This is a genomic window from Plantibacter flavus (assembly GCF_051487245.1).
GTDB lineage: Bacteria > Actinomycetota > Actinomycetes > Actinomycetales > Microbacteriaceae > Plantibacter > Plantibacter flavus_B.
In genome coordinates, this window is sequence record NZ_JAHVDH010000005.1 from 340,566 (window position 1) to 550,909 (window position 210,344).

182 protein-coding genes and 1 riboswitch are annotated in these 210,344 nt (G+C 69.2%); of the genes, 75 read left to right on the top strand and 107 right to left on the bottom strand.

Translation table 11 applies throughout. The annotated features are described in order from the left end of the window. The first annotated feature begins 19 nt into the window (after nt 1-19). From KXS11_RS14565 to KXS11_RS14575, 3 genes are all read left to right on the top strand, one after another. Entirely contained in the window at nt 20-907 is an 888-nt protein-coding gene (locus KXS11_RS14565; protein ID WP_437386325.1) for a glycosyltransferase family 2 protein, read from the top strand. Nucleotides 908-1,023: 116 nt separating this feature from the next. Then, entirely contained in the window at nt 1,024-1,767 is a 744-nt protein-coding gene (locus tag KXS11_RS14570) for a glycosyltransferase family 2 protein (protein ID WP_437386326.1), read from the top strand. Further along, entirely contained in the window at nt 1,764-2,162 is a 399-nt protein-coding gene (locus tag KXS11_RS14575; RefSeq protein WP_437386327.1) for a DUF2304 domain-containing protein, read from the top strand. Before KXS11_RS14570 ends, KXS11_RS14575 begins: the two co-directional genes overlap by 4 nt. Before the next feature lie 74 nt (nt 2,163-2,236). On the opposite strand, the gene KXS11_RS14580 is transcribed toward KXS11_RS14575, so the two are convergent. Genes KXS11_RS14580 through KXS11_RS14590 form a run of 3 tightly spaced genes read right to left on the bottom strand, consistent with a single transcriptional unit; the run spans nt 2,237 to nt 5,833 of the window. Next, nucleotides 2,237-3,520 (bottom strand): hypothetical protein, encoded by a 1,284-nt coding sequence (locus KXS11_RS14580; protein ID WP_437386328.1) that lies wholly within the window; start codon nt 3,518-3,520, stop codon nt 2,237-2,239. Then, nucleotides 3,504-4,571: an NAD-dependent epimerase/dehydratase family protein gene (locus KXS11_RS14585; RefSeq protein ID WP_437386329.1), complete on the bottom strand. Its 1,068-nt coding sequence runs from the start codon at nt 4,569-4,571 to the stop codon at nt 3,504-3,506. Before KXS11_RS14585 ends, KXS11_RS14580 begins: the two co-directional genes overlap by 17 nt. Next, the gene (locus KXS11_RS14590; protein WP_437386330.1) at nt 4,568-5,833 is read right to left on the bottom strand and encodes an acyltransferase family protein; all 1,266 of its coding nucleotides are present in this window, start codon (nt 5,831-5,833) and stop codon (nt 4,568-4,570) included. The genes KXS11_RS14585 and KXS11_RS14590 overlap by 4 nt, the downstream gene beginning before the upstream one ends. Nucleotides 5,834-6,047: 214 nt before the next feature. On the opposite strand from KXS11_RS14590, the gene KXS11_RS14595 reads away from it, so the two are divergent. Further along, complete coding sequence (locus KXS11_RS14595; protein WP_437386331.1) at nt 6,048-7,700, top strand: DUF2142 domain-containing protein; 1,653 nt, start codon at nt 6,048-6,050, stop codon at nt 7,698-7,700. A gap of 20 nt (nt 7,701-7,720) precedes the next feature. Here the strand turns inward: KXS11_RS14595 and KXS11_RS14600 are convergent, their stop codons facing one another. The 8 genes from KXS11_RS14600 to KXS11_RS14635 form a co-directional block, all read right to left on the bottom strand. After that, nucleotides 7,721-9,073, bottom strand: coding sequence for a hypothetical protein (locus KXS11_RS14600; RefSeq protein ID WP_437386332.1), 1,353 nt, complete (start codon nt 9,071-9,073; stop codon nt 7,721-7,723). 129 nt (nt 9,074-9,202) lie between these two features. Next, nucleotides 9,203-11,395, bottom strand: a complete 2,193-nt coding sequence (locus KXS11_RS14605; protein WP_437386333.1) for a hypothetical protein — start codon at nt 11,393-11,395, stop codon at nt 9,203-9,205. Further along, nucleotides 11,392-11,865 (bottom strand): hypothetical protein, encoded by a 474-nt coding sequence (locus KXS11_RS14610; RefSeq protein WP_437386334.1) that lies wholly within the window; start codon nt 11,863-11,865, stop codon nt 11,392-11,394. Before KXS11_RS14610 ends, KXS11_RS14605 begins: the two co-directional genes overlap by 4 nt. A gap of 93 nt (nt 11,866-11,958) precedes the next feature. After that, on the bottom strand, nt 11,959-12,888 hold the full coding sequence (locus KXS11_RS14615) for an NAD-dependent epimerase/dehydratase family protein (RefSeq protein ID WP_437386335.1): 930 nt from the start codon (nt 12,886-12,888) through the stop codon (nt 11,959-11,961). Continuing rightward, nucleotides 12,881-14,077, bottom strand: coding sequence for a rhamnosyltransferase WsaF family glycosyltransferase (locus tag KXS11_RS14620; protein ID WP_437386336.1), 1,197 nt, complete (start codon nt 14,075-14,077; stop codon nt 12,881-12,883). The genes KXS11_RS14615 and KXS11_RS14620 overlap by 8 nt, the downstream gene beginning before the upstream one ends. Before the next feature lie 55 nt (nt 14,078-14,132). Continuing rightward, entirely contained in the window at nt 14,133-15,668 is a 1,536-nt protein-coding gene (locus KXS11_RS14625; protein ID WP_437386337.1) for a glycosyltransferase family 2 protein, read from the bottom strand. Nucleotides 15,669-15,672: 4 nt separating this feature from the next. Next, a complete protein-coding gene (locus KXS11_RS14630) occupies nt 15,673-15,933 on the bottom strand; it encodes a hypothetical protein (protein ID WP_437386338.1) in 261 nt (86 codons plus the stop codon). A gap of 78 nt (nt 15,934-16,011) precedes the next feature. After that, nucleotides 16,012-16,962, bottom strand: coding sequence for a class I SAM-dependent methyltransferase (locus KXS11_RS14635; protein ID WP_437386339.1), 951 nt, complete (start codon nt 16,960-16,962; stop codon nt 16,012-16,014). A 194-nt stretch (nt 16,963-17,156) separates the two neighbouring features. On the opposite strand from KXS11_RS14635, the gene KXS11_RS14640 reads away from it, so the two are divergent. Both KXS11_RS14640 and KXS11_RS14645 read left to right on the top strand, forming a co-directional pair. Then, a complete protein-coding gene (locus KXS11_RS14640) occupies nt 17,157-17,996 on the top strand; it encodes an ABC transporter permease (protein ID WP_437386340.1) in 840 nt (279 codons plus the stop codon). Beyond that, the gene (locus tag KXS11_RS14645; protein WP_437386341.1) at nt 17,993-18,733 is read left to right on the top strand and encodes an ABC transporter ATP-binding protein; all 741 of its coding nucleotides are present in this window, start codon (nt 17,993-17,995) and stop codon (nt 18,731-18,733) included. The genes KXS11_RS14640 and KXS11_RS14645 overlap by 4 nt, the downstream gene beginning before the upstream one ends. A gap of 147 nt (nt 18,734-18,880) precedes the next feature. Here KXS11_RS14645 and KXS11_RS14650 read toward each other — a convergent pair whose 3' ends face one another. Beyond that, complete coding sequence (locus KXS11_RS14650) at nt 18,881-21,739, bottom strand: YfhO family protein (RefSeq protein ID WP_437386342.1); 2,859 nt, start codon at nt 21,737-21,739, stop codon at nt 18,881-18,883. A gap of 148 nt (nt 21,740-21,887) precedes the next feature. Between KXS11_RS14650 and KXS11_RS14655 the strand changes: the two genes are divergently transcribed. After that, entirely contained in the window at nt 21,888-22,829 is a 942-nt protein-coding gene (locus KXS11_RS14655; protein ID WP_437386343.1) for a glycosyltransferase family 2 protein, read from the top strand. Here the strand turns inward: KXS11_RS14655 and KXS11_RS14660 are convergent. After that, nucleotides 22,817-24,028, bottom strand: a complete 1,212-nt coding sequence (locus KXS11_RS14660) for a glycosyltransferase family 4 protein (RefSeq protein WP_437386344.1) — start codon at nt 24,026-24,028, stop codon at nt 22,817-22,819. The genes KXS11_RS14655 and KXS11_RS14660 overlap by 13 nt on opposite strands. A gap of 46 nt (nt 24,029-24,074) precedes the next feature. Here KXS11_RS14660 and KXS11_RS14665 point away from each other — a divergent pair, with 46 nt between their 5' ends. Then, on the top strand, nt 24,075-25,073 hold the full coding sequence (locus KXS11_RS14665; RefSeq protein WP_437386345.1) for a lysylphosphatidylglycerol synthase transmembrane domain-containing protein: 999 nt from the start codon (nt 24,075-24,077) through the stop codon (nt 25,071-25,073). Between the two features lie 28 nt (nt 25,074-25,101). On the opposite strand, the gene rfbA is transcribed toward KXS11_RS14665, so the two are convergent. Further along, nucleotides 25,102-25,971, bottom strand: a complete 870-nt coding sequence (rfbA, locus tag KXS11_RS14670) for a glucose-1-phosphate thymidylyltransferase RfbA (RefSeq protein WP_437386346.1) — start codon at nt 25,969-25,971, stop codon at nt 25,102-25,104. Between the two features lie 158 nt (nt 25,972-26,129). Here rfbA and KXS11_RS14675 point away from each other — a divergent pair, with 158 nt between their 5' ends. Continuing rightward, nucleotides 26,130-26,507 carry a hypothetical protein gene (locus KXS11_RS14675; protein ID WP_437386347.1) on the top strand — a complete coding sequence of 126 codons (378 nt, stop codon included), beginning with the start codon at nt 26,130-26,132 and terminating at the stop codon, nt 26,505-26,507. After that, nucleotides 26,504-28,045, top strand: a complete 1,542-nt coding sequence (locus tag KXS11_RS14680; RefSeq protein WP_437386348.1) for a glycosyltransferase — start codon at nt 26,504-26,506, stop codon at nt 28,043-28,045. The genes KXS11_RS14675 and KXS11_RS14680 overlap by 4 nt, the downstream gene beginning before the upstream one ends. A gap of 25 nt (nt 28,046-28,070) precedes the next feature. On the opposite strand, the gene KXS11_RS14685 is transcribed toward KXS11_RS14680, so the two are convergent. Next, entirely contained in the window at nt 28,071-28,673 is a 603-nt protein-coding gene (locus KXS11_RS14685; RefSeq protein WP_437386349.1) for a dTDP-4-dehydrorhamnose 3,5-epimerase family protein, read from the bottom strand. A gap of 111 nt (nt 28,674-28,784) precedes the next feature. On the opposite strand from KXS11_RS14685, the gene KXS11_RS14690 reads away from it, so the two are divergent. Next, nucleotides 28,785-29,333, top strand: coding sequence for a GtrA family protein (locus tag KXS11_RS14690; protein ID WP_437386350.1), 549 nt, complete (start codon nt 28,785-28,787; stop codon nt 29,331-29,333). 7 nt (nt 29,334-29,340) lie between these two features. Here KXS11_RS14690 and KXS11_RS14695 read toward each other — a convergent pair whose 3' ends face one another. The 4 genes from KXS11_RS14695 to KXS11_RS14710 are packed head-to-tail and all read right to left on the bottom strand — an operon-like array spanning nt 29,341 to nt 34,236. Further along, nucleotides 29,341-29,982 carry a NeuD/PglB/VioB family sugar acetyltransferase gene (locus KXS11_RS14695; RefSeq protein ID WP_437386351.1) on the bottom strand — a complete coding sequence of 214 codons (642 nt, stop codon included), beginning with the start codon at nt 29,980-29,982 and terminating at the stop codon, nt 29,341-29,343. After that, on the bottom strand, nt 29,979-31,082 hold the full coding sequence (locus KXS11_RS14700) for a glycosyltransferase family protein (RefSeq protein WP_437386352.1): 1,104 nt from the start codon (nt 31,080-31,082) through the stop codon (nt 29,979-29,981). Before KXS11_RS14700 ends, KXS11_RS14695 begins: the two co-directional genes overlap by 4 nt. Next, complete coding sequence (locus KXS11_RS14705; RefSeq protein ID WP_437386353.1) at nt 31,079-33,145, bottom strand: glycosyltransferase family 2 protein; 2,067 nt, start codon at nt 33,143-33,145, stop codon at nt 31,079-31,081. Before KXS11_RS14705 ends, KXS11_RS14700 begins: the two co-directional genes overlap by 4 nt. Beyond that, nucleotides 33,145-34,236 (bottom strand): DegT/DnrJ/EryC1/StrS family aminotransferase, encoded by a 1,092-nt coding sequence (locus KXS11_RS14710; protein WP_437386354.1) that lies wholly within the window; start codon nt 34,234-34,236, stop codon nt 33,145-33,147. The genes KXS11_RS14705 and KXS11_RS14710 overlap by 1 nt, the downstream gene beginning before the upstream one ends. A gap of 251 nt (nt 34,237-34,487) precedes the next feature. Between KXS11_RS14710 and KXS11_RS14715 the strand changes: the two genes are divergently transcribed. The 4 genes from KXS11_RS14715 (at nt 34,488) to KXS11_RS14730 (ending at nt 38,481) form a co-directional block, all read left to right on the top strand. Then, nucleotides 34,488-35,603 (top strand): acyltransferase family protein, encoded by a 1,116-nt coding sequence (locus KXS11_RS14715; RefSeq protein WP_437386355.1) that lies wholly within the window; start codon nt 34,488-34,490, stop codon nt 35,601-35,603. Next, complete coding sequence (rfbD, locus tag KXS11_RS14720) at nt 35,600-36,451, top strand: dTDP-4-dehydrorhamnose reductase (protein WP_437386356.1); 852 nt, start codon at nt 35,600-35,602, stop codon at nt 36,449-36,451. Before KXS11_RS14715 ends, rfbD begins: the two co-directional genes overlap by 4 nt. Further along, nucleotides 36,448-37,584, top strand: coding sequence for a glycosyltransferase family 4 protein (locus KXS11_RS14725; protein WP_437386357.1), 1,137 nt, complete (start codon nt 36,448-36,450; stop codon nt 37,582-37,584). The genes rfbD and KXS11_RS14725 overlap by 4 nt, the downstream gene beginning before the upstream one ends. Nucleotides 37,585-37,662: 78 nt before the next feature. After that, the gene (locus KXS11_RS14730; RefSeq protein ID WP_437386358.1) at nt 37,663-38,481 is read left to right on the top strand and encodes a class I SAM-dependent methyltransferase; all 819 of its coding nucleotides are present in this window, start codon (nt 37,663-37,665) and stop codon (nt 38,479-38,481) included. A gap of 60 nt (nt 38,482-38,541) precedes the next feature. On the opposite strand, the gene KXS11_RS14735 is transcribed toward KXS11_RS14730, so the two are convergent. Then, the gene (locus KXS11_RS14735) at nt 38,542-39,915 is read right to left on the bottom strand and encodes an LCP family protein (RefSeq protein WP_437386359.1); all 1,374 of its coding nucleotides are present in this window, start codon (nt 39,913-39,915) and stop codon (nt 38,542-38,544) included. Further along, on the bottom strand, nt 39,912-40,433 hold the full coding sequence (gene purE / locus KXS11_RS14740; protein ID WP_437386360.1) for a 5-(carboxyamino)imidazole ribonucleotide mutase: 522 nt from the start codon (nt 40,431-40,433) through the stop codon (nt 39,912-39,914). The genes KXS11_RS14735 and purE overlap by 4 nt, the downstream gene beginning before the upstream one ends. Before the next feature lie 87 nt (nt 40,434-40,520). On the opposite strand from purE, the gene KXS11_RS14745 reads away from it, so the two are divergent. Then, the gene (locus KXS11_RS14745) at nt 40,521-41,624 is read left to right on the top strand and encodes a VIT1/CCC1 transporter family protein (protein WP_437386361.1); all 1,104 of its coding nucleotides are present in this window, start codon (nt 40,521-40,523) and stop codon (nt 41,622-41,624) included. A gap of 124 nt (nt 41,625-41,748) precedes the next feature. Beyond that, nucleotides 41,749-43,809 carry an acyltransferase family protein gene (locus KXS11_RS14750; protein WP_437386362.1) on the top strand — a complete coding sequence of 687 codons (2,061 nt, stop codon included), beginning with the start codon at nt 41,749-41,751 and terminating at the stop codon, nt 43,807-43,809. Between the two features lie 82 nt (nt 43,810-43,891). Here the strand turns inward: KXS11_RS14750 and KXS11_RS14755 are convergent, their stop codons facing one another. The 5 genes from KXS11_RS14755 to mvk are packed head-to-tail and all read right to left on the bottom strand — an operon-like array spanning nt 43,892 to nt 49,375. Continuing rightward, nucleotides 43,892-45,085, bottom strand: a complete 1,194-nt coding sequence (locus tag KXS11_RS14755) for a hydroxymethylglutaryl-CoA synthase (protein ID WP_437386363.1) — start codon at nt 45,083-45,085, stop codon at nt 43,892-43,894. Between the two features lie 60 nt (nt 45,086-45,145). Beyond that, nucleotides 45,146-46,195 (bottom strand): hydroxymethylglutaryl-CoA reductase, encoded by a 1,050-nt coding sequence (locus tag KXS11_RS14760; RefSeq protein ID WP_437386364.1) that lies wholly within the window; start codon nt 46,193-46,195, stop codon nt 45,146-45,148. Continuing rightward, the gene (locus tag KXS11_RS14765; protein WP_437386365.1) at nt 46,192-47,409 is read right to left on the bottom strand and encodes a phosphomevalonate kinase; all 1,218 of its coding nucleotides are present in this window, start codon (nt 47,407-47,409) and stop codon (nt 46,192-46,194) included. The genes KXS11_RS14760 and KXS11_RS14765 overlap by 4 nt, the downstream gene beginning before the upstream one ends. After that, nucleotides 47,406-48,440 carry a diphosphomevalonate decarboxylase gene (gene mvaD, locus KXS11_RS14770; RefSeq protein WP_437386366.1) on the bottom strand — a complete coding sequence of 345 codons (1,035 nt, stop codon included), beginning with the start codon at nt 48,438-48,440 and terminating at the stop codon, nt 47,406-47,408. Before mvaD ends, KXS11_RS14765 begins: the two co-directional genes overlap by 4 nt. Beyond that, on the bottom strand, nt 48,437-49,375 hold the full coding sequence (mvk, locus tag KXS11_RS14775; RefSeq protein ID WP_437386367.1) for a mevalonate kinase: 939 nt from the start codon (nt 49,373-49,375) through the stop codon (nt 48,437-48,439). The genes mvaD and mvk overlap by 4 nt, the downstream gene beginning before the upstream one ends. A 392-nt stretch (nt 49,376-49,767) precedes the next feature. Here mvk and KXS11_RS14780 point away from each other — a divergent pair, with 392 nt between their 5' ends. Both KXS11_RS14780 and KXS11_RS14785 read left to right on the top strand, forming a co-directional pair. After that, nucleotides 49,768-55,365: a glutamate synthase-related protein gene (locus KXS11_RS14780; RefSeq protein WP_437386368.1), complete on the top strand. Its 5,598-nt coding sequence runs from the start codon at nt 49,768-49,770 to the stop codon at nt 55,363-55,365. Beyond that, the gene (locus tag KXS11_RS14785; protein WP_437386369.1) at nt 55,362-57,272 is read left to right on the top strand and encodes a sulfite reductase subunit alpha; all 1,911 of its coding nucleotides are present in this window, start codon (nt 55,362-55,364) and stop codon (nt 57,270-57,272) included. The genes KXS11_RS14780 and KXS11_RS14785 overlap by 4 nt, the downstream gene beginning before the upstream one ends. Before the next feature lie 90 nt (nt 57,273-57,362). On the opposite strand, the gene KXS11_RS14790 is transcribed toward KXS11_RS14785, so the two are convergent. The 3 genes from KXS11_RS14790 to KXS11_RS14800 all read right to left on the bottom strand — a co-directional run bounded on the left by KXS11_RS14790 (nt 57,363) and on the right by KXS11_RS14800 (nt 60,121). Next, complete coding sequence (locus tag KXS11_RS14790) at nt 57,363-58,508, bottom strand: 5-(carboxyamino)imidazole ribonucleotide synthase (protein ID WP_437386370.1); 1,146 nt, start codon at nt 58,506-58,508, stop codon at nt 57,363-57,365. 127 nt (nt 58,509-58,635) lie between these two features. After that, nucleotides 58,636-59,181, bottom strand: coding sequence for a PH domain-containing protein (locus tag KXS11_RS14795; protein ID WP_437386371.1), 546 nt, complete (start codon nt 59,179-59,181; stop codon nt 58,636-58,638). Between the two features lie 133 nt (nt 59,182-59,314). Continuing rightward, the gene (locus KXS11_RS14800) at nt 59,315-60,121 is read right to left on the bottom strand and encodes a biotin--[acetyl-CoA-carboxylase] ligase (protein ID WP_437386372.1); all 807 of its coding nucleotides are present in this window, start codon (nt 60,119-60,121) and stop codon (nt 59,315-59,317) included. A 140-nt stretch (nt 60,122-60,261) separates the two neighbouring features. Here KXS11_RS14800 and KXS11_RS14805 point away from each other — a divergent pair, with 140 nt between their 5' ends. Together KXS11_RS14805 and KXS11_RS14810 are read left to right on the top strand one after the other, a co-directional pair. Further along, nucleotides 60,262-61,863, top strand: a complete 1,602-nt coding sequence (locus tag KXS11_RS14805) for an acyl-CoA carboxylase subunit beta (protein ID WP_437386373.1) — start codon at nt 60,262-60,264, stop codon at nt 61,861-61,863. Beyond that, the gene (locus KXS11_RS14810) at nt 61,860-62,111 is read left to right on the top strand and encodes an acyl-CoA carboxylase subunit epsilon (protein WP_437386374.1); all 252 of its coding nucleotides are present in this window, start codon (nt 61,860-61,862) and stop codon (nt 62,109-62,111) included. Before KXS11_RS14805 ends, KXS11_RS14810 begins: the two co-directional genes overlap by 4 nt. Nucleotides 62,112-62,460: 349 nt before the next feature. Here the strand turns inward: KXS11_RS14810 and KXS11_RS14815 are convergent, their stop codons facing one another. From KXS11_RS14815 to KXS11_RS14830, 4 genes are all read right to left on the bottom strand, one after another. Further along, entirely contained in the window at nt 62,461-63,522 is a 1,062-nt protein-coding gene (locus KXS11_RS14815; RefSeq protein ID WP_437386375.1) for a hypothetical protein, read from the bottom strand. Further along, nucleotides 63,519-64,769, bottom strand: coding sequence for a sensor histidine kinase (locus KXS11_RS14820; protein WP_437386376.1), 1,251 nt, complete (start codon nt 64,767-64,769; stop codon nt 63,519-63,521). The genes KXS11_RS14815 and KXS11_RS14820 overlap by 4 nt, the downstream gene beginning before the upstream one ends. Continuing rightward, nucleotides 64,759-65,415 (bottom strand): response regulator transcription factor, encoded by a 657-nt coding sequence (locus KXS11_RS14825; RefSeq protein WP_064294846.1) that lies wholly within the window; start codon nt 65,413-65,415, stop codon nt 64,759-64,761. The genes KXS11_RS14820 and KXS11_RS14825 overlap by 11 nt, the downstream gene beginning before the upstream one ends. Before the next feature lie 85 nt (nt 65,416-65,500). Next, complete coding sequence (locus KXS11_RS14830) at nt 65,501-66,799, bottom strand: class I SAM-dependent RNA methyltransferase (protein ID WP_437386377.1); 1,299 nt, start codon at nt 66,797-66,799, stop codon at nt 65,501-65,503. A gap of 62 nt (nt 66,800-66,861) precedes the next feature. Here KXS11_RS14830 and KXS11_RS14835 point away from each other — a divergent pair, with 62 nt between their 5' ends. From KXS11_RS14835 to KXS11_RS14845, 3 genes are all read left to right on the top strand, one after another. Continuing rightward, nucleotides 66,862-67,512 (top strand): Maf family protein, encoded by a 651-nt coding sequence (locus KXS11_RS14835; protein WP_437386378.1) that lies wholly within the window; start codon nt 66,862-66,864, stop codon nt 67,510-67,512. A 96-nt stretch (nt 67,513-67,608) separates the two neighbouring features. Then, a complete protein-coding gene (locus KXS11_RS14840; protein WP_437386379.1) occupies nt 67,609-69,369 on the top strand; it encodes an acetyl/propionyl/methylcrotonyl-CoA carboxylase subunit alpha in 1,761 nt (586 codons plus the stop codon). Between the two features lie 114 nt (nt 69,370-69,483). Then, entirely contained in the window at nt 69,484-71,121 is a 1,638-nt protein-coding gene (locus tag KXS11_RS14845) for a LuxR C-terminal-related transcriptional regulator (protein WP_437386380.1), read from the top strand. A 119-nt stretch (nt 71,122-71,240) separates the two neighbouring features. On the opposite strand, the gene KXS11_RS14850 is transcribed toward KXS11_RS14845, so the two are convergent. Both KXS11_RS14850 and KXS11_RS14855 read right to left on the bottom strand, forming a co-directional pair. After that, nucleotides 71,241-72,125, bottom strand: coding sequence for a DUF559 domain-containing protein (locus KXS11_RS14850; RefSeq protein ID WP_437386381.1), 885 nt, complete (start codon nt 72,123-72,125; stop codon nt 71,241-71,243). A gap of 202 nt (nt 72,126-72,327) precedes the next feature. Next, nucleotides 72,328-73,764, bottom strand: a complete 1,437-nt coding sequence (locus tag KXS11_RS14855; protein ID WP_437386382.1) for an NAD(P)H-quinone dehydrogenase — start codon at nt 73,762-73,764, stop codon at nt 72,328-72,330. Nucleotides 73,765-73,891: 127 nt separating this feature from the next. Here KXS11_RS14855 and KXS11_RS14860 point away from each other — a divergent pair, with 127 nt between their 5' ends. Together KXS11_RS14860 and KXS11_RS14865 are read left to right on the top strand one after the other, a co-directional pair. Beyond that, nucleotides 73,892-74,725 (top strand): purine-nucleoside phosphorylase, encoded by an 834-nt coding sequence (locus tag KXS11_RS14860; RefSeq protein WP_437386383.1) that lies wholly within the window; start codon nt 73,892-73,894, stop codon nt 74,723-74,725. Further along, nucleotides 74,722-76,425, top strand: coding sequence for a phospho-sugar mutase (locus KXS11_RS14865; protein ID WP_437386384.1), 1,704 nt, complete (start codon nt 74,722-74,724; stop codon nt 76,423-76,425). Before KXS11_RS14860 ends, KXS11_RS14865 begins: the two co-directional genes overlap by 4 nt. Before the next feature lie 87 nt (nt 76,426-76,512). Here the strand turns inward: KXS11_RS14865 and KXS11_RS14870 are convergent, their stop codons facing one another. The 10 genes from KXS11_RS14870 to KXS11_RS14915 all read right to left on the bottom strand — a co-directional run bounded on the left by KXS11_RS14870 (nt 76,513) and on the right by KXS11_RS14915 (nt 87,635). Next, nucleotides 76,513-76,785 (bottom strand): PTS sugar transporter subunit IIB, encoded by a 273-nt coding sequence (locus tag KXS11_RS14870; RefSeq protein WP_437386385.1) that lies wholly within the window; start codon nt 76,783-76,785, stop codon nt 76,513-76,515. Beyond that, complete coding sequence (locus KXS11_RS14875) at nt 76,782-77,243, bottom strand: PTS sugar transporter subunit IIA (RefSeq protein ID WP_437386386.1); 462 nt, start codon at nt 77,241-77,243, stop codon at nt 76,782-76,784. The genes KXS11_RS14870 and KXS11_RS14875 overlap by 4 nt, the downstream gene beginning before the upstream one ends. A 123-nt stretch (nt 77,244-77,366) precedes the next feature. Continuing rightward, nucleotides 77,367-78,497, bottom strand: a complete 1,131-nt coding sequence (locus KXS11_RS14880; protein WP_437386387.1) for an adenosine deaminase — start codon at nt 78,495-78,497, stop codon at nt 77,367-77,369. Between the two features lie 112 nt (nt 78,498-78,609). After that, nucleotides 78,610-79,902, bottom strand: a complete 1,293-nt coding sequence (locus KXS11_RS14885; protein WP_437386388.1) for a thymidine phosphorylase — start codon at nt 79,900-79,902, stop codon at nt 78,610-78,612. Next, nucleotides 79,899-80,318 carry a cytidine deaminase gene (locus KXS11_RS14890; protein WP_437386389.1) on the bottom strand — a complete coding sequence of 140 codons (420 nt, stop codon included), beginning with the start codon at nt 80,316-80,318 and terminating at the stop codon, nt 79,899-79,901. The genes KXS11_RS14885 and KXS11_RS14890 overlap by 4 nt, the downstream gene beginning before the upstream one ends. A gap of 2 nt (nt 80,319-80,320) precedes the next feature. Then, the gene (locus KXS11_RS14895; protein ID WP_437386514.1) at nt 80,321-81,610 is read right to left on the bottom strand and encodes an ABC transporter permease; all 1,290 of its coding nucleotides are present in this window, start codon (nt 81,608-81,610) and stop codon (nt 80,321-80,323) included. Between the two features lie 5 nt (nt 81,611-81,615). Next, nucleotides 81,616-82,902 (bottom strand): ABC transporter permease, encoded by a 1,287-nt coding sequence (locus KXS11_RS14900; protein ID WP_437386390.1) that lies wholly within the window; start codon nt 82,900-82,902, stop codon nt 81,616-81,618. After that, complete coding sequence (locus tag KXS11_RS14905; protein WP_437386391.1) at nt 82,899-84,413, bottom strand: ABC transporter ATP-binding protein; 1,515 nt, start codon at nt 84,411-84,413, stop codon at nt 82,899-82,901. The genes KXS11_RS14900 and KXS11_RS14905 overlap by 4 nt, the downstream gene beginning before the upstream one ends. 139 nt (nt 84,414-84,552) lie before the next feature. Then, nucleotides 84,553-85,659 (bottom strand): BMP family lipoprotein, encoded by a 1,107-nt coding sequence (locus KXS11_RS14910; protein WP_437386392.1) that lies wholly within the window; start codon nt 85,657-85,659, stop codon nt 84,553-84,555. 266 nt (nt 85,660-85,925) lie between these two features. Continuing rightward, a complete protein-coding gene (locus KXS11_RS14915; RefSeq protein WP_437386393.1) occupies nt 85,926-87,635 on the bottom strand; it encodes an ABC-F family ATP-binding cassette domain-containing protein in 1,710 nt (569 codons plus the stop codon). Between the two features lie 297 nt (nt 87,636-87,932). Between KXS11_RS14915 and KXS11_RS14920 the strand changes: the two genes are divergently transcribed. Next, nucleotides 87,933-88,934: a hypothetical protein gene (locus KXS11_RS14920; RefSeq protein ID WP_437386394.1), complete on the top strand. Its 1,002-nt coding sequence runs from the start codon at nt 87,933-87,935 to the stop codon at nt 88,932-88,934. Between the two features lie 37 nt (nt 88,935-88,971). On the opposite strand, the gene KXS11_RS14925 is transcribed toward KXS11_RS14920, so the two are convergent. Beyond that, the gene (locus KXS11_RS14925; RefSeq protein WP_437386395.1) at nt 88,972-89,460 is read right to left on the bottom strand and encodes a hypothetical protein; all 489 of its coding nucleotides are present in this window, start codon (nt 89,458-89,460) and stop codon (nt 88,972-88,974) included. Between the two features lie 5 nt (nt 89,461-89,465). Then, the gene (locus KXS11_RS14930) at nt 89,466-90,581 is read right to left on the bottom strand and encodes a mannose-1-phosphate guanylyltransferase (protein WP_437386396.1); all 1,116 of its coding nucleotides are present in this window, start codon (nt 90,579-90,581) and stop codon (nt 89,466-89,468) included. Between the two features lie 112 nt (nt 90,582-90,693). On the opposite strand from KXS11_RS14930, the gene corA reads away from it, so the two are divergent. From corA to KXS11_RS14955, 5 genes are all read left to right on the top strand, one after another. Then, entirely contained in the window at nt 90,694-91,818 is a 1,125-nt protein-coding gene (gene corA, locus KXS11_RS14935) for a magnesium/cobalt transporter CorA (protein ID WP_437386397.1), read from the top strand. A gap of 150 nt (nt 91,819-91,968) precedes the next feature. Further along, nucleotides 91,969-92,397 (top strand): succinate dehydrogenase, cytochrome b556 subunit, encoded by a 429-nt coding sequence (gene sdhC / locus KXS11_RS14940; RefSeq protein WP_437386398.1) that lies wholly within the window; start codon nt 91,969-91,971, stop codon nt 92,395-92,397. Beyond that, complete coding sequence (locus KXS11_RS14945) at nt 92,397-92,843, top strand: succinate dehydrogenase hydrophobic membrane anchor subunit (RefSeq protein WP_437386399.1); 447 nt, start codon at nt 92,397-92,399, stop codon at nt 92,841-92,843. The genes sdhC and KXS11_RS14945 overlap by 1 nt, the downstream gene beginning before the upstream one ends. Before the next feature lie 16 nt (nt 92,844-92,859). After that, complete coding sequence (gene sdhA, locus KXS11_RS14950; RefSeq protein WP_437386400.1) at nt 92,860-94,662, top strand: succinate dehydrogenase flavoprotein subunit; 1,803 nt, start codon at nt 92,860-92,862, stop codon at nt 94,660-94,662. Between the two features lie 2 nt (nt 94,663-94,664). Next, nucleotides 94,665-95,432 (top strand): succinate dehydrogenase iron-sulfur subunit, encoded by a 768-nt coding sequence (locus tag KXS11_RS14955; RefSeq protein ID WP_437386401.1) that lies wholly within the window; start codon nt 94,665-94,667, stop codon nt 95,430-95,432. Between the two features lie 134 nt (nt 95,433-95,566). Here the strand turns inward: KXS11_RS14955 and ptsP are convergent, their stop codons facing one another. Next, complete coding sequence (ptsP, locus tag KXS11_RS14960) at nt 95,567-97,225, bottom strand: phosphoenolpyruvate--protein phosphotransferase (RefSeq protein ID WP_437386402.1); 1,659 nt, start codon at nt 97,223-97,225, stop codon at nt 95,567-95,569. Between the two features lie 89 nt (nt 97,226-97,314). Between ptsP and KXS11_RS14965 the strand changes: the two genes are divergently transcribed. From KXS11_RS14965 to trpS, 3 genes are read left to right on the top strand one after another with little or no spacing between them, the layout of a single operon-like run. Then, nucleotides 97,315-98,640, top strand: a complete 1,326-nt coding sequence (locus tag KXS11_RS14965) for a YihY/virulence factor BrkB family protein (protein WP_437386403.1) — start codon at nt 97,315-97,317, stop codon at nt 98,638-98,640. A gap of 9 nt (nt 98,641-98,649) precedes the next feature. Continuing rightward, nucleotides 98,650-99,495, top strand: a complete 846-nt coding sequence (locus KXS11_RS14970) for an exodeoxyribonuclease III (RefSeq protein ID WP_437386404.1) — start codon at nt 98,650-98,652, stop codon at nt 99,493-99,495. A gap of 54 nt (nt 99,496-99,549) precedes the next feature. Beyond that, entirely contained in the window at nt 99,550-100,554 is a 1,005-nt protein-coding gene (gene trpS / locus KXS11_RS14975; protein WP_437386405.1) for a tryptophan--tRNA ligase, read from the top strand. A gap of 177 nt (nt 100,555-100,731) precedes the next feature. Here the strand turns inward: trpS and KXS11_RS14980 are convergent, their stop codons facing one another. From KXS11_RS14980 to KXS11_RS14995, 4 genes are all read right to left on the bottom strand, one after another. Then, nucleotides 100,732-101,631, bottom strand: a complete 900-nt coding sequence (locus tag KXS11_RS14980) for a hypothetical protein (protein WP_437386406.1) — start codon at nt 101,629-101,631, stop codon at nt 100,732-100,734. A gap of 752 nt (nt 101,632-102,383) precedes the next feature. Further along, nucleotides 102,384-103,898 carry a glycerol kinase GlpK gene (gene glpK, locus KXS11_RS14985; protein ID WP_437386407.1) on the bottom strand — a complete coding sequence of 505 codons (1,515 nt, stop codon included), beginning with the start codon at nt 103,896-103,898 and terminating at the stop codon, nt 102,384-102,386. Nucleotides 103,899-104,000: 102 nt separating this feature from the next. Further along, a complete protein-coding gene (locus KXS11_RS14990) occupies nt 104,001-104,753 on the bottom strand; it encodes an MIP/aquaporin family protein (RefSeq protein ID WP_437386408.1) in 753 nt (250 codons plus the stop codon). Nucleotides 104,754-104,898: 145 nt separating this feature from the next. Continuing rightward, nucleotides 104,899-106,635 (bottom strand): glycerol-3-phosphate dehydrogenase/oxidase, encoded by a 1,737-nt coding sequence (locus tag KXS11_RS14995; protein ID WP_437386515.1) that lies wholly within the window; start codon nt 106,633-106,635, stop codon nt 104,899-104,901. A 137-nt stretch (nt 106,636-106,772) separates the two neighbouring features. Here KXS11_RS14995 and KXS11_RS15000 point away from each other — a divergent pair, with 137 nt between their 5' ends. The 7 genes from KXS11_RS15000 to KXS11_RS15030 all read left to right on the top strand — a co-directional run bounded on the left by KXS11_RS15000 (nt 106,773) and on the right by KXS11_RS15030 (nt 115,474). Further along, nucleotides 106,773-107,759 (top strand): sugar-binding transcriptional regulator, encoded by a 987-nt coding sequence (locus tag KXS11_RS15000; RefSeq protein ID WP_437386409.1) that lies wholly within the window; start codon nt 106,773-106,775, stop codon nt 107,757-107,759. A 202-nt stretch (nt 107,760-107,961) separates the two neighbouring features. Beyond that, a riboswitch (FMN riboswitch) is annotated at nt 107,962-108,124 on the top strand. A 78-nt stretch (nt 108,125-108,202) separates the two neighbouring features. Continuing rightward, nucleotides 108,203-109,285, top strand: a complete 1,083-nt coding sequence (gene ribD / locus KXS11_RS15005) for a bifunctional diaminohydroxyphosphoribosylaminopyrimidine deaminase/5-amino-6-(5-phosphoribosylamino)uracil reductase RibD (protein WP_437386410.1) — start codon at nt 108,203-108,205, stop codon at nt 109,283-109,285. A gap of 22 nt (nt 109,286-109,307) precedes the next feature. Further along, nucleotides 109,308-110,006: a riboflavin synthase gene (locus KXS11_RS15010; RefSeq protein WP_437386411.1), complete on the top strand. Its 699-nt coding sequence runs from the start codon at nt 109,308-109,310 to the stop codon at nt 110,004-110,006. Beyond that, on the top strand, nt 110,003-111,298 hold the full coding sequence (gene ribA / locus KXS11_RS15015) for a GTP cyclohydrolase II (protein ID WP_437386412.1): 1,296 nt from the start codon (nt 110,003-110,005) through the stop codon (nt 111,296-111,298). Before KXS11_RS15010 ends, ribA begins: the two co-directional genes overlap by 4 nt. A 46-nt stretch (nt 111,299-111,344) precedes the next feature. Next, nucleotides 111,345-111,815, top strand: coding sequence for a 6,7-dimethyl-8-ribityllumazine synthase (ribH, locus tag KXS11_RS15020; protein ID WP_437386413.1), 471 nt, complete (start codon nt 111,345-111,347; stop codon nt 111,813-111,815). 196 nt (nt 111,816-112,011) lie between these two features. Continuing rightward, complete coding sequence (locus KXS11_RS15025) at nt 112,012-113,358, top strand: MFS transporter (protein WP_437386414.1); 1,347 nt, start codon at nt 112,012-112,014, stop codon at nt 113,356-113,358. Nucleotides 113,359-113,545: 187 nt separating this feature from the next. Beyond that, nucleotides 113,546-115,474, top strand: coding sequence for an ABC transporter ATP-binding protein (locus KXS11_RS15030; protein WP_437386415.1), 1,929 nt, complete (start codon nt 113,546-113,548; stop codon nt 115,472-115,474). A 38-nt stretch (nt 115,475-115,512) separates the two neighbouring features. Here KXS11_RS15030 and KXS11_RS15035 read toward each other — a convergent pair whose 3' ends face one another. Beyond that, nucleotides 115,513-117,378, bottom strand: coding sequence for a phosphoenolpyruvate carboxykinase (GTP) (locus KXS11_RS15035; protein ID WP_437386416.1), 1,866 nt, complete (start codon nt 117,376-117,378; stop codon nt 115,513-115,515). A 123-nt stretch (nt 117,379-117,501) separates the two neighbouring features. Here KXS11_RS15035 and KXS11_RS15040 point away from each other — a divergent pair, with 123 nt between their 5' ends. Next, a complete protein-coding gene (locus KXS11_RS15040) occupies nt 117,502-118,959 on the top strand; it encodes a helix-turn-helix domain-containing protein (protein ID WP_437386417.1) in 1,458 nt (485 codons plus the stop codon). Here the strand turns inward: KXS11_RS15040 and KXS11_RS15045 are convergent. Further along, a complete protein-coding gene (locus tag KXS11_RS15045) occupies nt 118,944-120,143 on the bottom strand; it encodes a DUF4192 family protein (protein WP_437386418.1) in 1,200 nt (399 codons plus the stop codon). The two genes, KXS11_RS15040 and KXS11_RS15045, sit on opposite strands and share 16 nt — an antisense overlap. Before the next feature lie 224 nt (nt 120,144-120,367). Here KXS11_RS15045 and KXS11_RS15050 point away from each other — a divergent pair, with 224 nt between their 5' ends. Beyond that, entirely contained in the window at nt 120,368-122,080 is a 1,713-nt protein-coding gene (locus KXS11_RS15050) for a thiamine pyrophosphate-binding protein (protein WP_437386419.1), read from the top strand. 38 nt (nt 122,081-122,118) lie between these two features. After that, nucleotides 122,119-122,913, top strand: coding sequence for an alpha/beta fold hydrolase (locus KXS11_RS15055; RefSeq protein WP_437386420.1), 795 nt, complete (start codon nt 122,119-122,121; stop codon nt 122,911-122,913). Between the two features lie 100 nt (nt 122,914-123,013). Here KXS11_RS15055 and KXS11_RS15060 read toward each other — a convergent pair whose 3' ends face one another. The 3 genes from KXS11_RS15060 to KXS11_RS15070 form a co-directional block, all read right to left on the bottom strand. Next, nucleotides 123,014-125,266 (bottom strand): MMPL family transporter, encoded by a 2,253-nt coding sequence (locus tag KXS11_RS15060; RefSeq protein WP_437386421.1) that lies wholly within the window; start codon nt 125,264-125,266, stop codon nt 123,014-123,016. Between the two features lie 168 nt (nt 125,267-125,434). Then, nucleotides 125,435-126,010 (bottom strand): isochorismatase family protein, encoded by a 576-nt coding sequence (locus tag KXS11_RS15065; protein ID WP_437386422.1) that lies wholly within the window; start codon nt 126,008-126,010, stop codon nt 125,435-125,437. An 80-nt stretch (nt 126,011-126,090) separates the two neighbouring features. Beyond that, nucleotides 126,091-126,285, bottom strand: a complete 195-nt coding sequence (locus KXS11_RS15070; RefSeq protein ID WP_437386424.1) for a hypothetical protein — start codon at nt 126,283-126,285, stop codon at nt 126,091-126,093. 117 nt (nt 126,286-126,402) lie between these two features. Between KXS11_RS15070 and KXS11_RS15075 the strand changes: the two genes are divergently transcribed. Next, nucleotides 126,403-127,275, top strand: a complete 873-nt coding sequence (locus tag KXS11_RS15075) for an endo alpha-1,4 polygalactosaminidase (protein ID WP_437386425.1) — start codon at nt 126,403-126,405, stop codon at nt 127,273-127,275. A gap of 26 nt (nt 127,276-127,301) precedes the next feature. Next, nucleotides 127,302-128,177 (top strand): LysR family transcriptional regulator, encoded by an 876-nt coding sequence (locus KXS11_RS15080; protein ID WP_437386426.1) that lies wholly within the window; start codon nt 127,302-127,304, stop codon nt 128,175-128,177. Nucleotides 128,178-128,228: 51 nt separating this feature from the next. On the opposite strand, the gene KXS11_RS15085 is transcribed toward KXS11_RS15080, so the two are convergent. From KXS11_RS15085 to KXS11_RS15130, 10 genes are all read right to left on the bottom strand, one after another. Beyond that, nucleotides 128,229-129,614: an LCP family protein gene (locus KXS11_RS15085; RefSeq protein ID WP_437386427.1), complete on the bottom strand. Its 1,386-nt coding sequence runs from the start codon at nt 129,612-129,614 to the stop codon at nt 128,229-128,231. Between the two features lie 158 nt (nt 129,615-129,772). After that, complete coding sequence (locus tag KXS11_RS15090) at nt 129,773-130,918, bottom strand: CPBP family intramembrane glutamic endopeptidase (RefSeq protein WP_437386429.1); 1,146 nt, start codon at nt 130,916-130,918, stop codon at nt 129,773-129,775. A 113-nt stretch (nt 130,919-131,031) separates the two neighbouring features. Beyond that, nucleotides 131,032-132,027 carry a LacI family DNA-binding transcriptional regulator gene (locus KXS11_RS15095; RefSeq protein WP_437386431.1) on the bottom strand — a complete coding sequence of 332 codons (996 nt, stop codon included), beginning with the start codon at nt 132,025-132,027 and terminating at the stop codon, nt 131,032-131,034. A gap of 69 nt (nt 132,028-132,096) precedes the next feature. Next, nucleotides 132,097-133,017, bottom strand: coding sequence for a hypothetical protein (locus KXS11_RS15100; RefSeq protein ID WP_437386432.1), 921 nt, complete (start codon nt 133,015-133,017; stop codon nt 132,097-132,099). Between the two features lie 82 nt (nt 133,018-133,099). Continuing rightward, nucleotides 133,100-134,506 carry an FGGY-family carbohydrate kinase gene (locus tag KXS11_RS15105; protein WP_437386433.1) on the bottom strand — a complete coding sequence of 469 codons (1,407 nt, stop codon included), beginning with the start codon at nt 134,504-134,506 and terminating at the stop codon, nt 133,100-133,102. A gap of 157 nt (nt 134,507-134,663) precedes the next feature. Beyond that, nucleotides 134,664-135,704: a DUF4432 family protein gene (locus KXS11_RS15110; RefSeq protein ID WP_437386434.1), complete on the bottom strand. Its 1,041-nt coding sequence runs from the start codon at nt 135,702-135,704 to the stop codon at nt 134,664-134,666. 94 nt (nt 135,705-135,798) lie between these two features. Next, nucleotides 135,799-136,566 (bottom strand): SDR family oxidoreductase, encoded by a 768-nt coding sequence (locus tag KXS11_RS15115; RefSeq protein WP_437386435.1) that lies wholly within the window; start codon nt 136,564-136,566, stop codon nt 135,799-135,801. Between the two features lie 152 nt (nt 136,567-136,718). Next, nucleotides 136,719-137,465, bottom strand: coding sequence for an SDR family oxidoreductase (locus tag KXS11_RS15120; RefSeq protein ID WP_437386436.1), 747 nt, complete (start codon nt 137,463-137,465; stop codon nt 136,719-136,721). Beyond that, nucleotides 137,462-138,307: a class II aldolase/adducin family protein gene (locus tag KXS11_RS15125; protein ID WP_437386437.1), complete on the bottom strand. Its 846-nt coding sequence runs from the start codon at nt 138,305-138,307 to the stop codon at nt 137,462-137,464. Before KXS11_RS15125 ends, KXS11_RS15120 begins: the two co-directional genes overlap by 4 nt. Continuing rightward, a complete protein-coding gene (locus KXS11_RS15130; protein WP_437386438.1) occupies nt 138,304-139,821 on the bottom strand; it encodes a rhamnulokinase in 1,518 nt (505 codons plus the stop codon). The genes KXS11_RS15125 and KXS11_RS15130 overlap by 4 nt, the downstream gene beginning before the upstream one ends. 139 nt (nt 139,822-139,960) lie before the next feature. Here KXS11_RS15130 and KXS11_RS15135 point away from each other — a divergent pair, with 139 nt between their 5' ends. Beyond that, entirely contained in the window at nt 139,961-140,722 is a 762-nt protein-coding gene (locus KXS11_RS15135) for a DeoR/GlpR family DNA-binding transcription regulator (RefSeq protein WP_437386439.1), read from the top strand. A 35-nt stretch (nt 140,723-140,757) separates the two neighbouring features. Here the strand turns inward: KXS11_RS15135 and KXS11_RS15140 are convergent, their stop codons facing one another. Genes KXS11_RS15140 through KXS11_RS15150 form a run of 3 tightly spaced genes read right to left on the bottom strand, consistent with a single transcriptional unit; the run spans nt 140,758 to nt 144,139 of the window. Next, nucleotides 140,758-141,738, bottom strand: a complete 981-nt coding sequence (locus tag KXS11_RS15140; RefSeq protein WP_437386440.1) for a 1-phosphofructokinase family hexose kinase — start codon at nt 141,736-141,738, stop codon at nt 140,758-140,760. Further along, a complete protein-coding gene (locus KXS11_RS15145; protein WP_437386441.1) occupies nt 141,735-142,559 on the bottom strand; it encodes a DeoR/GlpR family DNA-binding transcription regulator in 825 nt (274 codons plus the stop codon). Before KXS11_RS15145 ends, KXS11_RS15140 begins: the two co-directional genes overlap by 4 nt. Further along, nucleotides 142,556-144,139: an FGGY-family carbohydrate kinase gene (locus KXS11_RS15150; protein WP_437386442.1), complete on the bottom strand. Its 1,584-nt coding sequence runs from the start codon at nt 144,137-144,139 to the stop codon at nt 142,556-142,558. The genes KXS11_RS15145 and KXS11_RS15150 overlap by 4 nt, the downstream gene beginning before the upstream one ends. A gap of 152 nt (nt 144,140-144,291) precedes the next feature. Between KXS11_RS15150 and KXS11_RS15155 the strand changes: the two genes are divergently transcribed. Both KXS11_RS15155 and KXS11_RS15160 read left to right on the top strand, forming a co-directional pair. Continuing rightward, nucleotides 144,292-145,071, top strand: coding sequence for a DeoR/GlpR family DNA-binding transcription regulator (locus KXS11_RS15155; RefSeq protein ID WP_437386443.1), 780 nt, complete (start codon nt 144,292-144,294; stop codon nt 145,069-145,071). 51 nt (nt 145,072-145,122) lie between these two features. Next, nucleotides 145,123-145,941: a class II fructose-bisphosphate aldolase gene (locus KXS11_RS15160; protein ID WP_437386444.1), complete on the top strand. Its 819-nt coding sequence runs from the start codon at nt 145,123-145,125 to the stop codon at nt 145,939-145,941. A gap of 242 nt (nt 145,942-146,183) precedes the next feature. On the opposite strand, the gene KXS11_RS15165 is transcribed toward KXS11_RS15160, so the two are convergent. The 6 genes from KXS11_RS15165 to KXS11_RS15190 all read right to left on the bottom strand — a co-directional run bounded on the left by KXS11_RS15165 (nt 146,184) and on the right by KXS11_RS15190 (nt 151,456). Then, nucleotides 146,184-147,179 (bottom strand): ABC transporter substrate-binding protein, encoded by a 996-nt coding sequence (locus tag KXS11_RS15165; protein WP_437386445.1) that lies wholly within the window; start codon nt 147,177-147,179, stop codon nt 146,184-146,186. Nucleotides 147,180-147,261: 82 nt separating this feature from the next. Continuing rightward, the gene (locus tag KXS11_RS15170) at nt 147,262-148,347 is read right to left on the bottom strand and encodes an ABC transporter permease (protein ID WP_437386446.1); all 1,086 of its coding nucleotides are present in this window, start codon (nt 148,345-148,347) and stop codon (nt 147,262-147,264) included. Next, nucleotides 148,344-149,105, bottom strand: coding sequence for an ATP-binding cassette domain-containing protein (locus tag KXS11_RS15175; RefSeq protein WP_437386447.1), 762 nt, complete (start codon nt 149,103-149,105; stop codon nt 148,344-148,346). The genes KXS11_RS15170 and KXS11_RS15175 overlap by 4 nt, the downstream gene beginning before the upstream one ends. A 106-nt stretch (nt 149,106-149,211) precedes the next feature. Next, complete coding sequence (locus KXS11_RS15180) at nt 149,212-150,288, bottom strand: class I mannose-6-phosphate isomerase (RefSeq protein ID WP_437386448.1); 1,077 nt, start codon at nt 150,286-150,288, stop codon at nt 149,212-149,214. Further along, nucleotides 150,285-151,328 (bottom strand): LacI family DNA-binding transcriptional regulator, encoded by a 1,044-nt coding sequence (locus KXS11_RS15185; RefSeq protein ID WP_437386449.1) that lies wholly within the window; start codon nt 151,326-151,328, stop codon nt 150,285-150,287. The genes KXS11_RS15180 and KXS11_RS15185 overlap by 4 nt, the downstream gene beginning before the upstream one ends. Next, on the bottom strand, nt 151,328-151,456 hold the full coding sequence (locus KXS11_RS15190; protein WP_437386450.1) for a hypothetical protein: 129 nt from the start codon (nt 151,454-151,456) through the stop codon (nt 151,328-151,330). Before KXS11_RS15190 ends, KXS11_RS15185 begins: the two co-directional genes overlap by 1 nt. A gap of 140 nt (nt 151,457-151,596) precedes the next feature. Between KXS11_RS15190 and KXS11_RS15195 the strand changes: the two genes are divergently transcribed. Beyond that, nucleotides 151,597-152,883 carry an HAD-IA family hydrolase gene (locus KXS11_RS15195; protein ID WP_437386451.1) on the top strand — a complete coding sequence of 429 codons (1,287 nt, stop codon included), beginning with the start codon at nt 151,597-151,599 and terminating at the stop codon, nt 152,881-152,883. Between the two features lie 97 nt (nt 152,884-152,980). On the opposite strand, the gene KXS11_RS15200 is transcribed toward KXS11_RS15195, so the two are convergent. Then, complete coding sequence (locus tag KXS11_RS15200; protein ID WP_437386452.1) at nt 152,981-154,486, bottom strand: mannitol dehydrogenase family protein; 1,506 nt, start codon at nt 154,484-154,486, stop codon at nt 152,981-152,983. Between the two features lie 92 nt (nt 154,487-154,578). Then, nucleotides 154,579-155,259 carry a nucleoside/nucleotide kinase family protein gene (locus KXS11_RS15205; RefSeq protein ID WP_437386453.1) on the bottom strand — a complete coding sequence of 227 codons (681 nt, stop codon included), beginning with the start codon at nt 155,257-155,259 and terminating at the stop codon, nt 154,579-154,581. A 228-nt stretch (nt 155,260-155,487) separates the two neighbouring features. On the opposite strand from KXS11_RS15205, the gene KXS11_RS15210 reads away from it, so the two are divergent. Continuing rightward, the gene (locus tag KXS11_RS15210) at nt 155,488-156,216 is read left to right on the top strand and encodes an SDR family oxidoreductase (protein WP_437386454.1); all 729 of its coding nucleotides are present in this window, start codon (nt 155,488-155,490) and stop codon (nt 156,214-156,216) included. 58 nt (nt 156,217-156,274) lie between these two features. After that, a complete protein-coding gene (locus KXS11_RS15215) occupies nt 156,275-157,282 on the top strand; it encodes a LacI family DNA-binding transcriptional regulator (RefSeq protein ID WP_437386455.1) in 1,008 nt (335 codons plus the stop codon). 83 nt (nt 157,283-157,365) lie between these two features. On the opposite strand, the gene KXS11_RS15220 is transcribed toward KXS11_RS15215, so the two are convergent. The 3 genes from KXS11_RS15220 to KXS11_RS15230 all read right to left on the bottom strand — a co-directional run bounded on the left by KXS11_RS15220 (nt 157,366) and on the right by KXS11_RS15230 (nt 160,010). Continuing rightward, the gene (locus tag KXS11_RS15220; protein WP_437386456.1) at nt 157,366-157,917 is read right to left on the bottom strand and encodes a GIY-YIG nuclease family protein; all 552 of its coding nucleotides are present in this window, start codon (nt 157,915-157,917) and stop codon (nt 157,366-157,368) included. 90 nt (nt 157,918-158,007) lie between these two features. Next, nucleotides 158,008-159,171, bottom strand: a complete 1,164-nt coding sequence (locus KXS11_RS15225) for a Gfo/Idh/MocA family protein (RefSeq protein WP_437386457.1) — start codon at nt 159,169-159,171, stop codon at nt 158,008-158,010. Further along, a complete protein-coding gene (locus KXS11_RS15230; protein ID WP_437386458.1) occupies nt 159,168-160,010 on the bottom strand; it encodes a class I fructose-bisphosphate aldolase in 843 nt (280 codons plus the stop codon). The genes KXS11_RS15225 and KXS11_RS15230 overlap by 4 nt, the downstream gene beginning before the upstream one ends. A 147-nt stretch (nt 160,011-160,157) precedes the next feature. On the opposite strand from KXS11_RS15230, the gene KXS11_RS15235 reads away from it, so the two are divergent. Both KXS11_RS15235 and KXS11_RS15240 read left to right on the top strand, forming a co-directional pair. Beyond that, nucleotides 160,158-161,249 carry a carbohydrate kinase family protein gene (locus KXS11_RS15235; protein WP_437386459.1) on the top strand — a complete coding sequence of 364 codons (1,092 nt, stop codon included), beginning with the start codon at nt 160,158-160,160 and terminating at the stop codon, nt 161,247-161,249. 76 nt (nt 161,250-161,325) lie between these two features. Next, on the top strand, nt 161,326-162,324 hold the full coding sequence (locus tag KXS11_RS15240) for a LacI family DNA-binding transcriptional regulator (RefSeq protein ID WP_437386460.1): 999 nt from the start codon (nt 161,326-161,328) through the stop codon (nt 162,322-162,324). Between the two features lie 46 nt (nt 162,325-162,370). Here the strand turns inward: KXS11_RS15240 and KXS11_RS15245 are convergent, their stop codons facing one another. Together KXS11_RS15245 and KXS11_RS15250 are read right to left on the bottom strand one after the other, a co-directional pair. After that, nucleotides 162,371-162,685, bottom strand: a complete 315-nt coding sequence (locus tag KXS11_RS15245; protein WP_437386461.1) for a hypothetical protein — start codon at nt 162,683-162,685, stop codon at nt 162,371-162,373. Nucleotides 162,686-162,747: 62 nt separating this feature from the next. Further along, entirely contained in the window at nt 162,748-163,062 is a 315-nt protein-coding gene (locus KXS11_RS15250; RefSeq protein WP_437386462.1) for a putative quinol monooxygenase, read from the bottom strand. 71 nt (nt 163,063-163,133) lie between these two features. Between KXS11_RS15250 and KXS11_RS15255 the strand changes: the two genes are divergently transcribed. Further along, nucleotides 163,134-163,445 (top strand): ArsR/SmtB family transcription factor, encoded by a 312-nt coding sequence (locus KXS11_RS15255; protein WP_437386463.1) that lies wholly within the window; start codon nt 163,134-163,136, stop codon nt 163,443-163,445. 36 nt (nt 163,446-163,481) lie between these two features. On the opposite strand, the gene KXS11_RS15260 is transcribed toward KXS11_RS15255, so the two are convergent. Both KXS11_RS15260 and KXS11_RS15265 read right to left on the bottom strand, forming a co-directional pair. Beyond that, the gene (locus tag KXS11_RS15260) at nt 163,482-165,281 is read right to left on the bottom strand and encodes a glycoside hydrolase family 3 protein (RefSeq protein ID WP_437386464.1); all 1,800 of its coding nucleotides are present in this window, start codon (nt 165,279-165,281) and stop codon (nt 163,482-163,484) included. 132 nt (nt 165,282-165,413) lie between these two features. Then, on the bottom strand, nt 165,414-166,373 hold the full coding sequence (locus KXS11_RS15265) for an alpha/beta hydrolase fold domain-containing protein (protein ID WP_437386465.1): 960 nt from the start codon (nt 166,371-166,373) through the stop codon (nt 165,414-165,416). 100 nt (nt 166,374-166,473) lie between these two features. Between KXS11_RS15265 and KXS11_RS15270 the strand changes: the two genes are divergently transcribed. Further along, a complete protein-coding gene (locus KXS11_RS15270; RefSeq protein ID WP_437386466.1) occupies nt 166,474-166,944 on the top strand; it encodes a VOC family protein in 471 nt (156 codons plus the stop codon). A gap of 24 nt (nt 166,945-166,968) precedes the next feature. On the opposite strand, the gene KXS11_RS15275 is transcribed toward KXS11_RS15270, so the two are convergent. The 3 genes from KXS11_RS15275 to KXS11_RS15285 are packed head-to-tail and all read right to left on the bottom strand — an operon-like array spanning nt 166,969 to nt 169,264. Continuing rightward, nucleotides 166,969-167,769 (bottom strand): SDR family NAD(P)-dependent oxidoreductase, encoded by an 801-nt coding sequence (locus KXS11_RS15275; protein ID WP_437386467.1) that lies wholly within the window; start codon nt 167,767-167,769, stop codon nt 166,969-166,971. Between the two features lie 15 nt (nt 167,770-167,784). Further along, a complete protein-coding gene (locus tag KXS11_RS15280; protein WP_437386468.1) occupies nt 167,785-168,618 on the bottom strand; it encodes an AfsA-related hotdog domain-containing protein in 834 nt (277 codons plus the stop codon). Nucleotides 168,619-168,637: 19 nt separating this feature from the next. Then, entirely contained in the window at nt 168,638-169,264 is a 627-nt protein-coding gene (locus tag KXS11_RS15285; RefSeq protein WP_437386469.1) for a ScbR family autoregulator-binding transcription factor, read from the bottom strand. 326 nt (nt 169,265-169,590) lie between these two features. On the opposite strand from KXS11_RS15285, the gene KXS11_RS15290 reads away from it, so the two are divergent. Further along, the gene (locus KXS11_RS15290; RefSeq protein WP_437386470.1) at nt 169,591-169,974 is read left to right on the top strand and encodes an MmcQ/YjbR family DNA-binding protein; all 384 of its coding nucleotides are present in this window, start codon (nt 169,591-169,593) and stop codon (nt 169,972-169,974) included. 62 nt (nt 169,975-170,036) lie between these two features. Here KXS11_RS15290 and KXS11_RS15295 read toward each other — a convergent pair whose 3' ends face one another. From KXS11_RS15295 to KXS11_RS15305, 3 genes are all read right to left on the bottom strand, one after another. Then, nucleotides 170,037-170,273, bottom strand: coding sequence for a helix-turn-helix domain-containing protein (locus KXS11_RS15295; protein ID WP_437386471.1), 237 nt, complete (start codon nt 170,271-170,273; stop codon nt 170,037-170,039). Then, nucleotides 170,273-170,923: a hypothetical protein gene (locus tag KXS11_RS15300; protein WP_437386472.1), complete on the bottom strand. Its 651-nt coding sequence runs from the start codon at nt 170,921-170,923 to the stop codon at nt 170,273-170,275. The genes KXS11_RS15295 and KXS11_RS15300 overlap by 1 nt, the downstream gene beginning before the upstream one ends. Before the next feature lie 160 nt (nt 170,924-171,083). Next, entirely contained in the window at nt 171,084-171,386 is a 303-nt protein-coding gene (locus KXS11_RS15305; RefSeq protein WP_437386473.1) for a hypothetical protein, read from the bottom strand. Between the two features lie 251 nt (nt 171,387-171,637). On the opposite strand from KXS11_RS15305, the gene KXS11_RS15310 reads away from it, so the two are divergent. Both KXS11_RS15310 and KXS11_RS15315 read left to right on the top strand, forming a co-directional pair. Beyond that, nucleotides 171,638-172,120, top strand: a complete 483-nt coding sequence (locus KXS11_RS15310) for a pyridoxamine 5'-phosphate oxidase family protein (protein WP_437386474.1) — start codon at nt 171,638-171,640, stop codon at nt 172,118-172,120. Between the two features lie 120 nt (nt 172,121-172,240). Further along, nucleotides 172,241-173,020 carry an SDR family oxidoreductase gene (locus KXS11_RS15315; RefSeq protein WP_437386475.1) on the top strand — a complete coding sequence of 260 codons (780 nt, stop codon included), beginning with the start codon at nt 172,241-172,243 and terminating at the stop codon, nt 173,018-173,020. Between the two features lie 124 nt (nt 173,021-173,144). Here the strand turns inward: KXS11_RS15315 and KXS11_RS15320 are convergent, their stop codons facing one another. The 7 genes from KXS11_RS15320 to KXS11_RS15350 all read right to left on the bottom strand — a co-directional run bounded on the left by KXS11_RS15320 (nt 173,145) and on the right by KXS11_RS15350 (nt 182,974). Continuing rightward, entirely contained in the window at nt 173,145-175,226 is a 2,082-nt protein-coding gene (locus KXS11_RS15320; RefSeq protein WP_437386476.1) for a beta-galactosidase, read from the bottom strand. Then, a complete protein-coding gene (locus KXS11_RS15325; RefSeq protein ID WP_437386477.1) occupies nt 175,210-177,396 on the bottom strand; it encodes an alpha-galactosidase in 2,187 nt (728 codons plus the stop codon). Before KXS11_RS15325 ends, KXS11_RS15320 begins: the two co-directional genes overlap by 17 nt. Next, nucleotides 177,389-178,288, bottom strand: coding sequence for an ABC transporter ATP-binding protein (locus KXS11_RS15330; RefSeq protein ID WP_437386478.1), 900 nt, complete (start codon nt 178,286-178,288; stop codon nt 177,389-177,391). Before KXS11_RS15330 ends, KXS11_RS15325 begins: the two co-directional genes overlap by 8 nt. Continuing rightward, a complete protein-coding gene (locus KXS11_RS15335) occupies nt 178,285-179,175 on the bottom strand; it encodes an ABC transporter ATP-binding protein (protein WP_437386479.1) in 891 nt (296 codons plus the stop codon). The genes KXS11_RS15330 and KXS11_RS15335 overlap by 4 nt, the downstream gene beginning before the upstream one ends. Beyond that, on the bottom strand, nt 179,172-180,164 hold the full coding sequence (locus KXS11_RS15340; protein WP_437386480.1) for an ABC transporter permease: 993 nt from the start codon (nt 180,162-180,164) through the stop codon (nt 179,172-179,174). The genes KXS11_RS15335 and KXS11_RS15340 overlap by 4 nt, the downstream gene beginning before the upstream one ends. Before the next feature lie 61 nt (nt 180,165-180,225). Then, nucleotides 180,226-181,215, bottom strand: a complete 990-nt coding sequence (locus KXS11_RS15345) for an ABC transporter permease (RefSeq protein ID WP_437386481.1) — start codon at nt 181,213-181,215, stop codon at nt 180,226-180,228. A 52-nt stretch (nt 181,216-181,267) separates the two neighbouring features. Next, complete coding sequence (locus tag KXS11_RS15350) at nt 181,268-182,974, bottom strand: ABC transporter substrate-binding protein (protein ID WP_437386482.1); 1,707 nt, start codon at nt 182,972-182,974, stop codon at nt 181,268-181,270. 165 nt (nt 182,975-183,139) lie between these two features. Between KXS11_RS15350 and KXS11_RS15355 the strand changes: the two genes are divergently transcribed. Next, nucleotides 183,140-185,362 carry an alpha-galactosidase gene (locus KXS11_RS15355; RefSeq protein ID WP_437386483.1) on the top strand — a complete coding sequence of 741 codons (2,223 nt, stop codon included), beginning with the start codon at nt 183,140-183,142 and terminating at the stop codon, nt 185,360-185,362. Between the two features lie 38 nt (nt 185,363-185,400). On the opposite strand, the gene KXS11_RS15360 is transcribed toward KXS11_RS15355, so the two are convergent. Further along, nucleotides 185,401-187,866: a glycoside hydrolase family 2 protein gene (locus KXS11_RS15360; protein ID WP_437386484.1), complete on the bottom strand. Its 2,466-nt coding sequence runs from the start codon at nt 187,864-187,866 to the stop codon at nt 185,401-185,403. A 140-nt stretch (nt 187,867-188,006) separates the two neighbouring features. Here KXS11_RS15360 and KXS11_RS15365 point away from each other — a divergent pair, with 140 nt between their 5' ends. Next, a complete protein-coding gene (locus tag KXS11_RS15365) occupies nt 188,007-189,161 on the top strand; it encodes an ROK family protein (RefSeq protein ID WP_437386485.1) in 1,155 nt (384 codons plus the stop codon). 33 nt (nt 189,162-189,194) lie between these two features. Here KXS11_RS15365 and mmuM read toward each other — a convergent pair whose 3' ends face one another. Further along, nucleotides 189,195-190,112, bottom strand: a complete 918-nt coding sequence (gene mmuM / locus KXS11_RS15370) for a homocysteine S-methyltransferase (RefSeq protein ID WP_437386486.1) — start codon at nt 190,110-190,112, stop codon at nt 189,195-189,197. Nucleotides 190,113-190,184: 72 nt separating this feature from the next. Between mmuM and KXS11_RS15375 the strand changes: the two genes are divergently transcribed. Then, a complete protein-coding gene (locus KXS11_RS15375; protein WP_437386487.1) occupies nt 190,185-191,051 on the top strand; it encodes an IclR family transcriptional regulator in 867 nt (288 codons plus the stop codon). Here KXS11_RS15375 and KXS11_RS15380 read toward each other — a convergent pair. From KXS11_RS15380 to KXS11_RS15390, 3 genes are all read right to left on the bottom strand, one after another. After that, nucleotides 190,996-191,778, bottom strand: a complete 783-nt coding sequence (locus KXS11_RS15380; protein ID WP_437386488.1) for an IclR family transcriptional regulator — start codon at nt 191,776-191,778, stop codon at nt 190,996-190,998. The genes KXS11_RS15375 and KXS11_RS15380 overlap by 56 nt on opposite strands. A 100-nt stretch (nt 191,779-191,878) precedes the next feature. After that, nucleotides 191,879-193,030 (bottom strand): alanine racemase, encoded by a 1,152-nt coding sequence (gene alr / locus KXS11_RS15385; protein WP_437386489.1) that lies wholly within the window; start codon nt 193,028-193,030, stop codon nt 191,879-191,881. Further along, the gene (locus KXS11_RS15390) at nt 193,027-194,574 is read right to left on the bottom strand and encodes an amino acid permease (protein ID WP_437386490.1); all 1,548 of its coding nucleotides are present in this window, start codon (nt 194,572-194,574) and stop codon (nt 193,027-193,029) included. Before KXS11_RS15390 ends, alr begins: the two co-directional genes overlap by 4 nt. A gap of 272 nt (nt 194,575-194,846) precedes the next feature. On the opposite strand from KXS11_RS15390, the gene KXS11_RS15395 reads away from it, so the two are divergent. Continuing rightward, nucleotides 194,847-195,899 carry a homoserine dehydrogenase gene (locus tag KXS11_RS15395; protein ID WP_437386491.1) on the top strand — a complete coding sequence of 351 codons (1,053 nt, stop codon included), beginning with the start codon at nt 194,847-194,849 and terminating at the stop codon, nt 195,897-195,899. Continuing rightward, nucleotides 195,896-197,311, top strand: coding sequence for an aldehyde dehydrogenase family protein (locus KXS11_RS15400; protein ID WP_437386492.1), 1,416 nt, complete (start codon nt 195,896-195,898; stop codon nt 197,309-197,311). Before KXS11_RS15395 ends, KXS11_RS15400 begins: the two co-directional genes overlap by 4 nt. A gap of 46 nt (nt 197,312-197,357) precedes the next feature. On the opposite strand, the gene KXS11_RS15405 is transcribed toward KXS11_RS15400, so the two are convergent. Continuing rightward, nucleotides 197,358-197,819 (bottom strand): Lrp/AsnC family transcriptional regulator, encoded by a 462-nt coding sequence (locus KXS11_RS15405; RefSeq protein ID WP_437386493.1) that lies wholly within the window; start codon nt 197,817-197,819, stop codon nt 197,358-197,360. A gap of 98 nt (nt 197,820-197,917) precedes the next feature. Between KXS11_RS15405 and KXS11_RS15410 the strand changes: the two genes are divergently transcribed. The 5 genes from KXS11_RS15410 to KXS11_RS15430 all read left to right on the top strand — a co-directional run bounded on the left by KXS11_RS15410 (nt 197,918) and on the right by KXS11_RS15430 (nt 203,178). Then, nucleotides 197,918-199,186 (top strand): trans-sulfuration enzyme family protein, encoded by a 1,269-nt coding sequence (locus KXS11_RS15410; RefSeq protein WP_437386494.1) that lies wholly within the window; start codon nt 197,918-197,920, stop codon nt 199,184-199,186. Nucleotides 199,187-199,492: 306 nt separating this feature from the next. Further along, entirely contained in the window at nt 199,493-200,968 is a 1,476-nt protein-coding gene (locus KXS11_RS15415) for an MFS transporter (protein WP_437386516.1), read from the top strand. A 227-nt stretch (nt 200,969-201,195) separates the two neighbouring features. Next, nucleotides 201,196-202,206, top strand: coding sequence for an alcohol dehydrogenase AdhP (gene adhP / locus KXS11_RS15420; protein ID WP_437386495.1), 1,011 nt, complete (start codon nt 201,196-201,198; stop codon nt 202,204-202,206). Nucleotides 202,207-202,446: 240 nt separating this feature from the next. Next, nucleotides 202,447-202,863, top strand: coding sequence for a DUF2269 family protein (locus KXS11_RS15425; protein WP_437386496.1), 417 nt, complete (start codon nt 202,447-202,449; stop codon nt 202,861-202,863). A gap of 3 nt (nt 202,864-202,866) precedes the next feature. Continuing rightward, nucleotides 202,867-203,178: an NIPSNAP family protein gene (locus tag KXS11_RS15430; protein WP_437386497.1), complete on the top strand. Its 312-nt coding sequence runs from the start codon at nt 202,867-202,869 to the stop codon at nt 203,176-203,178. 53 nt (nt 203,179-203,231) lie between these two features. Here the strand turns inward: KXS11_RS15430 and KXS11_RS15435 are convergent, their stop codons facing one another. The 3 genes from KXS11_RS15435 to KXS11_RS15445 all read right to left on the bottom strand — a co-directional run bounded on the left by KXS11_RS15435 (nt 203,232) and on the right by KXS11_RS15445 (nt 205,676). Next, a complete protein-coding gene (locus KXS11_RS15435) occupies nt 203,232-203,669 on the bottom strand; it encodes a hypothetical protein (RefSeq protein WP_437386498.1) in 438 nt (145 codons plus the stop codon). A gap of 118 nt (nt 203,670-203,787) precedes the next feature. Continuing rightward, a complete protein-coding gene (locus KXS11_RS15440; protein WP_437386499.1) occupies nt 203,788-205,011 on the bottom strand; it encodes a sensor histidine kinase in 1,224 nt (407 codons plus the stop codon). Continuing rightward, nucleotides 205,008-205,676, bottom strand: coding sequence for a response regulator transcription factor (locus KXS11_RS15445; RefSeq protein WP_437386500.1), 669 nt, complete (start codon nt 205,674-205,676; stop codon nt 205,008-205,010). Before KXS11_RS15445 ends, KXS11_RS15440 begins: the two co-directional genes overlap by 4 nt. Before the next feature lie 246 nt (nt 205,677-205,922). On the opposite strand from KXS11_RS15445, the gene KXS11_RS15450 reads away from it, so the two are divergent. From KXS11_RS15450 to KXS11_RS15470, 5 genes are all read left to right on the top strand, one after another. Further along, entirely contained in the window at nt 205,923-207,044 is a 1,122-nt protein-coding gene (locus KXS11_RS15450; RefSeq protein ID WP_437386501.1) for a peptidoglycan-binding protein, read from the top strand. Then, entirely contained in the window at nt 207,041-207,745 is a 705-nt protein-coding gene (locus KXS11_RS15455; protein ID WP_437386502.1) for an ABC transporter ATP-binding protein, read from the top strand. Before KXS11_RS15450 ends, KXS11_RS15455 begins: the two co-directional genes overlap by 4 nt. Continuing rightward, nucleotides 207,742-208,962, top strand: coding sequence for an ABC transporter permease (locus tag KXS11_RS15460; protein ID WP_437386503.1), 1,221 nt, complete (start codon nt 207,742-207,744; stop codon nt 208,960-208,962). Before KXS11_RS15455 ends, KXS11_RS15460 begins: the two co-directional genes overlap by 4 nt. Before the next feature lie 65 nt (nt 208,963-209,027). After that, nucleotides 209,028-209,552, top strand: a complete 525-nt coding sequence (locus tag KXS11_RS15465; protein WP_437386504.1) for a hypothetical protein — start codon at nt 209,028-209,030, stop codon at nt 209,550-209,552. Between the two features lie 103 nt (nt 209,553-209,655). Beyond that, nucleotides 209,656-210,344 (top strand): DUF222 domain-containing protein (locus KXS11_RS15470; RefSeq protein ID WP_437386505.1); only part of this gene is annotated, 689 nt, incomplete at its 3' end.

Genomic DNA, 210,344 nt, shown 5'->3' on the forward strand with positions numbered 1-210,344 from the left:
ACATTGCTAGCTTACCTGGGTGACGCTCGACATCATGATGCCCTTCTACGGCCGCTTCGACCATTTCCAGGCGGCGGTGGAGAGTGTGCTCGCGCAGTCCGACCCGGACTGGCATCTGACGATCGTCGACGACGTCTACCCCGATCTCGCACCGGGCGAATGGGCCGTCGCGCTCGATGATCCGCGCATCACCTACATCCGCAACGAGGTGAACCTGCGTCCGTCCAAGAACTACCGCAAGTGCGTGTCCCTCATGTCGGGCGAGTTCTCGGTGATCATGGGATGCGACGACGTCATGCAGCCGAACTACGTGCGTCGGGTCGCCGAGCTCATCGCGCAGTTCCCCGACGCCTCGATCATCCAGCCCGGTGTCTCGGTGATCGACGAGAACGGGGCGCCGTCGAAGCCGCTCGCCGACCGGATTAAGGCGCTGTACCGCTTCTCCGGGACCGGTGCCCGCGAGTACCGCGGCGAAGCCCTTGCGACGAGCCTGCTCCGCGGGAACTGGACGTACTTCCCGTCTCTGGTCTGGCGGGTCGAAGCCCTCCGCAAGCACGAGTTCCGACTCGACCTCGACGTCGTGCAGGACCTCGCCATGCTCCTCGAGATCACGAAGGACGGGGGCAGCCTCGTCCTCGACGACGAGGTGTGCTTCAACTACCGCCGCCACTCGCAGAGCGTGTCGGCGGTGACCGGCCCGGACGGTTCGAAGTTCCGTCAGGAGCGGACCCTGTTCGGTGAGGCGCGTCGCGATCTGGACGCTCTCGGTTGGAAGCGTGCGGCCCGAGCTGCCGCGCACCACTGGACGTCGCGCGCCAATGCCCTGAGCGAACTCCCCGCAGCCCTCCGCGCGAAGAACGCCGCTGGCCGTAAAGCGCTCCTCGAGCACGTCTTCGCACGCGTCTGACACCGAACGGACCCTGCCACCCGAGTCGACGGCGTCGTCTGCCCACAACGACCCGAAGTCCGCTCCCCGAGCCTGTCGAGGGGCCGCGCAGACCACCGATTGCTAGGATTTCCCCTATGACGACCTCCCTCGCCGGCACACTCATCGTCATGCCAGCGCTCAATGAAGAGGCCTCGGTCGCCGCGGTCGTCCGCGAGGTCCACGCGAAGCTCCCCGGGGTGGCCGTCCTCGTCGTCAACGACGGTTCGACCGACGCGACGACAGCCGAAGCACGTTCGGCCGGAGCGATCGTCGCGGAGCTTCCCTTCAACCTCGGTGTCGGCGGCGCGATGCGCGCCGGATTCAAGTACGCCCTCGCCCACGGCTATCGCAATGTGGTGCAGGTCGACTCCGACGGTCAACACGACCCTGCGGGCGTCGTCCGACTCGTCGAGGAGCTGCGAACCGCGGACCTCGTCCTCGGCGCACGCTTCGCCGGCGAAGGAGACTACGAGGTCCGCGGCCCACGCAAGTGGGCGATGGTCGTCCTGTCCGGCGTCCTGAGCGGCGTCGCGAAGACGAAGCTCACCGACACGACGAGCGGGTTCCGAGCGACCGGCCCGCGCGCCGTCCGCCTGTTCGCCGAGCACTACCCGGCCGAATACCTCGGCGACACAATCGAATCACTCGTGATCGCGGCTCGCTCGGGGTGCGTCATCCGTCAGGTCCCGGTGGCGATGCGGCCCCGGGCCGGCGGCACGCCGTCGCACAACCCGTTCAAGGCGGCCCGATACCTCGCAAGAGCCGGACTCGCCCTGGTGTTCGCGCTCATCCGCCCCCCGGTCGCGTTGACGGGCGACGGAGAGGTCGTGACCGCATGATCCCCCTCGGAACCTACATCCTCGGCATCGTCGGGGCCGTCCTCACCCTCGGTATCGTCATCGAGATGCTGCGCAAGCGCCAGCTCCGTGAGCGCCACGCCGTGTGGTGGCTCATCGCTGGAATCCTCGCCCTGGTGATCGGCGTCTTCCCCCAGGTACTCATCTGGGCGGCCGGTGTCATCGGCGTCGAGATCCCGACGAACCTCGTGTTCTTCGTCAGCATCTTCATCCTCTTCCTCGTCAGCATCCAGCACAGTTCCGAGCTCACCACCCTTGAGAACCGGAGCAGGACGCTCGCTGAGGAGAGCGCTCTGCAAGATCTCAGGATCAGGGCACTGGAACAGCAGCTGGCTGAGCTCCGGCGGGGCGGATCTCCCGCGGACGACCGGAGCTGACGGGCAGACGAGCGATCGACGGTCTCCGGAGCGGGACACCCATCGGCGCACAACGCGACCCGCGGGTGCTCCGATCAGGAGATCGACGGGGCTGCCGACGCCCGAGGGGCTGGACGCACCAGTGCGAGGCACTGGACGATCAGCCCGGCGAGGGGGCCGATCGTCAAGGCCAGCAGCACCCGTTCGTGGAGCCCGAGAGGGAGGGCGAGCGCGACGACGGTGACGACAGCGGCAACGATCCAGCCACCGGCGAAGAAGCCGTGCTGCGCGCGGGACAACGTTGCGGCTCCCGTCACGCAGAGCACGCCGACGAGACCGGCAGTGGCGACGAGCAGCGCGATGGTGCCGCCCGCGAGGACGTCCTGCCGGCCGAAGAGCACCGAGAGAGCCCATGGACCGAGCCACCAGGCCAGCAGCGCGAGGACACCGGCTGCGCCGAGCACCAGTGCCGACAGGCGCACCACCCAGCCGAGCACCGCATCGGCATGCGAGCGGAAGACCACGACGAGGTAACTCTGCAGGGCCAGCACGACGATGACGATCGGAGCGCGGGTCAGGGTGATCGCGTAGCTGAGCGAGCCGAAGGCGTTCGCGGAGACGGTGTCGCCCGTCGCCTGGATCATGAGCGGAAGTCCACTGACCATCACGCCGGTCGCTGCCGCGGCGACGACGGTCCGCAGCACGTTCCAACCGAGCTCGCGCGGGCCGACATCGATGCCGAATCGGCCGACGACACCCCTGCGCACGAACAGCCACAGCACGAGCGGCGTGATCGCGAACGGCAGGGAGACGCCCCAGGCGAGTGCTGCGGTGTCGGAGGTGAAGAGCAGCATCACGCCGACGATGCCGAATCGGAGCAGTCCGTCGACGATCGTCATGGCGGCAGCGGCCGTCCAGAACGACAAGCCGTAGAACACACCCGAGATGGCCGCGACGACGACGTAGGAGGCGACCCCGATGACGAGCGGCAGCACGAGGGACCAGCCGTTCGCGGGGAACACCGCACCGACCCACAGCCATGCGGTGCCGGCGAGCAGTGCCGCGACGACGATCGCAGCGATGACCGCGAAGTTCCGGACCACCGGCGCCCGCCGCACGTCTGCATCATCGGGCCCGAGGGGATGGGCCGCGCGCGCGACCTCCTGTTGCACGCCGGACAACGCACTGACCATCAGGTAGAGCGCGGACCAGAAGACGGCGAACGACGCGTAGGCCGCCGTCCCCAGGGCGACACCGGTGATGATCTGCAGGACGTAGCCCGCACCGCCACCGATCGCGGTGGCGAGCAGGATGAGCACCGCGCCGTTCGGCCCGCGACGAATCGCCTCGGGCGGAACGGCGCTATCGCTGGGCGGCAATCCACTCCTGCAGTGCGGCGACACCGCGGGTGACGTCCCACGCCGGGGCCCAGTCGAGTCCAGCGAGCGAGTCATCGATCCTGCACTCCGCGTGCCGGACATCGCCGTCACGGTACATGCCGTTGACGACGGGGGCCGGCGCGCCGTGGTACGCGGCGATCGCCTGGGCGAGTTCGAGGATCGTCGTGCCGACACCCGAACCGATGTCGAACCGCGACACGTCCGCCGACGGCCCCGCGGTGATGACCGCACGGAACGACGCTGCGATGTCATCGATGAACACGAAGTCTCGGACGATCCGGCCGTCCTCGTACACCTGGATGGTGCCGCCATCCATGGCGAGCTGCGAGAACAGGGACACGATGCCCGTGTACGAGTTGATGAGCGACTGTCCTGGCCCGTACACGTTCTGCAGACGGAGGATGGTGAGCTTCGCGTCATGCGCGGCGGTCCACGCCGACAGGATGTGCTCCTGGGCGAGCTTGGTCGCGCCGTACACGCTCGTCGGCGCGGGCATCGTCACGGCCGCGCGACTCGGGAGCGGCGTGGCATCGGGGAAGTCCCACTCGCCGCGCTCGAACTGCGCGTGCGAACGCTGCCCCGGCTCGAACACCGTGCCGTCGGTGCGCTTCCACTGCCCCTCGCCGTAGACGGCGCGACTGGAGGACAGCACGAAGTGCGAGGGGACCTGACCGGCGCGCCCGAGCGCGTCGAGCATCTCCGTGGTGCCGACGACGTTCGCCTCGGCGTGGCTCGTCGCCGCATGGAGCGACTGCGCCGTGCCGGTCTCAGCGGCGAGGTGCACGATCACGTCGGGACGGACATCCGCCAGCAGTGCATCCCAGGCGGCTGCGTCGGTGACGTCACCGACGACGAGCTCAGCGGCTTCGTGGAGGTCGGCCGGGCGCTCGGCACTCGGGTGCACCTGCGGGTGCAGCTTGTCGATGACGACCAGGCGTTCGGCGGCGGCAGCCAGTTTGTGGGAGAGAGCGCAGCCGATGAACCCGGCGCCTCCCGTCACCAGAACGGTTCCGAGCGTTGATGCAGTCACGAAGTGGTGTCCTTAGCTGTAGGCGAGTCGACATTCGATGGTACTCGACGCGCTTCGGGTGCGTCGGCGGCGGGAGACCGCCGCGACGAGAGCCAGTCCAGTCCGCGTCCAGGGCCGACGTCCTTCATGGCCATGGCGCGTTTCTCCACACCGTGCCAGCTGAGCCATGCGCAGGCCGCGGTCACGAGGATGGTGAGGGCGACCCAGGCCCAGTAGCCGAGCAGGTGCCAACCGAGGAAGGCCGTGAACTGCTGGACGAGGAAGCCGTACACGTACATGCCGTAGGAGTAGTCGTTCTTCGCACCGATCCACTGGATGCGCTTCGGGAGGCGGGCGGCGAGCCACAGGACGAAGTAGGCGAACGCCGGGTAGCCGATGAGCACCCACCCGCCCGTCAGCAGCGTGACTGTCATGACACCGCCGCAGGCGACGCCGATCCAATCGTTCAACGGGATCCGGCGCGAATACATGGCAAGGGTCGAGCCGAGGAGGAACGCCAGCGTCAGCCTGATGCGGTTCGGGTCGGCGAGCACGGGCGCGACCGTGGCGACCACCGACGGTGCGAGGCTGTACACGATGAACAGCACCCAGAACCCGCCGGCGAGTGCGGGGACGACCCAGCGAGCGGATCGGAGCACCCCCAGGACGAGGAGCGCCGCCACCAGCATGTAGCAGCCCCACTCGAAGACGAGCGTCCAGAGCGAACCGTTGAAGACGCTGTACCCGACCGACTCGCCGTACGGGGTCGTCGTGGTGAAGATGTCGTAGATGCCCCACTGGCGGATCGTGAGGTCCGCGTTGCCGAACACGTACGCGACGGGCCCGGAACCGAGGTAGTCGCGGAGCCCGTTCCCCGCCAGGCGCCAGGCGATCGGCCCGACGATGAGCGCGCCGACGAGGAGGACCGTCCAGTACGCAGGGAAGATGCGGAGGGCTCGGCGCCAGACGAACTGCAGGACGTCGGCCGAAGCGCCGCTCTTCGCGATCAGGTATCCGCTGATCGCGAAGAAGCCGACGACGGCGAACCCGCCGATCGTCTCCTGGCCGTTCGTCCAGCCTTTCGATGGGTCCTCGCCCCAGCCGCCCGTGGGGAAGGCGTGCGAGAAGATCACCATCGACGCGAGGACCAGTCGCAGGATGCCGAGCGAGTTCCGGTGTCCTCCAAGGCCTTCGGACAGTGTCACCCGGCTCCGTCCTGCCGTCCGACGACGAGCGGGCCGACGCTTCGGCTGATCGAACGGGACGTTCGTCGTCGAGGTCATGCGGTCCATTCGGTGGGAGCGGTGCGGTGTGCGCGGCCGCGCCGTGTCGTCGGGGCGGCTGCAGAAAGGATACCCCGACGCTCGTTCCGAACGACGCGAGCACCGCCCGTCGCCACCGGGTTCGCGTGGGCAGCGACGGTAGGATTGCGAGCGGTCGCGACTCGGGCGTTCGAGCCGCCACCTCGCTCGTCCGCCACCGATAGGACCGACATCAATGGCCCCGACCTCACCGGCCCCGACCTCCGCCGTCGCACGCAGCAGTCGATGGGAAGGCCGCCGATGGCTGACGTTCCTCGTGGCGTTCGTCGTCCTCTTCGTCCCGATGGCGCTCTGGGCACTGGCCTCCCCCATCGCGTCCATCCCCGACGAGCCGTCGCACGCCATCCGTGCCGCAGCGGTCGCACGCGGTGAGGTCGCCGTCGTCCCGTGGGACCAGAACTCGACGCTGACGGCCGCGACCGTTCCCGAGAACATCGCGAATGCGCACGACCTGCTGTGCTTCGCGTTCCACGCCGAAGTGACCGCCGACTGCCAGACGCCGTTGCGCGACACCGACCAGACACTCGTCGAGACCGGTTCCTCCGCTGGCCTCAACAGCCCGGTGTTCTACGCCCTCGTGGGCTGGCCGTCCGTGTTCCTGACCGGCGATGCGGCGTTCTACGGCATGCGGATGGTGAGTGCGCTCCTGTGCGCAGCGTCCCTCGCCGTCATGTTCATGCAGCTCACGCTCCTGCCGCGCTTCCGGTGGGCCATCGTCGGTGGTGTCGTCGGGGTGACCCCGATGGTCGTCTATCTGGCGGGTTCGATCAATCCCAACGGTCTGGAGGTCGCGGCGGCGGGCGGGCTGTTCGCAACGCTGCTCGCGACGTTCCGTGGCTCGCAGCTCGGACGACGTCTCGTCGAACAGGCCGGGCTGGCGCTCGTGCTCGCCTCAGCGCTCATCACGACGCGCAGCATCTCGCTGCTGTGGCTGCTCGTGATCGCCGTCGTCGCGATGTTGCTCGGGCAGCGCGAACGGGTGCTCCGAGTCCTCCGATCGCCGATCGCGTGGCTCCTCATCGCCGCGATCGGCGTCGCCTGTGCACTCACCGTCCTCTGGTATGCGAATCCGCCGGCACTCGGCCCGGGTGGACCGGTGACCCAGGCGAGCCCGGCCAGCCTGCTGTTCGTGTTCTTCTTCACGGAACTGCAGACCGTGGACTTCCTGTTCGGCATGATCGGATTCTTCGGCTGGGTCGACACGAGCGCGCCATCACTCACCCTCGCCGCCTGGACGACCTGCATCGCGCTCCTCGTGGCGGTCGCCTTCCTCTGGGGCAAGCGCGGCACCAAGTGGGCCATGTGGGTGTTCCTCGCCGTCATCGTGCTGGTCCCGGGCTTCACCCAACTCGGGGTGTACTCCGAGTACGGGTACATCTGGCAGGGCCGGTACACCCTCGCGATGCTCATCTGTCTGCTCACCGTGGCCGGCGTGGCACTCGATGACGCGGGACTGGGCGCAGACGGCCGCGTGCGCCATTTCGTGACCGGTGCCTACGCGTTCCTGTTCGCCGGTCACCTGCTCGCGTTCGTGATGGTGCTCCGGCGCTACATCGTCGGTGCCAACGGCAGCCTGTCCGAGATGTTCTTCAACGACGGCTGGGAGCCTCCCTTCGGCTGGAAGTCGCTCGCGCTCATCTACGCCGTCGTGTCCGTCCTCACGGTCGTCCTGCTCCGTCGCGTGTTCGTGGTCTCCGCGGGCGCCGACATCACGAGGGACGATCAACTCGTGACCCCGGCCGAGCGCCTGGAGACGGCTGAGATCCAACGGCTGGACACGGCGGAGATCCAACGCATCCAGGACATCCGGGCGAACCGGGGACGCTGAGGACTCGGTCCCGGCCGCTGCTACATCGGGATGCAGAGCACGAGGACGTAGCAGAGGACCGCCACGACTGCTCCGGGGATCCTCAGCGCTCGGCGAGGGGTGAAGAGCATGCCCGCACAAGCGAGCGCCAACGGCAGCAGCGACAGTCCGTAGCGCGGCACGAGAGCGATGTACTGGCCGGTCAGGACAGCGGAGACGACCGCCAGGACCGGGGCGGAGACGACCGCGACGATGAGTGTCGAGACCGCGATGTTGCTCTCGGTCGACAGCCCCTTGGACGCTCCCCACAGTCCGATGACCCCACCAGAGACCAACAGCATCAGCACACCGACGGGGATGATCGCAGCGGCGCCCGTCGACAGCGGGCCGAGCGCCCCCTCGGCCATGCCGGGGAGGAAACGGAACAGCTCCTGAGCCAGGGCCGACGGGGTAAAGGCTGCGGAGGCGACGAGCGCTCCGGCGTCACCGACGGCGATCGCCGATCGGATCACCATCCACGCTGCTTGAGCGCACACGGCGGCAACGAGTCCGCCGAACGACACCAGGACGAGTCGGTCGCGGAAGAAGGCGGCGAACGGGCGTGGCCGACCGCGCACCTCCCGCACCCGTTCGAGGATGAAGAACAGCGCGATGGCGGCGAACGGGAGAATGATCTGCAGCTTCAACACCGCGGCGAGCACGGTTGCCGCGGCGAACCACCAGATGCTCCCCCGACCGTCCCTCGCGCGCAGGCCGAGCATGAGCGCCACTGCTCCGGCTGCCATGGCTGGGGCATCCGTGCTGATGAAGGTGTTCGACCAGAACGCGGCGGACGAACCGACCATCATGAGTGAGAGGGATCCGCTGAAGACGATCGGAACCCGCAGCCGTCTGAGCGCGAAGAACAGCACGACGGCAGCAAGCGCCAACCAGACCATGCCCGTGAGTCGGGCGGCGCTGACGAGATCGGCGCCGGCGAGGATGAACGGCTCGGCCAGCACGCGGGTCACGGCGAAGTAGGCGGGGGTGTAGATGTCGGCGCTGGTGATGCCGCGGTTCGGAAAGCTGTTCGGGTCGGCGATCGTCTTCGGCGTGCAGTGGGTCGCCGGCCAACCGCCCACGTTCCGGACGTTGTGACAGGCGAGGTACTCGCGTGCGAACTCACTGACGCCCTCGCCGGTGCGCACCACACCCTGGGATGACACCTTCGCCACGTAGTCGATGTACATGTACTCGTCGATCGGCGAGACCGCGGTGTGCTTCGGTACGTGCACGAACACGAGCACCACGCTCGCGAGGATCAGCAGCACAGCCGCGGCGCGTTCCCAGAACCGGACGCTTCTGCGTGCAAGGAAACCCCGTGTGTCCTCCACCACGTCCGTCGTCCCGCTCATCTCGCGCCCCCTCAAGCCGATGTGCGCCCGAGAGGCGCCGACGGAAGCCTACCTCGTTCGCCGACAGCGCTCGAACGACAGTGTCGCCGCCCGGAAGACTCCGGACGGCGACACCAGGCGGTCATGACGTCAGAACGTCACGGTCTTGCATCCGAGGGAGGTGTTCGCCCCGACGTTCGACCAGGCGGTACCGATCGCGATCGCGCAGACCTGATACGTCCCCTTCTGGTCGATCGTGATCTGATCCGCGAACCCGTGGTTGGATCCGGCCCACGGGTACGCCCGCGCGACATCTGCCCTGGTCTCGTCGGCGACGAAGGGGAAGCCCTTCACCGAGCCGTCGGGACGGGTCACGTAGAAGTGCACCTGGATCGGCGTCGAAGCCACATCCCTGTCCACCGCCCAGCCGCGGACCGTCACCGTACCCGTGCCATTCCCTGCGTCGGTCACGGTCGCCGAATCGAACGCGCCGGTGGGAGCCGCCGTGCCGAACGTCACCTTCTTGCAGGGGAACTGCGCGTTCAATCCGACGCTGAGCGGCGACGTCGCGATGCCGTACACGCACACGGTGTACGTGCCCTTCACCGTCACCGGGAACGACTCCTGGAAGCCGTGCGCACCGGTGATCCCGAACACGCGGTTGACGTCGTCGCGTGGCTTGTCGGCCTTGCGCGAGTACCCCGTCGTCGTGCCGTTCGGATCCGTGATGTACACGTGTGCGCCGATCGAGGCTGCGGGAGCCCCAGAGTCGAACGTCCAGCCCTTCACCGAGATGGCGGGCGCCGCCGGCGTCTGATCAGCCACGACCGCGTCGACCTGCCCGTTCGGGAACGCCTTGATGTACGTCGGCGACTGGCACTCCAGCTGACGGTTCGCCCCGACGTTCTTCCAGTAGTTCGGAATCGCATAGGTGCAGACCTGGTAGGTGCCCGGTGTCGTCACCGGGATGGACATCTCGAAGCCGTGTGCCGCCCCCGCACCCGGATAGGCGGTTCCGATGTCGGGCCTGCTCTTGTCGGCCGCGATCGAGGTGGCGACGACCTTGCCGCCCGGCTGGGTCACGTAGACGTGCACCCGTGACGACACGCTCTTCGCGTCGGGGTCGAGTGCCCACCCTCGGACCTTGATCGCCGTCGTACTGCCGGAGCCGGTCGTCACGAACTCGTCGACCTTGCCGAGTGGCTCGTTCTGTGGGATCACCACGTTCTGGCAGGCGAGCAGACGGTTGTTCCCGGAGAGGCCGATGCCGTAGACGCACGCCTGATAGGTTCCGCCTCGATCGACCTGGATGGTCGTCGAGTAGCCGTGGGCGTTGCCCGCTCCCGGATACGCGCCTCCGACGTCGGGCCGCGACTGGTTCGCTTGGAGCGGTGTCCCCTTGACGCTGCCGTCGGGGTAGGTGAGGTACACGTGCGCCTCGATCGAACTCGACGACCGGTTCATGTCGAAGGTCCAGCCGCGCACCGTGAGCGTGGCGTTCGACGCTCCGACGGAGGCCGTGAACTGGTCCAACGAGCCGATCGGGTTCGGGATGTCCGTCGGAGACCCGAACCAGTCGGAGTACATGCGCCAGAAGTTCCGGTTGCCGTACGCACCGCAAGCGTCGCCGGTGCCGTACAGATTGGCCAGCGCCGAGGCGTTCGGCTGGTACGGCGTGTAGTTGTAGAGGCCGGCGGTCGCCGCGTTCTGGATGAACACCTGGCTGCTGCCACAGGCGGCGTTCGGGCTGTACCGCACGGCGTTCACCCGACCCGGGACGTGGTTCCAGCGCGTCGGATTCGCCTGGTAGTTCTTGAACTGCAGCGCGGCCGCGTACACCTGGTTGAAGAAGCCGTAGTACGTCGAATCGCAGTCCGCCGTGTCCGGGCAGCCGTATCCCGTCGCGCTCCGGTACTGGCGGTCACTCGGCCAGGTGTCCGTGACGATCCCCTGCTCCTTCTCGAGCAGGACGATCATGGCCTTCTGGCTGAACCCGCACGCCTGGCCGACCTTGGCGATGATCTGCGCCGCAGACTCGTTGGCCGCGCCGATGTACGCGGCACAGCGTCCACTGACGGCCGCGCGCGTCGGCGTGTTCTGGCGGTAGTCCTTGAGACAGGTGTAACCGGCACGACAGCTCGGCACGGCGCTGTTGAGGAACGACTGCACCTGCGACGCGTTCATCGCTGAACCGTCGTAGAAGAGGCCGTCGGAGATGATGTTCCCCGGGTTGAAGTTGCGCGCATCCGCTGCGCTCGCCGGCTCAGCCGACGGGAGGGCGGTGAACAGGCCGGCCAACAGGGCGATGACGGCGATCATCACCGCGGGGAATCTGCGTCTCATGGGATCTCCAATGGGGAGCTGACGGAGGCGAGCTCGGGGATGGTGGCGGATGTGTACACGATCGATGCGTTCCACGCTCCGCTGGTGAACTGGTCGATCGGGATCTGGACCGTGCCGCAGCTCGTCGTCGAGCGGTCGGCGAGGCCGTCGGACACACTGGTCACGACGGCGTCCCCCATCGTGAACGTGAAGGTGCAGACACCGTCGTTCTCGATGACACCGGCGACGTACGCGGATGCGGAGACGGCTGCCCCGTCCTCGTCGACGGAAGCGAAGACGAGCACGGCCTCCGGCGGGATCGGCGTGGGGTCTTCGCCCTTAGAAGTCGATTCATTGCCCGGGGCGATGGTCGACGTCGTCGGCGACGGCGTGGATTCAGGTGCACCCGGCTGCGTGCATCCGAGCAAGGCGGAGGACGCGATCAGGAGAATCCCGGCCAACTGCCAGGACGACCTCGTACGGTGTTGCATCGGGCTGCGTCCTCTCACTGGGCGGTTGTACCCCCAATCAGGGTACCCGCAGCCCCGAGCATTGAACGACAATCGCCGCGTTTGCGGCGCGCCTCAGCGGTCCCGCTCGGTCAGAACGCCGTCCCAAGTCGCCCGGACACCGGCGTCCAGCGTCTCGAAGACCGGCCTTCCGAACTCCGCCGTGTACCGGCTGATGTCGAGCACGACACGGTCGACGAAGGTCACCGGCACCGGACGGGCTTCTTCTGCGAAGTCGACGCCGGTGACGCGCCTCAGCGAATCGAAGACCTCCGTGACGGTGAACCCTTGACCGCTGCCGAGGTTGTAGACGTCGTGCTCATGCGGGCGGCCGATCATCTGCGAGATCATCCGGACGACGTCGTTCACGAAGATGTAGTCGCGCACCATCGAACCGTCCCCGAACTTGACCACCGGTTCGCCCAGGGAGATCTGACGGAGCGCGATGGGGATCAGGCCCTGCTTCTTGTTCTTGTGCTGGCGCGTCCCGTACGGGTTCGAGATCCGGAGCGCCGTGGAGCGCAGCCCGCGCACGGCTTGGAAGTACCGGAGGTAGTTCTCGATCGTGAGCTTGCCGATGGCGTACGGCGACACGGGAAGCGTGCGGTCGGTCTCGACGTACTCGGAGCGACCCTGCGCCCCGTAGATCGCTCCGCCCGTCGACGCGAAGTAGACGTGCCCGACGCCCGCGGCGGCGCAGCTCTCGAGGAGTTCCACCGTCTGGGCGACGTTCGTGCGGATGTCCAGGGTCGGGTCGTCCTGCGCGGTCGCCGGAGTCGTCGTCGACAGGAAATGGAACACGATGTCCATACCCGCCACCGCCGCATCGAGGTCCGAGCGGCTCAGGAACTCGCCACGCATGATCTCGACGTCGTCGGCGAGGAAGCTCGGCTGCCCCGTGCTGAACCGGTCGAACGCACGCACCCGATGGCCGTCGAGGACGAGCGCGTCGACCAGGTGGGAACCGATGAACCCGTTCGCACCGATGACGACTGCGCTAGCCACGCATGGCCCGTTCGAACGACTCCACGAACTGGCGGCCGCTGTCGTCCCAGCTCGTGTGTTCGAGCGACTCCGACATCGCGATGGATCGCTCGACCGCGTCAGGACGCGAGACGACGTCGACGAGTCGTCGAGCGATCGCGCCGGGCGCCGGCTGGACGTATTCGATGTACGGGTTGTCGGACACCAACCGGTTGTTGGGGGCGTCGTTGACGACGGGCGCCACGCCGCTCGCGATGAGCTCGAGCGGGAGCAGCGACATGTTCGACAGGGACAGGACGAGTCCTGCGGCACACCGGTTGTAGATCGGATTGAGGTCGGAGATCGAGAGACCGGAGAGGTTCTTGTACTCGAACGGGATGTCCCATTCGGAGACGTCCCACCCGGCCATGTTGATGGTGTAATCGGGCCGTTGACGGGCGAACTCGCCGAGGGCGATGATCCCGAGCTCGAACGCACGCCGAGGGGTCACCGGCCGCGCGTAGAAGAAGATCTCCTTGCGCGCGTTGCGGTTCGTGAGGCTGTAGTGGGTGCGGTCGACGGAGAAGTCGAAGTGGTCGGTGCGCATCCCGTACTCGTCGTGGAGCTTCTTCGAGAGCCAGCCGCCGGCGGTGATGCCGTGGAACCCGAACCGGTAGGTGTTCTCGGCGAGGATCGCCTCGGATCCGGACGGGTAGAAGGTCGGCTCGAAATCCTGCACGAAGTAGAACCGACGCGCCCTCGACTGATCGCGGAACACCGGGTAGGCCGTCTCCCAACCGGTTGCGAAGATCGCGTCCACGTCTGACGCGACCCCCCGCTCGTCGAGGTTGTGCACACGAGCCTTGACGTTCGGGTAGGCGGGCGATTCCCGCAGGAGCTGCTTGAGATCAGACTCCTTCACGATAACGCCGAGGCTGTTGTAGATGTAGACGCTGCAGGTGTGGCCCGCGCGCTCCGCGTAGTCGATGAACCGGAACAGGTTCTGGTGACCGCCACTCGTCGCACTCGGAGGTGACATCACCCACGCGATGTGCGACTTCCGGTCGTTGACGACAACCGGGTCGGCGAGCTGCGGACCGGGCTCGGTCCAATCGACGGCGAGGGCGTCCTCGAGCTTGACCGGCAGGATCAGTTTCTTCCCGGCGAAGCGCGACTTGATGTTCAATTCGACGCGCTTCCAGAAGAACCGCGGCCCCTCGTGCTTCAGCACGGACAACGCGTTCCTGAATGTGGTGATGATGGATTTCATATCGGCGAACCGACCTCTATTCCGGGAAGGGCCAGTATTGCGGCTGGTGGAGTCGGTGGCGCCAGCGCCGCCCGAGCGTCTCGAGCTCGTACGCTCGGACACGGGCGTCGCGGGTCTTGGATTCGAAGTGGTAGAGCTCGGCATGCGGGGTCCAGTACGCCTGGTACCCGTGCTCGGCGACCTTCAGACAGAAGTCGACGTCGTTGAACGCTCCGGGAAGGAGGGTGGTCATGCCACCCACCTCGAGATAGACGGCTCGCGGGAAGAGGGAACATGCGGCGGTCACTCCGCCGACCTCCCGCTCGACCTCGAAGGCGTGCTGTGGGCCGGCCGAACCACGTGGGACCTGGAGTCCGATGTGGGTCGGGCTGCCCATCCAGTAGTGGTGCCCGCCGTGCTGGATGGTGTCGTCCTCGTAGTAGAGCATGCAGCCCGCCATGCCGGCACCGGGCAGCTGGGCGAGCGCGAGGAGGGACTCGATCCAGTCCGGCGTGATGACCTCGACGTCGTCGTTCAGCATCAGGATGTAGTCACCGACGGCGTTCAGCACGCCTCGGTTCGCCTTCGCGGCGAAATTGAAGGGCAGGTCGAAGTCGACCACCACGAGCCGCTCGCCGAGGAGAGACCGTGCTTCGGCGATCACCGCGTCGTCCGGGTCGGTGTCGACGACGAGCACGACCTCGATGTTGCGGTAGCTCGTCTTCTCGACGAGCCCCCGCAGCGCGTGCAGCAGGTAGCTGTGCGGCGCCCCACCCGCGTGCAGCGGCGCACTGAACCGTGCTTGCGTCGGGATGACGATCGACACGAGGGGCTCACCGTGGACGGGGCGCACCGTGACGTGCACACCGTCGGCGGACACTGACCTGACCGTTCCGCCGCCGGTGGCGAGGAGATGACGCTCCAGGACCGTGCGGACGGTGTCGAGGCGGTCCTCCGCGAAGGCGCCGATCGAGCGGACGGCCGGAGCTTCGAACAGCACACGCGGGATGTGCAGGGTGACCGCCGCCCGCTGGACCGCGCGGAGGGAGAGGTCGTAGAGCTCGACTCCTGCAGCGTCGTGGGCCACTCCGCCGAGGTCGGCGAGGACGTCGCGTCGGAAGAGGAGCAGGTCGCCGTAGTAGAACTGGCAGCGCAGGCGCTCGGGTGCCGGGCCCTGTTTCAGGACGACGTCGATGCCGCCGTCTGCGCGCACTGCGGATTCGTCGGTGTACACGACAGCCGCGTCGGGTGCGAGCGGGAGCCAGTCCGCGATGGTCTGCAGCGCATCCGCCGACGGCACTCCGGCGTCGGGCAGCACGGAGACGAATCGTCCGGTGGCACGAGCGACGCCCGCGTCGATCGCCTCAGCGTCGGTCGCCGTTGCGCTCGCCTCGGCTCGGACGACCCTGGGGTGCGCGGACAGCGCCTCGGACGGGGCGACGACGACGAGTTGCCACGCGGACTGCCCGTCGAGGCTGGCGAGGAGGTCACCGACACGACCCGCGTCCGGGCGGATCGCAAGGAAGGATACGAGCGGGGCGCCTGCGGCGTCACGCGTGGATGCAGTCGTCATGGGGTCAGGCTCGCCCGCGCTTCAGCACGCGCAGCGGCGAGAGCACGGCACGCCCGGCCTTCCAGGTCCTCGTCGAGTGCACGGCCGCGAGCTGCTGCCGAAGTCCCTGCATCTCCCGCTCGAGCACGTCGAAGTCGTCCTTCGTGGGCGAGAAGTAGATCGAGGCGCGAGCAAGTTCGGCCTCCAGACCGATCACTCTGTCGACCAGGGCGAGAACTCGCTCCTCGTTGGCCAGCTCGGCCGGCGTCGGGCGTTTCGTCGTCATGGTCATTCCCTCACTTGATTCCGTCGGACGGATTAACCCGACGATTCTAACATCGGCCCGTTCCCGGACCTGGGAGCGTCAACGGCGGCGACGGACCAGCTCGACCAGTCGCCGTGCGGGTGCGGTCGCCCGCCAGGCGGTGCTGCCCGTCACCTCGTCGAAGCGGGCGCGGGCACCTGCGAGTTCGGCGTCGAGCCTCGCGGCGTGCTGACGCAGTGCTTCGATCTCCTGCTGCTGCGCCGCGATCCTGGCGGTGTCGTCGAGTCGGGCCTGGACCTCCACGGCACGCGCTTCGACCACAGCACCCAAGCGGGCGTAGTCCTCGCGGACCTGCTCGCCGGACGCGCGGCCGGCGGCGAAGAAGTCGACGATCCCCTGCGGCAGCTCCGCACCGATCCCCAGGACACCGAGTCCGTGACCGTGCTCGAACTGGAAGGTCGAGTCCGGGTATCGCTGCTCCAGTTCCGCCCAGAGCCGGTGGACACCGAAGCCACGATCGAACTCGAAGGTGTCATGGAAGATGACGACCGCATTCGCAGCGAGCTTCGGCCGGTAGGTCTCGAAGTCCTCCACGGCGTCCTCGTAGCGGTGGCGTCCGTCGATGTGGAGGAGCTCGATCGAGCCATCCTCGAACCGGTCGACCGCGTCGCTGAAATAGGCCCGGATGAGCTGGGAGAAGTCGGGGTACTGCGCGTCGTTGATCTCGGTGACGGCGCGGAACACGTCGTCGCCGTAGAAACCGGCGTGCTCGTCGCCCTCCCAGCTGTCGATGGCAGAGCACTGTGTGGGGAGGCCGAGTCTCCGGACTGCCTCGCACATGGCGAAATAGGAGAAGCCGTTGTGCGAACCGAGTTCGACGAACGTGGCGGGACGGAGAGCGTCGATCAACCAGAAGGCGAAGGGCGCGTGCTCGTGCCAGGCCGAGGGCATGAGGTGGTCGGGCGTCCAATACGAGGCTTTGCCCAGCCAGGCAACGGGCGTCTCGGCCGTGATGAGTCCGTCCTGCACCGCGGATCCCTCCCTCGTCATCGAACACCGTTCCTCGACTGGAGCTCGGCGGGCGCCGAACCGCTCAACCGTGGCGTTCGCGCTCCACCCTAGGCCACCGATGGAGTTGAGACCGGTGGACCGCGCCCCGGGCGCGGCCCGACGACTCACAGGATCGCTACGGTATATTGTCCGGGTTGCGCACACGTATCACCCGAACCCAAAGTCGAGGCTTCATGCAGTATCTCAGGGATCTGGCATCTGCCAGGGAACTCCTGGCGAATCTCACTCTCAGAGACATTCGCGGTCAGTACAAGCGGACGATCCTCGGCCGACTGTGGTCGCTCGTGAGCCCGCTGTCCTCGATGCTGGTGTACTCGTTCGTCTTCTACTTCCTGCTCCGGGCGACACCGGATCCCGGAGACCCCAGCGGACTGCACATCTTCGCCGTCTGGCTCCTGTGCGGACTGCTGCCGTGGTCCTTCTTCTCCGGCGCGCTGTCGGCCAGCATGAACTCGATCGTCGGCGGCGCGAGCCTGATCACGAAGGTCTACTTCCCCCGCGTCGTCCTGCCGATCTCGTCGGTCCTGACGATGGGCTACAACTGGCTGTTCGAGATGGGCGTGCTGATCATCGTGCTGTGCGCGGTCGGAGGCTGGGGCGTCATCCTCTGGCTCCCTCTGGTGGCGGTGTTCATGGTCGTTCTCGCCGCCTTCGCGACGGGCGTCGGCCTCATCCTCGCGATCGCGAACGTGTACTTCCGCGATACTCAGCACCTCGTCTCGATCCTGCTGCAGATCTGGATGTACCTCACCCCGATCATCTACCCGCCCTCGCTCGTGCAAGTGCAGTCGGACAAACTCGGTGGCCTCCTCGGCACCGATGTGACCGTCATGAACATCTACGAGTCGAACCCGATGTTCCACTTCGTGACGGTGTTCCGGAACCTCATGTACGACCAGCGCTGGCCCGACCCCGCTGACGTGCTCGCATGTATCGCCTGGGCACTCGTCGCACTGGTGGGCGGCTTCCTGATGTTCACCCGTAAAGAGAAAAGACTGGCCGAAATCCTATGACCGAAACCGCCGTCCACGTCGACTCCGTCAGCAAGAAGTTCCGCCTGTACCACGAGCGCAACCAGAGCTTGAAGTCGGCGATCATGCGCCGCAAGATCTCGGTCCACGAGGACTTCTGGGCGCTCCGCGACATCACGTTCGACGTCCCCGTCGGATCGACGTTCGGACTGATCGGGAGCAACGGCTCTGGAAAGTCGACGCTCTTGAAGTGCCTCGCGAAGATCCTCTACCCGGAAAAAGGGACCATCAGCGCGAAGGGCAAGGTCGCCGCACTCCTCGAGGTCGGATCCGGGTTCCATCCCGAGCTCTCCGGTCGGGAGAACGTCTTCCTCAACGGTTCGATCCTCGGCATGAGCCGCAAGGAGATCCAGCGGAAGTTCGACGACATCGTCTCGTTCTCCGGCGTTGAACAGTTCATCGATCAGCCGGTAAAGAACTACTCGTCGGGCATGTACGTCCGCCTCGGTTTCTCCGTGGCCATCAACGTCGACCCGGACATCCTCGTCGTCGACGAAGTCCTCGCCGTCGGTGATGCCGAGTTCCAGCAGAAGTGCTTCCAGAAGTTCGACGACTTCAAGGCCGCGGGCAAGACGGTCATCCTCGTCAGCCACTCGATGGGCACCGTCAAGCAGATGTGCGACCACGCGGCTTGGATCAACAAGGGGAACCTGGAACTCGTCGGCCCGGCAGACCCGGTCATCGCGGCATATGAGGCGACCTACCCCCACCAGCCGTAAGCCCGTCCGATCCTGAGCGACGTGCCGCAGCTCCTGCTGCGACACGTCGCTCTTGTGTTGCCTCCACCTCCGGACGCTGCCCCGCTGTCGGCGATGCGCGCGCAGCACGCCGTCACCAGCGCGGCGACGTTCCCGTCGTCGCCGTCGTCAGGCCCGCGGGCGTCGCCGGCGCATCAGGAACACGGCCAGGTACGCGAGGAGCACGACCCCTGCCGAGGCGGCGCTCGTCACGATCCCGGGCGCGAGACCAGGAGTCCGGTAGGTGAGCTCGATCCGATGCGATCCAGCCTCGACACGGACGGCTGCGCCAGCCTGCTCCGCGTCGACGAGTTCAGCCGGGTCACCGTCGACGGTGACAGACCACCCGGGGCGTCGCAGGGAGTCGGCGAACACGACCCACCCGGCCCCGTCGGCATCGACATCGACCACGGTCCGGTTGACGTCCCAAGCCTGGTCTTCGACGTCGACGACCGCGGTCGACGGGGGGATCCCGGAGCCGGCCGCGCCCGCTGACGGCACATCGCCGGCCGGGACGTCCTCGGAGCGCTCCAGAAGCACGGTGGTCGGCGGCAGCAACGGATCCTCCATGAGGTCCACCCGACGTGAGGGGTCCCGCTCGACGACACCGTTGGAGGCCCACCGGACACGCTCCAGCGCTGATGAGCGTTCAATGACCGTCGCATCCCCCGTGTGGGCGACCGAGAGTCCATCGTCGAGGGGGCGGGTCACGGACACCGCGGCCGCGGTGGGGTCAGCGAGATCGGCGAGGATCCCACCGTGTCCGGCATCGACCGAGATCTCGGCTCGCCACGCCGTGTCCACGCCGAGCGAGCCCGCGTCGAGCGCGACGTTCCGCTGCCCCAGGATGGTTGCGTACCAGGTGGAGGTCGTCGTGAGCACCTCCCCGGTGACGGGATCCACGAGCGAGACGGTCAGGGTCGCGCCGTCCGCGGTGTCGAGCAGTCGGTCGAGGATGTTGAACGAGAGGCTGCGGACCGGGCCGGTGTGCACCGTGGAGACAGCGACGTCGCCACCCCCGACGGGAATCGCCGCGCTCGATGCCTCAGCCGGCTCGACGAGCCCCGGCACCGGCAGGTTCGGTTCCATGACGAGGTACTTGACCGCGAGTCGATCCATGATCGGTGAGTTCGCCGAGGCGACCATCCCCGGGTAGCTGAGCGCCGAGTAGGTCGCGGAGGCGTACGCCTCGGGGTCGAGACGGAGGAGCAACGACTTCCACTGCACGGTCTGGAAGGTGTGCCCGCCGAGCGACCGGACCCGGTAGACGGAGTTGGTGCCGGGGAACATGGTCTGGTCGACGGAGGCGTAGCGGGACTCTCCGAGGTGCTCCTGGAGGAAGGCCGTCGTCGGGGTGTCGGGGTACACGGTCGACAGGTCGGACTTCGGCCACCACAGGTCGGCGACGAACACCGCCGGGACGACGACGAGGATCGGCACCACACACACGGCGACGATGCGTGGGACGGCGCGGCGGGCAAGGAGGACCACGAGCACGATCACGACACCGCACAGTCCGATGGCGACCGTCGTCAGCGCCTGCCAGCTGAGCAGCTCCGTGAAGCGGGCGGGGGCGAGGAGCACGCCACGGCGTATCGCGAGCACGAGGAATCCGATGGCGGCGGCTCCCGACGACAGCGTGAGCAGTCCCCACAGCCAGCGCCGCACTGGTCGCTCCGGGCCCAGGACGGTGATGAGACGGCGACGCGGATCCGGTTCGATGAGACGCGCGAACCCGACGGCGGCCATGACGGCGACGAAGAACCCGATCATCACCCGAAGGCGTCCGATGCGGTTGTTGTCGAAGATCGGCAGCTGCTGCGCCGCCCCGAGGATGGGACCGCCGATGTAGGTCAGCACGACGGACAGCACGACACCGACCGCGAAGAAGGTGATCATGCTGCGGCGACCTCGGACGAAGGGTCGGATCAGGCAGGCGACGGCGACGAGCACGACGACCATCGCCCCCACGTAGGAGAGTCGCTCCACGGGAGAGTTGACACCCCACGTGTCACCGGTGCTCACCTCGCCCACGAGACTCGGCACGAGTGCCGACAGGAGGTCGTTGATGGCCATGTGGTTGTCCGGGCCCTGTCGGCGACCGCTGAAGTCCAGGATCGCGATGGCGTTCAAGGCGAACGGCAGCATCGTCCACGCCGACAGGAGGAACCCGAGGACCACGCCGAGCGCACTCACCGCACCCGCCCCGATCACCCGCCAGAAGCGCCGATGCACGACGATCGCGCGGACGAGCACGTAGACGGCACCAGCGTAGAGCGCGTAGCCCACGATGGCGGGGAAGCCGCCGAGCAGCATGCCCGCGAGTGCCACGCCGACCGGCAGGACGTCGAGCAGTCGGCGCCGGACTGCGGCGCGGTCGAGTGCCCAGAAGAGCAACGGGATGAAGGCGGCGACGCGCGTCTGCGGCCAGTTCGTCCAGGAGATCATGAACCCGGAGGACACGAACACGAGGCTGGCGAGTGCCCAGGTCGGGTTGGGGAGTCCGAGGCGTCGCAGGAACAGGGACATGCCGAGGGTGACGACCCCGATCTCGATCAGCTTCGTGATGCCGGGAGCGTAACTGAGCGGCACGAACCACCACGCGATCGAGATCGGCGAGTACAGGCCGGAATTGGGCAGCCCGCCGAGCTCGGATCCACCGGCTTGGAACGGCGTCCATTCCGCGAACACCCCGTGGCGTGCAGCCTCCACGATCGCCCACATCTGCGGCACGACCGCGTCGATCGTGTCGCCGACCATGGCGTTCGTGCCGATCGAGGTGGACTCGCCTGCTGCGGACCAGGGGGCGAACCGCTGGAGCAGCTCGGTGCCGAGGAAGGTACCGACCCCGATGAGTGGCAATCCGATCGTCAGGACCGAGAAGGCGACGAGGGAGCCCCAGCTCACCCACACGATCCACCGGCTCACGGCGAAGCGCGCGGGTCCGTCGACGACGCGCTCCAGCTGGGTGCCTCGGTCGCTCGCCATCATCACTTCCGTCTGTCCGGGCCGGATTCAACCCGACATCCCATCGATTATGCCTGACTGCCGACAAGCAGCAGTCTGCCCCCGGATGTCTGGCTCGAATGATCGGGGATAATGGACGGGTTCACACCGATTCGCGCGAGAAGGCCTTATGAAACTCATTGTTCAGATCCCCTGCCTGAACGAAGAGGAGACCCTTCCCGCGGTTCTCGAGTCGATCCCGACCAGCATCCCGGGTGTCGACGAGATCGAGATCCTCGTCATCGACGACGGGTCGAGCGATCGGACCGTCGAGGTCGCCGAGCGCTTCGGGGTCCACCACATCGTGCGTCACACGCGCAATATGGGGCTCGCCCGCTCCTTCCGGGACGGTGTCGATTACGCGCTGCTCCACGGCGCCGACATCGTGGTCAACACCGACGGTGACAACCAGTACCCGCAGGACCGCATCGGGGACCTGGTGCAGCCCATCGTCCGTGGCGAGGCCGACATCGTCGTCGCAGATCGCCAGACGGCGCTCATCGAGCACTTCTCCCCCTTCAAGAAGGCCATGCAGCGCTTCGGCAGCGCGGTCGTCAACAAGGCCGCCGGGACCGACCTGCCCGACGCCGCGAGCGGGTTCCGCGCGTACTCGAAGCACTCCCTCATCCGGCTCAACGTCGTCACGCGGTTCAGCTATTGCATGGAGACGATCATCCAGGCGGGTTACAAGCGCCTCGCCATCACGAGCATCCCCGTCACGACGAACGCGAAGACCCGCGAGTCACGGCTCTTCCGCAACATCGGCGAGCACATGTACCAGTCGGGCGTCGCGATCACCCGTGCCTACCTGATGTACCGTCCGTACGTCGTCTTCGCGGGTCTCGGCGCGCTCCTCGCGGTCGCCGGTCTCATCCCGTTCGTGCGCTACGCGATCCTCATGTGGATCGACACCGGCGGCAACCACCTGCAGTCGCTGCTCGTGGGTGCGACGCTCCTGATGGGTTCGCTCCTGTCGTTCGCGATCGGCGTCGTCGCCGACCTCACACGGATCAACCGGACGCTGAGCGAGGAGACCCTCGACTACCTCAAGCTGCAACGCTACGGCGACTGAGCGCCGCGGCGGCGCTCGAGGATCCTGAGCAGCAACGCGGAGTACCGTTCACCGGCAGACTCGATCGAGTAGTCCTGGGCGCGGAGACGCGCATTGCTCGCAAGCTCCGTGCGGAGTGAGGCATCGCCGAGGACCCGCTGCATCGCCTCCGCCAGTGCATCGACGTCGCCGGAGGGCACGAGGATCCCGCTCTCGCCATCGACGACCGCTTCGTCCAGCCCCGGAAGGGCCGAGGCGATGATGGTCGTGCCGGCCGCGAGCGCGTCGAGCAGCGCCACGGGCAGACCGTCCTGATCGCCCGAGGCCGAGAGCACCGACGGGAACACGACGATGTCGGCGGCGTGGAACGCCGCGGTGAGTTCGTCCCGTCCGAGCTGGCCGAGGAAGCGCACGGGGAGCTCCGCCGCCTGCGCTTCGAGCTCGGCGCGGAGGGGGCCGTCCCCACCGATCGCAGCGTCCCAGGACAGTTCGGACGGCAGACGACGCAGGGCATCGAGGAGCACGTGCACGCCCTTCTTCTCGACGAGACGGCCGATGAAGAAGACACGGAGCGGAGCCGGACCGGCGGCTGAGGGGTGCTCGACCGGTTTGCCGGGACTCGGCTGCAGCATGATCTTGGTGCCCATCGGGAGGACTTCGACGTCCTCCGGCGCCGTGCCGAGCTCGATCGCCCGCCGACCCATGTCGCGGTTCATCACGGTGACGTGGTCGGCGTTGCCGAGCACCCAGCGCTTCACCGCGCGCATCGGTGCGGCATCCAGGGCGTAGATGTCTCCGCCCGGAGAGGTGAGCAGCTTCGGCACCCGCGGTGCGACGATCCTCGCAACGATGCCCTGCGGAACGATCCAGTGCACGTGGATGACGTCCGGCCTGAGCGTCCGCACCGCGCGCCGCGTCGCGACGAGCTGTCCCAGCACGAAGAACGGCAACTGCAGCCACCGCGACCGACGCTCTCGCAGGTTCTCGAGGATCGCGCCGTCGGCGAGGTCCTCCCAGCGCTTCACGAAGAAGCGGTACCGCCCGACGCGCAGCGGACCGTCCTGTTCCACCGCGAGCGAGCCAGGGACGCGCGGCACGAGCACGGACACGTCGAACTCGGTCGCCTCCTGCAGCGCGAGGTCGCGCACGAACGACGGTGTGCCGTCCTCGGGCACCGCCGGCCAGGTCGAAGCGAGGACGAGGAGTCGGGGTTTGGACATCGGAGGACTCCGTTCACGGGCTGCTGCAGGATAATGGGCATCTCCCATGAAGATCCTCACCAAGTATAGGAAGCCGATCCAGATCGGTTTCGCCGTCGTCGTGATCGCCTGCATCGTGTGGACGGTCGTGGCGAACTGGGACTCGTTCGCCGCGAGCGTCGCCCGGATGAACCCCTGGTGGCTGCTGGGCTCCGGTGTCGCAGGCTTCGCGGGGGTCGCGTTCTCGATGCTGGCCTGGCGTGCGATCGTGATCGCGTTCGGACACCGCATCTCGGTCCGTGACGCCGGTTACGTCGTCTTCGTCTCGCAGATCGGGAAGTACATCCCGGGCGGTGTGTGGCCGATCGTCGCGGGCACACAACTGGGGCGTCGTGCCGGCCTGCCGACCGCCACGACCGCGGTGACCCTCACCGCCCAACTCGGTGTCAGTCTCGTCACCGGATCGACCCTCGCCGTGGGCGCCCTGTTCGGATTCCCCGCACTCCGTCAATACGCCGGGCTACTGATCGTGCTCGTCGTGATCGGTGCCATCGCGCTCCTGCCGCCGGTCATGCGGATGGTCCTCGGGTGGTTGTTCACCCTCATGAGACGCCGCGACGAGCTCCCCGCGCTCCGAAGCCTCCCGCTGCTGTCGGCAGTCGGCTGGTCGCTCGCGAGCTGGGCGGCCTTCGGGGTCCACCTGTGGTGCATCGTGTCCGCGCTCGGCACGGTCGACCTGGCGGCGATCCTGCCCGCGGTGTTCGGCTACTCGCTCGCCTGGGTCGCAGGATTCCTCGCCGTCATCGCCCCGGCCGGTGCGGGGGTTCGGGAGGCGATCCTCGCGCTCGTCCTGGCGAACACCGTCCCAGCCGCATCGATCCTCGGCATCGTCCTCGTGAGCCGCTTCATCCTCATCGTCGTCGATGTCGCCGTGTGCGCGTACGCGGTCGTCCGCGGACATGTCTCGGCCGTCATCACCGACCCCACGGCGCGCTCGGTCGACACCGCTCCCGAACCCGTCACTGATCGACCGGGCGATGAGACACGAGAACCCGACCCGCGCTGAGCTCGGGTCGGGTTCTCGGGACGGTTCGTCAGGCCTGCTGCGCCAACAGCGTCTGCAGGTAGCGTCCGTAGCCGCTCTTCACGAGCGGTGCGGCGAGGGCCGCGAGCTGCTCGTCGTCGATCCAGCCGGCGCGCCAGGCGATCTCCTCGATGCAGCCGACCTTGAAGCCCTGGCGATCCTCGATCACGCGGACGTACTCGGAGGCCTGCATCATCGACTCGAAGGTGCCGGTGTCGAGCCAGGCCGTCCCGCGGTCGAGGACCTGCACCTGCAGGTTGCCCTGCTCGAGGTAGCGCTCGTTCACCGTCGAGATCTCGAGCTCACCACGGGCGGACGGCTCGATGGTCTTGGCGATCTCGACGATCGAGTTGTCGTAGAAGTAGAGGCCGGGGACGGCGTAGTTGCTCTTCGGCTTCGCAGGCTTCTCCTCGATGGAGAGCGCCTTGAAGTCCTCATCGAACTCGACGACGCCGTACGCCTTCGGGTCGGCCACCTGGTACGCGAAGATCAGCGCGCCGTCGATGGTGTTGTGGTTGCGGAGGGCTGAACCGAGGCCGGTGCCGTGGAAGATGTTGTCGCCGAGCACGAGCGCGACGCTCTCATCACCGATGAACTCCTCGCCGATGATGAAGGCCTGTGCCAGTCCGTCCGGCGACGGCTGCACCGCGTACTCGAGGCGGATGCCGAGGTCGTCACCGTTGCCGAGCAGCGCGCGGAACTGCTCGTTGTACTCCGGCGTCGTGATGATGAGGATCTCGTTGATGCCCGCCATCATCAGCGTCGAGAGGGGGTAGTAGATCATCGGCTTGTCGTAGATCGGCATCAGCTGCTTCGAGATGCCCTTGGTGATCGGCCAGAGCCGCGTGCCGGATCCACCGGCGAGAATGATGCCGCGCATCGGTCACTTCCTCTGAGTCATTGCCGAGACATCCCCGGCGGACGGCGTCGGCTGCCCTGGATGGAGCATGCCCGCCGATCGTTTCTGAAAGAACGCCCACGAACCACGCGAAGCGGTCCGATAGCCTGTCCACCGTAGCAAAGACGAAGGAGAACATCGTGGGCGACAGCGCTTCCGCACCCGCAGCATCGACAGACGAACAGCGCGAGCTGCGCGCCGAGATCCTGAGACTGCGTGATGCCCTCGAGGGCGCGAACGCCTCGGCCGAGCTCGCGCAACGACGTCTGGCGGCGATGAAGCTCGACCTCGACGACCTCCCCCTGGCCCAGGAGAACCTCCGCCTGCGCGACGAACTCGCCCAGGCCCGTGTCGGCCAGCACTACTTCGAGTCCCTGTACCTCCGCGTGTCGGCGGAGCGCGAACGCGACCACGACAAGCTCGTCGGGGAGTTCACGGGTTCTCGGACCTGGCGCATCGGAGCCGCCGTCATGAGCCCGCTCGGCGCCGTGAAGCGTCTGCGCGGCGGCCGCTCGTGACCCTGCCCGACGCGACGGCGCGCGAGCCCGAGTTCTCCATCGTCGTCCCGCTCTACAACACGACCCCGTTCCTCCTGCAGGAGATGGTGGCCTCGGTGCAGCTCCAGACCCACGGCGACTGGGAGCTCGTCCTCGTCGACGACGCGTCCCCGGACGAGCACACCCGCGAGACCGCGCGGGCGTGTGCGGCGGAGGATGCGCGCATCGTCCTCATCGAACTCACCGAGAACCGCGGTATCGCGGAGGCCTCGAATGCCGGCATCGACGCGAGCAGCGGACGGTTCGTCGCGCTGCTCGACCACGACGACACGCTCGATCCGCGTGCGCTCGCGCTGGTGCATCGTGCGATCGCAGACGGTACGGACATCGACTACGTCTACACCGACCAAGACGTCATGACCGACAAGGGGCACTACCGTATCCCGTTCGCGAAGCCGGAGTGGTCGCCGGAGCGCATGCTCGGACAGATGTTCACGTCGCACCTCTCGGTGTTCCGTCGATCCCTCCTCGCCGAGATCGGTCCGTTCGACACCACGTACAACGGATCGCAGGACCACGATCTCGTGCTCCGGTTCACCGAGCGAGCACGCGGGATCGCGCACGTCCCGGAGGTGCTGTACCACTGGCGGGCAGTCCCCGGCTCGACGGCCCTCAACGGCTCGGAGAAGAGCTACGCGTGGGCGGCTGGCGTGGCAGCGGTGACGGCGGCCGTCGACCGGCGCGGTATCGACGCCGACGTGTCGTTCGGTCCCAACTTCGGGACCTACGCGATCCGCCACCGACTCGCGCCAGCAGTGACGATCTCGGTGATCGTCGCGGCCGACGCCGGCACCCCGCGCCTCGACGCGTTGCTCTCGTCCATCGACGCCGACGAGGCGGCCGATCAGGTCGTCGAGATCATCGTCGCGGTGCCCGAGGGCCGGGATCCCGGCCCGCTCCCCCGCAGATCCGGTCGAGCACCGGTGGTCGTCGTCAGCGCGCCTTCTTCAGAGCGCACTCGACTGCTCCAAGAAGCCGCTGTCGGCGCCCGCGGCGACGTGCTCGTGCTGATCAGCGAGCACGTCTCGTCTCTGCCGAGCAACGCGCTCACGCTGATCGCCGGAGCGCTCGGCGAACCGGACGTCGCGTTCGCCGGTGGGCGGATCGTGTTCCCTGACCACACAGTGAAGCACGCCGGCTATCGTCGGTCCCGCAATCACCTGCGGGATGCGTTCAGAGGATGGCCCGCCGGAGCGGACAGCACCTACGGGGCGCTCACCGTCAACCGAGAGGTGACCGCGATCTCATCGGAGTTCGCGGCGATCGACCGTTCCGCGTTCGAATCGGTCGGCGGTTTCAGCCCCTCGCTCGACGGGTACTGCGCCGAGCTCGACCTGTCGTCGAAGCTCCGCTCGCACAGGCACCGCGTCCTGACGTTGTGCGAACCCGTCGTCGTCTCCGACGACACGTCCATCCCCGTCGACGAGCTGCCCAAGGCGCAGGTGAAGACCATCTCGCGGCGATGGGGATGGAAGGGCGTCGATCCGTTCACCCCGTGAACGTCGACGCCCGCCGGCCGACGGGTCAGCTGCGCAGCGTGGCGTAGAACGCGCGGGCGTCATCCCAGCTCGGCAGCAGACCGGCAGCCGCCGCTTCTGCCAGGCCGGGAGCCTCCGTGTCCTTGGGCGAGAGCAGTGGCGTGCCCGCTTCGGGCGGAATCACGAGCCCGATCTGTTCGTCGAGCGGGTTGATGCCGTGCTCGCGGTCGGGACGGTACACGTCCGTGACGAGGTAGCTGACCGTGGCGTCGTCGGTCAGCGCGACGAAGCAGTGGCCGAGGCCCTCGGAGATGAAGATTGCCTTGCGGTCGGTGTCGTCGAGGAGGACCGAATCCCACTGCCCGAAGGTGGGCGAACCGACCCGGATGTCGATGACGTAGTCGAGCACCGCACCGCGAGTGGCCGTGACGTACTTCGCCTGGCCGATCGGGATGTCTGCGAAGTGGATGCCGCGCACCGAACCGCGCTTGGACACGGAGGTGTTCGATTGGGCGAGCTTGATGGAGCGCCCGGACGCCTCCTCGAGCTTGTCGAAGCGGTACCACTCGAGGAACACGCCTCGGTCGTCGCCGAACTGCTTCGGGGTGATCTCATAGCTGTCGGGGACGTTCAGTTCACGGATCTGCACCCGGGGAGTCTACCAAGACGACCGAGCGTGCTCGCATTCCCTGTGGTCCGTCGGTCCGCCGGCCGACGACCTCGTGCATAATCGAGTGTTCGCACACAGATCGGCCTCGCCATGACCAACCTGCTCCGCCGCCTCTGGCACGGCATCGCCGCATACGCGCTGAAGTTCGGCGTGGTCGGCCTCATCGGCTTCGGTCTCGATGTGCTCGTGTTCAACCTGCTGCGCATCGGCGTCTTCGGACAGGACCACCTCGCCCAGTCCCCCATCGGCGCGAAGGTCATCAGCGTCTCTGTCGCGATCGTCTTCAACTGGATCGGAAACCGCTACTGGACCTTCCGCGAGCACCGGCGGAAGAACTTCGTCCTTGAACTGGGCGAGTACGTCGTCGTCTCGCTGGGCGGCATGGGCATCGCCGTCGGCTGTCTGTACCTGAGCCACTACGTGTTCGGCTTCACGTCCCTCTTTGCAGACAACGTCGCTTCCAACGTCATCGGTCTGGGACTCGGGACGCTCTTCCGCTTCTTCCTCTACCGGTTCTGGGTGTACGGCCATCACCGCGCCGACGGGCTCGCGAACCTCGCGCGGGCCGAGGAGGCACAGCGGGCGCTGTTCGAGGAGCCTGACGTGACCGCTCTGCCCGGCACCGAATCGACTCGCTGACGTCGGGTCAGATCGCCTCGAGCCAGCCGCCGATCGGGCTATGCAGGCGAGCTGGTACGCCGATGTAGACGCCCGGTGTCTCGAGGTCGTCCACCACCACGGCTCCTGCCCCGATGACGCACCCGTCGGCGATACGCACGCCATTGGAGACGATCGCGCCGATGCCGAGGAACACCCCGTCGCCGATGGTCACTCCGCCTGCGATGCGACACCCCGGTGAGATCGTCACGTAGTCGCCGAGGGCCGTGTCATGACTGACCGAGGCTGCGATGTTGATGAGCGAGTGGTCGCCGATGGAGACGTCGGTCGAGACCACGGCACCGGCAGCGATGATGCACCCCCGTCCGATCGAACTGGACGAGCTCGTGGTGGCGGACGACGAGGTCAGTGTGGCGAACTGCGATCCGGGCCAGCCCTGCACGAGCGCTCGCCTGAGCCCCGGAGCCCCCACGGCGGCGACCACCGGCGTGGAGACCAGGCTCTGCGGGACCGCGTCGAGGTCGATCTGGAGCGGATCCTCCAGGTCCCGGTAGGCGGCTGAGACGGCGATGAACGCGAGCCGCGATCGCCCGAGGATCTCGACCGCCTCCCGCGCCTGTCCCCCGTTGCCGAGCAATCCCACGCGCTGATCGGCCACGGTCCCGGTCACGAGCATGCACCCTCGATGATCTCGCGACGGAGCGCGAGCTGACGTGCCGGGTCCGAGATCGCCCGTGAGCGTCGGAGGCCGGCACGAGCGACGCGCTGGACGCCGCCCGGCTCGCGCAGGAGGGCCCGGAGCCGGGTCACCATCGCCTGCGCGTCCGGCTCCTCGATCAAGAGTTCACGGCCGTCGCGGTAGTGGCGGTTCTGCCCGAGAGGATCCGACACGAGCATCGCGACCCCACTGAGGGAGGCCTCGACGCTCGAGGTCAACGGGAATCCGTCGAACGCGCCGGGTGAGAGCAACCGCGGCTGGTTCGGGGAGACGATGACGTGCTGCGTCGCGAACAGCTCACGAAGCTGCGCGGAGTCCAGGACGCCGTGGAACCGGAACAGGTGGCGCACCGTCGGCTCGACGTCGTCCTCGGTGAATTGGCCGACGACCTCGCCGGTGACCGTGTGTCCGTAGGCGTCGAGGGTCCGGACGATCTCGACGAACTGCGGGAAGCCTTTGTCCGCCCCCGAGGCCGTGTAGCGGTGGGCGACGAAACAGAGCCGGAGACCCGACTCGATGATGTCCGCGTCCGCGATCACCCGGCTGCCCGGGCCGGGCCGGACCGATCCCGGACCGGGGAACGGTGCGTCGAGTTCATGCAGCGGTGCGTTCGGATAGCGCTCCCGGACGTGATCGGCCACGATCGGCTGGGTCGTGATGACGGCACGCAGCAACGGCGAGGCCATGATCCGGTCGAGCTTGCGGGTCGCCTCTGCGTCGTCGAGAGCGAACCCGCCGCCCGGATAGAGCGTGAAGACGAAGGGCAGTTCCGCGCGTTCCAAGGCGCCAAGATGATGATCCACGTTGTTGAGGAAGATGAGGTAAGCGAGGTCGTAGCCGCCCAGCTCACCCTCGTCGTACGGTTGGACGGCAGACGCCAGAGCAGGGTACCGCTCGGCGAACGGCACCATGAGGTCCTCGAAAGGCCCCATCGTCGTCAGGACGGTCTGCGCGACGCCGCTCTGCAGGAGCTCGGTGAACTCCGCCAGCCGGAACCCGGACGACAAGGTCGGGAAGTGGTCGTCGACCACGACGACACGGCGCGCCGTCATCCGCGTCGCCGCCATTGACCGAAGTGATGTCTCGCTCGCGAGGACCACTGCCGCAGGGGTGTCGCGCGGACGCGTCGCGCGAGGACGGCCATGAGCGCCAGCGACCCCGTGTTGGTCGCGGCGATGTGGCTGAGCGCTTGTGGCGAGTTCATCCCCACCCACTGTCCGACGGTCGGATCGGGGTAGTTGTGCAGTCGCCCGGTGATCTCGTGAAGCTCGAGATCACGGATGCCGTAGTGCAGGAGCAGATGCCGGGCCTGCTCCGGATCGCCGAGACTGCGATGCAACTCCTTGATGCCGTGGACACGGCTCACGGGCGACAGCGGCCCCGACGTGTCGAGCCACAGCAGAGCGAGTGCGGTCTCACGAGCCGCCCTCGTGTCCCAGAACTGGTCGCGGAGGACGTCTCCGAACGCATCGAGCGCGAGTTCGTCCGAGCACCCGGTGAAGAAGTGCTCCATGATCTGGAGGTGCTCACGGTGGTTCCGCGCGATGTTGGCTTCCGTCAGACTGCTCGTGTTACCGAGTCTCGGGAGGATTCTGAACCGCACGAGGTCTTCATCGCCGAGGACGTGGATCGGATAGTGCTTGACGAGTTCGATCCAACGATCGAGGTCTGGGATCTGACGGAGCCTGTTGTCGTAGAGACCGTACTGCTCATAGAACTCGCGACGGATCAGGATGCTCGGGTGGCACAGGGCGTTCCCCTGATCGAAGAAGTAGCGAAGCCACTCGGCCTGTGAGCGGTTGGGCTGTCGGAAGACGCCTGCGGACGGCAGGATCTCGTTCATCGGCAGGCTGCGGCCGTCCGGACCGACATAGCGCGCACTGGTGAACACTGCGCCGAGTTCGGGTCGTTGTTCGAACACCTCGAGCTGGCGTTGGAGTTTGTTGAGTTCCCAGACGTCATCCGAATTCAACACGGCGACGAGATCGGCACGTGCCTCCTGGATCGCGAAGTTGAGCGCGGCAGCACCGCCCTGGTTCCGAGCCAGCCGATAGCAGCGGACCCGTGGGTCGGTGAGCGTGGCCAGTCGTGCCCAGGAGTCGTCGCCGGACGCGTCGTCGACGATGACCAGTTCCAGGTCGTCCATCGTCTGATCGAGGATGCTGTTGACCGCCTCGATCAGGTACGCGCCGTTGTTGTACGAGGTGAGCACCGCACTGACTCGCGGAGCCTCGCCGCTCACGCGCGGGAGGGGCATACCGAGCTGCGCCACCGGCTCGGGAAGCGTCGCGGGAGCATCCCCTCCGGCAGCTCGGAGGCGGAGCAACTCGGCCTCGATCTGATGCAGGCGGCGGGACAGCGGGCGCCCCAGTCGCTCGCCGAAGAGCTCGAGATAGTCCGGAATGAGGTCGTTCAGCTGCTCGAGCTGCTTCGCGGGGGACTTGCTCGACCACTGGCTGCGCGCGTGCTGACGGTATGCGGTCATCGTCTGGGGCAGGAAGAGCGCATCGCCGAACGCGGTGACGCCGAGGTTGATCGCCCAGTCGTAGGAGGTCATCTCGAACATCTCGATGGGGAGGGCCCGCAGGTGCGCCGCGCGATACGTGCATGCGCTGAAGGTCGCGAACCAGTTCTGTTCAGCGATCTCCTCACTGGTGAGGCGGCTGGAGAACGATTCGAACCCGATCTCGGGCGCGACCGTGCCATCGCCCGATTCGGCGTCCCAGAGCAGCACGCGGTGGGCCACCATCGCGAGGCTCTCGTCGGCTTCGAGCTCACCGACCACGCGTTGCAGCTTGTCGTCCGCCAGCCACTGGTCGTCACCTTCGAGAACGGCGACGTACCGCCCGCGGCACGCAGCGAACGCTCGCCAGTAGTTGCGTGTGATGCCGAGTTGCGGCTCCACCGGAAGGACCCGCGCATCGATGTCGGGGTGGGCGGCGACCCACGCGTCCGCAAGCGCTGCCGTCCCGTCGCTGGAGGCGTCGTCGGCGATCACCACCTCGTATCGGTATTCCGTGCGCTGGGCGAGGACCGTCGCCAGTGCGTCAGCCAGGTACTCCGCGTGGTTGTGCGTCACCACGAGAACGGAGACGTCGGGAATCGTCGTCGTCATCAGCTGCGGGCCTTCCAGGCGATCGCGTCGCAGATGCGATCGACGTTGTCGAGACCGAGGTCGCCGTACAGCGGGAGCACGAGGCACTCACGCGACGCCCGCTCAGCGACGGGGAGTCCGCCCGGCCCGAGCGCGTCCGCGTACTGGGGCAGGTCGGAGGCGAGCGGGTAGAAGTACTTGCGACTCACGATGTTGAGGGAGCGCAGGTACAGGTGCAGCTCGTCTCGCGAATGCCCGTACTCCGCGTCCTCAATCCGCACCGCGAAGTACTGCTGGCCCGAGCGGTCATCGGTGAGCACGTGGATACCGGGGATCTCCGCGAGACGGCGACGATATCCGTCGGCGAGGAGCGTACGGGCCTCGACCTCGGCGTCGAGCTGCTTCAGCGAGAGGAGCCCCATCGCCGCATGGAACTCGCTCATCTTGCCGTTCATGCCGACCATCGAGATCTCCTCTTCGGAGGCGATCCCGAAGTTGCGGGCGCGCCGGAACGCACGGTCGAGCTCCGCTGAGTTCGTGACGAGCGCTCCACCCTCGACGGTGTGGAACAGCTTGGTCGCGTGGAAGCTGAACATCGTGACGTCCCCGATGGCGTCGGGCGAGGTCGGGAAGACGGGAGCCTTCCGCCCGAAGGAGTGAGCGCCGTCGTAGACGATGCGGAGGTCGTGTTCGCGACCGAGGGCACCGAGTGCGGTGTAGTCGCACCAGTTTCCGTACACGTGCGTCCCGACGATCGCCGAGGTGTCGGCGGTGATGCGGTCGGCGACCGAGGCGGGGTCGATCGTGAAGGTGTCCGGTGTGACGTCGGCGAACACGGGTCGCAGGCCGAGCATCGAGATGGCATGCGCCGTCGCGGGGAAGGTGAAGGGGGTGACGATGACCTCGCCGGACAGCTCCAGCTGGCTCAGGGCACCGAGCAACGCCGTCGTGCCGTTGTTCCACAGCGACAGGTGGGACGATCCCACCCGCTGGGCGAGGGCGGCCTCCAGACCCTCGTGCAGCGGCCCACTGTTCGTCAGCACGCGCGATTGGAAGAGTCCCTTGACCAGGTCGACGTAGTCGTCGACGGCTGGCATCATCGGGCGGGTCACGTAAATCGGGCTCAGGAGCCGTTCGGGGGTGTTCAGGGGTGTTCAGGGTGTCTCCTCGTTCAGCGCGATGGCGACCGGGTCGCGCCATCCAGCGGGCGCCCTGGAAGACCCCCAATCGACGATCGTAACCGCACGGAATAAGTTGTGCGACCAATGTTGGATAAAGTTGCACAACCGTCACCGCTTCCCGAGCGGTGCCGCCCCTCGGTCCGCGTCGCCAGGCCCGAATCCCGAACCCTCCTGAGGAGAGCATGTCCCGCGAGCATCGCGCCCGTCGAGCCCAGAGCGCATCCGGCACGCCGGCAGTCCGGCCAGGTGTCCATCTCGACTGGATCGACGCGCTCCGCGGGTTCGCGATGGTCCTTCTCCTCCTGCTCCATGCGATCGGCGCACCGGAGTTCAAGGTTGGCGTCCCGGCGCCCGAGTGGCTGGACCCGCTCAACGTGTTCTTCGCACCGTTCCGGATGCCGACCCTGATGTTCGTGTCGGGCATGGTGTTGGCACACTCCCTGTCGAAACCACCCGGCGTGTATCTGCTGCGCAAAGCACAGAATCTCATCTGGCCGTACGCGATCTGGACGGCGATCCTCCTGAACACGGCCGGCTGGGACTACTTCGCGCAGCACTACCTGTTCCATCCGTCGACGTGGGTCGCCCCCGGCTACCTCTGGTACCTGTGGTACCTGATCTGCTACTCGCTGATCGCTCTCGCGCTCAAGCGGGTGCCAGCCTGGCTCATCGTTCTCGGCTGCTTCGTGGCGACGATCGTGTTCCAGCCGGGCGACCAGCTCGAGACCTACGCGTATTACGCCACCTTCTTCTTCGCCGGTAACGCCTTCAACCGCGCATCGGGAACGCTGTTTCCCGTCCTCCGGAAGAACATCGTCTTCGTCCCGCTCGCGGCGATCGGCATCGGATTCGGTCTCGCCGTCGTGACGGTCAACGCCGGACTGGCCTACGAGACGCTGCTCATGCCGGCGAACCTCGCGGGAATTCTCGCCGCGATCGTCTTCCTCGAGCGGCATGCCTCATGGCGTGCGCTCGCGCCGTTGCGCTGGATCGGACGCAACTCGATCGTCTACTACACGACGCACTGGCCGATCATGCTCGGGTCGAGCGTGCTGCTCTTCGCGCTCGGGCTCGACTCCTGGCTCACGATCGGCGCCCTGGTCGCCGTGTTCCTGATCGCGACGCCTCTCGCCGCAGTACGCCATCGGCGACCCTGGAAGTGGTTGTTCGAAGCTCCGTTCCTCGGCGGATTGACCAAGCGCCTCCTGCAACGCGACGCCGTTGCGGGGACCCCAGCTGGCTCCGACGCAGCTCCAGGTACGATAAGCGAGTCACCCCCGAGAGGACCCTTATCTTGACGTACCTGATCACCGGCGCTTCCGGCATGCTCGGCCACGACCTGCAGGAGGCCCTGACGGGTCGCGAGGTCACCGCCCTCGGACGTGCCGAGCTCGACGTCACCGACCTCGACGCCGTCCGTGCAGCCGTCGCCGGCCACAGCGCCGTCATCAACGCCGCCGCGTACACGAAGGTCGACGACGCTGAGACCCACGAGGACGACGCCGCCGCGGTGAACGCGACAGGCGCACGCAACCTCGCGATCGCCGCCCGCGAGGTCGGTGCGAAGCTCATCCAGGTCTCGACCGACTACGTCTTCGACGGCTCGGCGACGACGCCCTACCGCGAGGACCACCCGCTCGCTCCGATCAGCGCCTACGGCCGCACGAAGGCCGACGGTGAACGTGCTGTTCTGGCCGAGCACCCGGAGGGCGCGTACATCGTCCGTACCGCGTGGTTGTACGGGAAGAACGGCCCGAACTTCGCCGCGACGATGGCGAAACTCGCAGCGAACGGGGTCGACCCGGCGGTCGTCACCGACCAGCTCGGCCAGCCCACGTGGACCGCCGACCTCGCAGCCCAGGTCGTCGCGCTGCTCGACGCCGACGCACCCGCGGGCGTCTATCACGGCACGAACGCCGGCGAGGCGTCCTGGTACGAGTTCGCGCAGGCCGTGTTCGCCGCGGTCGGCGCCGACCCGGCCAGGGTCTCCCCCACGGACAGCTCGGCCTTCGTCCGTCCGGCACCGCGCCCCGCCTACTCGGTCCTCGGGCACGACGCCTGGGCATCGGCCGGGCTCGCACCCATGCGGGACTGGCGCGAGGCGTTCGACCAGGCGGCGCAGCACGGCGTCGTCACCGCCCCGTGACGACGCTCAGGGTCGTCGTCGACCAGATCGTCGCGCCCGTCGCGGGCGGCGTCGGTCGGTACTCCGAGGAGTTGACCCGACAGCTGATCGCCACCGCCCCCACCGGCTGCGAGGTCGAGGGCATCGTCTCCGCGGTCTCGAAAGAGAAGATCGACCTCCTCGAATCGAAACTCCCCGGTCTCGCGTCCCTCCAGCGGACCACCCTGCCGAGGCGAGAACTCAGCACGGCGTGGCAGCTCGGCATCGTGGCTCCAGGCACGGCGAACGGCATGGTCCACGCACCCGGTCTCCTGGCGCCGCTCAACCGCCACGACCGCGTCAACGACGGCAACCAGATCGTCGTCACCGTCCACGACACGCTCGCGTGGTCGCACCCGTCCTCGCTCTCCCCGATGTCCGTCGCCTGGCAGAAGGCGATGGTGAAGCGCGCACGCAAACACGCCGACGCGATCGTCGTCCCCACCCACGCGGTGGCCGACGAACTGCGCGGCATCGTCGACTTCGGCGATCGGATCAGGGTCATCGGTGGTGCAGCGGCTTCGACCCTCACGCTCCCGACCGACGCGGACGGCCGCGCCCGTACCCTCGGGCTGCCGTCCGCCTATCTCGTGTCCGTCGGCTCGCTCGACCCCCGGCGCGGGATCACCGAGCTCATCACCGGACTCGGACGCCCCGACGCGCCGGACCTCCCGCTCCTCATCGTCGGCACCGACAGCTGGGGCGACGTCACACTCGCGCAGGTGGCCGACGAGGCGGGCCTCCCCGAAGGACGGGTCCGCGCGCTCGGCTTCCTCGACGACGCCGACCTGGCGGTGGTCCTCGACCGCGCGACCGCGTTCGTCTACCCGAGCCTCGCCGAGGGCTTCGGACTGCCGCTCGTCGAAGCGTTCCGCTTCGGGACACCGGTCATCCACTCCGACGTCCCGGCACTCGTCGAGGTCGGTGGCGGCGCGGGCGTCGTCGTCGAGTCCGGCGCGAAGGGCTACGCCGATCGCCTGATCGCCACCATCAACGACGTGATCGGCGACAGCGAACGCCTCGCGCGTCTCCGGATCCTGGGCATGGACCGCGAACAGGCGTTCAGCTGGCGTGACTCCGCCGAGCGCGTCTGGCAGCTGCACGCCGAGCTCTGATTCCGTTCGAGACCCACCTCTCGAGCGGCGCTCGTCACAAAGCAATCGGGCGCCGCGGACGAGCCTAGGGTTGAACACGTGACCCAACTCGAACGCCGCGAGCGCTACACGCTCGGACACCACCCCAGCGTCCTCCGCACCCACTCCTGGCGAACCGCCGAGAACTCGGCTGCCTACCTCCTGCCGTATCTACGCTCAGGCCTCCGCGTCCTCGATCTCGGCAGCGGACCGGGCACGATCACCCTCGACTTCGCACGCATCGTCGCCCCCGGTACCGTCATCGGCGTCGACGCCGCCGCCGAGGTCGTCATCGACGCCCGCGCCCGCGCCGTCACAGCGGGCATCGGCAACGTCGAGTACGAGGTCGGCGACGCCTACGCGCTCGACCTGCCCGATGACAGCGTCGACGTCGCGCATGCTCACCAACTGTTGCAGCACGTCGGAGATCCGGTCGCCGTCATCCGCGAGCTGCGTCGGGTCGTCCGCCCCGGCGGCATCATCGCCGTCCGCGACATCGTCTACGGCGGCGCAGTCTGGTACCCGCTGTCGGAGGGGCTGACCCGGTGGATGGAGGTCTACCAGGAGCTCGCGCGCACCAACGGCGGCGAGCCCGACGCCGGGACCCGACTGAAGTCCTGGGCGATGGAAGCCGGGCTGACCGACATCCGAAGCACGGCGAGCGTCTGGTCGTTCGAGTCACCCGTCGACCGCGAGTGGTGGGGCGGTGCCTGGTCGGAGCGCGCCAAGACCTCGAGCTTCGCGACGCAGGCCCTCGAGACCGGCATCGCGACCGAGGGCGACCTGACGGAGATCTCGGCCGCCTGGCGCGACTGGGTGGAGGCGGCGGACGGCTGGTTCGCGGTGCCGCACGGTGAGATCATCGCGATCGTCGACTGACGCCCTTCGACAGACCCGAGGATCGCCCTTCGACTGGCTCAGGAACCAGCCTTCGGCAGGTCAGCCGGCGTCGGGGTCCGGCGTCGCCGTCACCGGGAACAGCTGGTCCTGGACCATCTGGTGGATGAGCGAGTAGTCGGGCTCCTCCGGATCGATCGTCGGAGGCACGAACTGCAGCGAGTTGATCGGCAGTTCCTTCGTCTTGAGGGCGAGGTTCACGAAGTAGCCGAGCATCCCCTGCGGGACATCGGTCTTCACGACGTCGCTCCCCGCCGCGGCGACGTCCTGGAAGCGCGCGAGCACGTTCGTCGGGCTGAACTGCTTCAGCATCGCCGTCTGGAGGATGTGCTGACGCTCCATCCGGTCGTAGTCGCTCGTGGAGTGGCGCGAGCGTGCGTACATGAGGGCCGTCCAACCGTCCATGTGCTGCTCGCCCGGTTCGATCCAGGCGGTGACGTTCTCGAGGTCGGCGTCGCCGTCCATCGGCAGCCGCTCCTTGACGTCGATGTCGACGCCGCCGAGCGTGTCGATGAGGGTCGCGAATCCGTACATGTCGATGAGGACGTACCACTGGATGTGCAGGCCGGTGATGCCCTCGGCCGCCTGCTTCATCGCTTCGATGCCGGGCTCACTGCCTCGCGCCTCGGCATCGGGGAACAGCTCCGGGTTCTTCAGCTCGATCTCCGTGTAGATGGAGTTCAGCTGGCAGACGTCGACGTCGCAGGAGTCGTTGTAGCCGTCGGGGTAGAGACCGGCCATCTCGCTGCCCTCGGGGAACGGGATGTCGATGAGGTCGCGCGGCATGGACATCGTCGTCGCCTGACCGGTCTCGGCGTTGATGCTCACGACCGACATGCTGTCGGGGCGCATGCCGTCGCGGTCGGGGCCGGCGTCACCACCCAGCAGGAGGATGTTGTAGTAGCCGTCGATGGGAGGTTCAGACGGACCGGTGTTGCCGAAGATCGACGAGATCGACCCACGGGTGGCTCCGGCCACGACCGCACCGTAGCCGGCGCCGCCGGCGACGAGGACCATGGCGAGCGTCGTGAACACCGCGACACCGAGTCTCGCGTTCGGCGAGGCCTTCACGAGGCGCACGAGCCGGAGCGTGTCGAGGGTGAGCACCACCCAGAGGATCGCGTAGGCGACGAGCAGCACCTGGGCGACGGTGAGCGCGATGGGGTTGGTCGCGAGTGTGAACAGCACTTCACGGGCCAGGAACATGAGGACGACCGCGACGACGACGAGCAGCCACAGGAACAGTGTGAAGCCGAGACCGAAACGGCCGAGTTTGCGGTTGCCGGCCAGCACCTGTGCGGAGCCGGGGATCAGCAGGTTGAGGATCACGAGCCACCAGGCGCGCTTCGTCATCACCTCGCGCGAGCGGGTGTCGGGGTACCGCATCGGCTTCGCGGCGGTGGCTGCACTCGTCATAGTTTGGCTTTGAGGTTCCGGTTCTTCTCCTCGACGGAGGCGGCGAGGGACTCCGCGTAGTCGACGAGCGCACCCTGGAGTGCGTCGTCGGCGGTGGCGAGGATCTTGACGGCGATGAGGCCGGCGTTCTTCGCGCCACCGATCGAGACGGTCGCGACGGGGACACCGGCGGGCATCTGCACGATCGAGAGCAACGAGTCGAGCCCGTCGAGGCGCGAGAGCGGCACGGGGACACCGACGACCGGGAGGGTCGTCACCGAGGCGAGCATGCCCGGCAGGTGCGCGGCGCCGCCGGCACCGGCGATGATGACCTTGACACCGCGACCGTGCGCCGCCTTGCCGTAGGCGATCATCTTCTCGGGCGTGCGATGCGCTGAGAGCACCTCGACCTCGAACGGCACACCGAAGTCGCGCAACAGCTGCGCGGCATCGCTCATCACGTTCCAGTCGGAGTCCGAACCCATGACGACTCCGACGAGCGGTCGGGCGTCCTGGGGCTGGGCAGAGTTCTCGGGCATGAGCACCATCGTAGATCCGGGAGGCTGAAGATCCCCTCATGACGCACCGCAGCTGTCGGACAGGTCCGCGTCTGCGAGAATCGGCACATGAGCGAGTCGACCGGAGCCGCATCCACGCACCGAACGGGTCCTGCCTCCCCACGTGAGATCCGACGCTGGCGCGACTACCTCGCCGACGAACGAGCTGAGGCCGCCGTGTACCGCGATCTCGCCAGCCGACGGAGCGGTGAGGAACGCGAGATCCTCCTCGCCCTCGCCGAGGCGGAGAAACGGCACGAGTCGCACTGGATCGCGCTGCTCGGCGACGACATCGGCAAACCGCAGCGCGGCGACCTGAGGACCCGTATCCTCGGCTGGCTCGCCCGACGCTTCGGTTCGGTGTTCGTCCTCGCGCTCGTGCAGCGTGCTGAGGCCCGCTCCCCATATGCGACGGAGCGTGCCGCGACCGAGACGATGGCGGCCGACGAACAGATCCATGAGGAGGTGGTCCGTGGCCTGGCGGCTCGCGGACGCAACCGACTCTCCGGCACCTTCCGGGCGGCGGTGTTCGGCGCGAACGACGGCCTCGTCTCGAACCTCGCGCTCGTCATCGGTATGAGCGCCACAGGCGTCGGGAACGGGGTGGTCCTCGCCGCCGGACTCGCGGGCCTCCTGGCCGGAGCGCTCTCGATGGGCGCTGGTGAGTACGTCTCCGTGCGGTCGCAGCGTGAACTCCTGGAGGCCTCGAGCCCGAACCCCGCTGCCGACGACGCGCTCCGCCACCTCGACGTCGACGCGAACGAGCTCGCCCTCGTCTACCGGGCCAGAGGACTCGAGCCTCGAGAAGCCGAGGCGCGAGCCGCAGACGTCCTCGCACGGGTCGGCGCCGGCACCTACCAGGCGGAGGCTCGCGCGGACGTCGACCACGAGGCGATCGGGACGGGACTCGGTGCAGCGCTGTCGAGCTTCTGCTTCTTCGCCTCCGGCGCGATCATCCCCGTCCTGCCGTACCTGCTCGGTCTCCAGGGGCTCACCGCCCTCCTCGTCGCTGCACTGCTCGTGGGCATCGCGCTCCTCGGAACAGGCGCGGTCGTCGGTCTCCTGTCGGGTGGCCCGCCGCTGCGTCGCGCCCTGCGTCAGCTCGGCATCGGCTACGGCGCCGCGGCTGCCACCTACCTGCTCGGCCTGCTCTTCGGCGCCAACGTGTCCTGATCGAGCCCGGCCCCGAGACGTCACCCGCCGGACAGCTGTGCGTCACCGCGACGAGCTAGCGTGAGCGCACCTCCTGTCCGACGAGCATCAGGGATGCCGATTGCCGCCGCCCCAGCCCAGCACCGTGGTCCGCCCCGCACTCGGCTCGGTTCCGAGGACCCAACCGGACATCCAGGTCCTCCGGGCGATCGCCGTCCTGTCGGTCGTCGTGTTCCATCTGTCACCCGCTGCCGTGCCCGGCGGCTACATCGGGGTCGACGTGTTCTTCGTCGTCAGCGGCTACCTCATCACCGGCCACCTGGTCCGCGAGGCGACGGCGACCGGGCACATCGACCTGCCGCGTTTCTGGGCCAGGCGTGCTCGGCGGCTGCTCCCGGCTGCGCTCCTCGTCCTCGCCGTCACCTCGATCGCCATCTGGCTCCTCGCCCCGCAGACGACGTGGGCGCAGTTCTTCACCGAAGCGGTCGCGAGCGCCACGTCCTGGGAGAACTGGTTCCTCGCCGCGAGCTCCGTCGACTACCTCGCCGAGGGCAGCGCCGCGTCGCCCGTGCAGCACTTCTGGTCCCTGTCCGTCGAGGAGCAGTTCTATCTCGTCCTGCCGCTCGTCGTGGTGCTGTGCACCGTGCTCGCGACCCGCTTCCGACGATTCGGGCTGCGTCGGACGTTGGCCGGGGCGCTCGGACTCATCGGGGCCGGCTCACTGCTCGGCTCGATCGTCCTCACGGCGTCGGATCCCGCGCCGGCGTACTTCATGACGACGACTCGAGCGTGGGAGTTCGCCGCCGGCGGTCTCCTCGCACTCCTCGGACCGGTGGTGCTCGTCCACCGGAGCCGGCGGCGGACCACCGCTGGCCTGGCCGGTGTCGGACTGCTCGCGCTGGCCCTCTGGGCCTTCTCCCGCGAGACCCCCTTCCCGGGAGTCGCCGCCGTGGTGCCGGTGGTCGGCACGCTCCTCGTCATCGCCGGCGGCTCCTCGCAGCTCCGATGGTCGGTCACGACGATCGCGAACTGGCGGCCGGCCAGGTTCTTCGGCGACATCTCGTACTCGCTGTACCTCTGGCACTGGCCCCTCATCGTGTTCGCACCGATGCTGATCGATGGTGCGATCGGCTGGGGTGGCGCGCTCGTCGTCCTCGTCGTCTCCGTCACGCTCGGGGCGGCGACCACCCGGTTCATCGAGGACCCGGTGCGGCGGTGGCCACGACTGACTGTCGCCCGGCCGCGTCGAACCTTCGTCGTCGCGGCGGCGGCGACCGCGATCGTCCTGTGCATCCCTCTGGGCGGCCGCGCGAGTGTCGAGGTGCAGGAGTACCAGACCGCGAGCGCCGTCGACGCCTACGTCGGAACCGAGGAGCCATGCTTCGGTGCTGCGGCCGCGGTGTCCGTCGGTTGCAGCAACCCGGCGCTCGGTGACGCGCTGTACCCGCCGCTCGCGGTCCGGACGGAGGACACCGGCGACACGTTCCGGTGCTCGGCGAAGGCCGAGGACGTCGACTTCCCCGGGTGCTCCTTCGGCTCGATGCGGGCCGACGCCGTCCGCGTGGCGATCACGGGGAACTCCCACGCGACGATGCTGATCCCGGGGCTCATCGATCAACTCGTGGAACGCAACTGGCGGCTCGACGTGTACGTCGGGAAGGGGTGCGAATGGCGCGCACCGTCCGCCGACGATTCCCGCGCTTGCAGTGCGAGGCGAACGCTGATGCAGGAGCGGTTCACCGGTCCGCACCCGTACGACATCGTGCTCGTGACCTCGAAGAGTCCCGACGAGACGTCGGTCGCCGACCAGGCGCGCATCCGCGAGGCGACACTCGCTGTGTGGAGGCCGGTGCTCGACCGCGGGACGGCCATCGTGGTGCTCCGCGACAACCCGAGGGTGCCGGACGACGCTGCCGCCTGCGTCGATCGGAGTACCGCTGGCGAGTTGCTCGCGGGTGCGTGCGCGTTCCCCGTGCTCGACGCCTATCCGAACGTCGACCTGAACATCGCGGCCGCTGCGATGACCGACGGCCAGGTACCCGTCATCGACCTCGGTGCCTTGTACTGCTCCGGCGGAAGCTGTCCGCTGGCGGTCGGCCACGTGCTCGTGTACCGCGACCTGCACCACATCACGGCCACCTGGTCGAGGACGATCGCTCCGATGCTCGCCGACGCGATCGCGTCCGCCGCCAGCGCGGTGCGCTGACGCGAGCGCGGGCCTCCAGACGGGTGCGCTCGCGCGACAGGGCCGCGCTCGGACGAGCGCACCGCGCCGGCCGAAGGAGGGATCAGGCTGTGGTGGGCTCGTACTGACGCTGGTCGGCCGCGACACCGGCGAACCGGAAGGGCGCCGAGGTCTGCTGCGGGTGGACCACGTCGTGGACGTCGGCAGCTGCCGCATCGCCGAGCAACTGCAGGTAGCGGGCGTCGTCGATCGCCGTCCGCGCGTCGAGCTGCGCACGGTTGTCCTCGCTCCGGAGCGCCGAGCGGTAGCCGGAGCGGACGATGCCTGAGAAGACCTCGGCGACCGCCCCGGAACCGTAGCTCAGGAATCCGATCCGCTCGCCCGTGAGGTCGAGATCACTGTCGAGCAGCGCGAGCAGCGCGAGGTAGACCGACGCCGTGTAGCTGTTGCCGATCCGACGGTTGTATCCCGTGGTGGGCTCGATCTGCGCATCGAGCTCGGCCTGTGTGAGCTCCGAACCGACGACCTTCGCGAGGTGCCGGTGCGCCTTGATCGCCATCTTCGTGAACGGCTGGTGGTAGCAGAAGTGGTCGACCTCGTCGAACGCCGCTCCCCCGCGCGATCGGAAGTCCTCCCACGCGCCCTCGATGGCGTCCTGGTACGCGGAGATCGACAGCTTGCCGTCGACGATCGCCGTCGCGCTGTGGTTCGGGCGCCAGAAGTCCATGACGTCCTTCGTGTACACACCGGTCGGCGCCTCGAGCTCGATGAGCGAGGGATCAGCGGCCACGAGCATCGCGACCGCACCGGCGCCCTGGGTCGGCTCGGCGTTCGAGTGCAGTTCGTAGCGGGCGACGTCGCTCGCGATGACGAGCACCTGCTCACCAGGCGTGCGGGCGACGAGGGCTGCGGCGAACTGCAACGCGGCGGTCGCCGAGTAGCACGCCTGCTTCAACTCGACGACTCGGACGGCCTGCGGGAGACCGAGCAGCCGGTGCACATAGACGCCCGCGGCCTTCGACTGATCGATGCCGGACTCGGTCGCGAACAACACCGTGCGGAGGCGCTCGGTTCCGTGTCGCTCGATGATCGGGGCTGCGGCTGCGGCGGCCATCGTCACGATGTCCTCATCGGCTGCGAGGACACTCATCTCGCTCTGGCCGAGACCGACGTAGTACTTCGCCGGGTCGACGCCGAAACGGCCGGCGAGCTCGGCGAGGTCGATACGGTTCGCGCCGGTCGCGAAGGCGATGTCCTCGAGGCCGACGACGGGGGTGTTGGGGGATGATGCGGTCACGTGCTGGGTGCTCCGTTCGAGCTTCGACGATGCACCGGTGCTCCCGGTGCGATGGGAGGGTCAGGCCTTGGTGCTGCGTTCGAGTTTCAGGTGAGCGGCCATGAGCTCGCCGGGGTTCGTCTGCGCGGCGAGCAGGGAGAGTTCGCCGCACCAGACGGCGGCGGCACACAGGACCGCGAGTCGGCGGGCGTTCGCTCCGGGTTCACGGTCCTCGCGGCAACCCAGGCGGGCGAGGTTGTCCTCGACGAAGCCGAGCCCCTTGCCGTTGCCGACCGTGCCCACGATGAGGTTCGGGAGGGTGCAGGAGAAGTACAGGTCGCCGTCGTGCACCTCGGCGTGGGTGACGCCCTGCGAGCCCTCGACGATGTTCGCGGCATCCTGGCCGGTCGCGAGGTAGAACGCCAGCAACATGTTCGCGTAGTGCGCGTTCGCGCTGCGGAGGCCGCCGGCGAGGATCGTGCCGACGAGGTTCTTGCGGACGTTCAGTTGCACGATCTGTTCGGGGGTCGTGTGCAGGAAGCGCTCCACGATGGCCCGAGGAATGGTCATCTCGGTGACGACGTTCTTCCCTCGGCCGAGGATGCCGTTGACGGCGGTCGCCTTCTTGTCGGAGCAGAAGTTGCCTGAGATCGACCCGTATCGCAGCTGTGGCCAACGCTCCATGAGGTACGGCATGAGGCGATCGGAGGCGAGCGTGACCATGTTGTGGCCGGAGGCGTCGCCCGTGCGGAACTCGAGGCGCAGGAACAGGAGGTTGCCGGCGATCTGCGAATTGACCTCGATGAGTTCGGCGTAGTGGCTCGACTGCGCGACGACGGCTTGCAGCTCCGGCAGGCTGCGCTCGATCTCGCGGAGGGCCTGCAGGGCGTCCCCCGCGGAATCGACTTCGAAGAGCACCGATCGGCTCATCCGCTCGTCGACGAGGGTCGCACGGATGCCACCGGGCACCATGGAGGAGATCCGGGCACCACGGCGCACCGATGGCCACAGCGGGCTCTCGTAGGTGGCGAGCGGGACGTCCTGCTCGCCCTCCATCACGTTGCCGCTGAGGTGCAGCGGACCGATCCATTTGAGGGGGACGGGCGCGATGCCGTCCGGTTCGTTGCTCATGACTGCGATTCCGTTCCGCCGCGGCGGGCGTCGTGCTGCTCGGCGAAGGGCTGAGCGTAGGTGGACCTGATGGACTCGACCGCTTCGTCGTCGGTACGGCTGATCTCCCCGGGACCCCACGGGCTGTGGGCGGCGTCGATGAGGCCGGTGGGCGGATGGACCGTGAGCTTCAGACGTTCGATGCCGTGTGCCGACCACTCACCCTCGAGCTCGTCGGTCGAGACGGACTGCCCGATGAACGCGATCCCGCAGTCGCCACCGCCGGCACCGGAGGACTTCGCGGCCCCGCCGAGACGTTCGGCGGCGTCGCACAGCTGCGCGAGCGCGGTGGTCTCGATGTCGACGCCGGCGTCTCGGCCGAGGCTGGCGAGCGTCTCCCGGGCAGAACGCATCGCCCCGAGCACGAGTGCCGGGTCGTCGTCGTTCAGGCCGATGGTCAGCGCGTCGACCGCCGCCCGGCTCGCCGCGAGGAACGCGGTGTAGTGCGCGCTCTCCGCCCACTTGCGGGACTGCAGTTCGTCGACGAGCCGCGTGGTCGACGCCGGCTCGCCGGTCCAGCCGACGAGGAGACGCAGCGACGTCGGCGGCGCGAGGCGTTCGAGCCCGAGCTCCGCCCACGGGTCTCGGAGCGCAGCGAGGACGCCCGACTGGTGTCGGAGCTCCCGCAGCCGTGCCCGGTCCGGCGAGGTGTAGCGGAGCCAACCGCCGAACATGCTCGCGGCGAGGTCTCCACCGGAAGCGGCAGGGGCGACGTCGATGGTCGCGAGGATCGCGAGCTTCAGCATCTGGGTGCGGGTGAGGTCGAGCTGGTAGAACTCGTCGAGGGCGCGGACGGTCGCTGTGGTGACTGCGGCGCTCGAGCCGAGGCCGAACTTCCGCCCGCTCGCGTCGTCGAGTTCGCTCGTGATCGACAGGGACGAGAACCGGGGGGCGACACCGAGTTCGGCGACGAGCGCTTCCATCGTGCTGACCGCGGACAGCACGTGGTCGAGGGGGCGTTCCTCATGATCGACGACGACCCCGTTGCGGTTGCGTCGCCAGATGATGGGCGCGCGGCCGTACTGGTCGGAGAAGATGCGTCCCTCGTGCTCGCTGGCCTCGAGCCGGACCGTGACACAGCGGTCGACGGCGACGAGGATGGAGGGGTGTCCTGGCTCGACGACGGCGTACTCTCCGGCGACGAAGAGCTTCCCTGGCGCCTTGACCTCGATCATCGCGCTCCTTCCGTTGTCTGCTCGCCCGCCGATCCTTCGGAGCCGGTGGCGACGAGGCGCGCACCCAGGCCCGATCGGGCCGGGATCACGCCGATGTCCGGCTGCGCCTCGTTCACACGAGACGCGAGGCGGTCCACGTCGTCGGCCCGACAGAGGATCTTCACGTTCGGGCCGGCGTCCATCGTCGCATAGCATTCGAGGCCATCGCCTCTGAGGTTTGCGACGAGGTCGAGGAGCTCGACGCTCGCCGGACCCCAGTAGCGCACGGGAGGCTCCGCGCCGAGCATGGTCGCGTGCATGCGCATCGCGTTGCGCTCGGCGATGGTCCCCACCGCGGTGAAGTCCGCACGGGCGATCGCGGCGAGCATCTCGTCGAGTTCCAGCGGGTTCCGTTCGATCCACGCGGGGTAGTACGGCGACGTCGCAACCGTGCGCCGCATGCCGTCGCGGCTCGACACGGACTTCGCCCGCCCGTCGAGCACCGTCAGGACCATGCCGAGTTCCAGGCCGTTCGCCGGGACCGCCTCGGCGAACGAGCTCTCGTCGTCGTGCCCCGCGTGCCAGATCGCCAGTCCGTCGAAGATCGAGCGTGATGCCGAACCGCTCCCCCGCCGAGCCAGGCGGGACAGACGACGTGGGTCGAGCTCGAGCCCGAAGGCCGTGGACGCGGCGAGCGCCAGGGCGGCGAATCCGGAGGCGGAGGAGGCGAGGCCCGCTCCCGTGGGGATCTCGTTGTGGGAGTCCACCACGACCCGGTCGTCTCGGCCGGCGAGCGCGCGTACGAGGTCGACGAAGCGGGTGACGCGCTCGCGGGCCGTGCCGTCGAGCGGGCTGCCGCCCAAGAGGACGACGTCGTCGGGGCCGTCACTCAGGCGGACGCTGGTGGTGGTGGGGGCCGCGTCGAGGGTGAGGGAGAGGCTGCCGGTCCACGGCAGGATCAATGCCTCGTCGCGTTTGCCCCAGTACTTCACGAGCGCGATGTTGGGGTTCGCGAGGGCTGTCGCAGCGAACGGAGTCGTGGTGGGGTTCACGCGTATACCTCCGCGTCGATCGTCCAGGTGCCGAGTGCTCCGGCGTCCAGGAGGGCTGCCGAGACCCGTTCGGCGTCGGTGGTGGTGCTGGCGAGCGCAATGATGCAGCCGCCCTGCCCACCGCCGGTGAGTTTGGCACCGAGTGCCCCCGCGGCCGTCGCGACCTCGATGAGCGCGGTGATCGCCGGGTGGCCGACGCCGAGTTCGTCGAGGATGGTCTGGGCGGTTCGCATGTGAGCGCCGAGCGAGTCGCGTCGATCGGCGGCGAGGTCGGACACACCGGCGCGGGTACCGGCTTCGAGGGCATCGAGCAGCGCGGCGCCGCGTTCCGGGTGAGCGTCGAGGAACGAGCGCACGTCGGCGACGGCCTGTCTCGTGGAGCCGCGGGCCCCGGTGTCGGCGACGACGAAGCTGCCGCCGAAGCGGATGGGCGGGTACTCGACCGCTCCCGCGGTGAAGAGGACCGGTGCAGATGCGCTCGTCGCACGGGCGTCGAGTCCGCTCGGGGTGCCGTGGGCGACGCGTTCGCCGCGCTGCACGAGTTCGAAGCGGTCGGCATCGCTGAGCGTGACGCTGTAGAGGTCGGCCACGGCGTCGACGATGGCGTTGGCGGCTGCGGCACTCGAACCGAGTCCGCGGCCGATGGGAAGCGTGCCCCGGACGACGACCTCGACGCCGTCGCCGCTGGCACCGAGGTGGGAGAGGGTCTCCAGCACACTGGTGCCGAGCGGGTCTGACGGGTCGAGGGGGCCGAGCGAGATCTCCGTGTCGAGGACCGAGTCTCCGGCGATGCGGCGTGCGGTCGCCTCGACGAGCAGTGACGGCACCGGGAGCGCGATGGCGGGACGCCCGTGCACGACGGCGTGCTCGCCCAGCAGGATCGCCTTGGCGTGCGCGAACCCGCGACCGGTCGCCGCCGTGTGCTCTGTCGTCATCTCACCATTCTGGTACGAGAATGCGCAGCTGGCTGCACATCGTCCGTCCGGTCTGCGTCCGAGCTGGAACGGGCGAGAGCCCGTGAACGTCCAGCAGCGCGTCCGGGCGCTGCACGGATGGGCAGACGGAGGGGGCCGCCGGAGCTCCCGCGGCTCGTCCCATGCGTACCGGATACCCCCAGCCTACGCCGATCGGGGTCCCAGGGGCTCGACATGTGTTGAGCAACAGGTAAGGCCAGACTAATATCGGAGTACCTCCATTCATGCAGACGACGGCCGCCGCACCCAGCGCCCGCGTCGACACGGACCGACCCCTCCAGCGACGTAGTACCTCGGCCCCGTCATCTCACCGTCTCCGGGCCGTTCCGCGCCCGCATTCCGAGGGGTATCCAGTGAACTCATCGCCCGTTTCATCGCGCCCGCGCGCAGCAGCACCAGCTCCCTTCCCCGACCTCGTCGACCGCCAGACCGACAAGAGCGACTGCGGCGTCGGGTTCATCACCCGCAAGGACGGCGTGCAGACCCACGACGTCATCGCGCTCGGCGACACCGCCCTGTGTGCGATCCCCCACCGCGGGGGCATGTCCTCCGAGGGCGTCGGAGACGGCGCCGGCGTGCAGATCGACCTGTCCGTCGACTTCTTCAGTGCCCTCACGGGTCGTCGGCTCGAGGCGGGCCGCTTCGGCGTGGCGAACGTGTTCATGCCGGTCGACCACGGCCGCACGGCCGATGCGGAGGCCCTCATCGAGGAGACGCTCGCGGCGAGCGGGTTCACGGTGCTCGTCACGCGGGCGGTCCCGGTCGTCGACGCCGTGCTCCGCCCGGCCGCCGTCCAGTACCAGCTGCCGATCCGTCAGTGGGTGTTCGTCGCCGAGGAGGACTGCTCCCTCGAGGAGCTCGACCGCCGCACGCACGCCGCGCTCCTCGCGATCGAGGCGACCGCGTACGGCGACATCGCCTTCGACGGGCTCTACCCGCTGTCGCTCAGCACGCGCACCCAGGTCTTGAAGGGACGGCTGAACGCCGGCGAGGTCATCTCCTACTTCGCCGACCTCGCGGACCCGATGCACCGGGTCCGCACGCTCGCGTTCCACACCCGGTTCTCGACGAACACCGCACCGCACCCGTCGATGGCGCAGCCGTTCCGACTCATGGCGCACAACGGCGAGCTCAACACCGACCGCAAGAACCGGCTCTCGGAGACGGCGCTCGCTGCCGCCCGCGGCCGCAAGATCATCCGGGCCAGGGGCCAGTCCGACAGCTCGCGCCTCGACCAGACCCTGCACAGCCGGGTCATCGAGGACGGCCTCGAACTCCTCGAAGCCGTCGTGTCGGTCATGCCGCCGGCCTGGGAGAACGACCGGACGCTGAGCCGTGAGGTCCGATCGATGCTCGAGTACTTCTCGCTCGTCGAGGAGAAGAACGACGGCCCGGCCGCCCTGATCTTCAACGACGGCACGACCGTCGGCGCCCGCCTCGACCGTCTCGGCCTCCGCCCGCTGCGCAGCGTCGAGACCGCCGAGTACCTCTGTGTCACCTCGGAGGCCGGCCAGGTGCCGTTCGCCGACGACGAGGTCGTCCATCGCGGGCGGATCGAGGCGGGCGGCATGCTCGCCTACGACCACCGGACGGGCACCCGTCTGCGCACGGGCGAGGCGCTCGAGCTGCTCGCCGCCCGCAAGGACTACCCGTCGATGCTCGCCGCGGCCGCGATCGAGCTCGACGCCCTCGACGACCACGGCCCGGCGTCCGTGGAGCCGTCCGTCGACGGGCCGGCAGACCCGTTCCACTACTCCGGTGGGCTGAGCCAGGTGCAGCGCTACGTCGCGTACTCGCTCAACCAGGAGAGCTTCAAGTTCATGACCGACCCCATGCTCGCCTCGGGCAAGGAGAAGATCTCGGCAATGGGCTACGGCAACGCGATCAACGCGCTGAGCGACCAGGAGGGCGGCCTCGCGAAGTACTTCTCGCAGCGCTTCGCCCAGGTGACCAACCCGCCGCTCGACAGCATCCGCGAGGCGGACGGCATGACCCTGCGCGTCGCGCTCGGCCCGAAGCCGGGCAGCGGGACCATCGACACGAAGCAGCTCGTGCTCCGCTCGCCCATCATCAGTGAGGACGAGCTGCGCCGCCTGAGCGAGCAGCAGCTCTGCCCCGTCCAGTGGTTCGACATCCTCTACACGCCGACGAGCGGCGAGCAGGCGAACGCCGACGCCCTCGAAGCGGCCGTCGAACGGGTGGCGGCCGAGGTCGCCGCGTTCGCCGCGGTGAACGGCGGCATCGCGATCCTCACCGACCGCGGGGTCCACGCCGACGGCGCGGCACTGCCACTCATCCTCGTCGTCGCGGCGGTCAACCAGCGCCTCATCGACGACGGCCTGCGCCTGCGGGTCTCGCTCGTCGTCGACAGCGGGCAGCTGCCGTCCTCGCACCACGTCGCCTCGGCACTCGGGTTCGGGGCCGCGGCCGTCCACCCCCTGGCGGTCCGTCTCCGCGCCGAGCAGAAGCACCCCGACGAGGTCGACGCCGCGTACCGGCGCTTCGCCTACGCGGCGGAGAAGTCGCTGCTGAAGACGATGGGACGCGTCGGCCTCTGCACCGTCGAGAGCTACATCGGCGGCGAGTTCTTCGAGCCGAACTACCTCGACACGAGCGACCCGGTGCTCGCACGCGCCTTCCCGCACCTGCGCGCGCCCGTCGGCGGCGTCGGATTCGCGGGCATCGCCCGTGCGGCCAGCGCCTGGCACCACCGCGCCCTGACGACGTCGAGCGAGGCCGACGTGCCGCTGCTCGGCTTGTTCAAGGAGCGCGCTGAAGGTGCCGGCCACTCCTACGGCACGACCGCTGTCCGCGGCTTCGTCGACCTCACCGAGGAGACCGTCCAGCTGCCGCGCGCCGACACGACCCCGGTCGACCGCGCAGGCGGCACGCTGGGCGACGACCCGCTGCGTCTGCACACCATCGGCAACCTCGAGGACGCCTTCGGGATCGACGACGACGCCTACCAGCACACCTCGTTCGAGGCGCTCACCGACGAGGAGATCGACGCGTTCACGATCACGCCGGGCTACCGCTCGTTCGTGCAGTCGATGACGACCGAGCGTCGCCGTCGTCCTGCTGCACTCCGGGACGTGCTCGTGCTGCCGGAGGACGTCACGCGTCTGACGACGCCGGAGGAGTTCGCCCGCGAGCTCGACCGGCTGGGCCCCGTCGGCAACTCGTCGATCGTCGTCCGCGGCCTGCGGGCGACCCGCACGGAACAGGGGCGTCATCGCCTGCACCTCACCGGACCGCTCGACGGCGACCTGTCGCGCACCGCGGCGCTCGGCGAGTACTACGTCCAGCGCTTCGGCGCCGAGATCACCGGACACTGGCTGTCCGGTGGCGATCTGATCGTGGAGGCGACCGGCTCGGCAGACGTCTACTTCTCGCTGCTCGTCGAGGGCACCGAAAGCATCTCCACGGACCTCGTCCAGCCGGCGAGCGAGATCACCCGCTCGCTCGCCTCCGGGGCGATGAGTCACGGCGCACTCGTCGCCACCGCCCACGAAGCCGTCGCGCACGGCACCAACATGGTCGGCGGCATGTCGAACAGCGGTGAGGGCGGCGAGCACCTCTCGCGCTACGGCACCATCCGGGGTTCGCGGATCAAGCAGTTCGCCTCCGGGCGCTTCGGCGTCTGGGCCGGCTACCTCGCCGACCCGATGCTGCAGGAGCTGGAGATCAAGATCGGCCAGGGCGCGAAGCCCGGCGAGGGCGGGCAGCTGCCGGCCCCGAAGGTCACGATCGACATCGCCGCGGCACGCGGCGGCACCCCGGGTATCGAGCTCATCTCACCGCCACCGCACCACGACACCTACTCGATCGAGGACCTCGCGCAGCTCATCCACGACTGCAAGGCCGCGCGTGTCCGCGTCGTCGTGAAGCTCGTCTCCTCCGAGGGCATCGGCACGATCGCCGTCGGCGTCGCCAAGGCGGGCGCCGACGTCATCAACGTCGCCGGCAACACCGGTGGAACGGGTGCTGCGGCCGTCACGAGCCTCAAATACGCCGGTCGCAGCGCGGAGATCGGCATCGCCGAGGTCCACCAGGCGCTCAGCGCCAACGGGTTGCGCTCGAAGGTCACGCTGCGCTGCTCCGGCGCGCACCAGACCGGTCGCGACGTGGTCATCTCAGCGCTGCTCGGTGGTGACAGCTTCGAGTTCGGCACCACCGCGCTGATGATGCTGAAGTGCGTGATGGCGAAGAACTGCAACGTCAAGTGCCCCGCCGGTCTCACCACCAACCCGGAGACCTTCGACGGCGACCCGCGCGCGCTTGCGCAGTACCTGCTGAACATCGCCCACGACGTCCGCGAGCGTCTCGCGATCCTCGGCCTCCGATCCTTGCGCGAGGCCCGAGGCCGCACCGACCTCCTGCATCTCGTCGACCACCCGGCGGCCGTCGCCGATCTCGACCTCCGCGCGATGCTCGCCGTGGTCCCCGAGGTCGTCGTGACCGACCCGGTGTACATGGAGAAGGACTTCACGCTGGACGACGCGCTCATCGAACGGGTGCGGGCCGGGCTCTTCGACGACGGACGGACGACGATCGACCTCGGCGCCGAACAGGGCGACGGCGGCATCCGACTGGGCAACCGCTGGCGGAGCGTCGGGGGCCAGCTCGCGATCGACCTCGAGCGCATCCTCAACCACGAACTCGACGACGATCAGGCGGCCCGCTTCCCCGCCGTCGTCACCGACGACCGTGGGCACCGCACCCTCGCTCCGGAGACCGTGACGATCCGCACCGAGCACTCGGCCGGGCAGTCCTACGCGGCGTTCTGCGTCGACGGCCTGCACTGGCAGCACACCGGCACCTGCAACGACGGCGTCGGCAAGAGCGCCTCCGGCGGCACGATCGCGATCCTCTCCCCCGGTGGCGGCAGCTCGGAGCCCGGCGGCAACGTCCTCGTGGGCAACTTCGCCCTCTTCGGAGCGACCGGCGGACGCACCTTCGTGCAGGGCGAGGCCGGCGACCGCTTCGCCGTCCGGAACTCCGGCGCGACCGCGGTCGTCGAGGGGGTCGGCGACTACGCGTGCGAGTACATGACGAACGGCGCCGTCCTGAACCTCGGGGGCTTCGGCATCGGCTTCGGCAACGGCATGAGCGGCGGATTCGTCTACCAGTACGATCCGCGGGGCGAGCTGCCGAGCAGGGTGAGCGCCGACTCGCTCATCCTCGGTTCGATCACCGAGGGCGAGCAGGCGGCCTTCCACGAGGCGGCCGTGCTCCTCATGCTGGAGTGGCATCTCGAGGCGACGGGCTCCCCTCTGGCCGCCTCGCTGTTGGCAGAGTGGGAGACGGCCAGACACCACATCGTGTTCGGTATGCCGCGTGCTCTGCTCCTCTACCAGGACAGCGATGCGATCCTTGCGGCGAAGAGCCGCAAGGAGCTGCTCGACGAGCTCGGCGTGGCCCTCGCGGCCCAGCAACTCCGGTCCTTCAAGCTCGACTACCGCGACCGCCGACCGGTTCGCGGCGGCCGTGCTCCTGGACTCGGCGAACGCTTCGGCGAGCCCGCTGCGGACCCGCAGGACGTCTACGCTCTCCTCACGAGCTACACCGTGCTGAAGCTCGCACAGGAGGTAGCCCTGTCGCGCACACCCGGGATCGACGACCCGGCGCACCCCACGGTCCAGGCGACGGTGCGCACGCTCATCCTCACCGAGGACTTCGGCGTGATGCAGCGTGTCCAGCGAGCCGCCCGGGACCTCCTGGAGCGCTACGACGACGTCGAACTGGCGGCGATGATCGCAGCGAAACGACTCCACGACTACACGGAGGCGCTGCGGCTCCGCAACGTCCGATCGATCGACCACCCGGGCACCACCGGCTGGATCATGCACCAGCACGCGAAGAACCGGGCCCGATCCGCGACCACGGGCGGCACCGAACAACTCCTCGCCTCGGCAGCCCTCGCCGAACTGACGACGGTCGGCCGCCGATGAGCGCGCCGACCCTGGAGACGACGATGACAGCACCACTCGACGGCGGGACGACCCCGTCCGAGCAGACGACCCCGGCGGCCCGGATCGCGACGCCCGCCCGAGCGGACGGTCGATCGCCCGCGCCCGTCCTGTTCGAGGCGCTCGCAGCGCTCAGCGGGAGCCGCGCCGACGACCCGTTCATCCCGGCCGATGCACCGTTCAGCGCCGAGCAGCGGGTGTGGCTCGCCGGCTTCCTGGCCGGCGTCCGATCGAGCGCGGTCGAGGACCAGGCCCCCGCCACCGCCCAGCTGTCGCTGCGCGTCCTCATCGGGACGCAGACCGGTACCGCTGAGGCCGTCGCCGACGACCTCTCCCGTGCTGCGTCCGGCTTCGGCATCAGTGCGACGCTGTCCGGACTCGACGACATCGAGGTCGAGCAGCTCGTCGGCCTCGGACATCTCGTCATCATCACGTCCACCTATGGCGAGGGCGAGATGCCCGACAATGCCGAACTGTTCTGGGACGCCCTGCAGGCGAGCACCGCTCCACGGCTCGACGGGCTCAAATTCTCCGTCCTCGCGCTGGGCGACTCGAGCTACGACGGGTTCTGTCAAGCCGGCAAGCTCATCGACACGCGTCTCGAGCAGCTCGGCGCTGAGCGGGTGCTCGCCCGCGTCGATTGCGACGTCGACTACGAGGAGCACGCCGCCGCATGGACGACCGAGGCGTTGACGGTCTTCGGGGCGCTCGCGCCCACCGCCGGTACCGAGGTCGCTCCTGCGGCCGCGCCCGCCAAGAAGCCCGCCCGCACCCGTTCGCCCTGGACGCGCAAGACGCCTTACGGCGCGACCCTCGCCGTGAATCGCGTCCTCTCCGGCCCTGCATCGTCGAAGGAGATCCGCCACTACGAGTTCGACCTCGCCGACAGCGGCATCGAGTACGCGGCCGGGGACGCGCTCGGTGTCATGCCGATGAACGACCCCGCACTCGTCGACGCGATCATCGCCGAACTCGACGCGTCGGCGGAGGACTCGGTCGAGGACTCGACGCTCGGAGAACGGCTCACGCGCGGTTTCGAGATCCGTACGCCATCGCGAGAGCTCGTCGCCGAGCTCGCCGAGCGCGCCCCGGACTCCGAACTCGCCGGCATCCTCGCACTCGCCCAGGCGGAGACCCTCGACTCCTGGCTCCGCGACCGCGACATCCTCGACCTGCTGCGCGCCTCGACGTCCGCACGTTTCAGTGCGGCCGACTTCCTCGACGTCCTCCGCCCCCTGCAGCACCGCGCGTACTCGATCTCGTCGAGCCCGCTCGCAGCGGCTGGCCGGGTGCATCTGACGGTGGCGAGCGTCCGCTACGCCGTCGGCTCCCGCACGCACGGCGGTGTCGCCTCCACCCATCTCGCCGACCGCGTCGCCGAAGGTGGCACGACCGGTGTCTTCGTCTCCGCGAACACGGGCTTCCGGGTGCCCTCCGACGACGACGCCCCACTCATCATGGTCGGGCCGGGCACCGGCATCGCGCCGTTCCGGTCCTTCCTCCAGGAGCGTCGCGAACGCGGCTCCAGCGGCCGGAACTGGCTGTTCTTCGGCGACCAGCACCGCGCGGACGACTTCATCTACGAGGACGAACTCGGTGAGCTCCTCACCGGCGGCGTGCTCGACCGCCTCGACCTCGCGTTCTCCCGTGACCAACGCGAGAAGGTGTATGTCCAGACGCGCATGCGCGAGAACGGCAAGGAGCTGTACGCCTGGCTCGAGGAGGGTGGCCACTTCGCGGTCTGCGGGGACGCCTCCCGGATGGCGAAGGACGTTGACCACGCGCTGCACGAGCTCATCGCCGAACACGGTGGCCGTTCGGCGGAGGAGGCCGCAGAGTACGTCCACGCGCTGAAGCGGGAGAAGCGGTACATCCGCGACGTGTACTGATGCCGGCGCGCAGGGCCACGCCGGAGACGCGCGCTCGGGGAGGAGCCTCCTGGGCTCCTCCCCGAGGCGGCTGACCGCTCCGGTGCGCTGCTACGCGTTCTCGGCGCCGAGGAGGGCCGCAGCGGCCCGCGCCTCGTACACGACGTCGTCGAGGTCGTCGCCGGCGACGTTCACGTGGCCGACCTTCCGCCCGGGACGCGGGTCTTTGCCGTAGTTGTGCACCTTGGCGACGGGGTGGGCGGCGAACACCTGCGGGTACCGGTCGTCGAGCGTGCCGGTGGCCGGCCCTCCGAGGACGTTCACCATCACGGTCCAGTCGCGGTGACAGCCGGTCGCTCCGAGCGGGAGGTCGAGTACGGCTCGCAGGTGCTGCTCGAACTGGCTCGTGACGCTGCCGTCCTGCGTCCAGTGGCCGCTGTTGTGCGGTCGCATCGCGAGCTCGTTGATGAGCAGGCGGTCGTCGTCGGTCTCGAACAGCTCGACGGCCAGGACACCGGTGACCCCCAGCTCGGTCGCGACGGTGAAGGCGATCTGCTCGGCCACGTCGGCGAGCCGCCCGGCCGATTGCGGGGCGGGCGCGATGACCTCGCTGCACACACCACCGGCCTGCACCGTCTCGACGAGGCGCCACGGCACGACCTCACCGGACGGACGACGGGCGACGAGCTGCGCGAGCTCACGGCGGAAGGAGACGAGCTCCTCCACGAGGAGCGCTCCCCCGTTGCCGTCCTCAGCGAGTGCGGTGAACCAGTCGTCTGCCTCGTGAGAGCCGTGGACCACTCGGACGCCCTTGCCGTCGTACCCGCCGCGCGGGGTCTTCACGACGCCCTTGCCGCCATGGGCGTCGAGGAACGCCGCGAGCTCGTCGCGGTCGTGGACACGAGCCCAGTCGGGCACCGGCAGGCCGAGCTCGGTCAGGCGCTCGCGCATGAGGAGTTTGTCCTGGGCGACGGCGAGCGCATCAGGACCCGGATGCACCTGCACCCCCGCGTCGACGAGCGCTCGGAGCACGTTCTGCGGGACGTGCTCGTGGTCGAAGGTGATGACGTCGACGTCCTTCGCGAAGGCGAGCACCGTCTCGGCGTCGCGGTAGTCGCCCACCTGCACCGCGGCGAGCTTCGCGGACATGCCGTCCTGCTCGGCCAGCACGCGGATGTCGAGGCCGAGGTTCACGGCGGCCGGCACCATCATCCTGGCGAGCTGACCGCCACCGATCACTCCGACACGAATGCTCATGGGTTCACTCCAGCTCTCCGGCACACGGCCGGCGGGTTCTCATCGCGACAGTCGGATCCGGATCCTCGACGGATCGACGGACTCCCGACTCATCATCGTACCGCCGACGCCCTCGCCTCGAGATCGGTCAGCTCGGGCGGGAGATCTGCTGAGCGGCCGGATAGGGCGCCGCGATGCTCTGGTTCTCGGCGACGAGCTCGTGCAGGGCGTTCTGCACGAGGACGGCACCCGGGACGTCGCGCAGGACGACGGGCACCTCCCCGCCCGAGGTCACCCGGACGTTGCCGCTGCCGAAGGCGCTCTGCACCCAGCTCTTGTGCACGGTGATGCCGTACCCACGGGCGTGGTAGAGCTCCTGACGAGTGCGGACGAAGAACCCACGGCGCACGATGAGGCGCCGCGTGGTGATGACGTAACGGACGGACAGCCACACGATGAACGGCAGGACGCACGCGAGCAGGACGACGACGCCGCCCCCGATGAGCACGGCCCAGTTCTGCCATTCCAGGTCGAACGAACCGAAGAAGTACGCCCCCGCGCCGCTCACCGCGATGAGCACGAGTGCGGGGAGCACGAGCCGCCGGGCATGCGGACGCAGGCGTGCGACCACACGTTCGGTCGCCGCCGCGGGAGGAGCCGGCCTGCCCGGCCCCGTCATACCGGGATCAGCCATGCTCCCATTCATAGCAGGCCACGGCGGGAGCGAGCTGCTGCCACACCGCCCGGCGACAGGCTCAGGGGCCCGGACGACCGCAGGAAAAGGGAGCGACGGCAGCGGTTGGGGCGACCGCGGGGAAGGTGCGACGTCAGCGGTCGGCCGGACGGACATGGGTGACGTCACCGGCTGCCACGGCAACAGGTGCGCCGCCATCGGCCGGGCGCACCACGAGGCGCCCGTCGGCGTCGATGCTCTCCGCGGTACCGGTGAGGGTTCCGCCGCCCGGCAGCTCGACGCGCACCGAGGTGTCGAGGGTCACACAGGCGTCGATGACCGCCGACCGCAGCCCGCTCGACTCGGCGTCCCCGTCGGCCGCGAGATAGGCGTCGTAGAGCGTCGTGAACGCACGGAGGTACGCGGACAGGATCCGGTCGGCATCCGGATCGGCGAGTCCGGCGAGGGCGAGCGAGGTCGACCGGTCCGTCGGCAGTTCCTCGGCCGTCTGGCGGAGGTTGATCCCCGTGCCGACGATCGCGCCGTCCGCGCTCGGGAGCAGTTCCGACAGGATGCCGGAGACCTTGCGACCGCCGATCAAGACGTCGTTCGGCCACTTCACGCCGGCGTCCACTCCGAGCCCGCGCAGGGCGGTGCAGAGCGCAGCCCCCGCCAGCAACGGCAACCAGCCGTAAGCGGCAAGCGCGAGCGGCTGCCCCGACGACGTCACGGGCCGAAGCAGGATCGACACGGCGAGCGACGCACCGGCAGGGACGGTCCAGACGCGCCCGAGTCGGCCGCGGCCGTTCCGCTGATCGTCGGTCACGACCACCGACCGATCGGGCCAGGTGGTGCCGTCTGCGTCATCGACCGCGCGCCTCGACAGCTCGTCGTTCGTCGAACCCGCGTGCGGCAGGATCTCCAGGCGGGCGACGAGGGAGGCGGTGAGCGGCAGATCCATGTTGCATACCCTACTGAGACGGCACCCGGTCGACGTGCGCACCCGCACACCCTCTTGGACGATGCAGACAACAGATCAGCATGCCCCTTGTGCGTGATCGTCAACGGGTCGGCCAGGGGGCCACCGGGTAAGGTGAAAGCGTGACCGACGAAACCACCTCCGGCCCTGACCTCTACACGACGGCCGGGAAGCTCGCCGACCTGAAGAACCGCTACCACGAAGCCGTGACCGCGAGTGGCGAAGCCGCCATCGAGAAGCAGCACAAGAAGGGCAAGCTCACGGCGCGCGAGCGCATCGAGCAGCTCCTCGACCACGGCAGCTTCGTGGAGCTCGACGAGTTCGTGCGGCACCGCACCACGGCGTTCGGCATGGACCGCTCTCGCCCCTACGGCGACGCCGTCGTCACCGGCACCGGCACCATCCACGGACGCCAGGTCGCCGTGTACTCGCAGGACTTCACGATCTTCGGCGGGTCGCTGGGCGAGGTGGCCGGCGACAAGATCATCAAGATCATGGACCTCGCACTGAAGACCGGCGTGCCCATCATCGGCATGCTCGACTCGGGCGGAGCGCGCATCCAGGAGGGTGTCGTCGCACTCGGCAAGTACGGCGAGATCTTCCGTCGCAACACCCAGGCCTCCGGCGTCATCCCGCAGATCTCCATCATCATGGGCCCGGCCGCCGGTGGCGCCGTCTACTCCCCGGCCCTCACCGACTTCGTCATCATGGTCGACAAGACCAGCCAGATGTTCGTCACGGGCCCGGACGTCATCAAGACCGTCACCGGCGAGGACGTCGGCATGGAGGAGCTCGGCGGCGGCTACACGCACAACACCCGCTCGGGTGTCGCGCACTACCTCGCGAGCGACGAACCCGACGCCCTCGACTACGCCAGGACCCTCGTCGGCTTCCTGCCCGACAACAACCTCTCCGAGCCGACCGTCTTCGACGTCGAGGTCGAACTGGAGACCACGGACGAGGATCGCCGTCTCAACACCCTCATCCCCGACTCCCCGAATCAGCCGTACGACGTCAAGACCGTCATCGAGCACGTGGTCGACGACGGTGACTTCCTCGAGGTCCAGCCGTTGTTCGCGCCGAACATCGTGATCGGGTTCGCGCGCGTCGAAGGCCGTTCGGTCGGCGTCATCGCCAACCAGCCGTCGCAGATGGCCGGCACGCTGAACATCGAGGCCGGTGAGAAGGCGAGCCGCTTCGTTCGATTCTGCGACGCCTTCAGCATCCCGATCCTGACCCTCGTCGACGTCCCCGGCTACCTGCCGGGCACCGACCAGGAATGGACCGGCGTCATCCGTCGTGGCGCGAAGCTCCTCTACGCGTATGCGGAGGCCACCGTGCCCCTCGTCACCGTGATCCTGCGGAAGGCGTATGGCGGCGCGTACATCGTCATGGGCTCGAAGCAGCTCGGCGCCGACATCAACCTCGCCTGGCCGACGGCCGAGATCGCGGTGATGGGCGGCCAGGGCGCCGTGAACATCCTCTACCGCGGTGAGATCAAGCGCGCCGAGGAGGCCGGCGAGGACGTCGCAGCGGTCCGCACGCGACTCGCCAACGAGTACACGTACAACGTCGCCAGCCCGTTCCTCGCCGCTGAGCGCGGCGAGTTGGACGGCGTCATCGAGCCGGCGGCCACTCGCGTCTCGGTCATCAAGGCCCTGCGCGCGCTGCGCACGAAGCGGGCGAGCCTGCCCGCCAAGAAGCACGGGAACATCCCACTGTGAGCACCGCCGCCGAGCCACCGATCGCCGAGCCGTCGGCGATCGAACTGCGCATCGTGCGCGGCAACCCCACGGACGAGGAGATCGCCGCCCTGACGGCGGTCCTGAGCGTCGCGGTGGCCGAGCAGGCGGCTCGCATCGCGGACAGTGTCCCGACACCCCTGATCCCGTCCGCGTGGGAGCGCACCCGGCGGAACCTCCGCACCGGCATCTCCACCGGCCCCGGCCACTGGCGCGGTTTCTCGGGCTGAATCAGCCCTGTGCCCCTCCGTTGCCCCTCGGATCGCCGACCGATGTCCCCCATTCGTGTCCTCCATAGTGCCGACTGTCGGGGGTAGCCCTAATGGGGGATCATCATTCCTGAGAGTTGTGTCTCATCGAGACCACTTCACCAGCTTCTGCTCCATCTAGGGTAAGCGGGCGGAAGTTCGGGGGCGGGTCAGAGCGATATTCGGGTTATCGCTCTGACCCACGAACGCCACTGTTCTCAGAACAGCGAAAGAAGGGCCAGCATCGGGTGCTGGCCCTTCTTCCGGTTCAGGCCCGATTGTCGCGTCACGCCGGGGCGATCAGTCGTGCCCCATCGTGCGCGAACCGCCCTCAGTCGTCCTGCTCTGCCACCGCGGGCACACTACCGGCGAGTGACCCGTCGCGCGGGATCTCGAGCCACACGTCGAGCTCCTCGTCGTCGTCCTCGGGGCCGAGAGGCACCCCGGGCTCACGGTGCACCCTCCGGAGTCCGACCACGGTCGCGGCGATGCGCTCGTCATCCGGCACGCTCCTGACGATCAAGCGGGTCGCCTGCGACAGCTCCAACGCATGGGCGATCTGTTCATGGATGGACGCCAGCACCCCTGGGTCGAGTTCGTCGAGCCCACCCTCGTCGAGCATGTTCACGATGGCACCGCGCCGTCGTGCAGCCAGCACCTCCTCCCGCACCGCGTCGCTCAGCAGGTGACGCCCGCGGATCTCGTCGCGCAGGCTCGCCTCGAGCGTGCGACACTCGGTGCGGTCGGCGACCGAGAGCCTCCCCTCGTTCGCGATGATCGTGCGGAGCATGGGCGTGGCGAGACGGCCGGTCTGACTGAGCCGTCGTCGCCGCTCGTGCACGTGCGCATACTGCGCGGCCTGCCAGTCGGACGTCGCGTGTTCGGCCTGGGTGAGTCGCTCCGCGTCATGCTGGGCTCCGGCGATCGAGCGTGTGAGCACACTCGCGAGCGCCACCCAGATGAGGCTGCCGGTGACGCCCATGCCGAGGGCGAGGCCGGGGCCGGCCCACACGATCGACTGGACCGTGAGGAAGATGATGCCGAGGTAGGCGACGAGCTCGCGCTGCCGCACGACGGTGATGGTCATCAGCGTGCCGACCGAGGCGACGTGCCAGGTGGCGTAGCCGTTGTTCCTCGTCGGGTCGAGCTGGCTCGTGACGAGCAGCGGGACGATGATCGCCGTCGCGAGGTTGAGGCTCGCGAGCCAGGGCGGCATGCGCGTGCTGCCGCTCGGCCACAGACTCAGGACGCTCGCGGTCGCGTACACGACCATTGCGATGATGACGGGAAGCGCCTCTCTCGGCATCTCGAGCGTGAGTGCGGCGCGGAGGAGGTGGTACGCGGAGAACAGGGCCGCCAGGATGACGAGCGCATACCGCGGGGCCGGGGTCACGCTGCCACCTCGGGCGACCAGTCGATGCGGATGACCGTGCCCTCTCCCGGCCGGGCGATGACGGTCGTACGACCGCCGACGCCGGCGACGCGTTCGATGATGGAGACCTTCAGACCGAGTCGCTCCTCCGCCACCTGCGCGGGGTCGAAGCCGACGCCGTCGTCACGCACGATGACGCACACGCCACCGGAGACGGTGCCCTCGATCGACAGACCTCTCGTCGCGTCGGTTCCTGCGTGCTCGACGCTGTTCACCATCGCCTGCACCGTCGCCCAGTAGACGGCGTTCGCGACGTTCACGGGGAGCACACGTCCCGAGGCACCCTCCACGCTGACCTCGAAGGGCTCCCCGATCATGGCGGCGGCCACACGGAGTCGTTCGATGAGCTCCGCGAGACCCGTCACGTCGTCTTCGTTCGTCATCGGTGCACCGACGCCCTCGAGCTGCTCGATCGCGACGCGCGCCATCATCACCGCCAGCGCCTCGGATTTCGGGGTGAGGGCGCGGTCTGCGGCGAGGAGTGACGCGAGCACGCTGTCGTGCACGATCGAGTCGACCTCGACCCGCTCGACCTCCGTCGCGTGCTGCTTGACCGCGGCGTCATAGGTGGCGAGGGCAGCCGCTCGGGCGGTGTCGACCCGGCCTGCGAGCACGCGGAACAGACCGACGAGGACGACGATGAGCCCTCCGATGATCGTGGCGTACGAGGCGTCGAGTGCGCCGATCTCCCACGACTCACGGACGAAGTCGGCATCGATGATGCGGTTCACGCCGTACATGAGCGACGTGACGAGGAGGTAGAGGATCGCGCCGCGCAACTGCAGCGGCACGCACGCGAACGCCACGGCGATCGTGCAGAGGTACCAGATCCACGGTTCCTGGTTGATGTCGGCCGGTGCCGGTGCGTTCACGGACGGCCAGATGAGCAGCGCGACGAAGAACACCGTCGCGAAGACGCCGGACGCGAGCCGGTGGTGCCAGAGGAAGAAGCAGCAGATGATCGCCGCGAACATCGTGCCGAACACCACTCCGACGAAGACGAACCCGAACCATCCATCGATCTGGATCCCCTGACCGAAGGTGGTGAACGCGGTCTGCAAGCCGAACACCAGCCCGATGATCGCGACCGACCGGCCGAGCAGGCGCTCGAAGTTCGCGGTGTTCAGCATCCGGCGCTGGACCTGGGCATCCTTGACGTTCGATTCGATCGCCGGATGCCTCGTCGGAGCCCGGAAGCTAGGAGACATCCGTCCCGCCTTGATCGAGGCCGGGGAGGATCCCGTCCTCGACCGCTCGGCGGAGCAGGTCGACCTTCGTCGGAGCCGGACGGCCGACCTCCACGTACTTCACGCGGATGCGGTCGATGTGTTCGCGTGCCGTCGAGTACGCGATGCCGAGCTGCATGGCGACGGTCTTCAGCGGGAGTCCGGAGGCGTACAGGTGCAGGACGTCGCGCTCGCGACGGCCCAGCTGCGCTCGGGCGAAGTCGCTGTCGGCGTCGATCGCGCTCGCCCACTCGATGTTGTTGAGCGCCTCGCCGCGGGCGACGGTCCCGATGGCCGCGATGACCGTGTCGGTCGGCGACGACTTCGGGATGACGCCGGAGGCACCGGCCGCGAGGGCCTCGCGCACGAGCGCCACCCGGTCGGCGATGGAGTGGATGAGGACGTGCGCACCCACCGCCTGCACCGCGTGGATGTTCGAGGTCGGCGTGCTGCCGTCGGAGAGCGACAGGTCGAGCACGACGACGTCGGGCACCACCCCGTTCAACGCGGCGATGCATTCGACGGCGGTCGGGGCGCTGGCCACGACCTGATACCCGGCGTGCGCGCACACCGCTTCGATCCCGAGCCTGACGGACTCGTGATCATCAATGATTGCGACGGTCACCACGGCACCATCGTAGCCATAGCGGGCACCGCCCCGTGCGACGCTCAGGTCGCGAGTCGCGATGCACCCGCTCAGGGGGCAACGCCGATCAGGCGGAACGGGTGAACGCGGCCACGGCCTCGAGGTGGTGCGTGTTCGGGAACAGGTCGTACGCCGCGAGGTTGTCGAGCTCGTAGCCCTGCTCGGAGAGGAGGGCGACGTCGCGGGAGAGCGCGATCGGGTCGCATGCGACGTAGACGATGGATGCGGGTCGCAGTTCACCGAGCATGGCGACGACCTCGGCGCCTGCGCCCGAACGCGGCGGGTCGAGGACCACGGTGGCCGCGGCGTAGCGCGAACGCTCGACCCGGCTGCCCGAGGCGATCTCCGCGCGGAGGAATGCGTCGACCTTCGCGGTCACCGCCTGCGCGCCGACCCACTCGGCCAGGTTCTCACCCGCGTACTCGGTGGCGCGCTCGTCGCTCTCCACGGTCGTGATGCGCGTCGTGGGGCCGAACTGGTCGCCGATGCCGGCCGCGAGGAGGCCGACGCCTCCGTAGAGGTCGAGGTTCGCTGCGCGGGGGTCGAAGAGCGCGTCGTCGATGGCGCGGGAGACGGCCTGCTGGAGGGTGGTCGCCGCCTGACGGTGCACCTGCCAGAAGCCGTTCGCGTCGACGATGAACTCGCGACCACCGACCATCTCGCGGATGGGGTCGGCAGCCGGTCGCACCGGCTTCGGTCCGCCGCGACGACGTCCACCACGACGACGGTCTCCTCCGCCGGCCTCGTCGGTGCGCGCCAGGACGCGGACACCGCCGGACGAGGGCTGGACGATGTCGATCGCGGTCGCCTGGTAGGGCAGCTCGCCGAGCTGCGCGGCGGCGGCGACCTCCTCGGTGGCGAGCGGGAGGTCGGTGACGGGGACGACGTTGTGGGACCGCGCGGCGTAGGGGCCGACGTTGCCGTGCTGGTCGATGTGCAACGAGACGCGCGTGCGCCAGCGGGTGCCGTCTGCCGTCTCCCCCTCGACCGGTGCGACCGTGAACTCGGGTGAGACGCCGGCGAACCGCTCGAGGCCCTCGGCGAGCACCTGGTGCTTCAGCGCACGCTGGTGAGCGAGATCGATGTGTCCGAACTCGGCGCCGCCCGCCCGCTCCTCCGGGGAGCGGTCGATGCCGGCCTCAGCCCAGACGTGCGGCTGGCGGTGCTCGGAGGCGGTGAGGACCTCGACCGCCTCCGCCCGCCAGAACCGCTTCTCGTTCTCGTCGACGATGCGCGCGCGGACCCGCTCCCCGGGGAGGGTGTCGGGGACGAACACCACCCGGCCTTCGAGTCTCGCGACGAAGACACCCCCGTGGGCTACGTTGGTGATGTCCAGTTCCACGGTGCGTGTCGTCGTCGTGCTCATGCGTCGAGCATGTCACACGGGCGGCGACTGGGAGTGCACCGTCCGTCCCGGAAGGAGCGGCCGTGCGCCTCACCCTCGCCTCCACCTCCCCCGCCAGGCTCGCCCTGCTGCGCTCCAGCGGCATCGAGCCGGTCATCGTCCCGTCGTCGGTCGACGAGGACCAGGTGGTCGCCGACGCTGCCGCCTCCGCTGGAGCACCGCTGTCTCCCGAGGAGGTCGTCGCCCTGCTGGCTCGGGCGAAGGCGGAGGCCTCGCTGGCAGTCGTGCACGAGCGCGGTGAGACGGTGGACCTCATCCTCGGCGGCGACTCGGTCTTCGTGCTGGACGGCGTGGTCCACGGCAAGCCGCACACCGCCGAGCGGGCCCGCGCGCGCTGGCACGCCCAACGAGGCCGCACCGGCACGCTCTGCTCCGGCCACTGGCTCATCGACTGCACCGGCCCGACCCCGGTGGGCATCGGCGCCGTCGCCACCGCGGAGGTGTCCTTCGCCGACGATCTCGAGGACGATGAGATCGACGCCTACGTCGCGTCCGGGGAGCCGCTCTTCGTCGCCGGTGCGTTCACGATCGACAGCCTCGGCGCCGCGTTCATCACGCGCATCGTCGGCGATCCGTCCACGGTCGTCGGACTCTCCCTCCCGACGCTGCGCCGCCTGGTCCGCACCCTGGGCCACGACTGGCACGAGCTGCGCAACCGCCCTGGTGCCCTGTGATTCCGCGGCAGTTGTAGAGCTCGCACGTCGTTCATCCGGCTTTTTTGTGGGTGTGAACCAAAGGGAGCTTGCCCGCTGCAGGTAGGCTCTTCGACTGTGCCACGTATAACCAAGGTCCTCATCGCCAACCGTGGCGAGATCGCCGTCCGCGTCATCCGCGCCGCACGAGACAGCGGGATCGCCTCCGTCGCCGTCTACGCGGACCAGGATCGCGACGCCATGCATGCCCGCCTCGCCGACGAGGCGTACGCATTGGACGGCACCACGAGCGCTGAGACGTACCTCGTCATCGACAAGCTGCTGTCCATCGCGCGCCGCTCGGGCGCGGACGCCGTCCACCCCGGATACGGCTTCCTCGCCGAGAACGCCGACTTCGCCCGCGCCGTCGCAGGCGCCGGGCTCATCTGGATCGGCCCCTCCCCCGAAGCCATCGAGCGCCTCGGAGACAAGGTGTCGGCTCGCCACGTCGCCGAGAAGGTCGGCGCTCCCCTCGCGCCCGGCACGCTGAACCCGGTCTCCGGAGCCGACGAGGTCCTCGACTTCGTCGACATCCACGGGCTGCCCGTCGCCATCAAGGCGGCGTTCGGCGGCGGCGGACGCGGTCTCAAGGTCGCCCGCGAACGCGGAGAGGTCGCAGAGCTCTTCGAATCGGCCACCCGAGAGGCGATCGCGGCGTTCGGTCGCGGCGAGTGCTTCGTCGAGAAGTACCTCGACCAGCCGCGCCACGTCGAGACGCAGTGCCTCGCCGACGCCCACGGGAACGTCGTCGTCGTCTCCACCCGCGACTGCTCGCTCCAGCGTCGTCACCAGAAGCTCGTCGAAGAGGCACCTGCTCCGTTCCTCACCGACGAGCAGAACACCGAGCTCTACCGGGCGTCGAAGGCCATCCTGAAGGAGGTCGGCTACCTCGGCGCCGGCACCTGCGAATTCCTCATCGGCAAGGACGGCACGGTCTCCTTCCTCGAGGTGAACACGCGTCTGCAGGTCGAGCACCCCGTCTCCGAGGAGATCACGGGCATCGACCTCGTCCGCGAGCAGTTCCGGCTCGCCGAGGGCGGCGTCCTCGATTACGACGACCCGAAGCCCACCGGCCACTCCTTCGAGTTCCGCATCAACGGCGAGGATCCGGGTCGTGGTTTCCTCCCCCAGCCCGGCCCCATCCACGTCTTCAAGACATTCGGTGGGCCTGGCGTCCGTCTCGACTCCGGTGTGACCGCTGGAGACACCATCTCCGGCGCGTTCGACTCCCTCCTCGGCAAGCTCATCGTCACCGGCCGCACCCGCGAGGAGGCGCTCGAGCGCAGCCGACGCGCACTCGACGAGTTCGATGTCGCGGGCCTCCCCACGGTCATCCCCTTCCACCGCAAGATCGTCCGCGACCCCGCGTTCACAGCCGAGGACGGCACGTTCGGCATCTACACACGGTGGATCGAGACGGAGTTCGTCAACGACATCCCGGCGTGGGACGGATCCATCGAGGCCCAGCAGGCACCGGCCGCCCGCTCGACCGTCGTCGTCGAGGTCGGCGGCAAGCGCCTCGAGGTCAGTCTTCCGGGCGGACAGATCGGGTTCGGCGTCGGCGCCCCTGCAGCCGCACCGGCACCGCACCGTCGCGGCGGTTCCGCCGTCGTCTCCGGTGCGACTGGCGACTCCGTCACCGCCCCCATGCAGGCGACGATCGTGAAGCTTGCCGTCGCCGAGGGCGAGCAGGTCGTCAAGGGCGACCTCGTCGTCGTGCTCGAAGCCATGAAGATGGAGCAGCCGATCACCGCTCACAAGGACGGCACGGTGGGGTCCATCGATGCCACCGTGGGCGCGACGGTTTCCTCCGGCCACCAGCTGCTCACCATCAGCTGACCAGCCCCTGCGCCACCCGTGTCGCCCCCTGGCCGTGTCGCCGAGGGGGCGATGCGCGTTCCGGCTGCGTCCACCGAGCGGCACCGCTGCACGGTGCGGAGGTACGCTGAGCACGTGCACACCCGACACACCATCGAGGACGCGTTGGACTGCGTCGCAAGCTTCGACACCGAGGGTGCCCTGGCGGTCCTCGAGGCCGCACCGGGCGTCACGACCGATCCGTCGCTCCTCGCGCTCCGCTCCTACGTGCGATACACCCGCGCGGACTTCGCGCTCTCCCGCGGCGACGCGAGCGATGCGGTCGCCCGTTCCATCGACGCCGACCCGACCACGCGACTCCTCGTCCTCGGGGCAGCCGGACTCGCCCTCGGTTCCGATCGGGCCTCCAGCTCCGACCTCGACGGGTGCCTGCAGGAAGCGGCGACGATCCTCGCCGACGAACCGGCGATCGACCCGGGCATCGCATGGCTGGTCGGGTACCTCCTCATCGAGGGCGCCGTCGTCAACGCCCTCGTCGCGCTCGCCAGGAGCTTCGCCGACCGGTTCGCATCGGCGCTCGCCACTGCACCCGACCGCCTGTTCCGCAACCTCGTCGACGGCGTGATCGCACGACTCCTGGTGCAGGAGGGCCGCCTGTCCGAAGCCGAGGTGGTCGCCGTCGCCATGTTCGAGCGGGCCTCGACCGGTCCGACGGCGCTGTATGCCGAGGCTGTCCGCTGCCTCGTCGCCGGGAACCGTGCCGAGCAGGGCGCGACGCGCGCACTCGCCCGCAAGGTGCGGAAGGCCGTTCCGAATCCGACCGGCGCCTTCGAGACGGCCTGCTACCTGCTCGTCGGATTCGGCCTCGCAGCCCTTGCGGACGACCACGGGGCGGCTGCCCTCGCTCGAAGCGCCGCAGGCGACGACTTCAGTGGGCTGAGCGTGCAGGATCGTGCACTCGCGATCGAACTCCTCGTCGCGAGCGCTGCGCTCGACGGGGACATCGTGGAGATCGAGCGTCTCATCGGCTTCATCGACGCCGACGTCGACCGCCGTGTCCCCGGCCCCACGATCCTGCGCATGCGGTGCAAACTCGAACTCCTCCGTGGCGACGCTGCAGCCTCGCTGACGGCGGCCCGGACCGCGAACGAACGGGCGCTCGCCGATGGTCGCATGCTCGAGGCCGGGATCGCCGAGATCCTCGCCACCCGGGCGCTCATCGCGATGTCAGATCGTGGGCAGGCTGTCCGTGAGCTGGCGGCACTGGCCGATCAGGCCGGACGTGACGGGCACACGGCGGCGACCAGGTCTGCCGCGCGGGAGCTGAAGGCCATCGGTCGTCGTCTGCCGCCGACGCCAGGCTCCGGTTGGGACGCCCTGTCGCCTCGCGAACGGGAGGTCGCGCTGCTGTCGGCTGAGGGCAATTCGACGGCGCAGGTCGCCGCGATCCTCCAGTTGTCATCGCGCACGGTCGATGCCCACCTCACTCGGGTGCTCGCCGCCTTCGGCATCGTGTCGCGACGCCAGCTGCCGTCGAAGCTCCCGGCGACCCTGCCGCGGGCCACCGGCCCCATCCCGACGGCGAAACTCACGCCCAGACAACACGACATCGCCGAGCTCGTGGCCGACGGGCTGTCCAACGACGAGATCGCAGCGACTCTCGGCATCTCCCGGAAGACGGTCGAGAAGCACCTCAGTGCCATCTTCGACGCCTGGGGCGTGCGCTCCCGGGTGGCGGTGGCACGCATCGTCCTGGCAACCCGCCCTCAGTGACCTGTCCAGAATTCAGGGAAGCTGCGGCGGCGCACGTTCCCAGCACCGTCTTTCTAGCGATTTTCGGACATCGTGCCGATAGAACGTCAGCATTCCCTGAATTCTGAGCAGCACGCAGCTCAGTGCATATCGAGCGTTTGTCGGATGACACGCTCGCAAAACGGCCAGTCGAACATGACCTGTCGGAACGAGAGCCTGATCACCACGTGACCGCTCGCGGTCAGCAGCGCATCCCGTCGGCGATCGGCTTCAAATCGAGCGGGATCCGAGTGATAGGCGAATCCGTCGACCTCGATGACGACGCGCTCACCGACGAGAAGGTCGACGCGTCCGACGCCGGCGAACGCCACCTGCCGGCGGACCGCGATGCCAGCCCGGACGAGGCGCTGGCCGACGAGCGACTCCGGGCCGGATTCGGCGCCCGGGCGAACCGTCCCAGCTCGAGACTGCAGGTGCGCAGGCAGCATGGCGGCGATCCGTGCGAGGGCCGGAGACGACACCATGCCGGACGACAACGCGGTCTCCCAGCAGGCGATCGCGTGCTCCTCGTCTGCGCAGTGCATGACCTGGCGCAGCGCCTCAGCTGCACTCACACGCCAGGTCTCTGGCCCCGCGACCGCGGGCCGCGGGACCCCCGTCCAGTGGAGCACGACCGGATCCGGGAACACGTCGGCCTCGAGCGCCTCTCGGAATCCCAACGCGGACTTTCGTGTACGCAACCTGCTCGCGAGATGTGGCACCGACACGTGCACGCGCGAATCCATGCCGTCCCAGAACCCGTATGTCCGTGCAGCGGTGAGGCACCCGACGGCGCCTCCGACGCGCACCGCGACGATGGACCACCGAGGAGTGCTCGGAACGGCGTAGTAGCCCTGCCGAACCCGCGTGATGGCACCACCTCGCACGGACGCTGTCAGGTCGCGACCGGTGAACCCAGCGATCAACAACTGACGTCGCGTCGCGATTCCGCCGAGCCGTTCGATGACATGCACGATCCTGAGCATGCTTCGAGCGTTGTGCCTGCGTCTCCGCCGGCTCGCCCGAATCTGCTTCCCAGCGATAGATTGCCCCGCACCATCCCCTGTGGAGCGCGTTCACAATTCAGGGCATTCGTCGTTCCGAGCCCGCGAATGTCCGATTCTCGCTCGAACGCGCGGCGTGTCAGACCTCTGGGCGAGATGTTCCCTGAATTCTGATCAGTATCCGTTACTGGACGATGTGCATTGCTCGCGCAGCGTCGGTGATCGAACCGGTGAGCGAGGGATAGACGGTGAAGGCCCGCGCGACCTGGTCGACGTTCAAGCGCTGCTCCACGGCCAGAGCGAGCGGGAAGATCAGCTCGCTGGCCTTCGGCGCGACGATGACCCCGCCGATGACCGTACCGCTGCCGGTCCGGGCGAAGAGTTTCACGAAGCCGTCCTTGATACCCATCATCTTCGCGCGCGGGTTCTGCGCGAGCGGCAGCTTGTAGATCTCGCCCTGCGCGATGCCGTCCTCGATCTGCTTCTGGGTCCAGCCGACGGTGGCGATCTCCGGCTGGGTGAAGATGTTCGCCGCGACGTTCCGGATCTCCGTGGGGTTCACCGCGTCACCCATCGCGTGCAGCATCGAGGTGCGCCCCTGCATCGATGCCACGGAGGCGAGCGGCATGAAGGTCGTGCAGTCGCCCGCAGCGTAGATGTTGGGGACGCTCGTCCGAGCCACACGGTTCACGCGGATGTGGCCGGAGTCGGTCAGCTGCACGCCGGCTTCCTCGAGCCCGATGCCCGCGGTGTTCGGGATGGACCCGACCGCCATGAGGCAGTGCGAGCCTTCGACCGTCCGTCCGTCCGACAGCGTCGCGACGACGCCGTGCTCCGTGCGCGTCACCGAGTCGGCTCGCGACGTCGACAGCACGGTCATGCCGTTGCGCTTGAAGACGTTCTCGATGACGGCGGCCGCGTCAGCGTCCTCGCCGGGCAGGACCTGGTCGCGGCTGGAGATGAGGGTGACCTTCGAGCCGAGCGCGGTGTACGCCGACGCGAACTCGGCGCCGGTCACGCCCGAGCCGACGACGATGAGGTGCTCCGGCACCGAGGTGAGGTTGTAGAGCTGGGTCCAGGTGAGGATCCGCTCGCCGTCCGGCAACGCGGACGGGAGCTGACGGGGACTCGCGCCGACGGAGACGACGATGGTGTCGGCCTCGATGCGGTCGAAGTCGGTGCCTCCGGTGAGGTCGGTGGAAACGACGACCTCGTTCGGGCCGTCCAGACGCCCCTGACCGTTGATGATCCGGACACCGGCACGGATGAGCCCGGCGCGCATGTCCTCCGACTGCTGGCGGGCGAGGCCGAGGAGACGCTTGTTGACCGCTGCCAGGTTCACGGCGACCTCGGGACGACTCGGCTTGCCGGTCGCTTCCGAGCGGACGAAGAACTGGACGCCGAGGTCCGCTGCCTCTCCGATGGCTCCGACGGCGTCGGCCGTCGCGATGAGGCTCTTCGAGGGGACGACGTCGGTGATGACGGCAGCGCCACCCACACCGGAGCGCTCGACGAGCGTCACGTCCGCACCGAGCTGAGCTCCGGCGAGCGCCGCTTCGTATCCACCTGGACCGCCTCCGATGATCGCGACTCGCTGCTTGCGTTCGAACTCGTTGGCCATGTGTCCATTCTCGCGCGGGATCAGGGGCGGAACCAAACTCAGGAGGCGTCTGCCCCACCGTCGTCCTGCGCGGATGAGCGGGTTCACCCGGTTGGGGAGCCCGCTCGCCGATGTCTAGAGTGAGAACATGTCCGAAACCTCTGCGAACCCACTCGATCTGCCCGACATCGACCCCTTCGAGATCGCCCGCGAAGCCGCCGGCCAGATCGCCGAGAAGACCGGTGTCGACCGACACGACATCGCGCTCACGCTCGGCAGCGGCTGGGGCAAGGCGGCCGACCTCATCGGAGAGACGACCGCCACGATCCCCGCGTCGGAGATCGTCGGCTTCTCGAAGCCCGCACTCGAAGGCCACGTCGGCACGCTGCGCTCCGTGCTCCTTCCGAGCGGCAAGCGCGCCCTCGTCATCGGCGCCCGCACGCACTACTACGAGAACCACGGGGTGCGCCGCGTCGTGCACAGCGTCCGCACCGCGGCAGCCGCCGGCGCGAGCGTGATGGTGCTGACCAACGGCGCCGGGGGCATCAAGGACCACTGGACCCCCGGCACCCCCGTCCTCATCAGCGACCACATCAACCTCACGGCCGACTCGCCGCTCGAGGGCGCCACCTTCATCGACCTGACCGACCTCTACGCGAAGCGGCTCCGCGACCTCGCGCACGAGGTAGCCCCCGAGCTCGACGAAGGCGTCTACACGCAGTTCCGCGGCCCGCACTATGAGACGCCCGCCGAGGTGCAGATGGCGAAAGCCATCGGCGGACACATCGTCGGCATGTCCACGGCCCTCGAGGCGATCGCCGCCCGTCAGGCCGGCATGGAGGTGCTCGGCATGTCCCTCATCACGAACCTCGCCGCCGGCATCCAGAAGACCCCGCTCAGCCACGCCGAGGTCATCGAGGCCGGCCAGGCCGCCGAGCCGGTGATCAGCAAACTCCTCGCACAGATCGTCGCCGCACTGTGAGCGGGGAGGAGACGCTGCTCGCCACGGCCTCCGCCTGGCTCGCCCAGGACCCGGACGCCGAGACCCGCGCTGAGCTTGCAGCGCTCGTCGCGCGTGCCGACGCGGGCGACGCCGTGGCGACGGCCGAACTGCACGACCGCTTCGACACGCGTCTCCAGTTCGGCACCGCTGGCCTGCGTGGCCGGATCGAGGCCGGCTCGAACCGGATGAACCGGGTGCTCGTGTCGCAGGCCGCGGCCGGCCTCGCCGCGTACCTGCGCGAACAGGCCGCACCGGGCGTCGTCCCCAGTGTCGTCATCGGCTACGACGGCCGGAAGAACTCGGCCGTGTTCGCCACGGACACCGCGGAACTCATGGCCGGTGCGGGTGTGCGCGCCATCCTGTTGCCGCGTCTCCTCCCCACGCCGGTCCTCGCGTTCGCCGTCCGGTACTTCGACGCGAGCGCCGGGGTCATGGTCACGGCGAGCCACAATCCGCCAGCAGACAACGGCTACAAGGTGTACCTGGGCGGCGAGCACCACGGCTCCCAGATCGTCTCACCGGCCGACGCCGCCATCGCTGCGCACATCGAGCGGATCGCCGTCTCCGCGCTCGCCCCGGAACTGCCGCGCAGCACCGCCTTCGAGGTCGCCGGTGAGGACGTCGTCGACGCGTACGTCGCAGCCACGGCCGCCGTCGCGCCGGCCCCCGCTGGGGACCAGCTGCGCGTCGTCTACACGGCGATGCACGGCGTCGGGTGGGAGACGACGCAGCGTGTGCTGCAGTCAGCCGGATACCCGGCGCCGGAGCTCGTCACCGAGCAGATCGAACCCGACCCGACCTTCCGGACCGTCAGTTTCCCGAACCCCGAGGAACCCGGCGCGCTGGACCTCGCCTTCGCCACGGCGCGGACGACGGGTGCGGACATCATCATCGCCAACGACCCGGACGCCGACCGACTCGCGATCGCTATCCCCGATTCCACCGAGGCGTCCGGATACCGGCGACTGACCGGCAACGAGGTGGGACTCCTCCTCGGCTGGCGCGCAGCCCAGGCGGCCTCAGCCGATGCTGTGGGAGACGCAGCGCCCGAGGGCGTGCTCGCCTGTTCGATCGTCTCGTCACCGGCGCTCCGCACGGTCGCCGAGGCGCACCGGCTCGGTTTCCAGGAGACGCTCACCGGGTTCAAGTGGATCTCCCGTGCGCCGGGTATGGTCTTCGGGTTCGAGGAGGCCCTCGGCTACCTGGTGAACCCCGGGACGGTCCGTGACAAGGACGGCATCTCCGCCGCGGTCGCGTTCCTCGGCCTCGCGACCGCCGCAGCGCAGGCGGGTGAGGACGTCGCGGGGCTCCTCGACCGCTTCGCGGAGACCTTCGGATCCTTCGGCAGCGACCAGATCTCGATCCGGTACGAGGAACTGAGCCGGATCGGTGCGGTCATGGCACGCCTCCGTGAGCTGCCGCCGACGACGGTGGCCGGTGCGGCCGTGACCCGGATCGACGACCTGATCGACGGCTTCGAGGCGCTCCCACCGAGCGACGTCCTGCGCCTCTGGCTCGACGACGGCACCCGCGTCATGATCCGACCGAGCGGGACCGAGCCGAAGCTCAAGGTGTACGTCGACGTCCAGTCGTCCGAAGGCGACGCCGCTGCGCGGGCCGCGACAGTCGCTGCGCGACTCGCCGCTCTCCGGGAGGAACTCACGGCCCTCGTGTCCTGACAGGTCGAAGGGCGTCCGGCCGGGCGCCCTTCGGCGGGCCGAGGGAATGACAGGGTCGGACGTGGTCCCCGAGGTCGTCGAACGGCGTCAGCCGATGGCGCGTTCGAGCTTCTCGGTGAGCTCCGTGAGGTCGAAGTAGTTGTCGATCACGACGATGTCTGCGAACGTCTTCCCGATGCGGTCCACGAGCTCCGGCGAGGTCAGGATCACCTGGGCATCGGAGGCCGTCGTCGACAGACTCTCGATGTCGCCCGCGACCACGTCTGCCTCGAGGTCGAGTCGTTCGAGCGCCCGCTCGGCGTTCAGCTTGAGGATCGCGGACGAACCGACGCCGGCGCCGCAGATGGCGACGATCTTCATGCAGGCTCCTCGTTCTCAGTGAGGCCGAACACGGCCCGGACCTCGTCGACGCTGGTGGCGGCCGCGAGTCGCGGGATCGCAGATTCCTCGTTGAAGACGTTCGCGATCTCCGCCACCCAGCCGACGTGCGACTCCGACGTCGTCACGGCGAGGCCGAGCACGATGCTCACAGGGTCGTTGTGCGGGTGGCCGAAACGCACCGGCGCTGCAAGCGTCACGACCGCGAGGGCGTCCTGGTGGACGTCCGTGCCGGGCCTGGCGTGCGCGAGAGCGAGTCCTGGTGCGATGACGACGTACGCTCCGAACTCGTCGACCACGTCGATCATGCGCTGCGTGTACCCCTCCTCGGTCGCCCCGGTCTCGGTGAGGAGGGTGCCGACGGCGCGGATCGCTTCGCGCCAATCGGCCGCTTCAGCTCGAAGGCCGACGCGGGCTGCGGACAGTTCTGGGAGTGGCATCGCTTCAATCAGAGGGGTTGACGACCGGTGTGGGCCGGATCAAGCGTATCGTCCCGAGGCTGAGCGCCCGCCGCGCGTGTGTGGTGCAGGCCTCGGCCCGCACGACCACACGCCGGTCGGCGATCAGTCCTCGTCGTCGCCGAGTGCCTCATCGAAGGCCTCGGTGATGCGGTCGGCGAGCGCCTCGCGGATCTCCAGCGGCTGGAACGACGCGGCTGCGGCGTTCAACTGGAAGGTCTCGAGGTCGGTGAGGTCGTAGTCGAAGGCCTCGGTGAGGAGGGTCAGCTCCTTCGTGAGGCTCGTGTCGCTCATCGTCCGGTTGTCGACGTTCACGGTGACCGCGAAGTCCAGCTGGTACAGCAGGTCGAAGGGGTGGTCCTCGAGCTCCGTGCCCCACGCGGCGATCGCACCGGTCTGCAGGTTCGACTGCGGGCTGAGTTCGAGCGGGATCTTGCGGTCGCGGACCCATTCGGCGACCGGACCGAGCGTGGCGTACAGCGACTCGGCGTCGTCGCGCTCGATGAAGATGTCCTCGGCGATGCGCACACCGTGGCCGAGACGCAGTGCCCGGCCGTCGAGCAGGGCCCCACGGATGGATTCGATGCCATCGGCCTCACCGGCGTGCGCGGTGACGGGGAAGAGCTCAGCGGCGAGGTAGTCGAAGGCCAGGCGGTGCTTGCTGGCCGGGAAGCCGGCCTCTGCGCCGGCGATGTCGAAGCCGACGACCCCGTTCTCGCGGTGACGAACGGCGAGCTCGGCGATCTCGAGACCCCGGTCGGCATGACGCATGGCGGTCACGAGCTGCCCGATCTGGATGTCGTAGCCCGTGTGCGAGGCGTCCTGGATGCCGAGTTCGATGCCCTCCTGCACCGCCTCGACGACGGCGTCGAGGCTCAGGCCGCGGGTGAGGTGCTGTTCCGGCGCCCACCGGACCTCCCCGTAGATGACGCCGTCGGCCGCAAGATCCTGAACGAACTCGCGAGCGACCCGGACGAGTCCTTCGTGGGTCTGCATGACGGCGATCGTGAGGTCGAAGGTCTTCAGGTATTCGACGAGCGACCCCGCGTTGCACTGCGCGTAGAACCAGTCGGCGAGTCCGTCCGGGTCGGTGACGGGGACCTCGACACCGAGCGGTTCGGCCAGTTCGATGATCGTCGCGGGTCGCACGCCACCGTCGAGGTGGTCGTGGAGCGAGATCTTCGGCAGTGCGCGGAAGTCGATGCCGGACAGGGGGGATTCGTCTGCAGAGGTCACGAGCTTCACTGTACCGCTCACGCACACCTCGCGACATGGCTCAGACCCGCTCGTTCGCCCCGTGTGTCGGTCCAGAGCGCGACTGGACGGCCACACGGGGCGACGGGCGGACTCAGGCCTCGATGCGGGCTCGGATGAGCGGGCCTCGGGCCGGTGCCTCGTCGGCGATCGAGTAGGCGCCCTCCAGAGCCTCGAGGGCGCGTGGGAAGCGGGCTTCGTCGTCGGCGGACAGGGTGAACAGCGGCTGACCGACCGTCACTCGATCTCCGGGCTTCGCGTGCAGGTCGATGCCTGCTGCGTGGATGACCGGGTCCTGCTGACGGGCGCGGCCGGCGCCGAGGCGCCACGCTGCGATGCCGAAGGGCAGCGCCTCCTGCGTCGCGAGCACACCGTCACGCGACGCGGTGACCGTGTGGGTCTCCTTCGCGACCGGGAGCGCAGCGTCCGGGTCGCCGTCCTGCGCCCGGATCATCCGCTTCCAGACGTCCATCGCGCGTCCGTCGCTCAGCGCAGCCTCCACGTCGGCGTCAGGCTGGCCGGCGAGCGCCAGCATCTCCTTCGCCAGCGCGAGGGTGAGCTCGACGACGTCGGCTGGACCGCCACCGGCCAGCACCTCGACCGACTCCCGGACCTCGTTCGCGTTGCCGATCGCGAGACCGAGCGGCACGTTCATGTCGGTCAGGAGGGCGGTCGTGGCGACCCCGGCATCGGTCCCGAGGGCGACCATCGTCCGTGCCAGCTCCTCGGCCCGCTCGTACTCCCGCATGAACGCACCGGAACCGAACTTCACGTCCAGCACCAGCGCCCCGGTGCCCTCCGCGATCTTCTTCGACATGATGCTCGACGCGATGAGCGGGATGGCTTCGACGGTCCCGGTCGTGTCGCGGAGGGCGTACAGCCGCTTGTCCGCCGGGGCGAGGCCTGAGCCGGCCGCGCAGATGACGGCGCCGACGTCGGCCAGCTGCGCCATCATCTCCTCGTTGCTGAGTGCCGCGCGCCAACCCGGAATGCTCTCCAGCTTGTCGAGGGTGCCGCCCGTGTGCCCGAGGCCACGACCGGACAGCTGCGGGACGGCGACACCGAAGACCGCGACGAGGGGCGCGAGCGGCAGTGTGATCTTGTCGCCGACCCCACCCGTGGAGTGCTTGTCGGACGTCGGCTTGTCGAGGGACGCGAAGCTCATGCGCTCGCCGCTCGCGATCATCGCGAGGGTGAGGTCGCGGATCTCGCGTCGGTCCATCCCGTTCAGGAGGATGGCCATCGCGAGCGAGGACATCTGCTCGTCCGCGACGTAGCCGCGGGTGAAGGCGTCGATCAACCAGTCGATCTGCGGCGTCGACAGCTCGCCGCGGTCGCGCTTCGTGCGGATGAGGTCGACGACGTCGAAGGCCTCTACGGTGCTCATGCGTGGTACTCCTCGAGTTGACGGGGTCCGAAGGCGTCCGGCAGGACCTCGTCGATGGTGCGGATGCCGGAGACGGTGTCGAGCAGCATGCCCGCCGTCGAGTGTTCGTACAACAGTTGTCGGCAGCGCCCGCACGGCATGAGGCGCTCGCCCTTGCCATCGACGCAGGCGAACGCCACGAGGCGCCCGCCTCCCGTCATGTGCAGTGCGGAGACGAGGGCGCACTCTGCGCACAGCGTCAGTCCGTAGCTGGCGTTCTCGACGTTGCAGCCGGAGATGATCCGGCCGTCGTCGACGAGCGCAGCCGCGCCGACGGGGAAGCGACTGTAGGGCACGTAGGCGTGTCCCATCGCCTCCCGGGCGGCGGCGTGCAGCGCGTCCCAGTCGATGTCCCCTGCGGGGGTGGCGTCGGTCATCGTCAGCCCTTCACATAGGGTTTGCCGGCGGCTGCCGGGCCCCTGGAGATGCCGACGAGGCCCGCGACCGCGAAGATCGTGACGACGTACGGCAGCATCAGCATGAACGCGCTCGGCACCGGGGAGCCGATGGCGCTCAACGCGAACTGCAGGTTCTGTGTGAAGCCGAACAGCAGGGCCGCGAGGGTCGCCTTCAGCGGATCCCAACGCCCGAAGATGACCGCCGCAAGGGCGATGTAGCCTGCTCCGGCCGTCATCTCCTTGTTGAACGCACCGACCGAGCCGAGGGTGAAGTACGCACCGCCGAGACCGACGATGGCACCGGCGAGCGCGACGTTCCAGAACCGCGTGCGGTTGACGTTGATGCCCACGGTGTCTGCAGCCTGCGGATGCTCGCCCACGGCGCGGAGGCGGAGCCCCCAGCGCGTGTAGAACAGGCAGAAGAACACGACGGCGACCGCGATGTACATGAGGTAGATGATGATCGTCTGGCGGAACAGGACCGGGCCGATGATCGGGATCTCACTCAGGATCGGGATGTTGAGGCGCGGGAACTTCGGCGGGCTGTTGAACAGCGCCTCGTCCTTCGTGAGGACCTGCGAGTACAGGAAGCTCGTGAGGCCGACGACGAGGACGTTCAACACGACACCGACGATGACCTGGTCGACCAGGTACTTGATCGAGAACGCCGCGAGCAGGAAGCTCACGAGCGTGCCCGCGATCATCGCGGCGATCAGACCCAGGAAGGCGTTGCCGGTGAGCGACGCGACGAACGCGCTCGAGAACGCGCCGGCGAGCAGCTGGCCCTCGATCGCGATGTTCACGACGCCGACCCGCTCGGAGATGACACCACCGAGCGCACCGAAGATCAGCGGCACGCTGAGTGCGACGGTGCCGAGCAGCAAGCCCGTGATCGGAATCGCCTTGCCCGCTGCGGCCCAGGACAGGAAGCCGACCATGAACAGGACGCCGAACACGGTGATGAGCCAGAGCGGGACCTTCTTCCCCGTGGTGACGAGGTAGGCGCTCAGGGCGGTGACGCCCGCGAGCAGGATCGTGACGACGATGCCGGTGACGGTGGCCGGAAGGACGACCGTCGGCAACTGGATGACGTCGCCGTCGCTCGACAGCCGGAAGGTGCTGTTGCCGTCGCGGTGCCAGATGATGAAGAGCAGGAAGGCGATGACGGTGAAGATCCCGAAGGCGATCGGTGCCTTCCAGCTGCGGACGACGACCGTCTCGAGGACGATCGGGGCGTCGGCTGCCGGCTGGGCGTTCTGGTCGGTCGTGATGGTGCTCACGCGGCCACCTCCTTCTTCGCGGAGCGACGCGACACGCGTGGCGATCCGTCGGGCTTCGGCAGGAAGAAGATCGCCCGCACGAGCGGCGGTGCCGCGATGAACAGCACGATGAGAGCCTGGAGCACGAGCACGATGTCGATCGGCACGTTGACGCCCTGCGTCGCCTGCATGGAGTAGCCACCGGCCTTCAGGGCACCGAACAGGATGCCGGCGATGAGGATGCCGCCCGGCCGACTCCGGCCGAGGAGTGCGACGGTGATGGCGTCGAAGCCGATACCGGCGTCGATGCCGTTGTCGAATCCGGACGTCACCGTGCCGAGCACCTGCGAGACACCGGCGAGACCGATGAGCCCGCCCGAGAGCAGCATGGCGTACACGTAGGTGTTCTTCACGTCGATACCGGCGACGCGAGCGGCGTTCGGGTTCTCGCCGACGGCCCGGAAGCGGAAGCCGATCGACGAGCGACTGAACAGCCACCACACGAAGACCACGGCGAGGATCGCGAGCAGGAAGCCGGCGTGCAGGTTGTAGCGGTCGCCGAGGAGCTTCGGGAGCACCGCGTTCGGTGCCATCGCAGCGCTCTTCGGCACGTTCGAACCGGGAGCCTGCAGCAGACCCTGCGTCGAGAGCATGAAGGTGATCAGGTAGAACGCGACGTAGTTGAGCATGATCGTGATGATCACCTCGTGCGCGCCCGTCCTCGCCTTGAGGACGCCGACGATGCCGCCCCAGAACGCACCACCGATGATGCCGGCCGCCACCGCGACGAGCAGGTGCACGACGGGCGGCAGGTCGAGCGTGAAGCCGACCCAGCCGGCGCACGCGGCAGCGATGAGCATCTGGCCGCGGCCACCGATGTTGAACATGCCGACGCGGAACGCGAGACCCACGCCGAGCCCGGCGAGGATCAGCGGGGTCGCGAACGTCAGGGTCTCGGTGAGCGGACGGATGCCGTTCAGGAAGTCGGGGCGCTTGAAGTTGTAGATCGCACCCTGGAACAGTGCGCCGTACGCACCCGTCGCCGACTGCCAGACCGCCGCGATGGTGTCACCCGGGCGGGCGAGGAAGTACCCGGCCGCCGCGTGGACCTTGGGGTCGGTCAGGGCGATGAGGATCGCACCGGCGACCATCGCGAGCACGACCGCGAGGATCGAGATGACGACGCTGGAGTTGAGGATCTCGGCCAGCACCTTGTTGGAGCGCGGCTGAGTCGTGTCGGGAGGCGTCTCGCCCGGTGCGACCGGATCGACCGTCCCCGGTGGGTTGTGGGTGGTGTCACTCATGCTGCTGCTCCTGCCGGGAGTTCGCCGGCCATCATGAGGCCGAGGACCTCTCTGGGGGTCGATGCTGGGACGATGCCGACGATCCCGCCGCGGTACATCACGGCGATGCGGTCGGCGAGGGCGACGACCTCGTCGAGCTCGGTCGACACGACGATGACGGGGATACCGGCGTCGCGGGTCGCGACGATGCGCTTGTGGACGAACTCGATCGAGCCGACGTCGATGCCGCGGGTGGGCTGCGCCGCGACGAACAGCCGCAGATCGCGGCTGAGTTCGCGGGCGAGCACGACCTTCTGCTGGTTGCCTCCGGACAGCGAACCCGCCGGCGACTCGATGCCCTGCGAGCGCACGTCGAACTCCTTCGACTTCTCGCGTGCGAAGTCGTCGCGGTAGCCCCGCTGCACGTTGCCCGCCTTCACGAACGGGGCACCGGTCGAGCGGTCGAGCATGAGGTTCTCGGCGATCGTGAACTGCTTCACGAGACCGTCCTCCGAGCGGTCCTCCGGGACGAACCCGACCCCGGCGTCGAGCACCTTGCGAGGCGTCGAGCCGACGAGTTCGACGCCGTCGAGGAGGATGCTGCCCTTCGTGTGCGGCTGCAGCCCGAGGATCGCCTCGGTGAGCTCGGTCTGCCCGTTGCCCTGGACACCGGCGATGGCGAGCACCTCGCCCTCGCGCACCTCGAAGCTCACGCCGTTCACGACGAGCTGGCCGAGGTGGTCGATGACCGAGAGGTCACGGACCGCGAACGTGGCCTCACCGAGCTTCGGCGCGTCCTTGTGGACGGTGAGCTCGACGGGGCGTCCGACCATGAGGGAGGCGAGTTCGGCGTTCGTCGCCGTGGGTGACGCCTCACCGACGACCTTCCCGAGGCGGATGACGGTGATGCGGTCGGCGACCTCGCGGACCTCGCGCAGCTTGTGGGTGATGAAGACGATCGAGGTGCCCTCGTCCTTCAGCTGCTTCATGATGGCCATCAGCTCATCCGTCTCCTGCGGCGTGAGCACTGCGGTGGGCTCATCGAACACGAGGACGTTGGCATTGCGGGAGAGCGCCTTGACGATCTCGACGCGCTGTTGGACCCCGACGGGGAGATCGCCGACGATGGCGTCCGGGTCGAGGCTGAATCCGAAGCGCTCGGAGATCTCGGTGACGAGCTTGCGGGCCGCCGCGACGTCGAGTCGGCCACCGCTCTTGGTCTGCTCGTGGCCGAGCATGACGTTCTCGGCGACGGTGAAGACGGGGATGAGCATGAAGTGCTGGTGGACCATGCCGATGCCGGCGCTCATGGCGTCACCGGGGCCTTGGAAGTGCTGGACGACGTCGTCCAGGAGGATCTCGCCCTCATCGGCCTGATACAGGCCGTAGAGCACGTTCATGAGGGTGGATTTGCCGGCACCGTTCTCGCCGAGGAGACAGTGGATCTCCCCCGGCTCGACGGTGAGGTCGATGTGGTCGTTGGCGGTGAGTGCGCCGAACCGTTTGGTGATGCCGCGGAGCTGGAGCTTCATGGGTCCCAATCTAGTCACGAGTCGGATGTGCGGTACGGGTGATCGGGATCGCCGAGGGGCCGTTCCGCGAACAGACCGGGGGGAGGCCGCGATGCGCGACCTCCCCCCGGAAGCCCAGGCGAACCTGGGTGAAGAGGGACTACTTGACGGGCGAGGAGACCGAGGTCGCCTTGATCGAACCGTCGATGATGCCTGCCTTGATCGTGTCCAGCTCGTCGGCCAGGGTCGGGGAGACCTTGGACTCGAAGTCGTGGAACGGCGCGATGCCGACGCCCTTGTTCTCGAGGGTGCCGACGTAGGCGGCTGCGTCGAACTTGCCGCCACCGGCCTCGGTCACGACGTCGCCGACGCCGGCCTTCATGTCCTTGAGGACGGAGGTGAGGAAGAGGTTGCCGGTGTCGGGGTTCGTGACGAACAGGTCGGCGTCGACGCCGACCATCGCGATGTCCTTGCCGGTCTCCTGGATCTCAGCGATCGCGCTCAGGAAGATCGGGCCACCGACGGGCATGAGCACGTCAGCGTTCTGGTCGATGAGCGTGCGGGCGAGCTGCTTCGCGGTGTCGTTCGCCTCGAAGCCACCGGTGAACGAACCGGTCTGAGCGGCGACGTCCCAGCCGACGACCTGGACGCTCTTGCCCTTCTGCTCGTTGTAGTACGCGACACCCTCGGCGAAGCCGTCCATGAAGATCTGGACGGACGGGAAGGGCTGGCCACCGAAGGTACCGACGACGCCGGTCTTCGAGTAGTCGGCCGCCGCGTAGCCGGCGAGGAAGGCGGCCTGGACGGTGTCGAACAGGATCGGCTTGATGTTCGGCGCGTCGACCTTGCCGTCGAAGTCGTTGTCCGCCGCGTCGTCGATGATCGCGTAGTCGATGTCGGGGTTCGCGAGTGCTGCGGTGACCGTGTCGGCGGAGAGGGCGAAGCCGACGCTGACGATGAGCGAGCAGCCCTGGTCTGCAAGGCTCTGCAGGTTCGGCTTGTAGTCGTCGGCCTTGTCGGACTGGACGGTGATCGGCTCGACACCGAGCTCCTTCGCCGCCTCGGTCAGACCCTCGTAGCCGAGCTGGTTGAACGACTTGTCGGTGAAGCCACCGGCGTCGGAGACCATGCAGGGGAGGAAGTCGGACGCGGCACCGGTCGAGTCGCCGCCACCGGTGCTGGGAGCCGATGCACAGCCGGCGAGCAGAGCCATGAGACCGACGCCGGCGATTGCGCCCGCAGCGGCCTTCCGAGTTGAGATTGCCAAGGTAGCCTCCAAGATGCAGCCCCACGGGTCGCGGGGCGTATGGGGGTTACGTTACCCAATGTGACGACGAGCGGATGGTCGATTCCGGCTTCGCGACCGAAGCGTTACAGAACGGTGGCACCCGTGTCATCCGCCGGAAACACGCGCGTCGCTCAGACGCGCACTGCGCGGTGACGCGCGTGCGCATCTGAGCAACATGTGTGGGACCCGCCGTGCGGCAAGCGCTCCGAGGGCACCCGTCGACGTCGGTTACGGGACGCGAATGCTCACGCCCGGGCAGCCGATGCGAGGTGGAGCTCCTCCCCCGACCACCGTCGCCGCAACCACCGGTCGTGACTCGCGATCACGACCGCTCCGGGGTACTCCCCGAGGGCCTCCTCCAGTTCCGTCGCGAGCGCGAGCGACAGGTGGTTCGTCGGTTCGTCCAGGAGGAAGAGGTGCGGCGGCCTGGCGATGATGAGCGCGAGCGCCAGTCGACGCTGCTGACCGACGGACAACCGCTCGACCGGCCGGTCGAGGTCACGCGATGCCAAGAGCCCGAGGCCCGCGAGCGGCGTGCGTGCGGCTCGCGCCTCACCGAGCGTCCGTTCGTACAGCTCACGGGGCGAGCGCTCGGGGTCGTCGAACACGACGTCCTGCTCGAGGAGCCCGACGCGCAACCCGCGGCGCCGCAGGAGCGAGCCGGCGTCGAGTCGGAGGGACCCGGCGAGCGCGGCCAGCAGCGTCGACTTCCCTGCCCCGTTCGCCCCGGTCACGAGGAGTCGCGTCCGCGGCGCGATCCGGAGCCGGTCGAGCGACAGTCGACCGTCGACGTGCGCGCCCGAGAGGTCGATGAGCTGCTCGCCGTCCTCCAGCACCATGGACCCGCTCGGGATCCCGGTGAAGGCGAGTGGGGCGGGTGGTCTCCGCACCTGTTCGCGCCCGAGCACCTCGAGACGCAGCTGTGCGTTGCGCACCCGACGGCTGATCTGCTGCTCGACCCGATCGCCGCGCATGCCGAACGCCATCCGGTTGTTGTCCCGAATGCCGCGATCGTGGTTGATGCGTGGCGCGACCTCGTGGACCGCGGCGGCGAGCCTGCGCAGTTCGTCCTGCTCATCCTCGTAGCGCCCGGCCCACCGGGCGAGCTCAGCAGCCTTCCAGTCGAGGTATTCGCTGAAGGGGCCGCCGAACACGACGACCGGTGAGGCTTCCCCGACGGGGACCGGGCGGGACGGGTCGATGTCGACGAGACCGGTCGCGACCTCGTCGAGGAATGCGCGGTCGTGGCTCGCGAAGAGCACCGGACCGGGCCACGCGGCGAGCTCGCCGCGGAGGAACCCCACGGCAGCGTCGTCGAGGTGGTTCGTCGGTTCGTCGAGGAGCAGCGCGGTCGGGCGCGACACGAGCAGCGCGGCGAGCGCCAACCGCGAACGCTGACCTCCGCTCACCTCGCCGAGCGTACGGGTGCGCTCGACGTCGCCCAGTCCGAGCCCGTCGACGACCGCGTCGAGGCGCGCGTCGGCTGTCCAGACGTCGGCACGCTCTGCGGCGTCGAGCGCGTCGGCGTATCGCCGCTCACCGTCGGCCGCGGCCGACGGCTCGCCGAGGGCCGCGGCAGACTCCTCGAGCTCGTGTTCGATCGTTCGGACCTCACCGAGCGCCTGCTCGAGGAGCTCGCCGACGGTCGTCTCGGCCGGCAGCCCGATCTCCTGAAGCAGGATGCCGGTGCGCAGCGGGCGCAGCACGTCGCCGCTGTCGGCCTCGTCGATCCCGGCCAGGATGCGCAAGAGCGTCGACTTGCCGGCCCCGTTCTCTCCGATGAGGCCGATCCGTTCGCCGGCGGAGACGACGAGGTCGACCTCACGAAGGACGGTCCGGTCACCGAAGGAACGACTCACGTCGTCCGCTCGCACCTGGTGGACGTCGGCTGCACGGCCGGAACGGGTTCGGGCGATGCCGGTGGGGAAGGATGGGATGCTGCTGGGTGCTCGCATGAGCGCCCCCTTTCAGGATGGGGCACGCACCGATCCGGGCGGCAGCGGGACGGCGGTTCCCGCGCGTGAGCCGCAGCGAGCGCGAGCGCTCGGGCGGCAGGCGGAGGACCGCAGCGATCACTGCGTGAAGTCGGCGTACCTCGATGGATTCCCGCCGGGCGCATCGCTCACGCAATGCAGAGGCCTCGGGCACGGGAGGTCGAATTCGCTCAGATCTTCACAGTGCGTCAATCGTAACCACTCGGTGTTCTGGGTCGCAAGGCCTCCGCGGACCCGCACACGTTTAGGCTGGAGGGCATGCGTGCTCCGTCAGCCCTCCAGCCCGAGCCGCGCCCTCGCTGGCCGCGCTCGGGTGTCGTCGCGCTGCTCGCCGCCGCTTCGGTCGGAGCGCTGCTCGCACTGGGCGCACTCCCCGGCGCCGCCACCGATGCGCTCGCGGCGACGCCGACTGCGACCGCAGCCCCGAGCGCCACTCCGCAGCCGACCCGGAGCGCCACCCCCACGCCGAGCACGTCGCCAACCTCCGCACCAAAGCCCTCCGCGCCGAAGCCCGCCGCGCCGGCCGTGCCCACGGTCCGGGGCACCGACTTCGATGCGGGCGAGATCATCAGCGATGAGAACTTCTACGACGCGAACGCGATGAGCGAGGCCGACGTGCAGGCGTTCTTCGCCTCGCAGCCCTGCACGCCCGAGGACGGCGTGCCCTGCCTTGCGGACTTCCGCGACAGCACGTCGTCTGTCCCCGCAGCCGAACCCGGTCACTGCGAGGCGTATCGCGGCGCCGTCAACGAGTCGGCCGCACGCATCGTGACGAAGGTCGCGCATGCCTGCGGGATCAACCCCAAGGTGCTCCTCGTGCTCATGCAGAAGGAGCAGTCGCTCATCACGTCGCCGAGCGAGTACGGCTACGCCCGGGCGATGGGCTGGGGCTGCCCGGACACGGGACCGGGGTTCAGTGCGAGCTGCGACGCCGACTACTTCGGCTTCCAGAACCAGGTGTACCGCTCGGCATGGCAGTTCCGGCAGTACACCCTGTACCCCGTGAACGTCCCGGGTGAGTCGTACCAGCGCGCCTACCACCTCGGGAAGGTGTACATCCAGTACAACCCCGACACCCAGTGCGGCGGCAGCCAGGTGGACATCCGCAACCAGGCGACGGCGAACCTCTACCTGTACACGCCGTACCAGCCGAACGCCGCGGCGCTCGCGAACGTGTCCGGCACCGGCGACGCCTGCAGCGCGTACGGCAACCGCAACTTCTGGCGGCTCTACACGGAGTGGTTCGGCCCCGCCGTCTGAGCGTGCGGCCGTCCGTCAGCGCGCTCGACGGGACGGTTCACTCTCCGATGAGGAGCGAGACGCGGTCGTCGAGGTACGCGTCGAGGCGGGTGAGGCCGAGGTCATGACCGGCCCAGCGCAGCATCACCGCACCGTCGACGACGGAGAGCGGACCGGAGCCGTTCCGCAACGCCTGCTCGTCGAGCGCGATCTCCTCGACCTCGAAGTTGACGACCTCGCCAGCTGCGAACGGACCCTTGTGCGCGGCCTGCTGCGCGAGGCGTCGGTGCTCCACCTCACTCGACCGATGGTTGTACCACTTGGGCTCGATCGCCCGCGTCGACTCCGCCGCGGTGAACAGTCGCCCGTCGGCGGAGAGCAGCACGACCCCGAGCCGCCAGGCCCGACCGATCGGCCGCAACGCCGGAGCACGCTTCACGAGTGGCAGACCGCGCGGGGTGTAGACCTCCGCGAGCGCTTCGTCCGGCACTCCAGCGTCCTCGAGTCGGGCAGCCGCGCGCAGCAGGAGACTCCGCACCTCGGTCATGGTGGCTACAGGACGTCGTCGCGCCCGGACAGCTTCAGGGCGTCCACGACGCTCTTCACCCGCTGAGCGTTGGCGCTCGTGGTCACGAGCAGCGCATCCGGGGTGTCGACGACGACGATGTCCTGCACGCCGATGAGGCTGATGACGCGACCGGTCTGGCTGACGACGATGCCGCTGGACGCGTCGGACAGGACGCGCGCGTTCTCGCCGAGGATGGCGAGGTCCGACTTCCGTCCGCCGGAGTTGAGCTTGGCGAGCGAGGCGAAGTCGCCGACGTCGTCCCAGTCGAAGTGCGCCGGGACGACGGCCATCCGTCCGGCCGCGGCGGCGGGTTCGGCGACGGAGTAGTCGATCGCGATCTTCTCGAGTGCGGGCCAGACGCGGTCCACCACGGGGCCTCGGGTGGCGGGGTCGTCCCAGGCTTCGGCGAGTTCGAGGAGCCCGGCGAGCAGTTCGGGTTTCTGCCGGCCGATCTCCTCCAACAGGACGTCTGCGCGCGAGATGAACATGCCGGCGTTCCAGAGGTGCTCACCGCTCGACACGTACCGCTTGGCCGTCACGAGGTCGGGCTTCTCCACGAAGGAGTCGACGAGCATCACGCTCTCCGCGCCGGCGATGCCGAGGTCGGTGGAACTCTTGATGTAGCCGAAGCCGATCGCGGGCTCGGTCGGCTGGATGCCGATCGTCACGATGTAGCCCTCCTCGGCGGCGTTGACCGCCTGGGCGACGGCGGCACGGAACAGGCGGTCGCCGCGGATCACGTGGTCGGCGGCGAAGGAGCCGACGATGACGTCGGGCTCGCGGCGGACGAGGATGGCGGCGGCGAGACCGATCGCTGCGGTCGAGTCACGCGGTTCGCTCTCGAGGACGACGTTGGCGTCGGCGAGGTCCGGGAGCTGCTGCTCCACAGCGGCGCGGTGGGCACGTCCTGTGACGACCATGATGCGCTGGTCACCGGCGATGGGGGCCAGGCGGTCCCAGGTGGCGCGCAACAGGGTGCTGCCGGAGCCGGTGAGGTCGTGCAGGAACTTCGGAGCGTCGGCCCGGGAGAGCGGCCAGAGACGACTCCCGATACCGCCGGCCGGGATCACTGCGTAGAAGCGTTCGAGGGGCGTGGTCATCGCCCCAGCGTACCGGCAGGACGTCGCGCAGCCCGGTCGGTACGAAAGCGACATCTGGCGGGGTTAGCATGAGCGCCAGGTCTCGCATCCGCGAGCGGCTGGAGGTATGCGCATGGCCGGACGGAATGTCCTCGGGATCCCTCTCCCCTCCTTCGGCAGCAGACAGCCGCCGCCCGCCCCCGTCGGCCCGCCCGATGCGGCCGACCTCGACGGCCGGAACAGCATCGTCAACGCCTGTGTGTACCGCCACGGCTCGCGCAGTTCGACCCTGACCTCACTCGAGGACACCTTCCGCGCCCTCCACGAGACACCGGACGGCGTCGCGTGGATCGGGCTGTACCGGCCGGACGCCGGGGAGCTCGGTGTCCTCGCCGCGGAGTTCGGCCTGCATCCCCTGGCCGTCGAGGACGCGATCACCGCCCACCAGCGCCCGAAGATCGAACGGTACGACGACGTCCTGTTCGTCGTCCTCCGCGCCGCGAACTACGTCGACGAGACGGAGACGGTGGAGTTCGGTGAGTTGCACGTCTTCGTCGGTCCGAACTTCGTCATCACCTTGCGGCACTCCGAGTCCCCCGACCTGTCCCAGGTCCGCGCACGCATGGAGCAGGAGCACGAGCTGCTCGCGTACGGACCGCAGGCGATCCTGTACGCGATCATCGATGCGGTGGTCGACGGCTACGGCCCCGTCGTCGCAGGGCTCGCGAACGACATCGACGAGATCGAGGAGCAGGTCTTCGTCGGTGAGTCGCAGGTCTCCCGCCGCATCTACCAGCTCTCTCGGGAGGTCATCGCCTTCGAACGCGCCACCCATCCACTGAGCGACGTCATGCATGCGCTGGAGCAGGGCAGCGAGAAGTACGGGGTCGCCGATGAGCTCCGCAGGGGTCTGCGCGACGTCGCCGACCACCTCACGAGCGTCAACCAGAAGATCGACGCCTACCGCGAACTCCTCCGCGACATCCTCACGGTGAACAGCACGCTCGTCGGACAACGCCAGAACGAGGAGATGGCGAAGATGACGGAGGCGAGCCTCAATCAGGGAGAGGACGTGAAGAAGATCTCCTCGTGGGCGGCCATCCTGTTCGGTCCGACGCTCATCGCGGGCATCTACGGCATGAACTTCAAGCTGATGCCCGAGCTCGATTGGTGGTTCGGCTACCCGATGGCGATCGTCATGATGGCCTGCACGAGCTTCATCCTCTACAAGGTGTTCAAGCGGAGGAACTGGCTGTGAACAGCGGGTGGACGCACGGTGTCTCGACTCTCTCGACGTCGAGACACTTAGGCCACCCTTAGCGGCGGAAAGACGCCTGATCCGCCTACACTGGTGCGCAGCGCGCCGCAGAACGATCTGCTGCAGATAGTGAATCTCAGGGAGGACCTCGTGACCGCGAGTCTCACGCGAACGTCACCGTTGGAATCCACGACATCCAAGCGCCCTGCCGGCACCCTCTACCGGGGCCGCGAGGGCATGTGGTCGTGGGTGCTCCACCGGATCACCGGTGTCGCCATCTTCTTCTTCCTCCTGGTGCACGTGCTCGACACGGCGCTCGTCCGGGTCTCCCCCGAGGCGTACAACGCGGTCATCGGCACCTACAAGAACCCGATCATGGGTCTCGGTGAAGTGGCCCTCGTCGCCGCCATCGCGTACCACGCGTACAACGGCATCCGCATCATCCTCATCGACTTCTGGTCGAAGGGCACCAAGTACCAGAAGCCGATGTTCTGGATCGTGATCGCCCTGTGGGCCATCACGATGCTGGGCTTCACACCACGCCACCTGATCAACGTGTTCAGCGAGATGGGCCACTGATGACGACGATCGCCGCACCCCGCACCCCTGCCCGCCCCGCCCGCAGCAAGGGCGTCAACTGGGAGAAGTGGGGCTGGATCTACATGCGCGCCTCCGGCGTGATCCTCCTGGTCCTCATCTTCGGCCACCTGTTCGTCAACCTCATGGTCGGCGACGGCATCAAGGCCATCGACTTCGCGTTCGTCGGCGGCAAGCTCTCGAACCCGTTCTGGCAGTGGTGGGACGTCGCGATGCTCTGGCTCGCGCTCATCCACGGCGGAAACGGCATGCGCACCCTGGTGAACGACTACGCCACCGGACGCACCATCCGCGGCGTGCTGAAGATCGCGATCCTCGCCGCCGTCGCCATCCTCATCATCCTCGGGACGCTCGTCGTGTTCACCTTCGACCCGTGCCCCGCCGGCGCGCCCGCAGACCTGCTCGCCTCGTTCTGCCCCGCCAACTAAGCAACGAAAGCCCAGCGTGACTACAGAAACCAGCGAGTCCACCGTCATCGACGGCATCCACTACCACCAGTTCGACATCGTCATCGTCGGTGCCGGTGGTGCCGGCATGCGCGCCGCGATCGAGGCCGGTCCCGGCGCGAAGACGGCCGTCATCTCCAAGCTGTACCCCACCCGCTCCCACACGGGTGCGGCACAGGGCGGCATGGCTGCGGCCCTCGCGAACGTCGAGGAGGACAGCTGGGAGTGGCACACCTTCGACACGATCAAGGGTGGCGACTACCTGGTGGACCAGGACGCTGCGGAGATCCTCGCCAAGGAGGCCATCGACGCGGTCATCGACCTCGAGAACATGGGTCTGCCCTTCAACCGCACGCCGGAGGGCAAGATCGACCAGCGTCGTTTCGGTGGCCACACCCGCGACCACGGCAAGGCTCCCGTCCGTCGTGCCTGTTACGCCGCCGACCGCACCGGCCACATGATCCTGCAGACGCTGTTCCAGAACTGCGTCCGCCTCGGCATCAACTTCTTCAACGAGTACTACGCGCTCGACCTCATCATGACCACGGTCGACGGGGTCGAGAAGCCCTCGGGAGTCGTGGCGTACGAGCTCTCCACCGGCGAGATCCACGTGTTCCAGGCCAAGGCGATCATCTTCGCCACCGGCGGCTTCGGGAAGATCTACAAGACCACGTCGAACGCCCACACCCTGACGGGCGACGGCGTCGGCATCATCTGGCGCAAGGGCCTCCCGCTCGAGGACATGGAGTTCTTCCAGTTCCACCCGACCGGCCTCGCCGGGCTCGGCATCCTCCTCACCGAGGGCGCCCGAGGCGAGGGAGCGATCCTCCGGAACGCGAGCGGTGAGCGCTTCATGGAGCGCTACGCGCCCACCATCAAGGACCTCGCGCCACGAGACATCGTCGCGCGCTGCATGGTCCAGGAGGTCGCAGAGGGTCGTGGCGCAGGCCCCAACAAGGACTACGTGTACCTCGACTGCACGCACCTCGGCGCAGAGGTCCTCGAGACCAAGCTCCCCGACATCACCGAGTTCGCCCGCACGTACCTCGGCGTCGACCCTGTCACCGAGCCGGTACCCGTCATGCCGACCGCGCACTACGCGATGGGTGGCATCCCCACGAACGTCAAGGCAGAGGTCCTGAGCGACAACGACACCGTCGTCCCCGGCCTGTACGCCGCCGGCGAGTGCGCCTGCGTGTCGGTGCACGGCTCGAACCGTCTCGGCACCAACTCGCTGCTCGACATCAACGTCTTCGGGAAGCGCGCCGGCAACAACGCCGTCGAGTACGTCCAGAACGTCGACTTCACGCCGCTGCCGGAGAATCCCGCCGGATTCGTCAGCGGCCTCATCGAGCAGATGCGGAACTCCAACGGCACCGAGCGGATCTCCACCATCCGCAAGGAGCTGCAGGAAGAGATGGACCGCAATGCGCAGGTGTTCCGCACCGACGAGTCGCTCGCGGGTGTCACGGAGACCATCCACAACCTGCGTCAGCGCTACCAGAACATCGCCGTTCAGGACAAGGGCAAGCGCTTCAACACCGACCTCCTCGAGGCCATCGAGCTGGGCTTCCTGCTCGACCTGGCCGAGGTCGTCGTGTTCTCCGCTCGCAACCGTCAGGAGAGCCGTGGCGGCCACATGCGCGACGACTTCCCGAAGCGCGACGACGAGAACTACATGAAGCACACGATGGCGTACCTGTCGGGTGACCCGCACTCGGCCGACGCCGCAGACCACATCCGGCTCGACTGGAAGCCCGTGGTCATCACGCGCTACCAGCCGATGGAGAGGAAGTACTAGCGATGAGCACCGCAACCCTCGAGAACCCGCCGGCTGCTGCGCCGGAGGAGATCAAGTCCTTCACCGTGACGCTGATCATCCGCCGCTTCGACCCCGACGTGGACGCCGAGCCGCGCTGGCAGGACTTCGACGTCGAGATGTTCCCCACGGACCGCATCCTCGACGCCCTCCACAAGATCAAGTGGGAGCAGGACGGCTCGCTCACGTTCCGTCGCTCGTGCGCCCACGGGATCTGCGGCTCGGACGCGATGCGGATCAACGGCCGCAACCGTCTCGCCTGCAAGACCCTGATCAAGGACCTCGACATCTCGAAGCCGATCTACGTCGAAGCCATCAAGGGCCTGCCGCTGGAGAAGGACCTCGTCGTCGACATGGATCCGTTCTTCGCGTCGTTCCGCGAAGTCCAGCCGTTCCTCATCCCCGGCAAGCCGGCGGAGAAGAACAAGGAGCGCGTGCAGTCGGTCGCCGAGCGCGCTCGGTTCGACGACACCACGAAGTGCATCCTGTGCGCAGCGTGCACCTCCTCCTGCCCCGTGTTCTGGACCGACGGTCAGTACTTCGGGCCGGCAGCGATCGTGAACGCGCACCGCTTCATCTTCGACTCCCGCGACGACGCCTCGCAGGTCCGTCTCGACATCCTCAATGACCAGGAGGGTGTGTGGCGGTGCCGCACCACCTTCAACTGCACCGAGGCCTGCCCACGTGGCATCCAGGTGACGCAGGCGATCGCCGAGGTCAAGCAGGCGATGATCTCGGGCAAGGTCTCCTGACCCACCCGGTCACGCACCTCTCGTTCGGTCCAGCGCGGTGCGCTGGACCGAACGCGTGTTTCTGGCGCGAGCGCACCCCTCCGGAGGGCAGCGCTCGCGCCAACGCACCGCGCTGACGGCGCCACCGCCGAAGTTCACTGCTGGGCTGCGGACCTCGCGTCGGCCGCGGATGCCGCTCCGAGGGCGTCCATCGCCATCGCCCGAGCGGCCTCGAGCGTGTAGCGACGCAGTTCGCTGCGGACCTCGCCGAGTGCCGCCGGCGTCACCGACAGGCTCGTCGCCCCGAGGCCGACCAGTACGACCGCGAGCAGGGGGTCGGCCGCGGCCTCACCACACACGCCGACCGAACGCCCCGACGCGAGCCCGGCGTCGCCGACGAGTTTCACGAGTCGCAGCACTGCCGGGTGCCACGGATCCTGATAGGCGGCGAGCGGCCCGAGGAGCCGGTCGGCTGCGAGCGTGTACTGAGTGAGGTCGTTGGTGCCGATACTGACGAAGTCGGCCACACCCAGGATCTGCGCCGCCAGCAACGCGCTCGACGGAACCTCGATCATCGCGCCGGCGGTCCGCAGCCCGAGCTCCTTCGCGAGCGTCACGAACGCTGCCGTCTCCGCGAGGTCGGCCACCATCGGCGCCATCACCCAGAGCTCCGCGTCGTTCGCGTCCTGCGCGAGCGCCAGGGCCGTCAGCTGATCGCGCAGCACCGCTTCGCGGGCCCGCAAGGCCCGCAGCCCGCGGACGCCGAGCGCCGGATTCGGTTCCGCCGTGCCCGATCCGAGGAACGCGAGCGGTTTGTCAGCGCCGGCGTCGAAGACCCGGACCACGACGCGTTTCCCGGAGAACGCGGCGAGGAGTGCACCGTATCGCTCCGCCTGTTCTGCGACCGGCGGCGGGTCTCGGCGATCCAGGAAGAGCAGTTCGGTCCGGAACAGGCCGACGCCCTCGGCACCGAGTGCGAGCGCTGCAGCAGCACCGTCGATCGAACCCAGGTTCGCGAGCAACGGTACCGGCGTCCCGTCCGCGAGCTCGCCCGGCGACCGCGGCGACACCCGCACTCGTGCGGCGGCGGTCGATCGCGCTGTGCGCACCTCCCGTTTCGTCGGCGAGCCGGTGACGACGCCGGCACCCGCATCGACGAGGACGATCTCGCCGTCCTCGAACGTCTCGGCACCGGTGACCCCGACCACCGCGATCAGCGACTTCTCGCGGGCCAGGATGGCCGTGTGCGAGGTGGCGGAACCGCCGCTCGTCACGAGCGCGAGCACCATCGAGAGGTCGAGCAGCACGGTGTCCGCGGGCGCGAGGTCCGCAGCGACCAGCACGAACGGCTCATCCGACTCGGGTGGCCCGGGCGTCGGACGACCCAGCAGCCTCGCGATGACCCGTTGCGAGACGTCCCCGACGTCAGCGGCACGAGCCGCCATCGCCTCCCCGAGGTTGAACAGCATCTGCTGCACGGTCGCGAGCGCTTCGAACACGGCGCGCTCCGCAGAGCGACCGGCCGCGATCCGCGCAGCGACGTCCTCGGCGAGCGCCGGGTCCTCCGCCATCATCGCCTGGGCTTCGAGCACGTCCTGGGCGTGGCCGCCGGCACGCTTGGCCCGTGCCTCGAGCTCCGCCCGGGTCGCCGCCAACGCAGCCGCAGCACGCTCCTGCTCGCGGACCGGATCGCCTGTGAACGGTTCCTCGGAGGGCTCAGGCAGGTGGTCGGGCATGCGCAGGACCGGACCCGCGACGACGCCGCGGCCGACACCGGTCCCGATGAAGGTGCGCTGTCCCACAGCCTCGTGCATGGTTCGACCCTAGTGCACCGCTTTCTCGCGCCGGAAGGAGCGGCGCACACCGTCCGATCAGCGCGCGGACCCGCTTGTAGGCTGTCTGCGTGACCAGTCCGCGCGCATCGACGAAGCCCTCCGCCGACGCCGCGGAGCGCTCCCGCGGAGCCACGTCCGACAGGCCTCGCCGGACGCTGCAGCAGAGCCCGACACCGCTCGTGTTCCAGAAGATCCAGAACAGCGAGAACCCGTTCATCCGTCGTCTCGCTCCTCGTGCGGCGACGGCCGAGCGGGCGACCACATGGGTGATGCGCCTGAAGCCCTACCGCGTCGTGATGCATTACCTCGCGAAGGACGGGAACCTCCTCGCCGCCGGTATCAGCTTCCAATCCGTGTTCGCCGTGTTCGCCGCCGTCTACGTGGGCTTCGCGATCACCGGCATCTGGCTCGGCGGCAACCCGGAGGTGTTCGACGCGCTCGTCGACATCATCAACCGTGCGGTCCCGGGACTCATCGGGACGGGCGACACCGGCATCATCTCCACCGAACAGCTCTCGAGCGCGACACTGCTCGGCTGGACCGGCGTCATCGCGGCGATCGGTCTCATCTGGACGGCCATCGGATGGCTGTACTACTCGCGGCAGGCGGTGCGGTCGATCTTCGCGATGCCGAAGATCGCCGCGAGCTTCTTCCTCCTCAAGGTGGTCGACTTCGTCCTCGCGCTGGCCTTCGGCGTCCTGCTCATCATCTCGGCGGGTCTCTCCGTGGCGAGCACCCAGGCGCTCAGCTGGCTGCTCGGGATCGCCGGACTCGAGAACACCTTCTGGGTGACCCTCGGCAGTCGCGCGGTGGGACTCGTGGTCGCCGTCGTCGTCAACGTCGTGACCCTCGGCGCGATGTTCCGCGTCCTCAGCCGCATCCAGATCCCGTGGCGGAACCTCTTCGGCGGTGCACTGCTCGGCAGCATCGTCCTGTCGCTCCTGAGCGTCGTCTCCAGCGCCGTCATCGCCGGAGCCTCCCGCAATCCCTTGCTCGCCACCTTCGCGGTGTTCATCGGACTCATGCTGTGGTTCAACCTCGTGAGCCGGATCATCCTGCTGTCCGCGTCATGGATCGCCGTCGGGCTCGACGACCAGGGCATCAGCGTGCGCCGCATGACCCCGGAGGAACAGGAGGCTGCTGAACTCGCCGCTCGTGAACTGGTCGCGCGGGCTGAGTTGCGCCGAGCGCAGGAGGCGGTCAAGGCCGCGCGTGGGCCCTCGAGATGGTTCGCGCGGGGTCGGCTGCGCCGCGCGGAGGAAGCCGTCGGCGAGGTGGAACGACAGCTCGACGCCCGACACCCGAAGACCGTCGTCGGCGGACGCCACGAGCCCGCCGCTCCCCGTCATCAGCGCGACGAGCCGGACCATAGCCGTGTCAGGGGCCGCGACTAAGCTGGAGACATGTCTGCCCCGCTTCGCATCGCCAGTGTCAACGTCAACGGGGTCCGCGCGGCCTTCCGCAAGGGCATGGGCGAGTGGCTCGAGACGAGAGGCGTCGACATCCTCGCGCTGCAGGAGGTCCGGGCGGCCACCTCAGACCTCGAAGGCCTGTTCGGCCCCGAGTGGAACATCCTCCACGATGCCGCCACCGCCAAGGGACGCGCGGGCGTCGCGATCGTCAGCCGGCGTTCGGCAGGCATCCATCGTGTCGCGTTCGGCGCAGACGATTTCGACAGCGCCGGCCGGTGGCTCGAGGCCGACTTCGACGTGGACGGCACGCTCGTCACGGTGGTGAGCACATACGTGCACTCCGGCGAAGTCGACACCCCGAAGCAGGTGGAGAAGTTCCGCTTCCTCGACACGATGCTCGAGCGTCTGCCGGCCCTGCACGCGCACAACCCGCTGTCACTCGTCGTCGGCGATCTCAACGTCGGACACACCGAGCTCGACATCAAGAACTGGAAGGGCAACGTCAAGCGCGCCGGCTTCCTGCCCGCTGAGCGTTCCTACTTCGACCGTTACCTCGGTGCCGCCGGTGAGACGGTCACGGGCGTCGACGGCGTGACCGGTCCCGGCCTCGGCTGGGTCGACGTCGGCCGCCAGGCCGCCGGCCCCGTGCCCGGCCCGTACACCTGGTGGTCGCAGCGCGGCCAGGCCTTCGACACCGACACCGGCTGGCGCATCGACTACCACCTCGCCACCCCGGAACTCGCTGCACGAGCCTCCGGCTACACGATCGACCGTGCCGCCGCCTACGACCAGCGGTGGTCCGACCACGCTCCCGTCGTCGTCGACTACGCCATCTGACCCCAGCACTGCCCCGTCCGGCACCGAGCCGCCACACCTCTGCGAGAATCCATCATGACCAAGCCACGCCTCTACTCGGGCATGCAGCCCTCCGCCGACTCCCTGCACCTCGGCAACTACATCGGCGCTCTGCTCCAGTGGAAGCAGATGCAGCAGGAGCACGACGCGTTCTTCAGCATCGTCGACCTGCACGCGATCACCGTTCCCCAAGACCCGGCAGAACTGCGCGAGAAGACGCGTCGGACCGCGGCGCAGTACATCGCCGCCGGCATCGACCCGTCCGTCTCCACGCTCTACGTGCAGTCACACGTGCCTGCGCACGCCCAACTCGCTTGGGTCTTGAACACCATCACGGGCTTCGGCGAGGCCGGCCGCATGACCCAGTTCAAGGACAAGTCCGCGAAGCAGGGCCGCGACGCCGCCTCGGTGGGCCTGTTCGCCTATCCCATCCTCATGGCAGCCGACATCCTGCTCTATCAGACCGACATCGTCCCTGTCGGCGACGACCAGCGACAGCACATCGAGCTGACCCGCGACCTCGCTGAGCGCTTCAACGCGCGGTTCGGCGAGACGTTCGTCATCCCGAAGGCGCAGATCCAGAAGGACTCGGCGCGCATCTACGACCTGCAGAATCCGACGTCGAAGATGTCGAAGTCGGCCGAGACCCCGGCGGGCATCGTCTGGCTGCTCGACGAACCGAAGGTCACGCAGAAGAAGATCATGCGGGCCGTCACCGACACTGATGGCGTGATCGCCTTCGACGCCGCGGAGAAGCCCGGCGTGTCGAACTTGCTGAGCATCTACTCGGCGATGACGGGCACGTCGATCGAGTCCGTCGTGGCCGAGTTCGAGGGTCGTGGCTACGGCGACCTGAAGAAGGGCCTGGCGGAGGTCGTCATCGGCGAGCTGGAACCCGTGCGCGCACGGGCGCTCGAGCTCCTCGACGACCCGGCGGAACTCGACCGTCTGCTCGCCGTCAACGCGGCCCGCGCCAGTGAAGTGGCAGAGGCGACGCTCGCCCAGGTCTACGACCGCATGGGGCTCCTGCGCCGCGCCTGAGCGGAGTTCCCGCCCGCTCGAGCGCCGCTCACACCTCCTGCGGACCCCTCCGTACCGCGCTGCGTCGCCGCACCGTCCGGGCCGGCCGACTCGCCCACCGTGTCCTCGCAGGAGTTGTGCCCATCTCCCGGTGCACAACTCCTGCCCGATGCGGCGGTGGGCCAGAACGACCGGCAGTCACGGCGGATGGATCAACCTCGTCGCGCGACCCGCAGGAGTTGTGGTCGTCTGACCGAGGAGACCGGAGATCGCCGAGGCGACGAGTCCTGGCTCGTGAACGACATGCTGATAGAGGGGCCGCAACGACATGAGCCCGCGCGATGCCGCCTGCAGATCACGAGTGCGGTCGAGCACCGCGTGCTCCCAGCCTTCGTGGTGAGCTCGGCTGTCGACCTCGACGAGCAGTGACCCCGCCACGAGGAGGTCTCCCCGTCCGCCGTTCTCAAGACGCGGTTGCACCTCGTACGGCAAACCGAGACGCCGCACGATCAACCGAACGAGCGTCTCCGGTCCCGACTCGGCTCGTCCGTCGACGAGTGGTTGGAGCGCGCGGAAGCGGGCTGGCACCATCGCGAACACGCGGCGAAGATCCGGTTCGTCCACCAGCCCGAGATGGACGGCGCTATCGAGCGTCGCGAGGGCCATCCGGGGCGTCTGACATCGCATCGATTGCGCCAACGCGTCGATGACCGAGACGTCCAAGGCGTCGGGCGGACAGCGCTTCTCAACCGGTCGCCAATGGAGCACGAACCCGCCACGGTCACTGGCCGCCAGTTGCCCCTCCGTTGGTTTCGATCCGCGAAGTCTCGACGCTGCACGATCGACATGCACATGGACCCGGCTCGAGTCGAACACGAACACACCGAGTGCGGTCAGCGTGGAGAGACACGCTCTCCGACCGTCGATGCGCACGGCGGCACGGATGTCCTCGTCGAGGCCGGGAAGCGCGTAGTGATCGCGTCGAACGCGGATGATCGTTCCGTCGCGGACGGCCCGAGTGATCTCGCGTCCGCCCATCCCCTCCTCGATGAGCGAGGAGCGGGCGAAGATCGTGGGGGCAGTCCGGACCGAGTGCATGCGTTCATCGTTGCGACGCGCATGGGACCGTGAGCTACGACCGATGGCTATGTTGGCAGTCCCATCAGGCGACGACCCTGTGGATCACGGTCGCCCCGGCACCCTCGGCTCGTCATCATGCGCACAACTCCTGTGGAACTGCGCTTCTCGCGCGATTTCCGACGTTCCAGTCCATGTTCGCTCCGTGGAGCAGGAGTTGCGCGACCAGACCAGCGCCGCCAAGCGCGCAACTCCTGCTCGTGACCTCGCACACGGAACAGGAGGCTCGGGTTTGCGGGCAAACAGTACCCTCAGCTCCGAGGAGAAGGAGTTGTGAACGTGGGGATGCTCGGCGGAACCAACCGGGAAGCCTCAGGCGGATGCGCAACTCCTGCCCGCCGGACGTACCAGGGTTGAGCGCCCGCGCTGGCCAGGTCATGACCGCGGTGGGGCCGGCGGAGAGCAGGAGTTGTGCACCACACCAGCGGACACGGCGGAGAGCAGGAGGTGTGCGCCACACCGGCGGACACGACGGAGAGCAGGAGGTGTGCGCCACAGCTGCGGACACGACGGAGAGCAGGAGTTGTGCGCCACAGCTGCGGACACGACGGAGAGCAGGAGGTGTGCGCCACAGCTGCGGACACGACGGAGAGCAGGAGGTGTGCGCCACAGCTGCGGACACGGCGGAGAGCAGGAGTTGTGCGCCACCGCTTCGGATACGGGAACGGCCCGCCCTCCGCGAGGAGGACGGGCCGTTCCGGTGTTGGTGCTGACTACTCCACGTCGTCGTCGACCCAGTCGAACGTCTTCGTGACGGCCTTCTTCCAGTTGCGGTAGAGGCGGTCGCGCTCGGCGGAATCCATCGAGGGCTCCCAGCGCTTGTCCTCCTGCCAGTTCTTGGCGAGGTCGTCGAGGTCGGACCAGAAGCCCACCGCGAGACCGGCGGCATAGGCCGCGCCGAGTGCGGTGGTCTCCGCGACGACCGGCCGGATGACCGGGACGCCGAGGATGTCGGCCTGGAACTGCATGAGCGTGTCGTTGGCGGTCATGCCGCCGTCGACCTTGAGCTCGGTGAGCGGCACGCCCGAGTCGGCGTTGACGGCGTCGATGACCTCGGCCGTCTGGAACGCGGTCGACTCGAGCGCCGCGCGGGCGATGTGGCCCTTGTTCACGTAGCGGGTGAGACCGACGAGCGCGCCGCGGGCGTCGGGACGCCAGTAGGGGGCGAACAGACCCGAGAACGCGGGCACGAAGTACGCGCCACCGTTGTCCTCGACGGTCTTGGCGAGCGCCTCGACCTCTGGAGCGGACGAGAACATGCCGAGGTTGTCTCGCAACCACTGCACGAGCGAACCGGTGACGGCGATCGATCCCTCGAGCGCGTAGTGCGGCTTCGCATCGCCCAGCTTGTAGCCGAGCGTCGTGAGCAGCCCGTTCTCCGAGTGCACGATCTCTTCACCGGTGTTGAAGATGATGAAGTTACCGGTGCCGTACGTGTTCTTCGCCTCGCCCTGCTGGAACGCGGCCTGACCGAACGTGGCGGCCTGCTGGTCACCCAGGATGCCGGCGATCGGCGTCTCGCGGAGGAGGCTGTCGTCGGAGGCGTGGCCGTAGACCTCGGAGGAGCTCTTGATCTCCGGGAGCATGGACTTCGGCACCCCGAACGCCTTGAGGATCTCGTCGTCCCACTGGAGCGTCTCGAGGTCCATGAACAGCGTGCGGGACGCGTTGGTGACGTCGGTGACGTGGACGCCACCGTTGACGCCGCCGGTCAGGTTCCAGAGCACCCAGCTGTCCGTCGTGCCGAAGAGCAGGTCGCCCGCTTCAGCCTTCTCCCGCGCACCCTCGACGTTCTCGAGGATCCAGACGATCTTGGTGCCGGAGAAGTACGTCGCCAGCGGCAGGCCGACGGTCTTCTTGAAACGCTCGACGCCGCCGTCTGCCGCGAGACGGTCGACGATGGCCTGGGTGCGGGTGTCCTGCCAGACGATCGCGTTGTAGACCGGCTGACCGGTGGTCTTGTCCCACACGACAGCGGTCTCACGCTGGTTGGTGATACCGATCGCGGCGATGTTGTGGCGGGTGATGTTGGCCTTGCTGAGCGCCTGGCCGATGACCTCGCGGGTGTTGTTCCAGATCTGGTTCGGGTTGTGCTCGACCCACCCTGCCTTCGGGAAGATCTGCTCGTGTTCCAGCTGACCGGTCGAGATGATCGATCCGCTCTTGTCGAAGACGATGGCCCGGGAACTGGTCGTCCCCTGGTCGATTGCGATGACGTAGTCCGCCATTGGAGATACTCCTTCGTTGCGTGCGTTGCGAGGTGAGACACCGGAACCGGTGCCCCGGGGTGCTGCACGACGGCCGGGGTCGACCGTCGTGCAGCGTCAGGGTCAGACTGCCGGGAGCAGCACCATCGAGAGCAGACCGGCCAGGACACCACCGATGAGCGGGCCGACGATCGGCACCCAGGCGTAGGACCAGTCGCTGGTGCCCTTGCCCTTGATGGGGAGGAGGGCGTGCGCGATGCGCGGGCCGAGGTCACGGGCAGGGTTGATGGCGTAGCCGGTCGGTCCACCGAGGGAGGCACCGATACCGACGACGAGCAGGGCGACAGGCAGGGCGCCGAGCGCGGCGAGGCCGGCCGGGATGGCTGCACTGGTCTCGACGCCGGGTCCGACCTTGCCGAACGACAGGACGACGAACACCAGGACGAACGTCGCGATGATCTCCGTGATGAGGTTCCAGCCATAGCTGCGGATCTCAGGACCGGTGGAGAACACGCCGAGCTTCTTGCCGGGGTCCTCCTCCTGGTCGAAGTGCTGCTTGAAGGCGAAGTACGTCAGCACAGCACCGATGAACGCACCGACCATCTGGGCGGCCCAGTACACGAGCGCTTCGACGATCGTGATCTTGCCCACCGTGAGGAGACCGACGGTGACAGCGGGGTTCAAGTGCGCGCCCGAGGCGTAGGACACCGTCACACCGGCGAAGACCGCGAGGCCCCAACCGAAGTTGATGAGGAGCCAACCGCCGCCGAGCCCTTTCGACTTCGTGAGGATCGCCGTGGCGACCACACCGGTACCGAGGAGGACGAGCATCGCCGTCCCGACGGTCTCGGAGAGGAAGATAGTTCCGAGGTTCATGTCTTCATTGACCTTTCATTGGTGTGGCCCTGGAGGCTGACGCCGAGGCGCGAGCCCCCACTGGGCGGGGTTTCGCTGACCAGTTGCTTGTAACGTAGCCAGCTCGCGTTGCACAGGACAAGGGGCTTGCCTGCACGTTCGTGCATTATGAGAACGCGGGGGCCTCGTGCACGGCATCGGCGCGGAGGTCGACCTGGTGCGCATCGCGCAGGCGGTCGAGCGCTGCGGTGATCTGAGCGGTCCGTTCCGCGTCGTTCCAGCCGAGGACGCCGCCGACGACGCGGGCGATCTCGTCGACCAGGGCCGCCGACAGCGAACCGGTGAACGCGAGGCTCGTCCGACGGTGGAGGACGTCGGAGAGGTGCACGACCTGCTCGTGCTCGACGAGGTACTCGAGCTCCTGCACGCTGTAGTCGCTCGCACCTGCGAGACGATCGTCGCCGTGCTCGGCGAGGTGCTCGAGCAGGTTGGCGGCCTTCGTCCCGTACCGGTGGAGCAACTGCTCGGCGCGCTCGACACCGGTGCCGTCCTCATGGGCGGCGACCCAGGTGCGGGTCGCGGAGTCGGTGCGCGGGAAGCCGGCACCGCCGCCGATCGCGAGGCCCAGGGTCTCGACGGGACGCGGGGCTCCGAGAGCACCGAGGACCTCGGTGCTCAGGTGCTCGGCGAGCGCACGGAACGTGGTCCACTTGCCGCCGACCAGACTGAAGACCGTGGTGGCCGGGCGTGCGGCCGCGGTGCGCCGCTCGATGCGGTAGTCGCGCGACACGAAGCCGGGAGCCTCGTCGTCGTGCTTGGGCAACGGGCGGATACCCGAGAAGCGGTAGACGATCTGGTCACGCGAGGTGGCGATGGTCGGGAAGACGTGCTTCACGAGGTCGAAGAAGTAGTCGACCTCCTCCTCCGTGCAGACCGAGGGCGTGCTCGGATCGGCGTCGATGTCGGTGGTGCCGACCATGACCTTGCCCTTCAGCGGGTAGATCAGCACGATACGACCGTCCTCGTGCTCGAAGAAGATCTCGCGTCCATCCGTCGCGGCGAGCAACTCAGGGTTGTCGAGGACGATGTGGGAGCCCTTCGTGCCGCCCATGTAGGTGGTCGGCTCGCCGAGGCCGGCGTTCGTGAGGTCGGTCCACGGTCCCGAGGTGTTCACGACGACATCGCTCTCGACGGTGAAGGTCGCTCCCGTGACGGTGTCGCGCAGTTCGACGCCGCCCTGGCCCATGCCGATCGCTTCGACGTAGTTGACGGCCCGGGCGTGCGGACCGGCTGCCAGGCCGTCCATGAGGACGTCGAGGGCGAGGCGCTCCGGGTCGTGCATCGAGGCGTCGTAGTAGGTGGCCGTGTACTTCAGGCCTGGGTTCATCCGCGGCAGTTCGGCGAGCGACTTCTTGCGGCCGAGGAAGCGGTGGCGTGGCACGCTGCCACCGTCGCGCGAGAAGGAGTCGTACGCGGTGAGACCGACCTTGATGAGCAGGGCACCGCGCTCCTGCGGCTTGCCCTGCTTGTGCGTGAGGAACCGCAGCGGGGCGGAGAGGATGCCCGAGAAGGTCGAGAAGATGGGCACCGTCGTCCGCAGCGGCTTGACGTAGTGCGGCGCGATCTTGATGAGACCGTTGCGCTCCTGCACCGACTCCTGGACGAGGCGGAACTCGCCGTTCTCGAGGTAGCGGATGCCGCCGTGGATCATGTGGCTGGACGCAGCGGACGCACCGGAAGCCCAGTCGTTCCGCTCCACCAGCGTCACGTCGACGCCCTGGAGCGCGAGGTCGCGGAAGGTCGCAATGCCGTTGATGCCGCCGCCGATGATGAGCACCGACGCCTTCGGGCGGTCGATGACGGACTGGACGGTGGAACGGGGAGCTGACGCCTGGACGGACATGAGGATGCCTCGCTTCTTCGCGGATGGTGGAACACGACGCAGCCGGGATTGCGCGCCGCCGATCGGTGTGACTGAATACATCGTGACACCGCTGCAACTCTGAACAGCCCCGATGAACAAACGTGCAAGGAGACCTGATGTCGCTCGCAGACGCCCTCAGTCAGCCCGACAGGACAGCCGAGGCGCTTCGAGCGGCCCAGCTCTACTACGTCCAGGACCTCACGATGGAGGCCATCGCCCAGGAGCTCCACACCTCGCGTTCCTCGGTCTCCCGCCTGCTCGGATATGCGCGGGAGAGCGGGCTCGTGGACATCCAGGTGCGATCGCCGCACGACATGCCGTCCCACCTGGAGGCTGCGTTCCGTGACCGTTGGGGCGTCACCGCGCACATCGTCCCGGTCCCCGACCACACGAGCGACATCGACCGGCTCGAACGCGTCGCCCTGTCGGCTGCACGTTTTCTCGGCACGGTCTTCGACTCGAACATGACGCTGGGGCTCGCCTGGGGATCCACGGTCAGCGCCGTCGCCCGACACCTCACCCCGAAGCGGACCCACAACTCGCAGATCGTGCAGCTGAACGGTGCAGCGAACACCCGCACGTCCGGCATCCTCTACGCGAGCGAGATCCTGCACCGGTACGCCGACGCCTACGGGGCGTACGCCCAGCAGTTCGCCGTGCCCGCGTTCTTCGACGACCCGGCGACGAAGCTCGCCCTGTGGCGGGAGCGCAGTATCCGACGGGTGCTCGAGATCCAGCGACGCATGGACGTCGCACTGTTCGGGCTCGGTTCGCAGCTCTCCGGGGTTCCGAGCCACGTCTACGTCGGCGGGTACCTCGACGACTCCGACTTCGAGGCCCTCGCGAGCGCCGGCGCCGTCGGCGACGTCGCGACGGTGTTCTTCCGAGCAGACGGTTCCTGGCGCGACATCCCCTTCAACGACCGGGCGTCGGGTCCCGACCTCGATGTCTTGCGTGGTGTGTCCCGCCGCATCTGCGTCGTCGCGGGTTCCGCGAAGGTCCCCTCGCTGCTCGGCGCGCTGGCGGGCGGGCTGATCTCGGACCTCGTGGTCGACGAGGGCACCGCTCGCGCGGCGATCGAACAGCACGATCGCGAGGCGTGAGGCCGGCGAGGTCGACGGAAGGTGACGGTCTGCTCGCCGAGCAAGACATCGCCCGTTCCTGAAGTGACCGCGTGCACCGTCCCTCCCGTGCACGTCCGAGGGTCGAGCGTCCGCTGCCGCTAGCCGACCGTGCAATCCCGCGTCATATGCGGGCGGGAATAGGACCGGCTCGATGCCCGTTGACCTAGAATCGAGACAGAGAAACGTGCTCCGGGGTCGGTGAGAGTCCGAACCGGCGGTGACAGTCCGCGACCCGCGGCATCGTGAAGACGATGCCCGGTTGACCTGGTGGAACTCCAGGACCGACGGTTATGAACGCGTCTGCATGCAGACGGCGTTCGAGTCCGGATGGAAGGAAGCACGGGCGGAGGCCGTCGGTCGACGCCGGCGAGCACCTGCCCGCGACCCCGGAACTCGTGTCCTACGACCGAGAAGACGGACAGATGAGCGCAGCACCCGAGGAACCGCCGGCGACCAGCCGAGAGCAGCAGGCGATGCTGCGCGCGCTCGAGATCGCGGCGAACGGCCCGGCACGCGGCGTGAACCCGCAGGTCGGCTGCGTCATCCTCGGTGCAGACGGAACCGTCATCGCCGAAGGCTGGCACCGGGGCGTTGGCACCGCCCACGCGGAGGTCGACGCGCTCTCGCAACTCGCCCCGGGGGCTGCCCGCGGCGCGACCGCCGTCGTCACGCTCGAACCCTGCAACCACACCGGTCACACCGGCCCCTGCGCCGTCGCCCTGATCGAAGCCGGAATCGGGCGGGTGGTCTTCGCCGTCTCCGATCCCGGCAGCCACTCGGGCGGTGGCGCAGAGCGTCTGCGCGCAGCGGGCGTCTCCGTCACCGGCGGTGTCCTGGTCGACGAAGCGGAGGCGTTCCTCGGCGACTGGCTCACCGTCGCGCGCCTCGGACGCCCCCTCGTCACCGTGAAGTGGGCTTCGAGCCTCGACGGCCGGATCGCTGCCGCCGACGGCACGAGCCGCTGGATCACGGGCGACGCCGCTCGCGCCGACGTCCACAGGCGCCGTTCCGAACACGACGCGATCCTGGTGGGCACGGGGACCGCGCTCGCGGACGACCCGAGCCTCACCGCTCGCGATGAACTGGGCGGGTTGCTGCCCGCGCAACCGATCCCGGTCGTGATGGGCACCCGCGCGATCCCCACGGACGCCGCCGTGCACCGCCACCCGCTGCCGGTGGTCCTCCACCACGGGCACGACCCGGCCGCACTCCTCGCCGAGTTGCGTGCCACCGGGGTGCGGAGCGTCTTCATCGAGGGCGGCCCGACGATCGCGACCGCGTTCCTCCGCGCCGGCCTCGCCGACACCGTGCTCACCTACCTCGCGCCGGTACTCCTCGGCGGCCCGCGTCTCGCGATCGACGACCTCGGGATCGCCACGATCGGCGACGCCCTCCGGCTCGAAACCGTTTCTGTGGAACGCCTCGGCGCCGACCTCCTGCTCATCTCGGCCCCGACGACGAGTGCGCCCCGCATCCCGTCCACCGACCGCACCCTCAGCGTCTAACACCCACAGAACGGATCAGCGCATGTTCACGGGAATCATCGAAGAACTCGGCTCCATCATCGCCATCGAGCATGGCGAGGCGTCCGCGCGCTTCACCATCCGCGGCCCCCTCGCGCTCGAAGGCACCCGCCACGGCGACTCGATCGCCGTCAGCGGTGTCTGCCTCACCGTCGTCGAGCAGACCGACGACAGCTTCACGGCGGACGTGATGGCGCAGACCCTCCGGATGTCCTCGCTCGATGCCGCGACCGTCGGTTCGCGGGTGAACCTCGAACGCGCCGCCCGCGTGGGCGACCGGCTCGGCGGCCACATCGTGCAGGGCCATGTCGACGGCACCGGTCGGATCCTCGCGACCGTGCCCGGCGAGGCCTGGCGCGTCGTCCGCGTCTCCCTCCCGGACTCCCTCGCCCCGCTCGTCGTCGATAAGGGCTCGATCACCGTCGACGGCGTCTCCCTGACCGTGAGCGCGATCAGCGAACCGAACGCGGCCGAACCGTGGTTCGAGGTCTCTCTGATCCCCGAAACACTCGAAGCGACCACACTCGGCGTCCGCGTCCCCGGAGACCGCGTCAACCTCGAGACCGACATCCTCGCCCGGCACGTCGAGCGCATGCTCGCCTTCAGCCGCAACGACCACCTCGACATCGCCAGCAGCATCGACCAGGACCCGCACTCCGCTGGTCCGGTCGGCACCACCGCCACCGGAAGGGGCAACGCATGAGCATCGCCAGCATCCCGGAGGCGCTCGACGCCCTCCGCCAGGGCAAGCCGGTCATCGTGGCCGACGACGAAGGCCGCGAGAACGAGGGTGACGTCATCCTCGCCGCGGAGTCGGCGACGCAGGAGTGGATCGCCTGGACGGTCAAGCACTCCTCGGGGTTCATCTGCGCGCCCATGACCAACGAGATCGCCGACCGCCTCGCGCTGCCGCCGATGGTCGCGGTCAACGAGGACGCCCGGGGCACCGCCTACACGGTCACCGTCGACGCCGCCGACCGCCTCAGCACCGGCATCAGCGCCGCCGATCGCGCCCACACGCTCCGCGTCCTCGCCGACCCGGCATCCACGCCGTCCAAGCTGTCACGTCCCGGCCACATCGTGCCGCTCCGTGCCGTCGACGGCGGCGTGCGCGAGCGCGACGGCCACACGGAGGCGGCGGTCGACCTGCTGAAGCTCGCCGGCCTCGTGCCTGTCGGCGCGATCTCCGAGATCGTCGCCGACGACGGGGAGATGATGCGCCTCCCCGGGCTCATCGAACTGGGCGAACGAGAGGGGGTGCTCGTCACCACGATCGCCGCCCTCGTCGCCTTCCTCGAGGAGAACCCGGACGCGGCAGCCGTCTGCACCCGGTCTCGGGGCCCGCAGGCGGTCATCCCCGAGTCGTCGAACGTCTCCTTCGAGGTCGAGACGACCGTGCCGACCACCCACGGATCGTTCCGACTGCGCGCCTACCGCGACCGCCGCACCGGCGCCGACCACGTCGCGATCATCGCCGGCGACCCCCAGCCGACCGGATCACTCGTACGGGTGCACTCCGAGTGCCTGACGGGCGAGGCGTTCGGCTCACTCAAGTGCGAGTGCGGTCCGCAACTCGACAGCGCGCTCGACACCATCCAACGGCACGGCGGCGTCGTGATCTACCTCCGCGGACACGAGGGGCGGGGCATCGGGCTCATCAACAAGCTCCGCGCCTACCGACTGCAGGAGGACGGCCTCGACACGCTCGACGCGAACATCGCGCTCGGTCTCCCGGCCGACGCCCGCGACTACACGGCGGCCAGCGCGATCCTCACCGACCTCGGGATCACCTCGGTCCGACTCCTGTCGAACAACCCCGAGAAGGAGCGACAGCTGACCGCACACGGCATCGCCGTGAGCGAGCGGGTGCCGCTGATCGTGGGCGTCGGCCTCTTCAACGAGGGCTACCTCGAGACGAAGCGGGACCGCATGGGCCACAGCATCGGCTTCGACCTCGAAGCACAGCCGGAACCCGAGAACCAGCCTCACCAGTAGGCGCACCAGCCCTCGACACGATCGGGGAACGAACGAAGGAGACCGCATGAGCGGCGAAGGATCCCCCACCATCACCGTCGACGGCACCGGCCTCGACATCGTCATCATCGCCGGCACGTGGCACGAGACCATCACCGACGGCCTCATCGCCGGCGCGGTGAAGGCACTCGACGCGAGCGGAGCGAACCACCGGCTCGTGCGGGTGCCCGGCAGCTTCGAGTTGCCGGTCGCCTCCAAAGCCGCACTCGAGGCCGGTGCGGACGCGGTCGTGGCACTCGGCGTCATCATCCGTGGCGGTACGCCGCACTTCGAGTACGTCTCGGACGCGGCGACGAGCGGCCTCACGAACGTCAGCATCCAGACCGGCAAGCCCGTCGGCTTCGGTGTCCTGACGCTCGACGACGAGAAGCAGGGCCTCGACCGGGCCGGCCTTCCCGGCTCCAAGGAGGACAAGGGTGCCGAGGCCGCAGACGCCGCCGTCGCCACCGCCGTGCTCCTCCGCGAACTGCGCGGCTAAGCCGTTCGCCGCGGCATTCCGAATCCGGCATACGTCCACCGGCGGTGCCAGGAATACCGGAATGCCGCGGTTCGGCGTACAGTGTCAGGGTCCTGCCACAAGCGGGCCCACATCTTGATCCTGCTGTCGTCGGCGGGCGTGCGTGACCGGTGCTGATGCCTCGACGGCATCCACCATCGAACCGAAACGCGCACGCATGTCTCTCGAAGCAACACCTGCCACCACCGCCCCGGTCAACCCGCGGTCCCGAGTCGTCCTCGCCAGCCTCATCGGCACGACGATCGAGTTCTACGACTTCTACGTCTACGCCACGGCCGCAGTCCTCGTCTTCCCGCACCTCTTCTTCCCGAGCGAAGACCCCACGACCGGCCTCCTCGCATCGTTCGCCGTCTTCGGCGCCGCGATGGTCGCGCGCCCCGTGGGTGCCGTCATCTTCGGACACCTCGGTGACAAACGCGGCCGCAAGGCGACCCTCGTCGGCGCACTGCTCACCATGGGCATCGCGACCTTCCTCATCGGCGTCCTGCCGACCTACCAGATGGTCGGCTGGGTCGCCCCGCTGCTGCTCGTGATCCTCCGCATCGGCCAGGGCTTCGCGCTCGGCGGCGAATGGTCCGGTGCTGCACTCGTCGCCACCGAGAACGCGCCGAAGGGCAAGCGCGCCCTGTTCGGCACGTTCCCGCAGCTCGGTGCGCCGATCGGCTTCATCATCGCCAACGGCCTCTTCCTCATCATCGCCGCGATCCTCCCGAGCGACGACCCGTCGATGCCCTCCGAGGCCTTCCTCGAATGGGGCTGGCGAATCCCCTTCCTGTTCTCCGTCGTCATGGTGATCGTCGGACTCTGGGTGCGTCTGCGCCTCGTCGAGAGCAGCGCGTTCACGAACGCGAAGGAGCAGGGCAAGGTCCAGAAGACCCCGCTCGTCAGCGTCTTCAAGCTGCACTGGCGGAAGCTCATCCTCGGCACCTTCTTCATGCTCGCCACCTACGTGCTCTTCTACCTGATGACGACGTTCTCCCTGAGTTACGGCCGTGCGCCGCTCGACGCCCCGGTCGCCGGCCTCGGCTACAGCTACACGACCTTCGTGCTCATGCTCATCGCCGGCGTCGTGTTCTTCGGGATCTTCACCCTCGTCTCGGGTCCGCTCGCCGACCGGTACGGACGCCGCAAGACGCTCATCGTCGTCACCTCGGCGATCATCCTCTTCGGTCTCGTCTGGGTGCCGCTCCTCGGAGCCGGCTTCGCAGGCGTCATGATCTGGCTGATCATCGGCTTCAGCCTGATGGGCTTCACCTTCGGCCCGATGGGCGCACTCCTGCCCGAGCTGTTCCCGACGAACGTCCGCTACACCGGGTCCGGGATCTCCTACAACGTGTCGTCGATCCTCGGAGCCGCGGTGGCCCCGTTCATCGCCGTCGCACTGTGGAGTGCCGGCGGCGGCAGCCCGTTCTGGGTCGGCGTGTACCTCTCCGTGATGGCCGTGCTCACGCTCATCGCACTGATCGTCTCGAAGGAGACCAAGGACATCGACATCGACGCCTGAGTCACCGCGTCGCCGCGGGCCGGTGCGCGGAGGAATCCTCCGTGCATCGGCCCTCGCCGTCTCACCGGGTGTTGCCCTGCACTCGGGCTCGTACCCAGGCAGGCGTCGCCTAGAGTGGAAGGCGCTGTGCCACGACCGGCCACGGACGTCTCCTGGCCCGGGTACGGCACCACACAGGAAGAGCACGATGAGCACCTCTGCGTCCACGCCCCGGAGCCGCAACCCGTTCAGCCGCCCCAAGGACGACGGTCCCCGCGCGAGCCTCAAGCAGCTCCTGCCCTACATCTTCGAGCACCGCTCGATCCTCATCGTCGTCGTCATCCTGAGCATCATCGGTGCTGCAGCCTCGCTCGCGCAGCCGCTCATCGTGAGCCAGGTGATCGGCATCGTCGAGGCCGGGAAGTCCCTCGGCAACCTCGCGTGGCTCCTCGTCGGCCTCGTGGTCGTGTCCGGCATCATCAGCGGCTACCAGCACTACCTGCTGCAGCGGGCCGGCACCGGCGTCGTCTACTCCTCCAGGCGCCAGCTCATCGCGCGGATCTTCCGCCTCCCGATCAGCCAGTTCGACACCCGCCGCACGGGCGACCTCGTCTCCCGCGTCGGCAGCGACACCACGATGCTCTACGCCGTCCTGACGCAGGGCTTCGTCGACGCCGTCGGTGGTGCGATCACCTTCCTCGGCGCGCTCATCGCCATGGCGATCATCGACCCGGTGCTGCTCGGCTTGACCCTGCTCGTCGTCATCGTGTCGGTCGTGGTGGTCGTCGCGCTCAGCGGTCGTATCCGCGTCGCGAGCCGGCAGCAGCAGACGAAGGTCGGCGAACTCGCGGCAGCGGTCGAACGCGCGATCAGCTCCATCCGCACCATTCGCGCCTCCAATGCGACCGACCGCGAGATCGCGTCCGTGGACGGCGTCGCGAAGGAGGTGTACGGCGTCGGTGTGCGGATCGCGAAGATCTCGTCGCTCGTCGTGCCCGTCGCGGGCATCGCGATGCAGACCTCGTTCCTCGTCGTGCTCGGCGTCGGCGGTTTCCGCGTCGCGTCCGGCGCGATCACGATCGCGAACCTCGTCGCGTTCATCCTCTTCCTGTTCATGATGATCATGCCGCTCGGCCAGGCCTTCGGCGCGATCACGAGCGTCAACCAGGCCCTCGGAGCGCTCGGACGCATCCAGGAGATCCTCGACCTGCCCGACGAGGGCGACGACGACGCCGCCATCAGTGCCCGGGTCGCCTCCCCCGGTACGGCGTCCGCCGAGGCACCGTCGATCCAGTTCGACGGCGTCGAGTTCGCCTATCCCGACGCTGCGGTCGCCGAACGGGAGCGGGCCGCCGCCGAAGCCCTCGCCGCCGATGCGTTGAGCGACTCCGCACGCAGCCCCGAGGCCGTCGCGGCGGACGCCGCCCGACTCGCCGAGGCCTCGTCCTCGGCCGGCCGTCAGGTGCTCCGCGGCGTGTCCTTCGCGGCGATGCACGGACAGCGCACCGCGCTCGTCGGTCCGTCCGGGGCCGGCAAGAGCACGATCCTCGGCCTCATCGAGCGCTTCTACGACCCCACGGCCGGAGCGATCCGGCTCGGCGGGGTCGACATCCGCACGATCCCCCGCGAGGAGCTGCGTGGCCAGATCGGCTACGTCGAGCAGGATGCACCGGTGCTCGCCGGAACCCTCCGCGACAACCTCCTGCTCTCATCGCCCGAGGCGACGGATGCCGAGTGCGAGCGAGTGCTCCACGCGGTGAACCTCGGTGCGGTCCTCGACCGCAACCCGCTCGGCCTCGCAGCGCCCGTGGGCGAGGACGGCATCATGCTCTCCGGTGGCGAACGTCAGCGGCTCGCGATCGCGCGCGCACTGCTCGCCGCTCCCCCGATCCTGCTCCTCGACGAGTCGACCTCGAGCCTCGACGGGGTCAACGAGCAGATGATGCGCGAGGCCATCGACGCTGTGGCCACCGATCGTACGCTCATCGTCATCGCCCACAGGCTCTCCACCGTCGTCGACAGCGACCAGATCGTCGTCCTCGAGGAGGGCCAGGTCGTCGGCGTCGGCACCCACAGCGAGCTCGTCGCCGCTGTGCCGCTCTACCGCGAACTCGCGAAGCACCAGCTCCTCGTCTAGGACTGACGCCCGTTCGCCCGCCAGTGGGCGAACGGGCGTCAGTCGCGGAGACGGTAGCGCAGCGCTGCCAGCTCGGCGCGCAAGGCGGCTGGCACACGGCTGCCGAAGGTGTCGAAGAACGCCTCGGTGAGGTCGCACTCGGCGAGCCACGAGTCCCGGTCCACGGCGAACAGTGCCTCGAGGTCGGCCTGCGGGACATCGATTCCGTCGAGGTTCAGCTCGTCGAGCACCGGCAGTCGTCCGATCGCGGACTCCCGGGTGGAGGTCTCGTCTTCGAGGCGACGGACGATCCACTCGATCACGCGCGAGTTCTCGCCGAACCCCGGCCACAGGAACGATCCGTCCGCATCCTTGCGGAACCAGTTCACCTGGAAGATCTTCGGTGCCTTGCCGTGCTCCAACGTGCTGCCGACACGGAGCCAGTGGCCCCAGTAGTCGGCCATGTTGTAGCCGCAGAACGGCAGCATGGCGAACGGATCGCGCCGCAGCTCACCGACCGTGCCCTCAGCGGCGGCCGTCTGCTCGGACGAGATGGTGGCGCCCATGAACACGCCGTGCTCCCAGCTGCTCGCCTCGACGACGAGCGGGACGTTGGTGGCGCGACGTCCGCCGAACAGGATCGCGTCGAGCGGCACGCCGTCGGCCCCGTCCCAGTCGTCGGCGATCGACGGGCACTGCGCCGCCGAGACCGTGAACCGTGAGTTCGGATGCGCGGCCTTCCGGCCGGAGTCCGGCGTCCAGTCCTCGCCCTGCCAGTCGACGAGATGTGACGGCGCCTCGTCGGTCAGCCCCTCCCACCACACGTCGCCGTCGTCGCGCAGAGCGACGTTCGTGAAGATGGTGTTGCCCCACAGCGTCTCCACCGCGGTCGCGTTGGTGCCGGCACCGGTGCCGGGGGCCACACCGAAGAAGCCAGCCTCCGGGTTGATCGCGTACAACCGGCCGTCCTCGCCGCGACGGATCCAGGCGATGTCGTCGCCGAGCGTCTCGACCCGCCAGCCGGGAATGGTCGGGCGCAGCATGGCGAGGTTCGTCTTGCCGCACGCCGAGGGGAATGCCGCGGCGATGTGGAAGGCGCGGCCTTCCGGCGAGATGATCCGGACGAGCAGCATGTGCTCGGCGAGCCAGCCCTCGTCGCGGCCGATGACCGACGCGATCCGGAGCGCGAAGCACTTCTTGGCCAGCAGCGCATTGCCGCCGTACCCGGAGCCGAAGGACCACACCTCGCGGGTCTCGGGGAACTGGACGATGTACTTCGTGTCGTTGCAGGGCCACACGACGTCCGCTTCGCCCTCGGCGAGCGGCGCTCCGACCGAGTGGACGGTGCGGACCCACGGCTCGCCGGTGGCGATGAGGTCGAGGACGCGGTCGCCCATGCGGGTCATGATCCCCATGCTGAGCACGGCGTACGCGGAGTCGGTGATCTGGACACCCAGCTGGGAGAGCGGACCGCCGACGGCACCCATCGAGAACGGCACGACGTACATCGTGCGTCCGCGCATGCTTCCGGCGAAGACGTCCTGCAGCTCGGCACGCATCTCTCCCGGCTCGCGCCAGTTGTTCGTCGGGCCGGCGTCCTCCTCCTGCTCCGAGCAGATGAAGGTGCGGTCCTCGACGCGCGCGACGTCGCGCGGGTCGCTGCGGGCGAGGAAGCTGTTGGGCCGCCACTCGGGGTTCAGCTTGATGAGCTTGCCCTGCGCGACGAGCTCGCGGGTCAACTGATTGGACTCGCTCGCGGAGCCGTCGACCCAGTGGATCGCCGCGGGCTGCAACAGCTCGGCGAGCTCGTCGACCCAGGCGTGCAGCTCGTCCAGCCCGGTCGGTGCCGCCACGGGCACGGCGCGCAGCGCGCGACGGGAGGTGGGGACGGGGACTGGACTCGTGGTCAGCTCTGCGATGGACATGCGTTCCTCCGGCGTTGGTGGGACTGTCAAGAAGTGCTCCTGAATCCACGATGCGCCCTCTTCCACCGTTCTTTCTCAGAAATTGACTGGTAAGAATTGGAAATCTTTCGATATGGTCAAGGAATGACTCCGACACCGTCTGCACACGCGTCCGCCGAACTCGTGACGCTCGGACACCGCATCCGCCACTTCCGCAGCCAGCGGGGGCTCACCCTCGACGAGCTCGGCGAGCGCGTCGGCATCGCCGCCAGCCAGCTGTCGCTCATCGAGAACGGGAAGCGCGAGCCGAAGCTGTCGGTGCTGCAAGAACTCACCGCCGCGCTGGGCGTGGAGTTGGCGGACCTCCTCGCCAAGGAGGCGCCGAATCCGCGCGCGGCCCTCGAGATCGAACTCGACCGCCTGCAGCGCAGTGCGCTCTACGGCGAGCTCACCCTTCCCCTCGTGAAGCCGTCCAAGGGCATCCCCGACGATGCTCTGCGCGCCCTCGTCGGCTTGCATCGAGAGCTGCAGCGTCACGCGACCGAGGCGATCGCAACGCCCGAGGAGGCCCGGCGGGCGAACACCGAGCTCCGTGAGTGGATGCGTGCCCGCGACAACTACCTCCCCGAGATCGAGGAACTCGCCGAGTCGCGCGTGCTCCGGGCGGGACACAGCACCGGGGCGTTGACGCACCGCACGGTGAGCATCATGGCCGAGCAGCTCGGCTTCGATCTCATCTACGTGAACGACCTGCCGCACTCGGCTCGCAGTGTCACCGATCTGGAGAACGGCAGGATCTACCTCCCTCCGGCCTCGATCCCCGGTGGTCACGGGCTGCGGTCGATGGCGCTGCAGGCCATGGCGCACCGCCTGCTCGGCCACCAGCGCCCGACGAGCTACGCCGAGTTCCTGCGTCAACGTCTGGAGATCAACTACTTCGCGGCAGCAGCGCTCATGCCGCAGACGGCCGCTGTTGCGTTCCTGCAGCAGGCCAAGCGCGACCGGAACCTGGCCGTGGAGGACTTCCGGGATGCGTTCGGGGTGACCCACGAGGCGGCGGCACTCCGGCTCACCAACCTCGCCACCACGCAGCTCGACATGCGGCTGCACTTCCTCCGTGTCTCCGAGGACGGTGCCATCGCGAAAGCCTACGAGAACGATGAGCTCCCGCTGCCGGTCGACGTGACAGGAGCCGTCGAGGGGCAGATCGTCTGTCGGAAGTGGAGCGCCCGGAGCGCCTTCGACCGCACCAACCGGACGACCGAGCTCTACCAGTACACCGACACGCCCGCGGGCACCTTCTGGTGTGCCACGCAGACGGGCACCACCGACGCCGGAGAGTTCTCGATCTCCGTCGGTGTCCCCTGGGGCGAGGCGAAGTGGTTCCGGGGACGGGAGACCACGACGCGGGCCGTCTCGACCTGCCCGGATCCGCAGTGCTGTCGGCGTCCGTCGTCGACGCTCGCAGACAAGTGGCGGGAGCAGGCGTGGCCGAGCGCCCGTCTCCACACGCACATCCTGTCTCCCCTGCCGAGCGGCACCTTCCCCGGCGTCGACGACTCCGAGGTGTACGACTTCCTCGAGCGTCACGCGGCAGGGTGACCCGGCAGGGCGGCTCCCCTGCTCCGGTCGTCTGAGACGACCGCGAAGACCCAGTCCGGGAGGTGCCCCTGATCCACCATCGCGCGGATGGTGGGTGCCAGGCCGTCGTCGTGCGACGCCGCCGGAAGCTGGTCGAGGAACGCGAGTGCCCTGGTGCTCTGTCCGAGTGCCCAGCTGAACCAGGCGAGCATGCACAGTGGGGCGTGGCGGTGCGACTCCGGTGCACGCGCGGCCACGGCCCGCATCAGCGCGATCGCGGCGTGGACCCGCTCGAGGTGCGGCCTGGGGCCGTCCCCGACGAGGAGTCTCGCGACGCGATGGAACACCTCCGCGTCGCCGTCGCCGAGGCACCGATGCCCCTGGTCGTGCTCCGCATCGGCCAGTTCCTGCCCGAGTTCCGGACCGAACGCCCACTGCATCAGAGCGACGTCGCTCGCCCAGGCACGCGACACGGCGAGCAACAGCAGCGCGTGGCGCTCCGGCGTCATCCCGTCGGGTCCGTTCCTCAGCGCGACCTCGAAGAACTCCGGCATATCGCCCGGATGCTCGACCACCTGGACCGACCCCGGAGCGCACGGCAGCTCCGCACGTGCCGACTCGAGCAGTGCCGCGAGTTGCGTCGACATCTCGTCGAGGGCGAGTTCGACGGCGCGGCGCTCGGCCGGTTCCACCTCCGGAAGTGCCGCCGTGACGAGCTCGTCGGGCACGGCCACGACGTCGGCCAGTGGCGACGAGTCGACGATCGAGAGCGACCGCCCACCAGCCGGGATCTCGGGGTCGAAGTACGACGCCCAACCGTCCGTCGCGGAACACAGCGCGTCCTTCACGACGAATCCGTGCTGGCGAGCGAGTGCGATGACGGCCTGGACGATGGCGCGGCCGGGTGGCTCGACCACTCCGGCGCCGTCTGTTCGGGCGCCGAACGGTTCGTCGGTGTAGAGCACCGGTACGACGGCATCGACGCCCGGCGCCCGGCAGGCGAACCCGAGGACCCGTTGCGCAACGGCCTCCACCCCAGCCTCGGCGATCTTCGTGCCGCGAGGCAGGCCGATCCGGAGTGCTCCGCTGCTGCTGCGTCCGGCGAAGAGGACGAGGACGAGGCTCGAGGTCGGGGTGCACCCGACGAGCTGCGGGACGAGGGCGAGGAGGTCTTCGGCTGCATGAGCCTGCACGATCGTGGTCATGCGAAGAGCCTGCCCGCCTCGGGACCGGTCACGTCCGGCAGGCGTCGGGCATGTGGCATGGCTGCACAGTCGCCGCCCCTGTGCACAACGGTCGACCGCGAGGTAGAGTGTGCTCGTCAGACCCTGCAGCACCGGGGTCGTTGCTCGAAAAAAGGGCGATAGCGCGGCAGACACCGGCGAGACACACACGGAACCCATCCGTCCCGCTCTCGAAGGTCATCATCATGCCCGCACTCCCGTCGTCGACCGTCCCCGCGTCGACCCCCTCCGCCGGAACCGTCGCAGCGAGCGTCGCCCGCGCCCTCAGCCGCCACGTCTCCGATGTCTTCGGCGTGATGGGCAACGGCAACGCGTTCTTCCTCGACGCCCTCGCGACCACGGGGAGCCGGTTCACCGCCATGCGCCACGAGGCCGGCGGCGTCGCGGCCGCTGACGCCTACTACCGGACGAGCGGCCGGCTCGCAGCAGCGACGGCAACCTACGGCGCCGGGTACACCAACACCCTGACCCCGCTCGCCGAAGCCGTCATGGCGCGGATCCCCCTCGTGCTCGTCGTCGGCGACGCCCCGACGACCGGCGCCCGCCCGTGGGACGTCGACCAGTTCCAGATCGCCGCCGGACTGGGCGCCGCGACCTTCACCGTCGGTCGCGACGACGCGACGGCCACCACCGTCCGGGCGATCGAACACGCGGTGCACCATCGCACCGCCGTGGTGCTCGCGATCCCGTACGACCTCGCCGCAGCGCCGAGCGAGGAACCGTTGCGCGCCGACGGCACCACCTACCACCCCGCGCTCGTCCGTCCCGCTCGCGTCGAGCCCGTCGCCCGCAGGCTCGACGCAGCCGCTGCTGCCCTCCGCGGCGCACGACGCCCGCTCATCCTCGCTGGGCGCGGTGCCTGGCTCGCCGACGCGGGTGGCGCGCTCAGTGCACTGGCCGAGCGGCTGGACGGGTACACCGCGACCACGGCGCTCGGACTCGGCCTCTTCGGTGCGAGTGACCGCGACCTCGGGGTCGCGGGCGGCTTCGCAACGGATCACGCGGCAGAGCGCATCTCCGAGGCCGACGTCGTCCTCGTCGCAGGGGCTGGCCTCAACCAGTTCACGATGCGCTTCGGCGAGACCTTCGCCTCCGCCGCCCACGTCATCCAACTCGACGTCTCGGACGCCCCGACGAACCACCGGGTGGACGAGCTCGTCCGCGGCGACGCCGCCCTCTCAGCCGCAGGCCTCCTCGATCGTCTCGCCGAGCACCCGGGCTCCGGATGGTTCACGAGCGCAGGCCCGGTGCGCACCCGCGCGCACCTCGACCGCCACCCGGGCGCGCTTCGTGCCACCGACGGCCGCCTCGACCCACGGAGCCTGGCGCATCGCCTGAACGAACTCCTGCCGCCCGACCGCACCGTCGTCCAGGACGGCGGCCACTTCATCGGCTGGGCTCCCACCTACTTCGACATCCCCTCCCCCGATCGCCTCGTCATGGTCGGCACCGCCTACCAGTCGATCGGGCTCGGCTTCCCGAGCGCGGTCGGTGCGGCCGCCGCAACGCAGGGCGGGACCACGGTGCTCTGCACGGGCGACGGTGGCGGACTCATGGCCCTCGCCGACCTCGACACCGTCATCCGCGCGGTGCCGAGCGGTGTCGTGATCGTGTTCAACGACGCCGCCTACGGCGCGGAGATCCACCAGTACGGCTCGCGCGGCCTCGACAACGCTCCCATGCTCATCGACGAGGTCGACTTCGCAGCCGTCGCGCGTGCCCTCGGCGGGCAGGGCCTCACGATCGACAGTCTCGACGACCTCGTCGGACTCGAGGACTGGGTGCGCACCGGTGCGCACGGCGTGCTGCTCCTCGACTGCCGCATCTCGACGACCGTGGTCGCCCCCTACCTCGCGGAGATGGTGTCTCAGGCAGCCCAGCCGGTCAGCGCCACCTGACGGCCGCCAGAGCACACGGCCGCGGCTATCGTGGATCCGTGCTTCCCTCCAGCCCAGCCGTGCCGCCCACCTTCGTGATGTCGACGGACGGCCTCCGTATCGCCACCTACCTGCACGAGCCGGCCACGGGCATCGAGGAACGAGGCTCGATCGTGGCCGTCCACGGCTTCGCATCGAGTGCCGGCGTGAACTGGGATCTCGCGGGCTGGACGCGCACCCTCACCCGCGCCGGGTACCGGCTGCTCACCATCGACCAACGCGGGCACGGCGCCTCCGACAAGCCGCTCGACCCGGCCGCGTACCGGCTCGACGGCCTGGTCGACGACGTCCTCACGGTGCTCGACGGCTACGGTTTCGACGAACCGCACTACCTCGGGTACTCGCTCGGGTCACGTGTCGGCTGGCGGCTCGGCGTCCAGCATCCGGGTCGCGTCCGGACGCTGAGCCTCGGCGGCCTGCCGGAGGGCGATTCGCTGCGCGACTTCGACCTCGCGGCCGCGCGTGCCCGGGTGACCACCGGCGACACGATCACCGACGCGCTGACCTCGACGTACGTGACGATGGCGGAGGGGATTCCCGGCAACGACCTCGGTGCCCTGATCGCCCTGGTCGAAGGCCTCCGCGGCGGGCCACAGCCGAGCGTCGACGTGGTGCCGCCGGTGCCCATGCTGCTCGTCACCGGCGACGACGACGCGGTGGCCGCCGGCAGCCGCCGCCTCGCGGAGGCCGCCGGTGCTCGGTATGTCGGCCTCCCCGGACGCGAACACTTCAACGCGGTGTCGTCACGCGCGTTCAAGGACGCTGTGCTGGCGTTCCTCTCCGAGCAGGACTAGTCCGCCGCTCGACACGCTCTGGACCGGGACGTCGGTGCAGCCCGACAGGCAACGGGGACGCGACCACCCAGGAAGCCACCGCGTCCCATCGATCCGATCGTCACGCGACGTGCTTGTGCGCGTGCTCGGGTTCGACGCGGCCTCTCGCGAGCTTCGACGGCCACCAGATCGCCTGGCCGATGTCGTGGCTGAGCGCTGGGACGAGCAGCGTCCGCACGATGATCGTGTCGAGCAGCACGCCGAACGCGACGATGAAGGCGATCTGCGCCAGGAACAGGATCGGGATGACCCCGAGCGCCGCGAACGTCGCCGCGAGCACCAGACCCGCCGAGGTGATGACTCCGCCCGTGATCGCGAGGCCGCGAAGCACACCGGCCCGCGTCCCCACACGCATCGACTCCTCGCGCACCCTCGTCATGAGGAAGATGTTGTAGTCGATGCCGAGCGCCACGAGGAACACGAATCCGTACAGGGGCACACTCGGGTCTGCCCCGGGGAAGCCGAACACGTGGTTGAACACGAGCGCCGAGACTCCGAGGGCGGCACCGAACGACACGACGACGCTAAGGATCAGCAGCACCGGCGCGAGGACGGAACGCAGGAGCAGCATGAGGATGAGCAGGATCACCGCCAGCACGACGGGGATGATGAGGTTGCGGTCGTGGATGGAAGCGTCGTTCGAGTCGATCGCCGTCGCGGTGACGCCACCCACCGGGGTGTGCGTGCTGACCGCGGCGACGAGGTCCGCGCGCAGCTGACGCACGGTGGCCTCAGCGGCCGAGGAGTCCGGGGCGTCGTCGAGCGTCGCCTGCAGCAGGATCCGTCCGCCGTCCACCGTCGGTTCGGCTGCCGCCGCCGGGGTTCCGGGCGGGCCTGCGGCCGGAGCGGTGAAGACCGCTTCCCCGTCGGTCACGGTCGCGTCGGCGGTGCCGGTCGCGGAGTCGTTCGAGAGGACCTGGACGCTGTCGAGACCCGGTGTGTCCTCGAGGACGCCGATGACCTGCGCCGCGTCGGACTCCTCGGTGAGGACGTAGACGGGGCTGGCGGAACCGGCCGGGAAGTGCTCACCGAGCGCGGCCTGACCGTCGCGAGCCTCCGAGGTGCCGAGGATGAGGTCGCTCTGGGCGACACCGTCGGCCTTCAGCTGGAAGACACCGAGGCTCGCGACCAGCAGCAACAGCGTGCTGCCGATCCACACGATGCGCGCGTGACGGGAGATGAGGCGCGAAATGGCACCCCAGAGTCCCGTCGTCGGAACGGCGGCGTCGTCGCTCGTGGAGGCGTGCACGCGGTGCTCGCTCCCGAACTTCGGCCGCAGCGGCCAGAACGACGTGCGTCCGCAGGCCAGCAGCAGGGCCGGCAGGAAGGTGAGGGCCGCGAGCACCGAGAAGACGATGCCGATGGCGGCGACGGGGCCGAGCGCCTTGTTGGAGTTGAGGTCGCTCAACAGCAGACAGAGGAGACCGGCGATGACGGTGCCGCCCGAGGCGACGATCGGCTCGAAGGCACCCCGGAGAGCCGCCCACGTCGCGTCCCAGCGCTTCTCGTGGTCGCGCAACGCCTCGCGGTACCTCGAGACGTAGAGCAGCGAGTAGTCGGTGGCCGCACCGATCACGAGGATGAACAGGATGCCCTGCACCTGACCGTTGAGCAGCACGACACCGGCCTTGGCCAGCCACCACACGGTGAGCAGGGCCGTGCAGAGGGCGAACACGGAGGTGCCGAGCACGAGGAACGGCAGCACGGGCGAGCGGTACACGACGATGAGGATGAGGAACACCGCGGCGAGCGCCGTGAGCAGCAGGATGCCGTCGATGCCGGCGAAGGCGTCGGTGAGGTCGGCGGTGAAGCCTGCTGGGCCGGTGACGAAGACGTCGACGCCGGCGGGCACCGCGTCTGCGAGCTGGGCTCGGAGCGCTTCGACGACGTCCCCGACCTCGCTGTCTCCGCTGATCGGCACGAAGACCTCGATCGCTCGACCGTCTTCGGAGGGGATGGCCGGCGAGGTGCCGTCGGCGATGCCGTCGAGCGCCGCGATGCCGTCGACAGCGTCGTCGATCCCGGCGCGCTGCGTGTCGGTGATGTCGTCGGCGCTCGTGAAGAGCACGAGGGCCGGGATGTCGTCGCCCTCGCGGAAGCCGTCGAGCGCAGCCTGCACTTCGGTGGCGTCTGCGCTGGCGGGGAGGAAGCTCGTCTGGTCGTTGGTGGAGACCTCGCTGACCTTGCCGAAGTAGGGGCCGCCGATGGATCCCGCCGTGAACCACAGCACGATCAGCACCGTGGGCAGGAGGATGCGCAACCAGCGCGGTGCCCCGGTCGTCCGCTGTGTTCCGCCGTGCCGTGCGTGCGTCATGCGTGCCCCGTGTCCTCGTCCTGCCCGGATATTACGCAGCCAGCTTACTATCTCTCGACGGTTCGGAATTCAGGGAGTGCCGCGCAGAAGTCGGCGAATGAGCGCCTAGTCGCCCGATTCTGCGGCGTCCGGGGGGAGATTCCCTGAATTCTGAACACCCCCAGACAGTCAGGCGGGGGTCAGGATTCCGCCGGCATGGGCGATCTCGGCGAGCGCCGCGTCTCCGGCTGCCGCATCGACCGGCGCGACGAGCGCCGTCAGGATCCGCACGTGCTGACCGTGCTCGATCGCGTCGAGCGCACTGATCCGGACGCAGTAGTCCGTCGCGAGGCCGACGATGTCGACGTCGGTGATGCCTGCCTCGGTCAACGCGTCCGTGAGGTGCTGCCCCTCGGGCGTCACGCCCTCGAAGATGGAGTAGCCGTGCGCACCCTGTCCTTTGAGGATGTGGGTGTCGACCCGCGTCGTGTCGAGCGCGTGGTGGTACTCGGCGCCCTCGCTGCCGGCGACGCAGTGGACGGGCCAGTTCGTCTCGTAGTCGGGCTCCCCCGTCGCGAAGTGGCCGTCGTTGCCGCCCTCGGCGTCGTGCCAGTCGCGGGAGGCGAACACGTGGGCGTAGTCGTCGCCGTGCTCGGCGAGCAGTCGCGTGATGCCGGCGGCCACGGCCTCACCGCCGGTGACCCCGAGCGCACCGCCCTCGGTGAAGTCGTTCTGGACGTCGATGATGAACAGTGCGCGTGCCACGATGCCTCCCAGCGGTCGGATGCCTGCTTCGAGGGTAGCCCGAGCAGCGCGACGACGGCAGGGCGTCGAGGAGACCGGACTCAGAGGCGGCGGTCGCGATCCTTCCGACGATCGAAGAACTGCAACCCGACATTCACACCCATGAGGACGGTGCCGAGGATCATCGCCACGAGACCGGCGATGCGGAACGGCACCGGGAGCTCCAGGATGAGGGCGAACACGACACCGAGGACGATGAGCGCGACGCCCGCGCCGAAGAGCACCAGATACTTCATGCCTCCAACGGTACCGGCAACCCGACGTCCGCACCGGCGAGTGCTCGATCGGCAGGCTTCCGTCGGCCCGTCTCGGGAGCGGGAAGGGCTCGGTGGCCCGACCCCTAGGGTGGAGGCATGCCCCGCACCAGTCCGGCCCCGGTCCGCCTGCTCGCCCTCCTCGGGGTGCTGGCGCTCGGCGCGACCCTCGCCGGGTGCTCGACCTTCCCCACCCCGCCGACGACGCAGCGGGCGGTGCCGACGTCATCGGCTGCAGCCGGCGCGTTCCCCGGCGACCTCGTGTTCGACTACCAGCTCGGCGGCGGCTACGAACCGGCGCCAGGCGTCGGCGGCGTCGCCCGCGACAGCACCGACACCCCCGCCCCAGAGCTGTACTCCATCTGCTACGTCAACGGTTTCCAGTCTCAGCCGGCCGACCGGGACGCTTGGCTCGCCGAACCGGATCTCGTGCTCGTGGACGCCGCCGGCACCCCGATCATCGACGAGAACTGGCCGGACGAACTCATCTTCGACGCCTCGACCGACGATCGGCGGGCACGCATCGCCGAACGCGTCGGCGCGAGCATCACCGCCTGCGCCACCGCGGGGTTCGACGCGGTCGAGATCGACAACCTCGACTCGTTCACCCGGAGCGACGGTCGCCTCACCGTCGACGACGCGGTGGCGCTCGCCACCCGTTACGCCGACATCGCGCACGACGCCGGCCTGCTCATCGGCCAGAAGAACACGGGAGAACTCGGGACGCGCGGTCGCGACGAGGTCGGTTTCGACTTCGCCGTCGCCGAGGAGTGCCAGCGGTTCGACGAGTGCGCAAGCTACACCGACGTCTACGGCGACGCCGTGGTCGACATCGAGTACACCGACGACCTGCGCGGCACCTTCGCCGACGTCTGCGCCGACCCGCAGGTGCCGTTCTCGACGATCCTGCGCGACCGCGACCTCGCGCCGGCAGGCGACCCGGACCACGTGTTCGAGGCCTGCGCGCTCTGAGCCCAGGCGGCGGCTAGCGTGGTGGGATGAACCTGGAGCAGCTGGAGGCGATCGTCGCCGTCGTCGACTACGGCTCCTACGCGGCCGCCGCCGACGTCCTGCGCATCTCCCAGCCCTCGCTGACGCGCCGCATCCAGCGCTGCGAAGCCGAACTCGGCCTCACCCTGTTCAGCAGGGTCGGTCGCCGGATGCAGGTCACCGACGCAGGTCGTTCGGTCCTCGGACCCGCCCGCCGGATGCTCCGGGAAGCGGAAGGACTCCGTACCCTCGTCGCGTCGCAGCAGGAACTCACGACCGGAACCCTCCGGATCGGGGCGCTGCCGTCCCTGGTCGCCACCCATGTGCCCGAACTCGTCGCCAGGTTCCATCAGGCCCACCCCGATGTCCGCATCGAGGTCGTCGGTGCGGCCGACTCGACGGAACTGATCGAGGCGCTCGACCTCGGACGCATCGAGATCGGTGTCGCGGACGTCGAGGCGGCCGGTACGGGCATCGAGGTGCGGGTGTTGGAGGAGCAGTCGTTCGCGGTGGTCCTGCCGGGTGTCGCCGACGACGACGACCTCGACGGGGCGGTCACGGCCGAGGACCTCCGCGCCCACACGCTCGTGACGCTGCCCCGCGGCACCTCGATGCGATCCGTGACCGACGAGGCCTACACACGGTTCGGCGTCCGACCGCCGCGCGTGATCGTCACGACCCAGCGCGACGCGCTCACCCGCTTCGCCACGGCCGGAGTCGGTCTCACGGTCGTCCCCGAGCGACTCGCGGACTGGGCGGCGGCGAACGGTGCGAGGGTCCGCCGGTTCGAGGCCCCCGTGACGCGCAGTATCGGGTTGCTGCTCCGTCGTGACGCGGTCGACGTCCCCGCGATCAGCGCCTTCCTTGCGCTCGCCGTCCACTGAGTCGCCCGAAACGGTCCCGAACAACCCGGTTTTCGCGCGTTTCCGGGCGACTCAGCGAGCGCAGAGATCGGCCGCCGCACTCCGCGACTCGACCTCGACCGGCGCCTGCGCGGCGGGTGCCGGAGCACCGAGCGAGGCGAAGTCGTCGCCGATGATGAGGACGACGTCCTCGGCGTCCGCATCGGGCTCGCCACTGATCACGATCGTGATGCCGAGCTCCTGGGCCAGCGAGGCTGCCGTCGCCCGGGCGGCGTCCGAGTCGCGAGCGAGGAGGACGGTCGTCGGGGTGTCCGTCTCGGCGTCGCCGATCGACGCGACGACGTAGCCGAGCGCGGTGAGCTGGCCGGCTGTCGTCGTCGCGACACCGTCGGTCTGCGAACCGTTCAGGACGCTCACCGCCTCGACGCGTACCGGCTCCACCGGAGCGACGGGGTCCGCCTCGGCAGCACCCGCGATCGGCACAGGGGTGTCCGCCGCGAGACTCGCGAAGACGACCGCGGCGTCCTCGCTCGGCACCACCCGGTTCTCGTCCGACGGCGCCTCGGTCCACGGCATCGTCAGGAAGGTGATCGACGCCGTCGGTACCTGCGACATGCGGTGCGCGAGGGAGGTCAGGCTCGCCAGGTTCGCGAGCGCGGTATCGACCGTGAGGGAGGACGTGACGGCGTCGAGGAAGCGGATGAGACGGTCCGGACGGGTGAGCACCTCCGCGCTCAGCGCACGCTGCACGATCGCCGACATCACCATCTGCTGGTTGCCGAGCCGGGAGATGTCGCTGCCGTCGCCGACCGCGTGCCGGGTCCTGGCGAGGGCGAGCGCCTGCGTGCCGTCGATGATCTGCGCTCCCGCCGGCAGGGCCAGGTTCGAGTACGGGTCCTCCATGTCGTCCGGGAGGCAGACGGCGAGGCCGTCCATCGCGTTCACGATCGTCTGGAACCCGCTGAAGTCGAGCTCGATGAAGTGGTCGATCTGCACACCGCTCATCGACTGGACAGCGGCGACCGAGCATGCCGCGCCGTAATTGAGGGCGCCGTTCACCATGCCGTAGTCGTCCGGCAGTCCCCGACCGCTGTCGGTGCACATCGACAGATCGGTCAGGGTGTCGCGCGGAATCTGGACCGCCTCGGCGCGGGTGTTGCCCGCGGACACGTGGACGAGCACCATGGCGTCGCTCCGCTTCGTGCCGGTGTCCTCTCCGTAGTCGCCGACGGCGAGGTCACGGCTGTCGGAGCCGAGCAGGAGGATGTTCATCGCCGGGTCCGGTGCGTCGAGTGCAGCGGCCGCAGACGCTGTCGACGTCGGCGCGGCGATGGCCTCAGAGCTGATGTTGCCCTGCAGCCTGAGCGCGAGCGCTCCGAGGCCGACGAGCAGTGTGAGCACGAGGCCACCGGCGATCCCGACGACCAGTCGGCGCCGCCGGACCCGGGAGCTGACCATGATCGAGGGCCGTCCTCCGCGTCGACGTCGCACATGCGCAGCACGTGGGCGGGGCGAGATGTCGGACGACTCGGGTTCGATCATCGTCCCAGTGCATCAAGTCGACGCATGTCGGACAACCTGCCGATCTGCCCGAACCCATGCACGGGATGCATGTGTCACACCTCGGAGCCGCGCAACCCCGGCACAGCCCGCTTCGCGAACTGCCCGGTGACGATGAGCACCAGGACGCTCGCCCCGAGCACGATCCAGCCGGACCACCCGAGCAGCGAGCCGAAGACGCCGCTCTGCATGCTCTCGGGCGTCGCGAACATGAGGAACGCCGTCACGCTCGCGTTCACGGCACCGTGACCGATGACCGCCGGCCACACCGACGCCGAGCGCAGACGCAACCAACCGATGACCGTGCCGAGCAGCACGCACCAGCCGACCATGAGCAGCAGGCCGAGCGCATCCGTGCGCTGGTAGTTGTAGCCGAGCAGGATGAGCGGCGCGTGCCAGACCCCCCAGAGCACGCCGGAGCCGATCAGCGCCGGCCACGTGCCGAGCGGCAGCAGGTTCGGCAGCAACCAGCCCCGCCAGCCGAGCTCCTCGCCGAACGCCGCGAACGACGACGCGATGATGCTGACCGGCAGCACGAGGATCTGGACGAGGGCGATCGTCGTGAGATCGACCGGGCCTACGGCCTCCACACCGGATGCCGCGACGACTGCCTCCAGCCCGGAGAGCCCGACGAGGTCGAGGTCGATGAGTCCCATCGCCTGCCCGAGGAGCATCGAGAGGAAGGCCAGCACCGGGAATCCGACGAACGCCGCGGCACACAGACCGAGCGTGCGTCCGAGGGGACGCAACGGTGCGAGTCCGAGGAGCCGCGGGATGCTCTTGGGCCGCGCGACGAACAGCACGACGACGAGCGTCGCCACGGTCGGCGTGTACATCATGCCGAGCGCGATCAGCTGGAACGACGGGTTCGCGAGCCCCTCTCCCGAGAGCCACAGCGGCAGTGCGACGAGCCAGGCGAGGCCGACGGCCAGGACGCTGAACACGGCGACCGCGAACCACGGCACCCTGGTCGGCACGATCGGCGCGACGTCCCGGTTCCGACGGCGTTGACGTTCAGCCGGGGTCTGCGGTTGCCGGGCGAGCACCGCCTGTCCGGCGGGCGCCGGGAACGGTTCGGCCGGCGCCGGTGCACCCATCCCACTCCCGATCGACGCCCCTGGTGTGCTGCCGGCCGACGCTTCCAGCGGCGCCCAAACCGTGGGTGTCGTACCCGATGCGACGTCGTCCTGCGGTCGTTCCATGATGATCCCCCGATCACTCCGTGCTGACCTCCAACGCTACGGACGAGGCCGAGACGATGCATCCGTCGGCCGGGGGATCCTCAACCGCACCCGGTTGCGCGGCCCTCCTCGTCTCAGACGATCGCGGTCGGGTGGCAGCCGCAGGACTCGCGGAGCAGGAGCCCGACCGGTACGACCGTGCTGCGCTCGTGCTCCTCCTCGGCGTCGCCGAAGCGCGCGAGTGCTCGCGTGGCGGCGAGGCGTCCGAGCCTCGCCGGATCCTGTTCGATGACGCTGACGGCGGGGTCGAGCTGATCGGCCATCGGGAAGTCACCGAAGCCGAGGGAGGCGATGCCGCGGCGACGCAGTGCCGGGACCGACGCCATCGTCACGCGCGCGTTCGCGGAGAACAGGGCCGTCGGCGGGACGGCCAGGGCAGTGAGTTCGTCGACGACTGCGGCAGCGGCGGTCCGATCCGTCGCCCGGAGGCTGACCAACGCGTCGTCGGCGGCGATCCCGGAATCGGCGAGGGCCGCACGATAGCCGTCGAGGCGTCGGCGAGTGCTCGGCGGGTGCGCCTCGTCGGCGACGAAGGCGACCCGGGTGTGTCCGTGCTCGAGCAGGTGTCGTGTGGCGAGGTAGGCGCCGCGGTGGTCGTCCTCCACGAAGCTGTCCGCGTCGAGCCCACCCGGCGCACGGTCGACGAAGACGATCGGCGTGTGCTCGGCCCAGGGCGCGAGCCACGACTGATCCTCGGCCACGGGTGCGAGGACGAGCCCCATGAGCTGAGAGCGGAGCAGGGCGTCGAGGACGGCACGCTCCCGCGTCGGGTCGTCGCCGATGCTCGTGACGAGGGTCGTGATGCCGCTCACCGAGCACACCTCTTCGACGGCCCGGACGACCGCGGCGAAGAAGGGGTCGACGACGTCGGGGACGGCGATCCCCACGGAGGACGACCGGCCGTTGCGGAACGTGCGCGCCAGGACGTTCGGCACGTAGTTCAGCTCGCGCATCGCCTCCTCCACCCGCGTACGGGTCTCGGGCAGGACGTGCGGGTCGTCGTTGAACACCCGGGACACCGTCTTCGAGCTGACTCCGGCGAGCTGCGCCACGTCCTGCATGGTGGCCATGGGCGCTCCTCGGTGGTTCGCGGTTGGGTGGATCGCGGGCGGCGGGTCTCGCCCACCGCCCGCGTTCCGCTAACGGCCCGCGAGGGCGGTCTCGATGACCTGCTGCAGTTCGCGCAGGCGGGGCAGCGCACGGGTCGTGAGCAGTTCCTCGCGCTTCGCGGACGAGATCGAAAGGCTATCCTTCCACAGCGAACGACCGGCCATCGCGCCACCGGCGCCGTTCTCGACGGCGGTGCGCACCTGGCCGACGAAGGTCTCGTGGTCGACGCCGGCGGAGAGCACGGCCCACGGGACACCGGCGGCGGCCTCGGTCACGGCGGCGGCCGCCTCGGCGGAGCCCGGGTACTGCAGCTTCAGAACCTTGGAACCCGCCTCGACCGAGATCTCCGCGGCACCGCGGACGAGCTCGGGGAAGATCGCCGCGTACGCCTCGTTGCTCTCGCCCTCGAGCTGGTAGACGAGGATCTCGACGATGAGCAGAACACCTTCCGCGGTGCATTCGGCGACGAGGCGGGCGATCTCGTCGATGACGACCTGCTCGGCCTCGCGCTGGTCGGAGCGCAGGTAGAAGAGCATCTTCGCGGCGTCGCCTCCGAGTTCGCGCACGCGTCGTGCGTCCATCCCGGGCACGTACTTCGTCCGGCGCAGGCCGTTCTCGGTGTCGAAGCCGGACGAGTCCATGCCGACCACGAGACCGGTGGTGCGCGAGAGCGTGCGCTCGTCGACGACGAGCGGCAGTGCCACCTCAGGGTCGAGCAGGATGGCGGGGGCGTGGTTGCCGAGGAAGCGGACGAGGTCGCTCTTGGCGTCGGCGAGTTCGTCCTTGCTGATGCCCGCTGCACCGTTCGGCGCATCCGTCATGACGGCCTTCATGCCGTTGCGCTGGTCACCGGCGACGATGAGCATGCCGCCGCCGGGCGTGCTGATGGTCGCCATGGCGCGTCGTTCGAGCGTCGTGAGTTCGTTGGTCCTGGTGGCTACTGCGTTCATGGGGTGCTCCTTGTGCTTCGGATGGGGTCTGGTGCCGGCGACGGTTCGCGCCGGGGCCTGCTGGTCGGGATCGGAGGATCGGTCAGGGGTGGGACGCGGCCGCGACGACGGCCGGTTCGAGGAGGGCACGCGCGAAGACCGCCGCGCCGTACGCGGTGTCCTGCGAGCGGTCGGAGACCTGCACGCCCGGCAGGACCTCGGCCCTGGCGCGTTGGACGGAGCGCATGCCCGCCCACCCGCCGGTGAGGAGCGCGGACGTGGCTGGTTCGACCTCGCGGTCCATGGCCTCGATGAGCACGCGCAGTTCGTCGTTGCCGTGGCGGAGGACGGCACCGAAGAGCTCCGCCGGCTCAGCGCCGTCGGCTCGGACCGTGAGTCGGAGCACGCCGTCGTCGTTGCGGGCTCCGGCGACGACGATGTCGCCGTCGGCGAGGAGTCCTTCGACGGGCAGGGCCATCACGGCGTCGTCGAGACGGTCCCGGCCGGCACGTTCGGTGACGCCGACGAGCTGGAGGGTGCGGCGCATGAGCAGTCCGGTCTTCACACCGGCCACGAGCACCCAGGTCCCCGGGACGACATGGCGGACGCAGTTGATGAAGACCTCGGCGAGGCGCTCACGGGCGTCGAACGGCAGCGGCTCGTCGAGACGGCGCAGCAGGACCTCGGCCGTGCCCATCGACACGTGGTAGCGCTCCGCGGGGAACGAACCGGTGGAGACGGCGGAGACGAGGTGATCGTGGCCTGCGACGGTCAGCGATGCACCCGCGAAGACCTCCGGCACCCAGTCCGCGGTCGCCGTACCGAGTGGCGCTCCGGCGTCGGTGAACGGCGGCAGGAACGTTTCGTCGACCCCGAGGTGGGCGAGCAGCTCCGGCCACGGGGCGCCGGTGTCCTGGTCGAGCAGGCCGGTGCGCGAGGACAGCGAGTACTCGGCGGCCTCGACACCGCCCAAGGCGGCGACGGCGAACTCCGGCAGGTTGAGCCAGCGGGTGCCCGCGAGGTCGAGTCCCTCGTCGCGGAGGTGGAGGAGCTTGACGACCGACACCTGGACACCGAGCGGAAGCCCCGTCCGCCCCGCGAACTCTGCGGCGAGCTGCGGCGGGAGGGCTGCGAGCTGTTCGGCGCCGCGCGGGTCGAACCAGGCGATCGCCGGGGCGACCGGCCGACCGGCGCGGTCGAGGACGATGCCGGACTCCCCCATGCCGGAGACCGCGACGGCCTGGATGCGGGCGCCGGGGCCGAAACGCTCGACGAGCTGCCGGGCGACATGGACGAGGAGCTCGCGGATGGTGGCGACGAGGGCGTCGGCCTCCATGACCGTGGTGCCGCCGGGGCCGGCGAGCCACGGCGTGGGGAGCTGGTGGATGAGGACCTCGGCGCCGTCGAGGTCGGTCACGAGGATCTTCACGCCGGTACTGCCGAGGTCGAGGCCGGCGATGAGGGTGTCCGTCGCCACGGCGGGCGGAGCGGTGGTCACAGCAGTGTGCACAGCGGGTTCCGTATCGATTCCGACGTCCGTGTCGGGTTCCGACGATGACTCCATGTCATCGATGTCATGGAGAGTGTATCTCAACCATGTCATCGATGACATACCCTGACGCAAAACCGTCGGGATCCGTCGTGGAACGCCCGTCGAACGGGCCCGATCAGTCGGCGAAGACGCCCTCGGCGGCGCTGAACACGATCTCCAGGTCGACGCCGAACGACTCCCCCGGCTCGAGCGTCCGACCGACCTTGCCGCGCTCGGGACCGACCGCGTGGCTCGGCCAGCAGGTACCGGGCTCGATCCCGAGCGCATAGCTGCCGGCGACCGCGCTCCGCCAGATGGTGAGGAACGGCAGCTGCTCGGGTCGGAATCTGATCGTCACCGTGCCGGCCTCCCCAGTGAGCGTCGCGGTCGACCATCCGTCCAGCTCCGCGACCGCATCGAGCGCGTCGACCTGCTCCGCCGCGCCGGCGACCGGCTCGTCGACCGCCCGCCGCCAGACCCCCGCCACCCCGGATGCCTCGACGACCACCGCCGGATCCGCCTGCACCGCAACGATCGCGCCACCGTGGAGCAACGGCCAACCGAGGTTCAGGTGGTAGAGCACCTTCACCGGCTCGGCGACGAACCCCTCGTTCCGGATGACGTCATGGATGGCGATGCGGCCCACCCCCACCTCGGCGCGGATGCTGCGCTCGAGGGTCAGGTTCTGCTCGAACACCGCCCCCTCGCGGAGGAAGCCCTCGACGGCGAGCTCGTACCGCCCGTCGTCCGACCAGCGTCCCTCGGTCCGCGTGACGCTCGCCGGCACGGTGTGCGCGCGGCCGTGCATGCCGCCCTCGGCCGGCGACGCGACCCCGACGGCGGTCAGTCCGCACGTCGTGAGGAGACCGCCCTGCCAACGCCGCGCCCACCCCTCGGCGTGTGGGGAGGTCGTCGGCGCGACGAACGACACCGCCTCACCGTTCCAGGACGCCTCCCCGAGATCGAGGAACTGATCGACCTCGACCGTGACCTCGAGCCCACCGAGGTGGCGGAGTTCGATCTGACGGCGACCGATGGATGGACCGTCCTCGACCCGCACCGCGCGGGGCGCCCAGGCACGCTCGACGGCGCCGGACCTGGCCTCGACGAAACGACGCCGGCGCGTGCCCCACGGCTGGGTGTCGCCCGGCGACGGGCTGTTCGTTTCGTTCGTCATGTCGACTCCTCGGGTGCTGCTCGGGTGGCCCTTCGACGGCCTCAGGGACCGCGGGGTGGAGGCCAGGGACCGGGATGGAGGCCAGAGGCCGGGACTACAGGGCGGTGTAGCCGCCGTCGATCACGACGCTCTGCCCGGTGAGGTAGGACGAGGCATCCGAGGCGAGGAGCAGGACGAGGCCGTGGAGGTCCTCCGGCTGTCCCATCCGGCCCGCGGGGATGTCGGCCGTCCACTCGGCGGCGAGTTCGGGGTTCGCCTCGGTGAACTCGCGCGTCATGTCGGACAGGAAGTAGCCCGGCGCGATCGCGTTCACCCTGACCCCCGCGGAGGCCCACTCCACCGCGAGCGAGGAGGCGAGGTGACTGACCGCTGCCTTCGACGCGTTGTAGGAGGCCTGGAACTGCGGCTGGTTGACGATGAACGCCGACATCGAGGAGATGAACACCGCCGAGGCCGGCCGACCAGCGGGAACGGCCCGCCGCGCGAACGACTGCGCCGCGAAGAACGTACCGTCGAGGTTCACCGCGAGCACCTTCCGCCAGGTGTCGGCCGGGACGTCGACACTGTCGCCCCAGATCGTGATGCCCGCTGCAGTCACGAGGAGGGACGGGGCGCCGAGTTCGGCTTCCGCGCCGGCGAACGCGGCCTCGACCGCTCCGGCATCGGTCACGTCGACGGTGAACCCGACTGCGCGGACGCCGTGCTCGGCCGCGAGTCGATCGGCGGACTCGTGGACGGTCGGCAGGAGGTCGAGCAGGGCGATCTGCACGCCCTGCGCGGCGAGCGCCGTGGCGAGCGAGTAGCCGAGCCCGCGTGCCCCGCCGGTGATCACGGCGGTGCGGCCGTGGAGGTCTTCGTACATGTCGTGCTCCTCTGGGTGATGCCCCTGGATCGGGGACCGAATGCGTCCCGCGGACGGGGCGGCTCAGTGTGCATGGTTGGTGGGTGATGCCCCTCGACAGGCTCGGGGACCGGTTGCGGCTCGGGGACCGGAGCGGCTCGGGCGCCGGGGTGTCAGATCTCCTGGTCGGTGGGCAGGATGACGAGGTCGCGGATGGTGACGTGCCTGGGCCTCGTCAGCATGAAGAGCACGGCGTCGGCGACGTCCTCCGAGCGGATGCCGGTCCGCGCGGCGATCTGCGCGTCGATGCCGTCCGCGCCCTCGGCGATCCCCCACAGCTCGTTCAGCACGACGCCCGGTGCGACGGCGCCGAGGCGGACGCCGGAACCGACGAGGTTCCGACGGACGGTGTGCACGAACGACTGCATGGCGTGCTTGGTGGCCGAGTAGACGGGTTCCCAGTGGATGTCCTGGTGCCCGGACACGGAACTCGTGACGAGGACGTCGCCCGCGCCCTGCTCGATGAGGTGCGGGAGCGCGGCGCGGACCGTCGCCATCGCGCCGAGCACGTTGACGCCGACGAGCTCCTCGATCGCGGTCATCGGGGTGTCGGCGAGGTCGCCACCGACGTAGAGTCCAGCGTTGGCGAGCACGATGTCGAGGCGCCCGTAGGTGTCGAGTGCGAGCTGCACCGCCGCGACCGACACCGAGGGATCCGCCAGGTCGCCGGCGAGGATCACACTCTCGGTCTGGAGCGCCGTCGACACGGCCGTCAGCTTCTCGACGGAGCGGCCGACGAGCACGGTGCGAACGCCGACGGCTGCGAGCGCCTGCGCATAGGAACGTCCGATGCCGGACGACGCCCCGGTGATGATCGCGACGTGGTCGACGAGGTCGGTGCTGCTGGTCGATCCGCTCATGACGAGTGGTCTCCTTCCCGTGCGGCTGCGGCACGATCGGCGCTGGGCGTGCTGGTCGACGTCGCGAGTTCTGCGCGTCGGTGGAGCTCGTCGGGTCTCGTGTCGATGCGCGCGACGGCCTCCTCGGAGAGGTAGACCGGACCACCCGCGGCGAGCGAACCGAGGAGCACTTCTGCGACCTTGACGGCCATCTCGGTGATGCGCAGCACCTCGGCTGCGTCGGCACCGATGGCGAACATGCCGTGGTTCTGCAGGTAGACGACCTTCGGGACACGACCGGTCGCCTCGATGTGCTCGCGCAGCATGGTGCGGACGACGCGGGCGAGCTGCAGTCCCGGGTCGATGTAGGGCACGAGGAGCGGGCGGGTGCCGAGGACGACGATCTGGTCGGGGAAGAGCGAGCCGCGGGTGAGCGCGTCCGCGGACGCCGAGCAGAGTAGCGCGTTGACGGGGACGGGGTGCGTGTGTCCGACCGCCGTGACACCCGGGAGGTCGAGGCAGACGGCGTGCAGGATCGCCTCGACGGAGGGGCGACGACCGCCACCGGCACGCGCAGCGGCATCGAACACCGCGTCGACCTCTGCGTCGCCGCCGCCGGCACCGTCCACGAGGTCGAGGACGGGGCGTAGCTCGAGTCTGACGAAGTCACCGGGCGTCGCTCGCGCCATCGACGCACCGCTCGCTTTGACGAGCATCGCGACGGGGTCGCCGGCGGCGGTCGGCAGCAGCAGTGAGGTGTTGCCCTCGGCGAGGAGGGCCCAGGCGCGATCGACTCGGCCGAGTTCGCGGGAGAACTCGACGAGCCGTGCCCGCTCGGGCTCCGCAGTGGTCATGGGGGTCATGCCGGCTCCTTCGCCTCGCGGGGATCGTCGGCGGCGACCGTCGCACCCGAGGCCGAGGATGCCTCGCGCCGGTCGAACGCCGCGTACGCCTCCTGGATCGTCCCGACCGCACCCGCGGCGACGAGTTGCACGGCCAGATTGCCGAGCGACGAGGCCTCGGCCGGCCCGGTCGTGACGGGCAGACCGGTGCGCGCAGCCGTGCGCTCCGCCAGCAGCGCGTTCCGCGACCCGCCGCCCACGATGCGCACGGTGCGCACCGTGGTGCCGGTGAGCGCCTCGCAGGCGGCGACCGTGTCGGCGTAGGCGGCTGCGAGACTCTCGACGATGCTTCGCACGGTGCCGAGACGACCCTCGGGGGCGACTCCGCAGCGCTCGACGCAGAGCGCTGCGATCCGGGACGGCATGTCGCCGGGGGCGAGGAGCCTCGCGTCACCGACGTCGAAGACCGGCGGGGCGGAGGCGTCGCCGGGCTCGCTCCGGGCATGATCCCTCGCTGCGATGACCAGATCGACCGGGTCCAGCGGCGCCGCGTCAGCGATCGACCAGCTGCGGGCGCACTCGGTGAGGAGCCACATGCCGGAGAGGTTGCGGAGGAGGAGGGTCGTGCCAGAGGCGCCGGCCTCGTTCGTGAACTCGGCGAGGCGCGCCTCCTCGGTGAGCACCGGTGCACCCAGACAGACTCCTGCGAGCGACCAGCTCCCACTGGAGACGAGCAGTTCCGCGCCGTCCGGGGCCGCGAAGGCGAGCGCCGAGGCCGTGTCGTGTTCCGCGACCCGGTAGACCGGGATCGGGTCGGAAGCCCCGAGGGCGCTGGTCACAGCGGCGGTCGTCATGCCCGCGAGCGTGCCGGGATCGCTGACGGGTGGGAAGGTCACCGCGTCGAGCCCCCAACGCTCGATGAGCTCATCCGCCCACGTCCCGGTGCGCTGGTCGAACAGCTGCGTCGTCGAGGCGATCGTGCGCTCGGCACCGATCGCGCCGGTGAGGAGGTGCACCCACAGGTCGGGCACGAGTTGCAAGGTGCCGGGGAGCTCATCGGAGGTCGACGTCCGGAGCCGCGAGCGCAGTTGGGAGGACGTGTTGATGGCCTGTTCGAGCACACCGCTGACGGCGTAGGCCTCAGGCGTCGGGACGAGCAGTGCGGCACGAGCGGGTTCTGCTGGATCGGCTCCGCGGTGGTGCCGGACCGGCGGCGGGTTGCGCATCCCGGCATCCTGCCCCGCGTCACGCACGAGCGCGCCGTCGACGCCCCAGCTGTCCACGCCGATCCCGTCGAGTGTCCTCCCGGCGGCTGCCGCCTGCCGTACAGCCTCCGCCAGGCCGCGGAGCGTCTCGGTGAACAGTCGCTCCACATCCCAGTGCAACTCGCCGGCGATCTCGACCGGTGCGTTCGCGAACCGCCGCACCTCGCGGAGTTCCAGGCCGTCCGCACCCAGCCGCCCGAGCATGACGCGACCGCTCGACGCGCCGAGGTCGACGGCCGCGTGGAAGCGGTCGGGCACCGGGTGGGTCATCTGCTCACGTCCTCGTGTCTGCATCTGCGGCCGCGCCGCCGTCATCGGCTGAAATCAGCCGCCGTGCGCTGGCTCGAATGTTATTGTGTGTGAAGTTAGCACCGAACAACATTCCCGGCAAGCATCATCGGAGGACACCATGGCGCTGCGCAGCACGCTCGATGCCGAAGCTCGACGCGCCGACATCCTCGAGACCGCGCGCACGGCAGGAGCCGTCTCGCTCGAGAGCGCCGCCGAGCGCTACGAGGTGCACCAGATGACCGTGCGCCGCGACTTCGAGGCCCTCGAACGCAGTGGACTCGTCCGCCGGGTGCGCGGCGGGATCGTCCCGGCACTCGCCGACCCCTTCTCCCTGCGACGCTCGCAGCACCGCGCGGCGAAGGAACGCATCGCGCGGAAGATCCTGCCGCTGCTCCCGAACGGCGGCTCCGTCGGCTTCGACGCCTCGACGACGGTCTGTCTGCTCGCCGAACTGCTGCCACCGTCCGCAGCACTCACCGTCGTCACCAACGGACTCGTCGCGTTCGACGCGCTTGCGAAGCTGCCCGACGTCCGCGCCTACCTCACGGGCGGCGAGCGCGAGGAGCACAACCTCAGCCTCGTCGGATCGCTGACCGAGCAGGCGTTCGGCACCTTCCATCTGGAGTGCGCGGTGACGTCGGCGATGGGCGTGCACGCGCAGACGGGGACGAGCGAGAGCACACTGGCGCAGGCCGCCGTGAAGTCGGCGATGTCGGCGGCGACCGACCATCTGATCCTCGCGATCGACGCGAGCAAACTGCAGTCGCACTCGCGGGTGCGCGCTCTGGCACCGGCCGGCATCGACACCCTGGTCACCGAACTCGACCCGGACGACGCCCGGCTCGACCCGTTCCGCGGGGTCGTTGGCGAGATCCGCTGAGCCGCACCGCATGGTGGCCCTGCCCAGACGTAGGCTCACGGCGACCCGGGCTCCGACAGCGACGTCGACGGATCGGGATCCCGCACGAGGATCGCCTCCTGGGCACCGTCCAGGCTCTCGAGGATGGTCGTGGCGCTCGAGACCGCGAGCGCTCCCCACGAGGCTGCCGCGGAGATCGCCGCGGCGACGTCGTCGCGACCGTCCGCGCCACGCAGCCCGACGAGGAACCCCGCGAGCGAGGCGTCGCCGGCTCCCGCGGTGTTCACCGGCGTCGCACGGGCCCGCGCGTGCCAGAGCCCGTCGACCGAGCGCACGAGCGCGCCGTCGGCTCCCATGCTCACGTAGACGAGGTCGCAACCGGCCTCGTGGAGTTCGCCCGCCGCGTGGGCGACGTCTCCGACCGTGCGCAGCTCACGGCCGGTGAGCTCCGCGAGCTCATGGACGTTGGGCTTCAGCAGATGGACGAGGTCGAGGTGCCGGGCGGCGAGTCGCAGCGCGGCACCCGCCGTGTCGACCGCGACGCGAGCGCCGTGTTCGCCAGCGCGTCTGAGGAGTTCGACGATGTCCACCGGGCCGCCACCACCAGCGACATCGGGGATGGTGCCCGAGACCACCAACCAGTCGGCACCGAGCCGTTCGATGTCGTCGGACGCGGCCTGGACCACCTGCTCCCAGACGCTCAGCGACAGCGGGATCGCCGGTTCGTTGACCTTCGTCGTGCCCGTCACCGCGTCGAGGATCGTGGTGTTCACGCGGGTTCGACCGCCCGTCTCGACGATCGAGAGCAGTTCGGCGAGCGCCGGTTCCCGGGCGAGGAGTCCGCCGTCCTCGCCGAGGGGGACGACCGCTCGCACGGCGACATCGGAGAGGGCGATCGCCCGGGCGACGTTGACGCCCTTGCCACTCAGCTCCGTGGAGACACCGTCGGCACGGTTGACGTCGCCGATCCGGAGCGCTGCCACTCGATACGTCTGGTCGATGGCGGCCGCCGGGGTCACCGTCACGATGCCGCTCATACCGTCGCCCCTGCCTCGCGGCGCTCGTCCGCGTCCTCGTCCTCGCCCGGCACGTGGTGGACCCGGGCGCCCGCCTCCTCCAGCATGCTGACCGTGCTCTCGCTGGCGTCCCGCCCGAGCACCGCTGCGGCGACGGTGGAGAGTGCGACGGAGGCCGTGGCCCCCGGGCTCTCGTCGACCAGCGGATCGCCGAGGAGCACGGTCGACCGCGCCGCCCTCGTCATGGCGGTGGTGAGAGCGGCGTCCTCCGGCGTCCGGTGCAGCAGTCGTCCGTCGGCACGGAGCCCGTTCGCCGTGACGAAGGCGACGTCGACCCGGAGGTCGTCGAGGCGACCACGCGCCCAGGCGCCGGTCAACGAACCGCGCTCGTCGACCGTCCCGCCGATCGAGTGGACCGTGCCCGCCGCCTCCGCGAGGGCCGCGGCCACAGCGACGGGGATCGAGGAGGTGAACACCGTCAGGTCGGGTCGATCGGCGAGGTGAGCCGCGAGCGCCTCGCAGGCCGCTCCTCCGCCCAGGAGGATCTGCGCACCGGGTGCGACCAGCGCCGCGGCTGCGGTCGCGACCGCACGAGCCGCCTGTGTCGCCCCTCGGTCACCTGCTGCGTCCTCCGACACCCTGACCGCTCCCCCGTGCGCACGTTCGAGCAGGCCGTCGTCTTCGAGCGCCCGGAGGTCTCGGCGGATGGTCTCCTCCGTCACGCCGAGTGACGCCGACAGCGCTGCGACCTCGACCCGCCCGGCGTCGTCCAACAGCGCAAGGATGCGCAGGCGTCGTTCGTCGACGGGGCGGACGGCTGGCGGCTCAGTCGACGCGCTCATGCGCTCGGCTCCGACGGACCGACGACGGACGCCTCGGCAGGGTGCACGGCGTCCGGACGACCCACCCACCACGGGTCGAGCGCGGTGACGAGATCGTCGAACGCCGCGCCCACACCCGCCCAGTACGTGGCAGACGCCTCCGTCGGGAGCACCGGGGCCGCATGCTGCACGAGCGCCAGCTGCACGTCCTCCACCGACGGGAGCAGCCCGACGGCGACCCCGGCGACAGCGGCAGCACCGAATGCCCCCGCCTCCTCCGATGCGACGACGGAGATCGGGGCACGCAGTGCGTTCGCGACGAGCTGGACGTACAACGGAGAGCGGGCGAGGCCTCCACCCAACAGGATCGGCTCATCCCACGTGAACCGCTCGCCGAGCGCCCGCGTGTGCCAGCGGTGCATGAGCACGATGCCCTCGAGCGCTCCACGCACGATGTGCGCCCGCGTGTGCCCGTCTCGGATCCCGGCGAAGGTGCCCGAGGCCGCGGCTCCGAGCGGAGAGTCCGCTTGGAACGGCAGCACGAGGGGCACAGCCTCCTCGGGGTCGAGGAGCGCCGCCTCGGCGAGGAGGGCGTCCCGTTCAGTCGGAGAACCGACACCGAGCAGGCGGAGCGTCCAGTCGAACGACGGCGACGCGGTCGCCGAGGTGGACATCGCGATCCGGAGGTCGGGGGTGATGGAGAGCCGGGACTGCCAGCGGGGGTCGACGTCGCCACGGGTCGTGGTCACGCCGTTGGTGCTGAACGAACCGGCGACGAGGGCGAGTCGGCCGGGCACGAGGGCCCCCATGCCGATCGACGACGCCTGCACGTCGTGGAGACCGGACACGACAGGGGTGCCGACGGCGAGTCCGGTGCGAGCGGCCGCGTCCGGGAGGACGTGCCCGACGACGGCGCCGCTCACGGTGACGTCGGGGAGGAGGCGTCGGAGGTCGCTCGGCAGACCGTACGCCGCGAGGACCTCCGGACTCCAACTCCCGGTGCCGACGTCGAGGAACGAGGCACAGGCGTCGGAGTAGTCGGTGGAGACGTCCCCCGTGAGACGCAGACGGACGACGTCCTTGCAGAACAGCATCACGTCAGCGCGGGCGACCCGTTCGGGATCGTGGCGGAGGAGCCAGAGGAGCAGGTTGCCCGCGGCGCCGGGCGTCGGCAGCTGGCCGGAGCGTTCGAGGACGACACGGAGCCGCTCGGGGTCTGCCGCCAGTTCGGCTGCTTCACGGTGGGCGCGCGAATCCATGGCGGTGATCGCCGGCCCCACCGGCTCACCCGACGCCGTCACGAGGTGGAGGCCGTCACCGTGGCCCGTGATCCCGATCGCGGCGATGGCGCCCGGGTCGACGCCCGAAGCGGACACGAGCTCAGCCACAGCATCGGCGACCGCGGCCCAGAGCGCGTCCTGCGAGCGCTCGGCGAACCGCGGGGCGGGACGGTCGACGGGGCTCGTCCGGCGGGCGACGGCGATCGGCTGCAACCGCTCGTCGTGCAGCACAGCCTTCACTGCGGTCTGGCCGACGTCGATCCCGAGGAGGAGTCGCCCGCCACGCTGCCCTGCCCAGCCCTGGCGCTCGTGATCCGGCATCCGCATCCTCCGTGTCGTCATCATCGTCGAGTTCGTCATCACCGATCGATGTCCGAGTATGTTGATACTGACACGAATCCCACACAATCGGAAGCCATATCGGGCCGATTCGGATACAGTGGACGCACCGTGACCCGAGCGATGGAGCAGGCATGTACCCAGCAGAGCGGCAAGCCGCGATCCTCGCGGGCGTGCGCGACGGCGACGGACTCATCGTCGGCGAGCTGAGCAGCCGCCTGGGCGTCACACCCGAGACCATCCGGCGCGACCTCGCCGCCCTCGAACGACGGGGCCTCGTGCGCCGGCACCACGGCGGTGCGGTCCTCACCGAGCGAGCGCCCTTCGAACCGAACCTGGCAAGGCGACGCGAGGGCGAGCACGTCGAACGGGCAGCGGTCGCCCGGGTCGTGGCCGAGCACCTCCCGGAGGACGGCGTCGTCATCCTCGACTCGGGATCGATGACCCTCGAGGTCGCGAGCCTCATCCCCGCAGGGCATCGACTGCTGGTCGTGACGAACAGCCTCCCCATCGCGGCACTGCTCGCCGGTCGGCCGCACCTCACCGTCCTCTCCCTGCCGGGCGCCGTCCGCACCGTCACCCAGGCGACCGTCGGGCCGTGGACGGTCGAACGACTGTCGGAGATCAACGCCGACCTCGTCGTCATCGGCGCGAACGGCGTCGGTCAGGGCCCCGGCGCGACGACCACGACACCCGAGGAGGCCGAGGTGAAACGGGCGATGCTCCGTGCCGGCGACCGCTCCATCCTCGCGGTCACCGCGGCGAAGTTCGAGACGACCTCCTTCCACCGGGCCGCCCGACTCGACGAGTTCGACCTGATCGTCACCGACGACGGGCTCTCCCCACTGCTCGCCACCCGGCTCACCGAGGCGGGGAACGAACTCGTGCTGGCCGCGACCACCCCCACCGCCTGATCATCCGTCGGCGTCGCATCGACGCGTCGCCCCTCCGAGAGGAACCATCGCATGACCCTCGTCACCACGGGCGAACTGCTCGCGACCCAGCGGGCCGTCCTCGCGTTCAACGTCATCCAGCTGGAGCACGGGGAGGCCATCCTCGAGGGCGCCCGACGCGCCGGCCGAGGCGTGATCCTGCAGGTATCGGAGAACGCGGCGGTCTACCACGGCGGCCTCGGGCCGATCGGCGTCGCCGCCCTCGAACTCGCTCGCGAGGGTTCCGTCCGGGCCGCCGTCCACCTCGATCACGCTGAGGATGAAGCGCTCGTCGACCAGGCGGTGGCGCTCGGCTTCACCTCGGTGATGTTCGACGCTGCGACGCTCCCCGACGACGAGAACCGGGCGAGGACGGCCGCGGTCGCGGCTTCCGCGCAGGCGCAGGGTGTCTGGGTCGAAGCGGAGCTCGGCGCGATCGGCGGGAAGGGTGGGGCGCACACGCCGGGCGTCCGCACGGACGTCGGAGATGCCGTCGCGTTCGTGGCGGCGACCGGGGTCGACGGCCTCGCGGTCGCCGTCGGCAGCTCCCACGCGATGACCTCGCGCAGCGCGTCGCTCGACTTCGACCTGATCGCCGAGCTCGCCGCGGCCGTGCCCGTGCCCCTCGTGCTGCACGGATCGAGTGGCGTGAGCGACGCCGACCTCGTGCGGGCGGTGGAGTGCGGCATGCGGAAGATCAACATCTCGACCCACATCAACGGTGTCTTCACCCGGGCCGTCCGCGCCGCCCTCGACGCTGACCCTGCTGTGGTCGACCCGCGGAAGTACCTCGGCCCCGCGCGCGAGGCCGTCGCCGCCGAGGTCGCGCGCCTGCTCACCCTCGTGCGCTAGCGATTGTGCCAGCGCGGTGCGCTGGTCCCACCGCGGCCCACGCGCGCGAGCGCGCCCCTTCGGAGACCCGCGCTCGCGCCACAGACTCGCGCTCGAGCCACAGACCCGCGTTCGCACCACAAAGCCGCGCTCGGGTCAGCGCATCGCGCTGGCGGCCCCTCGCCGGCAGCACAGCGCGTCGGCGCCGGAGCAGTGAGCTCCGACGCCGACGCGGTCTGATGGTGCGGGGAGGTCTGGACGACCTAACTGCACTTGGACTGGTAGACGGCATCCTTCGCGTCGCCGTCGACGTTGTCCTTCGTGATGATGGTGAAGCCGGTCTGGATCTTGGCTTCGACCTTGTCGCCGTTCAGCGCGGCGATCGCCTGCGCGACGCCGTCCTTGCCGATGGTGGCCGGCTCCTGAGCGACGAGCGCCTGGACGGTGCCCTCCTTCAGCTGCTTGACCTGGGCGGGACCGGCGTCGAATCCGACGATGGTGACCGAGTCGGCCTTGCCGGCCTGCTTGACACCGGTCGCGGAGCCCTCAGCAGCGAACAGGTTCGCAGCGAAGATGCCCACGATGTCGGGGTCCTTCTGGAGCGCAGCGGTCACGATCTCAGCCGCGGTGGCCGGCTCGTTGTGGCTGTACTGCACACCGAGGTCGGTGAACTTGCTGTCAGCCGCGACAGCCTCCTGGAAGCCCTCTGCACGGGCGTCCGTGGTCGAGATGCCGGGGTCGACCGACACGACGAGGACCTTGCCGCCGTCGGGGTGGGCCTCCTTGATCGCGTCGAACGCCGCAGCGCCGCCGCCCTTGTTGTCGCTGGAGATCTGCGAGACCGCGAACGACGGGTCGTCGACCGTGGTGTCGACGAGGACGACCTTGATGCCTGCGTCGGCGGCTGCCTTCAGCGGAGCCTCCATGGCCTTCACGTCCGTCGGTGCGACGAGGATGGCGTCGGGCTTCGAGGCGACGACCGAGTCGACGAGCGGCTTCTGCAGCGTCGGGTCGAACTTCTCGGGGCCCTGCGTGGTGACCGTTGCACCGGCGTCCTTCGCCGCCGATTCGATACCGCACTGCATCGAGATGTAGAACTCGTCGCCGGCGACGCCCTGGATGAACGCGATCTTGTAGCCGTCGGAGCCTGCGCCCGCGCTGCTGCCGCCGGAGCTCGACCCACCGGAACAGCCGGTGAGCATGAGGCCGGCCGTCGCGCCGATCGCGAGGACTCCGAGAACTGACTTCTTCCACTTCATTGTGATTACCCGTTTCTCTTGAATTGCTGGACTACTACCGATGGTGTTGCTGGGACTGGTGCGGGTTGGGGGTGTTTCCTCGTTACTTCTTCTTTCTGCTGACGAGGGCTCGCCAGAAGCTTGTGGATCCGCCGCGGGCGGCGGAGGAGCGACGGACCTGATCGACGTAGACCGCCAGGATGAGGACGGCGCCGACCGCGACCTGCTGCCAGAACGGCTGCACACCGGTGATGACGAAGCCGTTCTGGAGCACCGCCGGGATGAAGAGGCCGACGACGGTGCCGAAGATGGTGCCGTAGCCGCCGAAGAGCGACGTGCCACCGATGACGACCGCGGCGATGACGTTCAGGTTCGTCTGCGACTGACCGGCGATCGCCGTCGTGCCGAACTGCGACAGCGACAGGATGCCGGCGAGACCGGCGAGACCACCGGAGATCGCGTAGATGCGGATGAGGTGACGGTCCACCTTCACACCGACCCGACGTGCCGCCTCTTCGCTGGAGCCCACGGCGTAGGTGTACAGACCGAACTTGGTCTTGTGCAGGATGAGGGCACCGATGACGACGACGACGAGCGCGATGACGGAGATGATCGGAACCGCGCCGAAGATGTTGCCGTACCCGATGGAGTCGGTCAGGACGGAGGGCACCTCGCGGATGTCGACGCCGCCGGTGAGGATCTGGGCGAGGCCGAGCGCCATGCCGAGGCTACCGAGGGTGACGATCAGCGGCGGGACCTTGGCTTTGGAGATGAGGATGCCGTTGAACGTGCCCCAGACGATGCCGACGAGGATCGACACGATGATGCCCACGGTGGCCGTGCCCCAGTCGTCTCCGCCGATCGCCCGCATCGTCAACGCTGAGACCACCCCGGAGAAGACGAGGACCGAGCCGACGGACAGGTCGATGCCCGAGGTGATGATGACGTAGGTCATCCCGACGCCGAGCACGGCGAGGATCGAGGCGTTCTGCACCACGAGCCGCAGGTTCGACAGCTGCGCGAAGGTGTCCGGCGCGAGCGCCGAGAAGATCGCGATGACGACGAGGAGCACGATGAAGATCTGGAAGGCCTGCGCCTTGAAGAGCTTCCTGATCGGCGTCTCCCGGTCTCTGGCCGTCTCGATGGCCGTCGTCTCCGGCCCCATCTCGGCCTGCTTCACCGCGCTCATGCGACGTTCCTCGTGCTCGCACCGGTCATGAGACCGACGAGTTCCTCCATGTTGGTGTCCTTCGTGTCGACCGACGCCGCTCGGTGGCCGAGCCGCAGCACCTGCACGCGGTCGGACACCTCCATGACGTGCGGCATCGAGTGGCTGATGAAGACGACGGCGATGCCCTTGTCGCGGACCCGCCGGATGGTCTCCAGCACGTTCTTCGTCTGGCGAACGCCGAGCGCCGCGGTGGGCTCGTCGAGGAAGACGACCTTGTTGGCCCAGTGCACGGCGCGGGCGATCGCGATCGCCTGCCGCTGACCACCGGACATCGCGCCGACCGGGTCGGTGAGGGAGCGGACCGTCGCGCCGAGTTCGTCGAACGCGTGACGCGACTGCTTGCTCATCTCCTTCACGTTCATGAGGCCGAGCAGGCCGCCGAGCCCCGGGCGCATGATCTCGCGGCCGAGGTAGACGTTCTGCACGGGGTCGAGGTGCGGGGCGAGCGCGAGGTCCTGGTAGACGGTCTCGATGCCGAGCGCGCTCGACTGCATGGGCGACGAGAGCGTGATCGGTTCGCCTTCGAACCGGATCACCCCGCTGTCGACCGCGAGGTTGCCGGAGAGGGCCTTCACCAGGGTGGACTTGCCGGCGCCGTTGTCGCCGATGAGGGCGGTGACCTCACCGGGGTAGACCTCGAAGTCCGCTTCGTCGAGGGCGCGGACGTGCCCGAACTGCCTGGAGAGGCCTCGGGCCTCCAAGACGGGAGTCGTCATGTCGTTCTGCTTCCTTTCCGACCGGTTCCGTGAGACGGAGCCGGCGTGTGGTGGCTGTGGGTGCTCGGGTGGGCGATGCTGCTGGGTCGTGCGGTGGACGGTGCCGTCATCGGATGCCTCCCGCGGTGAGGGTGGCCGGCCATCCTGCGCCGGGGCCCGCGACGAGGACGGTGCCCGTGCCGTCGACGGTCCAGGGGCCGAAGCCCGCCGGGACGGCGAAGACCTCGCCAGCCGTGAAGGCGACGGTGTCCCCCGACGTCTCGGAGACGAGCGACCCGTCGCCGCCGAGGGCGAGGGCGACGGAGAATCCGGCGTCGACCGGCGAGGTGCCGTTCGACTCCGGCGCGACGGCGAACAGCTGGAAGTAGGGGTCGGCGGCGGCGGGGAGCAGACTGACCGGGGCGTCGGTGCGGGTGTCGAGGTCGTGGAGGACGACGAGCTGTTCGAGCTCGGCCTGCGGCAGGGCCTTCGTCGACACGGCGCCCATCACGGTGTCGAACCCGAGGCCGAGGTGCGACTGCTCACGCGTCGAGGTGGTGACAGACCACTCGAGGAGGATGGAGAGGTCGGTGGGCTCCTGCACCTCGGCGAGGAAGATGCCGCCGTCGATCGCGTGCGCGGTGCCGGCCGGGACGAGGATGCCCATGCCGCGCTCCACGACGATGCGGTTCATGCGGGAGAGCATCCACTCGCTGTCCTGGGCGTCGCGGCGGCGGTCGAGCTCATCGGGGTCGACGTCCTCGCTCCACCCGAGGTGGACGGCGGAACCCGGCTCGGCTTCGAGGATGAACCAGGCCTCCGTCTTGCCGTAGGCGCAGTCGAGGTGGGACGCGGCGAAGGCGCGGTCGGGGTGGACGTGGACGGGGAGACGCTGGCGGGCGTCGAGCAGTTTCACGAGGATGCCGGTGTCGGCGGCGCTCGTACCGTGGTCCGTTCCCGCGCCGGTCCAGGCGGCGGGGTCCGCGGCGACGAGATCGCGGAGGAGGACGCCGTCGAGGGTCTTGGCGAGACCGATCGCGCCGCCCGGCTCCTGGTCGGCACGACTCACCGTCGCTCCCAGCCACTCCTCGGGCTGGAACGCGCTCCGCTGCTCGATACCGCGGAGGGCGGCGATGCGGTCGCCTCCACGGTAGAAGTGCTCGATGAGGTTCGGAGCGAGGCGGGTGGGCTGGACGGTGCTCATGCTGCGGGGCCTCCGAGGGCGCTGGTGGTGGACGTGGGAGCGAGCGTGGGGCCGGGGATCTCGCCCGAGCCGCGCTGGATGAGCGAGGTCGGGACGACCCACTCCCGGGGTTCGTTCGACGGTGACTCGCGGAGCTCCAGGAGTCGCTCGATGGCGGCGTTGCCGATCACGAACGGGTCCTGGTTGATGCAGCTGACCGCTGGACGCAGGACGTCGGCGAGCGAGAAGTCGCCGAACGCGATGTGTGCGATCCCCTCGCGACCGATGCGGTGCAGCGACGTGGTGAGCCCGATGGCGGCTTTGGCGTTCGAGGCGAACAGTGCCGTTGGCGGCTCGTCGAGCCCGAGGAGCCGCTCGGTCTCGGCCGCGTAGTCGAGGGCGCCGTCGATCGTCCAGGAGACGAGGGCCGGGTCGAGTGCGATGCCCGCCTCGGCGAGGACTTCCGTGTACCCCTGGTAGCGGCGGCGGATCGTGAGGAAGCGCTCGTCGCGGTCGTAGAAGGCGATGCGGGTGTGCCCGAGTTCGACGAACTGCTGGATCGCGAGACGGGTGGCCGCGCGGTCGTCGACGACGACGCTGTCGAACGCGGCGAGCGGGCGGTCGACGGCGACGACGGGCGTCACCTGGCGGAAGGCTTCGAGGTACGGCAGCTCGGCCGCGACCGGCGCGAGGATGACCCCGGCGACCTGGTGCCCGGCGATGAAGCTCGTGAGCTGGTCACGCTCGCGCCCCTCGTCGAGCCCGGTGCTCGCGACGAGGACGCTCAGGCCCTCCTTGAGCGCCCGGGTCTCGATCGCGCTGACGAGCGAGGCGAAGAACGGGTCGGCGAGGGAGTCGATGAGGACGCCGATCGCGCCACCGGTGCCGGACTTCAACGAGCGTGCGGCGGTGTTGGGCACGTACCCGAGGCGTTCGATCGCCTCGAGCACGCGGCTTCTGGTCTCGGGGTGGACGGACGCTTCGCCGTTCACGACCCGGGAGACGGTCTTGATGCTGACGCCCGACTGTGCGGCGACGTCCTTGATCCCCGGCGGCCGCATCAGCGCACCCCTCGATCGTCGAGGCCGGGAGCGTGCAGCGGAACGACACCGGGACGCACGGAGGTGCCGGTCGAGTGGTTCGTGCGCAGTGGCTGGCTTGCAGCGTTCGCGGCGGTGCAGGTGCCCATCGGCTCCACCTCCTGACAGCGTTGTCATCGGTTCGGGGAGTGCAACTGCAGAACCCCGTCGTTCCTTCGTGCGCCTATACTGACCACGAACCGACAACGTTGTCAAGCAACGTTGTCTGAAAGAGATCAAATTCATTCGGATGACGCATCGACGAGGCCTTCCACACCCCTCGGATGCGGGTGCCATCCGCGAATCCACCGAGGGAGCCATCGTGATCGTCGTCGTCGCAGGACCAGCCGGAAGCGGGAAGACCACCCTCGGGCGCGCGCTCTCGCAGGCCCTCGGGCTCCCGATCCTCGACCTCGACACGATCACCAATCCCCTGCTCGACGGGCTCACCCGAGGCGCAGCGGGGGCACCTCGCCTGCTCGCCGACGCGCACTGGAACGACCCCGCGCTGCGGGCGGCCGTTCGCCCCGCCCGCTACGCAGCATTGCTCGCGGTCCTCGCCGACCAGCGCGACGCGGGTGTCGGTGCGGTGCTCGTCGCGCCGTTCACCGCCGAACTGCAGGGCGGCACCGAGTGGGAGGCCCTCGTCGAAGCGGCCGGGGTCGCACCGCGAGTCGTCTGGCTGCACGCGAACCCGACGACGCTCGCCGCCCGCCGGGCCGAGCGTTCCGCAGACCGCGACGCCCACATCGTCGACCCACCGGCGGACAGTGCTCCCGCCGTGCCGCACCTCGTCGTGGAGGCCGCACTGTCGACGACGCAGCAGCTCGCCACCGTGAAGCGCGCGCTCGGCCTCGGGCGCACGCTCGAAGCGACAGCCCCGATCTTCGGGCAGGTGTTCGAGGCCGGGTTGTTCGACCTCGACGGCACCCTCATCGATTCGACGCCGGCGGTGAACCGGTCGTGGGCACAGCTCGCCCGCGAGTACGGCCTCGAGGTCGACCTCCTCGCCGAGGGCCATGGGCAGCCGGCCGCACAGGTGCTCGCGGCCACGTTCCCACCGGAGGAGGTCGCCGGGGCGCTCGCGCGGATCATCGAGATCGAGGCCGCCGAGACGGCCGACGTCATCGCGCTCCCGGGCGCCTCGGAGGCCCTCGCCGCGCTCGACGACACGGCGAAGGCGATCGTGACGAGCGGCACACGACTCATCGCCGGCAACCGGATCGCCGCTGCTGGACTCACACCGCCCGCCGCCGTCGTCACCTTCGACGACGTCACGAAGGGCAAACCGCACCCCGAACCGTTCCTGCTCGGGCGGACCCGCCTCGGCATGGACCACCGGAACTGCGTCGCGTTCGAGGACGCGCCCGCCGGGCTCGCCGCCGCGCGCGCAGCCGGCTGCTGGACCGTCGGCATCGCTGGGACGCACGAAGCCCACGAACTCGACGCCGACCTCGTCATCGACGGACTCTTCCAGCTCCGACTCACCCCGGTCGAGGGCGGCGGCTTCCGCCTCGTGCCCGCGGACCTCGGCTGACCGGCGCCACACCCGGCATCCTCGCGCCCTCTCCGCGGTGCTGACCGTTCTCAGGACGCCGGCAACGTTCTGAGACAGGGAGATGCGTTGGTGGGGATCAGCCCGCGTCGACGACCTCCTGCACCGCCGCACGCGCACCGACAGCGGCGAGACGGCCGCGGGCCGCGATGAACGCCTCACGGAGGCGGGCGTCGCTCCCGAGATCACCGAACACGCCCACCTGGTCGAGGAACGATCCCGGCTCCGTCGACTCGCGCGACGCGGCGGCCTGCAACTCCCCCAGACGCCGGTCGACCGGCTCGAGCACCCGTCCGTCGTCGCCTGTGCCCTCGACGAACCGACTCCACGCGGCGAGCACCAACGCCGACCTCGCGATCGGCCCGCCCGTGCGGAGCTGCTCGCGCACCACGGGCAGGAGGAACTTCGGGATGCGCTCGGAGCCGTCGACGATCTGCCGCGCGAGGGTGTCCTTGATCGCCTCGCTCCCGAAGCGTCGCATGAGCTCGGCGCAGTAGGCGTCGATGTCGATGCCGGGCACCGGGTCGAGCGTCGGCCTGGCCTCCTCGTGCATGTAGCCGAGCAGGAACCGCGAGAACAGGTCGTCACGGCACACCTCGTGCACGAACGTCTCCCCCGCCAACAGCCCGAGGTAGCTCATCGCCTGATGCGAGGCGTTCAGCAGCCGGAGTTTCATCAGCTCGTAGGGTTCGACGTCCTCGACGAGCTGCACGCCAACGAGCTCGTACGGCGGCCGGCCGTCCGTGAAGTCGTCCTCCAGCACCCACTGCTCGAACGACTCCGAGAGCACCGGCCAGCGGTCCTCGATTCCGAACCGTTCAGCGACCGACGCGCGCTGCTCTTCGGTCGTGGCGGGCGTGATGCGGTCGACCATCGAGTTCGGGAAGCTGACCTGGGTCGCGATCCAGGCCGCGAGCGTCGGGTCGATCCGTTCCGCGAACGCGAGGATCGCCGTGCGTGCGACTCGCCCGTTGCCCTGGATGTTGTCGCAGGACATCACCGTGAACGGCGCCGCCCCGGCGTCTCGGCGAGCACGCAACCCGGCCGTGATGAACCCGAGGGGGCTCCGCGGGACGGCACCGGAGGGCAGCCCGTCGAGATCCGCGAGCGTCGCCTCGTCGCGGGGGTCGAAGGCACCCGTCGCGTCGTTCACGCCGTACCCGCCCTCGGTGATCGTCAGCGAGACGATCCGCGTGGACGGGTCGATCACCCGCGCGAGCACCGCCGCCGGGTCGTCCGGCGCGAACAGGTACTCGACGATGGAGCCGATCACCCGCGCCTCGACCTCGCCGTCGGGACTCGTCGTCACGAGCGTGTAGAGGCGGTCCTGGGCACCGAGCGCGTCCCGCATCGCCGCGTCGCCCGGCAGGGTGCCGACACCGACGAGGCCCCAGGCGTCGTCAGCGTCGCCGCGTGCGCCGCTCGGCAGCGCGAGCACCCGGTCGATGAACATCGCCCCGTGGGCGCGGTGGAAGGCCCCGACGCCGAAGTGGACGATGCCCGGTCGGACGCGCGAACGGTCGTAGGACGGGACGGCGACGCGGGGATCGAGCGAGCCGATGGTCGTGGAGTCGAGCTGGGTCATGTGGGTGCTGCCTTCTCGTCGGTGAGGGGTGGCGGTGCTGGTGGCGGTGGCGGTGCTGGTGGTGGTCGCGGATCGGGCGGGTACCCGGGGTGCTACGCGGAGTGGGTGGACTCGGTGAGCAATGGCGTCAGTGGACCGAGCGTGACGACGCGGTCGGCGCGGTGCTTCGTGGCATCGACCAGCCGGGCGTTCGGTTCGTCGACGCCGAGCACCCACGCCTCGGCTTGGTCGCGCGGGTGCCCGTGGCCGAGCCGTCGGGCGATGAGCCGCTCACGTCGCACGTCGTCGTCGACGTCGACGTACCAGGACTCGTCGAGGTGCGCGGCGACATCCTGCCATCCGTCCTCCTCGAGCAGGAGGTAGTTGCCCTCCGTGATGATCAGCGGCACCTCCGGTCGCACCAGGACGGCACTGCCGATCGAGGATTCGAGTGAACGGTCGAATCGCGGCGCGTAGATCGGGACACCAGGCGACGTCGACGTCCGACCAGCGGCGTGGAGACGGGACAGGAGCGACACGTAGCCGTCGACGTCGAACGTGTCCGGGGCGCCCTTGCGGTCGCGGCGGCCGAGCCGGACGAGTTCGTCGTTGTCGAGGTGGAAGCCGTCCATGCCGACGATCACCGTCTGCGCTCCGAGGGCGGCGGCGAGCGCGTCGCTCACGGTGGACTTGCCGGCGCCCGGCGCACCGATGATGCCGAGGATTCGACGCGAGCCGTCGGCGATGAGGGATCTGGCCCGTTCGACCAGCTCGTCGATGCCGGGATCGCTCATCGTGGGTCCTGCCCTCTCGTCGTGCGCTGCGGGGTCGCGGCTCGCGGTCGCGTCGTCGCCCGACTCACGGTAGGTCCAGCCCGGGCCGCTGTCAACACTGCATGTCACCGGTGACATGAATTGCCTCCGAATCGTCATGTCACGGGTGACATGACGGTGATTCCGTGGTTATGATGCTCCCGACCCGTGCATCGACGCCCGGGCCCACTTCGTCGATCGGAACACCCCATGACTGACTTCAACGGCCGCACCATCCTCGTCACCGGAGCGAGCGGCGGCATCGGCGGAGCCACGGTCCGCCACCTCGTCGCGGCCGGCGCCCAGGTGCTCGCCTCGGGTCGGAACGTCGAGCACCTCGACGCCATCGCGGCCGAGACCGGCGCCACCCCGCTCCCCTTCGACCTCACCTCCGAGGACAGCGTCCGCGACGCGATCGAAGGCCGGGACATCTGGGGCGTCGTGAACTCGGGCGGCTGGGGCGGCGAGATCGCCTCACCGCAGGACACCGACATCGACGTCTTCGACAAGGTCATCAGCATCAACGCGCGCGGCTCGCTGCTCGTCACCAAGTACGCGTCGCGCGAGATGATCCGCCAGGGCAAGGGCGGCGCCATCGTCAACGTCTCCAGCCAGGCGAGCCTCGTCGCACTCTCCGGCCACATCTCCTACGGCTCCTCGAAGGCCGCGCTCGACAACATCACGCGCGTCTCGGCGCTCGAGCTCGGGCAGTACGGCATCCGCGTCAACGCCGTGAACCCGACGGTCGTGATGACGCCGATGTCGGCCTGGTACTGGGGCCGCCCCGACATCGAGGGGCCGTTCCTCGAGGCCATGCCGCTCGGGAAGTGGGCGACGGAGGACGACATCGCCGGGCCGATCACGTTCCTGCTGAGTGACGCCGCCGGCATGATCTCCGGCGTCTCGCTCCCGATCGACGGCGGCTACACCGCACGCTGAGCACGCACCGGCACCGCGGGGCCGGGTACCGGATGGGGCGACGAGAGCGAGGGGCGACATGGCGACGATGCGTGACATCGCTGCCGCTGCAGGGGTGAGCGCGAAGACCGTCTCCCGGGTCTTCAACGACGACCCGCACGTGCGACCGGAGACCCGCTCACGCATCGAAGCGATCATGCGCGAGCTCGACTACGTGCCGAACACCCTGGCGACGTCCTTCCGATCCGGCAGGCCCTCGGTCATCGGCGTCGCGGTGCCGGACATCGTCGACCCGTTCTTCGCCCAGATCGCGCGAGCGGTCGAGCGGACGGCGCGGGAACACGACATGTCCACCCTCGTCACGAGCCTCGGCGACGAGCCGGCCCGAGAGCGGGCCGTCCTCGAACCGATGCTGCGACGCCAGCTCAGTGGTCTCGTGGTCGCTCCCATCGGCGACGACCAGAGCTCGTTCGCAGCGTGGGCCTCGCGTACCCCCTTCGTCTTCGTCGACCGTGCGCCCGGCCGGCTCGTCGCGGACTCCTTCACGCAGGACGACTTCGGCGGGGCGTTCGCGGCGACGACGCACCTCGTCGAGCACGGGCATCGGCGCATCGCGTTCGTCGGCGACCAGCTCAGCCTCCCGACGACCGCTGCGCGCCTGCGCGGTTACCGTGCAGCGCTGGCCGAGGCCGGCATACCCGAGGACGAGCGGCTCGTCGCCCTGCAGGCCGGATCGCCGACGGGGGCTGCTGTGGCGCTCGCGTCGGTCACCGGTCCTGAGCTGGGAGCCCGCGGCGAGGGGCCGGCGACGGCTGTCTTCTCCTCGAACGCCGTGTGCACGATGGCGCTGCTCCCGGCGTTGCCCGGGCATGCGCTGCGCCTCGTGGCGTTCGGCGACTTCCCGCTCGCCGGTCTGCTCCGTCCGTCGGTCACCGTGATCGCGCAGGATCCCGAGGCGCTCGGCCGGTTGGCCGCCGAGCGGATCATGGATCGTATCGAGCACCCGGGGCGTCGGTTCCGCCGCAGCACGGTCCTCCCCGTGACCCTCGTCGAGCGCGACTCCTGTCGTTCCCTCCCCCGTCCGTGAGGCTGGAACGCCGGGTGGCACACACTGCGGCACAGCGGCCCGCGCTCGGTCGGGCGCACCGCGCTGGCACTCGACCCACCCGCTCACCTCCCGCGGAGTGCCGCCGCCTCGCTCAGCCAACGGGCGTAGAGGTCCCAGGGGTCGACGTCACGGGCGACGGAGTCGACGTGCCGTCGGAGCCGCGACGAGGCCGTGAACCATTCCGACCGTTCGAGACGCTCGGTCGCGAACTGCTCGTGACGAGCGCGCTCGACATGACGGTCACCTCGTTCGAGGGCGAGGAGTTCGTCGTGCCAGATCGCGGCGAAGCGTTGACGGGGGTTCGTGGTGGTGCCGATCTTGATGCGGTCACCGTGTCGCAGGTAGTACACGACGTCGACGCGGGGCGGGGCGAGGTCGTCGTCGGGCAGGTCCCCGAGCCGCCAGTCGCACACCGCGCAGAGCCATCCCGACGGATACCGCCGCCCCAGCCGCGAACCGCACAGGACACACGGAGACGGCAGCACGTCGACGACGCCCCACGCGCGCCCAGCCCATTCAGCGGCGAGTGCCAGGTGGTCCTCGCACAGCGCGACGGGCGACCGGCCGTCTGCGAGGGCGCCGCACCCGGTCTGCACGCAATGGACCTCGGACATGGGGCAAGTCTCGCCCACCCCTCCGACAGCGCAGTCCGCAGCGCGTCCCGGCTGGGAGGCGATCGGGCGGCCGCCCAGCCGACGCGCAGCTCAGAGCGCGATCACACGCCCCTCCTCCTGGGAACGGATCGCGGCACGGTAGACGTCGTGGGTGAACGCAGCTTCCTCGGGACGCGCCGCCCCGAACCGGTCACCCAGGGAACCGTGGCGCTCGGCGAGGAACACGGCCCACATCTGCAGGATCGTGTCGGAGAAACCGGACTCGAAGTTCGGTCCGGTGACCGTCGGCCAGACCGACTGACTCCCGGCGTCCACCTGCTGCCACACCTGCTCCTTGGCGCCGCCCGGGATCTCCCGCACCGCGAACACCTCGACGAGCTTCGGGTTCTTGGTGCTGAACCGCACGCCACCGTCCAGGCCGATCGCCTCGAACTCCCAGGTGTTCTTCTGCCCGGGGTCGATGCGCTTCGTCTCCGTCGTGAGCGGGAATCGGACGCCGTCGTGAGTGGCCCAGCTGTGCAGCACCGCGTTGTCCCAGGTGTCGCACGGCACCAGCGCGCCGTCGGGGCCAGGGCGCTCGGTGACGATGTTCTGCAGCACGCCGTAGACACTGTCGGGCCTCCAACCGAGTCGGAGCGGCACATGCCAGGTGTGCATGCCGAGGTCGTTCAGCACGCCGGCCTCGCCGCAGAACTGCGTCTGCCGCTTCCAGTTGATCTGCTTGCCGCGGTCGATGTCGCTCGAATGCAGGAAGCTGTTGCGCGCCTCGACGATCGTGCCGAGTGCGCCGGAGCGCACGTAGTCGATCGCGAGCTGCGCGCCGGGGAAGAACGGCATCTCGCTCGAACAGCGGACGAAGCTCTCGGGGTGCTCGGCCATCGCTGCGAGCACGGACTGCGCAGCCGCCGCGTCGATGCCGAACGGCTTCTCCGCGAGCAGGCTCTTCCCGGCGCGGATCACGTCGGTGTAGATCTGCTCGTGCAGGTCGTGGCGCACAGCCACGTACACGACGTCCACCGAGTCGTCGGCGAGCAGCTCGTGATAGTCGGTGGTCTTCGTGACGACGGTGTCGATCTCGTCGAACCAGTCGAGAGCGGCCGGGTTGATGTCGCAGACGGCGGTGAGTCGCGGTCGGACCGGGTGGTCGATGAGCGCGGGCCACCGCTGGATCGCGGCCGCGATCTCGCGCCCCATGAGCCCGCCGCCGATGATCGCGACATTGACCCGCTCGGCCGCCTGACGCTCGCCGCTCATGCGCGGGCCGCCTCGAGGATCGCGAGTCCGGCGTCGACGTCGGCGCCGTCGTGCAGCACCGCCATGAGTGCCGCGGTGATCGCCGCCGGATGCTCGTGCTGGATGATGTTGCGCCCGTAGACGATACCGCTCACGCCGGCGTCAAGGACGGCGACCGTGCGCTCGAGCAGCGTGCGGTCGTCCACCCGACCGCCGCCGCGCACGAGGACGGGGATGTCGCCGGCGACCTGCACGACCCGGCCGTACTCGCTGATGTCGCTGCTCGGGTCCGCCTTGATGAGGTCGGCGCCCAGCTCGACGGCCTGTCGCACGAGGGTCACGATCTTCTCGATGTCACCGTCGACCTGGTACCCGCCGGCCGTGGTGTTGTCCTGCATGACGAGCGGTTCGATCATGAGCGGCATCCCGTACCGCGTGGCCTCACGCCGCAGCGCCATGATGGAGCGGATGTTCGCCTCCCGCACCTCGGGGCGCTCGGGGATCTGCATGAGGTTGACGCAGACCGCGACGGCGTCGAGGCGCACCGCCTCCTCGATCGCGTGCGGCACGTGGTGGCTGTAGAGGACGGCGTCGAGCGGGTTGCCGTAGACGTTCGCGACGTCGGTGCGCAGCACGAGCGCGGGTTTCTCCTTGCCGGGGATCTGCTGGAGCAGCCGGGCCTGGCCGAGCGTCAGCTGCACGGCGTCCGGGTTCGCCGCGACCAGCGTGCGCACCACCTGGCCCATGTCCTCGATGCCGGTGATGAACGAGCGTTCGCCGAAGAACCCGTGGTCGACGGCGACGTCGAGGGCGCGATGCGACCGGGCGTTGAAGAGACGATTGAGGCGGTACAGCGACATTGCGGCGGCTCCTGATCGTGGCGGGTCGATGGGAGGCATCTGCTCCGAAGGTTTCGGAATCGCCCCTCGATGTGTCACAGTAGTGGCCCGAGACAACGTTGTCTAGCACGCGGCGGATCACTCGACCGTCGCGGAGAAGGAGGCTCCATGGGCGAGATCGTCGTGGCCGGTCACATCTGTGTGGACCTCGCGCCCGCACTGAGCGCGAGCGCGCGGATCGAGCCGGGCTCGCTCATCGACACCGGACCGCTCCGCATCTCGCTCGGCGGCTGCGTCGCGAACACCGGGCTCGCCCTCGCCGACCTCGGCAGCGACGTGCGTCTCCACGCGACCGTCGGCGACGACGAACTCGGCGCCATCATCGCGTCGCGGATCGACGCCCACCCCCGACTCCACGCCGCCCTCGAGGTCACCACGCGCGCCGCGACCTCCTACAGTGTCGTCGTGGAGCCGGCCGGGCTCGACCGCACCTTCTGGCACCACACCGGCGCGAACGAGGTGTTCACCGGCGGGCACCTGCCCATCGGCGTCGCCGACCTCGTCCACATCGGCTACCCCCCACTCCTTCCCGGCATCGTCGCTGGAGAGGGCGCACCGCTGCTCGCCCTGCTCGACCGGGTCCGCCGAGCCGGTGCGACGAGCTCGATGGACCTCGCCGTCGTCGATCCGACGAGCACGATCGGTTCGCTCGACTGGGAGCTCATCCTCCGCCGCACGCTGCCGTTGACCGACATCGTGAGCCCGAGCGTCGACGACCTCCGCTCGGCGCTCGGCGCCCTCCCCGCCGGGTCACGAACGCCGAGCGGGCCAGGCCTCACGACTCCGGCACTCGTGGAGGCGGCCGCGTTCGCAGATCGCCTCCTCGGCTGGGGTGCCGCGGTCGTCGCGGTCTCAGCCGGGCAGGACGGACTCGTGCTCCGAAGCGCTCATGCCGACCGGCTCTCGCGCGGGGGTCGACTCCTCGCGCCGCTCGCTGCCTCGTGGGCCGACCTGCGCCTGGTCACCCCACCCGTCCCGGCACCCGAGTTCGTGTCGACGAACGGCGCCGGCGACGCGTCGACCGCCGGGCTGTTGTTCGCGATGTCGCGGGGCGCTGCTCCGCAGCTCGCGACCGAGCTCGCCGGGGCGAGTGCTGCCGCGGTCATCTCGGGGCGCCGCCCGACCGCAGCCGACGTGGTCCGGCTCCGTCCGAGCCTCCGCGGACTCTTCTCGAACGAACTGCTCGGCACGCTCCGCTGATGACCGGCGACCTCCATCGCCCCGGCGGGCCCGGCGCTCCCCGCCAGACGCCGGTCCGTGCGGGAGGATGGTGACCATGCGCAGCTCCCGGCCTCCGACCATGAACGACGTCGCGGCCGCGGCAGGCGTCGGCCTGAAGACGGTGTCGCGGTATGTCAACGGGGCCACGAACATCCACCCTGACCTCTCCGAGCGGATCGGGGCTGCGATCGAAGCACTCGGTTATCGGCACAACCTCGCTGCCGCGAGCATCCGCCCGGGTCGGTCGAGCAAGGTCGTCGGGCTCATCATCAGCGACCTGGCGAACCCGTACTACTCGGTGCTCGCGAGGTCCGTCGAACGGGTGTGCACCGAGCACGGCTACCTGCTCATGTCGGCGAGCTCCGAGGAGGATGCCCACCGGCACCGACTCCTCGTCGACCGCCTCATCGCCCAACGTGTCGACGGACTCGTCGTCGTGCCACCCCGACACGCGACGACGCCATGGGCGACGACCACCGCCGAACATGTCCCGATGGTCCTCGTCGACCGCCCGACCGGCCCGCTGGAATCGGTGGAACTGCACACGGTGCTCGCCGACAACGCCGGCGGCGCCGCCCGCGCAACGACGGCGATGCTCGAGGCCGGCGCCCGGAACGTCGCGTTCCTCGGCGACTCCCTGGAGCTGTACACGATGCAGGAGCGACTCGCCGGCTATCACCGCGCCCTCGGGGAACGCGGCGGGTTGGAGCCGATCGTCTCGGCCGGAGCGCACACCGTCGAGGATGCGGCCGGTGTGGTGGCAGGCTTCCTGGCGGAGGGTCGGATCGACGGCGTGTTCGCCGCGAACAACCGGGCGGCGATCGGCGCGGTCCAGGCGTTCGCCGAGGCCGACCGACGCATCCCGCTCGTCGGCTTCGACGACTTCGAGGCGGCATCGCTCGTCCGCCCGGCGGTCTCCGTCGTGGCCCAGGACGTGGCGCTCATGGGACGGGTCGCTGCGGAGACGTTGCTGTCACTCATCGCCGGCGAGGCCGGAGCGCCGATCACGCACACGCTCGACACCCGTCTGGAGTTGCGCGGCTCGGAACGCTAGCAGGACAGGAGGCGGTCGGCGAGAGCGAGAGCTCCGCCCCCGTCACTCAAGCGAGGGCGAAGGCGACGGCCTGCTCGAGCAGCTGCTCGAACCGTGGTTCCTCGCTCAACGGGAGGACGACCCAGTCCTTGAACGGGCGGCCGCGGCCCGACGGGTCGAACAGCTCCGCCCCCGGTGCGGCGAGCGCCGCGGCGAGCTCCGGCGTCTCGCGCCCGAGCTTGAACGCAGCCGTACCCCGCATGATGCATCCGACAGAGTGCCCGTGCACGATGAACGACAGGGCGCTGAACAGCCTCCCGCGGGAGGTGTCGGCGCCGGGGCGGGATGCGAGGAGGCGTTCGTACACGGCCTGTTCGTCCATGCGGCGATTCTGCCGGGGAGGCAGGTGTCCCGCAACGCCCATCCTCGGCGAGCGGGTCGGCCTCAGGGTTCGATCGGCGTCAACCAGGTGATCGCGAGGTCCTCGCGGAGGTAGCTCATCCTCGACTCCTGGAAGGCCACCATGTGCGGCAGCGCGAGGTGCCGCTCCAGATCCGCCGTCGAGCGCCATCGCTCGGTGAACACGAAATCGCCCGCCGCATCCTCGTGGAGGTGGTACCCCAGGGCGCCTGGTTCGGCCCTGGTCGGCTCGACGAACGAGGTCAGGAGCACCCGGAGGGCTGCCGCCCGGTGCGGCAGCGGTTTCGCGGTTCCGACGAGGGAGACCACGCCATCTCGGATAGGTACGTTGATTGTCATACCTCGACGCTAACCAAGTGAACAGGTATGATGCAAGTCGTACGTCGGGTCGCGACGAAGGGGAATCGGCGATGTCGGATCGGATCGGGCTGGGCGAGGCCCTGGCTGCACTGAGCAACGACTCTCGCCGACGCATCATCGCCGAACTCGCAGCGCTTCCACCCGCCGTCGACCAAGAGCGCGCCTGCGGCGCGTTCGAGCTGCCCGTCACCAAGGCGACGAAGACGCATCATTTCCGGGTGCTGCGGGAGGCTGGACTCATCACGCAACGCGACCACGGCAACGGCAGCGCCATCACCCTTCGCCGCACGGAGATCGAGCGGGACCTCCCCGGACTCCTCGACCTCCTGCGCGCGGAGGTCGCCCCTCGACACGCTCAGTGACCGGGGTGCGGGTGCGGTGACCGCGCCGCGCAGGCGTCAGCTGTAGCGGAGGCCGTGGCCGAAGCGGAAGAGCGGGTCCTCGGTGTCGAACGGCACGTCGGAACGGCTCGCCTCCACCGCCGCCATCGAGCGCGGCAGGTCGAAGGGCAGCTTGCCGAGCGGCTCGGCCTTCCCGAAGACGACGTCGAGGAACGCCGCGTCACTGCCACCGAAGCTTGCGACGAGGGCCGCGACCTGGTCGACGATCCCGGTGAGGATCGCCGGGCGGTCGAGATGCATGTCGAGCACCGTCGGCACCGCCGCGGCGATCCCGCGCAGGTGGGCGAGCTGCTCCGCGGGGATGTCGAGCGAGCCGGCGTGGAACATCGCCTCGAAGCCTCCGGGTCGCGGTTCGTACGGCGTCTCCAGGCGCAGCAGCGCCAGGTCGGCCTGCGCCGGGTCCGCGACGACCTCACCGTAGGCCGCGGCCACCACCGGATCGACGCCCTCCAGGTACAACCTCGGACGCGGCGAGCGCACCGGCAGTGTCTGCTCGACATTGGTGAGCACCGTGAACGCCTGGCGCTGAGCAGCCTCACCGGCCGCGATGAACGCCGGGTTCCCGACGATCGCACTCGCCGCATCGACGTCGACGAACGGCTGCTCGAACAGTCCGAGCTGGAACTTCTCGCGCAGCAGGCGCCGCACGGACACGTCGAGGCGGTCCTCGGCGATGCGTCCCTGCTCGACGAGTTCGATCACGAGCTCGGGGCGGGCCTCGCCACCGAACTGGTCGCACCCGGCCTCGAGGATCCGCTCGGCTCGCGAGAGTTCGTCGAGGTGTTCGAGGCCCCACGCGCGGCCCGGCATGTCCTGCCCCATGATCGAGGTGTCGGTGATGAGGCCCCAGTCGGTGCAGACGATGCCGTCGAATCCGAGCTCCTCGCGCAGGAGTCCTGTGATGATCTCCCGGTTGAACGCGAAGCCGACGGCCTCGTAGGAGGTTCCGACCGGCATGCCGTAGTAGGGCATCATCTGCGCGGCACCGGCGGCGATCGCGGCACGGAACGGGATCAGGTGGTAGTCGAAGTTGTCACCGGGGTAGACCTGTTCGCGCCCGTAGGTGAAGTGCGGGTCCTCGCCGTCGAGCTGCGGTCCGCCGCCCGGGAAGTGCTTCGTCATGGTGGAGACCGACCGCGGGCCGAGTTCAGCCCCCTGGAAACCGCGGATGTACCCGGCGACGAGCTCGCCACTCAGTTCGGCGTCCTCGCCGAAGGTGGCGCCGATGCGGGACCAGCGCGGTTCGGTCGCGAGATCCACCTGGGGGTGGAGCGCGAGCCGGATACCGACCGCGAGGTACTCCTGGCGGGCGGTGTCGGCGAACGCTTCGACGAGTTCGACGGAACCGATGGCGGCGAGGCCCAGGGTCTCCGGCCACTGCGAGAAGGCTCCCGCCCGTGCGGCTGTGCCGAGGTTGTCGGTGAAGTGGTTGCGCGGGTCGGTCGACAGGGTGACCGGGATGCCGAGGCGGGTGGCTGCGGCGCGCTCCTGCAGCGCGTTCGTCCACTCGGCGAGCGAGCGGGTGTCCGGGGCGGTCCCGAGCACGTTGAAGTGCGACATGTGCTGCTCACCGATCATGTGGTCGCCGCTCGCGATGCCCATGTGCGGGTTCGCCTCGTCGATCGGACCGGGCGCGATCATCGTCTGGAACAGCATCCCGGCCTTCTCAGCGACGGTCATGCGTCCGACGAGGTCGTCGACGCGCGTCTCGAGCGGGAGCGACGCGTCGCGGTACGGCAGCACCACGGCATCCTGCTCGCTGGCCGGCTGGGAGGTCGCAGACTCGAGAGCGCTCATGGGGGTCCGTTTCTCGTCGATGAGGTGGTGGCAGGCGCCGGTGCACGCGCGAGCGTGAAAACCGAACTCTGTTCGGGAACAGCGTCCTCCCCTAGTATGCCCGCCCGGAGACGATTCGCAAGTGTCCGGGCATCACGCGGGCGAAGCCTGCATCTCCCGGAGGCCGTCCGCCAACCAGTCGAGCGACGCAGCGACCCCGGGTGCTGCGGGAAGGCGGTTCAAGTGACCATGGGCGACCCCGGCCTCGAGCCGACTGCGGACGGGCGCGCCGGCGCGGTGCGATGCCGCGATGAGCAGCTCCCCCGACGGGCGCAGGTCGTCCATCTCCGACAGCAGCACCGACAGTGGCGGGCGGTCCGCGGTCACCGGAACGGCGCCAGGCAGCGCGAGCGGGGGCAGGCCGTCGAGGCGGCCGACGTAGTTCGCGACCATCCAGTCGATCGACTCGCGCGGGAACCGCATGGCGTCGGGAAGGACGTCCTGTTCAGCGAGCGCCGAGGCGTCGAGGAGCGGTACCTCGGCATGCAGGAACGGATAGGCCAGGAGGACGGCGTCGGGCCGCGTGGCGCTCCGCAGGGACGTGGCGAGCGCCAGTGCGGCACCGGCACTGGCGCCGCCGATCGCCGTGCGGGCTCCAGGCAGATCCTGGCGGGCGTCGGCGAGATGCTCCCAGGCGGCGGTGACGTCGTCGAGCGGTACCGGATACCGGACGACGCCGTCCGCGAGACGGTAGTCGACCGCCAACACCTCGGCACCGGCGCGCGCGGCGAGCTCGGCGCTCACCACGTGCGACTCCGGCCAGTCGAGGGTTCCGGCGGCGAATCCCCCACCGTGCGCCCAGAGCAGTGCGACTGCCGGACGCTCGGTCCCCTTCGGCCGATAGCGGCGCACCGGGATCGGGCCGTGGGGTCCGTCGATCGCCTCATCGGTGATGACCACGCCGGCCGACGGCAGCCAGGCTCCGTCGTCGCCGTAGGCCGTCAGCCGCTCGACGAACGCGTCGTCGAGTGCGCCGTCGGCGGCGGCCCGCTCCGCGTTCGAGAACCCGTCGAACAGGTGCAGGCGGTCTCCGTAGTACGGGTCGAGCGGCATGGGTCCTCCAGGTTCGAACGCGCAGACGATCCGACCGAGCCTAGCGCCGCGACCGTCGCTGCCGAGCGACATCGCCGACACCTGGTGGCAGCATTGCCCCATGGAACCACGAGTCGACTTCGTCACCCTCGCCACCCCCGACCTCGACGCCGCACGGTCGTTCTACTGCGACGGCCTCGGCTGGGACCCGTTGCTCGACGTGCCCGGGGAGATCCTGTTCTTCCAGGTCGGGTTCGGGCAGGTGCTCGCCCTGTTCGACGCCCGACAGTTCGCCGCAGACCTGTCCACCGCGGACGCCACCGCCCCAGCTGCCGACTCCGGCGCGGCCCCACCGGCGGCGCAGGGCGTCACACTCTCCCGCAACGTCGGCGGCCCTGCCGAGGTGCGCGCGGTCGTCGATGCGATGCTCACCGCTGGCGGCACACTGGTGAAGACGCCGCAGCGGGCAGCGTTCGGCGGGTACCACGGCCACGTGGCCGATCCGAACGGCGTGCTGTGGGAGATCGCATTCAACCCGGGATGGTCGGTGGCGGACGACGGCACGGTGTCCCTCGGCATCGTGGAACCCTGATTCGAGCGACGGCTGAGGGGCGTCTCAGTGCAACCCGAGGACGTCGGAGATCGAGCCCGCCCGCTTCCCCCGTGCGCCGAGGGTGCTGCCACCGCTGACGTCGAGGATCGTGCCCGTCGTCCGACTCGAACGCCCGGAGACGAGGAACGCGACGGCCTCCGCGACGACGGCCGGGTCCGCGACCCCGCCGAGCACGGCGAAGTCCGACATGTACTCGCGAGCGGCCTCGATCGAGAACGCCTCGTGCCCGTTGTCGGTGAAGCCGGGCACCACGGCGTTCACCCGGATCCCCCGCGGTGCGACGGCTTCAGCGAGGTTCCGTGTCATCGATTCGAGCGCGGCCTTGCTCATCGCGTACACGATGTCGCCGGGACTCGAGAAGTGCACGCCGGCCGACGAGAGGTTCACGATGCTCCCGCCGTCGCCCAGCAGCGGGACGAGCCGTTGGGTCAGGAAGAACGGCGCCTTCGTGTTGACGGCGAAGTACGCGTCGAACTGGGCCGGGGTCGCCGCGTCGAACGACGGGCCGAGGAGTCGGGCGGCGTTGTTCACGAGCCCGGCGAGCTGCGGCAGCGAGCCGTCCCGCAGCAGGCGCTCGAGCCCGTCGCCCAGCGCACGCACCCCCTCGTCGGTGGAGAGGTCGGCTGGAACCGCCCGGCACGCTCGCCCGGATGCCTCGATCTCCTCGACGAGTTCGCGGGCCCGCTCATGCTGCCGCCCGTAGACGGCGACGACGTCGTGGCCCTCCGTCGCGAGTCGCCGGCAGATCGCTCGGCCGATCCCCCCGGTCGCGCCGGTGACGACGACCGTCCCGCGTGATTCCATGCGTGCTCCGATCGATCAGTGGTGGGTGGTCTCACGGACGGTGCGGCCGCTGAAGACCGCACGCTGGAGGCCGGACTGGTGCACCGCCCCCTCGATCGTGCCGTCATCGTCGACCGTGAACAACAGCGTCGGTGACGGGGAGAACTCGGCGTAGCTCATGAAGGCGATATGCAGCGCGGCGAGGACACGCTCCTCGCCCGCGGCGCGCACCGCGTCCTCGATGGAGCAGACCATCGCCATCGCCGACAGGTGGTCGCCGGTGTGGTCGGCGAGGATCGGGTCGGAGAGGTCCGCACGCACTGCCGCAGCCCGGATGCGGCCCGTCGTGACGCCGTCGACGAGACCGCGAGCCGTCTCGACCTCCCTCGTGGCGACCGCCCGAGTCGGGATCGCGGCCGCACCGTACCGGACCCGCTCATAGAGCGCCGCCGGCAGGAACGTCACCGTCGCCGAACCGGTTCCCGTCCCGAGCGCCCCCGAACGCACGGCGAATCGGAGCGCGGCAGCCCGCGAACGCCGAACCGCGCCTGCCTCCGCCGCCTGGGCCACGAGCACCGTGCCTCGCTGCGGGTGGGTGGTCGACCTGGCGAACGTGTCGGGCAGCTCGAGCGAGATGGACGTCAGCATGAACACCGAGTCCGCCGGCACGGCCAGCGCCCGGTGCGCGTAGACGATGCCAGCCTGTCGTTCCACCTCCATGAGCTCCGCGAACGCTCCACCCTGTCGCGAGGACGGCGTGCGGAACGTCGCGATCAGACCGTCGGGCTCGTCGCGACCCGTGCCGAGCCAGAGGTGCCGAGCGTCGCGTTTGTGCGCAGCCTCGGGCGGGATCCGCCAGCTGCCGCCCACGTCACTCCCCCGCGGACCGTCAGTCGCGATGCGGGGCGAGGACGGCGACGATGAACGGCTGCGCAGCCTTCATCCGGCCGGGCATGGACTTCCAGACGTCGTCGAGTTCCGACAGCACCTGGACGCCGACGAACAGTTGGTTGACGAACTCGGCGGCGCTGTCGGCATCGACGGTCGGCGAGATGGAGCCGTCCTCGATCCCGAGGGTGATCAGCATCTTCGCCGTCTGGATCCACTCGAAGTACGGCTCACGGGCCGAGGCCTCGAAACCCGTGCCTGGTTGGGTCGCGAGCTTGATGCCGCCCTGCACGATCGTGTCCGTCGCCATGATCGCGGAGAGGCCGTCGCTGAGCGCGAGGATCTTGTCGAGTCCGGACAGGTCGCTCTCGAGGACCTCCTGCAGGGGGCCGGCCATGCGTTCCTGCTGCGCGGCGAGCACAGCCTCCGCGATGTCGTCCTTGTTCCCGAAGTGGAAGTAGAGCGAGCCCTGGCTGATGCCGGCCTCCGTGGAGATGTCACGGAGGCGCGCTTCGGCGAACGAGCGCTTCGAGAACACACGTCCTGCCGCTTCCAAGAGCGCGCTGCGCGTTGCGATGGAGCGCTGTTGCTGCGCACGCCCCGCTGGTACTGCAAGTTCCTCGGCCATGACCGCCATTCTCTCGTGTTCCGGAGTGGGATCGGGTGAACCGAGACTAGCGCGCGTCAGAGCAATGCGGGCGACTTTCTTGGTCGAGCGTGATCCATCGAGCACGATTCCGTCGGCGACCGCAGCACAGTGGCGCGTAGCGCTGGCGTCCGGAAAACTATTCAGCTATCCTGTTTACGGGGTGGGTGCTGACGGATTCGGGGGAATCGGGCGTCAGCACCCCTTTTCTTCTTTCGGGCCTCTCCTCTCGGGCCTCTTCTCTCCGGGCTTCATCTCTCCGGCCACCTCGCGGCCGCTCGAGGCCCGAGCCGTGGGAGACTGCTCGGATGGACGGCCGCACACTCCACGAGGTAGCACTCCGGACCGCGCTCGCACTCCCCGTCGTCACGCACAGCTTCCCGTTCGGGCCCGAAGCCGACGTCTGCAAGGTCGTCGACCGCGTCTTCATGATCTGCGGCACCCACGGCGGCGAGCGAGCCGGCGAACCGATCGTCACGCTCAAGTGCGAGCCGCCGTTCGGACTCGCACTGCGGGAGGAGTACCCGACCATCACTCCCGGCTACCACATGAACAAGCGGCACTGGATCTCGATCGGCGTCGGGCCGGGCATCACGGTGGCCCTCGTCGAGGAGATCGTGACGAACGCGTACGAGTTGGTGGTCGAGCTCATGCCGAAGTCACGACGACCCGGGGTGCCCCGCAACGCTTGATCAGGCGTCGAGTCGCCCGGATCTGCACCATTTCGCGCGGAAGACGTGCGGATCCGGGCGACTCAGTGCGCGTCGTCGAGTTCCAACAGCTCGCCGACCTCACACTCCAAGGCCGTGCAGATCGCCGTCAGCGTCGAGAAACGGATCGCTTTCGCGCGGTCGTTCTTCAGCACCGAGAGGTTGACCACGCTCACCCCGACGAGTTCACTCAGCCGCGCGAGGGTGAGCCCTCGGTCGGCGAGCAGCCGGTCGAGGTTGCAGTGCACACCGCTCGGGGAGTCGTCCTCGGCGGGTGCCATCAGACGAGTCCGTCCGTGTCCGCGCGCAGTCGTTCTCCAGACCGGAACGCGATCGCGAGTCCGCCGACGGCCATCGCGGCGAGCACGGGCAGCCAGGACACCTCCACGGCGATCCCGCTGAACGCGTCACCGGAGGCGACCGCGAGGGCCCCGTTCGACGCCATGGTGCCGAACCAGGAGTCGGAGATCCACGCGGCGAGGATGCCGAACGATGCGACCGTGAGCAGTCGGGCGTTGCCGGGTGCGAACGCATCGCCTCGCAGCATCCTGCGGAAGAACCAGAGCGCGCAGCCGATGACGACGAGGCTCGCGACGGCCGGGATCACGGCCGCGAGCACCACGCTCGCGAAGGTGGCGAACGGCAGGTCCGACACGACGACCGTCCCCTCGCCGACCCTCACCGTCGCCCCGCCGCCGGGCTGTGTCGCCTCGAACGGCGCGAACTGCACCGGCACCGTGACGCCACCGGTGCCGAAGATGTCGAGCAGGCGGAGCACCAGAGAGACGACGACCCCGACCGCGGCGACGATGGCGACGACGAGCACGGTGATGAGGTCGGCGCGCTGCGATCGTTCCGCCTTCGCGGCACGGCGCGCGGCCAGCTCGGCGGCATCGGGAGTGGGTCGGTCGGATCGTTCGGCCATCGTCATCACCAGTTTCATATCGTTTTTCGTTGGTATCGATAAACGATATGTTGTCGGAGGTGGTGCCGCAAGCCCCAAGCCGCTGAGCCGCCCGAAAGCGCGCGATTTCACCGGAATATCGTGCGATTCCGGGAGACTCAGGGTGGGCTCCTCAGGGGGTGGCGGCTCAGACGGCGTCGAGCACGCCCGCCCAGCCGAACGCTGAGATCGCATCCGCGAACGTCGAGTCGCCGCGACCTTCTCCGAGTCGCTTGCCAGTGGCTCCGTCGACGACGACGACCGTGTGGTCCTTCTCAGCCTCCGTGCCGTTGCCCTCCTCGATGAACTCGATGTGGATCTCGCGGTCGCCGAGCGTGCCCGTGACGGTCGTCTTCGCCGCCTGCTCCTGCGTGTCGGTCGTGAGGAACGGGCCGCCGCCGAGGGCAGCGAGCGCTTCGTTGATCTGGTTGATGAGCGATGAGGTGTTCATGGTCTCCTCCGGGTGATCGTGGAGCGGCCAGGCTAACGAGGCCAGCTGCGCACCCCGGGCCCATGGCGTTCCGCCCCGAGGTGTGAGAGGGTGCGGCGGGTCCGCCCAGCAGGCGACGTGTTGCAGAAGACGAGCCGTCAGTCAACCGTCCGCGCGACTGGGGCGCACGCCAGGTCTGAGACGTAGGCTGCTCGCCATCCACACCGGTCGCCGACACGGACCGACCGGTCGAGACGACGAAGGAGAGACCCATGGCCGGAGACACCGACCCGCACAAGACGCTCACCGACCTGCTCGCACACTTCCGGTTCGCCATGCTCACCACGGTCGACGGCGACGGCAAGCTCGTCGCGCATCCCCTCACCGTGCAGGAACGCGAATTCGATGGCGACCTGTGGTTCATCGTCGGCACGGACGCGTCAGCCGTCCGACAGCTGCACGCGAACCCGAACGCCGGCGTGACGCTCAGCTCCGACAGTTCATGGGTGTCGCTCGCGGGCACCGCGGCCCTGGTCGAGGACCGCGCGAAGTTGGACGAGCTGTGGAACGGGGCCGTCGACGCCTGGTTCCCCGACGGCCCGTCCGATCCACGAGTGGGCCTGCTGAAGTTCTCGGCTGACAGCGCCGAGTACTGGGACAGCCCAGGGGGCAGGATCGCGACCGCGATCGCACTGGTGAAGTCAAAGGTCACCGGCGAGACCTACGAGGGCGACAACGCGAAGGTCGACCTCTAACCCTCCCGCCCTGAGTCGCCCGGTTCTGTCCGTTTTCACGCCGAAACCGCACCGATCCGGGCGACTCAGCGGGCCGTTTGGCTCCCGCAGCGCGGGACACGCGTCGCGTAGGGTGTGGGCATGGGTCTGCCAACGTCGCGTCAACTCGCCGTCGTCACGGGCGTCGGGCGCCGGCGCTCGATCGGGGCGGGGCTCGCGCTCGGTCTGGCGGCGGACGGCTGGGATCTCGTCCTCAACGCCTGGCGGCCGTACGACGAACGCCTGGGAATGGAGGGCGAGGCGGACGATCTCGAGTCGATCGCCGACGACTGCCGTGCGCTCGGGGCCACCGTCGACGTCGTCTTCGGAGACCTCGCCGACCCGGCGTTCCCCGCCGTCCTCCTGGAACGTGCGACGCGGCTCGGTCCGGTCAGCGGACTCGTGATGTCGCACTGCGAATCGGTCGACAGCTCGATCCTCACCACGGACCTCGACAGCTGGGACCGCCATTTCGCCGTCAACGCCCGCGCGACGTGGCTGCTCATCAAGGCCTTCGCCGAGCAGCTTCCGGAGGCGGCATCACCGGGCGAGGTGCATGGCCGGATCGTCGCGCTCACGAGCGACCACACCGTCGACAACCTGCCGTACGGTGCCAGCAAGGGCGCCCTCGACCGCATCGTCATCGCTGCCGCCGTCGAGCTCGCGGAGCGGGGTGTGCGGGCGAACGTCGTCAACCCCGGCCCGATCGACACCGGCTGGATGGACGACCGCACGCGGACCTGGGGCGTCGAAGCGACTCCGGCCGGCCGGCTCGGCACCCCGGCGGACACGGCGGACCTCGTCCGGTTCCTGTTCTCCCCAGCCGGCTCCTGGATCAACGGACAGCTGCTGTCGAGCAACGGCGGGTTCGGCGTCGGCTAGGCCCCTGAGGCACGGTCGGCTCGGCCCCTGACTCACGGTCGGCCAGGCCCGTGCCTCCCGGTCGGCCAGGCCCCAGACTCACGGTCGGCCGGGCCCCTGACTCACGGTCGGCCAGGCCCGTGACTCACGGTCGACCAGGCCCCTGACTCCCGGTCGACCAGGCCCCTGACTCACGCAGGACGGCGACGGCGCCAGCGGCGAGTGGAACCTGACCGTCGTGGAGCGTCCCGGTCAGCAGGTCCGTACCAGAGGCGTCTGCCCAGGCCGGTTCCGCGGTGTGGTTGATGAGGAACAGGTAGGACTCCGACGCGGAGCGGCGGCGCACGGCCTCGACGCCGCGTGGGACGGCTGCGGCAGGCTCGACGCCTGACTCCGACAGGAGCCTGTCGACGAGTGCACCGAGATCCGCAGCTTCGAGGTCGGCGGACAGGTACCAGGCAGCTCCCGCGCCGACCGTGCGGCGCGTGATCGCGGGGGCGCCGCTGACCGTGCCGCCGGCGTAGCGGGCCACGATCTCGACACCGCTCCCGTCCTCGGGAGCGCGCATGAACTCGGTCCAGCGTTTCGCCGTCCACCCGTTGTCGAGCGCGACGCGTTCCTCCACCGTGAGCGGTGAGAACTCCTCGCTGGACACCCCGAGCAGGTCCCGGAACGCCCCGGGGAACCCACCCGTCCGCACGGTGTTGACCTCGTCGACGATGCCGGAGAACCACGTCACGAGCACCGTCCCACCGGCTTCCACGTAGTCGCGGACAGCGCGGGCGTTCGTGTCGGAGACGAGGAAGAGGCCCGGCACGACGACGAGACGGTAGTCGGCCAGGGCCGCCCACGGTGGCACGATGTCGGCGGTCACCGCCCGCTCGAACAGGGCGTTGTGCACGGCTCTGGCCGACTCGGCGTAGCTCGGCCGGTTGATCGGTTTCAGCCCGCTCTTCACCGCCCAGCCCGCCTCGTTGTCGTGGAGGATCGCGACCTGCACGTCGGCGACGACCGAACCCTGGACCTCGCGCAGTGCACGGAGGTGGCCGCCGAGCGTCGTGATGTCGCGGAAGATGCGGCTGTCGCGGCCGGCATGCGGGAGCATCGCCGAATGGAACTGTTCCGTCCCCAAGCGGGAGGCACGCCACTGGAAGAACATGGCGCTGTCGGAGCCTCGCGCGAGATGCCCGAGCGCGTGCCGGATGAGCTCCCCGGGACGCTTCGGCTGGTTGATCGGATGCCAACTCGCCGCACCGGCGGCGTGTTCCATGAGCATCCACGGGCCGCCGCCCGACATGGCGCGCATGCGGTCGCCGCTGAACGCGAGCTCCTGGTGCCGAAGGGGGTCGGGTCCGTAGGTGTAGTGGTCGTTCGCGACGATGTCCGTTTCGTCCGCCCAGCGCGTGTAGTCGACGACGTCCGGTCCGAGGCCGACCATGAAGTTGGTCGTGATCGGGACGTGTGGCGTCCACCGTTGCAACACCGCCCGTTCCGCCCGATAGTGCCCCAGGAGTTCGTCGGAGGAGAACCGTTCGAAGTCGAGCAGCTGGCCGGGGTTGTGCGCGGTGACGCCCGACGGGGTCGTGACCTCCGCGAACGACGAGTACGTGTTCCCCCAGAACGCTGTCCCCCAGGCGTCGTTCAGTGCGTCGACCGTGGCGTACTTCGCCTCGACCCAGTCGCGGAACCTGGCGTTCGAGACGGGGCAGTGACAGCGTCCGTTGCCGCCTCCGAGCTCATTGCTGATGTGCCACATCCGTACGGCGGGGTGCCCGGCGACATGCGACGCCAGCCGCTCGACGATCCGCAGGGCGTACGACCGGAACACCGGCGACGATGCACACCATCCCAGACGTCCGCCCGGCGCAAGCGGGTGGCCGTGTTCGTCCTGCGGCAGGATCTCGGGGTGCAATCGATGCAACCACATGGGCACGGCCGCCGTCGGCGTCGCGAGGTCGACCGAGATGCCGTGCTCGTGGAGGAGGTCCAGCATGCGGTCGAGCCAGGTGAAGTCGAACCTCCCGTCCTGCGGCTCGTGGACGACCCAGGAGAACACCCCGAGGGTGACGAGGTTCACCCCCGCCTCCCCCATGAGCACCATGTCCTCGAGCACGGTCTCCCATGGCCATTGCTCAGGACTGTAGTCTCCGCCGAAGGACAACCCTGCGGTGGGCCAGTTCGCGGTTCCCCGGCGGGTGGCGCGGGTCGGTTCAGTACTGCTGGTCATGCTGGAGGTCCTTCTCGATGGTGGGGATCGGCGCGTCCGGGATGAGCCGGAGGACGCGGGCGGTGGGCGCTTCGGTGGCTGTGACGTGCAGCTCTGCCGAGTCGGCGTCCCAACGCCACGACCAACCGCCGGCGTCGGCAGGGAAGCCGGGTTCGACCACGAGTGCCCGACCGGTGTAAGCGGGCAGCGGGAGGACCACGTCCGCCGATGCTCCCGGCCGGCACCAGACGCTCAGCCAGGAACCCCGCTCATCACGGAGCCCGAGGGCGACCCAGCGGTCCTCCCACCCGGGCAGCCCGAGTGGCCAGAACGGGGCTGACGCCTCGATGCCGCTCAACACCGTCTTCTGCGCCACGACCGCCTCGCGCACGAGGGCGACCTCCCCCTGCGACATGCGGTTGAGGTACCCGGAGAGGTACATCCGCCCGAGGATCCCGTTCACCAGCGCGAAGACCATCTCCTCGCGGCTCGTCCCGGCCAGCGGATAGGCCCAGTTGCCCGCCTGCTCCGGCAGCATCGACGCCGGGGCGGCAGCCGCGATCGTCGCGTACATGACGGGGTCCTGCTGGTCCGACGTCGATTGCAGGTGCAGACGTGACAGCATCGCCTGATCCATCCGCATCGCCCCGGAGGCGCAGCTCTCGATGAGGAGGTGAGGGTGCTTCGCCTGGACCTCGTCGAGCACGTCGAGGAGCGCCCGGTTGTGCTCGAGCAACCCGGCGCCCGGGGCGAGCCCGCCGGTGTCCGTGCCGGGGCCGGTCATCGTGTTGTCGTCCATCTTCACGAAGCCGATGCCGTAGTCGGCGACGAGGCGGTCGAAGACCCCGACCACGTGTGCACGGGCGGCCGGGTCGCGCAGGTCGAGGAGGTGTCTGCCGTGCTCGGCGAGCCGGATCCCGCCTCGTGAGAAGAATGCGGAGTCGGGCAGGGCACGTCCGGAGGACGCCACGGCGAGCGGCGAGCGGACACCGATGACCTCGGGTTCCAACCAGAGCCCCGCGACCATGCCGCCCGCCCGGATGTGCCCGATGACCTCCTCGATGCCTCCGGGGAACCGGCTCGCCGCAGGCAGCCATTCACCGACGGTGTCCCACCAGTGCCCTTCGGCGTACCAGCCGGCGTCGATGCAGAAGAGATCGGCACCGGCGTCGGCAGCGGCGTCGATGAGCGGGAGCAGCCTGTCGGTGGTCGGGTCACCCATGAGCGTGTTCATGTAGTCGTTGAAGACCACCGGTAGCGTGCGGTCCGCCTCGCGGACGAGCCTGGTCGCTCGGCGCTGCTGCGTGAGCGCGCCGAACACCTCGTCGACACCGCCGGCGGCGAACGCCACGGACGCCGGGACCGAGGTGAACGTCTCCCCTGGTGCGAGCCGTACGCTCCACTGGTTGTCCTGATCGGTCGGGCCGGTCAGCAGCAGGTAGGCGCCGTGTCGTGTCTCGCCGAGTTGATACCCCCACGGCCCGTTGTGCTCCACCTGCCAGGCGAGAGCGTAGTCACCGTTCGTCGCGAGCAGCACCGCGGTCGGCGCGTGCTCTCCGCTCGACCATGAGCCACGGTTCGCGACGTGGAGTCGACTGCGCGGCGGTTGGTGCTGGACGTCGCGGTCGATCCGGGCGAGGCCGAGCTCCCGCAGCGGCTTGGTCGTCCACCTGCTCTCCGCGACCCAGTCGTTCGCGGCAGACGCGAGCACGAAGCCGTCGACGTCCGGTGCCGCGGTCAGGAACGCGCCGGTCGCGAAGGTCGACACGACGTCGAGCACGATGGGCGTCCCAGCGGTCACGGTCGTCCAGGTGCGGAACGCGCTGACGCCGTCATGCCGCTCGAACACGCTCTCGACCACGAGCCCGGTCTCCTCGTCGCACTGCTCGATGCGCAGCAACGAACCGTCGGTCGTGTGCGCCCGGTAGCGCAGGCGCGCACCGATCACCGTGTCGACGTACCGGAAGCTGCCGGGAAACCGACCGTGGCCGAACGCCGACAGCTCGACGAGCGGCTGCCACAGCTCCCGGTCGAGCGTCGGTGTCGGCATGGAACGGTGCCCGCCCGGCCCGATACCGATGAGCGCGACGGGGCCATCAGAGCCGATCGCGAACACCAGTTCGACGGCGTCGTTCCGCCAGCGCAATCGGTCGACGCCGCCCGGCACCCGTGCGCTCTGCAGCTCAGGCACGAGCCGTTGCCCGGGTGTCCGCCGACTCCCAGGACTGCGTGTAGTGGTTGTAGCAGACGGCGTTGTCGAGCGAGGCGCGATCCGGGGCCGCCTCGCTCGAGACGACCTTGCCGATCTTCTCCGGGTCAGGGGCCGCCAGCGCGAGGAGCTTCGTGTAGTCGTGCTGGGGGTTGAGGATGACGTCGTCGGCCGGACCGCGCTCGACCACGCGACCGTGGTAGAGCACCAGGATCTCATCGGAGAAGTGCCGAGCTGTGGCCAGGTCGTGGGTGATGTAGAGCACGGCGAGGTCGTCCTCGCGCTGCAGGCGGCCCATCAGGTTGAGCACGCCGAGTCGGATCGACACGTCGAGCATGGACACCGGTTCGTCCGCGATGAGCACCTGCGCGCCCGGTGCGAGCGCCCGGGCGATCGCGACCCGCTGCCGCTGCCCGCCGGAGAGTTCGTGCGGACGCCGCGCGGCCATGTCCTCGGCCGGCTCGAGGTTGACGCGCTCGAGCATCGACAGCACCTGCTCGTGCACTGCAGCGGCACCCGACGCGCGGCGGTGGAGCCGGATCGGCCGAGCGATGTGGTGCTCGATCGTGTGGAACGGGTTGAGCGACGCGAACGGGTCCTGGAACACCATCTGCACGTGTCGGCGGTAGAGCGACCGGGGCACCCGGGTGCCGTCATCGAGTGTCACCTCGATCTCGCCGGAGGACGGCCGTTCGAGTCGGGCGAGCATCCGGGCGATCGTCGACTTGCCGGAACCCGACTCGCCGACGAGCGCGACCGTGCGACCGGGCACGAGGTCGAAGGACACCCGGTCCACTGCACGGAACGCCGTCCGTCGAAGCCCGTTCTTGATGGTGAAGTCCTTGGTGAGATCGGTGACCCTGATCGTCGTCATGAGGTCTGCTCCTGTGCGTCGTCGATGCCGGTCCGGATGAACGACCCGCGCGAACCGCTGAGGCTCGGGAACGAGGCGAGCAGCCGCTGCGTGTAGGGGTGCTCTGGCTCGCGGTAGATCTGGTCCGCGGTGCCGAGTTCGACGATCTCCCCTTGCAGCATGACCGCGATGCGGTCACTGATCTCCAGCAGGAGCGGGAGGTCGTGAGTGATGAACACGACGGCGAAGTCGAGTTCGTCGCGCAGTCGGACGATCTCGCGAAGGATGTCACGCTGCACCACGACGTCGAGCGCGGTCGTCGGCTCGTCCATGATCATGACCTGCGGCTCCAGCAGCATCGCCATCGCGATCATCACGCGTTGGCGCATGCCTCCCGAGAGTTCGTGCGGGTAGGAGCTCAGCCGGGCGCGGTCGACGCCGACCCGCTCGAGCACGTCGCCCGCCCGCTGGATCCGCTCACGCTTCGACAACTCGGGGCGGTGCGTCAGAAGCACGTCGCACAGCTGCGCACGCACATTGGTCACGGGGTTCAGCGCATTCATCGCGCCTTGGAACACCATCGAGAGCTTCGTCCAGCGGAACGCCCGCAGCTCCTCGTCCTCGAGCGCGAGGAGGTCGACGTCGGTGCCGTCCCGGTCGTGGAAGGTGATGCTGCCGGAGGAGATGCGGGCCGGCGGTTTGTGCAGCCGGTTGATCGCGTACGCGAGCGTGGTCTTGCCGCAGCCGGACTCACCGGCGAGCCCGAGGATCTCGCCGGGGGCGAGCGTCAGGCTCGCGTGCTTGACCGCGGTGACGGGGTGATCGACCTCGTACACGACCGAGAGGTCGTCGATCGTGACGACGGCCGGGCGAGTGGATCTGCGCGATGGGGCTTCCAGGAGCGTCATGCCGATGCCTTCCTCTCGAGCTTCGCCGCAGCGTTCGCGCGCTTGCGGTGCAGCCGGACGTTCTTGAGTTTCGGGTTGATGATCTCGTCGATGGAGAAGTTGATGAGCGACAAGCCCATGCCGAACAGGGCGATGATGAGCCCGGGCGGACCGAACCACCACCAGGCGCCGAGCGGCAGCGCGAAGCCGTTCTGGGCGTAGAACAGCATCGTCCCGAGGGTCGAGGAGTTGGACGCCCCGAGCCCGAGGAACGAGAGGCCCGCCTCGCCGAGGATCGCCGCGATCACCGCGAACACGAACTGCGAGGCGAGCACAGGGAGGAGGTTCGGCAGGATCTCGACCGCGATCACCCGCCCGGCCCGCTCCCCTGCCACCCTCGACGCCGCGACGTAGTCCCGGTTGCGGATCGACAGGGTCTGCGCCCGGAGCACGCGGCTCGACGCCGCCCACCCGGTGATCGCGAGGACCACGGCGATCGTCCACAGCCCGCGTTGCTCCTGCGGGACGAAGCCCGAGATGACGATCACGAGCGGGAGGCCGGGAATCACGAGGAACACGTTCGAGAACAGCGAGAACGCCTCGTCTGCGAACCCGCCGATGTACGCCCCGAGGATCCCGAAGAACGCCGACAGGATCGTCGCGAGCACCCCGACGATGAGGCCGATCTGCAGGGACCCGGCGGTCGCGTGCGCGAGCTGCGAGAAGACGTCCTGACCGGTCTGCGTGGTGCCGAGGAGGTGCTCGGAGCTGGGCGGCTGCAGGCCGATGTCCCGGATGGTGGTCGGGTCCTGCACGAAGAGCGGGCCGATGAGCCCGAAGAGGGTGATGCCACCGACGAGCACGAGACCGGTGGCGAGCCACGGCGTCATCGTCGGCAGCATCATCCGCCACGCGGAGCGGGGCTTCTTGCCGCGTTCCGCTGCGGCGGTCGCGAGCGCCATCGTCGCATCGGCGACGTTCGGTTCTGTGCGGGGAGCGAGGTTCGTCATCGGCTCTGCCCTTCCGTGGTCGAGGTCTGCGTGGCCGGCTTGTCCGAGATGTCCGCGCGCATCAGGCGTTCACCCGGGTGCGCGGGTCGATGAGCCCGTAGAAGAGGTCGACGATGAGGTTCGCGCCGAGCACCGCGAGGGTGATGTACAGGAAGATGCCCTGCATGAGCGCGTAGTCGTTGTTCGTCACCGCGGAGAGCAGCTTCGACCCGATGCCCGGGTAGGAGAACACCTGCTCGGTGACGATGGACCCGGAGACGACGAAGCCGAGCGCGATCGCGAATCCCGCCACAGACGGCAGCACGGCGTTCCTGGCCGCGTAGTTGCGGAGGATGCGTCCTTGGCTGAGCCCCTTCGCCTGCGCGGTGAGGATGTAGTCCTCGGACAGCGTCGAGACCATCATGTTGCGCATGCCGAGCAGCCAGCCGCCGAGTGAGGCGATCACGATCGTCAGTGCCGGGAGGAAGCCGTACTGGATGGCCGAGGAGATGAACTCCCAGCTGAACCCGGGGTCGAGGATGACGTCGTAGCCGCCCTGCGAGGGGAAGAGCTTCAGCGTCGTCGCGAACACGTAGACGAGGATGAGCGCCAGCCAGAAATACGGCACGGCGGCGAGCAGGGTCGTCGCCGGGACGAGCGAGTCGAGCCACGTGCCCGGCTTCCACCCGACGATGGCGCCGAGGGAGACCCCGATGATCGTCGCCAGGATCGTCGCGATGCCGATGAGGGCGATCGTCCAGGGCATCGACGTGCCGATGACCTCGGTGACCGGGGTCGGGAAGTAGCTGACCGACACCCCGAGGTCACCGCGGAACACGTTGACGAGGTAGTTCCAGTACTGCAGCGGCAATGGTTCGGAGGAGTCGCCACCGAGAAGGAGCTCGTAGGCCTTGCGGGTGTCCGGGGTGACGATGCCGCCCCGTTGCTGCAGCTTGGCGAGCAGGATGTCGACCGGGTTGCCCGGCAACAGCCTCGGGATGAGGAAGTTGATGGTCAACGCCGCCCAGAGGGCGATGGCGTAGAACCCCAGCTTGCGGACGAAGTAGTTCACGACGTCCCTCCCGCGCGCGGCACGGCGCGCTCCTTCTCGGTGACCGTCATGACTACTTCCCCGTCGGCTTCAGCGACTTGAAGATCTCCGCATTGTCGGGAGACGCCCAGATCGCGGGGAACGCGTACAGGTCGTCGAGCGTCGGCCACCCGGTGAACTTCTCACTGTGGAACTCGCTCGTCGTACCGCCCGTCATGATCGGGATGTAGGGCATGTCGGCGACGATCTTGGCCTGGATGATGTCGAACTGCGCCTGGCGAGCCGCCGTGTCGGTCGGGTTGGTGGCCTTCAGGACGGCGAGCGCCGCGTCGACCTCGGGGTCGCTGAAGCGGGCGACGTTCTGCGGGGCGACCTCGCCGACCGGCGCGGTGAACGCCGTGTTGAAGTACTTGTCGTAGAGGTAGTACGGGTCGGACGCCGCCCCCTGACCGAGTGAGTCGATGGCGAGCTGGTAGTTGCCCTTGCCCTTCTTGTCGGTCCACTCGTTCCACGAGGACTGCGAGACCTTGAGGTCGATGCCGACGGCCTTCAGCTGCTGCGCCATCGTGTCGATCGCGGTGATGTAGTCGGTCCAACCGGTGACGACCTCGACGGTGAGCGAGAGCTTCTCGCCGTCCTTCGCGTACACGCCGTCGGAACCCTTGACCCATCCGGCACCCTCGAGGAGGCCAGCAGCCTTCGCCTCGTCGGGCGCGCTCGGGGCGATCGGTTCGGCGATGGCCGGGGAGATGAGGTCCTTCTGGGTGGTGGTGAGCGCGAACGTCGGCGACATCTCGCTCGCGGTGTTCTGGAACGCGAGGGAGTTCACCTGGTCGCGGTTGAGGGCGTAGTAGACCGCCTGACGGACGGCCGGGTCGGTCTGCGGTCCGACGCAACCGAGGGACGCGCTCGAGCAGGTGAGCAGCGCCATCTGGTTCTGCGGGATGGTGATCGCCTCGTAGCCGGGGTAGGTGGTCGAGACGTTCTCGAGGTCGGGGACGGGGCCCGTCTGCCAGTCGATCGTGCCGGCAGCGAGTGCGTCGGCTCCGGCGGTGTTGCCGGAGAGCGACAGGTAGCGCACGGCCTTCACGGCCGGCTCGCCGTCCCAGTAGTCGGGGTTCGACACGAGGGTGAACGCCTGGGCCTTGAAGTTGCCGAGGGTGTACGGGCCGGTACCGACCGGCTTCTCCATGACGTTCGTCGTGGGATCGATGTCCTTCCAGATGTGCTCGGGGACGATCGGTGTGCGGCCGAGGAGGGTCGGCCCACTGACGAAGGCGGCGTAGTCCCAGGTGAACACGACGTGCGTGTCGTCGGTCGCCTCGACCGTGCCGTCGAAACCGCCGTTGTTGATCGACGGGGTGTCGATGAGCTGCTTGAAGGTGAAGACGACGTCGTCGGCGGTGAAGGCCTCGCCGTCCGACCACTTCACGTCGTCACGGAGGGTGACGGAGAGCTGCGTGCCGTCGTCGTTCCAGCTGTACTCGGTGCCGAGCAGGGGCTTGTAGGCGTCGGTGTTCACGTTCGTGACGAAGAAGAGCGACTCGTAGATGGTGCCGATGCCTCCGATGCTGGAGGGCGAGTAGGGGTTGAAGTTGATCTGGTAGTCGCCGGACTGACCGGTGTAGGCGACGAGTGTGTCCGCGGCGGAGGCGGAGGAGCCGCTGGATCCGCTGGACGGGGAGCACCCTGCGAGCAGCAGGGCGGTGGCGGCGGCCGCGACGGCCCCCACCACCCAGGTGCGACGTCGGGGCCGGGAGCCCGTGGAGTTGAGGAACATCGTTGATCCTTTCCCAGGCGCGGACCGCGGTGGGCAGTCGACGCCGACTTCGTGAATGGGGGTGGATTTTTCCACCCGACGGCACCATTGTTACTTAGGTAAATTATGTGCGTCAAGCACCTCGGACGAACTCGTTCCGATCCGACCCCGATTCGAAAGGGCCCCATGACAGACCTCGTGGACACCCGGCCGCGCAGCGACGACGCCGCCGACCGAACCAGCTCCGCACCGCTCGTGCACCTCAGACGGGACGGTGTCTCCGTCGTCGTCGAGACCTCGACCGAGCAGCCGGATCGCACCTCCCGCCCCGTCCTACCGACCGTGCTGCACTGGGGACGCGACCTCGGCGCCGTCTCCGCGGGCGAACTCCGCGACCTCGCGGCAGCACTCAGCCGGCAGACGCACCCTGGCACGCTCGACGCCGCGTGGCAGGCGTCGATCCTGCCCGTCGAGGGCGACATGTGGGCTGGGCGACCGGGGCTCTCGCTCTCCCGATCGGGCGTCGCGCTCCACCCGCGGTGGGCGAGCGTCGTCTGCACCCCGTCGGCGGATGATTCTGCGCTGTCGGTCGTCGCCGACGACCTGCAGAACGGATTCCGCCTCTCCTCCCGCATCGCCATCGAGACGGGCGGCGTGGTGAGCGTCACCCACACCGTCACGTCCACGACGGAGGCGGCGAGCGCACTGGGCGTCGAGTGGGTCGAGGCGACGCTGCCGACCCCGAAGGCCGTCGACCACCTGACGACGTTCGCCGGCCGCTGGACCCGCGAGAAGGTTCCGAGCACGGGCATCGTTCCCCGTGGGTCGACCGTGCGCCAGACGCGGCGCGGGCGGGGAGGCCACGATGCACCGATGCTGTACCTCGTGTCGATCGACCCCCCGCGCGACCGCGGTGGAGAGCTGTGGGCGGTGCACCTCGGCTGGAGCGCCGACTGCACGTACCGCAACGATCGGCTCCCCGACTCCGTCGACGTGATCGGTGCGGGTGAGCTGCTCCGCGTCGGCGAGATCGGTCTCATGCCCGGCGAGGCATACACGACACCGACGGCCTACTTCGCCTGGTCCGGCGCCGGTCTCGACGGCCTGTCCGAACGGTTCCACCGGTTCGAACGCGCCCGTCCGAACCATCCGTCGACGCCGCGGCCGCTCGTGCTCAACACCTGGGAGGCCGTGTACTTCGACCACGACCCGGTGGCGCTGCTCTCGCTCGCGGAGCTGGCCGCGACGGTGGGTGTCGAACGGTTCGTCCTCGATGACGGCTGGTTCCACGGACGGCGCGACGACACGACGGCGCTGGGCGACTGGTTCGTCGATCGGGCCGTGTGGCCGGATGGTCTCGGACCGCTTGCCGACCGGGTGCACGAGTTGGGAATGGAGTTCGGACTCTGGTTCGAACCGGAGATGATCAGCCTCGATTCGGAGCTCGCGCGGGCGCACCCCGACTGGCTCCTGCATGCCCCGGGCCATGTCCCGACACCGGGCCACCTGTCGTGGCGCACGCAGCACGTGCTCGACATCGCCCGCGACGACGCCTACGAGTACATCCTCGGCCGTTTGCACGCGCTCGTCTCGGAGCTCGGGATCGACTTCATCAAGTGGGACCACAACCGCGACCTGGTCGAAGCGGTGCACGGCGGCCGGCCAGGCGTCCACGTCCAGACCGAGGCACTGTATCGGCTGATGGCCGAGCTCAAGGCGCTCCATCCCGGTCTCGAGATCGAGGCCTGCTCGTCTGGAGGCGCCCGGAGCGATCTCGGCATCCTCGACGTGGCGGACCGCGTCTGGGCGAGCGACTCGAACGACCCGGTCGAGCGTCAGGACATCCAGCGCTGGACGCAGCTCCTGCTGGCTCCGGAACTCGTGGGCGGCCATGTGGGGCCGACGACTGCGCACTCGTCGGGCCGCACCACCCCGCTGTCGTACCGTCTCGCGACGAGCCTCATGGGCTCGGCCGGCTTCGAGTGGAACATCGCGGAGTGCACGCCAGAGGAACGGGAGACGATCACCCGCTGGGGCGCACTCTACAAGGAGCTGCGACACGTCATCCACACGGGTGTCGCCGTGCACGCCGACGTCCGAGATCCAGCACTGCGCGTGGTCGGAGCCGTCGCCGAGGACCAGTCGGAGGCGGTCTTCACCATCGCGAGCGTCGCGACACTCGAGGACTCGCTGCCCGAGCGCGTCCGGCTCCACGGCCTCGACGTCGACGCGAGCTACCGTGTGCGGGTCCGCGACGAGGTCGGGGTGTCACGCCACGGCTTCGCGACGCCCGGCTGGATCTCGGCGGGCGAGATCACGCTGCCCGGACGGGTGCTCGACTCGATCGGGCTGCAGATCCCACCCCTCTGGCCGGCTCAGGCACTCGTCCTGCACCTGACCCGGATCTGAACCCGGCTCGGGGACCGGGAGTCCCGGTCCCCGAGCCCTCAGCGCCCGGCCAGCAGTCCGTTCGCGTGGCGCAGCACCTCGTCCGCGAGGAACGCCACGGGGTCGAGGCCCGGCCGGGCGGTCACCGCAAAGGTCGCGTGCTCGCCCGCCAGGAGCGTCACGAGTCCACGGTCCACAGTCGCGTCCTGGTCGACCCGGTCGACGAGCAGCGTGACATCCCGCGCGTAACTCGTCGCGGTCACCGTCACGACGTAGCGGCCGGGCGACTCCTCGGTCGCCTCACCATCGATGGGCCGTGGCGCGAGGTGTTGCCCGACGACCTCGGCCGGATCGTGCACGGCACGGGAGAAGCCGTCCAGCTCGGCGAAGAGCAGCTCGCCGCTCGGATCATCGAACGCCACCAGCGCCGCAGGGACGGTGACCGTTGCGGCACCGCGAGCACCGACCGCGGCAGGGACCGATGCGGTGGACAGCACCGTGCCGTCGAAGGCGGTCCGGCGGAGCAGCACCTCTCCCGACCACGCGGCGGACGTGTCGTTCAGCACGACGAGCGAGAGTCCGTCGTCGCGTGGCTGGAAGGTCGCCAGACGTGGCTCGTACACGGCGCGCAGCGCGAACCACAGCGGCTTCCGGTGCTCGGCGAAGTCGACCGCTGCCCAGGAGACCACGGGCCAGCTGTCGTTCAGTTGCCAGACGATGACGCCGGTGTTCTGCGGCGCCAGCGAGCGGAGGTGCTCGATCCCGAACCGGATCGCTGCGGCCTGGTTCAGTTGCGTGGCCCAGTGCCACTCCTCGATCGTCCGCGGCTCGGGGAGGTGCCCGCGCATGCCGCGTTCGAGCTTCAGATTGCCCTGGTCTGCCTTCTGATGGACGAGCATCTGTCGCCCGTACGGGTCGAGCGGCTCGTCGTGGACGACGTCGACGAGCGTCGACCACGCCGGCGGCCCCTGGAACCCGAACTCCGACGCGAACCGCGGACGGTGCTCACGGTAGTCGGTGTAGTCACGGGTGTTCCAGACGTCCCAGATGTGCATCGTGCCGTTGGCGGCGTCGTTCGGATGCAGATACTCGGAGAACGAGTACGGGCTCGCCGGCGAATAGGACCTGCTCGGGTCCAGCTCGGCGATGAGCGCGGGGAAGAGCTCGCGGTAGTACCGCTCTCCCCACGTCCGGCCGGCGAGTTCCGGCCGCCAGCCCCACTCGACGTACCCCCAGATGTTCTCGTTGTTGCCGTTCCAGATCACGAGCGACGGGTGCGGGCTGAGTCGGGTGATCGCCTCGCGAGCCTCCGCCTCGACCTCCTCGGCGAGCCAGTCCTCCTCCGCATAGGCGGCGCAGGCGAACAGGAAGTCCTGCCAGACGAGGATGCCCGCCTCGTCGCAGGCGTCGTAGAAGTCGTCGGACTCGTAGATGCCGCCACCCCAGACCCGCAGGAGGTTCATGTTCGCGTCGACGGCGTCACCCACCCGGCGCCGGTACCGGTCCCGGTCCACCTCGGTCACGAAGGCATGATCGGGGATCCAGTTCGCCCCGCGCACCTGCACGAGCGCGTCGTTGACGTACACGTCGAACGGGGCTCCGAACGCGTCGGGGGTCGTGTCAACCCGGACGGTCCGGAAGCCGACGCGCGATCGCCACGGCTCCACCGGGGACGCTGCGTCGACGATCGTCACGACGGCGTCGTACAGCGGCTGTGCGCCGTGACCGGCCGGCCACCACACGTCGACGTCCGGGAGGGTCGCCGTGACTGTCGGCGAGGGCGAACCGGGCGCAACGGCGACGGTCTCCACGATGTCACCGACGGTCAGCCTGAGGCTGACGCGGCTCGACGAGATGCCAGCCCACTCGAGCTCGACATGGGCGTCGAGTCTGCCGTCGACCGCGCCGGCGCGGTGCACGAGGTCCACGAGCGGGCGGACCGAGGCGATCCGCACGCCCGACCAGCTCTCGATCCCGATCGCCTTCCAGATCCCGCTCGTCGCGACGTCGATCCCCCAATCCCAACCGAAGTTGAACGCCGCCTTCCGGAGGGCGTTGTACGGGTGGTGGTTCACGTGCGGGCGGGGGCCGTTGGCGACGGAGCGGGCCTCCGCTTCGGGGACAGGGGCCGCGAAGGTGATCGAGAGGGTGTTGGCTCCGACGACGAGCTGCTCCCGGACGTCGAACCGGTGACTGCGGTGCTGGTTCTGGGTGCGGCCGATCACCTCGCCGTTCAGTTCGATGGTGGCCACCGTGTCGAGCCCGAGCGCCACGAGGTCGTGCCGCTCGGAGCCGTCGTCCTGCCAGTCGAAGGTCGTCGCGTACCGCCAGACCGTGTCGCCGATCCACTGCTGTGCGGCCTCGTTGTCGGCGTCGAACGGCGGGTCGATGAGTCCGGCGGCGAGCAGGTCGATGTGGGCGCAGCCGGGCACGGTGGCAACGATCGTCTGTCCGCGGACGGCGTCGGGGATGGGGCCGTCCACCGCGGTGAGCGTCCAGTCTGCGTGCAGGGGGAGGTGGGCCATGAGCTTCCTTGCGTCGGGGCGTGGATCGGATGACGGCGCCTCGGCCGTCTGCTACTTTATTACCTAAGTTTACAAAGTCCGTCAAGCACGGCCCGAGCGATAGGCTCCCGATGTCGATGTCGTTGAGAAAGCGAGGACAGGTGTCGGATCCGAACGTCACCCCCAGCGCCCGCGACTGGCCGTACCTCGCCGACGCCGAGCGCGGCGCCCTCCGCGAGCTCCTGATCCACGGCCCCCTCCCCCGCGCCGAGATCGCACGACGTCTCGGCGTCTCCCGCGCGAGCCTCACCCGCGCGACCCGGGTCCTCATGGAGCAGTCGATGATCACCGAGGGCGAGGTCGCCCTGCGCGCAGCGATGGGTCGGCCGAGCGAGATGCTCGTCGTCCGACACGACACCCACCACTTCCTGGGCGTGAAGCTCACCGGCGACGCGGTCTTCGCGGTCGTGACCGACCTGGGCGCGCAGATCGTCGCCTCCGTCGAGGAACCGCTCGTCTCCACCTCCGTCTCGGACACCGTCGATCAGATCGCCGCGATCCATGCGAGGTTCGCGGAGCGGTTCGACGACATCCATGCAGCCGGCGTGTGCCTCGCCGGTGACCTCGCCCGTGTCGACGGACGCCAGATCGTCGTGGTCTCGTTCTTCCTGCAGTGGCGCGACGTGCCACTGGCGGAACTCCTCAGCGAGCGCCTCGGCATCCCGGTGACCGCCGACAACGACGTCCGAGCGCTCACCGCCGCCGAGCACTGGTTCGGTGCCGGTGCCGGCTGCGACTCCCTCGCGGTCGTGACGGTCGGCGCCGGCATCGGGTCCGGACTGGTCGTCGACGGCGCCGTCGTCACCGGCCACCACGGCCGTGCCGGCAGACTCGACCACCTCATCGTCGATTCGAACGGCCCGAGCTGCGGGCTCGGGCACCGCGGCTGCGCGAGCGCGTACCTGCCGAGCGAGTCGATCGTCGAGGCCATCGGGGTGCCCGACCTCGACTACGCCGGAGCGGTCGAACTCGCCCGAGCCGGTCACGAGGGAGCGCAGCGCGCGTTCGACGACGCCGGTCGTGCGCTGGGCGTGCTGATCGGGACCATTCTCAACGGCCTGGATCCCGAGAAGATCGTCCTCACGGGCGAGGGCCTCGCTGTCGTCGAACTCGCCGGTGACAGTATCGACCGCTCGATCGAGGCCGTGCGGCTGCCGAGCGAACAACCGGTGCCGCTCGATGTCCAGCCGTTCGAGTTCACGGAGTGGGCGCGCGCGGGAGCGGTGGTCGCGATCCGCTCCGTCCTGCACTTCTGACCCTCCCGTCGGCCCGAGCGAGGAGCGCCCCGCTCACCGAGCCCGACGTTCGTCGACGTCCGCTGCTTCGAGCTCAGCCCGCACAGCGGTGATCGCGGGAGGCAGCACCCGGCAGCAGCCGCCGATCAGCGTCGCACCGGCGTTCGACCAGGCGCGGACGTCGCCCGCGCCGGACGCCCCGCGCCAGGCTCTCGCGGCACCGTCCCAGACCTCCCCGGAATTGGGATAGACCACGATGGCACGATCGGTCACCGCGCGAGCAGCCACGATCGCCGGAAGCACCTCTCGCGGATGCGAACAGTTGATGCCGACGGCTTGGACCTCATCGACGCCATTGGCGAGGCGGAACCCCTCCTCCATCAGCTCGCCGGAACGCAGACGGCCCGCCTCCACGGTGAAGGAGAGCCAGGCTGGCACGCCGGAGCCGCGGACGAGGTCCATGAGCGCGGTCGCTTCGTCGAGCGTCGGAACGGTCTCGAGGGCGAGCAGATCCGGAGCTGCGTCCACGAGGACGCCGAGCCGTCGCTCGTGCCAGCGCCGCAACTCGGCGCGGCTGAGCCCCGAGTCGCCGCGGTACTCGGAGCCGTCGCCGAGCGTCGCACCGTACGGGCCGATCGAGGCGGCGACGAGGAGCGGAGCGGCGGATGTCGAGGACGCGACGGCACTCGACCGCGCCGCTCGAACGAGCTCGACGCTCGCACGGAGCAGCTGGTCCGTCTCCGCCGGGGTGATCCCGATCCGCGCGAACGGTTCGAATCCCACCTGGTACGACGCACTGATTGCGATCTGGGCGCCGGCTGCGAAGAAATCCTCGTGAGCTGCCTGGATCGCAGCTGGATCGCTCACCAGCAGTCGGGCGCTCCACAGCTCGTCGGACAGGTCATGACCACGAGCTTCGAGGAGGGTGCCGAGCCCACCGTCGACCGTCCACCATCCGCGGTTCAGATCCATGACCTCATTGTGCCTCGATCCCGTCGTCTGCGACGTCCGAGCCGGAACGGACTCGGACGGTAGGGTCTCGGTATGGCGACAGCGGATGACGGCGGTGACGGCCTCAGCAGCATGGGTCGCGGATTCGAGGTGATCTCGTGCCTCGCCGGCCTCACGGACGACGGAGGTGGTCGCCCGGCGCCCGGCGCCACCGTCGCCGAGGTCGCCGGTGCACTCGGTCGCGACCGTTCGCAGGTCTCCCGCGTGCTCGCCGCACTCGCGCAGCAGCGCCTGGTGGTCCGCGGACCGGATCGTCGCTACGCCCTCGCGTGGGAGTGGTACGCCGCTGCACAGGAACTCACGGAACGGCGTCTCCGATCGATCGGCCTCGGGATCCTCGAAGACCTCGCAGACGAGCTCGGTGAAGCCTGCTTCCTGGGGGTCCTGTCCGGTGCGAGCACGCGCACGATCGTCGAGAGCGTGCCGGCCGCGTCCCGGCTCATCGGTTCGTGGATCGGACGCAGCTATCCGGCGTTCTGCAGCGACGCCGGTCAGGCGGTGCTCTGGGACGCCGATGACGAGGAGATCCGCGACGTCTTCGCCGAGACGAGCTTCGAGAGCGCTGGGCCGAACGCGCCGCGGTCGGTGGACGACTTCGTCACCAGGCTGGACGCGGCTCGGCGACGCGGCTACGCCGTCATCAGCGAGGAGGCGGAGCCCGGGCTGTTCGCGGTCGCGACGCCGGTGTTCGACTTCCGCGGCGAGGTCGTCGCTGCGCTCCAGGTCGTCGGGACCCGGGAGGCTCTGGAAGCGCGCACCGTCGAGCTGGCAGCCGCCTGCACCCGCGCATCGGCAGCCCTCTCGACGGCACTCGGCGCACCTTCCGCGAGAGACGCCCTCGGTGCTACTGCGGCTGCTCGCCCGTCCGACGAGCGGACGAGGCTGCTGCGAGCGCGCTGAGGCGACCGGCGCTCGTCCGGAGTTCCGCCGGAGCACGTCGGGCGAGCTCGGCGTTCGCGCTGGCACCCGACACGGACAGGGCGGCGATGATCATCCCTTCGCGCCGGATCGGTACGGCGTAGTCGGTGACGCCACCGACGTACTCGTCGACGGCGCGAATGGTTCCGGCCTCGCGGTCGCGAGCGAGCAGCGCGCCGAGCTCGGCGACGTTGTGGGCAGCCGCCGGGCCACCGACGCCGATGAACTGCACGTCGTCCAGGAGCGCTGCGAGCTGCGCGGCGTCTCGGTCCCACAGCAGGGCTCGTCCCGATCCGGTGCACCACACAGGCGTCGCCATGCCCGCGCGGATCGAGGTGTCGACGGCGTTCGTGCCCGATTCGAACCTGAGCAGCAGCGCGCGCGGCCCGTCCGCGACGCTCACGGCCGCGGTCACGTCGAGGCGCGCGGCCAGCGATCGGAGTTCTCGTCGGGCCGCACGCAACCACGGTGCGTTGAGCGCTCGACCGGGGGCAAAGTACGCGGGACCCGCGCTCAGCTGCGAGGTGTCGTCACGATGCAGGTAGTCGATGCCGCGGAGTTCCTGCGTGAGTCGTGACACCCGACTGCGTTCGATCCCGGTGACATCCGCAAGCCGGGCTGCCGTGTGCCCCACCCGGCCGGACCGCTCGCGGTCGACGGCCGCTGCGAGCAGGACGAGTCCCTGCGAGAGCGAGGTCGGCGTGCTCATCGGTGGTCCTCCGGAGGGTCGAGGCGGGTGCAGCACCGTCAGCCTACTGCCGCACGTCGAAGCGCTCGGCGACCGAGGAGGCCGACAGCGCTGGGAGCCGTCACGGACCCTGGAGGCTCGGCGTCCGGACGCCGGCGCGGGCGATCCGCGGCACCAGCCTGCCCCATGCCGTGTACAGGTCGGCGGCGATCTGACCGCTCACCCGCTCGATCTCCCTGGAGGAGATCCGCTCGTCGCCCTGGTCGCCGTAGAGCACGACCTCGTCACCGAGGCGCACACCGGGCAGATGGGTGATGTCGATGAGGAAGGTGTTCATCGCCAGCCGGTCGACCACTGGAGCGCGTCGGCCGCCGACGAGCACCTCGGCGCGCCCGCCGAGACTGCGGTGGTAGCCGTCCGCGTATCCGACCGGCACGACGGCGAGCGTCGAGGGACGAGAGAGCAGGTGGCGCCGGTCGTACCCGACGGTGTTCCCGGCCGGATAGCCGTTGATCGCCGCGATGCGCGACACCAGGCGCATCGCGGGCCGCAGCGCACCACCGAGGAGGTCGGTGTCGCCGTAGAGGGCGGCTCCGATGCGCACGAGGTCGAAGTGGCTCCTCGGCTCGCTCAGGCTCACATGGGTCGTCGCGCAGTGTCGCTGCACGGGTCCACCCCGCCCGGCCGCACCGAGTGCGGTCACCGCGATCGACGACTGCCGTGCGAACGTCCCGACGCCGACCGCGACGTCGGCCGGGTCGTCGCTCGGGAAGTGCGAACAGACGCCGACCGGGTGCACTCCGCTGAACCGAGCGATCGCGTCGAGCTCCGCGGCGGCACGACCGTTCCCCCAGTCGATGCCGTCGCGGCTCAGCCCGGTCGAATTGATCGACAGGTGCACTCTGATGGTGCTCCGGCGCGCACGGGCGACGCGGTCGACGAGGCGGGCATGTGCGAGCCCGCCGACCCACTCCTCGATACCGGCCGCGATGCCGTCGTCGATCTCGTCCTCGAGCGCAGCCCGGAGCCGCAGGATCCGACCGGTGTACCCCAGTTCCCGCGCAGCATGCGCCTCGGCGTTCGCGGTGATGCCGATGCAGGTGAGCTGCTCGTCGAGGATCGCCGGGAGGACGAGGTCGACACCGTGCCCGTAGGCGTCCGCCTTGACCACGGCGCACAGCTCGGTGGAGGGGTGCAGCTGATCGCGGACGACCGCGAGGTTGTGGGCGATCGCTGCGGTGTCGATCTCGAGCCAACCCGGCGCGGCGCTCACCGGCCGGCGACCTCGACAGCACCCTCGGCAGCACCTTCACCGGACGGCTCGGGAACCGTCTCGGCGGCGTCGACCGGTGCCTCCTCGGACTGCCGAGGGAGTGGCGCCTGCGCACCGCGTCGCCCGTACCGCCACCAGAAGAACCCGTAGCACGCGATGACGAAGGGCACTCCGAAGTACAGGGCGGCGATCTGGTTCGGGTCGAAGGCGATGGCCACGACCGACGCGAGCAGGAGCGCGAAGGCCAGGATCGGCACGAACGGGTACCACGGTGTCCGGTAGGCGAGCGTCCGGATGTCGCCACCGGCCCGCACGAAGGCACGACGGTGGAAGAACTGCGAGGCGACGATCGACATCCAGACGGCGACCACGGCGAACCCGGCCACCGACACCAGGGCGAGGTACACCGTCTCCGCGGCGATGACGCTCGACAGCAGCGACACGAGACCGATGCCCATGCTGACGCTCAGCGCGACGATCGGGATGCCGCGCCGGGTGAGCCGCATGAAGGCGCGGGGCGCGTGCCCCTCCTCGGCGAGCGAGAACAGCATGCGGGCGCAGGAGAACAGGCCGCTGTTGCCGGCCGAGAGGAGCGCCGTGATGATCACGAAGTTCATGATGTCGGCGGCGTACGGAACGCCGACGTACTGGAACACGTCGACGAACGGACTCGTCGTCAGCCCCGCCTGGTCGTAGGGCAGGATGGCCGCGATGACCGCGATGGAGCCGACGAACAGGACCAGCAGACGGAGGACGGTGGAACGCAGCGCCTTCGGGATGTTCTTCGCCGGGTCCTTCGTCTCCCCGGCGGCGACGCCGATCAGCTCGGAACCGCTGAACGCGTAGAACACCGCGAGGGAGGTGACGAGGACACCGGTGGCACCGGCGGGGAACAGACCGTCCGGTGTGGTGAAGTTCGAGAACAGCACGGCCCCGGGGTGCTCGCTCGACAGCGGGGTGAAGCCGAAGATCGCGGCGGCCCCGAGAACGATGAGCGCGATGATGGCGACGACCTTGATGATCGAGAACCAGAACTCCGTCTCACCGAAGACGCGCGCGGAGATCGCGTTCAGGACGAAGAGGATGCCGGCGAAGACGAGACACCACACCCACACCTGGACGTCCGGGAACCACCGTTGCATCAGGATGCCCGACGCGGTGAACTCGGAGCCGAGGGCCACGACCCAGCACAGCCAGTAGAGCCAGGCCGTGGTGAAGCCGGTCGCCGGGTTGATCGATCTGGACGCGTAGATGTGGAACGCGCCGGACACGGGATAGGCGATCGCGAGCTCACCGAGGCAGGTCATGACGAGGTACACGACGAGCGCGCCGACGAGGTAGGCGATGATGGCGCCGAGCGGCCCCGCCTGACTGATGGTGTAGCCGGAGCTCAGGAAGAGGCCGGAACCGATGACGCCGCCGAGGGCGATCATCACGAGGTGTCGGGCATCCATCGACCGCTGGAGCTTGCGCAGCGGGACCTGGGTGGAGGTGGTGTGGGGCAGGGCGTTGGGCAGGTCGGTCTGCCCGGGGGAACGGCGCATGGGGTCTCGCATTCTTGCTCAGGATGAGATGACGAAGATGTGCGGGATAGACACTCCGATGTGTTTATCGAGCACGTTTGCTGTTCCCGGAGAGTACTCGGACCATCGCCGCAGCACAAGCGATGATCGGCGAAGCCCGCGGACCCGTGAGCGAACCGCCGCTTCGTCGCCGCGACCGACGGAATGACCAGTCCGACGACCATTCCGACATGCGACGGCGAACACGCCTCCGCCGCAGGCTGTTCGGCATCCACCACCTTCGAGGAGCCCCCATGAACCACTACGACCTGGCCCTGATCGGCTTCGGCGGCGTCAACCGCGCCCTCGCCGAGATCATCGCGAACCGCGGCGACGAGCTGGCAGAGGACCTCGGCTTCAGCCTGCGCGTTGTCGCGATCACCGACCTCCGCCTCGGTTCGCTGATGCAGGCTGACGGCATCAACCTCCCCGCCGTCCTCGCGATGAGGGAGGGCACCTTCGCCGACTGGGACGGGGGCTACGCGAGCCTCCACAACGACTACGTGATCCGGAACACCACGGCCGACATCGTCGTCGAAGCCACGTTCACGAACCCGGTCGACGGCGAACCGGCGATCTCCCACGTGCGAGCCGCCCTGGAGTCCGGCAAGCATGTCACGACGACGAACAAGGGCCCCGTCGCCCTCGCCGGCGCTGAGCTGCAGGGGATTGCGGCCGCGAACGGCGTCCGATTCGAGTACGAGGGCGCGGTCATGAGCGGCACCCCGGTGCTGCGTCTGGCGACGCAGACGATGCAGGGACTCCGCATCACCGCCGTCCAGGGCATCCTCAACGGCACGAGCAACTTCGTCCTCGGCCGCATGGAGGCCGGGGCCAACCTCGAGGACGCGATCTCCGAAGCACAGGCCCTGGGTTACGCGGAGGCCGACCCCACCGCCGACATCGAGGGGTGGGACGTCCAGCTCAAGGTGGCGATCCTCGCGAACGAGATCCTCGGCGGTGACGTCACCACTGCGGACGTCGAGCGTCGCGGCCTCTCGTCGGTGACCCCCGACGACATCCGGACCGCCCTGGCGAAGGGGGAGCATTGGAAGCTCGTCGGTTCGGCGAGTCGGGACGAAGCAGGGCACATCACGGCGAGCGTCGCACCGGTGGCGCTGCACGCCGAGCACCCGCTCGCGAGCATCTCCGGCGCCACCAATGCGATCGCCTTCGAAACCGATCTCGTCGGCACCGTCACGGTGAGCGGCCCGGGCGCCGGGCGCACGGAGACCGCCTACGCCCTGCTCAGCGACATCATCGCGATCCACGCCACGAGCCGCGTCGCCGCAGGGTCCGAGCAGTGAGCGCCACGGTGACGACGCTGCAGCGTTCCACGCAGACCGCTCCCCCGCTCGTCGTGCGCAACCCGTTCGACCAGACCCAGATCGGCACGGTCGGCCAGAGCACCGCGAGCGACGTCGAGCAGATCGTCGAGCGGGCGCGGACGGGGTTCCGCGCCTCGCGATCGCTCTCCCGGTTCGCCCGGCACGAGGTGCTCGAACGGGCTGCGAGGCTGCTCGAGGAGCGTTCCGAGCGCGCCGCGCGACTCATCGTGCGCGAGGCGGGCAAGACCATCCGGCAGGCGCGGAAGGAGGTCCGCCGCGCGACGATGACCCTGTCCCTCTCTGCGGAGGCGGCCCGTTCCACACCCGGCGAGATGATCGCGTTCGACGCCTTCGAGGGTTCCGAGAACCGCCGCGGATGGTTCACCCGCGAGCCGCTCGGGATCATCCTGGCGATCACGCCGTACAACGACGCACTCAATCTCGTCGCCCACAAGATCGGGCCGGCGATCGCCGCGGGGAACTCCGTGATCCTCAAGCCGTCGCAGCTCACACCGCTCACGGCCCGATTCCTCGTCGAACTGCTCGTCGACGCCGGCCTGCCGGACGAGATCGTCACCATCGTCCATGGCGACCGGGACCTCGCCCGCGCACTGGTCGAGGTGCGCGAGGTGCGGATGGTGTCGTTCACCGGCGGGTTCGCGACCGGCGAGGCCATCGCGCGGGTCGCCGGGGTGAAGCGGCTCGCGATGGAGCTCGGCGGGAACGCTCCCGTCATCGTCTTCGCCGATGCCGACATCGACGCGGCGGTCGAGGCGTGCGTCTCGGGAGCCTTCTGGGCGGCGGGCCAGAACTGTGTCGGCACGCAGCGCATCCTGATCGAGCGCAGCGTGTACGAGGCGTTCAGGGACCGGTTCGCCACCCGGACCGCCCTGCTCGTCGCCGGTGATCCCGCCGAGGAGTCGACCGACGTCGGCCCGATGATCAGCCCGGAGGCGGCGACCCGCGTCGAGGCACTGGTCGCCGACGCGATCGCCGCAGGAGGTCGGGTGCTCACCGGCCATCGGCGGGCTGGGTCGCTCTACTGGCCGACCGTCATGGAGGGGGTCGGGCGGTCGTCGGAGCTGTGGTCCGACGAGGCGTTCGCTCCGGTGGTCGTCCTCGCCCCCTTCGACACGGAGGACGAGGCCGTCGAGCAGGCCAATGAGACGGAGTTCGCGCTTCACACCGCCACGTTCACGGCCGACCTCGCGCGCGCGATGCAGGTCTCCGAGCGACTGGAGTGCGGCGGTGTCATGATCAACGACTCCTCCGACTACCGGATCGACAGCATGCCCTTCGGTGGGGCGAAGTACGGGAGCATGGGGCGAGAGGGCGTGCGGTTCGCCTACGAGGAGATGACGCAGCCGAAGGTCGTCTGCGTGAACGCGTGAGCCCAGCCGGGCCGACCGGGCGGCAACGCCCTGCAGGCCCGGCGGGTCAGCGCCGATCGATCACGCGTGCCAGCGAGACCGACGTGACGGTGTTGTCCACGCCGGGAAGCGCGGCGATCTCCTCCCAGATCTGACCGAGTCGGTCCATCGACTCCGCGGTCACGGTGACGAGGAGGTCGAACTCGCCCGAGAGGATGTCGCAGCGCACCACCTCGGTGATCCGGGACAGCGCCGACACCACGCCCGCACCACGCATGCGATCGGTGCGGTACACCATGACCACGGCGGTGACCGCGTTGCCGGCCGGCGTCCCGCGCACGAGGGTGTAGCCGGCGATCACCCGGTCCCGCTCCATGCGGTCGATCCGCTGCTTGACGGCGTTCCGCGACAGGTGCACGCGCGCCGCGAGGGTGACGAGGGGGACCCTGGCGTCGCTCGTCAGCGCGGCGAGGATCTCCCGGTCGATGTCGTCGAGATGCAGCGCCATCAGCATCACTCCTTCGTGCATGAAAGACAATTGTAAATGCTTAGGATGCACGTTAGCGTAGGCCATCGGTGCCCCAGAGGGAACCGACCACGCAATGCCGCACCACCGAGAGGACCACGATGACGAGCCGACCAGATCGCGCCGACCCCCGCACGCTGTCCGAACTGAGCCTCGCCGTCCATGGCGGCAACCGACTCGACAGCACGAAGGCCTTGCGCACCCCGCTCGTGATGGCGAACTCCTACGCGCTTCCGGCGGACCCGAGCGAGATCAGTTGGTCCGCGACCACCGGGGGCCTGTACACGCGGAACACCGGGGTGAACCAGGCAGCGCTGCAGGACAAGCTCGCAGCGTTGGAGGGCGGCGAGGACGCCGTCGCGCTCGCCAGCGGGGTCGCCGCCCTCCACGCGGTGTTCTTCACCCACGTCCGGGTCGGCGACCACGTCGTCGTCAGCGACGTCACCTACGAGGCCACCTGGCGCCTCTGGACCGAGTTGCTCCCGGGGCGGTACGGCATCGAGGCGACCTTCGTCGACATCGGTGACCACGACGCCGTCCGAGCGGCCATGCGCCCGGAGACGAAACTCGTCTGCATCGAAGCGATCGCCAACCCCACCAACAGCGTCGCCGACGTCCGGGCCATCGCGGACATCGCGCATGCGGCGGGAGCGATCCTCCTCGTTGACTCCACCTACACACCGCCGCCGTTCTACCGGCCGCTCGCCGACGGCGCGGACCTCGTCGTCCACTCCCTCACGAAGTACATCAACGGGCACGGCGACGCCATGGGCGGCGCCGTGGTGGGTAGCCACGCACTGATTGAGCCGATCAAGGCGGACGCGATGGTCGACGTCGGCGGAGTCATCTCCCCGTTCAACGCCTGGCAGATCCAGCGAGGCTCCGTGACCCTGCCGCTTCGCCTGCGCCAACACCTCGCTTCAGCGCAGGAGATCGCGGAGTTCCTCGAGGCCGACCCGCGGATCGCCTTCATCGCCTATCCAGGACTCCGATCGCATCCGGACCATGAGCTCGCCGCCCGCCAGTTCGGCGGCCGTGGGTTCGGTGCGATGATCGCCTTCGCCGTCGACGGCGACCCGGACGCCCAGAACCGGTTTGTCGCGAACCTCTCCCTGATCACCTCCGGTTTCTCCCTCGGTCACGACGACTCCCTCATCGTGCACACCGGCACGGAGGGCGGGCGCGTGGCCACCTATCCAGAGCCCTTCCGGCGGTACGGACACCTGCGACTCTCGGTCGGCCTGGAAGACACGGCAGACCTCATCCGGGACCTCGCGGCCGCCCTGGACGACACCTTCGGGCCCGTCGGTTCCCAGGTCGGTTCACAGGTCGCGGGGCACGTGGACGGGTGTGCGGGGCAGCTCCCATAACACAGTCCGGTGCCCAGCCGCTCGGGGAGACGCCCGCTCGAACACCTGGTATCGTCGCTTCCCGTCCCAAGCCGATGACGGCTGGGCCCGCCGCACGACGTGAAGCTCCCGAGCTCCGTGCCAGTGCGCGAGGCCCGCCTCCGGCGTTTTTCTCGGGCACTGAGCGATCACGCGAGTGCCGAACGATTCAACACGACTGCCAGGAAACGAGGAGTACTTGTGAACTCCAGCGACAAGAGTGCATCACCGTCCACCAACACCACCACCCCCAGAGCCGGTCGGAAGCCCGTCCGGAAGACCAGGCGACTGCGCGTCGACGACGTCCTCGTCGTGAAGCGGTCCAGGATCCGGACCGCGATCTCCGGAACCGTCGTCGGCAACTTCATGGAGTGGTTCGACTTCGGGATCTACGGCTACCTCGCCGTCACGATGACGGTCGTCTTCACCGAGGGCCTGCCGCCCGAGGCGGGCATCCTCGTGACCCTGTTCGGGTTCGCCGTGTCCTTCCTCGTCCGCCCTCTGGGTGGCGCGATCCTCGGCCCGCTCGGCGACAAGTTGGGCCGGAAGAAGATCCTCTTCCTCACGATGTCGATGATGGCGGCCGCGACCGCGCTCATCGGTGTCCTGCCGACGGCCGCGCAGATCGGCCTCTGGGCGATCGCACCGCTCTACCTGCTCAAGATGATCCAGGGCTTCTCCACCGGTGGTGAGTACGCCGGTGCCGCCACCTACGTGGCCGAGTTCTCCCCCGACCGTCGTCGCGGGTTCTGGGCGTCCTGGCTCGATGTCGGCTCCTACGTCGGCTTCGCCGCCGGCGCCGGCACGGTGGCCGTCACCACCCTCATCGTCGAGTCCCTGGCCGGCTCGAACGGGATGGTCGAGTTCGGCTGGCGCATCCCGTTCCTCATCGCCCTGCCCCTCGGGGCTGTCGCGGTGTGGTTCCGCCTCAAGATCCCGGAGACCCCCGCCTACGAGGTGGCGGAGAACGCCGGCGGAACCGACGCGGCGAGCGCGGACCCGATGGCCCGCCAGGGCATCGGCGGCATCTTCCGTCACTACTGGCGCCAGATCCTCATTGCGATGGCGATCGTCGCCGCCACCCAGACCGCCGGCTATGCCCTCACGAGTTATCTGCCGACCTACCTGGAGAAGGATGTGGGCGTCTCCAACATCACCGCCGCCGTCTCGACCATCCCGGTGCTGCTCGTGATGTCCGCGTGCCTGCCACTCGTCGGCCACCTCTCCGACAAGCTCGGCCGGAAACCCGTGTATCTGATGGCCGTCGTCGCGACGCTCGTCCTCATGGTGCCGGCGTTCGCGGTGATGCAGATCGGTGAGGTCTGGTCGATCATGATCGCGCTCGTCATGATCGCGGGCCCGGTGGCGCTGTGGGCCGGTCCCTCCGCCGCGTCGCTGCCCGCGTTCTTCCCCACCGCTTCGCGTTTCGGGGCGATGGCGATCGCGTTCAACCTGTCGGTGTCGCTCTTCGGCGGCACGACACCGCTCTTCAGCGAGTTCCTGATCCAACTCACCGGCAACACGTACATGCCGGCGTTCTACATCATGTTCTTCGCGGCGGTCGCCGGTGTCGCGGTGGTCACCATGAAGGAGTCCGCGCGTCGTCCGCTCATCGGCTCGGTGCCGACCGTCGAGACGAAGGCGGAGGCGGTCGAACTCGTCGAGGGCCAGGACGACAACCCCCTCATCGACACTCGGACGATGCCGCTCGACATCCTGCCCGGCCAGGTACCGGCCCCCGAGCAGCCCACACCCGTCGCATAGCTACGGACGCCCGGCATCGCCGGGCGTCCGTCGACGGACCACCATGGGCGCGTGCTCCTGCTCCGCCCTCTGCGGTCAGGGGAAGACGGGCGTGAGTCTCCGCCTGCGTCCGTCGATCCCCGGAGGACGTTCGGCCCACCGGATCGACCGCACGTGAAGCAGGGTGATCGCAGAGGGCCCTCCGGCCCCGATCGAACCGATCCCGTCCGCTGCACGAAGGATTCCCCATGAAAGCCGCCGTCGTCACCTCGTTCACCGCACCCCTGGAAATCCAGGAGCGTGCAGTCCCGCAGCCAGGGGCGGGCCAGGTGCTGATCCGCCTCGAGACGTGTGGCCTCTGCCACACGGACATTCACGCGGCACACGGCGACTGGCCGGTGAAGCCGCAGCCGCCGTTCGTGCCCGGACATGAGGGCATCGGTATCGTCGAGGAACTGGGATCCGGTGTGACCGAACGCACCGTCGGCGAACGCGTCGCGATCCCGTGGCTCGGCTCCGCGTGCGGCGAATGCCGGTTCTGCATCGACGGCCGGGAGACGCTGTGCGAGCGCCAGCAGAACAGCGGCTACTCGATCGACGGTGCCTTCGCTGAGTACGCGGTCGCCAGCGCGCGCTTCGTCGTGCCCGTTCCCGACGGGCTGAGCTCTCTCGACGCCGCACCACTCAGTTGTGCCGGGGTGACGACGTACAAGGCCATCAAAGTGGCGCACGTGCAGCCGACCGAGCGCGTCGCGGTCTTCGGTGTCGGCGGGCTCGGCCATCTCGCGGTGCAGTACGCCCGCATCGTCGGGGGCTCGGTCATCGCCGTGGACATCGAGGATGAGAAACTCGACCTGGCGACGGAGCTGGGCGCCGAGCACGTCGTGAACGCGGCGAAGGTCGATCCGGTCGCGGCGATCCAGGCGCTGGGCGGCGCAGACGTCGCGGTCGTCCTCGCCGCCTCACCTCGAGTGTTCGAACAGGCATTCTCCTCGCTCAACCGTGGCGGGCGACTCATCTGCGTCGCGCTGCCGGCCGACCAGGAGATGAGCGTCTCGATCTTCGAGACGGTGCTGAAGGGCATCTCGATCATCGGATCCATCGTCGGCACGCGGCAGGATCTCGCAGAGGTGTTCGCCCTCCACGCCGCGGGCCACACGAGGATCATCGCGGAGACACGGAGACTCGAGCAGGTCAACGAGGCCATCGCCGAGGTGCTCTCAGGCAAGGTCCTCGCCCGTCTCGTCTTCGAGTACTGAGCGACGGGCGTGACTCCAGACGCTCGCGCTGCGGGATCGACGGCCCGGTCCACGGTGGGCCGGAGACTAGTCAGGTGTGCCCAGGATCAGCGCGGACCTGCAGGACTGCCCGTGTCTGACGTCCCACGGGACGGCACAGCCTCCACTGCGGTTCGCGATCGGAGCAGGAGCAGAGGTCGACGCTGTCGGCAGGGACGCTCGCTCCCCCAGCAGGCCGCACGGCTTCGCTAGGCTTGGCGTATGGAAACCGTCTTCTCGATCCTGCATGTCGTGGGCGCCGTCTTCATCGTCGGGCCCATGGCGATCCTGCCGATGTCGGCCATGCGAGCGGTTCGTGCGGGCAACTCGGCCCAGGTCGCGACGCTCGCCACGTCGACCGCCATCTTCAGCTACCTCACGCTGGCGGTCATCGTCCTCGGGTTCGGGCTCGTCGGGCTCGCCGACCCGAAGTACGAGCTGTCGGTCACGACTCCGTGGGTGCTCACCTCGATCATCCTGTCGGTCGCCGCCGTCGTCCTGAGCCTCGTCCTCGTGGTTCCGGCGATGAAGCGCGCGGCGAACGGCGCGACCGGTGGTTCAGCGCGGATCAGTGCCGGTTCGGGGATCGTCGCCATCCTGCTCGTGGTCGTCACCGTCCTCATGGTGTGGAAGCCGTAGCCCATGATCACCATCCACCTGCGCTACGAGATCGACCCGGACCAGGCGGAGGCGTTCCGCGAGTACGGGCGGCGCTGGATCGTCCTCGTCGAACGCTTCGGCGGCACCCATCACGGCTACTTCCTGCCGAGCGAGGGCGACAGCGATGAGGCGTTCGCGCTCTTCACCTTCGCGTCCCTCGCCGCCTACGAGCAGTACCGGTTGGCCTCGACCACCGACCCGGAGTGCATCGCCGCCTACGAGTACGCCAAGACGACTCGCTGCATCCGTCGCTACGAACGCCGGTTCCTCACGCCGCTCTTCGCGGAGGCCTGACCAGCCGGCACGTCGGCAGCGGGCTCGCACGGGCGCTGCTCTGGAGGCCGCCATCACACGGCGCACGCCCTCGCCTCGTCGAACAGTTCTTCTGGGAGCTCCCACGTTCCGTCGGCGGCGGGGTCGGGGACGTCGAAGCCCTTGTCGCGGAGGCACTGGGCGCGCTCACGGAAGTCGTCTGCGATCTCCTTCCGGGTCGGCTGGTCCGGGTTCACCGGCGGCGGGCCGAGCTCTGCCGCACACGCATCGTAGGCGTCGAATGAGGCGTCACCGTCGAGGGTGATGGCGGTCCCCGGATCCGGATCCTCGACGTCGATCCCTCGATCGCGCATGCACGCCGCCAAGCCGATCTGGTAGTCGTCGAAGGCGTCGTCGTAGGAGGCCCCCGTCTGCTCGCCGCCGGCGCCGGGGTCGGCAGAGCCCGGCGAGCAGGCGGTCAGCCCGAGCGCGAGCGCGAGGATGGACAGGGCGACGAGCGGGGTGCTGCGCATGGGGAGGGTCCTTTCTGAGGCGCGACCGGTGTCGATCGCTGTCCCATCCCAGCATTCGGGCCGTTTCGTGGTCGTCTGCTGCGCTGCATACGCCCGCGATACCCCGCAGCCCGAGCCCTCACACGCGCGGGAACTCCACACGCACGCGCAGCCCACCGTCGTGGTTGGCGGCGATGTCGAGCGTGCCTTCGTGGGCGACCACGATGCTGTCGACGATCGCCAGACCGAGCCCGCGCGACCCGAGCTCCCCGGAGGTCACCCGTCCGACATCGCGGTAGAACGGCTCGACGAGTCTCGTGAGGCGATGTTGCGGCACGACGGCGCCCGTGTTGGTGATGGTGACGACCGCACGCCCTCCGTCCGGCCCGCCGGTGACTCCCGCGCGCACGACGATCTGCCCGCCCTCGACGTTGTGCCGGACGGCGTTCCGCAGGAGGTTCCCGAGCAGCTGGGCGAGGAGGCGAGGGTCGGCGTCGAGGGGCGCGCGTCTCGTGTCGACCTGGACGTCGATCCGCCGGGCGGTCGCCTCGCCCCGAATGTCCGCGACGGCCGCCTCGACGGCCTCGCCCGCGTCGCATCTCGTCGTCTCGAGCTCCTCGTGGGTGAGGTCGGCGAGGTCGAGGATGGCTTCGACGGTCTGGATGCTGCGGGTGTTCGTCTCACGGAGCCGCACGACGAGGTCGCGCATGTCGGCATCGAGTCGGGTGTCACGAGCGGCGACGTCGAGCATGGTCTGCGTCGTCGCGAGCGGCGTACGGAGTTCGTGAGAGGCGTTCGCGGCGAACCGGCGATGGGCGTGGAAGGACCGCCCGAGGCGTTCCAGCATGTGGTCGAACGTGTCGGAGAGCTCCGTGATCTCGTCGCGCGGCCCGGCGAGGGCGACGCGGTGGTCGAACGCGCCCGTGGCGGCACGCTGCGCGGCGATGCTGATCTCGTGGAGTGGTTTGAGCATGCGCCCCGAGATGATCCAACCCGCCCATGCGCTGAGCGCCGCGAGGACGAGGAGGATCACCGCCGAAGCGATGAGCAGGGTGTTGAGGATGTCGGACTGATCGGACACGACGAGTGCCGCGGAACCGCTGGTCGGCAGAGCGAGACCGACGCTGGTGTCGTCCGAGGGCTGGGTCTGCGAGAACTGCGTGGCAGCCGTCGCAGTCGTCGCGTCGACCGTCACCGAGCGGATCGCGTAGGTCGGCACGTAGCGCATGAACAGGTAGATGCCGCCGAGCATGATCGCGCCCGCGACGGTGAAGAGCGCCGTGTAGGTGAGGGTGAGCCGCGCCCGGACGGTGAGGCGACGAGGGCGTCCGTGCAGGGCGGCACGGTCCGCGTCCACCCTCACGTCACCGCCTCATCGATCCGGTAGCCGCTGCCCGGGACGGTCTGGATCACCCACGGCGATCCGAGCCGACGGCGCAGGTTGGAGACCGTGACGCGGATCGTGTTCGTGAAGGGATCGGCACGTTCGTCCCACGCCTTCTCGAGCAGCATCTCCGCGCTCACGACGCCGCCGCCGGCGAGCAGCAGCTGCTCGAGCACGGCGAACTCCTTGCGCGACAGGCGGACGTAGGCACCGTCCCTGGTGACCTCGCGGCGGAAGGGGTCGAGGCGGATACCCGCCCGTTCGAGCACCGGCGGCCTCGCATCGGTGGTGCGCCTGGCCAGCGCGCGGAGGCGCGCGACGAGTTCAGGGAACTCGAACGGCTTCGCCAGGTAGTCGTCGGCACCGATCCGCAGGCCCGAGACCTTGTCGTCGAGCCGTCGTGCCGCGGTGAGCATGAGGACGCGGATCTCGGGGTGGTCCTCGACGACCCGACGGCACACCTCGTCGCCGTGCGTCCCGGGGAGGTCGCGGTCGAGCACGAGCACGTCGTAGTCGGTCACCGTCACGGCTTCGAGTGCACTCGTACCGTCGTGGACGATGTCCGACGCGATCGCCTCCTGTTCGAGCCCGGTACGGATCGCCCGCGCGAGATACACCTCGTCCTCCGCAATCAGCACTCGCACGGCGATTCCTCCTCATGATCCAGACCACATGACGTCCATCTGATCGTTCGGTGTATCAGTCAAACAGATGCGGTGTTCACGAAACGTAAAGGCTGCAGGGCGGGGCCTGGGAATGCGCCCGGCGGCCGGAACCGAGCGCACACCTTTCGAAAACGTCTGCAAAACCGTTGACGCTGCCGCAACCGCCGAGGAGGTCAGCTGGATGACAGCCGCCGGGTACACCGCGGCGTCAGCGTAAGGATCAGCATGAACACACCCCTCGACGAGCATTCGATGCTCGACCCCGACACCGCCCACCCTCGTCGTCGCCGGGGGCTGGTCGCCGGACTCGCCATCGGCGCCCTCCTCATCGCCGGTGGCGTGACCGCGTCGGTCGTCGTCCAGCAGGGGCCCGCTGCGGCTGAAGCCGACGACGGACCGGCCGTGCGGACCGGTACCGCACAGGTCGAGCGCGGGACGCTGTCCGGTGTCAGCCAAGCCCAGGGCACCCTCGACTACGCCGACAAGCGTGACATCGCGGCGGGATCGGCGGGAACGATCACGGCGACTGCCGCGGTCGGCAGCCAGGTCTCCCTCGGCAGCGGCCTCTACTGGATCGACAACGTCCCGGTGCCGCTGCTGCACGGCCCGCTGCCCGCGTGGCGCGCGTTCGGCCTGGGGATGGACGACGGCCCCGACGTCCTGCAGTTGGAGATGAGCCTCGCCGCGCTCGGCTACTTCGACCGCACCCCCGACCACGAGTTCGCAGCATCCACTGAACGAGCGATCGAGGAATGGCAGAAGGCCCTCGGCGTCGAGGAGACCGGCCGGCTCGAGCTCGGCTCGGTCGTCTTCATGGTCGGAGACGTCCGAGTCGGGGCGGAGGAGGCCGGCGTCGGCAGCCAGGTCGCCCCCGGCGGCACGGTGCTGTCGGTGACCTCGCTCGAGAAGCGGGTCGAGGTCGAACTGGGACTCGCCGATCAGCGCCTCGCGGTGGCCGGCGCCCCGGTCTCCGTCTCGCTGCCCGGCGGCACGAGCACGACCGGCACGATCACCGCCGTCGGCGTCCCCACCGAACGGGAGTCGAACGGGCAGAAGTCCGTGGTCATCCCCGTCACCGTCGCGCTGGACGATCCCGCCGCCGCAGCGGACCTGCAACGCAGCACCGTGACCGTCGGCTTCCCTTCGGAGCGACGGGAGGACGTGCTCTCGGTCCCGGTGGAGGCGCTCGTCGCACTCGATTCCGAGACGTTCGGCCTCGAGGTCGTCGGCTCCGATGGAACGACGAAGCGCGTTCCCGTCACGACAGGGCTCTTCGCCGACGGCAGAGTCGAGATCACCGGTGACGGAATCGACGCCGGCGACGACGTCGTGGTGCCGGAATCATGACGCGCGATCACGTCGGGGCGACCCACATCGTCCGCCTCGACGGCGTCGGTCGCAGCTACGGCAGCCCACCCGTGCACGCACTCTCCGAGGTCGAGCTGACGATCGACGACGGAGAGTTCGTCGCCATCGTCGGCCCGAGCGGATCGGGGAAGTCGACCATGCTCAACCTCATCGGCACGCTCGACCGACCGAGCACCGGTTCGGCGTTCATCGACGGCGAGGACGTCGGGCGTCTCTCCGACGCCAGACTGTCGGCGCTCCGCGCACATCGCATCGGCTTCGTGTTCCAGCAGTTCCACCTCGCGGAGGGCACGAGCGCTGTGGACAACGTCGCCGACGGGCTCGTCTACACAGGCGTCCCGCGCACCGATCGGCGGCGGCGTGCGATCGCAGCCCTCACCCGTGTGGGGCTCGGTCATCGGCTCGACCACAAACCGAACCAGCTGTCCGGCGGTGAACGCCAACGCGTCGCCATCGCACGGGCGGTCGTCGGCGAGCCGCCGCTCCTGCTCGCGGACGAACCGACCGGCAATCTGGACTCCGCCTCCGGCGCGACCGTCGTGGCCCTCCTGCACGAACTGAACGCGTCCGGTACGACGATCGTCGTCATCACCCACGACGTCGAACTCGCAGCCCAGCTCCCCCGCCGCGTCGCGATCCGCGACGGCCGCGTCGTCTCCGACTCCGGGAGGGCCGCATGACCGCCCTCCTCGCACGCGCGCCTGAGGACGCGGCGGGCCGACGCTCGAAACTGCTCACCCGCGACGTCCTGCACCTCGGCACGACCGGGCTGCGTGCCCGGCCGACGAGAGCGATCCTGTCGGCACTCGGCATCGCGATCGGCATCGCCGCGATGATCGCGGTGGTCGGCATCTCCTCGTCCAGCCAGGCCAGGCTGAACCAACAGCTCGAATCGCTCGGCACGAACCTCCTGCGGGTGAGCGCCGGCCAGAGCTTCTTCGGCGAGGAGGCGAAACTCCCGCCCAACGCGGTGGCCAAGGTCGGCATGCTCGACGGGGTGCAGCACGTCGGGTCGACGGCCAGCTTGCCGGACCAGTCCATCTACCGCAGCTCCCTCATCGAATCCGGCCGCACCGGCGGCATCGGCGTGCACGCGGCCTCAGCCGGGCTGTTCGAGGTGGTGGGCGGCGAACTCGTCGCCGGCTCCTGGTTCAACCGGGCCACCGCCGCGTATCCGACCGTCGTCCTCGGTGCGAAAGCAGCGGAACGGCTCGGCGTCACGACCATCGGCGGGCTCGTCTGGTTGGGCGATCACCAGTTCACCGTCATCGGCATCCTCGCTCCCGTCGCGCTCGCCGAGGAACTCGACAGCTCGGCCCTCATCGGCGAGGAGATCGCCGCGTCGCTCTTCGGCTTCGAGGGCAACCCGACGACCATCTACGAGCGGTCCACGGAGGAGAGCGTCGGCGAGGTCCGCGAGCTCCTCGGTCGCACGGTGAACCCGCAGGCGCCGGAGGAGGTCGAGGTGTCGCGTCCGTCGGATGCGCTGGCTGCGAAGAACGCAGCCGACCAGGCGTTCACCGGCCTGCTGCTCGGGCTCGGCTCGGTCGCGTTGCTCGTCGGCGGCATCGGCGTCGCGAACACGATGGTGATCTCGGTCCTGGAGCGTCGTCGCGAGATCGGACTGCGGCGAGCGCTCGGAGCGACGCGCGGGCACATCCGCTCGCAGTTCCTCACCGAGGCGCTCCTCCTCTCGGCGCTCGGCGGCGTGGCGGGTGCCGGTCTCGGCAGCGCGGTCACCGTCGTCATGGCGACGGTCTCCGGATGGCCGGTCTCGATCCCACCGCTCGTGCTTGCGGGTGGGGTCGGGGCGACGCTCGCGATCGGCGCGATCGCGGGCCTGTATCCCGCGATCCGTGCTGCGCGCACACCACCGACCGAGGCGCTCAGCAGTTGACCACCTCCACACCTTCCCCATCCGCATCCACATCCACATCCACATCCACATCAGAAAGGCATCACATGTTCACCGATCACACGCCCCTTCGTTCCATCGGACGCACGAGAGTGCTCGCAGCCCTGCTGGCGGTACCGCTCCTCATCGGCGGGCTGGCCGCCTGCAGCACGGGCGGCGACGCTGAGGCCGAGGGCTCCCCCTCCGGCGGGACCGAGGCCACGTGGGAGGACTACCAGCTCGCGTACGCCAAGTGCATGCGCGGCGAGGGCATCGACTACCCGGACCCGACCGCAGAGGGCACGCTCTCGCTGAAGTTCGACGAGGACAACGCCGAGGCGATGAACACCGCATCCCAGAAGTGCTCAGACGAGTTGGGCACGCCGCCTGCTGCTCCCGGCGGCGACAAGAGCGATGCGGAGATCCGCGAGGAGATGCTGAAGATGGCGCAGTGCTTCCGCGACAACGGACTCGACGTCCCAGACCCCAAGGAGGGAGAGGCGTTCGCCATCCCGGCCGACGCCCCCGCCGAGGTCTTCGAGGCGTGCGGGCTCGGCACGGGCGGTGGTGCGGCGGTCACCATCCCGGGGTGAGGTGACGCCGCCCTCTCCTCGCCGGAGGGGGCGGCCCCTCGCGTGGCTCACCTCCAATCGACTGCCCCTCTCGAATGTCAGTGGTCCATGGTGGACTGGAGTCATGACCGAGACCACGGACCACGCGCAGGGCATGCACCCTGGGGACGCGTTCGCGGAGCGGTTGGCGTCATTCACGGACCGCTTCGTGGCGCTGTCCCGGCAACGCGCAGCGCTCGACGCCGCGGAAGCACGGCTCCTCGCGGAGGCTGCGGCGTTCGCAGACGCGACCGCACCGTCGGTGGTGCCGTCGGCAACCCCGTCGGCGGAAGCACGCAGTCTGGCCCGGCGGTCGATGTGTGCGTCGCTCGCGATGGCCACCCACACCTCAGAACCCACACTGCAACGCCGCATCGGCGAAGCGGAAGCCCTCGTCCACCACGCACCAGCCGTGCTCGACGCCCTCGCCACGGGCACGGTCAGTGCCGGGCACGCGCAGGTCATCACCGATCAGCTCCGCGACGTCCCCGCGGCCGGCCGCCGGGTCTTCCTGGAACAGGTGCTGCCGTTGGCGGAACGCTCCACCCCGCCCCGACTGAAACAGCGCGCCCGCATCCTGCGAGAGCGCCTGCACCCGGAGTCCATCGCCACCCGCACGAGTCGCTCCACGTCCGACCGGCGGGTGGACGTCGAGCCCGCCGCCGACGGCATGGCCTGGGTGCACCTGTTCACCACCGCACCCCTCGCCTACGCGATCCGGGAACGCCTCGACGCCGCCGCGATCCCCACCCGGGTCGCGGGTGATGCGCGGAC

Coding starts and splice junctions, on each gene's coding strand:
- KXS11_RS14570 (WP_437386326.1), top strand. CDS start 1,024: ATGACGACCTCCCTCGCCGGCACACTCATCGTCATGCCAGCGCTCAAT.
- KXS11_RS14575 (WP_437386327.1), top strand. CDS start 1,764: ATGATCCCCCTCGGAACCTACATCCTCGGCATCGTCGGGGCCGTCCTC.
- KXS11_RS14590 (WP_437386330.1), bottom strand. CDS start 5,833: ATGACCTCGACGACGAACGTCCCGTTCGATCAGCCGAAGCGTCGGCCC.
- KXS11_RS14595 (WP_437386331.1), top strand. CDS start 6,048: ATGGCCCCGACCTCACCGGCCCCGACCTCCGCCGTCGCACGCAGCAGT.
- KXS11_RS14600 (WP_437386332.1), bottom strand. CDS start 9,073: ATGAGCGGGACGACGGACGTGGTGGAGGACACACGGGGTTTCCTTGCA.
- KXS11_RS14605 (WP_437386333.1), bottom strand. CDS start 11,395: ATGAGACGCAGATTCCCCGCGGTGATGATCGCCGTCATCGCCCTGTTG.
- KXS11_RS14610 (WP_437386334.1), bottom strand. CDS start 11,865: ATGCAACACCGTACGAGGTCGTCCTGGCAGTTGGCCGGGATTCTCCTG.
- KXS11_RS14625 (WP_437386337.1), bottom strand. CDS start 15,668: ATGACGACTGCATCCACGCGTGACGCCGCAGGCGCCCCGCTCGTATCC.
- KXS11_RS14630 (WP_437386338.1), bottom strand. CDS start 15,933: ATGACGACGAAACGCCCGACGCCGGCCGAGCTGGCCAACGAGGAGCGA.
- KXS11_RS14635 (WP_437386339.1), bottom strand. CDS start 16,962: ATGACGAGGGAGGGATCCGCGGTGCAGGACGGACTCATCACGGCCGAG.
- KXS11_RS14640 (WP_437386340.1), top strand. CDS start 17,157: ATGCAGTATCTCAGGGATCTGGCATCTGCCAGGGAACTCCTGGCGAAT.
- KXS11_RS14645 (WP_437386341.1), top strand. CDS start 17,993: ATGACCGAAACCGCCGTCCACGTCGACTCCGTCAGCAAGAAGTTCCGC.
- KXS11_RS14650 (WP_437386342.1), bottom strand. CDS start 21,739: ATGGCGAGCGACCGAGGCACCCAGCTGGAGCGCGTCGTCGACGGACCC.
- KXS11_RS14655 (WP_437386343.1), top strand. CDS start 21,888: ATGAAACTCATTGTTCAGATCCCCTGCCTGAACGAAGAGGAGACCCTT.
- KXS11_RS14660 (WP_437386344.1), bottom strand. CDS start 24,028: ATGTCCAAACCCCGACTCCTCGTCCTCGCTTCGACCTGGCCGGCGGTG.
- KXS11_RS14665 (WP_437386345.1), top strand. CDS start 24,075: ATGAAGATCCTCACCAAGTATAGGAAGCCGATCCAGATCGGTTTCGCC.
- rfbA (WP_437386346.1), bottom strand. CDS start 25,971: ATGCGCGGCATCATTCTCGCCGGTGGATCCGGCACGCGGCTCTGGCCG.
- KXS11_RS14690 (WP_437386350.1), top strand. CDS start 28,785: ATGACCAACCTGCTCCGCCGCCTCTGGCACGGCATCGCCGCATACGCG.
- KXS11_RS14700 (WP_437386352.1), bottom strand. CDS start 31,082: ATGACGGCGCGCCGTGTCGTCGTGGTCGACGACCACTTCCCGACCTTG.
- KXS11_RS14705 (WP_437386353.1), bottom strand. CDS start 33,145: ATGACGACGACGATTCCCGACGTCTCCGTTCTCGTGGTGACGCACAAC.
- KXS11_RS14715 (WP_437386355.1), top strand. CDS start 34,488: ATGTCCCGCGAGCATCGCGCCCGTCGAGCCCAGAGCGCATCCGGCACG.
- KXS11_RS14735 (WP_437386359.1), bottom strand. CDS start 39,915: ATGACGAGTGCAGCCACCGCCGCGAAGCCGATGCGGTACCCCGACACC.
- purE (WP_437386360.1), bottom strand. CDS start 40,433: ATGCCCGAGAACTCTGCCCAGCCCCAGGACGCCCGACCGCTCGTCGGA.
- KXS11_RS14745 (WP_437386361.1), top strand. CDS start 40,521: ATGAGCGAGTCGACCGGAGCCGCATCCACGCACCGAACGGGTCCTGCC.
- KXS11_RS14760 (WP_437386364.1), bottom strand. CDS start 46,195: ATGAGCAACGAACCGGACGGCATCGCGCCCGTCCCCCTCAAATGGATC.
- KXS11_RS14765 (WP_437386365.1), bottom strand. CDS start 47,409: ATGATCGAGGTCAAGGCGCCAGGGAAGCTCTTCGTCGCCGGAGAGTAC.
- mvk (WP_437386367.1), bottom strand. CDS start 49,375: ATGACGACAGAGCACACGGCGGCGACCGGTCGCGGGTTCGCGCACGCC.
- KXS11_RS14785 (WP_437386369.1), top strand. CDS start 55,362: ATGAGCGCGCCGACCCTGGAGACGACGATGACAGCACCACTCGACGGC.
- KXS11_RS14790 (WP_437386370.1), bottom strand. CDS start 58,508: ATGAGCATTCGTGTCGGAGTGATCGGTGGCGGTCAGCTCGCCAGGATG.
- KXS11_RS14795 (WP_437386371.1), bottom strand. CDS start 59,181: ATGGCTGATCCCGGTATGACGGGGCCGGGCAGGCCGGCTCCTCCCGCG.
- KXS11_RS14800 (WP_437386372.1), bottom strand. CDS start 60,121: ATGGATCTGCCGCTCACCGCCTCCCTCGTCGCCCGCCTGGAGATCCTG.
- KXS11_RS14820 (WP_437386376.1), bottom strand. CDS start 64,769: ATGTCTCCTAGCTTCCGGGCTCCGACGAGGCATCCGGCGATCGAATCG.
- KXS11_RS14830 (WP_437386377.1), bottom strand. CDS start 66,799: ATGAGCACGACGACGACACGCACCGTGGAACTGGACATCACCAACGTA.
- KXS11_RS14850 (WP_437386381.1), bottom strand. CDS start 72,125: ATGCTCAGGATCGTGCATGTCATCGAACGGCTCGGCGGAATCGCGACG.
- KXS11_RS14855 (WP_437386382.1), bottom strand. CDS start 73,764: ATGGCCAACGAGTTCGAACGCAAGCAGCGAGTCGCGATCATCGGAGGC.
- KXS11_RS14860 (WP_437386383.1), top strand. CDS start 73,892: ATGTCCGAAACCTCTGCGAACCCACTCGATCTGCCCGACATCGACCCC.
- KXS11_RS14870 (WP_437386385.1), bottom strand. CDS start 76,785: ATGAAGATCGTCGCCATCTGCGGCGCCGGCGTCGGTTCGTCCGCGATC.
- KXS11_RS14875 (WP_437386386.1), bottom strand. CDS start 77,243: ATGCCACTCCCAGAACTGTCCGCAGCCCGCGTCGGCCTTCGAGCTGAA.
- KXS11_RS14885 (WP_437386388.1), bottom strand. CDS start 79,902: ATGAGCACCGTAGAGGCCTTCGACGTCGTCGACCTCATCCGCACGAAG.
- KXS11_RS14890 (WP_437386389.1), bottom strand. CDS start 80,318: ATGACCGACGCCACCCCCGCAGGGGACATCGACTGGGACGCGCTGCAC.
- KXS11_RS14900 (WP_437386390.1), bottom strand. CDS start 82,902: ATGAGTGACACCACCCACAACCCACCGGGGACGGTCGATCCGGTCGCA.
- KXS11_RS14905 (WP_437386391.1), bottom strand. CDS start 84,413: ATGAAGCTCCAGCTCCGCGGCATCACCAAACGGTTCGGCGCACTCACC.
- KXS11_RS14915 (WP_437386393.1), bottom strand. CDS start 87,635: ATGCGAGCACCCAGCAGCATCCCATCCTTCCCCACCGGCATCGCCCGA.
- KXS11_RS14920 (WP_437386394.1), top strand. CDS start 87,933: ATGCGTGCTCCGTCAGCCCTCCAGCCCGAGCCGCGCCCTCGCTGGCCG.
- KXS11_RS14925 (WP_437386395.1), bottom strand. CDS start 89,460: ATGACCGAGGTGCGGAGTCTCCTGCTGCGCGCGGCTGCCCGACTCGAG.
- KXS11_RS14930 (WP_437386396.1), bottom strand. CDS start 90,581: ATGACCACGCCCCTCGAACGCTTCTACGCAGTGATCCCGGCCGGCGGT.
- corA (WP_437386397.1), top strand. CDS start 90,694: ATGGCCGGACGGAATGTCCTCGGGATCCCTCTCCCCTCCTTCGGCAGC.
- KXS11_RS14945 (WP_437386399.1), top strand. CDS start 92,397: ATGACGACGATCGCCGCACCCCGCACCCCTGCCCGCCCCGCCCGCAGC.
- KXS11_RS14955 (WP_437386401.1), top strand. CDS start 94,665: ATGAGCACCGCAACCCTCGAGAACCCGCCGGCTGCTGCGCCGGAGGAG.
- ptsP (WP_437386402.1), bottom strand. CDS start 97,225: ATGCACGAGGCTGTGGGACAGCGCACCTTCATCGGGACCGGTGTCGGC.
- KXS11_RS14970 (WP_437386404.1), top strand. CDS start 98,650: ATGTCTGCCCCGCTTCGCATCGCCAGTGTCAACGTCAACGGGGTCCGC.
- trpS (WP_437386405.1), top strand. CDS start 99,550: ATGACCAAGCCACGCCTCTACTCGGGCATGCAGCCCTCCGCCGACTCC.
- KXS11_RS14980 (WP_437386406.1), bottom strand. CDS start 101,631: ATGCACTCGGTCCGGACTGCCCCCACGATCTTCGCCCGCTCCTCGCTC.
- glpK (WP_437386407.1), bottom strand. CDS start 103,898: ATGGCGGACTACGTCATCGCAATCGACCAGGGGACGACCAGTTCCCGG.
- KXS11_RS14990 (WP_437386408.1), bottom strand. CDS start 104,753: ATGAACCTCGGAACTATCTTCCTCTCCGAGACCGTCGGGACGGCGATG.
- KXS11_RS14995 (WP_437386515.1), bottom strand. CDS start 106,635: ATGTCCGTCCAGGCGTCAGCTCCCCGTTCCACCGTCCAGTCCGTCATC.
- KXS11_RS15000 (WP_437386409.1), top strand. CDS start 106,773: ATGTCGCTCGCAGACGCCCTCAGTCAGCCCGACAGGACAGCCGAGGCG.
- ribD (WP_437386410.1), top strand. CDS start 108,203: ATGAGCGCAGCACCCGAGGAACCGCCGGCGACCAGCCGAGAGCAGCAG.
- KXS11_RS15010 (WP_437386411.1), top strand. CDS start 109,308: ATGTTCACGGGAATCATCGAAGAACTCGGCTCCATCATCGCCATCGAG.
- ribA (WP_437386412.1), top strand. CDS start 110,003: ATGAGCATCGCCAGCATCCCGGAGGCGCTCGACGCCCTCCGCCAGGGC.
- ribH (WP_437386413.1), top strand. CDS start 111,345: ATGAGCGGCGAAGGATCCCCCACCATCACCGTCGACGGCACCGGCCTC.
- KXS11_RS15025 (WP_437386414.1), top strand. CDS start 112,012: ATGTCTCTCGAAGCAACACCTGCCACCACCGCCCCGGTCAACCCGCGG.
- KXS11_RS15030 (WP_437386415.1), top strand. CDS start 113,546: ATGAGCACCTCTGCGTCCACGCCCCGGAGCCGCAACCCGTTCAGCCGC.
- KXS11_RS15035 (WP_437386416.1), bottom strand. CDS start 117,378: ATGTCCATCGCAGAGCTGACCACGAGTCCAGTCCCCGTCCCCACCTCC.
- KXS11_RS15040 (WP_437386417.1), top strand. CDS start 117,502: ATGACTCCGACACCGTCTGCACACGCGTCCGCCGAACTCGTGACGCTC.
- KXS11_RS15045 (WP_437386418.1), bottom strand. CDS start 120,143: ATGACCACGATCGTGCAGGCTCATGCAGCCGAAGACCTCCTCGCCCTC.
- KXS11_RS15050 (WP_437386419.1), top strand. CDS start 120,368: ATGCCCGCACTCCCGTCGTCGACCGTCCCCGCGTCGACCCCCTCCGCC.
- KXS11_RS15060 (WP_437386421.1), bottom strand. CDS start 125,266: ATGACGCACGCACGGCACGGCGGAACACAGCGGACGACCGGGGCACCG.
- KXS11_RS15070 (WP_437386424.1), bottom strand. CDS start 126,285: ATGAAGTATCTGGTGCTCTTCGGCGCGGGCGTCGCGCTCATCGTCCTC.
- KXS11_RS15075 (WP_437386425.1), top strand. CDS start 126,403: ATGCCCCGCACCAGTCCGGCCCCGGTCCGCCTGCTCGCCCTCCTCGGG.
- KXS11_RS15080 (WP_437386426.1), top strand. CDS start 127,302: ATGAACCTGGAGCAGCTGGAGGCGATCGTCGCCGTCGTCGACTACGGC.
- KXS11_RS15085 (WP_437386427.1), bottom strand. CDS start 129,614: ATGGTCAGCTCCCGGGTCCGGCGGCGCCGACTGGTCGTCGGGATCGCC.
- KXS11_RS15090 (WP_437386429.1), bottom strand. CDS start 130,918: ATGGAACGACCGCAGGACGACGTCGCATCGGGTACGACACCCACGGTT.
- KXS11_RS15095 (WP_437386431.1), bottom strand. CDS start 132,027: ATGGCCACCATGCAGGACGTGGCGCAGCTCGCCGGAGTCAGCTCGAAG.
- KXS11_RS15100 (WP_437386432.1), bottom strand. CDS start 133,017: ATGAACGCAGTAGCCACCAGGACCAACGAACTCACGACGCTCGAACGA.
- KXS11_RS15110 (WP_437386434.1), bottom strand. CDS start 135,704: ATGACGAACGAAACGAACAGCCCGTCGCCGGGCGACACCCAGCCGTGG.
- KXS11_RS15115 (WP_437386435.1), bottom strand. CDS start 136,566: ATGTACGAAGACCTCCACGGCCGCACCGCCGTGATCACCGGCGGGGCA.
- KXS11_RS15120 (WP_437386436.1), bottom strand. CDS start 137,465: ATGAGCGGATCGACCAGCAGCACCGACCTCGTCGACCACGTCGCGATC.
- KXS11_RS15125 (WP_437386437.1), bottom strand. CDS start 138,307: ATGACCCCCATGACCACTGCGGAGCCCGAGCGGGCACGGCTCGTCGAG.
- KXS11_RS15130 (WP_437386438.1), bottom strand. CDS start 139,821: ATGACCCACCCGGTGCCCGACCGCTTCCACGCGGCCGTCGACCTCGGC.
- KXS11_RS15135 (WP_437386439.1), top strand. CDS start 139,961: ATGGCGCTGCGCAGCACGCTCGATGCCGAAGCTCGACGCGCCGACATC.
- KXS11_RS15140 (WP_437386440.1), bottom strand. CDS start 141,738: ATGAGCGGCATCGTGACGGTGACCCCGGCGGCCGCCATCGACCAGACG.
- KXS11_RS15145 (WP_437386441.1), bottom strand. CDS start 142,559: ATGAGCGCGTCGACTGAGCCGCCAGCCGTCCGCCCCGTCGACGAACGA.
- KXS11_RS15150 (WP_437386442.1), bottom strand. CDS start 144,139: ATGCCGGATCACGAGCGCCAGGGCTGGGCAGGGCAGCGTGGCGGGCGA.
- KXS11_RS15155 (WP_437386443.1), top strand. CDS start 144,292: ATGTACCCAGCAGAGCGGCAAGCCGCGATCCTCGCGGGCGTGCGCGAC.
- KXS11_RS15160 (WP_437386444.1), top strand. CDS start 145,123: ATGACCCTCGTCACCACGGGCGAACTGCTCGCGACCCAGCGGGCCGTC.
- KXS11_RS15165 (WP_437386445.1), bottom strand. CDS start 147,179: ATGAAGTGGAAGAAGTCAGTTCTCGGAGTCCTCGCGATCGGCGCGACG.
- KXS11_RS15170 (WP_437386446.1), bottom strand. CDS start 148,347: ATGAGCGCGGTGAAGCAGGCCGAGATGGGGCCGGAGACGACGGCCATC.
- KXS11_RS15175 (WP_437386447.1), bottom strand. CDS start 149,105: ATGACGACTCCCGTCTTGGAGGCCCGAGGCCTCTCCAGGCAGTTCGGG.
- KXS11_RS15180 (WP_437386448.1), bottom strand. CDS start 150,288: ATGAGCACCGTCCAGCCCACCCGCCTCGCTCCGAACCTCATCGAGCAC.
- KXS11_RS15185 (WP_437386449.1), bottom strand. CDS start 151,328: ATGCGGCCGCCGGGGATCAAGGACGTCGCCGCACAGTCGGGCGTCAGC.
- KXS11_RS15190 (WP_437386450.1), bottom strand. CDS start 151,456: ATGGGCACCTGCACCGCCGCGAACGCTGCAAGCCAGCCACTGCGCACG.
- KXS11_RS15195 (WP_437386451.1), top strand. CDS start 151,597: ATGACGCATCGACGAGGCCTTCCACACCCCTCGGATGCGGGTGCCATC.
- KXS11_RS15200 (WP_437386452.1), bottom strand. CDS start 154,486: ATGACCCAGCTCGACTCCACGACCATCGGCTCGCTCGATCCCCGCGTC.
- KXS11_RS15205 (WP_437386453.1), bottom strand. CDS start 155,259: ATGAGCGATCCCGGCATCGACGAGCTGGTCGAACGGGCCAGATCCCTC.
- KXS11_RS15210 (WP_437386454.1), top strand. CDS start 155,488: ATGACTGACTTCAACGGCCGCACCATCCTCGTCACCGGAGCGAGCGGC.
- KXS11_RS15215 (WP_437386455.1), top strand. CDS start 156,275: ATGGCGACGATGCGTGACATCGCTGCCGCTGCAGGGGTGAGCGCGAAG.
- KXS11_RS15220 (WP_437386456.1), bottom strand. CDS start 157,917: ATGTCCGAGGTCCATTGCGTGCAGACCGGGTGCGGCGCCCTCGCAGAC.
- KXS11_RS15225 (WP_437386457.1), bottom strand. CDS start 159,171: ATGAGCGGCGAGCGTCAGGCGGCCGAGCGGGTCAATGTCGCGATCATC.
- KXS11_RS15230 (WP_437386458.1), bottom strand. CDS start 160,010: ATGTCGCTGTACCGCCTCAATCGTCTCTTCAACGCCCGGTCGCATCGC.
- KXS11_RS15235 (WP_437386459.1), top strand. CDS start 160,158: ATGGGCGAGATCGTCGTGGCCGGTCACATCTGTGTGGACCTCGCGCCC.
- KXS11_RS15240 (WP_437386460.1), top strand. CDS start 161,326: ATGCGCAGCTCCCGGCCTCCGACCATGAACGACGTCGCGGCCGCGGCA.
- KXS11_RS15245 (WP_437386461.1), bottom strand. CDS start 162,685: ATGGACGAACAGGCCGTGTACGAACGCCTCCTCGCATCCCGCCCCGGC.
- KXS11_RS15250 (WP_437386462.1), bottom strand. CDS start 163,062: ATGACAATCAACGTACCTATCCGAGATGGCGTGGTCTCCCTCGTCGGA.
- KXS11_RS15255 (WP_437386463.1), top strand. CDS start 163,134: ATGTCGGATCGGATCGGGCTGGGCGAGGCCCTGGCTGCACTGAGCAAC.
- KXS11_RS15260 (WP_437386464.1), bottom strand. CDS start 165,281: ATGAGCGCTCTCGAGTCTGCGACCTCCCAGCCGGCCAGCGAGCAGGAT.
- KXS11_RS15265 (WP_437386465.1), bottom strand. CDS start 166,373: ATGCCGCTCGACCCGTACTACGGAGACCGCCTGCACCTGTTCGACGGG.
- KXS11_RS15270 (WP_437386466.1), top strand. CDS start 166,474: ATGGAACCACGAGTCGACTTCGTCACCCTCGCCACCCCCGACCTCGAC.
- KXS11_RS15275 (WP_437386467.1), bottom strand. CDS start 167,769: ATGGAATCACGCGGGACGGTCGTCGTCACCGGCGCGACCGGGGGGATC.
- KXS11_RS15285 (WP_437386469.1), bottom strand. CDS start 169,264: ATGGCCGAGGAACTTGCAGTACCAGCGGGGCGTGCGCAGCAACAGCGC.
- KXS11_RS15290 (WP_437386470.1), top strand. CDS start 169,591: ATGGACGGCCGCACACTCCACGAGGTAGCACTCCGGACCGCGCTCGCA.
- KXS11_RS15295 (WP_437386471.1), bottom strand. CDS start 170,273: ATGGCACCCGCCGAGGACGACTCCCCGAGCGGTGTGCACTGCAACCTC.
- KXS11_RS15300 (WP_437386472.1), bottom strand. CDS start 170,923: ATGACGATGGCCGAACGATCCGACCGACCCACTCCCGATGCCGCCGAG.
- KXS11_RS15305 (WP_437386473.1), bottom strand. CDS start 171,386: ATGAACACCTCATCGCTCATCAACCAGATCAACGAAGCGCTCGCTGCC.
- KXS11_RS15310 (WP_437386474.1), top strand. CDS start 171,638: ATGGCCGGAGACACCGACCCGCACAAGACGCTCACCGACCTGCTCGCA.
- KXS11_RS15315 (WP_437386475.1), top strand. CDS start 172,241: ATGGGTCTGCCAACGTCGCGTCAACTCGCCGTCGTCACGGGCGTCGGG.
- KXS11_RS15320 (WP_437386476.1), bottom strand. CDS start 175,226: ATGACCAGCAGTACTGAACCGACCCGCGCCACCCGCCGGGGAACCGCG.
- KXS11_RS15330 (WP_437386478.1), bottom strand. CDS start 178,288: ATGACGACGATCAGGGTCACCGATCTCACCAAGGACTTCACCATCAAG.
- KXS11_RS15335 (WP_437386479.1), bottom strand. CDS start 179,175: ATGACGCTCCTGGAAGCCCCATCGCGCAGATCCACTCGCCCGGCCGTC.
- KXS11_RS15340 (WP_437386480.1), bottom strand. CDS start 180,164: ATGACGAACCTCGCTCCCCGCACAGAACCGAACGTCGCCGATGCGACG.
- KXS11_RS15350 (WP_437386482.1), bottom strand. CDS start 182,974: ATGTTCCTCAACTCCACGGGCTCCCGGCCCCGACGTCGCACCTGGGTG.
- KXS11_RS15355 (WP_437386483.1), top strand. CDS start 183,140: ATGACAGACCTCGTGGACACCCGGCCGCGCAGCGACGACGCCGCCGAC.
- KXS11_RS15360 (WP_437386484.1), bottom strand. CDS start 187,866: ATGGCCCACCTCCCCCTGCACGCAGACTGGACGCTCACCGCGGTGGAC.
- mmuM (WP_437386486.1), bottom strand. CDS start 190,112: ATGGATCTGAACCGCGGATGGTGGACGGTCGACGGTGGGCTCGGCACC.
- KXS11_RS15375 (WP_437386487.1), top strand. CDS start 190,185: ATGGCGACAGCGGATGACGGCGGTGACGGCCTCAGCAGCATGGGTCGC.
- KXS11_RS15380 (WP_437386488.1), bottom strand. CDS start 191,778: ATGAGCACGCCGACCTCGCTCTCGCAGGGACTCGTCCTGCTCGCAGCG.
- KXS11_RS15390 (WP_437386490.1), bottom strand. CDS start 194,574: ATGCGCCGTTCCCCCGGGCAGACCGACCTGCCCAACGCCCTGCCCCAC.
- KXS11_RS15395 (WP_437386491.1), top strand. CDS start 194,847: ATGAACCACTACGACCTGGCCCTGATCGGCTTCGGCGGCGTCAACCGC.
- KXS11_RS15405 (WP_437386493.1), bottom strand. CDS start 197,819: ATGCACGAAGGAGTGATGCTGATGGCGCTGCATCTCGACGACATCGAC.
- KXS11_RS15410 (WP_437386494.1), top strand. CDS start 197,918: ATGACGAGCCGACCAGATCGCGCCGACCCCCGCACGCTGTCCGAACTG.
- adhP (WP_437386495.1), top strand. CDS start 201,196: ATGAAAGCCGCCGTCGTCACCTCGTTCACCGCACCCCTGGAAATCCAG.
- KXS11_RS15425 (WP_437386496.1), top strand. CDS start 202,447: ATGGAAACCGTCTTCTCGATCCTGCATGTCGTGGGCGCCGTCTTCATC.
- KXS11_RS15430 (WP_437386497.1), top strand. CDS start 202,867: ATGATCACCATCCACCTGCGCTACGAGATCGACCCGGACCAGGCGGAG.
- KXS11_RS15435 (WP_437386498.1), bottom strand. CDS start 203,669: ATGCGCAGCACCCCGCTCGTCGCCCTGTCCATCCTCGCGCTCGCGCTC.
- KXS11_RS15450 (WP_437386501.1), top strand. CDS start 205,923: ATGAACACACCCCTCGACGAGCATTCGATGCTCGACCCCGACACCGCC.
- KXS11_RS15455 (WP_437386502.1), top strand. CDS start 207,041: ATGACGCGCGATCACGTCGGGGCGACCCACATCGTCCGCCTCGACGGC.
- KXS11_RS15460 (WP_437386503.1), top strand. CDS start 207,742: ATGACCGCCCTCCTCGCACGCGCGCCTGAGGACGCGGCGGGCCGACGC.
- KXS11_RS15465 (WP_437386504.1), top strand. CDS start 209,028: ATGTTCACCGATCACACGCCCCTTCGTTCCATCGGACGCACGAGAGTG.